At 66.3% G+C, this 230,686-nt stretch carries 191 protein-coding genes, 3 tRNA genes, 1 other RNA gene, 2 pseudogenes and 2 riboswitches (2 of these 199 only partly in view); of the genes and pseudogenes, 128 read left to right on the forward strand and 69 right to left on the reverse strand.

Annotated elements, in window-relative coordinates:
- The 3 genes from AC3A4T_RS14875 to AC3A4T_RS14885 all read left to right on the forward strand — a co-directional run.
- Positions 1-173: the final stretch of an efflux RND transporter periplasmic adaptor subunit gene (locus AC3A4T_RS14875; protein ID WP_487676083.1), read on the forward strand. Its footprint begins 979 nt before the window's first position; 173 of the gene's 1,152 nt are visible here — the last part of the coding sequence; its start codon lies off the left edge, out of view; the stop codon is at positions 171-173.
- Between the two features lie 70 nt (positions 174-243).
- A complete protein-coding gene (locus tag AC3A4T_RS14880; RefSeq protein WP_487676272.1) occupies positions 244-3,741 on the forward strand; it encodes an efflux RND transporter permease subunit in 3,498 nt (1,165 codons plus the stop codon).
- Between the two features lies 1 nt (position 3,742).
- The gene (locus AC3A4T_RS14885; protein ID WP_487676084.1) at positions 3,743-6,835 is read left to right on the forward strand and encodes an efflux RND transporter permease subunit; all 3,093 of its coding nucleotides are present in this window, start codon (positions 3,743-3,745) and stop codon (positions 6,833-6,835) included.
- 10 nt (positions 6,836-6,845) lie between these two features.
- On the opposite strand, the gene AC3A4T_RS14890 is transcribed toward AC3A4T_RS14885, so the two are convergent.
- The 7 genes from AC3A4T_RS14890 to AC3A4T_RS14920 form a co-directional block, all read right to left on the reverse strand.
- Complete coding sequence (locus AC3A4T_RS14890) at positions 6,846-7,493, reverse strand: DsbA family protein (RefSeq protein WP_487676085.1); 648 nt, start codon at positions 7,491-7,493, stop codon at positions 6,846-6,848.
- A 136-nt stretch (positions 7,494-7,629) separates the two neighbouring features.
- Positions 7,630-7,758, reverse strand: coding sequence for a hypothetical protein (locus AC3A4T_RS14895; protein WP_487676086.1), 129 nt, complete (start codon positions 7,756-7,758; stop codon positions 7,630-7,632).
- A gap of 113 nt (positions 7,759-7,871) precedes the next feature.
- Positions 7,872-8,000, reverse strand: a complete 129-nt coding sequence (locus AC3A4T_RS14900; protein ID WP_255357262.1) for a hypothetical protein — start codon at positions 7,998-8,000, stop codon at positions 7,872-7,874.
- A 40-nt stretch (positions 8,001-8,040) separates the two neighbouring features.
- Entirely contained in the window at positions 8,041-9,267 is a 1,227-nt protein-coding gene (locus AC3A4T_RS14905) for a zinc metalloprotease (RefSeq protein ID WP_487676087.1), read from the reverse strand.
- A gap of 223 nt (positions 9,268-9,490) precedes the next feature.
- On the reverse strand, positions 9,491-10,696 hold the full coding sequence (locus AC3A4T_RS14910; protein ID WP_487676088.1) for a TraB/GumN family protein: 1,206 nt from the start codon (positions 10,694-10,696) through the stop codon (positions 9,491-9,493).
- Between the two features lie 376 nt (positions 10,697-11,072).
- Positions 11,073-11,999 (reverse strand): alpha/beta hydrolase, encoded by a 927-nt coding sequence (locus AC3A4T_RS14915; protein WP_487676089.1) that lies wholly within the window; start codon positions 11,997-11,999, stop codon positions 11,073-11,075.
- Positions 12,000-12,018: 19 nt separating this feature from the next.
- Positions 12,019-12,633, reverse strand: a complete 615-nt coding sequence (locus AC3A4T_RS14920; protein WP_487676090.1) for a TetR/AcrR family transcriptional regulator — start codon at positions 12,631-12,633, stop codon at positions 12,019-12,021.
- 192 nt (positions 12,634-12,825) lie between these two features.
- Between AC3A4T_RS14920 and AC3A4T_RS14925 the strand changes: the two genes are divergently transcribed.
- Both AC3A4T_RS14925 and AC3A4T_RS14930 read left to right on the forward strand, forming a co-directional pair.
- Entirely contained in the window at positions 12,826-13,428 is a 603-nt protein-coding gene (locus AC3A4T_RS14925; RefSeq protein ID WP_487676091.1) for a TetR/AcrR family transcriptional regulator, read from the forward strand.
- A gap of 162 nt (positions 13,429-13,590) precedes the next feature.
- Positions 13,591-14,625, forward strand: a complete 1,035-nt coding sequence (locus tag AC3A4T_RS14930; protein WP_487676092.1) for an NADP-dependent oxidoreductase — start codon at positions 13,591-13,593, stop codon at positions 14,623-14,625.
- 175 nt (positions 14,626-14,800) lie between these two features.
- Here AC3A4T_RS14930 and AC3A4T_RS14935 read toward each other — a convergent pair whose 3' ends face one another.
- From AC3A4T_RS14935 to ykgO, 5 genes are all read right to left on the reverse strand, one after another.
- Entirely contained in the window at positions 14,801-15,364 is a 564-nt protein-coding gene (locus AC3A4T_RS14935) for an N-acetyltransferase family protein (protein WP_487676093.1), read from the reverse strand.
- Positions 15,361-16,248, reverse strand: a complete 888-nt coding sequence (locus tag AC3A4T_RS14940; protein WP_487676094.1) for a carbon-nitrogen hydrolase — start codon at positions 16,246-16,248, stop codon at positions 15,361-15,363. The genes AC3A4T_RS14935 and AC3A4T_RS14940 overlap by 4 nt, the downstream gene beginning before the upstream one ends.
- Positions 16,249-16,513: 265 nt before the next feature.
- On the reverse strand, positions 16,514-17,548 hold the full coding sequence (locus tag AC3A4T_RS14945; protein WP_487676095.1) for an agmatine deiminase family protein: 1,035 nt from the start codon (positions 17,546-17,548) through the stop codon (positions 16,514-16,516).
- A 4-nt stretch (positions 17,549-17,552) separates the two neighbouring features.
- A complete protein-coding gene (locus tag AC3A4T_RS14950; RefSeq protein WP_487676096.1) occupies positions 17,553-17,882 on the reverse strand; it encodes a hypothetical protein in 330 nt (109 codons plus the stop codon).
- Between the two features lie 179 nt (positions 17,883-18,061).
- Positions 18,062-18,187, reverse strand: coding sequence for a type B 50S ribosomal protein L36 (gene ykgO / locus AC3A4T_RS14955; protein ID WP_010342887.1), 126 nt, complete (start codon positions 18,185-18,187; stop codon positions 18,062-18,064).
- A gap of 307 nt (positions 18,188-18,494) precedes the next feature.
- On the opposite strand from ykgO, the gene cmk reads away from it, so the two are divergent.
- The 8 genes from cmk to galU all read left to right on the forward strand — a co-directional run bounded on the left by cmk (position 18,495) and on the right by galU (position 27,281).
- On the forward strand, positions 18,495-19,187 hold the full coding sequence (gene cmk, locus AC3A4T_RS14960) for a (d)CMP kinase (RefSeq protein ID WP_487676273.1): 693 nt from the start codon (positions 18,495-18,497) through the stop codon (positions 19,185-19,187).
- 223 nt (positions 19,188-19,410) lie between these two features.
- Positions 19,411-21,099 carry a 30S ribosomal protein S1 gene (gene rpsA, locus AC3A4T_RS14965; protein WP_036103144.1) on the forward strand — a complete coding sequence of 563 codons (1,689 nt, stop codon included), beginning with the start codon at positions 19,411-19,413 and terminating at the stop codon, positions 21,097-21,099.
- 208 nt (positions 21,100-21,307) lie between these two features.
- Entirely contained in the window at positions 21,308-21,610 is a 303-nt protein-coding gene (locus tag AC3A4T_RS14970) for an integration host factor subunit beta (RefSeq protein WP_057947915.1), read from the forward strand.
- Between the two features lie 366 nt (positions 21,611-21,976).
- Positions 21,977-22,249 (forward strand): lipopolysaccharide assembly protein LapA domain-containing protein, encoded by a 273-nt coding sequence (locus AC3A4T_RS14975; RefSeq protein ID WP_056107884.1) that lies wholly within the window; start codon positions 21,977-21,979, stop codon positions 22,247-22,249.
- 2 nt (positions 22,250-22,251) lie between these two features.
- Positions 22,252-23,427 carry a lipopolysaccharide assembly protein LapB gene (lapB, locus tag AC3A4T_RS14980; RefSeq protein WP_036103137.1) on the forward strand — a complete coding sequence of 392 codons (1,176 nt, stop codon included), beginning with the start codon at positions 22,252-22,254 and terminating at the stop codon, positions 23,425-23,427.
- Positions 23,428-23,430: 3 nt separating this feature from the next.
- Positions 23,431-24,432 (forward strand): MraY family glycosyltransferase, encoded by a 1,002-nt coding sequence (locus tag AC3A4T_RS14985; protein ID WP_487676097.1) that lies wholly within the window; start codon positions 23,431-23,433, stop codon positions 24,430-24,432.
- Positions 24,433-24,471: 39 nt separating this feature from the next.
- A complete protein-coding gene (locus AC3A4T_RS14990) occupies positions 24,472-26,382 on the forward strand; it encodes a polysaccharide biosynthesis protein (RefSeq protein WP_056107875.1) in 1,911 nt (636 codons plus the stop codon).
- A complete protein-coding gene (gene galU / locus AC3A4T_RS14995) occupies positions 26,382-27,281 on the forward strand; it encodes a UTP--glucose-1-phosphate uridylyltransferase GalU (protein ID WP_487676098.1) in 900 nt (299 codons plus the stop codon). The genes AC3A4T_RS14990 and galU overlap by 1 nt, the downstream gene beginning before the upstream one ends.
- 28 nt (positions 27,282-27,309) lie before the next feature.
- Here the strand turns inward: galU and AC3A4T_RS15000 are convergent, their stop codons facing one another.
- Positions 27,310-27,750, reverse strand: coding sequence for a hypothetical protein (locus AC3A4T_RS15000; RefSeq protein ID WP_487676099.1), 441 nt, complete (start codon positions 27,748-27,750; stop codon positions 27,310-27,312).
- A 114-nt stretch (positions 27,751-27,864) separates the two neighbouring features.
- Here AC3A4T_RS15000 and AC3A4T_RS15005 point away from each other — a divergent pair, with 114 nt between their 5' ends.
- The 3 genes from AC3A4T_RS15005 (at position 27,865) to AC3A4T_RS15015 (ending at position 29,944) form a co-directional block, all read left to right on the forward strand.
- Positions 27,865-29,160: an NAD(P)/FAD-dependent oxidoreductase gene (locus tag AC3A4T_RS15005; protein WP_487676100.1), complete on the forward strand. Its 1,296-nt coding sequence runs from the start codon at positions 27,865-27,867 to the stop codon at positions 29,158-29,160.
- Positions 29,157-29,528 carry a tRNA-binding protein gene (locus tag AC3A4T_RS15010; protein WP_487676101.1) on the forward strand — a complete coding sequence of 124 codons (372 nt, stop codon included), beginning with the start codon at positions 29,157-29,159 and terminating at the stop codon, positions 29,526-29,528. The genes AC3A4T_RS15005 and AC3A4T_RS15010 overlap by 4 nt, the downstream gene beginning before the upstream one ends.
- A 143-nt stretch (positions 29,529-29,671) precedes the next feature.
- Complete coding sequence (locus tag AC3A4T_RS15015; protein WP_487676102.1) at positions 29,672-29,944, forward strand: hypothetical protein; 273 nt, start codon at positions 29,672-29,674, stop codon at positions 29,942-29,944.
- 169 nt (positions 29,945-30,113) lie between these two features.
- Here AC3A4T_RS15015 and AC3A4T_RS15020 read toward each other — a convergent pair whose 3' ends face one another.
- The 4 genes from AC3A4T_RS15020 to AC3A4T_RS15035 all read right to left on the reverse strand — a co-directional run bounded on the left by AC3A4T_RS15020 (position 30,114) and on the right by AC3A4T_RS15035 (position 35,463).
- Positions 30,114-30,848, reverse strand: coding sequence for a methyltransferase family protein (locus tag AC3A4T_RS15020; protein ID WP_487676103.1), 735 nt, complete (start codon positions 30,846-30,848; stop codon positions 30,114-30,116).
- 156 nt (positions 30,849-31,004) lie between these two features.
- A complete protein-coding gene (locus AC3A4T_RS15025; RefSeq protein WP_487676104.1) occupies positions 31,005-32,207 on the reverse strand; it encodes an acetyl-CoA C-acyltransferase in 1,203 nt (400 codons plus the stop codon).
- A 99-nt stretch (positions 32,208-32,306) separates the two neighbouring features.
- Entirely contained in the window at positions 32,307-34,682 is a 2,376-nt protein-coding gene (locus tag AC3A4T_RS15030) for a 3-hydroxyacyl-CoA dehydrogenase/enoyl-CoA hydratase family protein (protein WP_487676105.1), read from the reverse strand.
- Between the two features lie 160 nt (positions 34,683-34,842).
- A complete protein-coding gene (locus AC3A4T_RS15035; protein WP_056107846.1) occupies positions 34,843-35,463 on the reverse strand; it encodes a TetR/AcrR family transcriptional regulator in 621 nt (206 codons plus the stop codon).
- Positions 35,464-35,804: 341 nt separating this feature from the next.
- Between AC3A4T_RS15035 and ndk the strand changes: the two genes are divergently transcribed.
- The 10 genes from ndk to moeB all read left to right on the forward strand — a co-directional run bounded on the left by ndk (position 35,805) and on the right by moeB (position 46,812).
- The gene (gene ndk / locus AC3A4T_RS15040) at positions 35,805-36,230 is read left to right on the forward strand and encodes a nucleoside-diphosphate kinase (RefSeq protein ID WP_046656439.1); all 426 of its coding nucleotides are present in this window, start codon (positions 35,805-35,807) and stop codon (positions 36,228-36,230) included.
- Between the two features lie 204 nt (positions 36,231-36,434).
- The gene (rlmN, locus tag AC3A4T_RS15045) at positions 36,435-37,604 is read left to right on the forward strand and encodes a dual-specificity RNA methyltransferase RlmN (RefSeq protein WP_487676274.1); all 1,170 of its coding nucleotides are present in this window, start codon (positions 36,435-36,437) and stop codon (positions 37,602-37,604) included.
- A 4-nt stretch (positions 37,605-37,608) separates the two neighbouring features.
- Positions 37,609-38,466, forward strand: coding sequence for a type IV pilus biogenesis/stability protein PilW (gene pilW / locus AC3A4T_RS15050; RefSeq protein ID WP_487676106.1), 858 nt, complete (start codon positions 37,609-37,611; stop codon positions 38,464-38,466).
- Positions 38,463-39,287, forward strand: coding sequence for a RodZ domain-containing protein (locus AC3A4T_RS15055; RefSeq protein WP_487676107.1), 825 nt, complete (start codon positions 38,463-38,465; stop codon positions 39,285-39,287). The genes pilW and AC3A4T_RS15055 overlap by 4 nt, the downstream gene beginning before the upstream one ends.
- 135 nt (positions 39,288-39,422) lie before the next feature.
- Positions 39,423-40,052, forward strand: a complete 630-nt coding sequence (locus AC3A4T_RS15060) for a YfgM family protein (RefSeq protein ID WP_215498519.1) — start codon at positions 39,423-39,425, stop codon at positions 40,050-40,052.
- 2 nt (positions 40,053-40,054) lie between these two features.
- The gene (gene bamB / locus AC3A4T_RS15065; protein ID WP_487676108.1) at positions 40,055-41,290 is read left to right on the forward strand and encodes an outer membrane protein assembly factor BamB; all 1,236 of its coding nucleotides are present in this window, start codon (positions 40,055-40,057) and stop codon (positions 41,288-41,290) included.
- Positions 41,291-41,710: 420 nt separating this feature from the next.
- A complete protein-coding gene (gene der / locus AC3A4T_RS15070) occupies positions 41,711-43,111 on the forward strand; it encodes a ribosome biogenesis GTPase Der (protein ID WP_487676109.1) in 1,401 nt (466 codons plus the stop codon).
- A gap of 412 nt (positions 43,112-43,523) precedes the next feature.
- A complete protein-coding gene (gene mobA, locus AC3A4T_RS15075; RefSeq protein WP_487676110.1) occupies positions 43,524-44,150 on the forward strand; it encodes a molybdenum cofactor guanylyltransferase in 627 nt (208 codons plus the stop codon).
- A gap of 64 nt (positions 44,151-44,214) precedes the next feature.
- Positions 44,215-45,435 (forward strand): molybdopterin molybdotransferase MoeA, encoded by a 1,221-nt coding sequence (locus tag AC3A4T_RS15080; protein WP_487676111.1) that lies wholly within the window; start codon positions 44,215-44,217, stop codon positions 45,433-45,435.
- A 240-nt stretch (positions 45,436-45,675) separates the two neighbouring features.
- Positions 45,676-46,812 (forward strand): molybdopterin-synthase adenylyltransferase MoeB, encoded by a 1,137-nt coding sequence (gene moeB, locus AC3A4T_RS15085; RefSeq protein WP_487676112.1) that lies wholly within the window; start codon positions 45,676-45,678, stop codon positions 46,810-46,812.
- Between the two features lie 96 nt (positions 46,813-46,908).
- Here moeB and AC3A4T_RS15090 read toward each other — a convergent pair whose 3' ends face one another.
- On the reverse strand, positions 46,909-47,277 hold the full coding sequence (locus AC3A4T_RS15090; protein WP_056107809.1) for a RidA family protein: 369 nt from the start codon (positions 47,275-47,277) through the stop codon (positions 46,909-46,911).
- Positions 47,278-47,298: 21 nt separating this feature from the next.
- Complete coding sequence (locus AC3A4T_RS15095) at positions 47,299-48,096, reverse strand: alpha/beta hydrolase (RefSeq protein WP_228464452.1); 798 nt, start codon at positions 48,094-48,096, stop codon at positions 47,299-47,301.
- Positions 48,097-48,333: 237 nt separating this feature from the next.
- Here AC3A4T_RS15095 and AC3A4T_RS15100 point away from each other — a divergent pair, with 237 nt between their 5' ends.
- Complete coding sequence (locus AC3A4T_RS15100; RefSeq protein WP_487676113.1) at positions 48,334-49,377, forward strand: DUF2272 domain-containing protein; 1,044 nt, start codon at positions 48,334-48,336, stop codon at positions 49,375-49,377.
- A gap of 138 nt (positions 49,378-49,515) precedes the next feature.
- Here the strand turns inward: AC3A4T_RS15100 and AC3A4T_RS15105 are convergent, their stop codons facing one another.
- A complete protein-coding gene (locus AC3A4T_RS15105) occupies positions 49,516-49,851 on the reverse strand; it encodes a DUF1244 domain-containing protein (RefSeq protein WP_487676114.1) in 336 nt (111 codons plus the stop codon).
- 157 nt (positions 49,852-50,008) lie between these two features.
- Here AC3A4T_RS15105 and folD point away from each other — a divergent pair, with 157 nt between their 5' ends.
- The 5 genes from folD (at position 50,009) to AC3A4T_RS15130 (ending at position 56,565) form a co-directional block, all read left to right on the forward strand.
- Entirely contained in the window at positions 50,009-50,887 is an 879-nt protein-coding gene (gene folD, locus AC3A4T_RS15110) for a bifunctional methylenetetrahydrofolate dehydrogenase/methenyltetrahydrofolate cyclohydrolase FolD (protein ID WP_487676115.1), read from the forward strand.
- A gap of 380 nt (positions 50,888-51,267) precedes the next feature.
- Positions 51,268-52,725, forward strand: a complete 1,458-nt coding sequence (guaB, locus tag AC3A4T_RS15115; RefSeq protein ID WP_036103682.1) for an IMP dehydrogenase — start codon at positions 51,268-51,270, stop codon at positions 52,723-52,725.
- A 114-nt stretch (positions 52,726-52,839) separates the two neighbouring features.
- Positions 52,840-54,408, forward strand: a complete 1,569-nt coding sequence (gene guaA, locus AC3A4T_RS15120) for a glutamine-hydrolyzing GMP synthase (RefSeq protein ID WP_487676116.1) — start codon at positions 52,840-52,842, stop codon at positions 54,406-54,408.
- A 26-nt stretch (positions 54,409-54,434) separates the two neighbouring features.
- Complete coding sequence (locus AC3A4T_RS15125) at positions 54,435-55,148, forward strand: hypothetical protein (RefSeq protein ID WP_487676117.1); 714 nt, start codon at positions 54,435-54,437, stop codon at positions 55,146-55,148.
- 1,189 nt (positions 55,149-56,337) lie between these two features.
- The gene (locus AC3A4T_RS15130) at positions 56,338-56,565 is read left to right on the forward strand and encodes a hypothetical protein (RefSeq protein ID WP_487676118.1); all 228 of its coding nucleotides are present in this window, start codon (positions 56,338-56,340) and stop codon (positions 56,563-56,565) included.
- 21 nt (positions 56,566-56,586) lie between these two features.
- On the opposite strand, the gene AC3A4T_RS15135 is transcribed toward AC3A4T_RS15130, so the two are convergent.
- Positions 56,587-57,207 (reverse strand): TetR/AcrR family transcriptional regulator, encoded by a 621-nt coding sequence (locus tag AC3A4T_RS15135; protein WP_487676119.1) that lies wholly within the window; start codon positions 57,205-57,207, stop codon positions 56,587-56,589.
- 193 nt (positions 57,208-57,400) lie between these two features.
- Here AC3A4T_RS15135 and AC3A4T_RS15140 point away from each other — a divergent pair, with 193 nt between their 5' ends.
- The 3 genes from AC3A4T_RS15140 (at position 57,401) to tadA (ending at position 59,092) form a co-directional block, all read left to right on the forward strand.
- Positions 57,401-57,919 carry a DUF1993 domain-containing protein gene (locus AC3A4T_RS15140; protein WP_487676120.1) on the forward strand — a complete coding sequence of 173 codons (519 nt, stop codon included), beginning with the start codon at positions 57,401-57,403 and terminating at the stop codon, positions 57,917-57,919.
- Between the two features lie 181 nt (positions 57,920-58,100).
- Entirely contained in the window at positions 58,101-58,601 is a 501-nt protein-coding gene (locus AC3A4T_RS15145) for a hypothetical protein (protein ID WP_487676121.1), read from the forward strand.
- Positions 58,602-58,612: 11 nt separating this feature from the next.
- Positions 58,613-59,092: a tRNA adenosine(34) deaminase TadA gene (gene tadA / locus AC3A4T_RS15150; RefSeq protein ID WP_487676122.1), complete on the forward strand. Its 480-nt coding sequence runs from the start codon at positions 58,613-58,615 to the stop codon at positions 59,090-59,092.
- A gap of 202 nt (positions 59,093-59,294) precedes the next feature.
- On the opposite strand, the gene AC3A4T_RS15155 is transcribed toward tadA, so the two are convergent.
- The 4 genes from AC3A4T_RS15155 to AC3A4T_RS15170 form a co-directional block, all read right to left on the reverse strand.
- The gene (locus tag AC3A4T_RS15155; protein ID WP_487676123.1) at positions 59,295-59,885 is read right to left on the reverse strand and encodes a DUF8082 domain-containing protein; all 591 of its coding nucleotides are present in this window, start codon (positions 59,883-59,885) and stop codon (positions 59,295-59,297) included.
- Between the two features lie 75 nt (positions 59,886-59,960).
- A complete protein-coding gene (locus AC3A4T_RS15160) occupies positions 59,961-61,094 on the reverse strand; it encodes a Cache 3/Cache 2 fusion domain-containing protein (protein ID WP_487676124.1) in 1,134 nt (377 codons plus the stop codon).
- A 759-nt stretch (positions 61,095-61,853) separates the two neighbouring features.
- Complete coding sequence (locus AC3A4T_RS15165) at positions 61,854-62,336, reverse strand: DUF2721 domain-containing protein (protein ID WP_487676125.1); 483 nt, start codon at positions 62,334-62,336, stop codon at positions 61,854-61,856.
- Positions 62,337-62,433: 97 nt separating this feature from the next.
- Positions 62,434-62,925, reverse strand: coding sequence for a DUF2721 domain-containing protein (locus AC3A4T_RS15170; protein WP_487676126.1), 492 nt, complete (start codon positions 62,923-62,925; stop codon positions 62,434-62,436).
- Between the two features lie 64 nt (positions 62,926-62,989).
- On the opposite strand from AC3A4T_RS15170, the gene orn reads away from it, so the two are divergent.
- Positions 62,990-63,556, forward strand: a complete 567-nt coding sequence (gene orn, locus AC3A4T_RS15175; protein ID WP_487676127.1) for an oligoribonuclease — start codon at positions 62,990-62,992, stop codon at positions 63,554-63,556.
- Positions 63,557-63,817: 261 nt separating this feature from the next.
- Here orn and AC3A4T_RS15180 read toward each other — a convergent pair whose 3' ends face one another.
- Together AC3A4T_RS15180 and ppsA are read right to left on the reverse strand one after the other, a co-directional pair.
- The gene (locus AC3A4T_RS15180; protein ID WP_487676128.1) at positions 63,818-64,771 is read right to left on the reverse strand and encodes a mechanosensitive ion channel family protein; all 954 of its coding nucleotides are present in this window, start codon (positions 64,769-64,771) and stop codon (positions 63,818-63,820) included.
- Positions 64,772-64,778: 7 nt separating this feature from the next.
- Complete coding sequence (gene ppsA, locus AC3A4T_RS15185; RefSeq protein ID WP_487676129.1) at positions 64,779-67,160, reverse strand: phosphoenolpyruvate synthase; 2,382 nt, start codon at positions 67,158-67,160, stop codon at positions 64,779-64,781.
- A gap of 134 nt (positions 67,161-67,294) precedes the next feature.
- Between ppsA and ppsR the strand changes: the two genes are divergently transcribed.
- The 5 genes from ppsR (at position 67,295) to AC3A4T_RS15210 (ending at position 70,746) form a co-directional block, all read left to right on the forward strand.
- Complete coding sequence (gene ppsR / locus AC3A4T_RS15190; protein WP_036103082.1) at positions 67,295-68,116, forward strand: posphoenolpyruvate synthetase regulatory kinase/phosphorylase PpsR; 822 nt, start codon at positions 67,295-67,297, stop codon at positions 68,114-68,116.
- A 446-nt stretch (positions 68,117-68,562) separates the two neighbouring features.
- A complete protein-coding gene (locus AC3A4T_RS15195; protein WP_046656460.1) occupies positions 68,563-69,114 on the forward strand; it encodes a DUF1249 domain-containing protein in 552 nt (183 codons plus the stop codon).
- A 45-nt stretch (positions 69,115-69,159) separates the two neighbouring features.
- Positions 69,160-69,235 (forward strand) — tRNA-Ala (locus AC3A4T_RS15200).
- Positions 69,236-69,291: 56 nt separating this feature from the next.
- A tRNA-Glu gene (locus AC3A4T_RS15205) sits at positions 69,292-69,367 on the forward strand.
- A 542-nt stretch (positions 69,368-69,909) separates the two neighbouring features.
- A complete protein-coding gene (locus AC3A4T_RS15210; protein ID WP_487676130.1) occupies positions 69,910-70,746 on the forward strand; it encodes an alpha/beta hydrolase in 837 nt (278 codons plus the stop codon).
- Between the two features lie 131 nt (positions 70,747-70,877).
- On the opposite strand, the gene AC3A4T_RS15215 is transcribed toward AC3A4T_RS15210, so the two are convergent.
- From AC3A4T_RS15215 to AC3A4T_RS15245, 7 genes are all read right to left on the reverse strand, one after another.
- On the reverse strand, positions 70,878-71,594 hold the full coding sequence (locus AC3A4T_RS15215; protein WP_487676131.1) for a hypothetical protein: 717 nt from the start codon (positions 71,592-71,594) through the stop codon (positions 70,878-70,880).
- Between the two features lie 268 nt (positions 71,595-71,862).
- Positions 71,863-72,765, reverse strand: a complete 903-nt coding sequence (locus AC3A4T_RS15220; RefSeq protein ID WP_487676132.1) for an STM4011 family radical SAM protein — start codon at positions 72,763-72,765, stop codon at positions 71,863-71,865.
- 2 nt (positions 72,766-72,767) lie between these two features.
- On the reverse strand, positions 72,768-74,123 hold the full coding sequence (locus AC3A4T_RS15225) for an STM4012 family radical SAM protein (RefSeq protein WP_487676133.1): 1,356 nt from the start codon (positions 74,121-74,123) through the stop codon (positions 72,768-72,770).
- Positions 74,124-74,185: 62 nt separating this feature from the next.
- Positions 74,186-75,007: an STM4013/SEN3800 family hydrolase gene (locus tag AC3A4T_RS15230; protein ID WP_487676134.1), complete on the reverse strand. Its 822-nt coding sequence runs from the start codon at positions 75,005-75,007 to the stop codon at positions 74,186-74,188.
- Entirely contained in the window at positions 75,000-76,115 is a 1,116-nt protein-coding gene (locus AC3A4T_RS15235) for an STM4014 family protein (RefSeq protein ID WP_487676275.1), read from the reverse strand. The genes AC3A4T_RS15230 and AC3A4T_RS15235 overlap by 8 nt, the downstream gene beginning before the upstream one ends.
- Positions 76,116-76,139: 24 nt before the next feature.
- A complete protein-coding gene (locus AC3A4T_RS15240; RefSeq protein ID WP_487676135.1) occupies positions 76,140-77,057 on the reverse strand; it encodes an STM4015 family protein in 918 nt (305 codons plus the stop codon).
- Positions 77,058-77,304: 247 nt separating this feature from the next.
- Positions 77,305-78,702, reverse strand: a complete 1,398-nt coding sequence (locus tag AC3A4T_RS15245) for a GntP family permease (RefSeq protein ID WP_487676136.1) — start codon at positions 78,700-78,702, stop codon at positions 77,305-77,307.
- Positions 78,703-79,050: 348 nt separating this feature from the next.
- On the opposite strand from AC3A4T_RS15245, the gene AC3A4T_RS15250 reads away from it, so the two are divergent.
- Both AC3A4T_RS15250 and AC3A4T_RS15255 read left to right on the forward strand, forming a co-directional pair.
- Complete coding sequence (locus tag AC3A4T_RS15250) at positions 79,051-81,294, forward strand: TonB-dependent receptor (protein ID WP_487676137.1); 2,244 nt, start codon at positions 79,051-79,053, stop codon at positions 81,292-81,294.
- Between the two features lie 567 nt (positions 81,295-81,861).
- Entirely contained in the window at positions 81,862-85,218 is a 3,357-nt protein-coding gene (locus AC3A4T_RS15255) for a hybrid sensor histidine kinase/response regulator (protein ID WP_487676138.1), read from the forward strand.
- A 337-nt stretch (positions 85,219-85,555) separates the two neighbouring features.
- On the opposite strand, the gene AC3A4T_RS15260 is transcribed toward AC3A4T_RS15255, so the two are convergent.
- A complete protein-coding gene (locus AC3A4T_RS15260; RefSeq protein WP_056115063.1) occupies positions 85,556-86,221 on the reverse strand; it encodes a response regulator transcription factor in 666 nt (221 codons plus the stop codon).
- Between the two features lie 121 nt (positions 86,222-86,342).
- Here AC3A4T_RS15260 and AC3A4T_RS15265 point away from each other — a divergent pair, with 121 nt between their 5' ends.
- The 9 genes from AC3A4T_RS15265 (at position 86,343) to AC3A4T_RS15305 (ending at position 95,916) form a co-directional block, all read left to right on the forward strand.
- Positions 86,343-88,307 carry a 3-hydroxybutyrate oligomer hydrolase family protein gene (locus AC3A4T_RS15265; protein ID WP_487676139.1) on the forward strand — a complete coding sequence of 655 codons (1,965 nt, stop codon included), beginning with the start codon at positions 86,343-86,345 and terminating at the stop codon, positions 88,305-88,307.
- A 323-nt stretch (positions 88,308-88,630) separates the two neighbouring features.
- The gene (pssA, locus tag AC3A4T_RS15270; protein ID WP_046656469.1) at positions 88,631-89,245 is read left to right on the forward strand and encodes a CDP-diacylglycerol--serine O-phosphatidyltransferase; all 615 of its coding nucleotides are present in this window, start codon (positions 88,631-88,633) and stop codon (positions 89,243-89,245) included.
- Between the two features lie 430 nt (positions 89,246-89,675).
- Positions 89,676-90,905, forward strand: coding sequence for a class III poly(R)-hydroxyalkanoic acid synthase subunit PhaE (gene phaE / locus AC3A4T_RS15275; protein ID WP_487676140.1), 1,230 nt, complete (start codon positions 89,676-89,678; stop codon positions 90,903-90,905).
- A gap of 1 nt (position 90,906) precedes the next feature.
- Positions 90,907-91,977, forward strand: coding sequence for a class III poly(R)-hydroxyalkanoic acid synthase subunit PhaC (locus tag AC3A4T_RS15280; RefSeq protein WP_487676141.1), 1,071 nt, complete (start codon positions 90,907-90,909; stop codon positions 91,975-91,977).
- Positions 91,978-92,279: 302 nt separating this feature from the next.
- Positions 92,280-93,017, forward strand: coding sequence for an SGNH/GDSL hydrolase family protein (locus AC3A4T_RS15285; protein WP_487676142.1), 738 nt, complete (start codon positions 92,280-92,282; stop codon positions 93,015-93,017).
- Between the two features lie 132 nt (positions 93,018-93,149).
- Positions 93,150-93,566 carry a YfeK family protein gene (locus AC3A4T_RS15290; protein ID WP_487676143.1) on the forward strand — a complete coding sequence of 139 codons (417 nt, stop codon included), beginning with the start codon at positions 93,150-93,152 and terminating at the stop codon, positions 93,564-93,566.
- A 49-nt stretch (positions 93,567-93,615) separates the two neighbouring features.
- On the forward strand, positions 93,616-93,819 hold the full coding sequence (locus AC3A4T_RS15295) for a PspC domain-containing protein (protein WP_036103060.1): 204 nt from the start codon (positions 93,616-93,618) through the stop codon (positions 93,817-93,819).
- Positions 93,820-93,858: 39 nt separating this feature from the next.
- Positions 93,859-94,263, forward strand: a complete 405-nt coding sequence (locus AC3A4T_RS15300) for a hypothetical protein (protein ID WP_487676276.1) — start codon at positions 93,859-93,861, stop codon at positions 94,261-94,263.
- 813 nt (positions 94,264-95,076) lie between these two features.
- The gene (locus AC3A4T_RS15305; protein WP_487676144.1) at positions 95,077-95,916 is read left to right on the forward strand and encodes a hypothetical protein; all 840 of its coding nucleotides are present in this window, start codon (positions 95,077-95,079) and stop codon (positions 95,914-95,916) included.
- A gap of 134 nt (positions 95,917-96,050) precedes the next feature.
- Here the strand turns inward: AC3A4T_RS15305 and AC3A4T_RS15310 are convergent, their stop codons facing one another.
- Positions 96,051-96,869 (reverse strand): NRDE family protein, encoded by an 819-nt coding sequence (locus AC3A4T_RS15310; protein WP_487676145.1) that lies wholly within the window; start codon positions 96,867-96,869, stop codon positions 96,051-96,053.
- 208 nt (positions 96,870-97,077) lie between these two features.
- On the opposite strand from AC3A4T_RS15310, the gene AC3A4T_RS15315 reads away from it, so the two are divergent.
- The 3 genes from AC3A4T_RS15315 (at position 97,078) to AC3A4T_RS15325 (ending at position 97,783) form a co-directional block, all read left to right on the forward strand.
- The gene (locus tag AC3A4T_RS15315) at positions 97,078-97,437 is read left to right on the forward strand and encodes a hypothetical protein (RefSeq protein ID WP_487676146.1); all 360 of its coding nucleotides are present in this window, start codon (positions 97,078-97,080) and stop codon (positions 97,435-97,437) included.
- Between the two features lie 29 nt (positions 97,438-97,466).
- A complete protein-coding gene (locus tag AC3A4T_RS15320) occupies positions 97,467-97,643 on the forward strand; it encodes a hypothetical protein (RefSeq protein ID WP_487676147.1) in 177 nt (58 codons plus the stop codon).
- Positions 97,644-97,696: 53 nt separating this feature from the next.
- Positions 97,697-97,783 (forward strand) — tRNA-Leu (locus AC3A4T_RS15325).
- 148 nt (positions 97,784-97,931) lie between these two features.
- Here AC3A4T_RS15325 and AC3A4T_RS15330 read toward each other — a convergent pair.
- Both AC3A4T_RS15330 and AC3A4T_RS15335 read right to left on the reverse strand, forming a co-directional pair.
- On the reverse strand, positions 97,932-98,390 hold the full coding sequence (locus tag AC3A4T_RS15330; protein WP_487676148.1) for a hypothetical protein: 459 nt from the start codon (positions 98,388-98,390) through the stop codon (positions 97,932-97,934).
- A gap of 115 nt (positions 98,391-98,505) precedes the next feature.
- A complete protein-coding gene (locus AC3A4T_RS15335) occupies positions 98,506-99,294 on the reverse strand; it encodes a class I SAM-dependent methyltransferase (RefSeq protein WP_487676149.1) in 789 nt (262 codons plus the stop codon).
- Positions 99,295-99,347: 53 nt separating this feature from the next.
- Between AC3A4T_RS15335 and AC3A4T_RS15340 the strand changes: the two genes are divergently transcribed.
- The gene (locus AC3A4T_RS15340) at positions 99,348-99,617 is read left to right on the forward strand and encodes a hypothetical protein (RefSeq protein WP_036103055.1); all 270 of its coding nucleotides are present in this window, start codon (positions 99,348-99,350) and stop codon (positions 99,615-99,617) included.
- A 7-nt stretch (positions 99,618-99,624) separates the two neighbouring features.
- Positions 99,625-99,999 (forward strand): hypothetical protein, encoded by a 375-nt coding sequence (locus AC3A4T_RS15345; RefSeq protein ID WP_036103053.1) that lies wholly within the window; start codon positions 99,625-99,627, stop codon positions 99,997-99,999.
- Positions 100,000-100,246: 247 nt separating this feature from the next.
- Here the strand turns inward: AC3A4T_RS15345 and AC3A4T_RS15350 are convergent, their stop codons facing one another.
- From AC3A4T_RS15350 to AC3A4T_RS15410, 13 genes are all read right to left on the reverse strand, one after another.
- The gene (locus AC3A4T_RS15350; protein ID WP_487676150.1) at positions 100,247-100,699 is read right to left on the reverse strand and encodes a DUF2214 family protein; all 453 of its coding nucleotides are present in this window, start codon (positions 100,697-100,699) and stop codon (positions 100,247-100,249) included.
- A 556-nt stretch (positions 100,700-101,255) separates the two neighbouring features.
- Positions 101,256-101,852, reverse strand: a complete 597-nt coding sequence (locus AC3A4T_RS15355; protein ID WP_057921488.1) for a cysteine dioxygenase family protein — start codon at positions 101,850-101,852, stop codon at positions 101,256-101,258.
- A gap of 77 nt (positions 101,853-101,929) precedes the next feature.
- Positions 101,930-103,075: a homoserine O-acetyltransferase MetX gene (metX, locus tag AC3A4T_RS15360; protein ID WP_487676151.1), complete on the reverse strand. Its 1,146-nt coding sequence runs from the start codon at positions 103,073-103,075 to the stop codon at positions 101,930-101,932.
- Between the two features lie 188 nt (positions 103,076-103,263).
- The gene (locus tag AC3A4T_RS15365) at positions 103,264-104,283 is read right to left on the reverse strand and encodes a tetratricopeptide repeat protein (protein WP_487676277.1); all 1,020 of its coding nucleotides are present in this window, start codon (positions 104,281-104,283) and stop codon (positions 103,264-103,266) included.
- A 26-nt stretch (positions 104,284-104,309) separates the two neighbouring features.
- Positions 104,310-104,753 carry a cytochrome c-type biogenesis protein gene (locus AC3A4T_RS15370; protein ID WP_487676278.1) on the reverse strand — a complete coding sequence of 148 codons (444 nt, stop codon included), beginning with the start codon at positions 104,751-104,753 and terminating at the stop codon, positions 104,310-104,312.
- 203 nt (positions 104,754-104,956) lie between these two features.
- On the reverse strand, positions 104,957-105,502 hold the full coding sequence (locus AC3A4T_RS15375; protein WP_487676152.1) for a DsbE family thiol:disulfide interchange protein: 546 nt from the start codon (positions 105,500-105,502) through the stop codon (positions 104,957-104,959).
- Positions 105,499-107,553 carry a heme lyase CcmF/NrfE family subunit gene (locus AC3A4T_RS15380; protein WP_487676153.1) on the reverse strand — a complete coding sequence of 685 codons (2,055 nt, stop codon included), beginning with the start codon at positions 107,551-107,553 and terminating at the stop codon, positions 105,499-105,501. The genes AC3A4T_RS15375 and AC3A4T_RS15380 overlap by 4 nt, the downstream gene beginning before the upstream one ends.
- A gap of 249 nt (positions 107,554-107,802) precedes the next feature.
- Positions 107,803-108,270, reverse strand: coding sequence for a cytochrome c maturation protein CcmE (gene ccmE, locus AC3A4T_RS15385; RefSeq protein WP_046656477.1), 468 nt, complete (start codon positions 108,268-108,270; stop codon positions 107,803-107,805).
- Entirely contained in the window at positions 108,267-108,431 is a 165-nt protein-coding gene (ccmD, locus tag AC3A4T_RS15390) for a heme exporter protein CcmD (RefSeq protein WP_487676154.1), read from the reverse strand. The genes ccmE and ccmD overlap by 4 nt, the downstream gene beginning before the upstream one ends.
- Positions 108,431-109,195 carry a heme ABC transporter permease CcmC gene (ccmC, locus tag AC3A4T_RS15395; protein WP_487676155.1) on the reverse strand — a complete coding sequence of 255 codons (765 nt, stop codon included), beginning with the start codon at positions 109,193-109,195 and terminating at the stop codon, positions 108,431-108,433. The genes ccmD and ccmC overlap by 1 nt, the downstream gene beginning before the upstream one ends.
- A 153-nt stretch (positions 109,196-109,348) precedes the next feature.
- On the reverse strand, positions 109,349-110,026 hold the full coding sequence (gene ccmB / locus AC3A4T_RS15400; RefSeq protein ID WP_487676279.1) for a heme exporter protein CcmB: 678 nt from the start codon (positions 110,024-110,026) through the stop codon (positions 109,349-109,351).
- A gap of 35 nt (positions 110,027-110,061) precedes the next feature.
- Complete coding sequence (gene ccmA / locus AC3A4T_RS15405; protein WP_487676156.1) at positions 110,062-110,724, reverse strand: heme ABC exporter ATP-binding protein CcmA; 663 nt, start codon at positions 110,722-110,724, stop codon at positions 110,062-110,064.
- A gap of 121 nt (positions 110,725-110,845) precedes the next feature.
- Positions 110,846-111,319 (reverse strand): DUF3293 domain-containing protein, encoded by a 474-nt coding sequence (locus AC3A4T_RS15410; protein ID WP_487676157.1) that lies wholly within the window; start codon positions 111,317-111,319, stop codon positions 110,846-110,848.
- Between the two features lie 198 nt (positions 111,320-111,517).
- Between AC3A4T_RS15410 and AC3A4T_RS15415 the strand changes: the two genes are divergently transcribed.
- From AC3A4T_RS15415 to AC3A4T_RS15490, 16 genes and pseudogenes are all read left to right on the forward strand, one after another.
- Positions 111,518-112,666 carry a pyridoxal phosphate-dependent aminotransferase gene (locus AC3A4T_RS15415; protein WP_487676158.1) on the forward strand — a complete coding sequence of 383 codons (1,149 nt, stop codon included), beginning with the start codon at positions 111,518-111,520 and terminating at the stop codon, positions 112,664-112,666.
- A 384-nt stretch (positions 112,667-113,050) separates the two neighbouring features.
- Positions 113,051-113,443: pseudogene (locus tag AC3A4T_RS15420) on the forward strand (hypothetical protein); the annotation flags it as partial.
- A gap of 281 nt (positions 113,444-113,724) precedes the next feature.
- Complete coding sequence (locus tag AC3A4T_RS15425) at positions 113,725-114,774, forward strand: VirB8 family type IV secretion system protein (RefSeq protein ID WP_487676159.1); 1,050 nt, start codon at positions 113,725-113,727, stop codon at positions 114,772-114,774.
- Positions 114,771-115,538, forward strand: a complete 768-nt coding sequence (locus AC3A4T_RS15430) for a TrbG/VirB9 family P-type conjugative transfer protein (RefSeq protein ID WP_046656480.1) — start codon at positions 114,771-114,773, stop codon at positions 115,536-115,538. The genes AC3A4T_RS15425 and AC3A4T_RS15430 overlap by 4 nt, the downstream gene beginning before the upstream one ends.
- Complete coding sequence (locus tag AC3A4T_RS15435; RefSeq protein ID WP_487676160.1) at positions 115,535-116,779, forward strand: TrbI/VirB10 family protein; 1,245 nt, start codon at positions 115,535-115,537, stop codon at positions 116,777-116,779. Before AC3A4T_RS15430 ends, AC3A4T_RS15435 begins: the two co-directional genes overlap by 4 nt.
- 27 nt (positions 116,780-116,806) lie before the next feature.
- A complete protein-coding gene (virB11, locus tag AC3A4T_RS15440; RefSeq protein ID WP_487676161.1) occupies positions 116,807-117,844 on the forward strand; it encodes a P-type DNA transfer ATPase VirB11 in 1,038 nt (345 codons plus the stop codon).
- Between the two features lie 166 nt (positions 117,845-118,010).
- Complete coding sequence (locus AC3A4T_RS15445) at positions 118,011-118,895, forward strand: lytic transglycosylase domain-containing protein (RefSeq protein WP_487676162.1); 885 nt, start codon at positions 118,011-118,013, stop codon at positions 118,893-118,895.
- A gap of 310 nt (positions 118,896-119,205) precedes the next feature.
- The gene (locus AC3A4T_RS15450; protein WP_487676163.1) at positions 119,206-119,592 is read left to right on the forward strand and encodes a TrbC/VirB2 family protein; all 387 of its coding nucleotides are present in this window, start codon (positions 119,206-119,208) and stop codon (positions 119,590-119,592) included.
- Positions 119,585-119,896 carry a VirB3 family type IV secretion system protein gene (locus AC3A4T_RS15455; protein ID WP_487676164.1) on the forward strand — a complete coding sequence of 104 codons (312 nt, stop codon included), beginning with the start codon at positions 119,585-119,587 and terminating at the stop codon, positions 119,894-119,896. Before AC3A4T_RS15450 ends, AC3A4T_RS15455 begins: the two co-directional genes overlap by 8 nt.
- A gap of 154 nt (positions 119,897-120,050) precedes the next feature.
- Positions 120,051-122,510 (forward strand): VirB4 family type IV secretion/conjugal transfer ATPase, encoded by a 2,460-nt coding sequence (locus AC3A4T_RS15460; protein ID WP_487676165.1) that lies wholly within the window; start codon positions 120,051-120,053, stop codon positions 122,508-122,510.
- A 290-nt stretch (positions 122,511-122,800) separates the two neighbouring features.
- Positions 122,801-123,571 (forward strand): hypothetical protein, encoded by a 771-nt coding sequence (locus AC3A4T_RS15465; RefSeq protein WP_487676166.1) that lies wholly within the window; start codon positions 122,801-122,803, stop codon positions 123,569-123,571.
- Positions 123,572-123,688: 117 nt separating this feature from the next.
- The gene (locus AC3A4T_RS15470) at positions 123,689-124,435 is read left to right on the forward strand and encodes a hypothetical protein (RefSeq protein WP_487676167.1); all 747 of its coding nucleotides are present in this window, start codon (positions 123,689-123,691) and stop codon (positions 124,433-124,435) included.
- A gap of 110 nt (positions 124,436-124,545) precedes the next feature.
- Positions 124,546-125,727 carry a TrbL/VirB6 family protein gene (locus AC3A4T_RS15475; protein WP_487676168.1) on the forward strand — a complete coding sequence of 394 codons (1,182 nt, stop codon included), beginning with the start codon at positions 124,546-124,548 and terminating at the stop codon, positions 125,725-125,727.
- A gap of 165 nt (positions 125,728-125,892) precedes the next feature.
- Entirely contained in the window at positions 125,893-126,279 is a 387-nt protein-coding gene (locus AC3A4T_RS15480; protein WP_487676280.1) for a DUF4189 domain-containing protein, read from the forward strand.
- Positions 126,280-126,395: 116 nt separating this feature from the next.
- Complete coding sequence (locus AC3A4T_RS15485; RefSeq protein ID WP_487676169.1) at positions 126,396-126,902, forward strand: DUF4189 domain-containing protein; 507 nt, start codon at positions 126,396-126,398, stop codon at positions 126,900-126,902.
- Positions 126,902-127,408 carry a DUF4189 domain-containing protein gene (locus AC3A4T_RS15490; RefSeq protein WP_487676170.1) on the forward strand — a complete coding sequence of 169 codons (507 nt, stop codon included), beginning with the start codon at positions 126,902-126,904 and terminating at the stop codon, positions 127,406-127,408. The genes AC3A4T_RS15485 and AC3A4T_RS15490 overlap by 1 nt, the downstream gene beginning before the upstream one ends.
- Before the next feature lie 129 nt (positions 127,409-127,537).
- Here AC3A4T_RS15490 and AC3A4T_RS15495 read toward each other — a convergent pair whose 3' ends face one another.
- From AC3A4T_RS15495 to lexA, 4 genes and pseudogenes are all read right to left on the reverse strand, one after another.
- Complete coding sequence (locus AC3A4T_RS15495) at positions 127,538-130,690, reverse strand: error-prone DNA polymerase (protein WP_487676171.1); 3,153 nt, start codon at positions 130,688-130,690, stop codon at positions 127,538-127,540.
- Positions 130,687-132,135: a Y-family DNA polymerase gene (locus tag AC3A4T_RS15500; RefSeq protein WP_487676172.1), complete on the reverse strand. Its 1,449-nt coding sequence runs from the start codon at positions 132,133-132,135 to the stop codon at positions 130,687-130,689. Before AC3A4T_RS15500 ends, AC3A4T_RS15495 begins: the two co-directional genes overlap by 4 nt.
- A 268-nt stretch (positions 132,136-132,403) precedes the next feature.
- Positions 132,404-133,018 (reverse strand): annotated as a pseudogene (imuA, locus tag AC3A4T_RS15505) (translesion DNA synthesis-associated protein ImuA); the annotation flags it as partial.
- Between the two features lie 4 nt (positions 133,019-133,022).
- On the reverse strand, positions 133,023-133,646 hold the full coding sequence (gene lexA / locus AC3A4T_RS15510; RefSeq protein WP_487676173.1) for a transcriptional repressor LexA: 624 nt from the start codon (positions 133,644-133,646) through the stop codon (positions 133,023-133,025).
- A 344-nt stretch (positions 133,647-133,990) separates the two neighbouring features.
- Between lexA and AC3A4T_RS15515 the strand changes: the two genes are divergently transcribed.
- From AC3A4T_RS15515 to AC3A4T_RS15530, 4 genes are all read left to right on the forward strand, one after another.
- A complete protein-coding gene (locus AC3A4T_RS15515) occupies positions 133,991-134,662 on the forward strand; it encodes a GbsR/MarR family transcriptional regulator (RefSeq protein WP_487676174.1) in 672 nt (223 codons plus the stop codon).
- A 65-nt stretch (positions 134,663-134,727) separates the two neighbouring features.
- Positions 134,728-135,174, forward strand: a complete 447-nt coding sequence (locus tag AC3A4T_RS15520) for a thiol-disulfide oxidoreductase DCC family protein (protein ID WP_487676175.1) — start codon at positions 134,728-134,730, stop codon at positions 135,172-135,174.
- Positions 135,175-135,186: 12 nt separating this feature from the next.
- Positions 135,187-136,692, forward strand: coding sequence for a TIGR01777 family oxidoreductase (locus AC3A4T_RS15525; protein ID WP_487676176.1), 1,506 nt, complete (start codon positions 135,187-135,189; stop codon positions 136,690-136,692).
- Between the two features lie 79 nt (positions 136,693-136,771).
- Entirely contained in the window at positions 136,772-137,383 is a 612-nt protein-coding gene (locus AC3A4T_RS15530; protein ID WP_487676177.1) for a DUF4166 domain-containing protein, read from the forward strand.
- 537 nt (positions 137,384-137,920) lie between these two features.
- Here the strand turns inward: AC3A4T_RS15530 and AC3A4T_RS15535 are convergent.
- Together AC3A4T_RS15535 and AC3A4T_RS15540 are read right to left on the reverse strand one after the other, a co-directional pair.
- Complete coding sequence (locus AC3A4T_RS15535) at positions 137,921-138,397, reverse strand: RES family NAD+ phosphorylase (protein WP_487676178.1); 477 nt, start codon at positions 138,395-138,397, stop codon at positions 137,921-137,923.
- A 34-nt stretch (positions 138,398-138,431) separates the two neighbouring features.
- Positions 138,432-139,067 (reverse strand): antitoxin Xre/MbcA/ParS toxin-binding domain-containing protein, encoded by a 636-nt coding sequence (locus tag AC3A4T_RS15540; RefSeq protein ID WP_487676179.1) that lies wholly within the window; start codon positions 139,065-139,067, stop codon positions 138,432-138,434.
- A 233-nt stretch (positions 139,068-139,300) separates the two neighbouring features.
- On the opposite strand from AC3A4T_RS15540, the gene AC3A4T_RS15545 reads away from it, so the two are divergent.
- From AC3A4T_RS15545 to AC3A4T_RS15585, 9 genes are all read left to right on the forward strand, one after another.
- On the forward strand, positions 139,301-139,765 hold the full coding sequence (locus AC3A4T_RS15545; RefSeq protein ID WP_487676180.1) for a hypothetical protein: 465 nt from the start codon (positions 139,301-139,303) through the stop codon (positions 139,763-139,765).
- 296 nt (positions 139,766-140,061) lie between these two features.
- Positions 140,062-140,229, forward strand: a complete 168-nt coding sequence (locus AC3A4T_RS15550) for a hypothetical protein (RefSeq protein WP_487676181.1) — start codon at positions 140,062-140,064, stop codon at positions 140,227-140,229.
- Positions 140,230-140,348: 119 nt separating this feature from the next.
- On the forward strand, positions 140,349-141,467 hold the full coding sequence (locus AC3A4T_RS15555) for a hypothetical protein (protein WP_487676182.1): 1,119 nt from the start codon (positions 140,349-140,351) through the stop codon (positions 141,465-141,467).
- 291 nt (positions 141,468-141,758) lie between these two features.
- A riboswitch (cobalamin riboswitch) is annotated at positions 141,759-141,978 on the forward strand.
- Between the two features lie 149 nt (positions 141,979-142,127).
- Positions 142,128-143,642 (forward strand): CoA-acylating methylmalonate-semialdehyde dehydrogenase, encoded by a 1,515-nt coding sequence (locus AC3A4T_RS15560; protein WP_487676281.1) that lies wholly within the window; start codon positions 142,128-142,130, stop codon positions 143,640-143,642.
- A gap of 11 nt (positions 143,643-143,653) precedes the next feature.
- Positions 143,654-144,832, forward strand: a complete 1,179-nt coding sequence (locus AC3A4T_RS15565) for an acyl-CoA dehydrogenase family protein (RefSeq protein ID WP_487676282.1) — start codon at positions 143,654-143,656, stop codon at positions 144,830-144,832.
- Positions 144,829-145,623 (forward strand): enoyl-CoA hydratase, encoded by a 795-nt coding sequence (locus tag AC3A4T_RS15570; RefSeq protein WP_487676183.1) that lies wholly within the window; start codon positions 144,829-144,831, stop codon positions 145,621-145,623. Before AC3A4T_RS15565 ends, AC3A4T_RS15570 begins: the two co-directional genes overlap by 4 nt.
- Positions 145,620-146,795, forward strand: a complete 1,176-nt coding sequence (locus AC3A4T_RS15575; protein WP_487676184.1) for an enoyl-CoA hydratase/isomerase family protein — start codon at positions 145,620-145,622, stop codon at positions 146,793-146,795. The genes AC3A4T_RS15570 and AC3A4T_RS15575 overlap by 4 nt, the downstream gene beginning before the upstream one ends.
- Positions 146,792-147,682: a 3-hydroxyisobutyrate dehydrogenase gene (mmsB, locus tag AC3A4T_RS15580; protein WP_487676185.1), complete on the forward strand. Its 891-nt coding sequence runs from the start codon at positions 146,792-146,794 to the stop codon at positions 147,680-147,682. The genes AC3A4T_RS15575 and mmsB overlap by 4 nt, the downstream gene beginning before the upstream one ends.
- The gene (locus tag AC3A4T_RS15585; protein ID WP_487676186.1) at positions 147,679-148,350 is read left to right on the forward strand and encodes an epoxyqueuosine reductase QueH; all 672 of its coding nucleotides are present in this window, start codon (positions 147,679-147,681) and stop codon (positions 148,348-148,350) included. The genes mmsB and AC3A4T_RS15585 overlap by 4 nt, the downstream gene beginning before the upstream one ends.
- A 17-nt stretch (positions 148,351-148,367) precedes the next feature.
- On the opposite strand, the gene AC3A4T_RS15590 is transcribed toward AC3A4T_RS15585, so the two are convergent.
- From AC3A4T_RS15590 to AC3A4T_RS15600, 3 genes are all read right to left on the reverse strand, one after another.
- Entirely contained in the window at positions 148,368-149,618 is a 1,251-nt protein-coding gene (locus AC3A4T_RS15590; protein ID WP_487676187.1) for a cytochrome-c peroxidase, read from the reverse strand.
- Between the two features lie 31 nt (positions 149,619-149,649).
- Positions 149,650-152,181: a TonB-dependent receptor plug domain-containing protein gene (locus AC3A4T_RS15595; protein WP_487676188.1), complete on the reverse strand. Its 2,532-nt coding sequence runs from the start codon at positions 152,179-152,181 to the stop codon at positions 149,650-149,652.
- Positions 152,182-152,542: 361 nt separating this feature from the next.
- On the reverse strand, positions 152,543-155,014 hold the full coding sequence (locus tag AC3A4T_RS15600; protein ID WP_487676189.1) for a hypothetical protein: 2,472 nt from the start codon (positions 155,012-155,014) through the stop codon (positions 152,543-152,545).
- Positions 155,015-155,056: 42 nt separating this feature from the next.
- Positions 155,057-155,140, reverse strand: a riboswitch (cyclic di-GMP riboswitch).
- Between the two features lie 343 nt (positions 155,141-155,483).
- Between AC3A4T_RS15600 and AC3A4T_RS15605 the strand changes: the two genes are divergently transcribed.
- Positions 155,484-156,848, forward strand: coding sequence for a S8 family peptidase (locus tag AC3A4T_RS15605; RefSeq protein WP_487676190.1), 1,365 nt, complete (start codon positions 155,484-155,486; stop codon positions 156,846-156,848).
- 41 nt (positions 156,849-156,889) lie between these two features.
- The gene (locus tag AC3A4T_RS15610) at positions 156,890-157,987 is read left to right on the forward strand and encodes a M35 family metalloendopeptidase (RefSeq protein WP_487676191.1); all 1,098 of its coding nucleotides are present in this window, start codon (positions 156,890-156,892) and stop codon (positions 157,985-157,987) included.
- A 330-nt stretch (positions 157,988-158,317) separates the two neighbouring features.
- Here the strand turns inward: AC3A4T_RS15610 and ssrA are convergent.
- Positions 158,318-158,671, reverse strand: a transfer-messenger RNA (tmRNA) gene (gene ssrA / locus AC3A4T_RS15615).
- Between the two features lie 245 nt (positions 158,672-158,916).
- Positions 158,917-159,288, reverse strand: coding sequence for a helix-turn-helix domain-containing protein (locus tag AC3A4T_RS15620; protein WP_031373591.1), 372 nt, complete (start codon positions 159,286-159,288; stop codon positions 158,917-158,919).
- Between the two features lie 187 nt (positions 159,289-159,475).
- Here AC3A4T_RS15620 and AC3A4T_RS15625 point away from each other — a divergent pair, with 187 nt between their 5' ends.
- The 3 genes from AC3A4T_RS15625 to AC3A4T_RS15635 all read left to right on the forward strand — a co-directional run bounded on the left by AC3A4T_RS15625 (position 159,476) and on the right by AC3A4T_RS15635 (position 162,559).
- Positions 159,476-159,889: a hypothetical protein gene (locus AC3A4T_RS15625; protein WP_487676192.1), complete on the forward strand. Its 414-nt coding sequence runs from the start codon at positions 159,476-159,478 to the stop codon at positions 159,887-159,889.
- On the forward strand, positions 159,889-160,266 hold the full coding sequence (locus AC3A4T_RS15630) for a hypothetical protein (protein WP_487676193.1): 378 nt from the start codon (positions 159,889-159,891) through the stop codon (positions 160,264-160,266). Before AC3A4T_RS15625 ends, AC3A4T_RS15630 begins: the two co-directional genes overlap by 1 nt.
- A 61-nt stretch (positions 160,267-160,327) precedes the next feature.
- Complete coding sequence (locus AC3A4T_RS15635) at positions 160,328-162,559, forward strand: CHASE domain-containing protein (RefSeq protein ID WP_487676194.1); 2,232 nt, start codon at positions 160,328-160,330, stop codon at positions 162,557-162,559.
- A gap of 577 nt (positions 162,560-163,136) precedes the next feature.
- Here the strand turns inward: AC3A4T_RS15635 and smpB are convergent.
- Positions 163,137-163,649, reverse strand: coding sequence for an SsrA-binding protein SmpB (smpB, locus tag AC3A4T_RS15640; protein WP_036102986.1), 513 nt, complete (start codon positions 163,647-163,649; stop codon positions 163,137-163,139).
- 181 nt (positions 163,650-163,830) lie between these two features.
- Between smpB and AC3A4T_RS15645 the strand changes: the two genes are divergently transcribed.
- Positions 163,831-164,307 carry a type II toxin-antitoxin system RatA family toxin gene (locus tag AC3A4T_RS15645; RefSeq protein WP_487676195.1) on the forward strand — a complete coding sequence of 159 codons (477 nt, stop codon included), beginning with the start codon at positions 163,831-163,833 and terminating at the stop codon, positions 164,305-164,307.
- Positions 164,304-164,570, forward strand: a complete 267-nt coding sequence (locus tag AC3A4T_RS15650; RefSeq protein ID WP_487676196.1) for an RnfH family protein — start codon at positions 164,304-164,306, stop codon at positions 164,568-164,570. The genes AC3A4T_RS15645 and AC3A4T_RS15650 overlap by 4 nt, the downstream gene beginning before the upstream one ends.
- Before the next feature lie 133 nt (positions 164,571-164,703).
- Here the strand turns inward: AC3A4T_RS15650 and AC3A4T_RS15655 are convergent, their stop codons facing one another.
- Positions 164,704-165,105 (reverse strand): outer membrane protein assembly factor BamE, encoded by a 402-nt coding sequence (locus AC3A4T_RS15655; protein ID WP_046656499.1) that lies wholly within the window; start codon positions 165,103-165,105, stop codon positions 164,704-164,706.
- Between the two features lie 220 nt (positions 165,106-165,325).
- Here AC3A4T_RS15655 and fur point away from each other — a divergent pair, with 220 nt between their 5' ends.
- Positions 165,326-165,727 (forward strand): ferric iron uptake transcriptional regulator, encoded by a 402-nt coding sequence (gene fur, locus AC3A4T_RS15660; protein ID WP_056114872.1) that lies wholly within the window; start codon positions 165,326-165,328, stop codon positions 165,725-165,727.
- Between the two features lie 1,011 nt (positions 165,728-166,738).
- On the opposite strand, the gene recN is transcribed toward fur, so the two are convergent.
- Positions 166,739-168,421, reverse strand: a complete 1,683-nt coding sequence (gene recN, locus AC3A4T_RS15665; RefSeq protein WP_487676197.1) for a DNA repair protein RecN — start codon at positions 168,419-168,421, stop codon at positions 166,739-166,741.
- 503 nt (positions 168,422-168,924) lie between these two features.
- Between recN and hrcA the strand changes: the two genes are divergently transcribed.
- The 30 genes from hrcA (at position 168,925) to AC3A4T_RS15815 (ending at position 220,281) form a co-directional block, all read left to right on the forward strand.
- Positions 168,925-169,974 (forward strand): heat-inducible transcriptional repressor HrcA, encoded by a 1,050-nt coding sequence (gene hrcA / locus AC3A4T_RS15670; protein ID WP_487676198.1) that lies wholly within the window; start codon positions 168,925-168,927, stop codon positions 169,972-169,974.
- A gap of 369 nt (positions 169,975-170,343) precedes the next feature.
- Positions 170,344-170,856 (forward strand): nucleotide exchange factor GrpE, encoded by a 513-nt coding sequence (gene grpE / locus AC3A4T_RS15675; RefSeq protein WP_487676199.1) that lies wholly within the window; start codon positions 170,344-170,346, stop codon positions 170,854-170,856.
- 186 nt (positions 170,857-171,042) lie between these two features.
- On the forward strand, positions 171,043-172,962 hold the full coding sequence (gene dnaK / locus AC3A4T_RS15680) for a molecular chaperone DnaK (RefSeq protein ID WP_487676200.1): 1,920 nt from the start codon (positions 171,043-171,045) through the stop codon (positions 172,960-172,962).
- Positions 172,963-173,133: 171 nt separating this feature from the next.
- Positions 173,134-174,264, forward strand: coding sequence for a molecular chaperone DnaJ (dnaJ, locus tag AC3A4T_RS15685; RefSeq protein WP_487676201.1), 1,131 nt, complete (start codon positions 173,134-173,136; stop codon positions 174,262-174,264).
- A gap of 326 nt (positions 174,265-174,590) precedes the next feature.
- Positions 174,591-176,537, forward strand: coding sequence for a DUF3857 domain-containing transglutaminase family protein (locus tag AC3A4T_RS15690; RefSeq protein WP_487676202.1), 1,947 nt, complete (start codon positions 174,591-174,593; stop codon positions 176,535-176,537).
- Positions 176,538-176,540: 3 nt separating this feature from the next.
- Positions 176,541-177,143 (forward strand): hypothetical protein, encoded by a 603-nt coding sequence (locus tag AC3A4T_RS15695; protein WP_487676203.1) that lies wholly within the window; start codon positions 176,541-176,543, stop codon positions 177,141-177,143.
- 10 nt (positions 177,144-177,153) lie between these two features.
- Positions 177,154-177,648, forward strand: a complete 495-nt coding sequence (locus tag AC3A4T_RS15700; protein WP_487676204.1) for a YqhG/Tai3 family protein — start codon at positions 177,154-177,156, stop codon at positions 177,646-177,648.
- A 123-nt stretch (positions 177,649-177,771) separates the two neighbouring features.
- Positions 177,772-178,497 (forward strand): 4-hydroxy-tetrahydrodipicolinate reductase, encoded by a 726-nt coding sequence (dapB, locus tag AC3A4T_RS15705; protein WP_487676205.1) that lies wholly within the window; start codon positions 177,772-177,774, stop codon positions 178,495-178,497.
- A 491-nt stretch (positions 178,498-178,988) separates the two neighbouring features.
- Positions 178,989-180,119, forward strand: a complete 1,131-nt coding sequence (gene carA, locus AC3A4T_RS15710) for a glutamine-hydrolyzing carbamoyl-phosphate synthase small subunit (protein WP_056115227.1) — start codon at positions 178,989-178,991, stop codon at positions 180,117-180,119.
- Positions 180,119-180,565 carry a DUF6973 domain-containing protein gene (locus AC3A4T_RS15715; protein WP_487676206.1) on the forward strand — a complete coding sequence of 149 codons (447 nt, stop codon included), beginning with the start codon at positions 180,119-180,121 and terminating at the stop codon, positions 180,563-180,565. Before carA ends, AC3A4T_RS15715 begins: the two co-directional genes overlap by 1 nt.
- A 76-nt stretch (positions 180,566-180,641) precedes the next feature.
- Entirely contained in the window at positions 180,642-181,256 is a 615-nt protein-coding gene (locus tag AC3A4T_RS15720; RefSeq protein ID WP_487676207.1) for a hypothetical protein, read from the forward strand.
- A 90-nt stretch (positions 181,257-181,346) separates the two neighbouring features.
- Positions 181,347-184,595 (forward strand): carbamoyl-phosphate synthase large subunit, encoded by a 3,249-nt coding sequence (carB, locus tag AC3A4T_RS15725; RefSeq protein ID WP_487676208.1) that lies wholly within the window; start codon positions 181,347-181,349, stop codon positions 184,593-184,595.
- 583 nt (positions 184,596-185,178) lie between these two features.
- Positions 185,179-185,658: a transcription elongation factor GreA gene (greA, locus tag AC3A4T_RS15730; protein WP_046656509.1), complete on the forward strand. Its 480-nt coding sequence runs from the start codon at positions 185,179-185,181 to the stop codon at positions 185,656-185,658.
- Positions 185,659-185,689: 31 nt separating this feature from the next.
- Positions 185,690-186,631, forward strand: coding sequence for a phosphoglycerate mutase (locus AC3A4T_RS15735; RefSeq protein WP_487676209.1), 942 nt, complete (start codon positions 185,690-185,692; stop codon positions 186,629-186,631).
- 78 nt (positions 186,632-186,709) lie between these two features.
- Positions 186,710-188,428 (forward strand): single-stranded-DNA-specific exonuclease RecJ, encoded by a 1,719-nt coding sequence (recJ, locus tag AC3A4T_RS15740; protein WP_487676210.1) that lies wholly within the window; start codon positions 186,710-186,712, stop codon positions 188,426-188,428.
- Between the two features lie 216 nt (positions 188,429-188,644).
- On the forward strand, positions 188,645-190,159 hold the full coding sequence (locus AC3A4T_RS15745) for a Tle-like phospholipase domain-containing protein (RefSeq protein ID WP_487676211.1): 1,515 nt from the start codon (positions 188,645-188,647) through the stop codon (positions 190,157-190,159).
- Positions 190,160-190,316: 157 nt separating this feature from the next.
- On the forward strand, positions 190,317-191,354 hold the full coding sequence (locus AC3A4T_RS15750) for a glycosylasparaginase (protein ID WP_487676212.1): 1,038 nt from the start codon (positions 190,317-190,319) through the stop codon (positions 191,352-191,354).
- A gap of 8 nt (positions 191,355-191,362) precedes the next feature.
- Positions 191,363-192,091 carry a copper homeostasis protein CutC gene (locus tag AC3A4T_RS15755; protein WP_487676213.1) on the forward strand — a complete coding sequence of 243 codons (729 nt, stop codon included), beginning with the start codon at positions 191,363-191,365 and terminating at the stop codon, positions 192,089-192,091.
- Between the two features lie 32 nt (positions 192,092-192,123).
- On the forward strand, positions 192,124-192,444 hold the full coding sequence (locus AC3A4T_RS15760; RefSeq protein WP_487676214.1) for a hypothetical protein: 321 nt from the start codon (positions 192,124-192,126) through the stop codon (positions 192,442-192,444).
- 572 nt (positions 192,445-193,016) lie between these two features.
- Positions 193,017-194,819, forward strand: a complete 1,803-nt coding sequence (locus AC3A4T_RS15765; protein WP_487676215.1) for a cholesterol oxidase substrate-binding domain-containing protein — start codon at positions 193,017-193,019, stop codon at positions 194,817-194,819.
- A gap of 557 nt (positions 194,820-195,376) precedes the next feature.
- Entirely contained in the window at positions 195,377-198,322 is a 2,946-nt protein-coding gene (locus AC3A4T_RS15770; protein WP_487676216.1) for a TonB-dependent receptor plug domain-containing protein, read from the forward strand.
- Between the two features lie 70 nt (positions 198,323-198,392).
- Positions 198,393-200,879 (forward strand): GH92 family glycosyl hydrolase, encoded by a 2,487-nt coding sequence (locus AC3A4T_RS15775; protein WP_487676217.1) that lies wholly within the window; start codon positions 198,393-198,395, stop codon positions 200,877-200,879.
- A gap of 304 nt (positions 200,880-201,183) precedes the next feature.
- Complete coding sequence (locus AC3A4T_RS15780) at positions 201,184-203,595, forward strand: family 20 glycosylhydrolase (RefSeq protein WP_487676218.1); 2,412 nt, start codon at positions 201,184-201,186, stop codon at positions 203,593-203,595.
- A gap of 131 nt (positions 203,596-203,726) precedes the next feature.
- Complete coding sequence (locus tag AC3A4T_RS15785; RefSeq protein WP_487676219.1) at positions 203,727-206,594, forward strand: TonB-dependent receptor plug domain-containing protein; 2,868 nt, start codon at positions 203,727-203,729, stop codon at positions 206,592-206,594.
- A 640-nt stretch (positions 206,595-207,234) separates the two neighbouring features.
- A complete protein-coding gene (locus AC3A4T_RS15790; RefSeq protein ID WP_487676283.1) occupies positions 207,235-209,841 on the forward strand; it encodes a beta-mannosidase in 2,607 nt (868 codons plus the stop codon).
- A gap of 481 nt (positions 209,842-210,322) precedes the next feature.
- Positions 210,323-213,262 carry a DUF2135 domain-containing protein gene (locus AC3A4T_RS15795; RefSeq protein ID WP_487676220.1) on the forward strand — a complete coding sequence of 980 codons (2,940 nt, stop codon included), beginning with the start codon at positions 210,323-210,325 and terminating at the stop codon, positions 213,260-213,262.
- A 224-nt stretch (positions 213,263-213,486) separates the two neighbouring features.
- A protein-coding gene (gene prfB, locus AC3A4T_RS15800; RefSeq protein WP_487676221.1) for a peptide chain release factor 2 occupies positions 213,487-214,615 on the forward strand; the annotation gives its coding sequence in 2 pieces (ribosomal slippage) (positions 213,487-213,561 and positions 213,563-214,615; 1,128 coding nt in all).
- 640 nt (positions 214,616-215,255) lie between these two features.
- The gene (gene lysS / locus AC3A4T_RS15805) at positions 215,256-216,764 is read left to right on the forward strand and encodes a lysine--tRNA ligase (protein ID WP_487676222.1); all 1,509 of its coding nucleotides are present in this window, start codon (positions 215,256-215,258) and stop codon (positions 216,762-216,764) included.
- A gap of 283 nt (positions 216,765-217,047) precedes the next feature.
- Positions 217,048-218,112 (forward strand): cyclic di-GMP phosphodiesterase response regulator RpfG, encoded by a 1,065-nt coding sequence (gene rpfG, locus AC3A4T_RS15810; RefSeq protein ID WP_487676284.1) that lies wholly within the window; start codon positions 217,048-217,050, stop codon positions 218,110-218,112.
- Between the two features lie 3 nt (positions 218,113-218,115).
- Complete coding sequence (locus AC3A4T_RS15815) at positions 218,116-220,281, forward strand: ATP-binding protein (RefSeq protein ID WP_487676223.1); 2,166 nt, start codon at positions 218,116-218,118, stop codon at positions 220,279-220,281.
- A 48-nt stretch (positions 220,282-220,329) separates the two neighbouring features.
- Here AC3A4T_RS15815 and AC3A4T_RS15820 read toward each other — a convergent pair whose 3' ends face one another.
- Positions 220,330-221,238, reverse strand: coding sequence for a crotonase/enoyl-CoA hydratase family protein (locus tag AC3A4T_RS15820; protein ID WP_487676224.1), 909 nt, complete (start codon positions 221,236-221,238; stop codon positions 220,330-220,332).
- 277 nt (positions 221,239-221,515) lie between these two features.
- A complete protein-coding gene (locus AC3A4T_RS15825) occupies positions 221,516-223,189 on the reverse strand; it encodes a long-chain fatty acid--CoA ligase (protein WP_487676225.1) in 1,674 nt (557 codons plus the stop codon).
- Between the two features lie 303 nt (positions 223,190-223,492).
- Between AC3A4T_RS15825 and AC3A4T_RS15830 the strand changes: the two genes are divergently transcribed.
- A complete protein-coding gene (locus AC3A4T_RS15830) occupies positions 223,493-223,960 on the forward strand; it encodes a nuclear transport factor 2 family protein (RefSeq protein ID WP_487676226.1) in 468 nt (155 codons plus the stop codon).
- A gap of 498 nt (positions 223,961-224,458) precedes the next feature.
- Here AC3A4T_RS15830 and acnA read toward each other — a convergent pair whose 3' ends face one another.
- Together acnA and AC3A4T_RS15840 are read right to left on the reverse strand one after the other, a co-directional pair.
- Positions 224,459-227,224 carry an aconitate hydratase AcnA gene (acnA, locus tag AC3A4T_RS15835; protein ID WP_487676227.1) on the reverse strand — a complete coding sequence of 922 codons (2,766 nt, stop codon included), beginning with the start codon at positions 227,222-227,224 and terminating at the stop codon, positions 224,459-224,461.
- A gap of 184 nt (positions 227,225-227,408) precedes the next feature.
- Complete coding sequence (locus AC3A4T_RS15840) at positions 227,409-228,314, reverse strand: LysR family transcriptional regulator (RefSeq protein ID WP_487676228.1); 906 nt, start codon at positions 228,312-228,314, stop codon at positions 227,409-227,411.
- Positions 228,315-228,421: 107 nt separating this feature from the next.
- Here AC3A4T_RS15840 and AC3A4T_RS15845 point away from each other — a divergent pair, with 107 nt between their 5' ends.
- From AC3A4T_RS15845 to AC3A4T_RS15855, 3 genes are all read left to right on the forward strand, one after another.
- On the forward strand, positions 228,422-229,513 hold the full coding sequence (locus tag AC3A4T_RS15845; protein ID WP_487676229.1) for a 4-oxalomesaconate tautomerase: 1,092 nt from the start codon (positions 228,422-228,424) through the stop codon (positions 229,511-229,513).
- Positions 229,514-229,593: 80 nt separating this feature from the next.
- Positions 229,594-230,637 carry an ABC transporter substrate-binding protein gene (locus tag AC3A4T_RS15850; RefSeq protein ID WP_487676230.1) on the forward strand — a complete coding sequence of 348 codons (1,044 nt, stop codon included), beginning with the start codon at positions 229,594-229,596 and terminating at the stop codon, positions 230,635-230,637.
- A gap of 18 nt (positions 230,638-230,655) precedes the next feature.
- A protein-coding gene (locus AC3A4T_RS15855; protein ID WP_487676231.1) for an ABC transporter ATP-binding protein crosses the window boundary here: on the forward strand, positions 230,656-230,686 show its beginning. It continues 806 nt past the right edge of the window; the window shows 31 of its 837 coding nt (coding positions 1-31); the start codon lies at positions 230,656-230,658; the stop codon falls past the right edge of the window.

Consider the following 230,686-nt stretch of genomic DNA (forward strand, 5'->3'; position numbering starts at 1 on the left):
GTTACCTCGACGGCGCCTGGGCCGAGGTGCGCGACGGCATCAAGCTCGGCGATCAGGTCGTGGTGGCCGGCAAGACCGCGCTGCGCGAAGGCACCGAAGTGTTGCCGATCAACGCCGCCAAGCCCAAGGAAGTGGTCGCCGCCGCGAGCGCGACCGCTCCGCTGAAGCAGTAAACCGGCGATCACGCCCCCGACGCGGCCGCAGACGGCCGCGTCCTTCGCACTACCTATTTGAACGTGGGGACTGACTGTGGCTCAGCTTCCGGACACGACGTCCTTTAACCTGGTGGAGTTTTCCACCCGTCGCCGCGTGACCGTGGCGATGGTGACGATCACCTTCCTGTTGTTCGGCGTGATCGCGCTCAACAGCCTGAAGGTCAATCTGCTGCCCGATCTGAGTTATCCGACCCTGACCGTGCGTACCGAGTACGCCGGCGCGGCGCCGACCGAGATCGAGACCTTGATCTCCGAACCGCTGGAAGAAGCGGTCGGCGTGGTCAAGGGCCTGCGCAAGCTCAAGTCGGTGTCGCGCACCGGCCAGAGCGACGTGGTGCTCGAGTTCGCCTGGGGCACCGACATGGACCAGGCCAGCCTGGAGGTGCGCGACAAGATGGAGATCGTGCAGCTGCCGCTGGAAGCCAAGAAGCCGGTGCTGCTGCGCTTCAATCCCTCGACCGAGCCGATCCTGCGGATCGCGCTGTCGACCAAGGGCGGCGACAAGGCCAGCGACACCGAGGCGATCCGTCAGCTGACCGCGTTGCGCCGCTACGCCGACGACGATCTGAAGAAGAAGCTCGAACCGGTCGACGGCGTGGCCGCGGTCAAGGTCGGCGGTGGTCTGGAGGACGAAATCCAGGTCGACATCGATCAGCAGAAACTCGCCCAGCTCAATCTGCCGATCGACACCGTGATCCAGCGGCTCAAGGCCGAGAACATCAACGTCTCCGGCGGCCGCCTGGAAGAGGGCGCGCAGCGTTATCTGGTGCGCACGGTCAACGAATTCGCCAGCGTGCCGGAAATCCGCGAGATGCTGGTCACCACGCAGAAGGTCGGCGGCAACGCCGCGGCCGACGCGGCGGCGGAAATGGCGCGGGTGGCCGCGGCCTCGGGTTCGGCCGATGCGATGGCGGCGGCGGCTTCGGTGCAGAGCGCGAACTCGGGCGATCAAGCGACCGCGGCCGGCGGCAAGCCGGTGCGGTTGAAGGACATCGCCGAGATCCGCCAGGGTTACAAGGAACGCGAAGCGGTCATCCGCCTGGCCGGCGTGGAAGCGGTGGAACTGGCCATCTACAAGGAAGGCGACGCCAACACCGTGTCCACCGCCGATGCGATCCAGGCGCGGCTGGCGCAGATCAAGGCGCAGATTCCGCCGGACGTGGAATTGACCACGATCGACGACCAATCGCAGTTCATTCGCCACGCCATCGCCGACGTCAAGAAAGACGCGGTGATCGGCGCGTTCCTCGCGGTCCTGATCATCTTCCTGTTCCTGCGCGACGGCTGGAGCACGTTCGTGATCGGCCTGTCGCTGCCGGTGTCGATCATTGCCACGTTCTTCTTCATGGACCGTCTGGGCCTGAGCTTGAACGTGATGTCGCTGGGCGGCCTGGCGCTGGCCACCGGCCTGGTGGTGGACGATTCGATCGTGGTGCTGGAATCGATCGCCAAGGCGCGCGAGCGCGGCCTGGGCATTCTCGAGGCGGCCGTGGTCGGCACCCGCGAGGTCAGCATGGCGGTGGTCGCCTCGACCCTGACCACCATCGCGGTGTTCCTGCCGCTGGTGTTCGTCGAGGGCATCGCCGGTCAGCTGTTCCGCGATCAGGCGCTGACGGTGGCGTTGGCGATCGGCATTTCGCTGATCGTGTCGATGACTTTGATTCCGATGCTGAGCGCGCTGCGCGGCCGGCCGGCGCTGGGCTTCCAGGAGGAAGCGCCGCATCCGCGCTGGCAGCCGCGCAATCGTCTGCTGAAGATCGTGGCGTGGCCGCTGTATGCGATCGCCGCGGCGGTGCGCTGGACGTTCTTCGGCATCGCCTGGGCGGTGGTGCGCGCGTGGCGCGGCCTCGGCGCGGTGGTCGGCCCGGTCATGGGCAAGGCCAGCGATCTGGCGATGGCGCCGTACGAGCGCGCCGAACGCGGCTATCTGAAGCTGCTGCCGGCGGCGATGGGCCATCGCGTGCTGGTGCTCGGCCTGGCCGGCGCGGCGTTCGTGGCGACCTTGGCGGCGGTGCCGCTGCTGGGCGCCGACCTGATCCCGCAATTGGCGCAGGACCGTTTCGACATGACGGTCAAGCTGCCGCCGGGCACGCCGCTGCGCGAAACCGACAAGCTGGTGCGCGAGATCCAGCAAAAGCACGCCAAGGACCCGGGCATCCACGCCTGGTTCGGGGTCAGCGGCAGCGGTACGCGGCTGGACGCCAATCCGACCGAGAGCGGCGAGAACATCGGCAAGATCACCGTGGTGATGGCCGACGGCGGCAGCAAGGAAGTGGAAGAGGCCGAAACCGAAAAACTGCGCGAGACCATGCAGGCGCATCCCGGCGCCCAGGTCGACTTCGCCCGTCCGCAGCTTTTCAGTTTCTCCACGCCGCTGGAAATCGAACTGCGCGGGCAGGACCTGGAAACCATCCAGCGCGCCGGCCAGAAGATGGCGGCGATGCTGCGCGCCAATCCGCATTTCGCCGACGTCAAATCCACCGTGGAGCAGGGCTTCCCCGAGATCCAGATCCGCTTCGACCAGGACCGCGCCGGCGCGCTCGGCCTGGCCACCCGCGACATCGCCGATATCGTGGTCAAGAAGGTGCGCGGCGACGTCGCCACCCGCTACAGCTTCCGCGATCGCAAGATCGACGTGCTGGTGCGCGCGCGCGAATCCGATCGCGCCTCGATCGAGAACATCCGCCGTTTGATCGTCAATCCCAACAGCAGCCGTCCGGTCACCCTGGAGTCGGTGGCCGACGTGGTCGCCACCAGCGGCCCCAGCGAAATCCACCGCGCCGATCAGGTGCGCGTGGCGATCGTGTCGTCCAACCTGCGCGACATCGATCTGGCCGGCGCGGTCGCCGAGGTCGAAAAGATGGTGCGCGAGGAGCCGTTGAGCCCGGAGGTGCGCATGCACATCGGCGGTCAGGGCGAGGAACTGCAGCAGTCGATCAACTCGCTGCTGTTCGCGTTCGGTCTGGCGATCTTCCTGGTGTACCTGGTGATGGCCTCGCAGTTCGAATCCCTGCTGCATCCGTTCGTGATTCTGTTCACCATCCCGCTGGCCCTGGTCGGCGCGGTGCTGGCGCTGTTGCTGACCCGTTCGCCGGTGTCGGTGGTGGTGTTCATCGGCTTGATTCTGCTGGTCGGCCTGGTGGTCAAGAACGCGATCATCCTGATCGACAAGGTCAACCAGTTGCGCGAGCAGGGCACGCCCAAGCGCGAGGCCCTGATCGAAGGCGCGCGTTCGCGCCTGCGCCCGATCATCATGACCACGCTGTGCACCTTGTTCGGCTTCCTGCCGTTGGCGATCGCGACCGGCGAGGGCGCCGAAGTGCGCTCGCCGATGGCGATCACGGTGATCGGCGGCCTGCTGGTGTCGACGCTGCTGACCTTGGTGGTGATCCCGGTGGTCTACGATCTGCTCGACCGTCGCGGCGATGAGTACTACCGCAACCGCGTGCGCAAGGCCGAACGCGAGGCGCGCGTGGCCGCCGACAAGATCGGCCACGACAACGATCCGCTGGCGGAGACGCACTGACATGAGCAGCGTTGCCGAGATCAGCATCAAGCGGCCGATCACGACCATCATGTTGTTCGTGTCGATGTTCGTGATCGGCCTGATCGCGGCGGTGCGGCTGCCGTTGGAGTCGTTGCCGGACATCACCGCGCCGTTCCTGCTGGTGCAGTTGCCCTACGACGGCTCCACGCCGGAAGAGGTCGAACGCACCATCCTGCGCCCGGCCGAAGAGGCGTTGGCGACGATGACCGGGATCAAGAGCATGCGCGGCAGCGCCAGCTCGGACTCGGCCACCATCCAGATGGAGTTCAAGGACTGGGACCGCGACATCGCCATCGCGGCCTCGGAGGCGCGCGAGCGCATCGACGCGATCGTCGACGATCTGCCCGAGGGCTTCCAGCGCTACTTCGTGTTCAAGTGGTCCAGCGGCGATCAGGCGATCCTGCAGGTGCGCCTGGCCGGCGACATGGACCTCAGCCGCGAGTACGACCTGATCGACCGCGAGTTCAAGCGCCGTCTCGAACGCATCCCGGGCGTGGCCAAGGTCGAGATCGGCGGCGCGGCGCCCAGCGAGGTCGAGATCGCGATCCTGCCCGACCGCATGGTCGCGCACGGCGTGGATCTCAACACCCTGACCAAGAGCCTGCAGGCGCTGAATTTCTCGATTTCCGCCGGCGAAATCGAAGACGGCGGCCGCCGTCTGCGGGTCCAGCCGATCGGCCAGGTGGCCGATCTGGAGCAGTTCCGCAATCTGGTCATCAACACCAACGGCCTGAAGCTCGGCGCGATCGCGGACGTGCGCCTCAAGCCCGCGCGCCTGGAAACCGGCCGGCGCCTGGACGGCCGTCCGGCGATCGGCCTGGACATCTACAAGGAGCGCAGCGCCAATCTGGTGGAGGTGGCGAAGCTGGCGCTGGCCGAGGTCGAGGCGATCCGCGCCCAACCGGCGCTGAGCAACATCGAAATCAAGGTGGTGCAGAACCAGGGCGAGGACGTGACCAGTTCCTTGCTGGAACTGGCCGAGGCCGGCGCGATCGGCCTGCTGCTGTCGGTGGCGGTGCTGTTCTTCTTCCTGCGCCATTGGCCGTCGACCTTGATGGTGACCCTGGCCATTCCGATCTGTTTCGTGATGACCCTCGGGCTGATGCATTTCGTCGGCGTCACCCTCAACGTGCTGTCGCTGATGGGCCTGCTGCTCGCGGTCGGCATGCTGGTCGACAACGCGGTGGTGGTGGTCGAGAGCATCTATCAGGAACGCGAGAAGATGCCCGAGCAGCCGCAACTGGCCTCGATCCTGGGCACCCGCCACGTCGCCATCGCCTTGTCGGCGGGCACGCTGTGCCACTGCATCGTGTTTCTGCCGAACCTGATCGGCGAGACCAACGACATCAGCATCTTCATGTCGCAGATCGCGATCACCATCTCGGTGTCGCTGCTGGCCTCGTGGCTGGTCGCGGTCAGCCTGATCCCGATGATCTCCGCGCGCCTGAAAACGCCGCCGGCGGTCAACACCACCACCGGCCTGATCCCGCGGCTGCAGCGCGTGTATGCGCGCTTCCTGCGCTGGACCCTGGAGCATCGGGGGCTGAGCGTGCTCGGCATCGTCCTGGTGGTGGCGCTCAGCCTGGTGCCGATGACCCAGACCAAGTTCGACATGTTCGGCAACGAGGGCGGCAAGGAAGCGTTCATCCAGTACCACTGGAAGGGCAGCTACACCCGCGAGCAGATGTCGTTGGAGATCCTCAAGACCGAGCGTTTCCTGGAGGAACACCGCAAGCAGTACCACATCAAGCAGATCTATTCGTTCTTCAGCGAGCAGGGCAGCGAGGCCGGCACCCGCGTGCAGTTCCACGAGAACGAGGTCAAGAACACCAAGCCGGTGGTCGACGCGATCGCCAAGGCGATGCCGAGATCGGCCAAGGCCGAGATCAGCATGGGCCAGGACGAGGGCAGCGCCCAGGGCGGCGGCAACAATGTCCAGGTGCAACTGGTCGGCGACTCCACCGAAACCCTGAGCGAACTGGCCGACGACATCGTGCCGATGCTCGCGCGCCGCCCCGAACTGCGCGATGTGCGCGTGGACGTGGGCGACCGCAATACCGAGCTCAACGTGAAGGTGGATCGCGAGCGCGCGGCGTCGTTCGGTTTCAGCGTCGAGGAAGTCTCGCGCTTCGTCGGCCTGTCGCTGCGCGGCGCCCAATTGCGCGATTTCCAGCGCGGCGATACCGAGGTGCCGGTGTGGGCGCGTTTCGCCGGCGCGGAGAGCTACGGCATCGAGAATCTGGCCGAGTTCACCGTGCGTTCCAGCGACGGCCGCAGCGTGCCGTTGCTGGCCATGGTCGACGTCAACGTGCGCCCGACCGCCAGCCAGATCAACCGCAACAACCGCCAGACCACGCTGACCGTGCTGGCCAGCCTCAACGGCAAGGCGACCACGCCCGATGCGCGCAAGGCGATGGAGGAAACGCTCAAGAAGGTGTCGTTCCCGGCCGGTTACAGCTACAGCTTCGACGGCAGTTCGTTCGAACGCGACGACGATGCCGGCAAGCAGATGATGATCAACCTGGTGCTGGCGCTGGTGATGATCTACGTGGTGATGGCGGCGGTGTTCGAATCGCTGCTGTTCCCGGCGGCGATCATGAGCTGCGTGGTGTTCTCGATCTTCGGCGTGTTCTGGCTGTTCTGGCTGACCGGCAGCTCGTTCACGGTGATGGCCTTCATCGGCATCCTGGTGCTGATGGGCGTGGTGGTGAACAACGGCATCGTCATGGTCGAGCACATCAACAATCTGCGCAGACGCGGCATGTCGCGCAACGAGGCGTTGGTGGAGGGCAGCCGCGAGCGTCTGCGCCCGATCATGATGACCATGGGCACCGCGATCCTGGCGATGGTGCCGATTTCGCTGAGCGACACGGTGGTGCTGGGCGGCCTGGCGTACTCGCCGATGGCGCGCGCGGTGGCCGGCGGCCTGGCGTTCTCGACCGTGGTCAGCCTGCTGTTCCTGCCCACGATCTACGGCATCCTCGACGATATGCGCGCCAGCACCGCGGCCTTGGTGCGGCGCGCGCGCGGTGCGCGCGCGGACGGCGGCGGAATGGCCGAAGCGGCGGGTTGAGCGTCGCGGGTCAGCGGCTCGGCAACAGGCCGTTGACCACGCGCGCGATCTGCGCGGCGTCGGCATCGACCAGCAACTGGTCTTCGACCAGGACGCTGGGCGTGTATGCGGCGAAGGCGCGAGTGCGCGCGTCGATCGACGCCTGTTCGCGCTTGAGTTCGGCGCTGTCGAGTTGCGCCAACTGCGCAGGCGGCAGGCCGATCTGCCGGGCAATGTCGGCGAGCACGGCGTCTTGTTCGATGTCCTGCTTCAGGTCGAAGCGGGCGCGATACAGCGCGTCGCGCGCGGCGGGCCCCAGGCCCGCGCGCTTGGCGAGCAGGAACAGGCGCTCGGGCCGGCCCGAGCCCGCGCGCGGCGTCATCGCGGTCTGCTCGATGCTCAAACGCTCGCCATACTTCGCCGCGAGCGTATCCAGGCTGGGTTGGAAACGCTTGCAGGCGGGGCAGTGGAAACTGATGGCGACCTCGATCCGCACCCGCTGCAACGAATGCGGTCGCAGTCGCGACACCACCGCGTAGTCGCCATCGATCTGAGCGACACTGGCCGGAGGTTGTGGCCCGCAGGCGACCAGCGCGGCGAGCGCCAGGCCGATACCCGTCAGCCGCGCCTGTCGAATTGGATGAAGCGGACCGCGGCGGAGTGTGTTTGCTGCGTTCAAGATTCGGTCCCGTGCGTTGCGTCGCATGCGCGGCGGGACGCGACCGCGTCCGCCGATCCGCGTTGTCGCGTCGGAAGCGGGATCGGCGCTTGGCCGGTCCCGCTCCGTCGTCTTATCCGGCGCGTTTACCGGTGAATTACTGGGTGCAGTTGCCGCCGAAGTATTCGTAGATCGGGAAGTACTCGCACACCCAGGCCGGCGCGAACTCCAGGCGTTCGTCGAGTTCTTCCAACTTCAGTTCGTTGCTGTCGATCGGTGCGTCCATCTTCGTTCTCCGCTGTTGGCCGCGGCCATCATGGCCGCGACGGTTGAGCATCGGCTGTCCGTGGGCGGCGTTCGGGGTTCATGCAACGCCGGCACGGACCGCGTCGGCGATCGTTACTGGGTGCAGTCCAGGCCCCAGAAATCGGTGAACCACTCGGCGTTCTCGCACAACCACGCCGGGGCGAATTCCAGGCGTTCGTCCAGCGCTTCCAGTTTCAGATCGGTATCCAGGTTTTCGTTCATGCTCGGACAGTCCATTTCGAGGCCGCGCTACGGGTAGTGCTCAACCAGGCCGGCGGCGTGACCTGGCGTTGTTTGCGAGCCGGCGCGACAACGCCAGCAGTTGGTAGAGGAGGAAGCAAAGCAGCACCAGCGACAGCCAGCGCGAAGGTTGCCGCAGGGTGTCGGACACGATGCCGGTGCTGTAGGAATCGGCGATGGCATGCAGCAGGCCGGAGGCGTGGCGGAAGGAAACGACCAGGATCGCGACCACGACGGCGGCATTGCAAAGTTGATACGCCAGCCGCAAGCGCGCCTTGCGGCCGGCGGCGTCGGGCTGCCCGCATTCGCGCAACAGCTTGGCGTCGAACTTGCCCAGGCGCGGCTCGCGCAGCAGATCGCTCAGCACCCAATAGCCGTCGGTGCGCGCGAACGGCATGAACTGGGTGAGCGCCAGGATCACCGACAGCGCACCGGCCATCTGCAATGCCGGATACCCGGCGACCGCGCCGAGCAGCATCAGCGCCGTGGCATAGACCGCCTGGAAATACACGCCGCCTAGGTTGACCACCACCCGCGCGCGCACGCTCAGGCGCCAGGCGCGCGAGACGTCGGCGTAGAACACCGGAATCGCGCCGAGATACAGGCCCGCGCCGATCGCGCCGGCGGGTTGGCCGTGCCGCACCAGGGCGCCGGCATGGCCGAACTCGTGGATCGCCGCGCCGAGCAGGATCAGCACGAACGCGGCGATGGACTGATCCAGGCTCAGCCAGGTCGCGGCCAGACGTTCGCCGAACACCGCAATCGCCAACACCGGCGCGGCCAAGGCGGCGAGCACGCCGAGCGCGGCCCACGGCAGCACGAAGGCGTGCCGGGCGATGTTCGCGAACGGGGCGACGCGATCGGGCGACAGCACCGTGCGGCGGAAAAACAATCGAGGCGGAGCGGCCGGCGACGGCGTCGGCGCGAGCGCGGCGACGCAGCGCGAGGCCTGCGCCAGGAACGCCGCTTCGGCCAGGCGACCGCCCTGCGCGGCATAGCGAGCGTAGGCGTGCGCGCCGTCCGGCGCGTCGCAAAGCGCGCGGATGATCAGTGCGATTTCCTTGCCGGCCACCAAGTGCTTGCCGGCGGCGTTGCCGATCAGGAACTCATCGTTGGGCCAGCCCTGGATCTGAATGCCTTGCAGTGGCAATCGCGCATCCAGCACGGCGGTTGCCGACTGGTCGTCGCGTTCGGCGCAAGGCGTCGGTGCGGCCGGCGCGTTGTCGGTGACGGTGCTTGCCTCATCCATGGCGTGGTGCGCGTAGCCTGCCGCGGATGGATCCATCCGGTGCCGAACTATCGGGCGGCGCCAACGCCAAGTCAACGGCGAAAACTGACAGGTCGTCGTCGCGCGTGATCGTTGTCGCCGTAGCCGCGCGCGATGGTTCAGCTAAATGGGCGCATCCGCGGCGGCGCATCGTCGCGAGCGGGGAGGGCATCGATGGACGATGCGTCGCCGCGATCGTCGCGCCTCAGCCGACCAGTTTGCTGGCGATCCGGAATCCGGCGATCCACACGCCGATGCCGGTGCCGATGTTGGTCAGCATGAAGTTCAACACCACACGCGCCACCCGGTTGCGGTACCAGCCCTTGAGCGTCTGCGCATCGTCGCGCAAAGCCATGAAGTCGCCGTAAGCGGGCTTGCGCTGATGCACTTCGACCAGCGCGCTGAGCGCGCCGGTCGGCACGCCGGGACGGAACGGCTTGAGCGGCGCGACCACCGCCGCGGTGATGACGCTGAAGGGATGGCCGCCGGCCAGCAGACAGCCCAGCGCGGCCAGGCCGCCGGTGTACAGCACCCACTGCAGCAGCAGGTCTGCGCCCATCGCCACGCCGCCTTTCCAGAAGCCCCAGGCGATGCCGGCCAGGATCAGGCTGGTGATCACGATCATCACCCACGGCACCTTGCTCTTGGTCGCGACCTGTTCGAGTTCGGTGCGCTGCTCGACCGGATCCTGGGTGTCTTCGCGCAGGTGCTTGGCCAAGCCTTGCAGATGACCGGCGCCGACCACCGCCAGCACTTCGCGCGCGTCGCCGTGGGTCTCGCGCAGGCGCGCGGCCATGTAGCGGTCGCGCTCGGCGATCACGGTTTCGTACAACTGCGGGCTTTCGGCGGCGAACTCGCCGAAGCTCGATTCGAGCATGTCGCCCTGCTTGAGCTTCTCGATCTCTTCCTCGCCGACCTCGTCGGCGGCGAACAGGCCGCTGATCAGGCCGACGCCGAGCTTGGCCCGGCCCCAGAAACCCAGCTTGCTCGACGCGCGCTTGAAGGTCAGGCCGACGTCGCGGTCGATCAGATGCACCGGCAGTTCGCGCTGGCGCGCTTCGAGCACCGCGCGCTTGAGTTCGGCGCCCGGTTCGATGCCGAGCTGTTCGGCCAGCCGGCGCTGGTACGCGGCCAGGGCCAGGTTGGCGGCGAACAGCGCGGTCTTGCCTGAGCGGATCACCTGGATCAGATCGAGCTTGGCCAGCGCGTCGGGGTCGGTCAGCGACTGCAGGCGCTGCGCATCGAGTTCGACCGCGACCGCGTCATAGCGGCCGCTGCCGACCGCATCGCGGACCGCGTCGACGCTGGCCTGCGACACGTGCGCGGTGCCCAGCAGGGTGTAGCGGACGCCGTCGCGTTCGACGATGGCGTGCGGTTGGCCTTGCAGGCCGTCGTTCAGCGGTTCATTCATTCGGATGGGGGCTTCTGGCTCGCGCGGCGAGGTGCTGTGCCGGAGCACAGAAAGGCCCGCAGCATAGAGGTCGGGCAGGGGTGCCGGCAAACCCGCGACGGCGGTCCGGGAATGCGCAATCGGTGTGGCGCGCGGCCGGTGGTCCGGGCGGCGTAGCGGCAAATGCAGCGCCGCGTCGGCGGTATCCGGCGCGCGAGCGTCAGGCCGACGCCGCCACCGGGCGGTTACGACGCCCGCCCGCACCCGCGATCGGCATAAACCGCAAAGCGAACGGCCTGGCCGAAGCCGGAGGGGTGAAGCCCCGGCCTGACCGATCGCATGTCGCACTGGTTCTACTCGTTACTCACTGCTCTCCACTCGTTCTTGATCGCCCGCCTCAAGCAAACCCATAAGGCAGGTTCTCGCTCGACACCACCTTGTCCCCGACCTGTTCGCCATGCAGAAAACGCAGCGCCGCGACGATCACCCCGCCGTCGTCGGCGATGCGGTTATGGCCCAGGCCCTGGGTGCTGAGCAGGCGCGAATCGGGCCAGTAGCGCGCATAGCGTTCGCCCTCGGCCCAAGGCACTTCGCGATCGTCCAGGTCGTGAACAATCAGCGCCGGACGGGCGATGGTCGGGGCGTTGCGATGCGCCTGTTGCGAATCGAAGCTGATGCCGATGCGGGTTTCGAAATACGCGAACATGCGCCGGCACAGATCGTCGCCGACCCACAGGAACCGCGCGAAGCGTTTGACCGCGGCGACCGGATCGGCGGCCGGCGCGATCAGCACCGCGCGCTCGGCGCGCAGGCCGCGCGCCATCGCCAGCAGCGCCGCGGCGCCGCCGAGCGAATGGCCGATCACCGCCGCGGCCGGGCCGTAGTGCTCGCCGACCTGGTGCAGATGGCGGGTGAAGTCGGGCAGGGTGGCCAAGCGCCCGCCGCTGCGGCCGTGACCGGGCTGGTCGAACGCGACCACCGCATAGCCTTCGGCCAACAACTGCGGCAGCCACTTGGCGACGCGGGTGCCATGGCTTGACCAACCGTGCGCGAACAGCACATACGGCTGGCGCTGCGGATCGCCCCAGACATACGTGGCGATGGCATGGCCGTCGATGTCGAGCGTGTCTTCGCGCGCGTCGAAGGTCGGCGCGGCCAGCGCGCGCCGGCGCGAGGAGGCGAACGGGGTACAGAACAGGTCGGCGGCGCGGCGCATGGTCGCCTCGGGCGCGAACCAGCCGCCGAAAACGAAGCTCAGGCGCAGGCCGTATAACTTGATTGCGTTACGAACGGTCGTGCTAATTTTGGCGATAAGCGGGTACATGACGGACCTCGTCGGGCGCTCAGGCGGTGGGGGCGGGCGCGTAGGAGCGGATCAGGCGCTCGAAGGCGCGCCGGCCGCGTTCGGTGGCGGCGTCGAAACCGAACAGGCCGGCGTCGTGATGGACGATCAGCGCCAGCCCATAGATTTCGAACGCGAGTTGCTCGGTATCGGTGTCGGCGCCGAGTTCGCCGGTGTCGATGGACAATTGAACGGCCTGGCCCAGGACCTGGCGCCAGCGCTTTTGTTGCTCGACCACCCAGTCGCGCAGGGGGCCGGGGCGGTCGTCGTACTCGCTGACCGCGCCAAGCAGCACGCAGCCACCATCGGTGTGCCGGGACCAGTCGTACCAGGCATTCACGATGGCGCGCAAACGCACCAACCCGCGTGGTTGCTGCAAGGCCGGCAGCAGCACGTAACCGGCAAAACGCTGTCCGGCCATGTCGAGCACGGCGAGCTGCAGATCCTCGCGCGAGCCGAAGTGGGCGAACACGCCGCTCTTGGACATGCCGACCGCGGCCGCGAGCGGGCCGATCGACAGCCCTTCCAAACCGGCCGAGCAGGCGATGCCATAGGCCTGCTCGAGGATCGCGTCGCGGGTGGCGGCGCCTTTGTTGGTGGCGGTCAGGGTCGACATGGGTTTTAAAATAGCACGTCCGTTCGTTTTATTGTCGCCGTTCGTCGGCCGCGAGTGTGCGGATTGAGTAAAGCCAAGCGCAGGCTTGGTGTCGAGAGTGCGCTTTTTGCGTGCCTAAGCCATCGGTCTTTAGGCACGGATGCGACCAATCATCGCTAGACGACCGGTCTAATGCTCGCTAGTGTGGCTTCCATGAACGCCACCTCCACCGTTATCGATGTGCGCCAGCACATCCTCGATGTCGCCCACCCCTTGCTGTTGCGCAAGGGCTTCACCGCGGTCGGCCTGGCCGAGATCCTGAGCGCGGCGCAGGTGCCGAAGGGCTCGTTCTATCACTACTTCGGCTCCAAGGAAGCGTTCGGCGAGGCGGTGCTCGAAGCCTATTTCGCCGATTACCTGGGGCGGATGGACGAACTGCTGGCGCAACCGGGCACGGCGGCGCAGCGAGTGAGCGCCTACTTCCACGACTGGCTGGATTCGCAGACCGGCGACGACGCGCAGAGCCGCTGCCTGGTGGTCAAGCTCGGCGCCGAGGTCTGCGATCTGTCCGAAAGCATGCGCGCGGCGCTGGCGCGGGGCACCCGCGGGATCGTCGAGCGGCTGGCGCGCTGCATCGAAGCCGGTCGCGCCGACGGTTCGTTGACGGCCCCTCGCGATGCCGCCCTGGCGGGCGCCGAGCTTTACCAGAACTGGCTCGGCGCCAGCCTGCTGGCCAAGATCACCCGCGACCGCGCGCCGTTGGACACCGCCATGGCCAGCACCCGGCAGTTGCTGGGGCTGGGCGCGACCGCCTGAGGCGGGAGGGTGCGGGCCTTCCCGCCTTTTCTTTGTCTGTTTTATAGACGACCGGTCTATTTAAGGCCGTGCAACCCCCTAAGTCGATTCTGCCTCATGCCCCACGTTCTGGACGACCCACGCCAATTCACCCGATCTCCCTCTCCAACCGGACCTCATCCCATGCCGCAAAGCGACAACGTCAATCGCCGCTTCCTTCTCGCCGCCCGTCCGCAGGGCGTGCCGACCGCACAGGACTTCCGCCTCGATCACGCCGCCGTACCGGCGCCGGCCGAAGGTCAGGTGCTGCTGCGCACCGCGTACCTGTCGCTCGATCCCTACATGCGCACCTTGATGGAAGAAGGCGGCACCTCGTATGCGCCGGGGGTGACCCTGGGCGCGCCGATGATCGGCGGCACGGTCAGCCGCGTGGTCGCGTCCAGACATCCGGGCTTCCAGGTCGGCGATCTGGTGCTCGCCAGCGCCGGCTGGCAGGACTACGCGCTGTCCGACGGCACGGATCTGACCGCGCTCGGCGAGATGGCGCAGCCTTCGCGCGCGCTGGGCGGCCTCGGCATGCCGGCGTTCACCGCCTATGTCGGCCTGCTCGATATCGGCCAGCCCCGCCCGGGCGAGACCGTGGTGGTGGCCGCTGCGACCGGCGCGGTCGGTTCGGTGGTCGGGCAGATCGCCAAGCTCAAGGGCGCGCGCGTGGTCGGCATCGCCGGCGGCGCCGACAAATGCCGGTATGCGGTCGAGACGCTGGGTTTCGATGTCTGCCTTGATCGCCACGATCCGAACTGGGCCGGGCAACTCGCCGCGGCCTGCGCCGACGGCATCGATGTGTATTTCGAGAACGTCGGCGGCGAGGTGTTCGACGCGGTGTTGCCCTTGCTCAACCAGGGTGCGCGCGTGCCGGTGTGCGGGCATATCGCCGACTACAACCGCCAGAACCTGCCGGCCGGGCCCAACCGTCTGCCGCTGCTGATGGCGACGGTGCTGCAACAGCGCATCCGCATGCAGGGCTTCATCATCCTCGATCACTACGCCGACCGCTTCGAGGCCTTCCGCCGCGACATGGGCGAGTGGATCGACGCCGACCGCGTGATCGTGCGCGAGGACGTGATCGACGGTCTGGAGAACGCGCCGGAGGCGTTTATCGGGCTGCTCGAAGGGCGCAACTTCGGCAAGTTGGTGGTGCGTGTGTCGGAGGTTTGATCCGATAGCGGTGAACTGCTTCGGCCGCGAGGATGCGGCCGGAGGTTTTCAGAGAAAGTCTTCAGGCCCGGCGCAATTCGGACCGTCGCGATAAAACATCGATGCGATCGCAGCGAAACGCGTCGGGGCTGAAGCTCTCAGACTTCAAGCCGCGCTCCCGCTTTGAGCGACGGGCCTACTTCAACCCGGGCACGTTCTCATCGGGCTCGCCGACATTGCCGTCGCCGAGCGGCAACACCATCTGCACCGTGTCCAGCCAGCGCCCGTGCTTGCGGCCCAGGCCGTGAAATACGCCGGCGAGCTTGAAACCCAGGCGCTCGTGCAGCGCCACCGAGGCGGCGTTGCTGCCGTCGCCGATCACCGCGACCATCTGCCGGAACCCCAGCGCGGTGCAGTCGTCGATCAGCCGCAGCATTAGCGCGCGGCCGATGCCGCGGCCGTGGAAGGCCGGTTCGATGTAGACCGAGTTCTCCACCGTCCAGCGATAGCCGATGCGGGTGCGGTAACTGGTCGCGTAGGCGTAACCGGCGAAGGCGCCGTCGCATTCGGCGACCAGATAGGGATAGCCCGCGTCGACGATCGCGCGCCAGCGCCGATGCATTTCGGCCAGGTCGGGTACGTCGTATTCGTAGGTCGCCAGGTGCTCGCGCACCTCGACCGCGTACAGCGCGTGGATCGCGGCCAGGTCGCTTTCGACCGCCGGGCGCAGTTGCAACGACGCGGGTGCGGCGGGGCTCAATCGCGGTACCGCTTGAGCAGGTCGGCGTAGGCGTCGATGCGGCGATCGCGCAGGAACGGCCAGATTCGCCGCACATGCTCGCTTCGGCCCAGATCGACATTGGCCATCACGATCTCGGGCTCGGCGGTCTTGGCCTGCGCCAGGTACTCGCCCTGCGGCCCCAGCACGTGGCTCGACCCCCAGAATTGAATGCCCGAGGCGCCGATCGGCGAGGGCTCATGGCCCACGCGATTGACGCTAAGCACCGGCAAGCCGTTGGCGACCGCATGGCCGCGGTGGCTGAGGATCCAGGCCATGCGCTGGCGGTCTTTTTCGTCCTGCTGATCGTCCGGGTCCCAGCCGATCGCGGTCGGATACAGCAGCAGATCGGCGCCGGCCAGCGCCATCAGCCGCGCGCCTTCCGGATACCACTGGTCCCAACACACCAGCACGCCGAGGCGGCCGACCGAGGTGTCGATCGGCTCGAAGCCGATATCGCCCGGGGTGAAGTAGAACTTCTCGTAGAAGCCCGGATCGTCCGGGATATGCATCTTGCGGTACTTGCCGGCGATGGATCCGTCGGTTTCATAGACCACCGCGGTGTTGTGATACAGCCCGGCCGCGCGGCGCTCGAACAGCGAGCTGACCAACACCACGCCGTGCTGCTTGGCCAGCGCGCCCAGGCGCTGCGTGCTCGGGCCCGGGATCGGCTCGGCCAGATCGAATTCGGCTACCGATTCGTGCTGGCAGAAATACGGCCCGTTGTGCAGTTCCTGCAGCAGCACCAGCTTGGCGCCTTGCTTCGCGGCTTCGGCGACGCGGCTTTCGATGTTGGCCAGATTGGCCTCGCGCGAGCCGTGGTCGCGGTCCTGGATCAGGGCGACGGGGAGGGTGGTGGGCTTCATCGGGGCGGCAGGTCCGGCGTGGGGGCGTGGCTATTGTAGGAAGTCGCGACGGCGGTGCGTGAGCGCACGCGGACGCCGCATGCAGGCAAAGCCCGCGAACCGGCGCGCTGCTGCCGGTCGAGTTGACGTGACGAGGGTTTTCGTGGGCGGGGTTTTCAGCCCCGACACTCGAAGAAAGCTCGCTCATGGTCCAGTGTGGCGATCGGCACGAGTCGGGGCTGCAAGCCCCTTCCCGTGCGAAGTTCGAAACTAAGACCCGATGGCCTCAGGCCACCACGCCGCGCGGCAACTGCATGGTCACGCAATGCAGGCTGCCGTTCTGCCAGATCAGCGGACGGCACGGCACCGGGACGATTTCGCGATCCGGGAAGGCCTGCGCCAACACCGCCTGGGCTTCGCCGTCGCGGGCGTCGCCGTAGGCCGGCATCAGCACGGCGCCGTTGACGATGAGGAAGTTGGCGTAACTGGCCGCCAGCCTTCGGTTTTCGTCGATGATCGGCTGCGCCCACGGCAGCGCGAATAAACGATACGGCTGGCCGTCGCGGGTGCGCAGGGCGGCCAGTTCGGCGGCCATGGCCTGCAGTTCGTCGTAATGCGAATCGGCCGGATCGTCGCAGCCCTGGTAGACGATGGCGTCGACCGCGGCGAAGCGGGCCAGGGTGTCGATGTGGGCGTCGGTGTCGTCGCCCTCCAGATAGCCGTGGTCCAGCCACAGCACCCGGTCCTGATGCAGCCAGGCCGACAGCTTGGCGGTGATCTCTTCGCGGCTGGCGTCGGGGTGGCGCTCGTGCAGGCACTGCCAGGTGCTGAGCAGGGTGCCGGCGCCGTCGGTCTCGATGCCGCCGCCTTCCAAAGCGAAATCAATGCTTTGGCGCTCGCTGTTCGCGAAGATTCCCTGATCGCTGAGCCGTTCCACCAGCAGATCGTCCTGGCTGGCGTCGAACTTGCCGCCCCAGCCGGTGAAGCGGAAATCGAGCAAATGGAAGCCGTCGCCGGCTTTCAGGGTGATCGGACCGGAGTCGCGCAGCCATGTGTCGTCGTAGGGCGCGTCGATGAAACGCACCGCCCCCATGTCGATCCGCGCCGAGGACAGGCGCGCGCGGGCATACGCCTGCACGTCGTCGTCGGCCACGCAGATCAGCACGGGCTGGAAGCGGGTAATGGCCGCGACCAGGGCGATATAGGTTTCCTCGACCTCGCCCAGGCGATCGGCCCAGTCGGTGTCGGCGTTCGGCCACGCGATCAGGACCGCGGATTGGGGTTCCCACTCCGCGGGGAAGCGCAATGCGTTGTTAGTCATAACCTCAAAGGATAGGCGGTTTCGGCCCGACTTCGTTCGCGTCCGCCTTGTTCGCCACCACGTCGATCACCCGGTTCTTCTCGAAATACACGGTGAAGGCCGGATAGACCCAGCGGTTGATCTGCGGCCACTGCCGCTTCTGGCCGCCGCGCGCCTCCAGGCGCTGGGTCGGCTCGCCGTAGCGGGCCTTGACCTGGTCCATGCCTTGGCCGCGCACCGGCAGCAGGGCCTTGCCCTCTTGCTGCACGCGCTCGATCAACAGGGTCTCGGCCGAGGCGGCGCCGGACAGGGCGAGCAGGGCAAGCAGGGGTGCAACGGCAATGCGCAGTTTCATGGCAAATCCACCTCGTCAAAGGACGCGGGATTCTAGGCACAAGGTGACGCTTAACGGCAGCGTGCGGCCGTCACGTTTTTGCGAAGCTGGGGGCGAAAGGGGTGGGAGAACGAAGAAAGCCGCCTTGCGGCGGCTTTCGACTTGAACCTCAAGCGGCGGATGGACCCGCCGGCGAGTTCTTAGCGCTGACGCGCCTTGAAACGCGGGTTCGACTTGCAAATCACGAAGACCTTGCCGCGGCGGCGGACGACTTTGCAGTCGCGGTGACGGGCCTTCGCCGACTTCAGGGAGGACAGGACCTTCATGACAGACCTCGGCAAAAATAGGTGAAAGAAACGGGGTGGAAAAGTTAGCCCGCGATTGTACCGGATAAATCTTCGTCCGATCAAGCGCTTGCAGGGAAAAAATTCGCTCGGCGTGGGCGGGGCGGTGCGATACGGCTTAATTCAGGGCCCAATTGCGCTGTCGGCGGCGGTTCGGCCCCGGGGCCGGACGCGTACCAATGCATGGCGTCGGTGCCGAGGATGCGTGGACCGATCCGGCGGTCAGACCGCGGTCGCGCCCGGGGCGGGGCGGACCGAAACCGCTTCCAGCCGCCGCATAATAGGCGCCATGAATAATGCATCCTCCGACAGCACCACCATCCCCGTCCTGACCATCGACGGGCCCTCGGGCTCGGGCAAGGGCACAATCAGCCGCCTGGTCGCCCAGCGCCTGGGCTGGCATTACCTGGACTCCGGCGCCCTGTATCGCGCGGTCGGCGTCGCCGCCGGCTGGGCCGATCTGGACCTGGCCGACCCGGCCGCCCTGGTCCGCTGCGCCTTCGACACCCGCATCGGCTTCCGCGACGACCCGTCCGGCGAGTTGCGGGTGCTGGTCAACGAACAGGACGCCACCGACGAACTGCGCACCGAGACCGCCGGCGCGGCCGCTTCGGCGATCGCCGCGATTCCGGAGGTCCGGGCCGCGCTCAAGGACCGCCAACGCGCATTCAGGCAGGCGCCCGGGCTGGTCGCCGACGGACGGGACATGGGCACGGTGATCTTCCCGGACGCGCCGTTCAAGGTCTTCCTGACCGCCAGCGCCGACGAACGGGCGGAAAGGCGCTATAAGCAGTTGAAAGACAAAGGGGTTTGCGTTACCTTGGACGGTCTGCTGCGGGAGATTCTGGCCCGCGACGCCCGCGATGCCCAGCGCGCGGTGGCTCCCTTGCGACCGGCTGAAGACGCCGTCCGCATCGATACCACCGGTCTGGGAATCGACACGGTAGTCGAACAGGTGCTGGCTTTGTTGCCTGCGCGCTGAACGGCCATCGACAACGGCGCGAGCTCATCGTCCGCGGCGGAAACGCGAAAAAATCTCAGCAACAAAAACCCCGTCGCAATCCTGCGCCGGATCAACCAACAACACATGGTGCGGCTCCATCGCGCCACATAACGGGTGGGTCGACCACGTTCTGCTTGCGTTGCCACGACGGCAACGATGTCAAACGGTGCGGCCCGTGTGTTCAACCGAGATATTCAATCCAATGACCGAATCATTTGCCGAACTGTTCGAAGCCAGCCAGCAATACCTGGCCAAGCTGAAGCCGGGCGCGATCGTCACCGGTACCGTTGTGGAAGTCCGCAGCGACGTGGTGGTGATCAACGCGGGCCTGAAGTCCGAAGGCATCGTGCCGATCGAACAGTTCCGTAACGACGCCGGCGAGATCGACGTTGCCGTGGGCGACGAAGTCAAGGTCGCACTCGACTCGATCGAGAACGGCTTTGGCGAAACCGTGTTGTCGCGCGAGAAGGCCAAGCGCGCGATGGTGTGGGACGAGCTCGAAGAGGCGCTCGAAAAGAACGAGACCATCACCGGCCGCATCAGCGGCAAGGTCAAGGGTGGTTTCACCGTCGACATCAAGGATGTCCGCGGCTTCCTGCCCGGTTCGCTGGTGGACGTGCGCCCGGTGCGCGACTCCGCTTACCTGGAAGGCAAGGAACTCGAGTTCAAGCTGATCAAGCTGGACCGCAAGCGCAATAACATCGTCGTCTCCCGCCGCGCGGTGGTCGAGAGCGAGTACAGCGTCGAGCGCGAACAGCTGATGGAGAAGCTGCAGGAAGGCGCGATCCTCAAGGGCGTGGTCAAGAACCTCACCGATTACGGCGCGTTCGTGGACCTGGGCGGTATCGACGGCCTGCTGCACATCACCGACATGGCGTGGAAGCGCGTGCGTCACCCGTCGGAAGTCGTGGAAGTCGGTCAGGAACTCGACGTGCGCGTGCTCAAGTACGATCGCGAGCGCAACCGCGTCAGCCTCGGCCTCAAGCAGCTGGGCGAGGATCCGTGGGACAACATCGCCCGTCGCTACCCGGCCAACACCCGCGTGTTCGGCAAGGTCAGCAACGTCACCGATTACGGCGCGTTCGTCGAGATCGAGCCGGGCGTCGAAGGCTTGGTCCACGTGTCCGAAATGGATTGGACCAACAAGAACGTTAACCCGTCCAAGATCGTGCAGGTCGGCGATGAAGTTCAGGTCATGGTGCTCGACGTCGATGAAGAGCGTCGTCGTATCTCGCTGGGCATGAAGCAGGTCACCTCGAACCCGTGGGAGACCTTCGCGGCCATCCACAAGAAGGGCGACAAGGTCGAAGGCCAGATCAAGTCGATCACCGACTTCGGCATCTTCATCGGCCTGGACGGCGGTATCGACGGCCTGGTGCACCTGTCGGACATCAGCTGGAACACCACCGGCGAAGACATCGTGCGCAACTTCAAGAAGGGCGACACGCTGGAAGCCGTGGTCCTGGCCGTGGATCCGGAGCGCGAGCGCATCTCGCTCGGCGTGAAGCAGCTCGAGCAGGACCCGATGGGTCAGTACGTCGCCTCCAACGCCAAGGGCTCGATCGTCAAGGGCGTGGTCAAGGAAGTCGACGCCAAGGGCGCCACGATCGAACTGGCCGATGGTATCGAGGGCTACGTCGCCGCGCGCGACATCGCCAAGGAACGCGTCGAAGACGCCTCCACGTACCTCAAGGTCGGCCAGGAAGTCGAAGCCAAGATCATCGGCACCGACCGCAAGGGCCGCAGCATGCAGCTGTCGATCAAGGCGAAGGACGAAGCCGAGCAGCAGGAAGCGCTGTCGGACTACAACCACCGCGCCTCGGAAGCCTCCAGCGGCACCACCAGCCTCGGCGCGTTGCTGCGCGAGCGTCTGGGCGGCAAGTCCGAGTAATCGCGGGCTTTACGTTCTATCGCAATACGGCCGGGATTCGTCCCGGCCGGCGGTATCCGCGTCGCGGTCCGGCCCAGCGCCGGCCGCGATGCGACACCGGGACGGTCCGGCCATGCCGGCCGTCTTCGGTCCGTGGCAGGGGATCGCGGCGTTCCGCGATGTCGCGGGCACTCTTCAACGACCTTCATAAGGCCAGGCAACACTCCGCATGACCAAGTCCGAGCTCATCGAGATCCTTTCGCAGCGTCAGGCCCATCTCAAGGGCGACGATGTGGATCTGGCGGTGAAGGCATTACTGGAAATGATGGGCGGCGCCTTGTCGGCCGGCGAGCGGATCGAGATCCGCGGCTTCGGCAGTTTTTCGCTGCATTACCGTCCGCCGCGCCTGGGCCGCAACCCCAAGACCGGCGAATCGGTCGCGCTGCCCGGCAAGCATGTCCCGCATTTCAAGCCCGGCAAGGAATTGCGCGAGCGCGTCAGCGGCGTTACGCCGTTGGACGAGGAAGGCTGAAAGCTTCAAGGCAGGAATGAGTGGCGGCTGCGCCGCCTTGAGGAGTGAGGAACGAGTGGCGCCTTCGCCGCTGGACCACTCCCGATTCCTTTTTTATGTATGTACCCGCCGCGCTGGCCGAGGGGCAGGGCAATCACGCTCTGACTCACTCCTCACTCCTCACTCCTCACTTCTCTGAACTCGTTTTCCCCGGCGCACACACGCGTCCGCGCCTCCATCCAGGCCGCACTGGCGGAGGGACAGGGCAACCACGCTCTGACTCACTTCTCACTCCTCTGAACTCGTTCCCCCCCCCGGCACGCACACGCGTCCGTTAAGCTAGGACCGACACGCACGAGACCGTGCACGACCGTTGGAACCCTCCCCATGCGCGTGATCCGCCTTCTCATCGCCCTGGTCTGCCTCGCGGCAGGGGCGATTCTCGGCGCCCTCAATCGCCAGATCGTCAGCATCGACCTGGGCGTGGGCTTCATCCCGGCGACCTCGCTCGGCATCGCCCTGATCGTGGCGCTGCTGATCGGCGCGTTGATCGGCGGCCTGGCGATCAGCGCCAGCGTGGTCCTGCCGCTGCGCCGCCGGCTCGCCCGCGCGCAGCGCACCGTTGTGGCGCCGCCCACCATCGCCGGCCCCGAGGTCTGAGCATGGAATTCATCAGCCAGTGGTTCTGGTTCTTCCTGTTGCTGCCGATCGCCGCGGTCAGCGGCTGGGTGGTCGGCCGGCGCGGCGGCGAGCGCCATAGCGACAATCAGGTCAGCCGCCTGTCGACCACCTATTTCCGCGGCCTCAACTACCTGCTCAACGAACAGCCCGACAAGGCGATCGAGATCTTCCTGCATATCGCCGAACTCGATAAGGACACCTTCGAGACCCAGGTCGCGCTCGGCCATCTGTTCCGCCGCCGCGGCGAGGTCGACCGGGCGATCCGGCTGCACCAGGCGCTGGTGCAGCGGCCGGGCCTGAGCGATCAGCAGAAGGTGCAGGCGCTGCTGGCGCTGGGCGAGGACTACATGCGCTCGGGCCTGCTCGACCGCGCCGAGACCGTGTTCAGCGATCTGGTCGCGCTGGACCTGGCGCCGCTGGCGCTGCGCCATCTGATCGGCATCTACCAATCCGAGCGCGACTGGGACAAAGCGATCGAGAACGCCCGGCGCTATGAAGCGGCGACCGGCGAGCCGATGGGCAAGCTGATCGCTCAGTTCGAGTGCGAACTGGCCGACCGCCACCGCGCCGCCGGCGACAGCGAGGCCGCGCGCGCCGCGATCAAGCGCGCCTACGAGGCCGACGCCAATTCGGTGCGCGCCGGCATGCTCGAAGGTCGGGTCGAGGTCGAGGCCGGCAACGATCCCGCCGCGATCCGCGCGTTCGAGCGGGTCGCCCGCGCCGATCCGGATTACCTGCCCGAAGTGCTGCCGTCCCTGCTCAGCTGCTACGAGCGCGACGGCGACGCCACCGGCGCGCGCGCGTTCCTGGCCGAAATGTGCGAGCACTACCGCGGCATCGCCCCGGTGCTGGCGCTGACCCGGATGGTCGAGGCCGAGGATGGCGTGCCGGCCGCGCGCGCCTACCTGGCGCGGCAGCTCAAGGATCGTCCGTCGGTGCGCGGCGAAGCGGCGCTGATCGACCTGACCATCGCCGAGAACGCCGATCCGCTGGCGACCCTGCACGATCTCAAGCACATCACCGATCAGTTGCTGGTGCGCAATCCGAGCTACCGCTGCAAGAGCTGCGGCTTCGGCGCGCGCAGCCACCACTGGCAATGCCCGAGCTGCAAGGAGTGGGGCACGATCAAGCCGCTGTTGAACTACGCGGTGGTCTGAACCATGTGGCAGTGGATCGCGATCTATGCGGCGCTGGGCGCGGCAGGGACTTGGCTTGCGCGCGTGTACGCATTGCGCAGCAATATGATCGACCAGCCCGGCGAACGCCGCAGCCACAGCGAGGCGACCCCGCGCGGCGGCGGCATCGCCATCGTCGCGGCGGTGTTGATCGCCGCGGTCGCGTTGGGCATTCGTTTCCCCTCGCACGCGCCGGTGGTATGGGCGTTCGCGCTGGGCCTGTTGATGGTCGCGGCGATCGGCTGGGTCGACGACCATAGGCCGCTGTCGCCGTGGCTGCGGCTGGGCGTGCATGCGCTGGCCGCGGCGGTGTTCGGCTTCGCGATCTGGTCGGTGCTCGGCGACGTGTGGCTGGCGCTGGCCGCGTTCGTGCTGGCGCTCGGCCTGACCAACGTGTGGAACTTCATGGACGGGATCAACGGCCTGGCCGCTTCGCAGGCGGCGCTGGTCGGGTTCGCCCTGGTCGGCCTGGGCGGCACGGTCTGGAACTGGCTGGCGCTGGCCCTGATGGCGGCCTGCCTGGGCTTTCTGCCATTCAATTTCCCGCGCGCGCGGATCTTCATGGGCGACGTCGGCAGCGGCGCGATCGGCTACGCCGTGGCCGCCTTGACCGTGGTGTCGGCGGGGATGCTGGGGCTGCGTTCACAGGGCGGACTGGCGACTGGTCTGGTGATGGTCATGATCCCGCTGGCCGCATTCATGATCGATTCCTCGCTGACCCTGCTGCGGCGGGTGAGGCGCGGTGAGCGGTGGTGGACCCCGCACACCCAGCATGCTTATCAGGTCTGGGCGAGGCACATCGGCCACACGCGCGTGACCCTTGCCTATGCGGTTTTCACGCTGCTGGCCTTACTCTCCATGCGGCTTGTGACCGAAGTCCGAATCGGTTTCATGCTGTGTATGGGGGCCGGATGGTATATATCCGGCGCTTTTTTTTGGTGGCTGATCCAGAAGACCGGGACCCGACCCGACGGTCGCAGCCGCTGACGCATACCCAATCAGTACCAGTAATCAGGCGAGGCAAGAATGAGCTCATGGCGTGATCGTCTCAAAAGCGGGCTGCCCCGATTGGCGGTGGTCGCGCACGATCTCGCGATGGTCTGGCTGGTCTGGCAAGCGCTGCACAAGCTGCGTTTCGGCATCACCGCCACGCCGCCGCCGCTGCCGCTGTGGTCGACCGAAATCGCCCTGGTGCTGCTCGCGCAGGGTCTGGTGTTCTGGCAGGTCGGCCTGTATCGCGGCCTGTGGCGCTTCGCCGGCGTTCCCGACCTTTGGAATATTTTCAAAGCCTGCATGCTCGGCTTGTTCGCGATCGTGCTCGGCTTGTTCCTGTACAACCGCGTCGAACAGGTCCCGCGCACCGTGCTGGTGCTGTATCCGCTGGTGCTGATGGGCATGCTCGGCGCGCCGCGTCTGTTGTATCGCGCCTGGAAAGACAGCCGGATCGACAGCGCCAATGCGGTGTCGGTGCGCATCCTGATCCTCGGCGCCGGCCGCGCCGGCGAGGCGCTGGTCCGCGATCTGCGCCGCTTCGGCACCTATCACCCGGTCGGTTTCCTCGACGACGCCGCGCGCCTGCGCGGCAGCAAGGTGCAGGGCGTGCCGGTGCTGGGCAAGGTCGACGACGTCGCAGAGATCGCGCGCGAGACCGCGGCCAAGCTGCTGGTGATCGCGATGCCGTCGGCCGACGCCAACGCGATGCAGCGCATCGTCATGGCCTGCGAACGCACCGGTGTGCCGTTCCGGATGGTGCCGCGCCTGCAGGACGTGCTCGAAGGCCGTTCGCTGCCGGGCGAGTTGAAGGAAGTCGCGATCGAGGATCTGCTCGGTCGCAAGCCGGTGTTGCCGGACTGGAAGGCGATTCGCGGCTGGTTGGGCGCGCGCTCGGTGCTGGTCACCGGTGCCGGCGGTTCGATCGGTTCGGAGCTGTGCCGTCAGTGCGCGCGTCACGGCGCCGGCCGCATCGCCCTGATCGAAATCGACGAACTCGCCCTGGTCACCACCGAGACCGCGCTGCGCCGCGATTTCCCCGACGTCGAATTCATTCCGATCCTCGGCGACTGCGGCGACAAGGCGGTGATCGAATACGCGCTCAAGCTGGCCGAGCCCGACGCCGCCTTCCACGCCGCCGCCTACAAGCAGGTGCCGCTGCTGGAAGCGCAACTGCGCGAAGCGGTGCGCAACAACGTGCTGGCGACCGAAACCGTCGCGCGCGCCTGCCGCGCCGCGGGCGTGGGCACCTTCGTGCTGATTTCCACCGACAAGGCGGTCGACCCGGTCAACGTGCTCGGCGCGACCAAGCGTCTGGCCGAGATGACCTGCACCTCGCTGGCCGACCAGCGCAAGACCCGCTTCGTCACCGTGCGCTTCGGCAACGTGCTCGACTCGGCCGGCAGCGTGGTGCCGCTGTTCCGCGAACAGATCCGCAGCGGCGGCCCGGTCACGGTCACCGACCCGGAAGTCACCCGTTTCTTCATGACCATTCCCGAAGCCTGCCAGTTGATCCTGCAGGCCTCGGCGATCGGCACGCATGAGGCGATCTACACCCTCGACATGGGCGAGCCGGTGCCGATCCGCCTGCTCGCCGAGCAGATGATCCGTCTGGCCGGCAAGCAGCCGGGCCGCGACGTGGCGATCGTCTACACCGGCCTGCGCCCGGGCGAGAAGCTGCACGAGACCTTGTTCCATGCCGACGAGCGCTATCGCCCGACCGTGCACCCCAAGATCCTGCAGGCCGAGCCGCGCGATGTGTCGACCAGCGCGCTGGAGCATTCGCTGCAACAACTGCGCGAAGCCTCGATCCGCTACGACCGCGACGCGCTCGCGGTGCTGCTGCGCATCGCGGTGCCGGAGTTCCACCCGGTGGGTGAACACCCTGATTACAAAGAGTCGGCTACGGTGGTGGCATTCCCCGCCCGTAACGCCAGGAAGATTTGATGCCTCCACGTATTCGCAAGGCCGTGTTCCCCGTCGCCGGCCTCGGCACCCGGTTTCTTCCCGCGACCAAGACCGTGCCCAAGGAAATGCTGCCGATCATCGATCGGCCGTTGATCCAGTATGCGGTCGATGAAGCCATCGAAGCCGGTTGCGACACGCTGGTGTTCATCACCAACCGCTACAAGCACGCGGTGGCCGATTACTTCGACAAGGCCTACGAGCTGGAACAAAAGCTCGAGCGCTCGGGCAAGCTGGAACAGCTCGAACTGATTCGCAACGTGCTGCCGCCCGGCGTGCGCGCGGTGTTCGTCACTCAAGCCGAAGCACTCGGCCTGGGCCATGCGGTGTTGTGCGCCAAGGACGTGATCGGCAACGAACCGTTCGCGGTGCTACTGCCCGACGACGTGATCTGGAACCGCGGCCCCGGCGCGCTGAAGCAGATGGCCGACGCGGCCGAAGCCACCGGCGCCAGCGTGATCGCGGTGCAGGACGTTCCCCGTTCGCAGACCGCCAGCTACGGCATCGTCGCGACCGACGGTTTCGCTGCGCGCCAAGGCCGCATCCGCGCGATCGTCGAGAAGCCGGCGCCCGAGGTCGCGCCGAGCAACCTCGCCGTGGTCGGCCGTTACGTGCTCAACCCGGGCATTTTCGAACTGCTGGAAAAGACCACGCCGGGCGCCGGCGGCGAGATCCAGCTGACCGATGCGATCGCAACCTTGCTCGATCGCGAAACCGTCAACGCGTATCGGTTCCAGGGCACCCGCTTCGACTGCGGCACCCACCTGGGCCTGATCGAGGCGACCATCCGCTATGCGCTGGACCACGAAAAGCTCAGCGACGCCGCGCGTCAGTTGATGCAGAACGCATTGAACGAACTGGGCGTGGAAGACCTGGCCTGAGCCACGTCCACCGGTCCGGCTGAGCGAGTCAGCTCAACCACAGCCACACCGCCAGCGCCGCCGCGACCAACAGTCCGGCGGCGTTTTGCGCTAAACGGCCCAGCCGTTCGCTGCGCCGCGACCAATCCAGGGCGGCGCGATCGCGCAGCACGTTCACGTCGCGATAGGTCTTCCAGTCGCGCGGCGGAAACCGCCCTTGCGCGCGCGCGGCCGCGCCCATGCGGCGCAGGCCGCGGCCCCATCCCAGCAACGGCAGCACCGGCGCCAGCAGCATGACCACGATCGCCTGCGCCAACCAGCGCCGCGCGCGGTCGGGCGGGCTGGCGAGGACGTGATCGCGTACCGTCGTCAGCCACTCGTGCCAATGCCACAGTCCGATCGCGCAGACCAGCACGGTCGCGGCGAGCAGCCACAGGCTGCGTCTGCGGTAGGCTAGGTCGGCGCGGTGGATTTCGCGGCTAGGCTGCATGGGTTCGCTGCATTCGTTCAAGGCACCCGTTCAAGGCATCGAGCTGACGGCGGCGCGGCGGGTCCGCGCATTGCGCGCGTTCGGCCGCCCACATCAAACCGCTGCGCTTCGCCCATGTCCATACCCGCCGAAAACTACTATCGCGCCAGCCTCGATCATCGCCCCGAATGGCCGGTGCTGGAGGGCCGGGCGCAGACCCGCGTGTGCGTGATCGGCGGCGGTTTCGCCGGCCTCAATACCGCGCTGGGTCTGGCCGAGCGCGGCTTGACCGACGTGCTGCTGCTCGACGCGCAGCAGATCGGCTTCGGCGCGTCCGGGCGTAACGGCGGTTTCGTGTTCGGCGGTTTCTCGCGCGGCGAGGACGCGTTGCTGCGCGAACTGGGGCCGCAACGCGCGCGCGCCTTGTACGCGGGCACCACCGACGCGGTCGAGCTGATCCGCGGCCGCATCCATCGTCATGGCATCGAATGCGATGCGGTCGAGGCGGGGATCGTGTGGGCGAACTGGTTCCGCGATCCGCGGGTGCTGCGCTCGCGACAACAATTGCTAGCCGAGCACTTCGGGGTGAACTGGCAATGGTGGTCGCGCGAACGCGTGCGCGAACGATTGCGCAGCGAGCGCTATCACGAGGCCTTGTTCGAACCGCAGGCCTTGCACTTTCATCCCCTGAAGTACGCGCACGGCCTGGCGGCGCTGGCCGCGCGCCTGGGCGTGCGCGTGCACGAGCGTAGCCCGGCGCTCGCGTTGGAACGCGATGGCGCCGGCTGGCGGGTACGCACCGAGCATGCCGAGATTCATGCCGAGCAGGTGGTGCTGGCCTGCGGCGGCTATCTGGCGGGGCTGCGGCGCCGGGTCGATGCGGCGGTGATGCCGATCGCGACCTATGTGATGGTGACCGAGCCGCTCGGCGCGCGCCTGCACGAGGCGATGCATACCAACGCGGCGGTCTACGACACCCGTTTCGCCTTCGATTACTATCGGCCGCTGCCCGATACGCGCCTGCTGTGGGGCGGCCGCATCTCGGTGCGCGATCGCTCGCCGCAAGACGTGAAGCGCCTGCTGTATCGCGATCTGCTCAAGGTGTTTCCGCAACTGAGCGGGGCGCGCATCGATTACGCGTGGTCGGGCTTGATGAGTTATGCGCGCCATCAGATGCCGCAGATCGGCCAGGTAGAGCCGGGCCTGTGGCTGGCGCAGGCGTTCGGCGGACACGGCGTCGCGCCGACCACCTTCGCCGGCGAACTGCTCGCCGCGGCGATCGCCGACGGCGATCAGCGCTGGCGCGAGCTGTCGGATTACGGGCTGGTCTCGGCGATGAAACCCGCCGGCCTGCTGGCGGCGCAGCTGAGCTACAGCTGGGCGCAATGGAAGGACGCGTGGAAAGACATGAGCGAAGGAATCAGACGATGAGCCAGGCAACATCCCAACCGACGGCAGCCGAATCCACCGCGACGATCGCGTGGAGCGATTTCGAAAAAGTCGTACTCTGCGCCGGCACCGTGATCCAGGTCGAGGAATTTCCGCAGGCGCGCAAGCCGGCGTGGAAACTGTGGGTCGACTTCGGCCCGCACGGCATCCGCAAGACCAGCGCGCAGATCCGGCATCTGTACGCCGCTGAAGATCTGGTCGGACGTCAGATCGTCGGGGTGATCAATTTTCCGCCCAAGCAGATCGGGCCGTTCGTATCGGAATTTCTGTTGACCGGTTTTCCGACCGATGAGGGCGTGGTCATCACCACGATCGAGCGTCCGGTGGCTAACGGCACCCGGATGGCTTGATTCGCGGCCGCCGGCGTTGAATCAAGGCGGGCAGGGCGGATGGATTAAGTAAATTTAATCCCGGCAACACACAGCGACGGTGTCCGGATTGCTAGCATCGCGCTGCGATCGACCTTGCGGTCGCGTTCTCGGGAGACTTCGCCATGCGCCGTACGCTCGCCGTTTCGCTCGCCACCGTCCTGCTGTCCCTGAGTCTGAGCGCGATCGCCGCGCCGCAGCCCGCGCCCGCCACCCAGCCGACGCCGACGACCAAGCCGACTCCGGCGCCGTCCACGAAACCCGCAGCCGCGACCGCAGCCAAGACCGCCACCGAGCGTTGCCGCGACGACAAGGGCAAGTTCATCGCCTGCGCGAAGAAGGCTGAGACCAAGCGGTGTCGCGATGCCAAGGGCAAGTTCACTGCCTGTCCGAAGTAAGCCTTCAGCGCCGGGTCCGTGCGATTGCGCGCGGGCCCGGTCGTTCGATAGCCGCGCTTTCACGACAGCGACGATGCGCGGCGCGGCCACGCCTGATCGTCGTGCGAACGCATCCACGCTAACCCCGCGCAAGCGATGCTCGCTGCTTGTCTCGCCGATGCGACCCGGCTCAGAACAGCCCCGGTATCAGCCACCAACTGCGCCGCTTGTACGCCGCCCACTGCGGATAGCGCGACATGCTCGCCTCTTTCATTGCCATGTTCACCGCGAACAGGCCCAGCCAGACCCAGGCCAGCACCACGACCGGCAGCCAATGCCAGACCATCAGCGCGAAGCTGCCGTAGATCATGATCTCGCCCAGATAGTTCGGATGGCGCACATAGCGGAACATGCCGTCGCTGATCAGGCCGCTACGCACGCGCAAGCTGAAGTATTTCTGCGCATCGGCGGCGATCATGATCGTACAGCCGAGAATGCACAGGCTGATGCACAGACAAAACCAGACCGCGTCCGGCAACGGATACTCCGGTTGCGACGCGCCTGAAATCAGCAGCCAGCCGAACACCCAGTACCAGGCCAGCACGCTCGCGAACGCGTTGATCCCGCCGCCGATCGTCACCTTGACCTGCCAACTCGGATCGGGAAACGCCAGGTCCTTGATGATCCAGACCAGGCCGTAGCTGCCGTGCATCGCCAGATAGATCCACGCGGCCGTCGAAGTGTTGTGGTAGTAGCCGATCAACGCGCCGAGAAACACGAAGGTGCCGGCCTTCTGGAAATTGACCACCCAGGCGAGTTTCCACGGCCGCGGGCCGCCGAGAAAATCCTGCGACAGATAGGTGGTGAGACGACGCATCGCGACCGCCCATCCCGGAGCGGCGTAAGGCAGGGCTGAGTCGCTCATGAGTGGCTCCGGACAGGCGCGGGTCGATGCGCGCCATCCCATCATGCCGGCCGCGCGCGGCACAGGGCGAATTCGGCCAGATGCGAAGGAAAAATCGGACACACAAAAAACCCCGGGTTGCCCGGGGTTTCTTGCTGACGCTGACGAACGTTCGGCTTACAGTGACTCGAACACGCCCGCCGCGCCCATGCCGGTGCCGATGCACATCGTTACCAGGCCGTACTTCTGCTTGCGACGCTGCAGGCCATGCACGATCGTCGCGGTGCGGATCGCGCCGGTTGCACCGAGCGGGTGGCCGAGCGCGATCGCGCCGCCGAGCGGGTTGACCTTGGACGGGTCGAGTTCGCTGTCGCGGATCACCGCCAGCGCCTGCGCGGCGAAGGCTTCGTTGAGTTCGATCCAGTCGATCTGGTCCTTGGTCAGGCCGGCCTGCTTGAGCGCCTTCGGAATCGCCGCGATCGGGCCGATGCCCATCACTTCCGGACGCACGCCGGCGACCGAGAAGCTGACGAAACGCGCGAGCGGAGTCAGCCCGTAGTCCTTCACCGCCTGGCCCGAAGCCAGCAACACCGCCGCGGCGCCGTCGCTCATCTGCGAGCTGGTGCCGGCGGTGACGCTGCCGCCGAACTGGCCGTTGCGGAACACCGGCTTGAGCTTGGCCAGCGCTTCCAGCGACGCGTCCGGACGCGGGCCTTCGTCGAGTTCGACCAGGGTCTTGCGCAGCTTGATCAGGTTGCCGGACAGATCGGGCTGATGCGAAATCACTTCATACGGGCTGATCTCGCTTTTGAACTCGCCGGCCTGCTGCGCGGCGATCGCCTTCTGGTGCGAGGCCAGCGCGAACGCGTCCTGATCCTCGCGCGAGATATTCCATTCCTCGGCCACCTTCTCGGCGGTGATGCCCATGCCGTAGGCGATGGCGACGTGGTCGTCGTTGAACACCGACGGCGACAGCGCGACCTTGTTGCCCATCATCGGCACCATCGACATCGACTCGGTGCCGCCGGCCAGCATCAGGTCGGAATTGCCCAGGCGAATCTCGTTGGCCGCCAGCGCCACGGCCTGCAGGCCGGAGGAGCAGAAACGGTTGATGGTCTGGGCAGCGATGGTGTTGGGCAGGCCGGCCAGCAGCACGCCGATGCGCGCCACGTTCATGCCTTGCTCGCCCTCGGGCATGGCGCAGCCGATGATCGCGTCGTCGATGCGGTTGACGTCGATGCCCGGCGCCTGCGCGATGACCGACTTGAGCACATGCGCGAGCATGTCGTCGGGACGGGTATTGCGGAACACGCCGCGCGGGGCCTTGCCGACCGGGGTGCGGGTGGCGGCGACGATGTAGGCGTCTTGAACTTGCTTCATGTGCTTTCTCCGAAAGCGGGATTCGGGATTAGGGATTCGGGATTAGGGGAGAGGATTCGGAATTCGCTTTTGCGAATCCCGAATCTCGAATCACCAATCTCAGTTCCTCAGCGGCTTGCCGGTCTTGAGCATGTGCGCGATGCGCTCCTGGGTCTTGGGCATCTGCGCCAGCGCCACGAAGTGTTCGCGCTCGAGCTTGAGCAGCCATTCCTCGTCGACCAGTGCGTTGCGGTCGACTTCGCCGCCGCAGATCACGGTGGCGATGCGGGTCGCGATTTCGTAGTCGTGCGGCGAGATGAAGCGGCCTTCGAGCATGTTGACCAGCATCATCTTGAAGGTCGCGATGCCGACGTCGCCGGCGACCTGGATGCGACGCGCCGGCAGCGGCGGGCGGTAGCCGCTTTCGGCCAACGCGCGCGCCTGGGCCTTGGCCACGTGCAGCAGTTCGAAGGCGTTGAACACGACGCGGTCGCCGTCGCGGGCGAGCTTGAGTTCGCGCGCTTCGAACGCCGAGGTCGAGACCTTGCCCATCGCCACGCTTTCGAACGCGGTCTTGAGTTCGGCGAACACGTCGCCGCCCGGACCGGCCGCTTCGGACGCGCGCACCGCGAATTCCTTCAGACCGCCGCCGGCCGGCAGCAGACCGACGCCGGCCTCGACCAGGCCGATGTAGCTTTCCAGCGCGAACACCGTGCGCGCCGAATGCATCTGGAATTCGCAACCGCCGCCCAGCGCGAGACCGCGCACCGCCGCGACCACCGGCACCAGCGAGTACTTGATGCGCTGACTGGTGGCCTGGAAGTTGGCGACCATCGCCTCGAAACCCTTCAGGTCGCCGGCCTGCAGCAGGCCCAGCGCGCCGGACAGATCCGCGCCGGCCGAGAAGGGTTCCTTCGGCTGCCAGATCACCACGCCCTTGAACTTCTTCTCGGCGATGCCGATCGCTTCCTGGATGCCGTTGAGCACATGGTCGTTGACCGTGTGCATCTTGGTCTTGAAGCTGATCACCGCGATGTCGTCGCCGTCGTCGGCCCACAGGCGGATGCCGTCGTTCTCGAACACGGTCTGGCCCTGCGAGAACTTCTCGCCGATCAGCGCATCGGGGAAGCGCTGGCGCGCGTACACCGGGTTGGACGAACGCGGCACCTGGGCGTTGCGGCCCGGGCTGTAGCTGCCGTCCTTGTTATGTACGCCGTCGCGGCCGTCGAACACCCAGTTCGGCAACGGCGCATTGGCCATGGCCTTGCCGGCGACGATGTCCTCGGCGATCCAGTCGGCGACCTGCTTCCAGCCCGCGGCCTGCCAGGTTTCGAACGGGCCGAGCGACCAGCCGTAGCCCCAGCGCATGGCGAAATCGACATCGCGCGCGGTGTCGGCGATCGACTCCAGATGGAAGGCGCTGTAGTGGAAGCTGTCGCGGAACACCGCCCACAGGAACTGCGCTTGCGGGTTGGTGCTGGCGCGCAGCGCGGCGAATTTCTTGGCCGGATCCTTTTCTTTCAGCAGCGCGGCGATGTCGGCATCGAGTTCGCCGGCCGAGACGCGGTAATCCTGCGCCTTCAGATCCAGCACCAGGATGTCCTTGCCCTTCTTGGTGTAGAAACCCGCGCCGGCCTTCTGGCCCAGCGCGCCTTTCTCGACCAGCGCGGTCAGCCACTTGGGCGACTTGAAGTACTGGTGCCACGGATCGTCGGGCAGGGTGTCGCCCATGGTCTTGATGACGTGGGCCATCGTGTCCAGGCCGACCACGTCGGCGGTGCGATAGGTCGCCGACTTCGGACGGCCGATCGCCGGGCCGGTCAGCGCGTCGACGGTGTCGAAGCCCAGGCCGAACTGTTCGGTGTGGTGCATCGCCGCCAGCATCGAGAACACGCCGACGCGGTTGCCGATGAAGTTCGGGGTGTCCTTGGCGATCACCACGCCCTTGCCCAGGGTGGTGGTCAGGAAGGTCTCGAGGCCTTCCAGCACGGCCGCGTCGGTGCTCTTGGCCGGGATCAGTTCGGCCAGGTGCATGTAGCGCGGCGGATTGAAGAAATGCACGCCGAGGAAGCGGTGGCGCAGTTTTTCCGGCAGCACTTCGGCGAGCTTGTTGATGCCCAGGCCGGAGGTGTTGGAGGCCAGTACGGCGTGGTCGGGCACGTGGTCGGCGATCTTCTTGTACAGGTCCTGCTTCCAGTCCATGCGTTCGGCGATCGCTTCGATCACCAGGTCGCAGTCGCGCAGCAGTTCCAGGCCGGTGTCGTAGTTGGCGGCGGTCAGGCGCTCGGCCAGGGCCTTGCTGGCCAGCGGCGCCGGGCTGAGCTTGGCCAGGTTGGCGATGGCCTTGTCGACGATGCCGTTGGGCGCGCCTTCCTTGGCGGCCAGGTCGAACAGGACCGTGTCGACGCCGGCATTGGTGAGGTGCGCGGCGATCTGGGCGCCCATGACGCCGGCCCCGAGGACCGCGGCGCGACGGACTAGCAATTGGTTGGACATCGTCTACAACTCCTTGAAGGAATTCGAGAATCTTGGGACGTGGCGAGGGGAGGGACGTGCTCGGCGAGAACGTGCTGCTCGCGAGCGGGCGGGTTTACCGGGCCGGGGCACTGGGCACTCCGGCGGCGTCGGTCCCCGCCGGGACCGGCGCCTGCGTCGCTCAGCTCTTGAAGCCGGCGGCGGCGAAACGGATCAGTTCGCGGGCGGCGCGTTCACGATGCGCCGCCTCGGTGACACCGGCGGGACGCTTGATCAGGCCGAAGTCGGCCATGGCGTAGGTCAGCGAGCCGGCCAGGAAATCCAGGCGCCAGTACAGCTCTTCCTTGCTCAGGCCCGGCACCGCCACGGCGATGGCCTTGGCGAACTCGCGCAGCACGTGGCCGTAATGGTCGGACAGGAACTTACGCAGGCTGTCGTTCTTTTCGGCGTAGGCGCGGGCGATCACCCGCACGAAGGCGCCGCCGCCGTTGCGGTCCTGGGCCAGGGCCAGGGCGGGCTGGACGAACGCGGCCAGGATCGGCTCGAGCTCGCCCGGATGCGCGTCCACCGCGGCCTTGAGTGCGCTCATGCGCTGCTCGGTCATCTCGTCCATGCGCCGGCGGAACACCTCGTTGACCAGGTTTTCCTTGCTGCCGAAGTGATAGTTGACCGCGGCGATATTGACGTCGGCGCGGCTGGTGACCTGGCGCAGCGAGGTGCCGGTGAAGCCGAACTGGGCGAACAGCTCTTCGGCGGCGCCGAGGATGCGGTCCTTGGTCGAGAAATGAGCGGTGGTGGTCATGCGGTCGGTCGGACTCCGGGAGCAGGGGATGGCCTTGGTACCGGCCTGGGCGCCAGTCTTGAAGCGGCGGCATGAATCAAACGCTTGTTTGATGCTAGTCCGCGGGGTGCGGGCGCGTCAATCGTGACCGCCGAGATTCGGGATTCGCGATTCGGGATTCGCCAAAGCAGGCCGGCCCGCGGCTTGCGTTTGCCGCTGGCGAATCCCGAATCCCCACTCCCGAATCACCGCCTTTACATGTAGAATTACGGGAGCCATATCGGCTAAACCCGCGTCCTGTCGCGGGTTTTCTGTTATTCTCAGGGCCGACCGTAAGCGGCCCGCCTACCCGGAGACTTTCCATGGCGCTGGAGCGCACCCTGTCCATCATCAAGCCCGACGCCGTCGCCAAGAACGTCATCGGCGAGATCTATTCCCGTTTCGAAAAGGCCGGCCTGAAGGTCGTCGCTTCCAAGATGAAGCAGCTGTCGAAGCAGGAAGCCGAAGGTTTCTACGCGGTCCATCGCGAGCGTCCGTTCTTCGCCGCCCTGGTCGAGTTCATGATCAGCGGCCCGGTGATGATCCAGGCGCTGCAGGGCGAGAACGCCGTGCTCAAGCACCGCGACCTGATGGGCGCCACCAATCCGAAGGACGCCGCGCCGGGCACCATCCGCGCCGACTTCGCCGACAGCATCGACGCCAACGCCGTGCACGGTTCGGACAGCCTGGAGAACGCCGCGATCGAAATCGCGTACTTCTTCCCGGCCACCGACGTGTACGCGCGCTAAGCCGCACGCCCATCGAGCAATGCAGTGAACGATATCCGCGACAACCCCAACGACCTTCCGCTGCTCGGCGACACGCCCTCGACGGAAGCCGTTGCGCGCGCGCCGATCGCGATCACGCAAGTCGACGGTTCCAACGTCGACCGCTCGAACAGTGAAAGCACCAACGTTGAAAGCGCGAAGGCGCCGGCTTCGGCCGGCGTCTTCGTGCCCGACAACGGCAAGACCAATCTGTTCGATCTCGACCGCACCCAGCTCGAGGATTTCTTCGAGCAGACCCTGGGCGAGAAGCGCTACCGCGCGCACCAGGTGATGAAGTGGATCCATCACCGCTACGTCACCGATTTCCACGACATGACCGACCTGGGCAAGGTGTTGCGCGCCAAGCTCGAAGAGCACGCGCAAGTGCGCGCGCCGATGGTCATTTTCGACAAGCCTTCCACCGACGGCACCCACAAGTGGCTGCTCGGCATGGACGCCAAGAACGCCATCGAGGCGGTGTTCATTCCCGACAAGGGTCGCGGCACGCTGTGCGTGTCCTCGCAGGTCGGTTGCGCCTTGAACTGCCAGTTCTGTTCGACCGCGACCCAGGGCTTCAACCGCAACCTGTCGACCGCCGAGATCATCGGCCAGGTCTGGGTCGCGGCGCGTCACCTCGGCAATGTCCCGCACCAGCAGCGCAAGCTCACCAACGTGGTGATGATGGGCATGGGCGAGCCGCTGATGAATTTCGACAACGTCGTGCGCGCCATGAGCATCATGCGCGACGACCTGGGCTACGGCCTGGCCAACAAGCGCGTGACCCTGTCGACCGCAGGCATGGTGCCGATGATCGACAAGCTCGGCGAAGTCAGCGACGTGTCGCTGGCGGTGTCGCTGCACGCGGCCAACGACGAGCTGCGCAGCGAGCTGGTGCCGCTCAACAAGAAATACCCGATCGAACAGCTGATGGAAGCCTGCGTGCGCTACGCGTTGCGCAAGCGCGGCACCTCGGTGACGTTCGAATACACCTTGATGAAGGGCGTCAACGACCAGCCGACCCACGCGCGGCAACTGGTGCGGCTGATGCGCCAGTTCGACAACGCGGTGCAGATGAAGGACGCGGCCAAGGTCAACCTGATCCCGTTCAACCCGTTCCCGGGCACCCGCTTCGAGCGCCCCGACGAAGTCGCGATCCGCGCGTTCCAGAAGCTGCTCAACGATGCCGGCATGATCGCGCCGGTGCGCCGCACGCGCGGCGACGACATCGATGCGGCCTGCGGCCAGCTCAAGGGCCAGGTCATGGACCGCACCCGGCGCCAGGCCGAATTCCGCAAGCAACTGCAGGCCCAGGGCCTGAGCCAATCCGACGGGAGCGTCGGCGATGCCGCGGCTTGATTCCGTGCGGTCCGTTTCGACCCGCCGCAACGCTCCGGCCCGCGCACGCGTACTGCGCCTGCTGGCCCTGCTGACCCTGATCGTGTTCGCCACCGTCGCCTGCAACCGGCTCAGCTTCATTCGGCCGAAGATGGACCGCAAAGGCTTCAAGCAGACCGCGGTGGAGTACGACGTCGGCGATCGGCGCAAGGCGCCCGACGGCGCGGCCGCCGCGCAGGGCCGGGTCCAGTCGGCGCAGCGTTACCTGGAAGCCGGCGACCGCGACAAGGCCCGCTCCGAACTCAAGCAGGCGCTGCAGATCGATTCCAAATCGGCCGAGGCCTACAGCCTGATGGCGGTCATGGCCGAGATGGACGGCAAGACCGCCGAGGCCGGCGGCTACTACCGCAAGGCCGCCGAGTACGCGCCCGATCGCGGCGCCGCGCTCAACAACTACGGCGTGTGGCTGTGCGACAACAACCGCGCGGCCGAGGCGATGAGCTATTTCGACCGCACCCTGGCCGATCCGCGCTACGGCAGTCCGGCGGTGGCGCTGGCCAACAGCGGCGCCTGCGCCGACAAGCTCGGCCAGAACGATCGCGCCGACCGCGACCTGCGCCTGGCGCTGTCGCTCGATCCCAAATCCACGCTCGCGCTGAGCGCGATGGCCAATCGTCAGTTGCGCCTGGGCAATGCGTTCGAAGCGCGGGCGTTTTCTGAACGGCGACTGGCCATTGAGCCTATTTCAGCTGAAGCGCTGATGACTGCGTCACAAATCGAACAAAAACTCGGCGACACGGCTGCCGCCGCGAGATACGTTCAGCGAATGAGGGCGGAGTTCCCTGACACGCAGGGCTCCGGAATAGGGGATGGCGGTAAGTGATGATGCAGTCGAACGAATTCGCGCCTGAAGGCAGCGGAAGCTGCGGCGCGCGTCTCAAGCAGGCCCGCGAAGCCGCGGGGCTGTCCGTGGAAGACGTGGCCGCGCGGCTGAAAATGCCGGCGCGCGTCGTGCATTCCCTGGAAAACGACGACATCGCCAGCATGGGCGCGCCGGTGTTCGTGCGCGGGCAGTTGCGCAGCTATGCGCGGCTGGTCGGCATCGACCTGGAAAGCCAGCTCAGCGGCACGTCGGTCGCTTCGACCGCGCCGTCCGAACTCGTCAGCCACACCCACACCCCGCGCTATCGCCGCGTGTTCGAACAGACCACGCGCCGCGCCGTCTACATCGTCATGACCGCGGCCATCGCGGTGCCGATCTGGATCGCGACCCGTCATCCGGCCAGCAATTCCACCGTGCAGTCGCTGGACATGGCGGCGGTCGCGCCGGGCGCGGCCAGCACCGCGTTGCCGGCCGCGCAGCCGTCGTCGGCCACGCCGCCGCAGCGCACCCCGATCACCGCCTCGATCATGCCGTCCCCGGCCGCGGCCGTGCCAGCTAAGACCCTGGTGCTGAAGTTCAGCGGCGACAGCTGGGTGCAGATCGTCGGCGTCGACGGCAGCAAACTCGAAGAAGGCATCCTCGGCTCCGGCCAGGAGCGCAGCTACGGCCCGGGCGAAGTCGCCAGCGTGCGTCTGGGCAACACCGCCGCGGTCGAAGTCAGCGCCGCCGGCCAACCGCTCGATCTGGCGCCGTTCAGCCGCGCGAACGTCGCGCGCTTTACGCTATCCTCTGACGGTTCCCTCGCGCCAGTCTCCGACTGATCCGCGCCGCGGGTCCGCGAACACCTTCATCGGCCCGACGCTGCATCGAGTGCGGCATCGGGCCGGTCCATTACGGCCCATCCTCGCGCGTTGCGCGGCGCTGGGGCGTTCAAGTCAGCTTAGCGACGGCGCATCATGGCGATAGACGACCTGCTCGACGAACACGAACAAAGCGAACGCGTGCTGGCGTGGTTGCGCGCCAACGGCGCCGGCCTGATCGGCGGCATCGCCCTCGGCCTGGCCGCGATCGGCGGCTGGAAATGGTGGGGCAACCACCAGCTCGAAGAACACGGCAAGGCCGCGGCGCAGTTCCAGGCCGCCGCCGATGCGGTCGAAGCCAAGGACAAGACCGCCGCGGCCAAGGTCAAGGCGCTGCCGGCCGGGACCTACCAGACCCTGGCCCAGCTCGACCTGGCCAAGTCGCAGGTCGACAGCGACCAGCGCGACGCCGCGATCGCCACCTTGCGCAGCATCAAGACCGAAGACGCCGCGATCGCCGAGATCGTCAACCAGCGTCTGGCGCGTCTGCTGATCGACGCCAAGCAGCCGGCCGAAGCGGTCAAGCTGCTCGACAAATCGACCTCGCCGATGGCGATCGAGGTGCGCGGCGACGCGCAGTTCGCGCTCGGCAAGAGCGAGCTGGCCCGCAACGACTACAGCGCCGCGCTCGGCAAGCTCGACGAGGCTTCGCAGCGTCGCCGTCTGCTCGAACTCAAGCTCATTGAAGCCGGCGGCACGCCGGCCAAGCCCGAGGCCAAATCTTGAAGATGAAGCAAGCTCAGAAGACCGGTCGCAACCTGCGTCCGGCCGTTCGCGTCGCCGCGGTGGTGCTGTGCGCGTTCGCGCTGGCCGGCTGCTCCACGGTCAAGGGTTGGTTCGGCGGCAAGAAGAAGGACGACGGCAAGCCCAACGAGCCGGCCGAACTCAGCGATTTCACCGCCAGCGTCAAGGTCGACAAGATCTGGTCGGCCAACGCCGGCAAGGGCGAGGACCGCATCGGCGTGCGCCAGGGCCCGGTCGTGGCCGATGGCCGCGTCTACGCCGCGGCGATCAAGGGCGGCGTGCACGCCTACGATCTGCAGACCGGCAAGCAGGTCTGGGAATACATCCCCAAGCGCAAGGACAAGGACAAGAAGGACAAGGACATCAGCCTGTCCGGCGGCCCCGGCGCGGGCGATGGCCTGGTCGTGATCGGCGGCCTGGACGGCGAAGTGATCGCGCTCGATGCCGCCACCGGCGCCGAAAAGTGGACCGCCAAAGTCACCAACGAAGTCATCGCCGCGCCGGCGATCGGCCTGGGCATGGTGTTCGTGCGTTCCAACGACGGCCGGGTGACCGCGTTCGACGCCGCCAGCGGCGAGCGTCGCTGGTTCTGGACCCATGAAGTGCCGATGCTGTCGTTGCGCGGCAACGGTTCGCCGACGCTCGGCCCGGGCTTCGTGTTCGTCGGCAACGACGACGGCACGATCAGCGCGCTGGCCGCCAGCGACGGCCGTCCGACCTGGGACCAGCCGGTCGCGCAGCCCGAAGGCCGCAGCGAACTCGACCGCATGGCCGACGTCGACGGCACCCCGGTGCTGGACGGCACCGTGCTGTACGCGAGCAGCTTCAAGAAGCAGACCGTCGCCATCGACGCCCCGAGCGGCCGTCCGATCTGGGTCAGCGAACACGGCGGCGCGGGCCGCGTCGGCGTGGCCAGCGATCGCCTGATCGTCAGCGACCCGGCCGGCACCGTCTACGGTCTGGACCGTTCGAGCGGCAGCGCGCTGTGGTCGCAGCCCTCGCTGGCGCGCCGCAACCTGACCGGCGCGGCCGTGCAGGGCGACTACGCGGTGGTCGGCGATTTCGACGGCTACATCCACTGGATGAAGCTCGACACCGGCGAGTTCGCCGCGCGCGAGCGTGTTGGCGGCAAGTCGCTGCGGGCCGCTCCGGTGGTCGCCGACGGCGTGCTGATCGTGCAGAACGTCAAGGGCGAGCTGACGGCGTTCAAGCTGCAGTGAAGCCGGGATTCGAGATTTGGGATTCGGGATTGGCAAGAGCCCAGGGCTAGTCGCCTGCGATATCGGCTAGTGGACCCGCCTGAGGAATCACGCGGCCCGGATCGGCTGAGCCGACCCGGGCCGTTCGATATTGAGGGCTTCATTGCCCGCTGTGGGCCGTAAAGCCGTGGGTTTTAGTTTCACCGATTGTCCTGGCGGCGGCGAACAAGAGCTTGTACAAGCCACGCAGCCGCTAACCCCGAGTTTTAAGCCGCGAACCCCCGTGCCTGGGCTGTTTTACCGACGCCTTGCCGGCCGCTCTGGCACTATGTACGCCACATCGATTCAACAACCCTGGTCGCAGCCAGTGGGCGCAACGCCCCTCCACGCTGCGCGGTTGCGAATCCCGAATCTCCAATCCCGAATCCTGGCTCCTCAAACATGCTCCCCCTAGTCGCCCTCGTTGGCCGCCCCAACGTAGGAAAATCCACACTGTTCAACGCCCTCACGCGTACCCGCGACGCGCTCGTCCATGACGAACCCGGCGTCACCCGCGATCGCCACTACGGCGTGTGCCGGCCCGAGGGCCAGCGCCCGTTCGCGATCGTGGACACCGGCGGCATGGCCGGCGTGGACGAAGGCCTGGCCGGCGCGACCGCGCGCCAGGCCCGTTCCGCCGCCGAGGAGGCCGATTTGGTCCTGTTCGTGGTCGACGGCCGCGAAGGCGCGTCCGCGCTGGACGACGAAATCCTCGCCTGGCTGCGCAAGACCGCGCGGCCGACCCTGCTGGTGGTCAACAAGACCGACGGCCTCGACGCGCGTCAGGCGATCAACGATTTCGCCCGTTACGGCATCCGCGACGCGATCGCGGTGTCGTCGGCGCATCGTCAGGGCATCGACGAACTGCTGGCCGAGGTCTATAGCCGTCTGCCCGAAGAGGGCACGACCACCGAGCTCGACAACGATCCCAAGCGCATGCGCGTGGCCTTCATCGGCCGCCCGAACGTGGGCAAGTCGACCCTGGTCAATCGCCTGCTCGGCGAGGAACGCATGATCGCCTCCGAAGTGCCGGGCACCACCCGCGATTCGGTCGCGATCGACATGGAACGCGACGGCCGCCTGTACCGCCTGGTCGACACCGCCGGCGTGCGACGCAAGGCGCGGGTCGAGGAAGCGGTCGAGAAGTTCTCGATCATCAAGACCCTGCAGGCGATCGAAAACTGCCAGGTCGCGGTGGTCATGCTCGACGCCGGCGAAGGCGTGACCGATCAGGACGCCAGCGTGCTCGGTTACGCGCTCGACTCCGGCCGGGCCCTGGTGGTGGCGGTCAACAAATGGGACGGGCAGACCGAATACCAGCGCCAGCAGACCGAGAACCTGCTCAAGCGCAAGCTAGCCTTCGTCGAGTGGGCCGAACCGGTGCGGATCAGCGCCAAGCACGGCTCCGGCCTGCGCGAGTTGTTCTCCGCGATCCATCGCGCGCACGCCTCGGCGACCACCGAGATCGGCACCAGCGAAGTCACCAAGGCGATGGAAGTCGCCTACGAAACCAACCCGCCACCGGTGGTGCGCGGGCACGTGGCCAAGCTGCGCTTCGCCCATCCGGCCGGCTTGAACCCACCGACCTTCGTCGTCCACGGCACCCGCCTGCGCACGCTCAGCGACAGCTATAAGCGCTATCTGGAAAACTTCTTCCGTAAGCGCTTCAAGCTGGTCGGCACGCCGGTGCGCTTCATCTTCAAGGACAGCAGCAACCCGTACGAAGGCAAGAAGAACGTGCTGACCGAACGGCAGGTGGCGAAGAAGAAGCGTCTGATCCGGCATGTGAAGCGCGGCAAGTAAGGCCGGCGGCTCCGGCGGGTGCGTTGCCGCTCGACGCTGCGTCGCGTCTCGTGTCGGGGCTGAAGCCCCTCCCACAAAAAACCTCGCGGCTTGCGAGGTTTTTTGTTTTTGGGTCCGATTCGCGAATCGCTGTTCCCGGTTCCCGATTGCCGCGATTTTCCGTCCTGTCGACAATCAGCTTCGTCAGCCGCTCGCGCCGCAGCCGACCAATCAAGACACTGCGAGGCCACGAGGTCTTTTGTGGGAGGGGCTTCAGCCCCGACACGAAACCTCGCCGACGACAGGGGCATGAAGTCAGATCGATCTTCAGGCGCCGCGAATCAGCGCACTCCATGCGACAACCGCCACCGTGCCGGCCTGAGCCAGCAGGCACAATACGATCCAACCCCATAAACCCCCGACCGCATCCCGCATGAGCATCGCCGCCTCCGAGCTGACCCTGGGCCTGTTGGCCGGCGGCCGCGCGTCGCGGCTCGGCGGCCTCGACAAGGCCTGGTTGCAGCGCGACGGCGTCGCCCAGGTGCTGCGCCTGTCGCGCCTGTACGCGCCACAGGTCGCGCGGGTGCTGGTCAGCGCCAATCGCGATCTGCCGCGCTATGCCGCCGCCGGATTGAACGCGTTCGCCGACGCGACGCCCGACCTGGGCCCGCTCGGCGGCCTCGACGCGCTGGCCTCGGGCTGTACTACGCCGTGGCTGTTCACCGTGCCGGTGGATGCGGTGACTCTCGACGAGCATCTGTTGCCGGCGCTGATCGCCGCGCAGAGCGGGCAGGGCGCCTACGCGATCGACGACGACGGCGTGCAGCCGCTGTTCGCGCTGTGGCCGCTGGCGTCGTTGCGGCATGCATTGAGCGAGGCCTTGCTGCAACGGCGCCTGGCCGTGCGCGCGTTGCAGGCGCAGTTGGGCATGGTCGGCTTGCGCCTGGATGGCCTACGCTTCGGCAATCTCAATACGCCCGACGATCTGGCTGCGGCCGGGTTTCAGGTCGACGGTCAAGCCGATCCGGAGCGCTCCGATCCGCCGCCGAATCGGCACTGAGCCGGTACTGCTCGCGGCGAGCGCATTTCCGTCAATCCACATGTTTTCGATGAGTCCCCAGCCCATGAGCGATTTCCCCACCGGCCTGCTGTTCGACGACGCCATGGCGATCGTCGCCGAGGTCGCCGCCGCGCATCGGCTCGCCACCGAGTCCTTGTCGCTGCCGCGCTGCCACGGCCGGGTGCTGGCGCGCGATATCGACGCGCCGCTGTCGCTGCCGCCGTTCGACAACAGCGCGATGGACGGGTTCGCCCTGCGTCACGCCGATCTCGACGGCGACGACACCGCGCTGGCCCTGGTCGGCGAACAATTCGCCGGTCTCGCCGCGGGCTTGAACCTGGGCGCCGGGCAATGCGTGCGCATCACCACCGGCGCGCCGTTGCCGGCCGGCGCCGACACCGTGGCGATCAAGGAAAACGTGCGCATCGACGGCGATCGCGTATGGGTGCCGGCGACCGCGCTCGGCCAGAACGTGCGCTATGCCGGCGAAGACGTGCGCGAAGGCGAGCGCGTGCTGCGCGCCGGGCAGGTGCTCACGCCCGCGCGGGTGTCGTTGGCGGCGTCGCTGGGCCTGGCCTCGCTGGAAGTGCGGCGCAAACCCACGGTCGCGGTGTTCACCAGCGGCGATGAACTGGTCGAACCGGGCATGCCGCTGGCGCGGGGGCAGATCTACGACAGCAATCGCGATCTGCTGATGGGGTTGCTGCGCGCCGACGGTCTGGAGCCGACCGCGTGGCCGCGCCTGCCCGACGATCCCAAGCAGGTCGAAATCGCGCTGCGCGATGCGGCCTGCGCGTTCGATCTGGTGTTCACCTGCGGCGCGGTGTCGGCCGGTGAGAAGGATCACATCCCCGCGGTGCTCGGCGAATTCGGCGCGATCCATTTTTGGAAAGTGAAGATGCGCCCGGGCATGCCGCTGTTGTTCGGCAGCATGGACCAGGCGCGCATGCTGGGTTTGCCGGGCAATCCGGTGTCGGTGATGGCGACCTATCTCAGCTTCGGCCGCGCCCTGATCGACGGGCTGCAAGGCCGCGCCGAAGCGCGCCCGGTGTGGCGCGCGCGGCTGGTCGGATCGATCGAGAAAACCCATCCGCGGCGCGAATTCATCCGCGCGCGCCTGCTCAGCGACGCCGACGGGGTGTTGCGGGTCGATCCCAATCCGGCCACCGGCTCGCACCGCCTGCGCGCGGCGGCCGATTCCGATGCGCTGATGGTGGTGCCGGAAGGGCCGCAGCGGTTGGAAGAGGGGACGGTGATGGAGGTTTTGCCTTATTCATTGGGGTGAGTGGGTTGGCGCTTGCCCTCACCCCAACCCTCTCTGCTCTGCACTTCCTACGGTCGCCGCAAGCGGGAGAGGGAGGCCTGCCTGCGTCGGCGTTTGCGGCTTCTCTCCAGACGTTTGCCTACGCGGGCGTTCGAAGCCCCTCTCCCGCTTGCGGGAGAGGGTTGGGGTGAGGGCCCACGACGCAACACAGCATCGCGCCCCGCGCCCGCCAGCATCGCCGCAACCGGCGATAATCCGCCCATGAGCATCGAACAACTGTCCCCCGCGCAAGCGCGCGCACGCCAGCAAGCCGGCGCGATCCTGATCGACGTGCGCGAGCCGCACGAACGCGCCGCCGGCCAGGCCGAGCACGCGCTGGGCATCGTCAAGGACGCGCTGGAAGCCGACCCGCAAGCGCATCTGCCGGACCGCGACGCAGCCATCGTGCTGATCTGCCAATCCGGCGCGCGTTCGCTGCGCGCCGCGCAGGCCTTGCTCGATGCTGGTTACGCCCGGGTCGCCTCGGTCGAAGGCGGCACCGCGCGCTGGATCACCGAAGGCCTGCCGCTCGCGGTGCTGGAGCAGTCCGACGAACAACGCGACTTCTACGACCGCTATTCGCGCCACCTGCGCCTGCCCGAAGTCGGTGAAGCCGGCCAGCGCAAGCTGCAGGCCGCGCGTGTGGCGATGGTCGGCGCGGGCGGGCTGGGTTCGCCAGCCGCGTTCTACCTGGCCGCGGCCGGGGTCGGCACCCTGGTGCTGGCCGACGACGACGTGGTCGATCGCAGCAATCTGCAACGGCAGATCCTGCACACCGAAGACCGGATCGGCGTGGCTAAGGTCGAATCGGCGCGGATCGCATTGAACGCGCTCAACCCGCGGGTGCGGGTGGAGACGTTCGCCGAGCGGATCAGTTCCGACAACGTCGAGCGCCTGATCGCCGACGCCGACGTGGTGTTCGACGGCGCTGACAATTTTCCGGTGCGTTATCTGCTCAACGACGCCTGCGTGAAACTGGCCAAGCCGCTGGTGTACGGCGCGATCCACCGTTTCGAAGGCCAGGTCAGCGTGTTCGATGCTGGCCGTCATCGCGGCCAGTGCCCGTGCTACCGCTGCCTGTTTCCGGAACCGCCGCCGCCGGAAGCCGCGCCCAACTGCGCCGAGGCCGGCGTACTCGGCGTGTTGCCCGGCGTGGTCGGCCTGATCCAGGCGACCGAAGTGGTCAAGCTGATCCTCGGCCTGGGCGAATCGCTGGCCGGTCGCTTGCTGCATTTCGACGCATTGGCGATGCGCTTCCGCGAAACCCGGCTGCGGCCCGATCCCGATTGCCCGGTGTGCGCGGCCGATCGCGCGTTCCCCGGTTACATCGACTACCAGGCGTTCTGCGCTTCGAGCTAGGAGTGAGTGGAGAGGAGTGAGGAGTGAGTAAGAGCTGGGTCACGGCGAACGTCGCTCTTACTCACTCCTCACTCCTCTGAACTCATTCCTGGCTCCTCAGTCCGCCGCGATCGCCTCGATCTCCACCATCCAGCCTTCCTCGTACAACTCGGCGATCACCACCGTCAGCGCCGGCGAATGCTCGCCCAGCACTTCATGGCGGATTTCGTAATTGCGCTTGCGCATGCGCCGGTCGGTCAGAAACGTGGTGACCTTGACCAGATTGCTGAAATCCATCCCGGCCGCTTCGAGCTGGCGCTCGACGTTGGCCCAGGCGCGGCGGCATTGGCCGTCGAAATCCTTGGGCAGGATGCAGGCATCGCATTGCGGCAACTGGCCGCTGATGAACAACAGGCGCTTGAAACCGGTGATCTGGTGCGCCTGCGAGTAAGACACTTCGGTGGGATGGATCACTTGGCGTTCCATGTCGCACCTCGGGTTGATGGATCAGTGGATGAAATCCCTCAAAGCCTGACCGTACTGCGGGTACTGGCCGATGTTGTGATGATCGGCGCCGTTCAACTGGATCACGTCCAATCCCTGTGGACGCGTTTGCAACGAGTGGATCAGACGCTGGGTGTTGGCCGGCGGGATCACGTCGTCGGCGCTCGCGCGCACGACCAGGATCGGGCCGAAATAACCGCGCAGATGCGCGACCGAATCGTAGCGGTCGCGGACCAGCCAGCGCGTCGGCAGCCAGTTGTAATGCGCCTGCGCGGTTTCGCTGAGGCTGTCGAACGGGGTCACCAACGCCAGGCGCTCGACCGGGCGCTGGCCGGCGACATAACTGGCCACGCCGCTGCCGAGGCTGCGGCCGATCACCGCGATGGGTTGCTTGGGATGCTCGCGCGCGACCTGGTCGAACATCGCCAGTGCGTCGGCGAACAGCTTGGCTTCCTCGGGCTGGCCCTCGCTGGCGCCGAAGCCGCGGTAGGACACCAGGTAGATGGTGCGATCGGGGAACCACTGCGCCAGCGACTCGCGCATGTTCTCGATGCGTTCGGCGTTACCGCCGAAATAGATCAGGGCCTTTTCGCGGCCCGCGTTGAGCCGCCAGCCGCGCAGCACCACGTCGCCGCGATCGACCGCGTAATCGGTCATGTCCGAGCCAAGACGGGTGTTCTGCGGGAAATACATCAGCTCGCGCTGCTTGAAGTACAGCCAGCCGCAGATGCTGAGATAACCGGCCGCGGCGACGCCGGCGAGCACGGTGACGGATTGGAGCAGACGGGGGTTGCGAGCCATCGATGCGAAAGCCTTCCTTGCGGGGCGGGGGAGCGCCGACTGCGGTCGCACAAACCGTGTGCCGCAGTGCGTTGTTGCGACGATAACCCGCGGCGGTGCCGTCTCGCCAGCGCTGGCGCGATCACACCGTTTGCACGGAAGATGGCTAGGCTGGAAACAGGCGGGCTCATCGGGGTCGTGCCGAGAAACCCTGCGGCCGCCCAGCATCGCGGCCGCATCGCCACCCGGAGATCGCCGATGTACCGCTGCGCTTTGTTGGTTTTGCTGAGTCTGTCGGCAACGTTGTGGCCACTGCGGCCCGCGCTCGCCGCCGACGCCTGTCCCACATTGCGCGACCAGGGCGCGGCCGCGGACGCGGCCACCCGCATCGCGGTGGCGGCCTGCACCGAGAACCTGCTGTGGTTCCGCCCCTTCATCGACACCCAGGGCCGGCTCGCCAGCGCGGTGGTCAGCGAAGCGGAGACCTCGCGCCTGCAGGACGGCGCCACCGAAACCTGGCGCCGCACCGCCAGTTATTGGCGCGACACCGGCCTGCTTCAGCGCATGAGCGGTTTCGCCGGCGCCGAGCAATGCTTCGACCCTTACGGCAGCGGTTATTCGGCGGTGGCCTGCCGCGCTTTCCTGATCGACAACCCGTGGTCGGCGGCGTTCATTTCCTACGTGATCATGAAAGCGTCAGTGCCCGGGTTCCGGCCGTCGGCGAGTCATTACGACTACGTGCGCGACGCGTATCGCAGCGCCGATCAAAGCCCGTTCCAGTTCCTCGATCCGGCCAGCGCGACCGCTTCGCCCGGCGATCTGCTGTGCGCGGTGCGTTCGAGCAATCGGGTCTACGGCTTCCAGGGCCTGAGCGCCGCGCTCGACGCCAACAGCGGCTCGCTCAACATGCATTGCGACGTGGTCGTCGCGGTCAATCCCGGCAACGACGGCAAGGCCTATCTGATCGGCGGCAACGTCCAGCAGGGCGCGACCATGCGACTGATGGCGGTCAACCGCAACGGCCAGTTCTGGCCGCTGCCGCTGCGCAGCGAAACCCAGGTCGAGTGTTCGCCCGACACCGCCTCGGCCTGCGACATGAACAAGCTCGACTGGGCGGTGCTGCTCAAGCTCAAGTCCGAATCCGCCTTGGCCCAGCTCGCGCCGCCGACGCCGCTGTTCGCCCCGCAGGCCGCGCCGGCGTCGCTGCAGCCGTCGGGCTGTTGCGTGCAGTGCGTGGTGGGATCGGGCGTGCCGCGTTGTCCGAATCCGAATACGCCGGGGGTTCGGCCGGAGCAGAACTGAGTCGCGCTTCTTCGATCGCCCCTGTAGGAGCGGCGCGAGCCGCGACCGCGACATCGCAACCACGGCGTCGGTTTCGTCGTAGCCGCGATGTCGCGGTCGCGGCTTACGCCGCTCCTACAGGGAGATACCCACTACCGCTCAGCCGTGCTGTTTCTGCGCCGCCTCGAACGCGGCCAACTGCTCCGGCGTCGCCTCGCGCTGGAACTGCGCCTTCCACTGCGCGAACGGCATGCCGTAGATCGCTTCGCGCGCTTCGTCCTTGCTCATGTCGATGCCGCGCGCCTGCGCCGCGTCGCGGTACCAGTCGCCCAGGCAATTGCGGCAGAAGCCGGCCAGGATCATCAGGTCGATGTTCTGCACGTCGCTGCGCTCGTGCATGAGGTGGGCGAGCAGGCGGCGGAACGCGGCGGCCTGGATCGCGATGGTGTCGTGGTCTTGCGGCGTGGGATCGACGGGCGGGGCGGGATGGTTCATGGCGGTGTCTCGTTCGGACTTGGAAGGGCGGAATGGCGGTGCGGTGGCCGCGAACGACGCCGGCCGGCGCCGATTCGGCGGCGCGGTGGCGAAATTCGCGCGAAAGAATGGGGGATAATGCGCGGCCCCGACTCTAGCGCAGCGCCGACGACCCCGCATGACGCCTTCTTCGCACCCGGCCCGCATCCTCGACGGCAAGCGCATCGCCGAGGACCTGCTCGACAACCTCAAGGCCCAGGTCGACGCGCGCGTCGCCGCCGGCCTGTCGCGGCCCGGTCTGGCGGTGGTGCTGGTCGGCAACGATCCGGCCTCCAGCGTGTACGTGCGCAACAAGCGCCGCGCCGCGCAGAAGGTCGGCATCCGCGCGATCGACTACGACCTGCCGGCCGACACCGGCGACGAGCAACTGCTGGCGCTGATCGACCGCCTCAATGCCGATCCCGAGGTCCACGGCATCCTGGTGCAGCTGCCGCTGCCCGACCGCCGCGACGCCACCGCGCTGATCCACCGCATCGACCCGAAGAAGGACGTCGACGGCTTCCATCCCGAGAACGTCGGCCATCTGGTGCTGCGCCAGTTCGGCCTGCGTCCGTGCACGCCGCGCGGCATCACCACCTTGCTGGGCTACACCGACCGGCCGGTGCGCGGGCAGAGCGCGACCGTGGTCGGGGTCAGCAACCACGTCGGCCGGCCGATGGCGCTGGAGCTGCTGATCGCCGGCTGCACCGTCACCAGCTGCCACAAGTTCACCCCGCCTGAGGTCCTGGAGGCCTCGGTGCGCGGCGCCGACATTCTGGTAGTCGCCGCCGGCCGCCCGAGCCTGATCCCGGGCGAATGGGTCAAGCCCGGCGCGGTGGTGATCGACGTGGGCATCAACCGCCTGGACGACGGCCGCCTGGTCGGCGACATCGGCTTCGACGCCGCCGCTCAGCGCGCCAGCTGGATCACCCCGGTCCCGGGTGGGGTGGGGCCGATGACGGTGGCGACGTTGATGCAGAACACGCTGGAGGCGGCGGAGGCGGGGGATCGGGGTTGAGGAAGCATTGATCCGGCCGCTTTCGCTTTTTTGCTCGTCATTCCCGCGAACGCGGGAATCCAGTGACTTTAGCCGGTACTTTCCCAGTCGGCGTTCGATCGGGCCTCAAGCGTTCTCGCTTGAAAGACACTGGATTCCCGCGTTCGCGGGAATGACGGACTGGAAGAATGGCGCTGAAGTCTCTGGATTCCTGCCTTCGCGGGAATGACGAGCAAAAAAGTGCGCGGATGAGGCCCCGGCCGCTGGCGGCCCGCTCAGCCAAAGCCCGGCTAAACCCCCCGCCAAACCCCGCCAGCAGAACGCCCCTTTCCGCCCTTAACCCCAGCGCCGGCCCCCCGGTTCGGGTTAGAATGGCGCGCTTCATCCTCCCGGGCCCGCCCATGCTGCGCATCCAGGCTGAAGCGCTTACTTACGACGATGTGTCTCTCGTCCCCGCGCATTCGATCGTCCTGCCTAAGGACGTAAACCTCTCCACCCGCCTGACCCGCGACCTGTCGATCCGTCTGCCGATCCTGTCGGCCGCGATGGACACCGTCAGCGAGGCCCGCCTTGCGATCGCACTGGCACAGCTGGGTGGCATCAGCATCATCCACAAGAACATGAGCCTGGAAGCCCAGGCCGCGCAGGTCGCCAAGGTCAAGAAGTTCGAGGCCGGGGTGATCCGCGAACCGTTCACCGTGGGGCCGGAAACCACCATCGGCGAAGTGCTCAAGCTGACCCGCGCGCGCAACATCTCCGGCGTGCCGGTGGTCGACGGCGGCCAGCTGGTCGGCATCGTCACCAGCCGCGACATGCGCTTTGAGACCAAGCTCGACGATCCGGTCCGCCACATCATGACCAAGCGCGATCGCCTGATCACCGTGCACGAAGGCGCCAGCGACGACGAAGTGCTGCAGCTGCTGCACAAGCACCGCATCGAAAAGATCCTGGTGGTCAACGACGGCTTCGAGCTGCGCGGCCTGATCACGGTCAAGGACATCCAGAAGAAGACCGACAACCCCAACGCCGCCAAGGACAGCGCCGAGCGCTTGCTGGTGGGCGCGGCGGTCGGCGTCGGCGGCGATACCGAAGCGCGCGTGGAAGCCCTCGCCGCGGCGGGCGTCGACGTGGTCGTGGTCGATACCGCGCACGGCCATTCGCAGGGCGTGCTCGATCGCGTGCAATGGGTCAAGAAGCGCTTCCCGCAGTTGCAGGTGATCGGCGGCAACATCGTCACCGGCGAAGCGGCGTTGGCGTTGATGGATCACGGCGCGGACGCGGTCAAGGTCGGCGTCGGTCCGGGTTCGATCTGCACCACCCGCGTCGTCGCCGGTGTCGGCGTGCCGCAGGTGACTGCGGTGGCGATGGTCGCCGAAGCCTTGAAGGATCGCATTCCGCTGATCGCCGACGGCGGCATCCGCTATTCGGGCGACATCGGCAAGGCGCTGGTCGCGGGCGCATCGACGGTGATGGTCGGCGGCCTGTTCGCCGGCACCGAGGAAGCGCCGGGTGAAATCGAACTGTTCCAGGGCCGCAGCTACAAGAGCTACCGCGGCATGGGCAGCCTGGGCGCGATGGAGCAGGGCTCGAAAGACCGCTATTTCCAGGACGCCTCCGACGCCGACAAGCTCGTGCCCGAGGGCATCGAAGGCCGCGTGCCGTATCGCGGTTCGCTAGGCGGCGTGGTCCACCAACTCGCCGGCGGTCTGCGCGCGACGATGGGCTACGTGGGCTGCGCGACCATCGAGGAGATGCGCAAGAAGCCGAGCTTCGTGCGCATCACCAACGCCGGCGCGCGAGAGAGCCATGTCCACGATGTGCAGATCACCAAGGAACCGCCGAATTATCGGGCGGGCTGAAATCCAGGAATGAGTGAAGAGGAGTGAGGAACGAGTGTCCCGCTCCTCTTCGACCATTCCGACCGCGCTTTTGCTTTCTCTATTTCCTCACTCCTCTCACTCGTTACTGGTTCCATGACCGATATCCATAGCGACAAGATCCTGATCCTCGACTTCGGCGCGCAATACACGCAGCTGATCGCGCGACGCATCCGCGAACTGGGCGTGTACTGCGAGATATGGGCCTGGGACCACGATCCGGCCGAAATCGCCGCGTACGGCGCCAAGGGCATCATCCTGTCGGGCGGCCCCGAGTCGACCACCGAGCACGGTTCGCCGCGCGCGCCGCAGCAGGTGTTCGACGCCGGCCTGCCGATCCTGGGCATCTGCTACGGCATGCAGACCATGGCCAAGCAGCTCGGAGGCGAAACCGAAGCGGCCGATCAACGCGAGTTCGGTCACGCCGAAGTGTCGCTGGTCGCGCACGACCGCTTGTTCGATGGCTTGAAAGATCATCCCGGTTCGCCGCCGCGCCTGGACGTGTGGATGAGCCACGGCGATCACGTGTCGAAGGCGCCGGACGGTTTCGTCGTCACCGCCAAGACCGACCGCATCCCGGTCGCCGCGTTCGCCGACGACGCGCGCCGCTGGTACGGCGTGCAGTTCCATCCCGAAGTCACCCACACCAAGCAGGGCCAGACCCTGCTGCGCCGCTTCGTGGTCGACATCTGCGGTTGCCAGACCTTGTGGACCGCCGCGCACATCATCGACGACCAGATCGCGCGCGTGCGCGAGCAGGTCGGCAGCGACGAGGTCATCCTCGGCCTGTCCGGCGGCGTGGATTCGTCCGTGGTCGCAGCGCTGCTGCACAAGGCGATCGGCGATCAGCTGACCTGCGTATTCGTCGACACCGGCCTGTTGCGCTTCAACGAAGGCGACCAGGTGATGGCGATGTTCGCCGAGCACATGGGCGTCAAGGTCGTGCGCGTCAACGCCGCCGACCGTTACTTCGAAAAACTCGCCGGCGTCAGCGACCCGGAAGCCAAGCGCAAGATCATCGGCAACCTGTTCGTCGAGATCTTCGACGAAGAATCGCAGAAGCTCGCCAACGCCAAGTGGTTGGCGCAGGGCACGATCTACCCGGACGTGATCGAGTCCGCCGGCAGCAAGACCGGCAAGGCCCACGTCATCAAGAGCCACCACAACGTCGGCGGCCTGCCCGAGCACATGAAGCTCGGCCTGGTCGAACCGCTGCGCGAATTGTTCAAGGACGAAGTGCGGCGCCTGGGCGTCGAACTCGGCCTGCCGCGCGAAATGGTCTACCGCCACCCGTTCCCGGGCCCGGGCCTGGGCGTGCGCATCCTCGGCGAAGTGAAGCGCGAATACGCCGACCTGCTCGCGCAGGCCGATCACATCTACATCGACGAACTGCGCAAGGCCGGTCTGTACGACAAGACCAGCCAAGCCTTCGCAGTGTTCCTGCCGGTCAAATCGGTCGGCGTGGTCGGCGACGCGCGCGCCTACGAATGGGTAATCGCGCTGCGCGCGGTCGAGACCATCGACTTCATGACCGCGCACTGGGCGCATTTGCCGTACGACTTCCTCGGCACGGTGTCGAACCGCATCATCAACGAACTGCGCGGCGTGTCGCGGGTGGTTTACGACATCAGCGGCAAGCCGCCGGCTACGATCGAGTGGGAGTGATTTCGGCGCTCTGAGAGGTGCGGCGCATGGCCCGGTCGGGCAAGCGCGAGAGGATGGCGATCGAGCAGGTCGCCGAATACTTCGGTGCCACCCAGGAGCAGGGCGACGCGACGTCGCCCGTTGTCTATCTGCGGCTTGACGCAAAACGCATCGCCGTCCATGCCGCGGCGATCGAGCCCGCAGTCGCGGGACATGGCGACGATGCCGTGCCCCGGCTGCGCTTCGACAAGGTCGCGTTGCGTTTGATCTCGCGTTTGCAGGCCGCGCTTTCGCCGCGAGTCGCCGATGGGCAGATGGTGATGTTTGCCGTCACCGCGCCGATTCGTTTGCCGTCGAAGACCGCCGCCGAGCTGGAATCCAAGATCGACGAAGGTCTGCGACGCGGAGCCGCGCAGGTCGAAATCAGCGACACGATCTGCGGCAATCAGATCCAGGTCCGGTTCGCGAAGGGCGGCGCGAGGTCGGCCTCGAAAGCGATCGGTTTCGTGCACAACCCCGACACCGACCCGCGTGTGCTTTTCGATCTGAGCGCGGCCTTGCTCAAGCACGTCAGCGCGGCGGTCGATAAGCGCTCGCCCGAATCCTTCGTCGGCGAGCGCTGGCTCGTGATCGCCGATGAACGGGACCCCGCGTGGATCGCGACGTACCGTCACGTCTATTCGCAGCTCGGCGTTTGCAGCCAATTCAGCAAGATGCTCGTGGTGTTTGCCGGCGGGCAGGTCGAAACGCTGAACGCTTGAACACACCGCGTTTGCGCCGCCGCGGCGACGCATGCGCCGGGCTGTGACAACTGACGCGGTTCGGGCGCGCCGAGCCGGCTAGGGTTCGACTCAGTCGTCGCGCCCGTCTCGGGCGCCGCCGTCAAGGACGCAAGTATGTCCGCCACGGAATGGATCGGCAGGTTGCACGGCAGCGATTCGCGTCCACGCGATGCGTTTGTCGATGGATGGCGTGTCCGCGCCCGCGCCGCGATCGGCGATAGCCCCGATAACACCGATAGCCTCGCTTCGGCGTGCACGGCGCCCGCTGCGTTTTCCATTGCGTTCGGTGGTGCTCGCGCGCGAATGCCGGCATGCGTGCCGCATCGCCGGCGCGTGCGCGGCGCAGCCGAACCCGTTCGCGCGAACCCGCCTGTTCGACGAGCGTCCGGCGCACCCGCATTGGCCGCGGAAGGAGCCGCGGTAACCCACGCGCGACGGCGTTCGCCGTCGGCGTCCCGGGCGACTGGAGCAAGGACTGCCTCGGCCGCCTCGCCACGTTGGAGAGAACGATGATCAGGAAGTCTCGTGCCAAGTTGGTGCTTGCGTGCTTCGCGTTCGGACTGGGGCTCAGCGTCAGCCTCAGCGCGGTCGCGCGTCCGTGCTGCAGCAGTTGCGATCCGGACGATCCGGATTCGCGTTGCTGGATAATCTGCTCGCCCGGCTGCTGATGCGGTAACGCGGAAAGGGGCGGGCGACCGCCTCTTTCCGTGCGCACGTCGTTTGATCAGCGATTCGGTATCGAGGCCCGCATGCGAATCGAACGCGACTCGGCCGCGGAGTCGCGATACTCGTGCTCTTACCACCACTCGTCGCCTGCGTTGATGAGTGCGTGCGCGATGACATCGTCGCGCGCCGCGTGACCACCGCATCGCCGACCTCTCAACCTCTCCCGCGGCGAACGCGCGATCGCGCGCGCCGACGGCACGGCGTCAGGCCCCACTTCAGACCCTGGGTCATTAGGACCGCCCCTGTCCGCAAGGCGGCGTAATCTGCGCTCGAACCGGCCCACGGCCGCGCTCCCGTCCCGACGTTCGACGCCGACCATCCCCCCATCGCGATCCGCATGTCGATTCGCGCCCGCCCGGTTCGTCGTTCCAGACAAGGGCGGCCGATTCCGTGTGCCGTGCGCGGAACCTGCGCCGTCCGACTTGCCCAGGAGAGAACGCTGATGTCGAAAACTCTGCCGATCGCCGCCGCCCTGTTGGCCCTGCCGCACCTGCTGGCGGTCGCGGCGTCGCGCAACGACGCGGCGGTGGATGCCGACGGCGCCTGCTCGGCGCGGGCGCAGCGCAGCGTGGTTCCGTTCGAGCGCTGCCGCTGCATCGATCCCGTCGGCCGCGACGGTGCGCGCGGTGCCGGTGCCGGCCTGGCGATGCGCTACTACTCGCAGCGTTGAGCGCCTGAGCCCCGCGCCGGCTCAGCCCGCGGGCCAGGCCCGCAGCGCGGTGCGCAGCACGTCCCTTAACTCGGCCGCGTTCGCGCCGTCGCGGGCCTGGATCGACAGCCCCTGGACCACGGTAGCCAGGAATTTGGCCAATCGCTCGGCATCGCAATCGGCGGCCACGTCGCCTTCGCGCTGGCCGCGTTCGATGCGGGCGTGGAATCCGTTTTCGATCGAGCGGCGATGCGCGGCGATTTCCTCGCGCAAGGGCGCGGACGCGCCGACACTGCCGACCTCGGCCGCGACCAACATGCAGCCGCTGCGCTGCCCGCAGCCGGCGAAGCCGTCGCCGATGGCGTCGAACAAGCGCTCGAACGCCTCGCGCGCGCTCAATCCTGGCGCTTGCAGACTGGCGGCGTGGCGTGCGCGGAACTGCTGCAGATAGCGCTGCAGCGCTTCGCGGAACAACTGCTGCTTGCTGCCGAAGGCCGCGTACAGGCTGGGTGGAGCGATGCCCATGGCCGCGGTCAGATCGCTCAGCGATGTCGCTTCGAAGCCCTGGCGCCAGAACAACTGCATCGCGGTTTCCAGGGCCTGCTCGCGATCGAACGCGCGCGGCCGTCCGCGCAGCCGGCGCGGGGGCGTTCCGGCGGCCACATCGTCAGCTTCGAGTGGTGCCGAATCTGCAACATCGATTTCCATAGCGATCGATACTAAATTCATTGACCGGCCCGGGACAAGCGCTCAGACTCGGCCGCGGCCCTCGCCGCCGGCTGAGTTTGTCCAGCCGCCGCGGCCCGCACGGCCCTCGCCATCGTCTGTTTCCCCGCCACGCAAACAGGACCTCCCCATGAGCTTCTCGCTCTACGACATCTCGGTGCCGGCCTTCACCCGCGGCCTCGACACGCTGTCCCACCTGCTCGACAAAGGCGCCGCCTACGCCGACGAGCAGGGCATCGACCACGCGCAACTGATCGGCGGGCGCCTGGCGCCCGACATGTACAGCTTGATCGGCCAGGTGCAGTCGGCCAGCGACGCGGCCAAGTTCGGCGCCGCGCGCCTGGCCGGCATCGCCCCGCCGAGTTTCGCCGACGAGGAAACCACCCTCGACGAGTTGCGCGCGCGCATCGCCAAGACTCAGGAGTTCCTGCGCAGCGTCACCCCCGAGAGCATGGACGGCCAGGAAGAACGCGAGATCGTGATCCGCCCGGGCGGCCGCGAACTCAAGTTCGTCGCCCGCGACTACATCCGCGGCTTCGTCCTGCCGAACTTCTATTTCCACCTGAGCACGGCCTACGGGATCCTGCGCCACCAGGGCGTGCCGCTCGGCAAGCTCGACTACCTGCGCGCCAGCGCATCGCCGGCCTGAGCGTTGCCGATCGGGGCCGGCGACGGCTCCAATCAGTACGTCCCAAGCGACATCGCGGCCGCCAGCCGGCCGGAATCGCGACCCGGGTTCGGGTTCGCGGCGTCTTGTGATTTAGCATGTCGCCCTTGGCGCGCCGGAACGGGTCCGGCGCCGTCCGGGCGATCCGCACAGAGGACGTGACGTGAAAAGACTGCTGATGCTGGTGCCGCTGCTGCTGGCCGGTCTGGCGTTCTGGTACTTCGAACTGGCGCGCCGCATCGACGAGGCCGCCGTGCGCGACTACTACAACCAACAGATGCAGGCCTACTACCGCTTCGACGGCGACTGGTTCTGCACCAGCATGACCGACGACTACGAAGTCGTCGAAATCACCTACACCGGCAAGCAGCGCAAGGACGAGCGCTTGAACAAGGCCGAGTCGTGCAAGCGCACGCGCGCGACGGTCGCCGAACTGGCTGAAATCCGCGACGCCAAGATCGGCCTGCCGCTGCCATCGTGGACGATCGAGGTGAAGAACATCGAAGTCGCCGACGACCGCCACAGCGCGACCGTGCAGGCCGAAGGCCGGATGACCGTCGGCGCGCGCGATCTGGGCGTGACCAAATGGACCGAGCGGCTGATCCGTCGCAACGGCCGGGTGTTCAGCGAGCGCTCCGACTCGACCGCCTGGGTCGAAGAATGAGCGAGGACCCGGTGAACGAACAGGCATCGATCGACGAGCGCTGGATGCGTCACGCGCTGGCGCTGGCCGACCGCGCCGAGCGCGAGGACGACGAGATCCCGGTCGGCGCGGTGCTGGTCTCGGCCGACGGCGCGGTGCTCGGCGAAGGCTGGAACCGCAACATCCGCAGCCACGATCCCAGCGCGCATGCCGAGATCGTCGCCTTGCGCGAAGCCGGCAGCCGGATCGGCAATCACCGCCTGATCGGCACGACCTTGTACGTGACCCTGGAGCCGTGCGCGATGTGCGCGATGGCGATCGTGCATGCGCGGGTCGCGCGGGTGGTCTTTGGCGCGAGTGATCCCAAGACCGGCGCGGCCGGCAGCGTGTTCGATCTGCTGACCGATCCGCGCCATAACCATCGCGTCGCGGTGCAGGGCGGGGTGCTGGGCGAGGAGGCGGGCACGCGGCTGACTACGTATTTCCGGCGCAAGCGCGGCAAGCCGGTCTGATCGAACTGCCGTGGTTGGCGATAAAACGCTGGTGATGGCGCCATGGCAACGGTCGCGGCGGCCGATGGTTCGCCGCAGCGGAGCGGAAAGCATCGGGGCTGAAGTCCGTTGCGAAGCGCCTGCTCGATGCCGATGGCCGATGCCGTTTTAAGGCATCAGGCAGGCTTCCCGGGTTTGCCGCGTCTTCGCTGCGACCCGTGGCTCAACGCAGCGTGTCGAGCGCCTTGTGCGCCTCTTCGACGAATCGGCGCGACTCCTGCGGCGAGTTCAAGTACGTCGCCAAGTGCGCCACGACCTGCCTGGGGTCGTGGCGGGTCTCGAAGGCTTCCTGGCAGAGCATGCCGGCGATCGGTCCCAGATAGTTCACAGCCACCTGTTCGATCGTTTCGCGTACTCGCTTGTCCACCCGCGCCGCCGCCGGCGGCGGCTCAGGCGCGCGGGCGCTCGCCGCGGCGATCGCCGCGGTGGTTTCCGAGCGCCCGGCCAGCTCCTGTTCGAATCCGCCGAGCAGCCACTTCATCGACGCGGGATTCAAGGCCATCTTGTTGCCGTAGGACGGAATGTCGTTGGGCTGGAAACGCAGCTTCGCGGTCGACACCATCGACAAGCCTTGCACGGCCTCGTCGTTGCGCAGCATGCGGAACGTCACTTCCTTCACTTGGCCGTTGTGCAGTCGGATGATGCCCGAGTGCAGTTCCTCGGTGACGAGGAACACGAAGCCGGAGGCCTCTATCTGCACCAGCGCATTGAGTTCGCGCAGCACTTCGATCAGCGGTCGGAACTCATGGCTCATGATGTCGGATACCTGGCATCGTACGATTGGTCGGGATTCGTCGCTTCAGCCTCGCTCGCTTCGGCGTTGCTCGACTCAGCGTTGCTTGGCGAGTTTTTCCATCGCCACGCGCACGCTGTAGGACAAGCGAGAAATCGCGCGCGCAAGCTTGCCGATTTCGTCCTTCAGGTCGGCCTCGCTGATGGTGTGGTTCCACTTGCCGACGCTGAGTTCCTCGGCGACCACGGTCAGGCGCTGGATCGGACGCAATACCCGGTTCTGGATCAGGGTCCATTGCAGGCCCAGCAGCAGCGAACACACCAGCAGGCCGATGCCGCCGATCCACAACGACTGGCGCAGGATCACATGCTCCACGTCGCTCTTGGGATAAGCCGACACCAGGGTGAAGCCCCAATCGGGCACTTCCTGCCGGGTCACCACCCAGTCCGCGGGATTCTGGCTGGCGATGCGTTCGATCTCCGCCGCGTCGGTGGTGGCGCCGGTCTTGGAATGGAAACGCAACTTGCCCTTGCCGTCGAACACCGCCATGAAGCCCGACTCCAGCACCTGGCTGGCGTCGATCACCGCGTTCAACGCCTTCAGGTCGGTCTTGTAGCCGACGTACCACACGCCGATCGCGCGCTGGGTGTCGTTGCCGGCGAAGATCGGCTCGTAGCCGGTGACGTACGGCGTGCCGAGGATATCGACCACGCCGTAGAAGGCTTCGCCCTTGCGAATGAACGGAATGACCTGGCCGGTGGGATCGAGCTGGGTGCCGACGGCGCGGCTGCCGTCGTCCTTGCGCACATTGGTGGCCACGCGCACGAAGTTGTCGCCGTCGCGGGCGAACAGCGTGGCGGTGCCTTCGGCCAAGGCGGTGACACCGTCGACCAGGGCGAAGTTATTGGCCTGCGAGACGCCGCCGAGCACCAGGTCGTTGCTGTTGCGGCCACCGACGACGACGCGCCCGCCGACGCTCGGCGGGCCGAGGCGGCGGCCTTCGCTGCGCAGCAGGCGCATGGCGTCGCGGGTGCGGTCGAGCATCACCGAGCGGGTGACCGCGAACAGGCTTTGCAGCGCGTAGGTGCGGCGTTCGATCGATTGCGCGGCATCTTCGCGGACATGGCTTGCTTGAGTCATGGCCAGCGCGATGGTCAACGCGACGACAAACACCAGCACCAGCGCGAGCACAGGCAGCAGCAGGCGCACCCGCAACGAGTGAAGATTCATTGAGTTTTTCCCCTGTACCGCATTGATGAATGTGTGCGATTCGAAACGAGATGAAGCGGGTGATGCGCACGGCGCTCAAGGCGTCATGAACGCGGCCACGTTCGAAAGACGGCGACAAGATAGCGGCATCGTTTTTCGTTTCACAATCAGATGTTTGTTCAGTTCGATCGGATCGTGGACGCGGCGAAAATTTTTGCCGGCATATGTTTTATGCAATTAGAGTGGTTATAAATGCGCGCTATTTACACGTCTTTCGTGAGTAAAAGCGGCGACTGATCGCGCCAAACGCGAGCCTCGTGTCGCTCACAGATGCAGTTTTCGCGAGCGTGCGCATCGCCGATGGCCGAGCCGGCTTATGCAGGGATTGCCGTCCGGCAACGCGCCGCCTGATGGCGCTCAACAACCATGCGCCGGCCATGGACGCAGGCGGAGCGGTGCTCGCCTCTTCAACGGCCGGGGAGAGTTGGTGCTTGGCTGCCGTCTGAATGATTCCATCTGCACGGAGCCGCGGGTGCAAAAGAGTGGCCTTTGCCTTACGTCGTGGCCTCGCCGTTCGCGGTCTGAAGTTGGACTGCGCACAGTGCGGGGAGGCGGTAGCAGGATAGGTCCGTTTAGATGCGCGTTAATGCACCGATTTTGCGCAAGGAAATCTGCATCGGCGGCGATGCAGGCGAATTGAAATTTGTGATGGAGTTCTAATTTTTTTCGGGCGATGTAGGTCAACTGCGCAGGCCGCGTCGGCGGCCCGGGTCGCGCTGGTCAATCGCGCTTGCTGGTGCGTTGATCGCGATCGAACTCGCGCTTCACTTCGGCGTCGAGCATGCTCACGCTCATGCGCGCCTCGCGGCCCAGGTTGATCGAGGCCGCCAGCACCAGCAGCACGCCGCACATCGCCAGGGCGGTGGGCACGCCGGTGATCCGGTAGTCGGTGAACTGGTCGATGCCGATCGACAGGCTGGTGGCGACGAACGCGGTCATCGCGCCGTACAGCAGCTGCAGGCAGGTGAGGATCAACCGCACCCGGCGTCGGTGCAGGATGATCCGCGCCTCCAGGTAGTCGCGCGCGTGTTCGTCGATCGTGTCCTCCAGCGTCGCCAGTTGCTGGCGCATGCGATCGACCACGCGCGCGAGCCGGTTGTTGGACGAGACCAGCAACGAGGCGGTCGCGGTCAGGAAGAAGGCCGGCGTGATCATCGCCGAGACCACGGTGTAGTGGGTGCTCAGTTGCAGGGGATCGGCCATGACGGGGTCCATGTTGCGGGCGTTCGACGCATTCGGGTCGGCATGATGATGCAACGGCGCCGTGCGCGAACGCAGGTGTGTGGCGCGGATCGCCGGATCAGGGCAGCGGCGGCCGGTTGGCCCAGCGCTTCATCGCGCTGGCGTGGCCGTGATCCATTTCCTCGTTGACCGCCTCGACCGCGAGCGAGGATTCGCGCGCGAGCAGCAGGCTGGCGGCGAACATCGACAACACGCCGAACGCGGCGAGCACGGTGGGCACCACGCCGAGACGGTAGCCGAGCACCGCGTCGCCGGCGACGGTCAGGCTGGTGCCGACGAAAAAGCTGATCGCGGTGTACAGCAGCTGGCTGCCGCGCAGGATGATCCGGCTGCGCTTCTTCTGGCGCAGGATGTGGCGCTCGATCAGGTCGCGTTCCTCGGCGTCGTCGCTGTCGGCCAGTTCCTTGAGCAGCACCCGGGCGCGGTCGATCACCCGCGCCAGCCGGTTATTGGCCGACAGCAGCAGCGAAGCGGTCGCGGTCAGGAAGAACGCGGGGGCCAGCATCGCGGTCAGGATCGCGTAGTGGGCGAGGGTGGTGTTCTGGCTCATCGCGGTGGGGTCGTCGGCGGGGGCGTGGGCTATGATGCCGCGACCTGGGCACGACGGCGAGGCTATGACCGAGAAAAATGGACCCGAGCACCGGCTGATCTGGATCGATCTGGAGATGACCGGGCTGGACACCGACCGCGATTCCATCCTGGAAATCGCCACCGTCGTCACCGACGCGCAGCTCAACGTGCTGGCCGAAGGGCCGGAGCTGGCGATCGCCCATCCGCTCGAACGCCTGCAGGCGATGGACGAATGGAACCGCAACCAGCACGGTAAGTCCGGGCTGTGGAAGCGGGTGCTCGAAGCCGGCGTGCCGATGCTCGAGGCCGAGACCCGCACCGTCGACTTCCTGGCTCAGTGGGTGTCGCCGAACACCTCGCCGATCTGCGGCAATTCGATCTGTCAGGACCGCCGCTTCCTGCATCGCTGCATGCCGCGCCTGGAGCGCTACTTCCACTACCGCAACCTCGACGTCAGCACGATCAAGGAACTCGCGCGGCGCTGGGCGCCGGAGGTGCTGGCCGGACTCAGCAAGGACAGCAAACACACCGCGCTGAGCGATGTGATGGATTCGATCGCCGAGCTCAGGCATTACCGCGCGGCGATGGGCAAGCTCGGCGGCTTGGGCTGAGCGGATGGGCTTGCGAGCCATCGGTTCGCGCATCCGCGAGCGCCATGGCGCCATGCGCCACGGCCGGGCGCGGAGGCTTCAAGTCACGGTTCGATTGGCTTGAGTCGGCATCAATAGCGAAAGTCGCTGGATTCCCGCGTTCGCGGGAATGACGATCCGACAGGGCGCGGCTTCGACAAATAACGCCTTCAACACCCGCCCGTCATTCCCGCGAACGCGGGAATCCAGCGACTTTCGTACAAATCGCCAGGCGCTTGCCGCTTACGCCTTAGGCTTCGCCACCGGCTTAGGCACGTCGCCATCGTCGGCGATCGACTTGGTCAGCAACTCCGCGATCGGCCGTCCATCGGCATCGTGGTGATACACGTGCAGATCGCGCTGCGGATACGGGATGTTGAGGCCCTTGCCGATCAGCTCGTTGCGGATGCCTTCGGTGAGGTCGCTCTTGGTCCGTATCAGGTTCGCGGTCTTGACCCAGGCGCGCAGTTCCAGGTTGACGCTGCTTTCGGCCAGCGCGGTGACCAGCACTTCCGGCGCCGGATCGGGCAACACGTTCGCGTGCGCCGTGGCCAGGGCCAGCAGGGTTTCCTTGGCGGTCTTGAGATCGTCGTCGTAGCCCACGCCGACGGTAAGGTCGATGCGGCGCTTCGGGTTGGCGGTGAAATTGATGATGACCGCGGTGGTGATCAGGCTGTTGGGCAGCACGATCACCCGGTTGTCGATGGTGCGCAGGCGGGTCTGGAACACACGGATCTGCTCGACCGTGCCCTCCACGTTCGCGGCCTGCACGTAGTCGCCGGCGCGGAACGGACGCAGCACGATCAGCATCACGCCCGAAGCGATGTTGGACAGCGAGTCCTTCAGCGCCAGGCCGATCGCCAGGCCCGCGGCGCCGAGCACCGCGAGCACCGAGGTCATCGGCACGCCGACCTGCTGCAGCGCGGCGACCGCGACGATCACCACCATCGCCGCATAAGCGATGTTGCGCAGGAAGCCGCGCAGGGTGACTTCCAGGTTGGCGCGGGTCATGACCCGCTCCAACGCCCGCGACAGCCACTTGGCCACCCACAGGCCGATCAGCAGGATCGCCAGCGCGCCGAGCAGGGTCAGGCCCTTGGTCTGCGCCCAGGCGGTCAGCTTGTCGATGTCGAAGCCGGCCTCAAGTCCCAGCAGGGACTTGGGCACGACGGTCTGCGCGACGTCCTGCTTCGCCATGCCGCGCTCAGGCCTGCTTAGCCTTGGCCTTCGCCAGGCGCAGCCAGGTGTCGACCACCGTGTCGGGGTTCAGCGACACCGACTCGATGCCCTGATCCATCAGCCATTCGGCCAGATCGGGGTGATCGCTCGGGCCCTGGCCGCAGATGCCGACGTACTTGCCCTTGGCGCGCGCGGCCGAGATCGCCATCGCCAGCAGCTTCTTCACCGCCGGATCGCGTTCGTCGAACAGGTGGGCGACGATCGCCGAGTCGCGGTCCAGGCCCAGGCTGAGCTGGGTCAGGTCGTTGGAGCCGATCGAGAAGCCGTCGAAGATGTCGAGGAATTCGTCGGCCAGCAAGGCATTCGACGGCACTTCGCACATCATGATGATCTTCAGGCCGTTCTCGCCTTGCTTGAGACCGTTCTTCTCCAGCACCTCGACCACGCGGCGGCCTTCGTCGAGCGTGCGCACGAACGGGATCATGACCCAGCAATTGGTCAGGCCCATCTGCTCGCGCACCTTCAGCACCGCCTGGCATTCCAGCGCGAACGCGTCGGTGAAGCTCGGATCGACGTAACGGCTGGCGCCGCGGAAGCCGATCATCGGGTTCTCTTCATGCGGCTCGTAGCGCGAGCCGCCGATCAGGTTGGCGTATTCGTTGGACTTGAAGTCCGACAGACGCACGATCACCGGATGCGGCGCGAACGCGGCGGTGATGGTGGCGATGCCCTCGGCCAGGCGATCGACGTAGAACTGCACCGGGTCGACGTCGTAACCAGCGATCTTCTCGTCGATCTTCTTCTTGGTCGCCGCGTCCTGCGAGGCGTATTCCAGCAATGCCTTGGGATGGATGCCGATGTGGCTGGCGATGATCATTTCCAGGCGCGCCAGGCCCACGCCGGCGTGTGGCAGCATCGCGAAGTCGAACGCGCGCTCGGGGTTGGCGACGTTCATCATCACCTTGAGCGGTGCCGGCGGCATTTTTTCCAGGTCGGCGACGTGGCGCTCGAATGGCAATTCACCGTTGTAGATGAAACCGGTATCGCCTTCGGCGCAGCTGACGGTGATGACTTCGCCGTCCTTGATCGTGTCCAGCGCATTGCCGGTGCCGACGACCGCCGGCACGCCGAGTTCGCGCGCGATGATCGCCGCGTGGCAGGTGCGGCCGCCGCGATTGGTGACGATCGCGGCCGAGCGCTTCATCACCGGCTCCCAATCGGGATCGGTCATGTCGGCGACCAGCACGTCGCCGGGCTGGACCCGGCTCATGTCGTCGAGGCTGCGCACGATGCGCGCCACGCCCGAACCGATGCGCTGCCCGATCGCACGGCCTTCGCAGATCACGTCGCCGCGCTTTTCCAGCTGATAACGCTCGATCTGGGTCGCCTTGCCGCGCGACTTCACCGTTTCCGGGCGCGCCTGCACGATGAACAGCTTGCCGCTGACGCCGTCCTTCGCCCACTCGACGTCCATCGGGCGGCCGTAATGCTTTTCGATCACCAAGGCCTGCTTCGCAAGCTCGTGCACGTCGGCATCGTTGATCGAGAACTTGGAACGCAGCTCCGCCGGCGTGTCTTCGGTGCGCACGCGTTCGCCGGGCGTATCCGAATACACCATGCGCAACTGCTTGGCGCCGACGCTGCGGCGCAGGATCGCCGGCTTGCCCTGGGCCAGGGTGGGCTTGTAGACGTAGAACTCGTCCGGATTGACCGCGCCTTGCACGACCATTTCGCCCAGGCCGTAGCTGGAGGTGATGAACACCACGTCGCGGAAGCCCGATTCGGTGTCCAGGGTAAACAGCACGCCGGACGAGCCGACGTTGGAACGCACCATCAGCTGCACGCCGGCCGACAAGAACACGTCTTCGTGCTTGAAGCCGTGATGCACGCGGTAGGCGATGGCGCGGTCGTTATAGAGGCTGGCGAAGACTTCCTTGACCTTGCGCACCACGTCGTCTTCGCCGGTGACGTTCAGGAAGGTTTCCTGCTGACCGGCAAACGACGCATCGGGCAAGTCTTCGGCGGTGGCCGAGGAGCGCACCGCGACGGCCACGTCGCCGCCGCCGTTTTCGGCGCACAACTGGCGGTAGGCGGTGCGGATGTCCTGGTCCAGGTCGGGCTGCAGCGGGGCCTCGATCACCCAGCCGCGGATCTCGCCGCCGGCCTGGGTCAGCGCCGGGACGTCTTCCACGTCCAGCGTGGCCAGCTTGTCGAAGATGCGCTGGTGCAGGTTGTTATGGGCGATGAAGGCCTTGAAGGCCTCGGACGTGGTGGCGTAGCCGCCCGGGACCGAGACGCCGAGGTTGGCGAGGTTGCCGATCATCTCGCCGAGCGAGGAATTCTTGCCGCCTACGCGGGCCAGATCGTTGAGGCGCAGCGCGTGCAGCCAGAGGATGTTCTCGTTCAAGGCACACTATCTCCGAGGGGGGCGAGGACGCGTCCGACGCGGCCAAGCGGATATGATCGCCCGGGTGTCGGGTGCATACAAGCTTGATCCGGCGGGGTTTTTCGTATTGGTGCAGCTTTCTGACGAGGTTATCGATGGCAGGGACCCGACCGGTTTTCTACGTTTCCGACGGCACCGGCATCACCGCCGAGACGATCGGCCACAGCTTGCTCACCCAGTTCACCGAAACCCGTTTCGTGACCGATCGCATCTCGTTCGTCGACAGCGTCGAGCGGGCGCAGGAGGTCGCGGCCAAGATCCGCGAGGCCGCCGTGTCCTACGGTGTGCGCCCGGTGGTGATCAACTCGTGCATGGACGGCGACGTCGGCGCGGCCCTGGCCGAGAGTGGGGCACTGATGCTGGACGTATTCGCGCCGTTCATCGAGCCGCTGGAGCGCGAATTCCAGGAGTTGCGCCAGCGCCGGATCGGCCAGGCCCACGGCATCGCCGACTTCGACACGTATCACCGCCGTATCAATGCGATGAACTTCGCCCTGACCCACGACGACGGCCAGAGCGTGGACTACAACGAGGCCGACCTGATCCTGGTCGCCGTGTCGCGCGCCGGCAAGACCCCGACCTGCGTCTATCTGGCCCTGCATTACGGGGTGCGCGCGGCCAACTACCCGCTGACCGAGGAAGACCTGGAGCACGACCGCCTGCCGCCGCGGCTGCGCCCGTATCGCAACAAGCTGTTCGGCCTGACCATCGACCCGGTCCGGCTGCAGCAGATCCGCCAGGAACGCCGTCCCAACTCGCGTTATGCCCAGTTCGAGACCTGCAAGCGCGAGGTCGCCGCGGCCGAAATGATGTTCCGCGCCGAACGCATTTCGACCCTGAGCACCACCCACACCTCGATCGAGGAGATCGCCAGCAAGGTGCTGACGACGCTGGGGATTCATCGCGAGATGTTTTGATTTCGGGATTCGGGATTCGGGATTCGGGATTCGGGATTCGGGAGTCGGGAGTCGGGATTCGGGAGTCGGGAGTCGGGAGTCGGGAGTCGGGAGTCGGGAGTCGGGAGTCGGGAGTCGGGAGTCGGGAGTCGGGAGTCGCCGAGGCTTCGGCAACGAAAAAACCCGCTTTTCAGCGGGTTTTTTTCATGTTCGCCGCGCGGGCCGCGTTTGCCACTGTAGGAGCGGCGTAAGCCGCGACCGCGAATCCACGCCCACGACGCAGGCACCGATTCACGCCGGCACGTTCATAAACGGTGGAGATCGCCGCGCGTCATGCTGAATGGCGGCTGGCGCGAGAGCGCTTGAGGCGGCTGCGAAGAACATCGCGAAAGAGCCTATAAATTAGGCCTTTTTCGCGATTTCGTCAATCCTGCCGCGATCCCCCGCAGGCGTGTAGGATCGCCTGCATGACCCATACCGCATCGCGTTTCGCACGTCTGCCCAAGCTCAGCCGTTTCGGCTGGCTGATGGGCTTGTACGCGGAGAATCACGGACGTTTTTCGCGCCTGTTCGCGCCGGCCCAACTTTCGCCCGGCACCTACCTGTCCGACATCGGCGACGGCCTGGACCTGCGCCTGGACGTGATCGAGCAACATCGCTACACCACCGAACTGCGCCTGACCTACGCCGTGCTCGATCCGCTCACCGGCGAGCCCGATCCCTCGGCGTACCTGCGCCTGTACCACGACACCGAGCAGGTCGAAGCCACCCATTGCTATGTCGGCCGCCGCTGGCAGGACGTGATCGGCCTGTACCCGCCGCCGGCCGAAGTGATCGGCCACCGCATGCGCATGAATACTTTTTTAGGAAAGTGGCTCGAGTATCTAGCCGAACGTGGTCATGGCATGGCAACATTGCGCCCGGTCGAACAAGGCCCCTCGCAACCGGACCCGGAAGGGTCGAATCCTTCGGGAAGCGGTGACGGGGGAGCGGGAAAAAATCTAGCGATGAATGCTTGACGACATCGCTGAACGCCCGCTAAGATGTTCGTCTTTCCAGCACGTGGGGCCATAGCTCAGCTGGGAGAGCGCTACAATGGCATTGTAGAGGTCGCCGGTTCGATCCCGGCTGGCTCCACCACTCTTCGGAATTGAAAGGGTTTTCGAAAGAGTTAGCTGCAAGAACAAATCGGTTTTGTCCCCATCGTCTAGAGGCCTAGGACATTACCCTTTCACGGTAGCGACCGGGGTTCGAATCCCCGTGGGGACGCCAAACAGAATCAGGGCTCGGGAAACCGGGCCCTGATTTTTTTGCGTTTTCGATTTATGCGTCGGACTTGCGCGCCTGCAAGCGCGCCGCGCTTTTACGAGACGATTTGCATGCATGTCGTCCGCTGGAGCGCGATGCTTCGCTCATCGCGCGATAGCGATCCGATCCGGTCCATCGGTTGCATCAGTGCAGCTACGACAAGAATCGAATCGATGCGATGCGATGCGTTCGCGACGACGCGCCGTACAGCGCTTGATCCATTTCGCCCGATTAGGCAAACGCGTATTCGCCGCGTCGCTCATCGCGCGATAGCGATCCGATGCAGCGGCGGCATCAGCGCAGTTGCGACAAGAATCGAACCGAACCGATGCGTTCGCAACGGGGCACCGCACAGTGCTTGATCCATTTCGCCCGACTAGGCAAACGCGCGTATTCGCCGCGTGGTCGCCCGCGATCGTTGCGACGCAGCGTGTTCGGATCGAACCCGCTTGTTAGCATCGTTTTCGCTGATACCGCCACCGCACGCGTGCAAGGATCGAGACACGATGAAATCAATAGAATGGATGTGTCGCGCCGCGTGCGTGGTTGTGGCGACGTGGCTAGTTGCAGGCACCGCATACGCCGCCGAGCCCGAGCCGCACAAGCTCTACGAAACCTACACCATCGAATCCAAGATGCTCGGCGAAACCCGCCGGATCAACGTCTATGCGCCGCCGGGCTTCGATGCCAAGGCCAGGCGCAAGTACGCGGTGCTGTACATGCTCGACGGTGGGGTGAAGGAGGATTTCCCGCACCTGAGCAACACGGTCGATCAGGCGATCGATGCCGGACAGATCGAGCCGGTGTTGGTGGTCGGGATCGAGAACACCCGGCGCGGGCGCGACATGACCGGGCCGACCCAGGTCGCCCAGGACCGCAAGATGGTGCCGGAGGCGGGCGGTTCGGCGCGGTTTCGCAGGTTTATCCGCGACGAGCTGATCCCGCAGTTCGAACGCAGGTATCGCGTCAACGGCCGGCGCGCCGTGCTCGCCGAATCGTTGGCGGGGTTGTTCGTGGTCGAGACCTTTCTGCTCGAACCCGATCTGTTCGACACCTACGTGGCGATCAGCCCCAGCCTGTGGTGGAACGATCGCGCGCTGCTGCATACAGCCACGGCGCGGCTGGACGCGATGCCCGGCAAGCGCAAGTCGGCATTGCTGCTGTATTCGGCCAACGAAGACAATATCGCGCCGGAAACCCAACAACTGGCGGATATGTTGAAGGCGCATGCGCCCAAGGGCTTACGCTGGGACTATCGGCCCCGGCCGGATCTGCGTCACGCCACCATCTATCGCAGCGTCGAGGCCGAAGCGGTGCGCTGGGCGCTGCCGCTGCGCAAGTGAGCGGCACGCGCGGCGCCGCGCCGTCGGCGTTGAACAGCGACTGAAACCATCGGTTCGATAAGGCGAGCGCTGGCCGCTCGCCCTGCAGGCGTCGAAGCGCGCGGGCACATGGGCCGGGCGCGCTCGCGCGATTACTCGCCGGACTTCTGCGTCAGCATGCCGTTGTTGACCACGTCGATCACGCTGCTGAAGTTGCCGGTGTACCAGGGCTTGCCCTTGCCTTCGCCGTACAGGTCCATCGTGCCTTGCACCGTGCGGGTGCCGGCCTTGTCGAAGGACTGCTGGAACTTGTCGAGCTGAGCGAGGAATACCTCGGTGGTCAGCGCATCCGGCGGGCCTTTGTCGGCCAGCAGCTCCTGCAATCCGGCGCCGGGCACGGGCACCACGCATTCGTAGCTGACCTCGGCGATGCGCTGGCCTTCGGCCGCGTCGTTGGCGCGTTCGCTGCTAGACAGGCTGCGGCACTTGGCGGAGGCGGTGGCCTGGTTCTGGCGCTTCATCGCCGCGATCAGGCCGGCCTTGGCCTGCTTGGAATCGACCTTGGGCAGCGCCTGCATCAGGCCGGTGGCGATCTCCTCGAGCTGCTTGTCCAGGTTGGCCGGCGCGTCGGTCACCGCCTGCACATCGAGCGCGTCCTCGCCGTTGTAGGCGGGCTTGAGGTATTCGTTGAGGGTCTTGGTGGCGGCGACGTCCTGGTTCAGCGCGACGCGGATGTAGAGCTCGACCACCTGTTCGGGTGTCAACGCGGTCGCGGCGGTCGCGGCGAAGGCCGGCGCGGCGCTCAGGCCGATCGCGGCCGAGCACAGCGCGGCGGCCAGGGCGGTGGGGCGGGTCCAGTGTCGAAGCATGGTGCGTTCCTTGGCAGATAGAGAGTGTGGGGCTCGCAGCGTGACGGGCGGTGGCGGCCGTGATCGCGGTGCCGTCACCTTTGGATGACGGACGAAGGCGACGATTGCCGTACCGAGGCGACGTGCTCGCGGTGGCGTTCGCGCGCGATGGTTCGCAGCGACGCGGGCCTCGCGGGTACTCGCGTCAGCCCGTGCAGCCGAGCCCTCATCGTACAGATTGGCCGATGATCGGGCGATGCGGCGACAGGCGAATTCGCCGGTCGGTGGCCTAGAGCGCGTTCGCAATCCGGGTGGAAACCGCGCCGTAGATAGCGCCCGCGCCGAGCATCGCCGGAATCCGTTCGAGCACGCCGCCCGCGTAGTCGCGCTGAAACGGCAGGTCGCTGCGATGCGCGTAGCCGATGTAGCAATCGCAGCGAGCGTTCGGGCAGGCACGCGCGCGCAAGTGCGCGGCGAAGCTGTCGTCGTAGAGATTGCCCAGCGGCTCGACGACGAAATGGCAGCGGCGCACGTCGCCGTCGCCGTTCACCGAGATCACGCTTTCGCCGGTCAGGCAGGGCGCGCCCAGGCTCGGCGCGGGCTCGAGGTTGTAGCGGAAATGCGGGTCGATCGTCTGCAGCCGTTCGATCTGCGCGGCGTCGTAGTAATCCGCCGGGCGCTCGTCGTAGGCGTTGAGCCACAGCGGCGTGGCGGCGGGCAAGTGCGCGCGCAGGGCTTCGATCTCGTCCAGATGTTCGTGCATCGCGACCATGCCCACGCTGTGACGCACGCCGCGCCGGTCGAGTTCGCGGCAGCGCGCCACGAACGCGTCGCGGCTGACTTGGCTGGGGTGATAGGTGCACCACAGCGCGAGCTTGTCGCGGTCGACCTCGTCGAGCCAGCGCATGCCCACGCACAGATTGGTCTGGATCGCGACCCGGCGCAGATGCGGCAGATGGCTCAGGCGCGCGATCGCATCGCGGTAGTGCCGGCGCACCAGGCCTTCGCCCCAGGGCGTGAACAGAATCGATAGCGGCGTGGTCTGCGCGGCGACCCAATCGACGAAACGCGCCAGGTCGGCCGCATCGCGGCGCAAGGCCGCGCGGCTGTCGTAGGTTTTCGCGAACGGGCAGTAGCCGCAGTCGTAATTGCAACTGCTCAGCCGGCCGCGATAGAGCACGGACAGATGCATGCTCAGCCCAGCCGATAGTCGCGCATGCGTTCGGCGATCGCGTCCGAGGTCAGCCACGGGCCGAGGGTGTCGGCGCGGGCGAGGCCGGCGTCGTTGAGCGCCAGCAGCGCGCCGTCGTCGTCGGCGAGGCCGAGTTCGATCAGGTCGCGCAGCTGCGGCAGGTCGTCGAAGCAGTCGGCGCCGAAACGTTCGCGATAGCCGGCGTGCTCCAGCCCGGGCCGGATCAGCAGCGACTGGATCACGTAGCGGCGGCGTTGCTCGTCGGCGTCGAGTTCGATGCCGTAATCGGCGCAGGCGAACGAGGCTTCGTCGCGGGCGAGGTAGTGATCGAGGATCTCGGCGACGCTGCGCCGGGCCACGCCGTATTCGCTGGAGTAGTGCAAGCGGCCGGTGTAGGAGCGCGCGCCGCAGCCGATGCCGACCATGCCGTCGCTCTGGCAGCAGTACACCGGCGCGGCGAGGTCGGGCGCGTGCGGCGCGCGGAACATGCGCATCGACACCTGGGTGTAGCCGGCCTGCAGCAGGCGATCGCGTCCGGCCTGGTACAGCGCCAGACGTTCGTCGAGCGGTTCGGGTTGCAACACAAAACCCGTCTTCCCACCGTTCTTGGCCTCGATCCGGCCCAGCCCGGTCAGCGGCCGCACGTAGAGCGGATACAGATACAACTCTTCGGGTGTGTGACTGAGCGCGCTGTCGATCGAGGCCAGGAAACTGGCGACGGTCTGCCCGGCGATGCCGTAGATCAGGTCGAGATTGAGCGTCGGGAAACCGGCCTCGCGGATCGCCCCGATCGCGCGTTCGACCACCTCGCGTTGCTGCGGCCGCACCAGTGCGCGCACTTCGGCTTCGCTGAAACTCTGGATGCCCATGCTGACCCGGTCGATGCCGGCTTCGCGGCATACGCGCAGTTTTTCGGCATCGACGGTTTCCGGCGACACCTCGATCCCGGCCGGGGTGGCGCGCAGGTCGATAGTGGCGTGGCGGTCGACCATCGCGAACACTTGGCGCAATTGCTCGGCGTCCAGATAGGTCGGGGTGCCGCCGCCGAGGGCGAAACGCACGAAGCGGTGGTCGCCCAATGCGGCGGCGGTCGCGCGCAGTTGATGTTCCATCTGCTGCAGATAGCGTTCGACCTTGGCCGGGTCGGGCCGCGCCAGCGCGAACAGATTGCAGAAGCCGCAGCGGTAGGAGCAGAACGGCACGTGCAGGTACAGGAACAAGGCATCGCGGCGTTCGCCGGCCCACAGCTGCGACAGCGGCTGCGGCGGTTCGATCGGCCGGTATGCGGTCTTGTGCGGGTAGGAATACGAATACGCTTGATACGGCGGCAGGCGCAGCAGCTCGGCCAGTCGCGGCATCGGATCGCTCGTGTGACTGGCTATGGCGCTCGCGGAGACAGCAGTGTTCATCGGGGCGGCGCTCACGGTGAAATCAGGAAGTGCGCGTAAGGCACGGTCATCACCACATCATGCGCCAGGCGGTGGCCGTGGTAGCCGTCCTCGCCGTAGGCGGTGCCGTGGTCGGAGCAGACGATCGCGAAGGCGCGGCCGCGTTCGCGCAAGGCGGCGAACAGCGGCGCGAGCGCGGTATCGACATAACGCAATGCGGCGCAGTGGCTTTCAAAGCTGTCGTGTTCGGCGCCGGCCAGATAATACCGATTGGGCTGGTGCAGGGCCGAGACGTTGATGAACGTGAAAGTGCGCCGCTCGCACAGTTCGGCGCTGCGCAGTCGTTCGCAGGCGAGTGCGACCTGGCGCTCGGTCGAATCCGCCGCGGTGACGCCGAATTCGGGCTGCCAATGGCTTTCGTCGAACATATCCGGAAACTGAGAGCCCAGCGGGTTGCGTTTGTTGAAGAAGCCGACCCCACCGATGCAGATCGTGTGGTAACCCGCATCGCGCAGGCCCGACACAATGTCGGAGCGATCGCGGAACACATAGGTGCCCGGCGCGGTGGTTTCGCTGCCTTCGAAGTCGAGCGCGAACAGGCGCGGATGCGGCCCCGGGCTTGCCGGCGTGGGCAGGAAACCGGCGAAGAACGCGGCGTGTGCGGCATAGGTGAAGCTGCCCGGCGTATGCCGGCGTTCCCAGCCGGTGGCCGGAAGATAGGCGCTCAGCACCGGCAATTCGCCGCGTTCGAAGCAGCGCTGGGCGGCGTCGAAACGCAAGGTGTCGAGGGTGATCAGCAGCAGGTCGTGATCGCCGACGATGCCGCGCATGTCTGGATGCTCGTGCTCAGACATGGGCGAACTCTCGCGCGGGTTGCGGACTGGGCCGCGTCTGCAGCCGGGCTTGATCCTGGTAAGGCGTGCGGCCCTGCCAGCGCAGGTTCAACAGCAGATCGCCGAAGGCGTTGGCTTCCAGCATCCAACTGCGGCCCTCGCGCACGATCAGGTCGAAGCCGATCATGCGGCTGCGCGCGAATGCCTGCGCGGCGTGTTCGGTCGCGGTTTCCAGGGTCTGCATCGCGTCGTGGTCGAGCCACTGCTCGGGTGCGAAGCGGCGGTTGCCCAGGTGCAGGTTGGTCAACGGGCTGCGGCTGGCGCGTGCGATGCGCTGGCGCGGTTGGCCGTCTAGCGCGATCACGCGCAGGTCGTAATGGCCGCCGGCCCCATCGGGCGCGCGCGGTTTGGCGATCCAGCGTTCGAGGTAGGCACCTTGCGCGGCTACCGCGTCGATCAGTGCGGCGATCAGCCTGCTATCGGTGCAGCGGCGCGGGCGCAGCGAGTTGAACACGCGCAAACGACCGGCCTGCTCGACCGGTTCGGCCGAGCCGTACAGTGCTTCGCGGCCTTGCCGATTGCGCCGGTACGCCAGCACACCCGCGCCCGAGGAACCGTAGCGCGCCTTGATGAAAACCTGGCTGCATCCGTGTTCGCGCAGGCGTTCGCGCAAGTCGTCGTAGCCCTCGATCGCGCCAAGCAGCGGGGGGATCGTGATGGCATGGGCCTGAAAGCGCTGCTGGCAGGCGAGTTTGTCGCTCATGCCGGCAATGTCGTCGGGAGGATTGAGATAGTGCGCATCGGCCGGCAGGCATTCGAGCAGTTCCGAAAAACCGGCGTACCAATAGTGCTGATGGGCCAGCTCACCGTGTTCGAGCGCATGCGGCTTCGCACCGGGTTCGCCGAGCCGCCGCCAGCCGCGCTCGATCAGCGCGGCGTGCAGAGCCGGGGCTTCGCCCGGCGATTCGATCTTGACCAGCGCACGCGACTGGCGCGCGATCGCCTCCAGCGCGCGCGCCGGTTCGTCGAGCAAGGTCGCGTAGTCGACGACCTGCGCGTCGGCCAGGCCGCGCGCGCGCAACGCCTGTTGCAGGCCGTCGATCCGGCGGCTGCCGCGCGGACCGATCAGCAGCCAGGGCGTGGCGGGCATGAACTACTCGGAAACCGCCACGTAACGGTCGCCGTCGTCGCCGTCGGGCTCTTCCGGGTCGTCGAGCACCACCGCGCAGGGCAGGGCCAGCAGTTTCTGCTGCCATTCCGGCGAGATGTAGTGATGGCTCAGGTCGATGCGTTCGATCGTGCCGAGGTTCGGGCTTTCGGCCAGCGCCTGCGCGCCGAGGTCGCCGATGGTGCCGAGCGACAGGTCGAGCGTGCGCAATCCGCCCAGCCACGGCTGTTGCGCCAGCCACACCGCCAGTTCGTCGCTGATTTCGGAGTCGCGCAGGCCCAGGTAACGCAGGCGCTCGGGACCGATCTGCGCGAGCAGGCGCTGGTAAGTCTCCAGGCCGCCGTCGAAACCGTAGTTGTCGCTGCCCAGCCACAGTTCCAGATGATTCAGCGCCGGCAGGGTCGAGGCCGCGATGGCCTCGACGATCGTCTTGGGCAGACCGCCGCATTCGATCGCCAGTTCTTCCAGCGCGTTGTGCTGGAACGCTTGCAGCTCCAAGTCGGTAGAGCCGCGGATGCGCAGCGATTGCAGTTGCGGGAACGCGGCCAGCAGCGGGTTGTACGAGGTCTGGATGATCCAGGAGATCTCGCAGTCCTCGTAGGTCATGTCGCCGATAAACAGCGCCTTGAGCGCGGGCAACTTGTCGCGGTACTCGATCAGCGCGTCGAGATAGCCCTGCGGGCTTTGCTCCTGCGCTTCGCTCCACGCGCCGATGATCAGCGCTTCCAGGGTGGACGGATCGACCTGCGCCAGGAAACTGTCGAGCAAGTCGCGCTGGCTTTCGGCGCTTTCGTAATCCTGGGTGAGGCGATACACCACATCGCCGCCGGCGGGCTTGTCGCCCATGCTGAAGTTGACTACGCGTTTGCCGCGGAAGATCTGCGAGTATTCGCCGATGGTCACGTGGGGCTCCTTGCCTGAACTGCCGAAGAGGGCGCCAGCATAACCAAGGTCGGGTGTCGGGCGTAAGCGCGGGTCGATGTGGTCGCGAGATTTTTCTCAGGCAAGCGGAAAGCGCAAAGTTTTTGTGGGAAGGGCTTGAGCCCCGACGCCGTTCTCTCAGACAGCCGCGGGCTAAGCAGCATCTGATTGAACAGCGTCGGGGCTCAAGCCCCTCCAACAATGACCCCGACGGCTACGCGGCAGCGGGTCAGACCAACCCGGTCGCGTAGAACACGCCGATCACCACGAACACCGCCGCGGTCTTGATCAGGGTGATCGCGAATACGTCCTTGTAGGCCTGGCGATGGCTTAACCCAGTTACCGCCAGCAGGGTGATCACCGCGCCGTTGTGCGGCAGGGTGTCCATGCCGCCGGAGGCCATCGCTGCCACGCGGTGCAGCACCTCCATCGGGATGCCGGCGGCGTTGGCGTTGGCGATGAAGGTGTCGGCCATCGCCGCCAGGGCGATGCTCATGCCGCCGGAGGCCGAGCCGGTGATGCCGGCCAGCGCGGTCACCGTGACCGCTTCGTTGACCAGCGGGTTTGGAATCGCGCCGAGCGCGTTGGCGACCACAAGAAACCCCGGCAGCGCCGCGATCACCGCGCCAAAACCATACTCGCTGGCGGTGTTCATCGCCGCCAGCAGCGCGCCGCCGATCGCCGCCTTGCTGCCTTCGGCGAAGCGGCTCATCACCGGTTTCCAGGCGAACACGATCACCGCGGCGATGCCGATCAGCAAGGCGCCCTCGACCGCCCAGATCGCGGCGATCTTGGACACGTCCTGCACCACCGGCGCGGCGTCGCCGATCACCGCCGGATCGAAGCTGTGCTGTTTGCCGTAGCTTTGCGGCAACCACACGCTGAAGCATTTGTTGGCCACGCCGACCAGCACCAGCGGCAGGATCGCCAGCAACGGATGGGCGAGCTTGCCGCCTTCGAACGGCGCGGGTTCGTTGAGCAGATTCTCGCCGTAGCCTTCGCCGGCCTTGAGCGCCGCGCGCCGCCGCCAGTTCAAGTACGCCAAGCCGAGGATCAGGATGAACACGCCACCGATCACGCCCAGCCACGGCGCGGCCCAGGTGTCGGTGCCGAAGAACGAGGTCGGGATGATGTTCTGGATCTGCGGCGTGCCCGGCAGCGCGTCCATGGTGAAGGTGAACGCGCCCAGGGCGATGGTGCCGGGGATCAGGCGCTTGGGGATGTCGCTCTGACGGAACAGCTCGGCGGCGAACGGGTACACCGCGAACACCACCACGAACAGCGACACCCCGCCGTAGGTCAGCAGCGCGCAGACCGCGACGATCGACAGCATCGCGCGTTCGCGGCCGAGCAGGCGGATGGTCGCGGCCACGATCGACTTGGAGAACCCGGACAGCTCGATCAGCTTGCCGAAGATCGCGCCGAGCAAAAACACCGGGAAATACAGCTTGAGGAAGCCGACCATCTTGTCCATGAACAGGCCGGTGAACATCGGCGCGACCAGGGTCGGGTCGGTCAGCAACACCGCGCCGAGCGCGGCCACCGGGGCGAACAGAATCACGCTGTGGCCGCGGTAAGCGACGTACATCAGGAAGCACAGAGCGGCCAGCACGATCAAAAACGCCATCGATTCGATTCCCCAGCGGACACCGTGGGCTGCGGTGCCCAACGCTGCGCGCAGTGTCGGCATGCGCGGCCGGGCGGGGCATTGTCCGAAGGTACAGCTGCCGGTGGCGGCGGCGGGCTCCTAGGCTTTGCCCGGTAACGGGGGAGCTCGCCTCCACCGACGTCGTTGCAGGACCGGCATGGACGCCGCGCACGGATGCGGGCCGCCGATCGCGTGTCAGGCGCGAAGACCGCGGCTTGTATCGCAAGGCGATGCACGCGACAACGACGGCGGTGGTGGCGATGCAACCGCTCGCGCGCAGGCCTTGGGCCGCGCTTGGCGCCATTTGGGTTAGGGGAGAGGACATACGTGAGTACTTGTAAGGTGAAAGCGCGCAAGCAGATTCAACGCCAGGGCTTGTGCCTGGCGATCGCCGCGGCCTTGCTGGCGCCGGCCGCGTGGGCGCAGGACGCCGCGCCGGAGCCGGCGCAGGCCAAGACCCTCGGCGGGGTCACGGTGACCGCGCGCAAACGCGAGGAAACCCTGCAGGAAGTGCCGGTCGCGATCACCGCGTTCACGGCCGAGTCGCTGGACCGGATGAATATCGAGGACATCAGCGACCTCGACGCGCAGGTGCCCAACCTGACGATCTACGCCGCGCGCGGCTCGAGCAGCACCATCACCGCCTACATCCGCGGCGTCGGCCAGTCCGATCCGCTGTGGGGCGTGGATCCGGGCGTGGGCATCTACATGGACGATGTCTACATCGCCCGTCCGCAGGGCGCGCTGCTCGACGTGTTCGACGTGGAGCGCATCGAAGTGCTGCGCGGCCCGCAGGGCACGCTGTACGGCAAGAACACCATCGGCGGCGCGATCAAGTACATCTCGCGCGGCCTGCCGACCTCGCTCGACGGCTTCGCCTCGGTCACGGTCGGCAACTACGGCCAGCTCGACGTCAAGGCCGCGGTCGCCGGTCCCATCGGCGGCAGCACCCAGGGCGGCGACGCGACCTTGCGCGGCCGCATCTCGGTCGCCAGCCTCAACCGCGACGGTTTCGGCGAGAACGTGGTCACCAAGCAGGAGGTCAGCGACAAGGAAGTGCTGGCATTGCGCGGCAACCTCGGCGCCTACGTCAGCGACGCGCTCGACATTCAATTCGCGTTCGACTGGATGGACGACCAGTCCGGCGTACGCGGCGCCAAGATGCTCGCGCCCAACCGCTTCGCCCCGGGCACCGCGCCGCTGGATTCGCGCTACGACATCCGCAGCGGCATGCCCAACGTCAACGACACCACGATCAAGGGCGCCTCGGCGACGGTCAACTGGCGCGCCAGCGAGGACTGGAGCTTCAAGTACGTGCTGGCCAAGCGCGAGTCCGACACCGAGACCAACATCGACTTCGACACCCTGCAGAACAAGATCGCCGACGTGAAGGCGTTCTACAGCGATCAGCAGGTCAGCCACGAGCTGCAGGCGAACTATGATGGCGGCGGCCGCGCCCGCGGCGTGATGGGCATCTACGCCTTCGATGGCGAAGCGGGCGGCCAGGTGCTCAACAACTTCTTCAACCTCAGCTTCGGCGACACCCAGGGCACGGTCTATACCGAATCCATCGCCGCCTACGCCGACTGGACCTTCGATCTGACCGACACGCTCAAGCTCGACGTCGGCGCGCGTTACACCGACGAGGACAAGCGCGCCAAGGTGCTCAACCGCGGCTATCGCGATGCCAGCTTCACCATTCCCAACGGCGCGGTCGCGGCCAACTTCGACCGCAAGATCAACTTCAAGAACACTTCGCCGAAGATCTCGCTGGATTACCAGATCGCGCCCGACATCCTGCTGTACGGCCTGGCCACGCGCGGCTTCAAGTCCGGCGGTTACAACATCCGTGCCCAGGCCACGGCGGTGCCGCGTTCGGCCGAGCCGTTCGACGACGAGGTCGTCGACAGCTACGAGGTCGGCAGCAAGATGGCGTTCTTCGATCAGCGCCTGTTCCTGAACCTGTCGTACTTCCACAACAAGTACAAGGACATCCAGCTTTCGGTGTTCACCTCCTACGACAGCAACGGCGATGGCACCAACGACGCGTTCTTCGGCGATTTCACCAACGCCGGTTCCGGCACCGTGCAGGGCCTGGAAGTCGAGTACCAGTGGCTGCCGAACGAGAATTGGCTGATCTCGGGCAACTTCGCCTGGCTCGACGCCGAGTACGACGAGTTCCTGTATGCCGGCGTCAATATCGCCAACGAGCAGGAATTCACCAACGCGCCCGAGTTCTCCGGCGCCTTGAACGTGGAGTACCGCACCGAGCTGTCCGACGGCAGCAACCTGTCGGCGCGGGTGGGTTATAGCTACCAGAGCGATGTGGTCGCCACCACCGAGATCGTCCGCACCGGCGCTTTGCCGATCACCCAGGACGGCTACGGGCTGGTCAATGCCGGCGTGACCTGGAAGAGCAAGGGGCCGTGGAGCCTGTCCTTGCAGGGCAGCAATCTGGCCGACAAGGAGTATCGGACCACGGGTTACAGCCTGAATTCGGCGCTGGGCGTTTACACCGGGTTTTATGGGGCGCCGCGGCAGTATTCGTTGTCCGTGAAGTACGACTTCTGATTGGGGGCCGCGGCCGCGCTGTTGCGGTCGTGGGGTAACGACCATTGGGTTGGGCGAACCTCCGCTTGGAAGAGCGGGGGTTTTGCTTTTTTGGCGGTCGTGGTTTGTGGGGCGGCAGGAAAAGCAGAGACAGAAGCAAAAGAAAAAAGCAAAAAGCAAAAAGCAAAAAGCGAATCCCCCCTGGCCCCCCTTTTGCAAAGGGGGGAACCCGGTAGGTGGGCTCGGTCCTGGGGGGAGGTTTTGCCGCAACTGCAATGACGAGAGCAATAACAACGGCAATAGCAGCGGCACCAGCAACAGCACCAGCACCAGCGAGGGCAACAAGGGCAACGGTGAGGTCAGCGGCGAGTGCAAAGGTAAGTGCGACGTCAATAGCAACGGGAACTGCAATACCGACGAAGACTGCAATGCCGAGCACTCTAGTCCAGCCCATGCTTTTCCCCCCTTTGGAAAAGGGGGGCAGGGGGGATTCGCTTTCCGCTCAAGCCACTACGAAACCTCCACCACCCATCAGCACCCAAACCAACCACCGCGCTATCCTCCGCCGATGCGCCCCCGCACCCCGCCATGCTGAGCCTCACCACCGTCGCCCTGGCCAGCCTCGCCTGGCTGGCGCTGATGTTCGGCACGGCGCTGTTCGCCGAACGCCGGCCGGCGGTGCTGGCGCGGCATTGGCGGCATATCTATGCGCTGTCGCTCGCGGTGCATTGCACCTCATGGACCTTCTACGGCACCGTCACCCAGGCCGCGCGCTACGGTTGGCCGCTGCCGCCGACGTTTCTCGGTTCGATCCTGTTCTACGCGCTGGCGCTGAGTTTCATGGTCAAGCTGGTCAAGCTGGCGCGCGAGACCAATGCGACCTCGCTCGCCGACCTGATCGCCACGCGCCTGGGCAAGGACGCGTGGCTGGCGGCGACCGTCACCCTGGTCGCCGCGCTCGGCCTGATTCCCTACATCGCGCTGCAGTTGAAAGCGGTGGCGATGAGCTTCGCGATGCTCACCACCCAGGCCACCGACGGCGTCGCCTCGCCGGCGTGGCGCGACAGCGCGTTGTACGTGGCGCTGGCGATGGCCTTGTTCGCGATGCTGTTCGGCACCCGCCGCGCCAGCGCGGCCGAGCACAATCGTGGCCTGGTGTTAGCGATGGCGTTCGAATCGGTGTTCAAGCTCGCCGCGATGCTCGCGCTCGGCGCCTTCGTCTGGTTCGGTCTCGACGATCTGCCCAAGGCCGCGATCCAGGCCGCGCCGACGCCGCCGGCCGGCGGTTTCGCGCCGCTGGTGCTGCTCGGCGGGCTGGCGATGTTCATCCTGCCGCATCAGTTCCATGTCGCCGTGGTCGAGTGTCGCGACGAGGACGACGTGCGCACCGCGCGCTGGCAGTTCCCGCTGTATCTGCTGTTGATCGCGTTGCCTGTTTTGCCGCTGGCCAAGGTCGGGCAGTCGCTGCTCGGCGCGCAGGTGCCTTCGGATCTGTACGTGCTCGCGTTGCCGCTGTCGCAAGGGCACGAGGGTCTGGCCCTGTTCGCGTTCCTCGGCGGGCTCAGCGCGGCCACCGGCATGGTCGTGGTCAGCACCCTGACCTTGAGCCTGATGATCGGCAACCATTGGTTCGCGCCGAATCTGCTGCGCGGTTCGTGGGCGCGCAACCGCGACCTGCGCGGGCGCGTGCTGGCGCTGCGACGCGGCGGCATCGTCGCGATCATGTTGCTCGCGTGGGGCTATAGCCGCCTGATCGCCGGCAGCGAGGCGCTGGCCGATGTCGGCGCGGTGTCGTTCTCGGCCTTGGCGACCTTGGCGCCGGCGCTGGCGTTCGCGGTGTGGCGGCCGCAGACGCCGCCGCGCGCGGCGATCGTCGGCATCGCCGCGGGTTTCGCCGCCTGGGCCTGGGTGTTGCTGCTGCCGATGCTGTACGAAGCGCGCGGGTTGTCGCCGGCGTGGCTGTTCGAGGGACCGCTGGGGTGGTCGTGGCTCGCGCCGGAAAGTCTGTTCGGCCTGACCGGCTGGAGCCGGCTCGGCCGCGCGGTCGGCGCCAGCCTGTTTCTCGGCGCGCTGGCGACCGTACTCGCGGCGATGTGGCGGCGCGAATTGCCGCGCAGCGCGCGGCGCGGATTGGATGCGCAGACCCTGCGCGACGCCGGCCTGCGCTTTCTGCCGCGCGAACGCGTCGCCCAGTTGCTGCACGACGCGCCGGCCGGGCATCCGGTCGCGGCGGCGATCGAGGCCGAACTCGAACGCGAACTCGCCGCGGTGCTGGGTTCGTCCTCGGCGCGGGTGCTGCTGGACGCGGCGCGGCGCGAGGCCGGTCGCGACCTCGACACGGTCGCGGCGATCGTCGGCGAGGCCTCGGCCGATCTGCGTTTCAACCAGCGCGTGCTGGAAGCGGCGCTGCAGAACATGAGCCAGGGCATCAGCGTGGTCGACGCGCAATTGCGTCTGGTCGCCTGGAATCGGCGTTACGCCGAACTGTTCGGTTATCCGCCCGAATTGTTGCAAGTGGGTCGACCGATCGCCGATCTCGCGCGCTGGGCGATGCAGCGTCTGCCGCCGGTCGACGATCTCGAACGTGCCTTGCAGCGGCGTCTGGCGTTCATGCGCGCCGGCACCCCGCATTTGTCCGAGCGCGTGTTCGCCGACGGCAGCATCATCGAAATCCGCGGCAACCCGATGCCTGGCGGCGGTTTCGTCGCGACCTTCACCGATGTCACCGCGTTCCGCCGCGCCGAAGCCGGCTTGATCCAGGCCAACGAAACCCTGGAACAGCGCGTGGTCGAACGCACCGCCGATCTGCAGGTGGCGACTCGCGAGGCCGAGCGCGCCAACGAGGCCAAGAGCCGCTTTCTCGCCGCGGTCGGCCACGACCTGATGCAGCCGCTGCACGCCGCGCAATTGTTCACCGATGCGCTCGCCCAGCAACTCGATCAACCGACCCAGCGCGAAACCGCGACTCAGATCGCCGGTGCGCTGGAATCCACCGGCGATCTGCTCAACGGCCTGCTGGATATGTCGCGGCTGCAGGCCGGTGGACTGGTACCGCAGCCGCGCGAGTTTCCGTTGGCCGAAGTGCTGGAGCCGCTGGCCTCGGAATTTGGCGCGATCGCCGCCGCGCGCGGCCTGCGCTTTCGCTATGTCGCCTCGCGTGCGTGGACCTGCAGCGACCCGCAACTGCTGCGCCGGGTATTGCAGAACTTCCTCGCCAACGCGGTGCGTTACACCGCCAGCGGCCGGGTGCTGCTGGGCGTGCGCCGGCGCGAGGGAGGTCTGTCGATCGAAGTGCACGACAGCGGCCCGGGCATCGAGCCGGCGATGCAGCGGGTGATGTTCGAAGAATTCCGCCGCGGCGAAAACGCGCCGGGGCAGGGCCTCGGGCTGGGGCTATCGATCGCCGACCGCATCGCGGAGCTACTGCATGCGCCGCTGAGCCTGCACAGCCGTCTCGGCCACGGCACCGCGTTCGCGGTGCGATTGCCGCATACGCCGACGCCGATGCCGATGCATGCGGCCTCGGCTGCGCATGGCGCCGCGCCGGGCGCGCTCGCGTTCGGTCTGCGCGGCATGCGGGTGCTCGCGGTCGACAACGATCCGCAGGCGCTGTCGGCCTTGTCGGACGTGCTGCGGCGTTGGGGCTGCGAGGTGGTCACCGCGGCCGACGGCGAAGGCGCGCGCCGGGCGATGCGCGAATACGCCGCGGGTCTGTGGCTGTTCGATTTCCATCTCGACGACGACGACACCGGGCTGGCCTTGGCGCAGCGTCTGGGCGCGGAATTCGGCGCGCGCCCGACCTTGCTGCTGAGCGCCGACGGCGGCGCCGGCGTGCGCCAGGCGGTGCACGCGGCGGGCTTGTCGCTGTTGACCAAACCGGTCAAGCCGCTGGCGTTGAAATCGGTGCTGGACCGGTTGCTGGCGGCCGGCGCGATGGAGCGCTGACGGCGAGGTTGCCCGCGTTGTCGGCGCGAGCAGTCCGGCCCGCGCCGACGCGTGTCCGGTCCTGCTGGGAACCAGCGTTCATGCACGCGAACCGGTGCCCGGGCGGCATCGCCTGACCGTTCATCGTGTTGTGGAAATCAAGCGATTGGCGTGGTGATTTTTTCGCCAACCCTCTTGCAATGCTTGTGCAGCAACGCATTGCGGGCTCGCATCGGGTTCTGTCCGCAGGTTTGTCCACAGGCTGTGTGGACAACCTCGGCCTGGAAGCCCGTGTCGGGGCACGTCACGGTACTTGACGGATGCCGCGCTCATTGGCAGGCAAGGGCGCCGGCCGCGCTCAGTCCTCGATCCGCCGCGCCGGGTCCGACAGTTCCAGTTCGCGCAGCACCACCCCGGCCTGAGTGCGGTTGCGCACCCCGAGCCGATCGAAGATCGCCGACAGATGCGCCTTGACCGTGCGTTCCTGCACGTCCAGGCGATCGGCGATCTGTTTGTTGAGCAGGCCTTGCGCGACCAGGCTCAGCACCCGGAACTGCTGCGGCGACAGGCTGGCCAGGCGCGAGGCCAGGTCGGCGTCGCCGCGGTCGCTCTGGGTGCGCGCGACCGCCGCGCGCAACGCCGCCGGCAGCCATTGCTCGCAGGCCAGCACCGCGCGGATCGCGTCGCGCAGTTCGTCCAGGCCCGAGCTCTTGGGCAGATAACCGGCCGCGCCGTGATCGAGCGCGCGCCGCACCACCCGCGGATCGTCGTTGGCCGACACCACCGCCACCGCGGTGCCCGGGTACTGGGCGCGGATCGCGGCGAGTCCGGCCAGGCCGTGATTGCCGGGCATGTGCAGATCCAGCAGGACCAGATCGATGCCGGGTTCGGCTTCCAGCGCGGCCAGCGCGTCGTCGAGCGTGCCGGCCTCGCGGATCACGGTGTCGGGAACGGCATCGGCCGCGGCCTGACGCAGCGCGGCGCGGAACAGCGGATGGTCGTCGGCGATCAACAGGGTCGGCATCGCGGCTAGCCTAACAGGCGGCGTCGCGAATCCGCCGACCGTTCGACCTTGCCGTGGGCCGGCGCGCGGGCTGTACCAAAGTACGATGAAGGCGGCAGCGTGGAGTTGCTAGGCTGGGTCGATGAGCGCCTCTATCCTACGTACCGCCGCGGCCAGCGCCGCCCTGATGGTATTGACTTGCGCGATCGCGCCGGTCGAACCGGCGATCGCCGCGGGCAAATCGCGCGCCGCCGCTGCGAAAACCGCCAAGGACACCGCCCCGATGTTCAGCAGTCAACGCCAGACCGAACACCGCGGCGAACACGACGACTTGTTGACCGCCGGCCTCGGCCTCGACGGCCTGCGCGCGATGGTGCCGCCGGCGTTCGCCGATGCGGCGCATCCCACGCCGGCTGAGTTGCGCCGGCGCGCGCTGTGGGCGAACTGGCGCGGCATCGCTGATCTTGCGCCCGGCGGCGGTTACGGTGAGTTGTACGGCAGCACCGCGGCGGTTCCCGGCCGCGAGTACAGCGCGTTCGCGACCGTGGCCGGCGCCACGCAGCCGCATCGCGTGCTGGTGCAGGTGCCGGATGGATTCGATACGAAGAAACGTTGCGTGGTGGTCAGCGCATCGTCGGGATCGCGTGGCATCTACGGTTCGATCGCGGTCGCCGGCGCCTGGGGCCTGCCCAAAGGCTGCGCGGTGGCTTACACCGACAAGGGCGCGGGCACCGATTACTTCGATCTCGACGCCGACCAGGGCGTGCGCGCCGACGGCACGGTCGGGCCGGCCTCGGAAGGCGGGCTCGCGTTCACGCCCAAGGCGAGCCAGCGCGAAGGCGGCGCGGGCATCGCGTTCAAGCATGCGCATTCGCAGGACAACCCCGAGGCCGACTGGGGCCGGCATGTGCGCCAGGCCGCGCAGTTCGCATTGGCCTCGTTGAACAAGGCGTTTCCGGAGCAAGCGCCATTCACCGACGCGAACACTCGGGTCATCGCGGTCGGCATCTCCAACGGCGGCGGCGCGGTGTTGCGCGCGGCCGAATTGAACGACACGCCGTGGCTGGACGCGGTGGTCGCCGGCGAGCCGAACATCTACGTCGCCGGCGCGCGGCCGTTGTACGACTACACCACCGAAGCGGCCTTGCTGATGCCGTGCGCGTTGCTGCACAAACCGCTGGCGGCCGCGCCGGTGTCGCCGATCACCGGCGACAGCGCCGAATCGTTCTGCACCTATGTCGCCGGCCTCGGCCTGCTCGGCGATGCGGCCAAGCAGGCGAGCACCGAAGTCCGCGCGCAAGCCGCCTACGAACGCATGCGCGCCAACGGATGGAGCGACGATGCGCTGCGCGCCGGCGTGCTGTCGGTGAATTTCGACCTGTGGCGCGCGGTCGCGGCGACGTATGCCTCCGCTTACGGTCGTTACGCGCCGGCCGGACAGGCGCGAACCAAAGATCCGGATCAACCGTGGGTGCGGTATGCCTACGCCGCCGCGACCCCGGCCAGCGCCACCGCGCCGGCCGCCGCACGCGCCGCGAGCGAGAGCGAACGCGCGGCGTGGTGGGCCGACGCCAGCGGTATTCCGCCGGGCGCGGGCGTGCAGTTGTTCGGCCCGGCCGGCGGCGAGCGTCTCGCGCCGTTGGCGGCGCTGCGCGAGTTGTGGAGCGGCGAGATCATCGGTGGCGAAGCGGCCTATCCCGAATACGGCGCAGCGCTCAAGCGCGCGCACGAACGCGTGCGCGCCGGCATCGAACAGACCCGCGCCGCCGCGCCGCGCAAGGATCTGCCGATCGTGGTCGTGCACGGGCTCGACGACGGCCTAATCCCGCCGGCGTTCAGCAGCGCGCCGTATGTCGCGATGGCGCGCAAGGCCGGCGCGCAGGTGCGCTATTGGCAGGTTCGCAACGTCCAGCATTTCGACGCCTTCCTCGGCTTGCCGGCGATGGGCGCGCGCTATCTGCCGCTGTTGCCGTACGTGTATGCCGCGCTCGATCGCGTCGATGCGCATCTGGACCAGGGCACGCCGTTGCCCGCGGACGCGGTGGTGGCGAACTCGCCGCGCGCGGGCAAGGCATTGACGGTCGAAAACTTGGCGATGCCCAAGTAATCGGATCGCGTCGGGTTCGCTCGATCGCCGGCTTGATGGTCGCGTTCGAATTCGCGGCGCCGACGATCGGCAACTCCAACGCGCTGAACGTGACGACCGCGCCGACGGCTGGCGCGGCCAAACCCGCATTTCGACGAACGGCCTCTCGATCGACGCCGCCGCGACACGTCGGGCAAATCGCCGAAACCCCGGCGCAGCCTGGATTTGCCCGGCGCGCACCGCCCGAGTGCGACTTCGGCCTCTTGCGGCCTGCACACCGGCTTTGGCAGGCTGGGCGCACATCCTGAACGGCGAACGCGCCGTTCGCCCCGGAGCCGAGCCGCATGCCGCGCCATTTTTCGATGCTTCGCGAATTCCACCTCGCGGATTGGTTCACCCTCGCCAATGCCTTCTGCGGCACCGGCGCGATTTTCGCCGCGATGCGTTTCCTGCAGGAAGGCGGGGTGCGCGATCTGATGATCGGCATGGCGCTGATCCCGCTGGCCTTCATCTTCGATGCGCTCGACGGCCGGGTCGCGCGCTGGCGCAAATCGTCGTCGACCCTGGGACGCGAACTCGATTCGCTGGCCGACGTGATCTCGTTCGGCGTCGCGCCCGCGGCGCTAGCCTATGCCTGCGGCCTGCAGGGCGGCTGGGACTGGGTGATCCTGAGCTACTTCGTCGGTTGCGGTGTCAGCCGTCTGGCGCGTTACAACGTCACCGCCGAGGCGATGTCGGGCGAGGAAGGCAAGGTCAAGTATTTCGAAGGCACGCCGATTCCGACCAGCCTGCTGCTGGTGATCGTGCTCGCGGTCGCGGCCTGGCAGGGCGCGATCGGCGCGGATCTGTGGTTCGGTGGCTACCGGCTCGGCCCGTGGCTGTTCCATCCACTGGTGCTGATGTTCGCGTTGTCGGGGTCGTTGATGATCAGCAAGACGTTGCATATTCCCAAGCCCTGAGCGTCGCTGGGCTTTCGTCGCGTCGTTCGCTTTTGTCGCGACACGATTTCACCGCACCGCTGTGAATGCGACGGATGCATTCCGCCCTTTGCAAAAGGAGGGCTAGGGGGGATTCGCTTTTAGCCCCAAGCAAAGGCAAAAGCTCAAATCCCCCGCGTCTGCTGCGCAGACGCCGCCCCCTTTTCTAAAGTGGGCAAAAGCGGTGCTGCTTGGGTTTGAAGATTCGTCGCATCGCGATGATGCCGCGTCGAATGCGTTCCTGCTTTGCAATTGGCGCCGCGGAATTTGCCTTCGGCCTAAAGCAGAGGTAGGGCCGCCCGCACATCACACATTTTCCGCAAGCCCCACCCGTATTCACCAACCGCCCATGCGCATCCACGCGCGCGGCAACGCGCCATTGCTATGATCGGCGCAAACCACGGAGGCGGTGATGGCGAATTTCGGTTTCGGTTCGAACAATCCCGGCGATTTCTTCGGCGCGGGCGCCGACATGAATCAGCCCGGTTTCGAAAAACTCGCGCGACAGTACTGGGGCGCATGGGGCGAGATGATGCGCGGCGCAGCGCCGCAATCGGCGCAACAGCCGTCGATGCCCGGCTGGAACGAGGCGGTGAGCTGGTGGTCGCAATTGGCCAAGGGCGGGCAGCCGCAGGTCGACGACACCCTGGACCGTTTCAACAGCCAGGCGCGCGGCTGGTTCGGCGAAATCCAGAAACTGGCCTCGCAGTTCGCCGGCAGCGACGCCTCGGCCGGCGATATCGCCGGCGCCTGGAAGCAGGCGCTGGGCGGGCAGGGCGCCAATCCCTTCGCCGATGTGTTGAGCGCGATGCGCGGACCGGGCCAGCAGGATTTCGGCCGCTGGGCCGAGCAGATGGGGCCGTTCCTGGAACGCCTGCAGAGCCAGGGCCAGTCCTTGCTCGGTCTGCCCGCGTTCGGGTTCTCGCGCGAGCACCAGGAACGCGTGCAGCAGTTGTTGCAGGCGCAGACCGATTACCAGAAACAAAGCCAGGCCTATAACGCGCTGATGGCCGAAGCCGGCCAGGATGCGTTCTCACGCTTCGAAGACAAACTGGCCGAACGCAGCGAACCCGGCCGCCAGATCGGCAGCGCGCGCGCCTTGTTCGATCTGTGGATCGACGCGGCCGAAGAAGCCTATGCCGACATCGCGCTGTCGCCGCGGTTCCGCGACGCCTATGCCGCGCTGGTCAATTCGCAGATGCGTCTGCGCGCCGGCGTGCAGAAGGAGATCGAACAGGCCAGCGGCAGCTTCGGCATGCCGACCCGCACCGAGATCGATGCCGCGCATCGCAAGATCGTCCAGCTCGAACGCGAATTGCGCCGCTTGCGCGATGAGGTGCAGCAGTCGCGCGAGCCGGCTCAGACGCAAGCGCCGCGCGAAGCGCGCCCGGTCGCGGCCAAGCCCGCGGCGACACCCGCGGCCAAGCCGGCGGCGAAGAAGGCCGCAGCCAAGACATCGCGGCCGGCTCCGGCCGCGGCCGCCAAGCCGGTGTTGAAGCAACCAAAATCCGCATCCGCCAAGGCGGCGCAGAAAACCGCGATCGCGCGTCCGCAGCCGCCGGCCACGCCGCGCGCCGCGAGCGCGGCGAAGCCGGCCAAGACCGCGCAAACCGCCAAGGCCGCCAAGAAGGGAGCGCGCTGAGATGACCGCACCGATCAATTTCAGCGCCGAATCGCTGGCCCAGGAAGCGATGACCGCGCAGAACAAGCTGCGCGCCGGCCTCGACACCTTGCGCGACGTCGGCGATATCCAGTACGGCGCGACCGAACGCGAGGAGGTGTGGCGCGACGGCAAGGTCGTGCTGTACCGCTTCCGCGGCGACAAGGCGCCGACCGCGAAAGTGCCGCTGCTGATCGCCTACGCGCTGGTCAACCGTCCCTACATGGTCGATCTGCAGGCGGACAAGTCGATCGTGCGCGGCCTGCTCGAGCGCGGCGAGGACGTATACATCCTCGATTGGGGTTATCCGGACCGTTCCGATCGTTATCTGGAACTGGAGGATTACATCCAGCGTTTTCTCGGCGGCGCGGTCGATCACCTGCGCCGCGAATACCGGCTGGATGCGATCAACCTGCTCGGCATCTGCCAGGGCGGCGCGTTCTCGCTGTGCTATTCGGCCTTGAACCCGACCAAGGTGCGCAACCTGATCACCATGGTCACGCCGGTGGATTTCCACACCGGCGACAATATGCTGTCGAACTGGACGCGCGGGCTCGACATCGACCAATTCGTCGACACCCTGGGCAACGTCCCGGCGGATGTCATGAACTGGTGCTACCTGACCTTGAAGCCGTGGCGGCTGTTCGTGCAGAAGTACGTCGGTCTGATCGACATTCTCGACGACAAGCGCGCGCTGGAGGATTTCCTGCGCATGGAGAAGTGGATCTTCGATTCGCCGGACCAGGCGGGCGAGGCGTTCCGCCAGTTCATCAAGCAGTTCTACCAGGGCAACGGTTTCGTCAACGGCGGCATCGATATCGGCGGTCGCGCGGTCGACCTGGGCTATGTCGACATGCCGGTGCTGAACATCTACGCCGAGCAGGACCATCTGGTGCCGCCAGCGGCGTCGAAGGCGCTCGCGGACTTGGTCGGCACCGCCGATTACAGCGAACTGTCGTTCAAGGGCGGCCACATCGGCATCTACGTGTCCGGCCGCGCCCAGCGCGAAGTGCCGAGCGCGATTCACGACTGGCTGGCGCAGCGGTCGCGTTGAGTTCTGCACTCCCTTCTCCCGCTGGCGGCGACCGAAGCAAGTGCAGAGCTGAGAAGGTAGTCCGAAGGACCGGATGAGGGCAGTGCGAAGCGGGAAGTGTTTGATCGGCGATCGCAGTCACCCTGCACCACGGACCCTCACCCCAACCCCTCTCAGCTCTGCACTTGCTTCGGTCGCCGCATGCGGGAGAGGGGCTTGTATTCGCTGCGGCGATTGCACGTCAGCGATCGCGATTCGATCCATGTCGATTCATTTACATCGCCCGGGTTAGTCTTGACCCCGCCCGATTCCGGAACCCCCGCATGCATCGAATCCTGAGCTTGTTGCTGATCGCCGCGCTGACCGCCTGCGCGGCCACGCCGAGTCGGCAGGCTACCGCCGAAGCCATCAACGCAGCCGCGGCCACGCCGGGCGCGACAGCACCCGAAGGCGCCGCGCCACGCGACTCGCGCGAATGGGAGCCGACCGTGCAGGCCTGGGAGGCCGAGGACGCGCGCGTTCGCCGCATGCCCGGCGCGGTGGTGTTCGTCGGCAGTTCCTCGATCCGCTACTGGACCACGCTGGCCGAGGATTTCCCCGGCGTGGCGTCGATCAACCGCGGCTACGGCAGCTCGCGCGCGTACGACTCGGTGTACTTCGCCGATCGCATCGTCAACGCCTACCAGCCGCGCGCGGTGGTGTTCTACGCGGGCGAGAACGACCTCAACGAAGGCCGCAGCCCGCAGCAGGTGCGCGACGATTTCGCCGCGTTCGTGCAACGCGTGCAGGCCGGTACGCCGAAGGCGCGGATCGGTTTCGTGTCGATCAAGCCCAGTCCCTCGCGCAGGGCGATGTTGCCGCAGGTCGCCCAGGCCAATGCGCTGATCCGCGACTACATCAAGACCGTGCAGGGCGTGGACTATCTCGATGTGTTCACGCCGATGCTCGATGCGAGCGGCGAGCCACGCGAAGAATTGTTCCTCGCCGACCGCTTGCATATGAATCGCACCGGCTACGCGATCTGGATCAAGGTGGTCGGCCCCTGGCTGGTCAAGCCCTGACGCCGCGCCGCGCATCGCGCTTCGACATTTCGCGGACACGGCCGTTGCCATGCTTCGCGCCACCGACCTACCGATCGTTGCCGTGCGCCTCATGAATCGGGGTACACGCAATGGACCAGCGAGAACCGCTTCATGAATGTCCGCGCCGCCGCTGCTCGTCCCCGCAGTCTCGCCGTGTTCGCCGCGGCCTTGCTCGGCGCCGCGTCCATCGCCGCCCAGGCCGCGCCGTCGGCCCAGGCCGAGCGCGAAACCGAGCAACTGATCCAGGCGCTGGGCAGTTCGGGCTGCCAGTTCGAACGCAACGGCCGTTGGCACGACTCGGCCGAGGCGCAGGCGCATCTGCGCAAGAAACTGGCCTATCTGCGCAAGCGCGATCTGGCCGATACCTCCGAGCTGTTCATCGAGCGCGCCGGCAGCGAAAGCAGCCTCAGCGGCAAGCCGTACCGGGTGCGCTGCGGCAACGCCGCGCCGGTCGCCTCAGCGGCCTGGCTGAAAGCCAAACTGGTTCAGCTGCGCGCCGCCAGACCGGCGACGACGCCATCACCCTGACGCGCTAGACTGGCCGCGAACCTGCAGTGAGCTTCGGAGACGGCGAGGAATGAACAGCGCCACGCCCCGGTTCTGCCGCTCCCGGCACGACCGCATGATCGCCGGCGTGGCCGGCGGCCTCGCCCTGCGCCTGCGCTGGAATCCGGTGATCGTGCGCGGCGCCTTCGTGGTGCTGGCCCTGGCTACCTTCGTGCTGCCGGTCGCGCTGCTGTATCTGATCCTGTGGCTGTTCATGCCCGAAGAGGGCTGCTGACTGGGCGCGTCGCTGCGAATCGCCGGGGCCGTGCTCGGCATGCTCTGGACCTCGCCGGTGACGGTGCTGGGCTTGATAGCCGGTGTGTTCGCCATGCCGTTCGGCGCGCGGCCGCGTCTGCGCCGCGACGACCTGGCGCTGGTGTTCCAGCATTGGCCGTGGGGGCCGGGTGGCGCGATCACCCTGGGCAATGTGGTGCTGCATACCGGCGACGATCTGGATTCGCCCTGTTACACCTACGCCCACGACGCCGGCCATCGCACCGAGCCGCCGATCAAGCTCGCTGATCACGAACGCGCCCATGTTTATCAGTACATGGTGCTGGGGCCGCTGTTCCTGCCGCTGTATCTGCTGTGCGGCGGAATCAGCGTGCGCAACCGCTTCGAGCGCGCCGCCGATCGCTATGCGCAGACCGGTCGCGGCTGGTGGCCGTGGTCGAAGTGAACAGGCTCGAGTGAGCCGGGTCGAGTGAGCTGGCTCGCATCGCGCGGATTCATCTTGGTCGACGGCCGCTACACGAAATCTTGATCGGCCGATAACGACGCCGGCGGTATCCTGCGCGCGTCGGAGAAAAACCAACGGACGCCAGTCCGATGCAATCGCTCCGGCACGGAAGGCCCGGCCACCCGAGAAACATCTCGAGGACTGGGCCTTCTCATTTGCAGCGGATTTTTCAGTCGGCGGTCGCGCCCCTCGCATGAGCATGTGAATCGTCCATGTCACGCGTACTGGCTTCTATTCCCGGGATTGCGAGCCGCTCGCGCATACCGCGCGCTTCGCTCATCGCATCGTCCACGACACAGCCTCCGCCTGCGCGAACAGATCGCCGACGCGTCGATATCTGTCGACCGATAAGGCCTGCCTCCTGTTTCCCCGCCTGTGTTCGTCGCATCGCCATCGTCATCAAGGCGGCCTCGCGGCATGCCGCCGTAACCAAGTCGGAAATGCAAAGCGGGTCACGAATCGGTCGATCCAGTCAACCGGCGTGATCCGATTCGTCGCGTTACCGCGAGTCCTGGTACGGCGTTGGACGCGCGATGCCGGTTCGTTAATCCCCGACGAATCGGACATCGCGCGTCGCGCCGGTTGCGCCACCGCGTTCGTGCTGGCCGAGTTCATCGTTTGCGTTCACGCGTCGCGGCCGCAAGCGCGGCTGCACGCGGGTCGTCATCGCCATCGGCCGGACCGCCCGCAGGGGCATCGCGTGTCGCGAATGGTTCGCGCCGCGTAAAGGCATTGCGTTTCCTGGAGTTCCCAATGACCAAGTCAAGCCTCGTTTGCATCCTCGCCCTCAGCCTGGGCGCCGCGGTTCCCGCATCGGCGGACACCGCCTTGTCGCGGCACAGCCCGCGGCCGGAAGAGCGGGTGGCTCTTACCGAGACCGCGAACGCGCCGGCGGCCACGCTGGCGACCGGTTTTGTCTGCGCGGGCAATCCCATTCCCGCCGGCAGCGTGATCACCTCGATCGATTTCAGCCGCTGCGGCGGCATCGCCACCTATTTTTACGACTCGCCGTTCAACGGCATTCACGCCTGCAGCAATACGCCGATTCCGGCCAGCTACGCCTTCGACACCGTTACCACCGGCAGCCAGTGCAACGGCCTGACCCTGTACCGCTTGGTGCTTCCGGTCGACAACACCTATGTCTGCTCGGGCTCGCCGATTCCGTCGCCGTTCGTGGTGACCTCGATCGATGCCAATACCAGCGTCTGCCGCGGCATGACCCGTCATTCGGTGCGTCGCGCGTCGCCCGGCATCAACGTGTGCAATATCTCGCCGCTGCCGTCCAACTACGTGGTGACCGCGATCAGCAGCACATCGAGCTGCGGCAGCGGCGGGCGTTTCTACACGATCCAGCCGGTCGCCAGCAATCTCAACGTCTGCGCTAGTTCGCCGATTCCCGATGGCTACGTGGTCGATTTCGGCAGCCCCGGCGGTCCTTGCAACGGAACCAATACCTATCACCTGACCACACCGGTGGCGGGCATGGCGGTGTGTCCGTTCTCGCCGATACCGACCGGCTGGCGGGTCAGCGGAGGCACGCCGAGCACCCGTTGCCTGGGCTTTTCGCCGGCCAATGTGATCCAGCGGCAGTAAGCGCGCGTTCGCCCCGGCGACAGGCCGCGGCGAATGCGCGCGCACCATCGATCGGCGCGACCACGCGTCGATCGATAGATGTCAGGACTCGACGCTAAGCAGGGTTCGCCCCGCATCGACCGAGCGCGCGCGGATCAGCCGATCTGCGCGCGCAGCGGCAAGGTCGTCGTGGTTTCCCCGGCCGGCGCGCCGCCGGGGCCGTAGCGGCGTTCGACGAATGCGATCTCGTCATCGCCGATCAGCACGATGCTGCTGCAGCGCGTGCCGTAGCGTTCGCCGAGCACGAACGGCGGCGACAGCATGCGTTCGAGGTCCAGGCCCACGCCGGTATCGGGCAGTGCGTCGTCGGGCGCCACCGTAGTGTCGGCCATCGCAGCGAGCAACATCGCCAGACCCGCATCGTTGGTTTGCGGCGGCAGGGGCGCGCTCGCTTGCTGCGAGGCCGGCGATTCCAGCCACGCCGACAAGGCGCGCGTGGCCAGCCCGCTCTTGGGCCAGGGCGCGTCGAAATCGCCGTTGGACATGGCATGCACGCCTCGCGTCACCGCGTCCATGCGGAACCGCGGATGGTTGCTGCCGAACATCAACGCATCGCCGTCCCACAGCAGCAGATTGAAGCGGCCGAATTGCGCTGCGTCGGCGCTCAGGCTTTGCAGATAATCCGCCGCGCTCATCGTGCCGCGCACGAATTCGCGCACCAGCGCGCCGCGGGATCGCGGCGCGGTTTCGGGATTGAGCCCGGCGCGCACGTTGGTGACCGCGGCTAGGCGACCTCGGCTGGACACCTGCAACCAACTGCCGCCTTGCAGCAGGTCGCGGCCGCCGAATACCCGCGGGTCGTCGGGATCGGCGCCGGCCGCGGCGGTGGGGCGCGCGTGGGCTTCGTCGCGATTGGCGATCAAGGCCAGGCGATAGCGTGGATGGTGTTGCCAGGCGAGGGCGATCAGGCACATGCCGGCATTCTAGTCGCGCGCGGTCGTGTCCATGTGCAGCCGGCAGGCGGTCCACACCCGCCGCCCGCGCGCAACCGGCAGGCGTCGCAAACCCGCCGCGACGAATGGCAGGTGCGGGGCTGGCGGGCTGGCCATATTCTGGCCACCGTCTCATCAGATGAGATCGCTCCACGTTCTGCTAGCCGGCGCAGAAGGGGAGACGTGTTCGATGAATCGTGGTGCCAGGATGTTGCTGCAGTTGTTCGCGCCGGCCTTGATCGTGGCCGTGAGCGGCCCGATCGCCGGCACGGTGTTGTTGCAGATGGGCGATACGCCCGCCGCCGCCGGGTTCGCGCCGATCGCGCACGGGCTGCGGCTGGGCGGCGCGGGCGCCGGCCTGGCCATGGCGACGTATTCGCTGTGGCGCCTGTGGCGCTGGGAACGCGGCTTGGAGCCGCAATGCCCGTGTGGCGGCCTGCTGTCGCGGCCGTCGACCGGCCGTCGTGGCCGCTGCGAGCGGACCCGCCATTGCCTGGGTTGCCGGCGACCGCAACCGGCCCCGGATTCGGACCCGCAACCGGACCATTGAACGGCTCGCTGATTAAGGACCCCGATCCCATGCTCGCCACCGCCGCCGCCATTCGCTGCATCGTCGCCGCTCCGCCGGCCGCGGCACGGGCCGCGCCGGTGCCGCGCGGCGCCTGGGAAGACGCCGCGCCCGAGCACGCCGAGACAGGCTTCCGGGCCGGTTCGTCCGCGGGCGGCGAGGCGGACGGGGCGGGCGAGCCGCATTGATGTTCGCGGCATGCAGACTCCGGCCGTTTCGATAGGTATACTGCGCACCCGCTGCCGGAGTGGCGGAATCGGTAGACGCAGCGGACTCAAAATCCGCCGCCCTTAAAAGCGTGTGGGTTCGAGTCCCACCTCCGGCACCACGTAATTCCGAGAAGAACCAACCGCCCGGCCAACGATCCAACGGCCGGCAGCTTCCCGGAAAGAAGAAAGGCTCAGCCTCGCGGCTGGGCCTTTTTGTTTTCCGTCGTTTGTTCGGATGCCGCGAGGGCCGGCGCATCCCGCCGCGCCTCAATCCAGACGCGGCGAATACGCGAAGCGCTTGCGCCGCTGCTCCCTGGTCCAGCCTCGCAGCCGCTTGAATGCGAACAACGCGACCTGCCGGTCGGCCGAGCCGCACAGCCGAAGCAATGCATCGAATGCCCCCTGATTGCCGGTGTCCGCCAGCGCCCAAGTGAAGCGTCTGCGGATCGCGATGCCGCCGTCGTAGTGATACGGATAACTTCGTAACGAGGCGCGGTAAAGCGCATCGACCAGTTCCGGCGCGCGCAGCCATTGCATGCATTCACCGAGTTCTTCATGGCTTTCGTGCCAATCGGCGTCGAGCAGGGCAATACCGAGCTCCAGCACGCGAGGCTCGTCGCCGTTCTCGCTGAGCAGATGCAGCACGCAAGCGTCGTCGACGATGTCCGGCGCGTGACGCTTGAGCGCGTCGTTGGCGATCCACAATCGTGGATCCAGGTCGAGCATTCGGGTTTTCGATCGCGAGGTTATCGGGCGGCGATATTTTTGATGAAATCGCAGCGCCAACATTATCGCCCCGGCGATCGGACGCCAAGCGGACGCGTGATAAACCGCTACGCGTTCATCGTTGAAACCGCATCATCCGCCCGCTCGACACGGGACGGTCTGCGATGCTGAAACGCCGCTCGCTCGCGGTGAATCCATCGGCCCGCATCGCGGTATTCATCGCGCCGCAATTGCCGCGGCCTGGATCGGCGATCAGCACTTCGGCGTGCGCGTGCGCATATTGCCTGACCACGTTCGCGAGCAAGGCAATATGGTCGCGTTCGTACAATACGTCGCTGCCGATGATCAGGTCGAAACCGCCGAGCGAGCGGTCGCGTCGCGCATCCCATTCCAGATGTTTGTACGGCACGCCGCTCAAACCGTTCAAGACGGAATTCTGCGCGAGAAAATCCTCGGCGAGCGGATGCCGGTCGCTGGCGATGACATCGGCCTGACGCTTGTGCGCGATCAGGCTCGACAGCGCGAGCCCGCAACCGATTTCGAGAATGCGCTTGCCGGCGATATCGCGAATCGCGATTTCGTTCGCTAGCTGCAAACCGGTCGGCCACAGTTGCCCGAACAGGCTCCACATCGACGCAGAGATGCCCAATTTTTCGGCGGCTTGGTCGGGATCGTGAAACTGCTGCAGATCCTTCAGCGCGCGAATGCGATACTCATGCTCACCGACCCGCAAGTCGATGACGCGGGTTTGATATCGCAAGAAACCTCTGGATGACGTGGAACGAACGTCGTTGAGGCAAGCGGCGCTTGAGCGCCTGTAAATAGCGAATCGCCGGGATCGCTTCCCGACCATACGCCGATTATCTGGCAATAGCGAGGAATATCGCTGATTTTCATTCTTCACCCCCGCGCCGGGAGGTGGGGCGCATACTCGCGGGTCTACGTGTCGGAGCAACGATGGACAATCATGTCGAGTGGTTCCAGTTCACCTTGTCCAATGGACAAACCATCGGACCTGCTCCGTTGCGTCTGATCTGGATGGAGGCATCGGGTACCACCAATGTCACGGTATTGCGCAGTCAACGCCTGTTGCTGGGCAAGCGCACCGCCGTGTATTCGCTGCGCGCCTCGCCCAGGCTCGCCAATATCCGTGTGATCGAAGCGCGCTTGCGCAGCCTGTTGGAGAACGCGCGCCTGCACAGCGTTCTCACCGCGGTTTCCCATTGAGGCCCTTATGAATACGTTCGACATCGCGGTGGGCAAGTGCGAAGCGATCGACAAGAGCACGGTGACCATCCGGCTCGATAGCGCGATCGTCAGCCGTCTGGTTCCCGGCCATCCGTGGCGCACCTCCGGCACCAGCGTGCTGCGCCTGGACATTCGTCTGTGCAGCGAAAGCCGGCCGCCGGAAATCGGCCGTGAGTTGTTTCTGCAGCGCGAAGCCTTGTTGCGCAATCCGCGCGCCAGCCTGGACCTGCTCGGCGACGGTCAGTTCGCGCCGATCCGCTTGCGCGCGATCGGCGACAACACCGATCCGGAAGTCATGCAACCCGCGGCGAAAGCCGGGCGCGGTGATCGTTCGCGCGTGCGCTGGGGCAAGGAAGGCTGAGGCCGTCGCGGTTTCGCTCGCGCGTTCGTGCGCGAGCCGAGACGGGGCACGGCATGCGGCGCCGCGAGTCGGAGCGCATGCGCTTGCGTGCGTGGCGCGATTGGTAGTCGCGCCAGCCGGAATCCGTTTGTCCAAGGCGGATTGATTGAATCCGTTTGATCACAGCCACTCGATCACGCACGGCTCGATCGCTGCTGGCTTGATCGCAACGGCCCGGTCGGTGTTTACGCGATCAGACGTGGCTCGATCAAAATCCGCCGTACCGCGCCATCGCCGCGGCGCAGATCAGGATCACCGCGATCAGGATCAATTCGAAACGGATCAGCACGCGCAGGATCCGCACCTGCGGCGCCGACGGCAGGAACGCCGGGTCGTGCTTGAGCGCCTTGCGCCAACGCAGGAAGCGCACGGTCGGCAGAATCGACAACAGCGCGATCGCCACGAACGCGCCGAACTTGGCATGAAACCAGGGATTGTGCTGATAGAAGTCGACGCCCTTGACGCCGTAGAACAGGCGCGCGATGCCGGCCGCCAACAGCAGCATCGCGCTCATGCCGTAGCCGGCATCGAGTCCGGCCAGGCGCTTGAGCGCGGCGGCATCGATCGGTCCGCGCAACAGCACCGATTCGGCGACCAGCATCGAAATCATGGCGAACACCAGCAGATGGTGGAACGCGGCGAGCAGCAGGTCGGTCAGCATGGTCGGGGCTCCGTGCGATGGCTGGGAGAGGTTCTCGCGCGCGGCGCGCAAAGCCGCGGCGTCCGGGCGACTCGCAACGCTCAACCCACGGCGTTGCCGCCAGCGAAGATCGCGCCGGCGCGGGGTGGTTGCCAGTGGCGTTTGTAATGTCCTGCGGTGGCCGCTTGGGCGTGCGGACAACCGGACGCTGGTCGAATTTGGCGGCGAAGGCGGGTTACAACGCTTCGCTGTCGTAAGCCCTGCGATCCGACTGTAGGAGCGGCGTAAGCCGCGACTGCGACATCGCGCATGCGACGCATCTGTGTGGCGCGGTCGCGGCTTACGCCGCTCCTACAGGGAGATGCATCACATTTGGGTGGTCGTGGTAGAGGTTGTACGCGGATGGGGCAGATTGCTGTCGTAGGCCACGCGATCCGACTGTAGGAGCGGCGTAAGCCGCGACCGCGACATCGCGCTTACGACGCATCTGTGTGGCGCGGTCGCGGCTCACGCCGCTCCTACAGGGAGCATCCGTAATGCTGCGAAGCGGCGGCGGCCGCAGCGCGTCAGCCGCCGATCAGGCGGCTTCGTCGGTCTTCAGGGTCTTGTCGACGCGCTGGAACCACTCGCCGTCGCGCGGCTCGAACATCGAGCAGCATTCCATCGGCGCCTTGTAGATGTGCAGCGACACCGCGACCGCGTCGTTGCTGGCGTTGCGGATGGTGTGGTACTCGTGCGGCGGAATCAGGCTGCCGGCGCTGCCGGGGCCGGCGTGCATGCCGCCGGCGGCGCGGAAGCGGAAGTTCTCGCCTTCGCGTTCGAGCAATTCGAACTGGGTGATTTCCAGTTCGCCGTCCCAGACGCCTTCCACGCACCACAGGCCGCTGTGATCGTGCATCGGCGTGCCTTGGCCGGGACCCCAGGTCATCGCGACCACGCTGTAGCCCAGTTCGGGGCTGCGGTAGAGCTCGCGGCGCGCGTAGTGGTCCTGGATCGGGTCGAACACGCAGTCGGGCAGGTTGACGTCGCGGTCGCGGATCATCTTGCACAGGGTGTTGCGCAAGGCCGCGGTGACGGCGTGTTCGTCGCCGGCGTTGACCGCCGCGTCGATCGCGGCGACCAGCTTGTCGTGGCCGGGGAAGTCGAGGTCGGGCAGGGCGTCGGTGGCGTTCATGGCATGGATTCTACGCCCCTGCCTGCGCCTTGGCAGCTTCGGGCGGCCCGGGACCGGTGCCGATCCGGTTGGTTCGCTCAGCCGGTTCGCAGTTCGTCCAGGAATCCGGCCACGGCCGGGCCGAAGCGGGCGATGTCGACCAGGAACGCGTCGTGGCCCTGCGGCGACTCCAGCGGCACGAAGCGGGCGTCGGCGCCGCCGGCGCGCAGGCCGTCGGCGATTTCCTGCTGCTGCTGCAGCGGAAACAGGATGTCGGTGTGGACGCCGATGGCCAGCGCCTTTTCCACCCGGATCGCGGCCAGGCCGCGGCGGACCTGTTCCTCGTTGTCCAGACAGTCGCCGTCGCCGCAGTAATCGCCCAGGTCGAACCAGTCCATCGAGCGGCTCAGGTACAGATAGCAATTTGGGTCGAAGCGGCGCACGAACCGGCGGGCGTGGCCTTCCAGATAGCTTTCGACCTCGAATTCCAGGCCGAAGGGCTCCTCGTCGGCGCGGTCGGAGTCCAGCCGCACCCGGCCGAAGCGCCCGTCCCACTCCAGAGCCGAGCGATAGGTGATCACGCCGAGCTTGCGCGCCATGCGCATGCCCGATTCGGGGTAGTGGGTTTCGTCGTAGCCGCCCTGGTTCCACTGCGGGTCCAGGCGGATCGCTTCGCGTTGCAGCGAACGGATCGCGATCGAGAACGGCAGCGCGCGCGCCGCGCCGGAGATGTTGATGTGGTTGCGCGCCAGCCCAGGGTGACGGATCAGCAGCGCGAGCGCGGTCATGCCGCCCATCGAATTGCCGATCACGCAGGCCAGACGCTCGATGCCGAGCGCGCGCACCACGTGCGCGGCGGCGTCGGCGCCGTCTTCGATCGACAGCTCGGGAAATTCCAGTCGGTACAGCTCGCCGGTGTCGGCGTTGATCGAGGCCGGGCCGGTCGAGCCTTTGCAACTGCCCAGCGAATTCACGCAGATCACGAACCAGTGGTCGCTGTCGATCGGCTTGCCGGGGCCGAGCATGGCCTCCCACCAGCCCGGCTCGGGGTTGCCGGCGTTGGCCGCGGCGTGCGCGTCGGGCGACAGGCCGGTGACGATCAGGATCGCGTTGTCGCGCTTGTCGTTGAGTTCGCCCCAGGTTTCGTAGGCGATGCGCGCGCCGTGCAGGGCGCCGCCGCGTTTCATCGGGAACGGCGAGGGCAGGTCGATGTGGCGGGTGCCGGGCGGGATGAATTCGGTCATGCCTTGCTCGTGTGGCCGGTGCTTGCGCTGAAAAGATTCGAAGTCGACGGCCGCGCGAGGGAGGCGGTCGCGATGCAGAGCCTAAACCATCGCCCTGACCGGCGGCCGCGACCGGAACTGCAATTGCGTTATCGGCACATGCCGGTAGCGGGCGATCCGGGCGATCGAGCGTGAGAGCGATCGCGGGTTCAGTCGACCGCGCGATCGATGACGACGACCGTCGCGCCCTTGGCATCCACGCGCACCGTCACTGGCTGCGAGGTCAGGTCGCCGGACTGCGGGATGGCGTTGCCGGAGGCCGACACACGCGCGAGCACCTGCACCTGTTCGAGCTGCGACAGCTTCATGGTCGGCATCGGGCTGTCGCCGTCGTCGAGAGTGACTTCGAGCGGGAACTTCGCGGCCGGGTGCTTTTCCACCGCGACCGGCATCGGCGGGCCGCCGAGTTGGCGCGCGATCACGAACACGCTGGCGTTGGCGGGCAGCTTCGCCGCCAACTGCGGCGACAGTTCGACCCGGATCTTGAGTCCGGGGCCGCTGGTCGCGGCGCTGTTCGCGGCGGCGGGCGCGGGCGCCTGCATCGGTTCCATGCCGGCTTCCTGGCGCGCGCCGTTGATCTGGTCGAGCAGGCTCGCGGCGGTGGCCGGATCGACCACGGTCAGCAGCGGTTCCCAGGTCTTGGCCGCTTCGGCCGGTTGCTCGGCCTGGCGCTGGGCGATGCCGAGGAACCAGCGCGCGCGCTGGTGCATGGGCTGCTGTTCCAGCGCGTGCTTGAGCATCGCCACCGCTTCGTTGTCGAAGCGGCGCTCGCGGGTGGCGAGGGCGCGGGCTTCGGCGGCTTCGGCGAGCAGGTCGGGATTGTCCGGCGCGAGCTTGACCGCGCGCGCATACGCATCGCGCGCCTTCATGCCCAGGCCCTGTGCGGTGTAGGCGCTGGCGAGCAGGCGCCAGCCTTCGATCTGGTTCGGATCGCGCTGGAGTTCGGCTTCCAGCTGGGTCACCGCTTCGTCCAGCGTCTGCGGCGCCTTGCGTTGCTCGGGTTGCAATCCGGCCGGCGTGCCGATCGCGAAATACAGCGCGACCGTGGCCGCTGCCAGCGCCACGCCCAGGCCGGCGCCCAGCGCCGGTCGCGTCCGCCACAGCGGATGCAAGGCGTAGCCCAATACGAACACGACCAGCGCCGCGCCGCATGCCACGAACACGCCCATCGGGGCCGATCCCATCGTCACCGCCATCACCACTCTTGTTCCTCGTCAATGCGCGTGTCGGCCGGTCCCGCCTTCGCCGAACGCGTCGTGGCCGAGCGTGCATGCACGATACGCGCAACCGCCAAGCCGCCGGCCAGCAACAGCAGCGCCGGGCCGAACCACAGCAGCCAGGTCTTGGATTCGACCTGCGGTCGGTAGAGCACGAATTCGCCGTAGCGCGCGACCAGGAACTCCTTGATCTCGCCGTCGCTCTTGCCCTGACGCATCAGCGCGAGCACTTCGCGGCGCAGGTCGTGGGCGATCTGGGCGTTGGAATCGGCCAGAGACTGGTTCTGGCACATCACGCAGCGCAGTTCGGCGACCAGGGCGTGGAAGCGGCGTTCTTCGCTGGTGTTGGTGAAGTTGAGCGGGGCGGGGTCGTTGGCGGGTTGGGCTTGGGCGGGTTGGGCCAGGGTGAGGGCCAGCGACAGGCTTAGTAGTGCGGTGGCGGCGAGCGTGCGCAGTGGCTGGGCGGCAAAAGCGAATCCCCCCCGGCCCCCCTTTTGCAAAGGGGGGAGTCCATCCGGTTGCAACGAAGAGAGCGTGTCCGATCGCGGCGATAACACCTGCAAGCCCGTGCCGTTCCCCCCTTTGGAAAAGGGGGGGAGGGGGGATTCGCTTTTATCCGCCAGCTTCATCGCGCCTTCTCGATTTCTTCGAGCTTCGGCAGCAATTCATTGGCGATAACTTGGTTGGTCAACGGCCCGACGAACTTCCAGCGCACGATCCCGCGACCATCCACTAGGAATGTTTCCGGCGCGCCATAAATGCCCCAGTCGATCGCCGACTTGCCGTCGTAGTCGGCAACCACCACCACATAAGGATTGCCGTACTGCTCCAGCCAACGCAGCGCATCGGCGTGTTCGTCCTTCCAGTTGAACCCGATCACGCGCAAGCGCTTGGTTTCGGCGAAACGCGTCAGCACCGGATGTTCGTCGCGGCAAGCCGGGCACCAACTGCCCCAGACGTTGAGCAGGTACGGCGCGCCGCGCAATTCCTGCGAGGTCAGCAGCCGGCCGGCTTCGTGCAGCACCGGCAGCGAGAACTCGGGCGCGGGCTTGCCGATCAGCGGCGACGGCAGTTTTTCGCGATCGGGATTGCGGCTGAGCCACACGCCTGCGGCGAGCAGTACCGCGAGCGCGGCAAACACAGCCAGCGGCAGCCAGCGACTCTTGTTCATGGGTCGTCTCCATCGGGCGTGCGGTCAAAGACGGCATCGTCGTTGCCGCGGTATCGCTTTTCGGTCGCGAACGCTTCCGGCCCATCGGCCAGCGCGAACTCGAACGGATCGGGCTCGGCGCTCTTGGGTGCGGGCGCGAGCTTCGGCCGGAAGCGCCGATCGGTCGCCGCCACAAAGCCGCCCAGCATCATCAGCAACGCGCCCAGCCAGATCCAGCGCACGAACGGTTTGATATGCACCCGCACCGCCCAGGCGCCGCCGCCGAGCGGTTCGCCGAGCGCGACGTACAGATCGCGGGTAATGCCCGGCGCGAGCGCGGCTTCGGTCAGGACCTGGCCGCCGCTGGCGTAGGCGCGTTTTTCCGGATGCATCACGGTCAGCAGTTCGCCGCCGTCGAACACGGTCACGGTGCCGTAGTCGGCTTCGTAATTCGGTCCGACGCTGTGCTTGACGCTGTCGAAGCGGAACGAATAGCGGCCCAGCTCCAGGCTCTTGCCCGGCGCGAGCGCGACTTCGCGTTGCACGCTCAGGCCTTCGACCAGCAAGGCGCCGATCAGGAACACCGCCACGCCCAGGTGAGCCAGGGTCATGCCGAGCATTTCAGCGGTGAAGGCATTGCCCTTGCCGCGCACGCGCGTCCACACGAAGCGCAATGTGCCTGCCGCGACCCAGACCGCGCCGCCGACACCCGCGGCGACCTTGAGCGGACTCTGCGGCGCCAGGAAATACGCGGCGACGGCGGCGCCGAGCGCGAGCCCGGCCCACGGAATCAGCATCGCCAGCGGGCGCGAGGCTTGTTCGCGCTGCCAGCGGAACAGCGGGCCGAACGGCAGCAGCAACACCAGCGGTGTCATCAGCAGCACGAACATCAACGCGAAGTAGGGTGGGCCGACCGAGATCTTGCCCAGGTCCAGCGCATCGGCGAGCAAGGGATACAAGGTGCCCAGCAAAACCATCGCGCACGCGGTCGCCAGCAACAAGTTGTTGCCCAGCAGCAGGGTCTCGCGCGACATCAGTTCGAATGGCTTGCCGGCGTTTTCCTCGCCCGACGGCGCGCGCAGCGCGTACAGCAGCAGCGAACCGCCGATCACGATGCCGAGGAAGATCAGCACGAACAAGCCGCGCGAAGGATCGGCGGCGAAGGCATGCACGCTGGTCAACACGCCGGAGCGGACCAGGAAGGTGCCGAGCAGCGACAGCGAGAACGCGGCGATCGCGAGCAGCAAGGTCCAGCCGCGGAAGCTGCCGCGTTTTTCCGTGACCGCCTGCGAATGAATCAGCGCCGCGCCGGCCAGCCATGGCATGAAGCTGGCGTTCTCGACCGGGTCCCAGAACCACCAGCCGCCCCAGCCCAGTTCGTAATACGCCCACCACGAACCCAGGGCGATGCCGAGGGTCAGGAATGCCCAGGCGACATTGGTCCACGGCCGGGTCCAGCGCAGCCAGCGGGCGTCGACCTTGCCGTCGAGCAGCGCGGCGATCGCGAACGCGAACGGCACGCTGAAACCGACGTAGCCGATGTACAGCATCGGCGGGTGGATGATCAGGCCTGGGTCCTGCAGCAGCGGATTGAGGTCGCGGCCTTCGGCCACCGCCGGCAGCAATCGTGCGAACGGGTTGCTGGTGAAGATCAGGAACGCCAGGAAGCCGACGCTGATCACGCCCATCACCCCGAGCACGCGCGCGATCACTTGCGACGGCAGCGACTTGGAGAACCACGCCACCGCGCCGGTCCACAGCGCGAGCACCAGCGCCCACATCAGCAGCGAGCCTTCGTGCGCGCCCCACACCGCCGAATAGCGGTACAGCATCGGCAGCAGGGTGTTGCTGTTCTCGGCGACGTAGCGCAGCGAGAAATCCTGGTTGACGAAAGCATGGGTCAGCAGCACGAACGCGAAGCCGACCAGCAGCAACTGCGAATACGCGGCCGGGCGCGCGATCGCCATCCACGGCTCGATGCCGCGGTGCGCGCCGAGCAGCGGCAGCACGGTCTGCAAGACCGAGATCAGCAGGGCGAGGATCAGGGCGATCTGGCCGAGTTCAGGCAGCATGGGCGATCGCCTTGTGATTCATGACGCGGTTTGGATCCTGGGGGGCGACAGCAAAAGCAAAAGCGAATCCCCCTCGGTCCCCCTTTTGCAAAGGGACGGGTCGCCGTGCATTAACATTTTTTCGGTACCGGCGATGGCGCTGATATCCGGTTTTGTCGGCGTAACTCAGGCATTGCCGCGACTGCGCGTCCCGTCCCTTTGTAAAAGGGGGGGAGGGGGGATTCGCTTTCGCTCCACGCGCGAAATACCTCAACGCGCAGGCTCCACGCCACCCGGCGCCGCGACATCATGCTTCTTATGCGCCTGCCCCATCTTGTCGGCGACTTCCTTCGGCATATACGTCTCGTCGTGCTTGGCCAGAATCTCCTCGGCGACGAAGGTACCGCCCTGCATGCGACCAGTCGCGACCACCGCCTGCTTCTCGCGGAACAGGTCGGGCAGGATGCCGGTATAGACCACCGGCATCAGCGCATCGCCGTCGGTGACGCTGAAATGCGCGTCCATCGAACCCGACGCGCGCTTGAACGAACCTTCCGCGACCATCCCGCCGAGGCGGAAGCGCGCGCGTTCGCTGGCATCGCCACGCAGGATCTCGCTGGGCGTATACAGATAGGCGACATTGCGCTGCAAGGCGGTGGCGACCAGCGCGGTGGCGACACCGGCGGCGGCGACCAGGCCCAGCACCCACAACAGGCGACGGCGACGGGTGGGATTCATCGGCTCAACTCACTGGGGATGCTGCGTGCCGCGTCGCGCGCCGCGCGCCTGCGCGCCTGGCGCAATTCGCGGCGGACCTGCCACTGGCTGGCGAAGAAATCCCAGCCCAGCACGATGAAGAACACTGCGTAGGCAGCGATGAGGTAATTGCGGTATTCCATCAGCGCTGCTCCCGCGGATTCGCCACGCCGGCCAGTTGCGCGACCCAGGCCTTGCCCTGTTCGCGGCGCAGGTTGTCGGCGCGCGCGCGCACCAGCAGCGCGCCGATAAACCACAGCTTGGTGCCGACGATCATCCAGATCAGCGGCGCCATCATGCTCGGGTCCATGCTCGACTTGCCGAACAGGCTGATGGTCTGCCCCTGGTGCAGCGAGTTCCACCACACCACCGAATAGCGGATCACCGGCAGCAGGGCGACGCCGACGATCGCCAGCAGGCCAGCCGCGCGCGCGGCGGCGCGGCGGTCGTCGATCGCCTGGTACAGGCCGATCACGCCCAGGTACAGGAACAGCAGGATCAGCTCGGTGGTCAGGCGCGGGTCCCAGTCCCACCACGTGCCCCACATCGGCTTGCCCCAGATCGAGCCGGTGGCCAGGGTGATGACGGTGAAGCCGGCGCCGATCGGCGCGCAGGCCATGGCCAGGATTTCGCACAGCTTGATCCGCCAGATCAGCGCGATCGCGGCGTACAGCGCCATCAGCGCATACACCGCCAGGCTCATCCACGCGCTGGGCACATGGATATACAGAATGCGGAAGCTGTCTTTTTGCTGGTAATCGGCCGGCACCTGGAACAGCGCGCCGTACAGGCCCCAGGCCATCACCAGCAGGCCCAGGCCATAGGCCCACGGCGCCCAACGCGCGGCGAAGCGGTCGAAGCTGGGCGGCGAGCCGAGTTGGTGGAACCAGCGGACGAGTGGATTCATTCAGTGGTTCGTTCGAAGGTCTCGAGGTCTGGGTCGCCGGGCGGCCTGGACGGTTGAGCGCGACAGCCGGGCTGTCGCGCGCGGGTTCGGTCTGCTACTGGGTCCTGCTTACGCGTCCTGCCTGGTGCTTCGCAACGCGAGCCGCCGGCGCCGTCAGCTCAGCGCGATGCGGATCGCGGCGGCGGCGGCCAGCGGCGCCAGCAGCAGCGCCACCACCAGCCCGGCGGCCAGCAACAGCAACGCGCCTACCGGGTCCAGGCCCTGGGCCGAACGGGCCACGCTGCCCGCGCCGAAGACCAGCACCGGAACGTATAACGGCAGTGCCAGCAAGGCCACAAGGATACCAGAGCGCCGCATCCCGACCGTCAGCGCGGCGACCACCGCGCCGAGCAGACTCAGCAAAGGCGTGCCCAGCGCGAGCGAGGCCAGCAGCACCGGCAATTGCTCGCGCGGCAGGTACAGCAGTTCGGCCAGGAACGGGGTGGCGATCAGCAGGGGCAGGGAGGTGGTGGCCCAGTGGGTGAAGGTGCGCACCGCGACCAGCCAGCCCAGCGGCACTGGCGCCAGCATCCATTGTTCCAGCGAGCCGTCCTCGGCGTCGCCGCGGAACAAGGTGTCGAGCGCGAGCAGCCCGGCCAGCAGCGCCGACAGCCACAGCACCGCGGCGGCGACCTTCGACAGCGCCTGCTTCTCGCCGCCCAGGGCGAGCGCGAACAGCACCACCACCAGCAGCGCGAACAGCGCCGGTTGCAGCGCGTCGCCGCGGCGCCGCCACAGCAGACGCAGATCGCGCGCGAGCAAGGCGCGCGCCGAACCGATCAAGCCGGGCATCGCCGCGCCGGCGCCAGGATTGCGTTGGCGCACGCTCATGCGCTGGCCTCCGTCGCCGCCGCGCGCCGCAGCACCAGCATGCGCGTGCGCACCGGCGGCGCGGCGTAGGCGCCGTGGGTGGTCACCAGCGCGGCACCGCCTTCGCGCAGATGCGCCTGGACCATGCGGTTGACCAGTTCGATCCCTTCCAGGTCGAGATTCGCGTACGGCTCGTCGAGCAGCCACAGCGGCGCCGGCGACATCCACAACCGCGCCAGCGACAGCCGCTTCTTCTGTCCGGCCGACAACTGGCGCGCCAGCGCGTCGTCGTAACCGCCCAGGCCGACCATGGCCAGGGCGTTCTCGGGCAACTGGCTGCGCCGGCGCCCCTGCAGGCCGCACAGGAAATTCAGATTCTCCAACGCGCTCAGGTCGGCCTTCAGGCCCGGCAGGTGACCGAGGTAGGCAATCGCGCGCGCGCGGCGCGAGGCGTCCGACGGTTGTCCGTCGATGTCGATCCGGCCGTCGTCGGCGCGCAGCAGGCCGGCCAGCACGCGCAACAACGTGGTCTTGCCGGCGCCGTTGTCGCCTTGCACGAGCAAGGCTTCGCCGGCGTCGACGGCGAAGTCGAGCGGGCCGAACACGGGTTCGTCGTTGCGCGCGAAGCGCAGGCCGCGGGCTTCGAGCAGGGGTGGAGCGGTGCGTTCTAGTGGGGTCATCGGTCGCAAGCGGGCGGCGGGTCGGGCCGCGAAGCGGGCAGTCTATGCGACTGCGCGGCTCGCTCCGCATTCTGGCCGCGTATCGCGTCCTTGCCGCCCGGCTTGGTCAGGCACGATCCGGTCAGGCACCGATCCAATCGGTGTGCGCGGCCGGTCCGGCATGGCTGGGACGATCGATCAGCATGCGCAGCCGCACCGGCTCGCCGCGTCGCCAGGCCAGCACGCCGGCCTGGCCGAACTCGCGCGCGAGCGCGTTGACCACTGCATCGTCGAGATCGGCCAGCAACCAGCCGGGTTCGCGCCACTGTCCGGCAACGTCCTCGGCCCAGGCGGCATGGCGCTGCACGCCGAGTGCATCCAGCCGCGCGACCAGGCGTTCGTCGGCGGCGCGGTTGGCGCTGTCGGAGTGCGGCGCGGATGCGGGGTTCCAGGCGGTCATGAACACGTAGCCGGCGGCGGGCCAGTACGCCTCCAGATCGGCGGCCGGCCGGCCCACGCGCAAGGGCAGGGCGTCGCCGTCCAGCGCCACCGCGTAATCGGCGGCGGCGTAGGCGATCGCCAGTTCGGCGGCATCGAGCACCTGCAGTTCGCGCATGCGCGCAGTGTCGCGGCGCCACGCGGGCAGTGCAAATCCGGCCGACGGGCGGAGCGTCGATCGCATGCGCTGTCTTGCGATCGTCATATGGACATATAGATATGTCGCCGCGTCATTGTCGTCGGCCGTCACGGTCTAACGACCTGCAACACGGATTTCGTACACTCCTCGGTCCGATCGCGATCACGTACCCGGCCCATGACCCTGACCACCAAGCTGCCGAAAGTCGGCACCACCATCTTCACCGTGATGTCGCAGCTCGCCGCCGAACACCAGGCGGTCAACCTCGGTCAGGGCTTTCCGGATTTCGATGTGCCCGCGCGTCTGGTCGATGCGCTCGGCCGGGCCATGCGCGAAGGCAAGAATCAGTACGCGCCGATGACCGGCATCCCGGCGCTGCGCCAGGCCATCGCCGCCAAGACCGAGCGTTGCTACGGCTATCGGCCCGACGCCGATGCCGAGATCACCGTGGTCTCCGGCGCCAGCGAAGCGATCTTCGACGCGGTCCAGGCGGTGGTGCGTCCGGGCGAGGAAGTGATCGTGCTCGACCCGTGCTACGACAGTTACGAACCGGCGATCGATCTGGCCGGTGGCCGCGCGGTGCATGTGCCGTTGGACCCGCGGACCTTCGCCGTCGACTGGGACCGGGTGCGCGCGGCGGTCACCCCGAACACCCGCCTGCTGATGATCAACTCGCCGCACAACCCGTCCGGCGCGATGTTCGACGCCGACGACATCGCCCGCCTGGGCGAGCTGCTCGCCGACACCGGCATCTGGCTGCTGTCGGACGAAGTCTACGAACACATCGTGTTCGACGGCCGCCGCCACGAATCGGTGCTGCGCTATCCGCACCTGCGCGAGCGCGCCTTCGTGGTGTCGAGCTTCGGCAAGACCTACCACTGCACCGGCTGGAAAATTGGTTACTGCATCGCACCGCCGGCCTTGTCGGCCGAACTGCGCAAAGTCCATCAGTACAATAGCTTTTGCAGTTTCGCCCCGGCCCAATGGGCGTTCGCCGAGATGATCGAGGCCGAACCGGAGCATTACGAGGGGCTGGGGGCCTTCTACGAGGCCAAGCGCGATCGCTTCCGTGATCAATTATTGACCACCGCGCTCAAGCCGTTGCCGGTGCCGGGCGGCTATTTCCAACTGGTCGATTATTCCGAAGTCAGCGATCTCGACGATGCCGCGTTCTGCCGCTGGCTCACCGTGGACAAGGGCGTCGCCGCGATTCCGCTGTCGCCGTTCTACGAGTCGGCGCCGGCTGGACAGCGTTTGGCGCGACTGTGTTTCGCCAAGAACGAAGCGACCTTGGACGCGGCGATCGAGCGTTTGTTACGGCTGTAACCCGCAACTCGATTTTGCACTTTTTTTGCACAACTACTTGCCGAATGCTTTGACTTCGGTCTAATCTTCGTCTACGAGTGTCGTCAGACGCTCGTTCAACGGTATAACCGTGGCTGTAGGGGGAGTTCATGGACAGAACGATCAGCGCGTGCCGCACGTCCGGCATGGCAAGAAAGTCGCGACCCGGCGCTAAAAGGGATGGCGTGTTGCGCGTCTCTTTTGCAAAGGTGTCCGGCGTCTCATTTCGACCGATGTCTGTCCGGTCACCTCATTTCCAACAATGACCGCGACGAGGTCCGTCGCAGCGTGCTGGCCGGGCCAGTCGCAGCCGACGACCGCTTCGGGTCCTATCGTGCGTCAGTACATTACTTAGCCGGGGAACGCGTGAGACAACTAACTGCAACCAGCCCTCGTTTGTGGATCGCGATCCTGCTGGCCGTCGCGCTGGCCGGGTGCGCCACAAGGCCCGCGCCGGATTTCGGCGGCCGCTGGAAGCCGGTCAACCGGTATTCCGAAGCGCCCAACGAAATTCCGCTTCATCAGTCCTACGTCTTCTATCCCTCGCCGATGGACGGCACCTTGAAGGCGATGCTGACGCGCTGGACCCAGGATTCGAACATGAAGCTGGATTACCAGCACTATTCGGATTTCACCCTGCATCAGGCGGTGTCGCAGATCCACACCACCAGCCTGCCGGACGCGATTTCGCAGCTCAATTCGGCCTATGCCGGACACGGCGTGGTGATCGCGCGCGAAGGCGAGCAGATCGTGGTGCGCTCGGCCGTTTCGGCGGCGCCGGCGGCCGGCAACGACACGTCCGCGGTCGACGCCGCATCCAAGTCCGCGCACGCGCCCAAGAGCGAACCGTCGCAGCCGCATTCGCCGTCCGCCAGCCTGGCCGATCCGGCCGCGCTGCCGTCCGCGACCCTGGCGCAAGCCAACGGTCCGTCGCGTTGATCCTCGAACGGCGCAAGCCGGCCCGCACAGGCGACGAGTTCCGGCATGCGCAGGCATGCCGCGTCGCCAGCAACGATTCCATCGTCATGGATGCAGCATAGATGTTCGGAAAAAAGCCCGTAACTCCGGCGGTCGAGAACGCCGTCGCCAAGGCGGTGAACTACGAGGTCACCGTCGCCGACATCGCCAAGCGCAGCGAGAAGCGCGCGTGGCTCGTCGCATTCGGCTCATTGATCATGTCGCTGATCCTGGCCGGCGGTTATTTCTACTTCCTGCCGCTCAAGGAGAAGGTGCCGTACCTGGTCATGGCCGACGCCTACACCGGTACCGCGACGGTCGCGCGCCTGCGCGACGACTTCGCCAACCCCAGCGTCACCACCAGCGAGGCGCTCAACAAGAGCAACATCTCGCACTTCATCATGGCGCGTGAGTCCTACGACTACTCGCAGATCGGTGAGCGCGACTGGGCGACGGTGTTCGCGATGGGCAACGCCCAGGTCGCCACCGCCTACCAGCAGTTGTTCGGCTCGACCAACCCGGCCAATCCGATCACCATCTACGGCAAGACCAAGACGATCCGGGTCAAGCTGTTGAGCATCCAGCTCGCCGCCGATGCGATGAATACCGGTCCCGGTCCGAAGGTGGCGACGGTGCGCTTCCAGCGCAGCCTGTACAACAAGGAAAACGGCGACAACACGCCGCTGGACAGCAAGATCGCCACGATCGAGTTCACCTACAAGTCGAACCTGAAGATGGACGAGATCAATCGCGTCCTCAATCCGCTCGGCTTCCAGGTCAGCGGTTATCGCGTCGACAACGACTACGCCGCCGCGCCGGCCTTGCCGCCCAACGCGACGCCCACGCAGACGCCCGCCGCGGCCTATCCGCAGCAGCAGCCCGGCGCGGTCTCGCCCGACGCCGCCAATCCGGCCGCCTACCCGCCGGGTACCGCGCCGCCGCCAGGCGCTTATCCGCCTGGCACGGTTCCGCCCGGCACGGCGCCGCCGGCCGGCGCGCCGCCCGCGGCGTATCCGCCGGGCACCGCGCCGCCGCAGGCCGCGCCGCTTCCCACCAACCCCGCCCAGCAGCCGCAACAGCCGGCTGCGGCACCTGCACCGACTGGCAATGCGAATGGAGTCAGCAACCGATGAACTGCCTGCGTAAACATCGCCTGGCCGCCCTGTTGTTCCTGGCGGTTTCCGGCCTCGCACTACCTGCCTCGGCCCAGGTGATCCAAGAGTACGAATACGAAGCCAACCGCATCTATCCGGTGCGCACGGGCCTCGGCATCACCACTCAGATCGAACTGAGCCCGAGCGAGAACATCCTCGACTACAGCACCGGTTTCAGCTCCGGCTGGGACATGAGCCGTCGCGACAACGTCTTCTACATCAAGCCGAAGAACGTCGACGTCGACACCAACATGATGATCCGCACGAGCACGCACTCCTACATCCTGGAGTTGAAGGTCGTGGCGACCGACTGGCGCGTGCTCGAGCAGGCCAAGCAGGCCGGCGTGCAGTACAAGATCAAGTTCGTGTATCCCAACGGCACCGAGTTCTCCGGCGCGAAGGAAACCAAGGCCGAACCGGTTCCCGAGTTGAACACCACCCTCGACAAGGGCCGCGTCTACAACTTCGATTACCAGTTCTCGAGCCGCAAGAAGCAGTCGTGGCTGGTGCCGACCAACGTCTACGACGACGGTCAGTTCACCTACATCAAGATCAACGGCGTGAAGGATCTGCCGACCGGCAACTTTCCGGCGGTGTTCGGCCGCGAACGTGAAGGCAGCGAAGACTTCGTGGTCAACACCACGGTGGAAGGCAACACGCTCGTGGTTCATGGCACCTATCCCTACTTGATCATCCGTCACGGCAACAACGTCGTCGGTCTGCGCAGGAAGAAGCAGAAATGAGCCAGAACCTACCTCCCAATCAGCCGGGTAACCCGGACGAGTCCGGCGGCACGCCGGAAAACAACAACAGCAGCTACGGCTACGCCGGCGCGAATCCTTATTACGGCCAGCAGGCCACCGGCCCGGCGCCGGATCTGGATGCCAACGCGCCCACGCTGAAGTCCTCCGACGTGCAGCGGCTCAACCGCAAGGCGTTGCTGTTCCTCGGCGGCATCGTGCTGTTGTTGATCGTGGCCGCGCTGTGGATGTTCAACGCGGCGACGTCCGGCGAAGACAAGAAGCCGAAGGTCGAAGAGGAAGTGGTCAATATTCCCGACCTGCCCAAGACCGTGGCCGATCCGCCGCCGTTGCCGGTCGATCCGCTGGCCGGCATGCCGCCGTTGCCGGTGGTCGATCAGGCCCCGCCGCCGATGCCGATGCCGCCGCCGGAGCAGATGGAGCCGGTCAAGCGCGGTCCGAGCCTGCTCGAACGCCGCATCTCGGGCGAGGGCGGTGGTGGCGACGGTAGCGGCAGTGGTAGCGGTGGCGGCAATCTGCCGCCCGGCGTGATGTCGCCCGAAGCCTATGCCCAGGCCATGATGGCCGCCAACGGCCAGGGCCCGGCGCGTCCGCAGCAGGATAAGGAAAAGGCCACCAGCGCGCAGCCGATCTACAACCCCGACACCCTGCTGGTGCGTGGCACGTACATCCGCTGCGTCATGGAAACCCGCATCATCACCGACCTGCCGGGCTTCACCTCGTGCGTGGTCACCGAGCCGACCTATTCGATCAACGGCCGCCGTCTGCTGCTGCCGAAGGGGTCGAAGGTTTCGGGCCGTTACCAGAGCGACAACATCAACGGCCCGCGCGTATCGGTGATCTGGGATCGCATCACCACTCCAAACGGTATCGACGTCAACATGGCCAGCCCGGGCATCGACAACCTCGGCGGCGCCGGTCATCCGGGCGACTACAACGCGCACTGGGGCAGCCGCATCGCCTCGGCGCTGCTGATCAGCCTGATCAGCGACGCGTTCAAGTACGCCGCGGCCAAGAACGGTCCGGAGACGAGCACGGTGACCAACAGCGGCAATCTGGTCCAGAGCCCGTACGAGAGCAACACCGCCGAGGCGATGGAGCGCTTGGCCAACCAGGCGTTGGACAAGAGCATCAACCGTCCGCCGACCGTGACCATCAACCAGGGCACCGTCGTGAACATCTATGTCGCCAAGGATGTCGACTTCTCGTCGGTCCTCAGGTGATGTCGATTGCAGCAGCGGTAGCTTGAGATGGACGCCGATAACTCACCGATCGCGCAAGTTTCCAACGCCTTCCTGGAGTACCAGTACCAGGTGTTGGGCATCCTGGAGTACATGAGTTCTCCGGATGTCACGGAAATCTGCATCAACCGGCCGGGCGAGCTCTACCTGGAGACTCGCTCCGGCTGGAACCGCCTGGAAGTGCCGAGCCTGACCTTCGAACGGGCCCGGCAGTTCTGTACCGCGGTCGTCAACGAGAGCAACACCGGGCAGCGCATCACCGATGCCGACCCGGTGGTCTCGCTGACCTTTCCGACCGGACAGCGCGCGCAGTTCGTGATTCCGCCTGCCTGCGATCCGGGCAAGGTCTCGATCACGATCCGCCTGCCGTCCAAGCACAGCAAGACCTTGCAGCAGTACCAGGAAGACGGGTTCTTCGACGAGATCCTGGAGCAGACCCACGTCCTGAGCGAACACGACCGCGAGCTGCTGGAGCTGCGCGCGCAGCGCAATTACGCCGAATTCTTCAAGAAGGCGGTGCAGTACAAGAAGAACGTGGTCGTGTCCGGCGCCACCGGCAGCGGCAAGACCACCTTCATGAAGTCGCTGGTCAACCACATTCCGGAAGAAGAGCGGCTGGTGACGATCGAGGACGCGCGCGAGTTGTTCATCACGCAGCCCAATGTCGTGCACTTGCTCTATTCGAAAGGCGGACAAAGTACCAGCAACATCACGGCCAAGAGCTGCATGGAAGCCTGTCTTCGCATGAAGCCCGACCGGATCATCCTGGCCGAGTTGCGCGGCGACGAATCGTTCTACTTCATTCGTAACTGCGCCTCGGGCCATCCGGGATCGATCACCAGTTGCCACGCCGGCAGTACCGCGCAGACGTGGGATCAGCTGGCGTTGATGGTGAAGGCATCGAACGAGGGGTCGGGGCTGGAGTTCGGGGTCATCAAGCGCTTGTTGATGATGACCATCGATATCCTGGTGCATATCAAGGCGCATGCGGGAAGGCGCTATATCACCGGCATCGATTTCAATCCCGAGCGCTCGCACAGTGAATGAGTTCAGGTGCCCGAAACGCTAAGAACTGTGATGTAAGTGTGCACGGCCATTGACATTGCTTGCTGCTAGATGAATCATTGCTGCGTCGATCCAACTGTTTGCAACCCCATCTTTCTGCGGATGTTCACAGGGATCGGCGCAACGGTTGGCACGGGGGGATCACGGAATGTTGCCCGGAATAGAGTTGATGAACTGCCCGGGCTTGGCAGTTCCAAATGAAGTCATGCACCACGTCGTGCGCGTGGAGTCCTCGTTCAATCCGTTTGCGATTGGCGTCGTGGGCGGCCGCCTGGTGCGCCAGCCGCAGAATCTCGCCGAAGCCGTCTCCACCGTGCGCATGCTTGAGCGCCGCGGCTACAACTTTTCACTGGGCGTCGCCCAGGTCAATCGTTACAACCTGGGCAAGTACGGCCTGGACAGTTACGAAAAGGCATTCGAAGTCTGTCCGAATCTGCAGGCGGGCTCGAAAATCCTGGCCGAATGCTATGGCCGCTCCAGTGGCGATTGGGGTAAATCCTTCAGCTGTTACTACTCTGGGAACTTCGTCACGGGTTTCCGGCATGGTTATGTGCAAAAGATTTATGCGTCGATCAACAGGGGAGCGACGCCATATTCCGATGCTCAGGCCATCGCGGTAATCGGCAAGTCATCTCGCAAGGATACAAAGGCGCCTTCGGCGCTGGCGTCGGTCAACCCGGCCAACCCGGTTGGACCGGCCACCTATGCGCCAGGCCGACAGTCGGGCCCGCAGCGCCTGGCGTCGGTCAGCGCCTCCCAGCCGATGGCCGCGACGATGCCCCAGATGGCGTTACCCGCTACAACGATGCCGGTTGCGCAACCGCTCGCGGCCGCGCCGACAATGCCCGCTCCGATGCCGACGGGAGTCGCGGCGATGGGTGGCGCGGGAATGGCGTCTCAGGCTCAGAGTTCGCAGCCGGTTAGAGTCATGCCGATGAATGCTTCGGCGGCGCTCCCGCAGCAGCCCGCGCCCGTCGCTCCGGCGGCGGCAGTGGCAGCGCAGGGGCAGGGCGATCAGGCCTTCGTTTTCTGAGCGCCGGTCCGCCGAGCCGTCTTGTTCGACCCGACTTTGCTCGAATTTGATCCGACCTTGATCCACCTGGTTTCGATTTGCCCGATTTGCTTCAAGTGATTTTGCTGTACCGATCTGATCGGCCCGGTCCAGATCAATTCACTCGATCAGGCCGTTTTGATGAATCCGTTTTTGCTAGATCCGTTTTGATAAATCCGTTTTGATCCACCCGTTTTCGATCGACCAGTTTCCCCTCCACCGACGAACCATCCGAAACACACCGCTGCACCTCGACCATTTTGTCCACTAGCGAATAGAAAGGACCTCTTCAATGAACAACAATATCCAGATCAAGAACTTCCTCTCGGCCTTCGCGATGGCGGCTCTGTTCGTCGGCGCGCTGGCGGCGCCGGAACTGGCCTTCGCCCAGACCGTCGACGGCGCCAAGAGCACCGTCAAGGGCTTCTTCGACAACCTCAACAGCCTGCTCAACATCGCCTCGATCGCGATCGTGACCATCGCGGTGATCTTCGCCGGCTACCAGATCGCGTTCGCGCACAAGCGCATCTCCGACGTGATGCCGGTCCTGCTCGGCGGCTTCCTGATCGGCGCCGCCGCTCAGCTGGCCAAGATGGTCATCCCGAACGACGTCGGCGCCGGCGGCGGCGGTGGCGGCATGGCGGTCCTGGTGAGCACCTTCCAGAACCTGTATGCATAAGAACGCGATGTTCCGCGGCTGCACACGGCCTCCCATGTTCCTGGGAGTGCCGTACGTGCCCTTCACGTTCGCGGCCGGGGCATGTTTGCTTTCGACGTTCTACTTCGATATGTGGTTCATCCTGACACTGCCGGTAGTGATTTTCGTCATGCGGCAGATGACCCGTCGCGACGAGATGATCTTCCGCCTGCTGGGGCTGCGCATGCAGTTCCGCATGCGGATGAGGAACATCGTTCACCACGGCACCATGTGGGTGTTCTCGCCGAACCACTATCGCAATCCTGGCGACAAGAAGTCTCGATGATGTACGCAGGCGCCATCGCGGTGAACCGTATGGCGCCTGCGGTTCTTGGCCGTCCGCGGCGTCCCTGACCGGGCCGTCGTCGGATGCTTGATCGCGTCGCGGGGCCCAGGCCCGGCGACGTCCTTCCAAAACCACGGGATACGCAGTACCCATCATGCTCACACCCGATACTCCGATCAGCGAATTCATCCCGCTGTCCACGCATGTCTCCCCCACCGTGATCAAGACCACGGGCGGCGATTACATGATGGTCTGGCACCTGGGCGGTCTGCCCTTCGTCGGTCGTGAAGAGTGGGAATTGGAGCATCGCCACAACACCTTCAATCGGATGCTGCAGACCCTGCGCGCGCCTGATTTCACCAACGTCGCGTTCTGGGTCCACGACGTGCGCCGCCGGCGCCGGATCCGCACCGACAGCAAGTTCAACGAGCGATTCAACCAGGACCTGTCAGACGGCTATTTCGCCGCGCTGTCCTCGCAGAAGCTCATGCAGAACGAGCTGTACCTGACGATGATGTACCGCCCGATCGTGTCGGGTAAGCGTTTCTCCGAGAAGTCCACCGACATCGGGCGCCTGCAGGAAGAGCAGGACCAGTGCGTGGCCAAGATCCTCGAGCTGGCCGGCAACGTCGAAGCCGTGCTCAAGGATTACGCGCCGTACCGCCTGGGCATGTACGAAGCCAAGAACGGTATCGTCTTCTCCGAGGCGCTGGAATTCTTCGGCTACCTGCTCAACCGCATCGACGAGCCGGTGCCGGTGCTCAGCGCGCCGGTCTACAATTACTTGCCGGTCAGCCGGCTGATGTTCGCCGCCAAGAGCGGCGACTTCGTGGTCAACACGCCGACCAACGCCAATCATTTCGGCGCCATCCTCAATATCAAGGAATACCCGGATTCGACCTATCCGGGCATCCTCAACGGCCTGAAGTACCTCGACTTCGAATACGTGATCACGCATTCGTTCAGTCCGATCGGCCGCCAGGACGCGCTCAAGGTGCTCGACCGCACCAAGGGCATGATGATTTCCTCGGGCGACAAGGCGGTCAGCCAGATCTCCGAGCTCGATTACGCGATGGATCAGCTTGCCTCGGGCAACTTCGTGCTCGGCGAGTATCACTACACCTTCGCGATCTATGCCGACAGCCAGGAAAAGCTCGCCGCGCAGGTCGCGCAGGCGCGCGCCGAACTGTCCAACGCCGGCTTCGTTTCGGCCAAGGAAGACCTGGCCGTCACCGCGTCGTTCTATTCGCAATTCCCGGGCAACTGGAAGTACCGCACCCGCCTGGCCAACGTCAGCTCGCTGAATTTCCTGGGCCTGTCGCCGCTGCACAACTTCGCGACCGGCAAGAAGGAAAACAACCCGTGGGGCGACTGCGTCACCACCCTGCAGACCACCAACGGCCAGCCGTACTACTTCAATTTCCACGCCACCCATCCGGCCGAGAACTCGCTCGGCGAGAAGGCGATCGCCAACACCATGGTGATCGGCAAGTCCGGTACCGGTAAGACCGCGCTGATCAACTTCCTGCTCAGCCAGGTGCAGAAGCTCAAGCCGACGCCGACGATCTTCTTCTTCGACAAGGACCGCGGCGCGGAGATCTTCGTGCGCGCCTGCGGAGGCAACTACCTCGCCCTCGACAACGGCCAGCCGACCGGCTTCAACCCGTTCCAGTGCGAGCGCAACGAAACCAACGTGCAGTTCCTGGCCGACCTGATCAAGGTGCTGGCCGCGAAGGGCACCTATTCGGCGCGCGAGGAGGAGGACATCTTCCGCGCGGTCGAGAACATGCTCGACACGCCGATGCATCTGCGCAGCATGACCAACCTGCAGAAGAGCCTGCCCAACATGGGCGACGACGGCTTGTATGCGCGCCTGCGCAAGTGGACCACCGGCAATTCGCTGGGCTGGGTGTTCGACAACCCGGTCGACACGATCAAGCTCGACAAGGCCAACATCATCGGCTTCGACTACACCGATGTGATCGACAACCCCGAAGTGCGCGTGCCGGTGATCAACTACCTGCTGCACCGCCTGGAAGAGTTGATCGACGGCCGCCCGCTGATCTACGTCATGGACGAATTCTGGAAGATCCTCGACGGCGGCGGCGCACTCAAGGAATTCGCCAAGAACAAGCAGAAGACCATCCGTAAGCAGAACGGCCTGGGCATCTTCGCCACCCAGAGCCCGGAGGACGCGCTGGCCAGCGACATTTCCGCCTCGCTGATCGAGCAGACCGCGACCTTGATCCTGCTGCCGAACCCGAATGCCAGCCGCGAGGACTACATCGAGGGCCTCAAGCTCACCGATGCCGAGTTCCAGGTGGTCAAGAGCCTGGACGAGCGTTCGCGCTGCTTCCTGGTCAAGCAGGGCCATGCGGCCACGGTGTGCCAGCTCAACCTGCGCGGCATGGACGACGCGCTGGCGGTGATCTCGGCCTCGACCGACAACATCGACATCATGCATCAGGTGGTCGAGAAGGCCTCCCACAGGACCGGGATCGCGGTGGACGAACTGACCCCGGACGCCTGGTTGCAGGACTTCTACGACAACCGCAAGGGCTCGGGCAAGGGCAAGCAGGCCTCGTCCGACCCCCGCGAACGCGCCCACGCATAACCCGGAATGTGCCGCCCGTCGCCTGCCCACTGGCCTGGACGATCACATTCCTTGAGTATTTGTTCCACTGGAAAAGAATGTAATTGACGTCGTTTGCGAGGATGCCCGTTTTGGGCCTGGCAGGAACCGGCGGCCGCGGTCGTCCGGTACGGGATCTGCCGGAGTAGCAACGGAAGCACGCGTCGAATACCTGAACAGGGCTTTTGGGCCGTTCGGGTTTCAATGGAAAGTGAACGCATGACGTCCCGTGCCTGCCTGGGCAGCGGACGTATCAAGGAGAGGAAACGCCGATGAGCCTGACCAAGTTCGTTCGAATCAAGCCGATGTTCATGTCGATGGCCCTGGTGCTGGTCGGCTTCGGCAGCATGATGACCCCGCGCCCGGCGCAGGCGTTCGTGTGCTTCTGGTGCGCCACCGAAATCACCCAGTACCTGAATTTCGGCCAGTTGACCGGCCAGTACGCCAAGCAGCTTGAGCAGTTGCGCCAGCAGGTCCAGCAGTACGAGCAGCAGGTCAAGCAGTACCAGCAGATGGGACTGGGCAACCTGAAGTTCCAGGGCAACAAGGGCTTCCGGGTCAATATCGCCGAGCAGTTCCCGGAGCGCGGCATCGACGAAGGTAAAGTCGAGGCGTGCGGTACCGGCGCCAAGAACAACCCGGTCGGCCAGCAGCAATACGGCTACTGCGTCGCCATCGTCCAGACCCAGAACCGTCGCTACAACGCGATGGTGAAGATGCTCAAGGACGTCGAGATGCGCGACAAGCAGCTCGAGCAGGCCTACAACGACCGCGGCACCCTGTCGGGCGACACCGACCAGGGCAAGCTGCAGACCAACACCAACTACATCGAACAGGTGCAGGCGCAGATGCAGAACGATCTGCAGAACGGCCAGTACACGATCGATGCATATACCGCGCTGCTGACCTCGTTGAACGAGAACATGGTGCGCGCAGCCAATACCGCGTTGAAGAACAAGAACAAGCCCTCGATTCTCGATACCGCGATTCAGGGCGCCGCGTTGAAGGTCGCGCTGCAGGGCGCGCGGATTCGCGAGCGGTGAGTTAAGAAGGATCTCAATCGAATCGACAGGCCGCGGATCACCGCGACCTGTCCGTTGGAACAATTGCCACGGATCGCCGCAAACACGATCCTTGGCCTGGTTCAGGAGCTGACCGCAATGAACGTCAATCATTCCTCCAAGATGCTGCCGGTGGTGCTGGCCGTGATCGTCGCCGGCGCCGCCGCGCTGGCGCCGCGCCCCGCGCAAGCGGTGTTCGCCTCCGAGTTCACCCAGATCGCCAACAACATCCAACTCGGCCTGAAGTACGCACAGCAGGTGAAGCAGTACGAAGAGCAGGTCAAGCAGTTGCAGGAACAGGTCAAGGCCTACGAGCAGATGGCGCTGGGCAAGCTTCAGTTCCAGGGTGCTGCCGGCTACCGCGAGGACATCTCCAAGCAGTTCCCCGAGCGCGACATCAACGAAGGCGTCGACAAGGCTTGCGGCAAGGAGAAGAACAATCCGGTCGCGAAAGACCAGCATAAGTACTGCATCGCGATCGTGCAGACCGAGAACCGTCGCTACAATGCGATGGTGAAGATGCTTCAGGACGTCTCCAAGCGCGATAAGGAGCTGGAAGAGGCCTACAAGGATCGCGCCAAGCTGACGGCCGACAAGGATCAGGGCAAGCTGCAGACCAACACCAACTACATCGCGGCGTTGCAGACGCAGATGGCCAACGACGTGCAGAACGGCAAGTACATGCTCGACGCGTACACCGCCATGCTGCGCAGCTTGAACGAGAACATGGTTCGCAGCGCCAACATGGCGTTGAAGAACAAGAACAGCCCTTCGATCATCGACACGGCCATCCAGGGCGGCGCCCTGAAGCTGGCGTTGCAGGGCGCGCGCTCGCGCGAACGGTGATGCGGTCGATGTGAGTCGGTCGCCTGACGGGGTCGGGCGATCGGTTGGGGGCGGGGATCGGAAATCGTGGGGTCGGCAATGCAAGACCGGCCCAAGCATACGGATGGCTTATGGATATCAGTGCACTGGGGACGGCGGGATCGTTGTTGGACTTGCTGCATTTCAAAGCAGCGGGCCTGCCGAACATGGTCTTCTTCTCGGAGATCAACGACTTCCTCGACGATGAAATCGCCGAGTTCGCGGGCAACCTGCTCAAGAGGGTGGCGTCGTTCATCGGTTTCATTTCCGCCACCGTCGTGACGTTGTGGATCATCTACCACGGCTTCCGGATCGTGACCGGTCAGTCGCGCGAACCGATGATGGGCCTGGTGGTCAACTCGCTGCGCGCGGTGTTGATCGTGGGCATCGCGGCGGGCATGGCGGCGAGCGTGGGCTCCAGCTACCGCGCCTTGACCGACGGCACCAACCGCGTCGTGCGCGAGTTGATGACCGGCAAGGACGACGAAGGCAGTTACGCCGATATCGACAAGGCCTTGGCGATCATGCAGGTCGCGGTCGAGGTGATCGACTCGGTCGACACCGGCGACGATCTGATCACCAACCAGGACAAGGAGCGCGCGCTGCAGTTCACCGGCGTCGGCCTGGGCCTGCCGGCGATCATGGCGGCTACCGCGTTGCTGATTAACAAGATCGCCATGGCCCTGATCCTGGGGTTGGGACCATTCTTCATATTGTGTCTGCTGTTCGATCAGACCAAGCAGCTATTCACTAAATGGCTCTTCTATGGCCTAGCGACCATGGCCTCGATGGCGTTTTTATCGGTCATGGTCACACTTGCGATGGACATGATCATCGCCGTTGGGCTGGCGTTCTGGACAGCCGGCTGGCTGACAGGCGGTAGTCAGGAAAGCCTCACTAGCATGGCCATGCAACAAGGTGGTCTGGGTCTGGTGTTGAGCGCGCTGATCGTGACCGCGCCGCCGATGGCGGGCATGTTCTTCAACGGCATCATGGGTCAGTTCAGTCCGTTCAGTGCGTTTGGTAGTGGCGGTGGTCAAGCTGGCGCGCCTCCGACTCACGGTGGTGGCGCGGTGAATCGTTGGATGGGTGGTGACGGCCCTGCGAGAAATGAAAACCGATCAACCGGTGCCGAGGCTCCACAGAATCAACATCAGCAGCAAGTGACCATTCCTAGAGGCGATACAACTGTAGACACTAGGCTGACCGGTCAACGCGGTGCAGCCGCGCAACAGCCGACCAACCCTCGCGGCGACGTCAATACCTCACGTTAAGGTCGACGAGGTGGGCGTCGCAGTAAGTAAGGAGATACTGCAGTGATGCCTAGAATAATTTCGTTGCTTGTCCTCCTGGGCCTGAGCCAGCTTGCTTATGCCGAGCAAGGCTGTCCTGATGGGCTCTATCCGGGCGGCGCTGCTCCAGGGCAGATCTGCATTCCGATGCCTGGTTATGGAGTCGGGGGGGACGCATCCGTTGCCGCTACCCCCCAACCAGGTTGGGAGTTGACATGGGGTGCCGTCGCCTTGTCGTCGACGGGTGAAATTGGTGCAATTACTGGGCAACCGTCGAAAGGCATGGCTAAGCGCGAAGCGCTGGCTCGTTGCGCTGGCTATGGCGGCAAAGATTGCAAGTTGAACCTTGCCTATAAGAACCAGTGCGTCGTCGTCGTATGGCCATCCGTGGCTGGGGCATCTGCCTTCTCACAGTCTGCAGCTTCAATTGAAGAGGCGTCTGATGTGGCACTGCCAGCCTGCGCTGCTAAGAGCGGCGCGCAGTGCAAAATCGCTTACTCCGCTTGTACAGAGCCGGTGCTTGTTAGTAATTGACGCCACCTGTAACGAGATACGGATAATAAGTTTCTGCAAAAAACGCGGCCCAAAGCCGCGTTTTTTTGCGTATACAGAGCCGGGTTATATTTTCCTCATGGCAGATGGCCACAGTCGTGAAATCAAGAATCATCTTCGCTGTCCTGTTTCTTTTCTCAACTATCGTGCAAGCCGAGCAAGGCTGTCCGGATGGTCTGTATCCGGGAGGCGCGGCGCCTGGGCAGATATGCATTCCGATGCCCGGTTACGGCATCAATGGGAGCAGCGGTAGTACGCCGCAAGCGGTGGAGTCTCGTTGGATGACCCGCTGGGGCGCGCTCGCCTTGGATGTCACCAGCGCCGGCGGCAGTAAGCTTGGCAGGGTAGAAGGCTTAGGCAGTAAGCGGAAAGCCGAGGCGGCTGCGATCGCTGATTGCCGAGCACGAGGCGGGAAGAACTGTGTGATTGCCCATGCCTACTATGACCAATGCGTAGCGGTCGCATGGGGAGATGCCAGACCGGCGATCGTGAGTGCCGTGAACAGTCAGGTGGCGTCTCGGATGGCCATGGAGAAGTGCAATGGATCGGATGCGAATTGCGATATGTATTACACGGGTTGCAGCTATCCGGAGCGTGCTCAGTGATGGCTAGAATAATTTCCCTCCTTGTCCTCCTGGGATTGAGTCAGCTTGCTCAAGCCGAGCAAGGCTGCCCGGATGGCCTGTATCCGGGAGGCGCGGCGCCCGGACAGATTTGTATTCCGATGCCCGGCTATGGGATCAATGGAAACAGCGGTGGTGAGGCGCAGGGCGCTGAACCACGCTGGGCAACCCGCTGGGGCGCGGTCGCCGTCGGTGAAGACAGTAAGGGCAGCGGAATACTGGGCAAGGCGGAATCTTTACCCAGCAAACGCAAGGCCGAAAAAGCGGCTCTCGCTGATTGCGAAGCTAAGGATGGCCACGATTGCGAGATCACGCACGCGTATTACGACCAATGTGTCGCGGTAGCCTGGGGCGATACGGTGGTGTCGACCGCGAGCGCGGAGAATTCTGAAAGGGCTTCGCAACTGGCCGTTGAGAAATGCGGAAAATCAAGCACGAACTGTGGGATTTATTACACAGGCTGCAGCTATCCAGAACGCGTTCAATAAGCGACTCAATTGCTTGCAGATAAAAGCCGCGGCCTGGTGCCGCGGTTTTGCTTTGTGCGAAAGCGGATGCATCAGTCCGTAGCCATCGGCGGGCGAGGCTGGAGCCGCGAACCGAAGCGCGACTTCGCTTCAATGAAAATCCCGCGACTGCGTGCTCAGACTGCCCAGCAGCGCGGTCAGGTCTTCCATGCGCGAGGCGATGATGTGCTGGACGCCGTCGACGCGTTCCAGGCGGCCGTCGATCGCCATCAGCCGCGATTCGACCAGGACCCGGCGCTGGCGTTGAGCGAGGTCGCGCCAGACCACGGCGTTGACCATCCCGTCTTCGTCTTCCAGGCTCAGGAAGGTGACGCCGCTGGAGGTTTCGGGTTGCTGGCGCACGGTCACCAGGCCGGCGAAACGTACCTGACTGCCGTGCGCGGTCTTGTGCAATTGCGAGGACCGTCGGCAATGGCGAGCGTGCAGGGCGCTGCGCAACAGCGAAAGCGGATGCCGCCCGAGCGTGGTGCCGAGCAGGGCGTAGTCGGCCTGCACGTCTTCGCCAGCGGTCGGTAACGGCAACGCCACTTTCACTTCATCGCGGGCGACACCGGCGAACAGCGGCAGTTGGGTGTCGACGCCGGCCACCGCCCAACGCGCGCGATGGCGATGGCCGGCGAGCGCGCGCAGGGCGCCCGCGTCGGCGAGCAGGGCGCGCACGCGCGGGTCGATCGCCGCGCGCAGGCACAGGTCCTCGACGTCGCGCCACGGCGCGCGCGCGCGTGCGTCGCTGATGCGGTCGGCCGAGGCTTCGTCGAAGCCGCCGATCAGGCGCAGGCCCATGCGGATCGCGTGCGGATGCTTGTTGCCGCTGCCGCCCGGAATGCTTTCCAAGGTGCAGTCCCAATCGCTGTAGCGCACGTCGACCGGCAGCACGGTGACGCCGTTGCGGCGCGCGTCCTGCAGGATCTGGCCATGAGTGTAGAAGCCCATCGGCATCGAGTTGATGATGCCGCAGGTGAACGCGGCCGGATGGTAGTGCTTGAGCCAGCAGCTGACGTAGGCGATCAAAGCGAAGCTGGCCGCGTGCGATTCGGGGAAGCCGTAGCTGCCGAAGCCCTTGATCTGTTCGAAGATGCGGTGGGCGAAGTCTTCGGTGTACTCGCGTTTCAGCATGCCCTCGCGCAGTCGTTCGCGATGCGGTTCCAGGCCGCCGTGGCGCTTCCACGCGGCCATGGAGCGGCGCAGCTGATCGGCTTCGCCGGGCGAGTAACCGGCGGCGACGATCGCGATCTGCATGACCTGCTCCTGGAACAGCGGAATGCCCAGGGTGCGTTGGAGCACTTTCTCCAGGGCCGGCGAGGGGTATTCGACCAAGTTCTTGTCTTTGCGTCGCAGCAGATAAGGATTGACCATGTCGCCCTGGATCGGCCCGGGCCGCACGATCGCGATCTCGATCACCAAGTCGTAGAAATTCCGCGGCCTCAAGCGCGGCAGCATCGACATCTGCGCGCGCGATTCGATCTGGAACACGCCGACGGTGTCGGCCTTGCAGATCATGTCGTAGACATCCGGATCGTCGCCGAGATCCATGATCGTCGCCATGTCCAGGCCGCGGATGCCCTGGGTTTCCAGCGAGGCCAGGGTCTTGCGCACCGCGGTCAGCATGCCAAGGGCGAGGCAATCGACCTTGAGCAGTCCTATCGCGTCGAGATCGTCCTTGTCCCACTGCACGATGGTGCGATCGTCCATCGCCGCGTTCTCGACCGGCACGAGGGTGTGCAGCGGCCGCTCGGAGATCACGAAGCCGCCCGGATGCTGCGACAGATGCCGCGGAAACGCGTTCCCGACCAGGATCGCGGTCAGTCCGAGCACGTTGCACAGCAGCGGCGATTCCGGGTCGAGGCCGCGTTCGCGCAATTGCTCGGGCAACGGCACGCCTTGGCTCCAGCGGTCGAGGGTGCGCGCGAGTTCGCTGATCTGGTCCTGCGGCATCCCTAAGGCCGCGGCGACGTTGCGGATCGCGCTGCGGCCACGGTAGCTGATCGCCACCGCGGTCAGCGCCGCGCGTTCGCGGCCGTAGCGGTTGAATACGTACTGCAGCACTTCTTCGCGGCGTTCGTGTTCGAAATCCACGTCGATGTCGGGCGGTTCGTTGCGCTCGACCGACATGAAGCGCTCGAACAGCATGCCCATGCGGATCGGGTCGATCTCGGTGATGCCCAGCGCGTAACACACGACCGAGTTCGCCGCCGAGCCGCGGCCCTGGCACAGGATCTTCTGAGATCGCGCGTATTCGACGATGTCGTATACGGTCAGGAAGTACGACTCGTAGTCCAACTTTCCGATGATCGTCAGCTCGTGCTGAATCTGTTGAAGTGCGTTGACGGGAACGCCATTCGGCCAGCGTTTGGCGGCGCCGTTCGCGACCAGCTTGGGCAGCCAGCTTTTCGCGGTTTCGCCGGCCGGCACCAGTTCGTTCGGGTAGCGGTAATCGATGCCGCGCTTGAGATCGAAACCGATGCAGCGCTCGGCGATGCGCACGGTCTGCGCGAGCATCGCGTCGGGATAGATCGCCTTGAGCGCCTTGCGGATGCGCAGATGCCGTTCGCCGTTGGGAAACAGGCGATCGCCGGCTTCGGCGACGGTGGTGTGGTGGCGGATCGCGGCCAATACGTCCTGCAGCGGGCGGCGCGCGCGCTCGTGCATATGCACGTCGCCGGCGGCGACGGTGGGCAGGTCGTGACGCGCGGCCAGTTGCGTGAGCGCGGCCAGGCGCGCGTCGTCATCGTGGCCGCGATGCAATTCGACCGCGACCCAGGCGCGATCGGCGAAATGAGTTCGCAACCATTGCGCATGCCGGTCGTCGTCGCTGCCGCCGTCGGGCACCCACAGCGCCAGCAGGTTCGCGCAATGTTCCTGCACGTCCTCGATCAGGCAGCGGTATTCGCCTTTCTTCGCGCGTCGGCGGGCGGTGGTGATCAGGCGGCACAGGTCGGTGTAGGCGGGCGAACCGGTGACCAACAGCACCAGCTTCGGCCCGTTTTCGATACGGAACTCGCTGCCGACGATCAACGCCAGCCCGGTGCGTTGTGACGCTTGCCACGCGCGCACGATCCCGGCCAGCGTGCATTCGTCGGTGATCGCCAGTGCGCGATAGCCCAAGGCCTGGGCGCGATCGAACAGTTCGTCGGCGAGCGAGGCGCCGCGCTGGAAACTGAAAGCCGACAGGCAATGCAGCTCGGCGTACTCGGGCAGGTATTCGGGCAGGGGGGATGAGGCCGTCGGCCGCGCCGCGTTCATGCGAACCAGCCGTGCAAGGTCAGTGCGCCGTCGCCGCCGGCATCGCGGTACGCCCAGGCGCGTTGGCCTTTGGCTGTCTCGACCAGGTAGTAATCGCGGCGCACGTCGTCCTGGTCCCACCAGCCCGATTCGATCCGTTCGGGGCCGGCGAGAATGCGCGCGAGCGGTTCGCGCAGCGGTTCGGGCTCGATCAGCAGCCAGCCCGGGCGGGTCGTGCCGGCGGGTGGCGCAACGGTTTTGTTCGAACGCGCCGGCGCATCGCCCGACACGTTGCGCCAGGCGCGTTCGGGACGGTGATCGGGATGCACGACCAGGCCCTGCACGCCATCGTCGCCGAGCCGCGCGCGCAGGCGCTCGCGCAATTGCGCCCAGGGCAGCGCCTGCTGCGGGCGCGGATCGAACAGGTCGCGGCTGGCCGGCACGAACGGCGGCAGTTGTTCGGCGAGCAGGCGCAGGCCGACCACCGGCGCGGGAATCCGCGCGTGTTGCAGCCGCCCGCGCGCGAGTTCGAACAGCATCGCCGCGTCGCGCTCGGGCGCGAGCAGGCCGACCGCGACCTCGCTGTGCGGCAACTGCGGACGATGCGGATGGCGTTCGTGTTCGAGGATCAGGGTGAAACGTTCGACCCCGCCGTCGCGGCCGGACAGATACGCGGCCAGATCGGCGGTAAGCCGACGCAGCGGGAACAGCAGCGCCTGGCTGGATTCGACTTCGTGGCCGAGTTCGATACGTGCATCGAAGGCGTCGGGCGGCTGGAAATAGGTCAGCAGCGGCGTCGCCGCGCCGTGCAGTGCGTCCAGATGGGTCAGCACATGCTGACCGAACCGTCGCGCCAGCGGCGCGCGCGGCAAGGCCTGCACCGCACCGAGCCGGCGCAGGCCCATGCGTTGCAGCGCCTGCACCGTGTCGGCATCGAAGCCGCAGCGTTCCAGCGGCATTTTCGCCAGCGCCGGAATCAGCCTGTCGTCGTCGAAACACAAACCGTCGCGGATATTGGTCAGCGCGCGCGCAGCCTGCGGATTGGGCGCGGCGGCCATGCGGTGGCGGAAGCCGAGTTCGCGCAGTTCCGCGGCCAGGCGCTGGCGCAGTTCCGGCCAGGCGCCGAACAGGCTGCGGCTGCGGCCGATCTCGAACACCAGCGCATGCGCGAATTCGGTGCTGACCTGCGAGCTGTAACCGTAGGCCCAGGCGGCGAGCAGGCCGCGCGCGTGCTCGACCGCGGCGGGGTCGTGTTCGACGGTCTGGAAACCGTCGACGATCGCCTGCGCCGCGATCAACGGCATGTTCGGCTTGAGCCCCAACGCGCGCGCGGCCTCGTTGACCGCGTACAGACGGCGGCGCGCATGCGGCCCGTCGACCAGCACCAGCGCGCGCTCGGGATGCGGGTGATTGCGAAGGACCACGTCCATCGCCAATTGCGGCAGCAGCAGGCAGGCCCAGCGCATGAGGTCGGGCTTAGCGCGGTTGCAGCACGGTCAGCGCGGGCGCGGGGCGCGCTGGCTGGGGCGGGTCGCGCGGCGCAAGCGGCGTTTGATCGACGGGCTCTCGATTGGCTGCGTTGTGCTCGACTCGCAGCGCCGTGACCGGCGCGGCGGCGACGCGCTGGCGATCGTTGCGAAGCGGCGTGACCGCTGCGATGCCGCCGCGTTCGACCGGCGCGGCCTCGATGCGTATCGCTTCGCTTCGCACCGGCGTGGCTTGCGCATGGCTCGCATGCGCGAACGCGATCGGCTTGCTCGGCGCATTGCCGCCGCGGCACTTGAGCACGCGCAGTTGTCGTGGCGAGCTGTCGATGGCGATGCGCAACGCCGCCGGCGAGGGATTGCGCGCGGCGGCCATGTCGCGCAGGGCGAAGCCGAGGCATTGGCCGGTTTCGGCGGCGACCTGCAGACGGCGCAGCACGCGATCGTCGGCGCGTTGCGGCCAGCACAGCACCGCGGCGCAGGCACCCGAGCGCAGGCATTGCTCGGCCGCCCACAACGCATCGCGATGGCGCGCGCGGATGATCTGCAGCCGCGGCAGGGCGACACCGGCGTCGCGCCACGCGGCCGGGTAGGGCAGGTAGGGCGGATCGACCAGCACGATCATGCCGCCGTCTTGCGCTTGCGACAGACGCGCCAGGGTCGGCCACAGCAGTTCGAGTTCGCCGACGCCGGCATGGGGCAGCAGCAGTTCGGTCAACGCGGCCTCGGGCCAGCCGCCGATCGGCAATGCGGCATCGAGCGCGGTGTGTCCGGTCGGTTGCGCCGACGGCGCGAGGTTCGGCGATTGCCCGCGCCAGACCCGGCGCGAACTGATCAGGCTGTCGAGGGCGATGAGCTTGCCCATGCGATCAGCCCCGGCGCACCAGGCCGCAGTAGATGCCTTCGATCGCGAAGTCGGCGTCGGCCGCGATCAGGATCGGCGCGTAGTCGGGATTGCGCGGCAGCAGGGCGACGCCGTCGGCGTCGATGCGCAGGCGCTTGATGGTGATCTCATCGGCGATGCGCGCGACCACGGTCTGGCCGTTGCGCGCGTCGCGGGTGCGATGCACGGCGACCAGATCGCCGTCGAAGATGCCGTCCTCGCGCATCGAATCGCCCTTGACCCGCAGCAGGTAATCCGGCCGCGGCGAGAACAGCAGGCGATCGATCAGCACATGGGTTTCGGCTTCGACATCGGCGCCGATCGGCGGGCCGGCGGCGACCCGGCCGAGGATCGGCAGCTCAAGGCGTGCGTCGTCGCGTCCGGCGGCGCGGGTTGGCTTGACGTCGATCAGGCGGATGCCGCGCGCGCGGCCCGGCAGCAGTTCGATCAGGCCCTGCGCCTGCAAGGCTTGCAGGTGGTAGCCGGCCGAGCGGTTCTGGCGGAAACCGAAGTGGGCGGCGATCTCCTGCTGCGACGGCGGCATGCCGTCGGCGGCGATGCGTTCGCGCAGGTAGGCGAGGAGGGCGCGGCGGAGGTCGGTCAGGCTCATGTACTAATATTAGTAATAAAAAGATGTGCCGGTAAGACTTGCCGGATGCAGCCGACGGATGGTGGGGCGAGGGGGCGGGTGTGAGTTCGGTGGAGATTGCGTGGACGGGGTCTCGCGGGGTGAGATCGGATTACGGCGCTGGGGCGCGGCGCCTTTGGCTCAATAAATCTTTATGGATCATGGGGATAAATCTGATCCTTCGCCGGCGCGGGTGAGCGTGGTGGCGCGGTCGCGGCTTACGCCGCTCCTACAGGGGCCGTCATTTCCGACGAACGGGGCTGCGACGTATTGACTCGTTCCGGTTGCTTCTTTAATTTCTGTCTAAACAGAAATAAGAGAAGTCCATGTCGCTCAGTCCGCTCCAAGAACGTTTCATCCTGCACTGGGGCGAGATGGGCAGCCGTTGGGGCGTCAATCGCACCGTGGCCCAGATCCATGCGCTGCTGTTCCTCAGCGAGCGGGCGATCACCGCCGACGAGATCTGCGAGACCCTCAACCTGGCGCGTTCCAACGTCAGCACCAGCCTCAAGGAGCTGCAGAGCTGGAACCTGGCCCGGGTCACCCACGTGCTCGGCGACCGCCGCGATCACTTCGAGACCTACAAGGACGTGTGGGACATCTTCCGCGCGGTGGTGCAGGAGCGTCGCCGTCGCGAGATCGAGCCGACCCTGAGCATGCTGCGCACCGCCGTGCTCGACGGCGCCAACGCCGAAGTGGCGCCGGACCAGAACGATCCGCGCGACCAGCGCACCCTGGTGCGCATGCGCGAGGTGCTGGAGTTCATGGAGACCGGCACCAGCTGGATCGACGAAATGAACCGGCTCGATCCCAAGACCCTGATCAAGCTGCTGAAGATGGGCGCGCGCATCCAGCAGTACGTGCGCGGCCCGGTCAAACCGTTGCCGGCGCCGCAGGCCGCGAGCGGTCATGGCGTGCTGTTCGAGGACGATCTCGAAGCCGCGCCCGACGCACACGACGCCACCCAGACCGATACGTCCGGCGATCGCCCGTCCTAGGGGCGCGCCGGCGTTTTTTTGCCCATTAATTTCTGTAATTACCGAAATAACAGTAGAGGCCGATCATGAAGAACACCCTGATCCCCGAACCGAGCATCGCCCCCGTCGTCGCCCTGTACGACCGCGACTGCCCCTTGTGCCGCACCGAGATGCACCGGCTCAAGGCGCGCGATCGCCATGGCCGCCTGCAATTGGTCGACATCGCCGCGCCGGACTTCGATGCGGCGCAGTGGGGCTTCCCGCTGGAGGCGATGCGCAACGCCCTGCATGTGCGCACCGCCGAAGGCGAATGGCGCATCGGCGTGCCCGGCATCGCCGAGGCCTACCGCGCGGTCGGCCTGGGCTGGCTGACCTGGCCGCTGCGCGTGCCCGGCGCCGGACGCATGGCCGCGCGCGCCTACCGCTGGATCGCGCCGAACCGCCACCGCGTGTCGCGCTGGCTCGGTTTCCGCGAAGCCGGCCACGAGCCCGGCCCGCGCTGCGACGACGGCCACTGCCCGACCCACTATTGAGCGAGGCGCGTCATGGAACGCTTGTTCATCGCCTTATTGCTGTTGCAGATCGTGTTGGGCGCGATCGACACCATCGCCCATCACGAGTTGATGGAAAAACTCGCCAATCGCCGCAGCGCCGCGCTGGAATTGAAACTGCATTCGGCGCGCGGCTTCGTCTACGGGTTCTTGTTTCTGGTGTTCGCCTGGGTGCAGCCGCAGGGACTGTGGCTGGCGGCGGTGTGGGCGCTGGTGCTGGTCGAGGTCGGCATCACCTTGTGGGACTTCGTGGTCGAAGACGCCACCCGCCTGCTGCCCAGCACCGAGCGCGTGCTGCACACCATCCTCGCGGTCAACGGCGGCGCGATGTTCGCGGTGTATGCGCTGGCGACGATGGACGACTGGAGCGCGCCGAGCGCGTTGCTGGCGCATTCCTACGGTTGGCAATCGTGGGCGCTGACCGCGGCCGCGTTCGGCATCGGCCTGTCGGCGCTGCGCGATGGCCTGGCCGCGCGCGCCAATGCCGCCGAACCCGCGCCGCGCGCGCTGCTGGCCGAGCACCCGCAGACCGGTTTCCTGATCAGCGGCGGCACCGGTTTCATCGGCAGCGCGCTGGTCGAGGGGCTGTTGGCCGGCGGGCATCGGGTGACGATTCTGAGCCGCGATCCGCGCCGCGCCGCGTTGCAGTTCGGCGGACGCGCGCGCTGCATCGCCGACACCGCGCAGTTGCGCGACGACGAAGCGATCGACGTGGTGGTCAATCTGGCCGGCGCGCCGGTAGTCGGCCCGCGCTGGTCGCCGGCGCGCAAGCGCGCGCTGTACGCCAGCCGCATCGACACCACTCATGCACTGCGCGCCTGGTGCGAGCGTTCTCGCAACAAACCGGCGCTGTGGCTGCAGGCCAGCGCGATCGGGCTGTACGGCGCGCATGCGCGTAGCGCTCCGGAACTGCGCGATCCGCCGCCAGTGCGCGGCGATTTCCCCAGCGAACTGTGCAGCGCCTGGGAGCGCGCCGCGGCGCCGGTGTCGGAGCAGGGCGTGCGCTTGGTGACGATGCGCATGGGCCTGGTCCTGCACCGCAGCGGCGGGGTGTTGCCGATGCTGTCGCTGGCCGCGTCGCTCGGCGCCGGCGCGACCTTGGGCACGGGCAAGCAATGGTTCGCCTGGATCCATCTGGACGATGTGCTGGGGTTCGTCGAACAGGCGGTCGAACACGTCGGCCTGCGCGGGCCTTACAACCTGGTCGCGCCGACCGGCTGCACTCAGGGCGAATTCACCCGCGAGCTCGCACGCAGTCAGCATCGCCCCGCGTGGTTGCGCATGCCGGCCTGGCCGATGCGCCTGGCCCTGGGCGAGATGGCGACGATGCTGCTCGACGGACCGTTGGTCGAGCCGCGGCGACTGCTCGATCAACGCTATCGCTTCGTGCATGCCGATCTCGCCAGCGCGTTGCGCGCCGGTCGTACCCCCACTTTGCGTTCTTCTTATTCGGGTGACGGACACCCAAGGGACCAACATGGAACTGTTGCATCCAATTGATCTGCCGGCCGATCGCGCCGACGGCGCCGCTGTCGACAACATTGCCGGTTCTCGCGACAAAACGCGTTGTGATCCCGCCGTGCACGACCTGTCCGCGCTGCTGCGCGCCGCGCTCGGCGAACGCTGGGACCTGCTGCATCCGCATATCCAGGCGCGTTTCGCGCTTGGAGCCGGCGAAGCCCAGGCCGAGTACGTCGGCAACATGCATCAGGTGCGCTGCACCTGGCTCGGCGGCGTATTCGCGCGCTTGATCCGCTATGCGCGGGTGCTGCCGCATCACAACGCCGACAACGTGCCGTTTCGCTTCGACGTGCAGCCTTTGCGTCGCGGTCTGGGCTGGATCAAGACCCGTACCTATCACTTCGTCGACGAGGTTTTCAGTTTCCGTTCGCGCATGACCCTGGGCGAGGGCGGCGAATTGCTCGAACACTTCGGCGGCGGCCTGGGCATGCGGGTGCGGCTGGAAGTGCTGCCGAACCGGCTGGTGTTCGTCGACAACGGCTATTTCCTGCACTGGCGCGGCCTGCGCCTGCCGTTGCCGAAGCTGTGCTGGCCGGGCCGCTTCGTGCTGGTGCATCGCGATCTGGATGCGGAGCATTTCGAAGTCAGCATCGATGTCGTGCATCCGTGGCTGGGGCCGCTGTTTCACCAGGATGGGAATTTCCAGCGGATGCAGGGGGAGCGGGATTGATTCGAATGAGGACGGTGTTGTGTGGTGTGTGATTGGTTATGGAGCGGTTATTGGTGCAAGGAGGCGATAGGGCGTTGTTGATGCAGGGATGCGAGAGGAATGCTCGGTACACGGATGCGAAAGGAGTGGCAAGCGTGGGAGTGCGTCAGGATGACGATAGGGCCATGGACGGCCGGGTAGGGACGGGCATGGGAAAGGGTCATGCCTTGCGTAATTTCGAGGTCGACATTTATACGAAGGCGGGTCTGCTTTGCTTTGACTAAGGCAAACATCCAGAGACTTCAGCGCATCTCACCAGAACGTCATTCCCGCGAAGGCGGGAATCCAGTGACTTCAGGCGTTCCCGCACGAAAGGCCCTGGATTCCCGCCTTCGCGGGAATGACGGTAGGAGAGGGCGGTGCGATTTGGACGCGGCATTGCTTCGAATGACTTTAGGGCCAGGTGATTTGTAGTAATAGATGACTTGCGGAGTAGCACAGCGCGTCAGCCTCTCCCCGGCCCCCGGCCCCCGGCTCCCGGCTCCCAACCTCAACCCCTCAACCCGCCCGAAACACCACGTTGTACTGAAACTTCCTCCCCGTCGTCGCCCGCAGCTTCTTCGCATCGCGATGCTCGGGATTGATCAGCGCGTTGTATTCCTCCGGCACGATCACCGACGGCACCAGCGCGATCGCCGAGGCCAGGCTGGTCAGCCATTGCGAACCGATGCGGACGCTGGCCATGCCCGCCGGCACCGCGTCCCAGCCGCCGGGCAGGTCCTGCGGGGTGAACTGGATGCGCGCCTTCCACACCGCGGCCGGCACTTCGATCGACACCACGTGCCGGTTCAACGGCAGCCCGTGCGCATCGACATAAGCCGCCGTTTCCAACGCCGCCAAGGCCAACGAAGTGGCGGTGTAGAGCACGCGCTGGCCGTCGTCGTTCCAGCGTCCCGGGTACTTGGCCGCGCCCGCGCCGCTCAGGTCGTCGGCGCGGTAGGCGCGGGTTTCGCCGGCGATTCGCCAAAGTTTCATGGTTGCGGCCTCGTCCTTGTGGCAATAGCGCCGGTCATTGATAGGCGCCGCTTTGCAGCGAGCCCAGCAGGCGCGCGACCACGCTGTAGCCGGTCGGCGTGTCGAGCAGGTCGGCCGGACGTTGTCCGCCCAGCGCCGCCTGCGGCTGCTCGATCCAGCGGCCCAGCCACTTGGCCGAGTCGAAATCCTGGGTGGCGGCGTCGGTGCTTTCCTTGACGATGTCCTTGACGATCGCGAGCAGACACAACACCCCGAGCGCGGCCTGGCCGCTGGCGCCGGCGATCCGCGCCTGCTGCGCGGCCTTGCTTTCGGCGGTGGCCTTGGCGACGCCGAGGATGTTGAACATGCGCACCGCCGGAACATCCATGCTGGTGGCCATGTGCTTGACCACCTGCGCCGGCACGCCTTCGCGCTCGGCCGCGACCCGCTGCAACGGCGTCGCGGTGCGCAGGTAGGCGATGTACCCGTTCAACGTGGCCGGGGCTTCGTATAACTCGAGCGCAGCGGGATTCTTCACCGACGGACCACGCCCGCGCTTGGACGATGGCGCATGCACGCGGGCCTCGCGCACGTCCAGCCGGCTTTCGCGCACAGCGGTCTTGCCGGGGCCGGAGGGCTTGGCGGCGGCGCGACCGGCGGCCTTGGCCGGCGTCTTGGCGGCTTTGCTCATGGCGAGGTCCTGTCTTGATCTGGACGGATCATAGCGCAGAAATGTACGGGCCGGTCGCGGCCCCTGCGATGATGTCCGGCCACAATGGATCCGTGGGCCTTCGCGATCCGTACCTAGATGATCTGGCACCCGTCGCCGACACGCTAATCACCATTTTTGGTTGTTATGCTGCGCCACCGCACCACGCCCGCGTTCAACAGCGGCACCGAATACGCCTAATGCAAGGAGCCATCATGAGTCGCAAATCGCAGATGTTCGGATCGAGCTTGAGCCTGTCGAAGCTGGGTCTGTCGAGTCTGGGCCTGATGCTCGCCGTCGCCCCGGCGGCGCATGCCCAGAAGGACCGTAAGGTGTACGACGCTGCGATGGCGCGCTCGGCCGAAGCCTGCCCCGACCATTCCACCGAGCGCAGCCGCCCGGGCATCACCTCGGTGCCGGCCGCGTCGTTGAGGGCGCTGGAAGAGCGCAAATTCGTCCTGTGCCCCGACCGCCGCCTGGATATCACCACCCCGGTGGTCTGGTACGGCCGCGAAGGCGTGTTCGCCTGGAATCCCTCGGCCGGCGGCGTGGGCAAATTGTTGGCGGGCAAGGTCACCGCGCAGGTGCGCAGCGGCGACTTCCCGGCGCAGACCGTGGTGTGGAAGTCCAACGGCAAACTGGCCGAAGGCGCGCTGGTGCCGGCGTTCCGTCGCAAGTAAGGCGATCGCCGAGGCGTCTCGCTAATCGGGTGGCGGCGCGGGCGGGGCGAGGTCGGATCGATCCGCGATCCGACGAGCAGGGTGTACACGCCCATGGCCGCCGTAAATGCTTTAGCGATGCCGCCGAGCCGGCATTGCGCGGGCTTCCCGAGCAGGTCCGCACGAAAGACCCGCTGGCATCGTTACGGTCTGACCCGGTGTCGGCACCGCGTGCCGCTCACGATCGAGCCTGATACTGATCGCTCCCTCACCGACGCACATTCGTCCGCTGTCGACGAATAGTGAATGAATGCCCCATGGCACGCGCCAGTGCGGCGTTTGCCAACGGAATTTTTATTCTCTGCCGGGCACCTTGCTCTGTATCGTCACGTTCGCCGAGCGATGAAAGCGGCGCGGACGATCGCGGCGCGTCCGGTTACGCGGCATCGAAGTTGCAAACCGTCGTGGTCGCGCCGATCGCTTGAATGATCGGATGCGATCGATGATGCCGTGCGCGCGCAGCCATCGTCATGTCCGTATCGGTCGCAAGTCCCGTCGTGTGCGTGTGCGGAGCGTCAACCGATAGAAAACCTGCTGGTCCGCGTTGCGTTTCGCATCGCGGCGGGCACGGTGTACCCGCATTCGCAATGACGCATCCATGCATCCATCAAATGCATCCATCAAATCCGCCGACGGCGAAGGACGAATGAAGAAGGCAGCGCTTCCGCAGGACTTCTTCGTCCATGTCGCCGCCGCGTCGATCGCCATCGCGTTTTGCCTGCTCAGCGGCTGGCTGCTGTTCCGGATGCCCGAACTGCCGTCGACCGCGCCGGCGCTGGACGTGATCTATATCGAACGCGCCGTCGTCGATGCGCAGCCGTCGCCGTCGCAACCGATGTCGATCGTGCCGCCGACGCAACCAACGCGAAGCGTTCCCCTTGACGCGGCAACCTCTCCGAGTTCCGCTCCTCCTCGCAACGAGCGGCTACCCGACGTGCCGATCCGACCGGCGACGAATCCAACCACACCGCCGACCACCAGCCGGCTGTACGCAGCCGACGGACAGATCATGTTGCCCGCGGGCGTCGCCGTGGATCCGATGCGCAAGCCCGACGGCGACCCGCCGGGTGGCGCGAACGATCGTGGTGTGAAACAGATGCAGGCGCTCTTGGAACGTCGCAATCCGATCGCACCCGAGGAAGGCAGCAGTTTCGGCGGCGAGTGGGAAAGCGACGGCACCCTCGGCGAGGTGGCGACCAAGAGACTCAAGACAGGCCTGAAGCGGGTGATCGCCAAACTGCCGCATCGCAAACAGGTGCAGGAAGTGCGCGCGCGACCACCGCCGCCGGTCCGTTTCAATCCCGCCTTGCACGAGCGACCCTCCGACCTGGGCAGCGAAGCCACTGGCGATGCCTACAAGGCCGCGCCGATCGCGTTCGAGAAAGCGCCCGGCCTGCAGGGCGAAGCCAGCCGGCGCGTGCGCAAGTGGGTCGGCGAACTGGAAGCGAGTGCCGCGGGCTGCAACCGACAGCGATTGAAGGCGTTGGTGGCGCCGGTGCTGATTCACTTGGCCGACCTGCAACGCGCCGAATATGCCGCGGCGCGCGGCGGCGATCCGATCCAGATCGAACAGCTGTTGCCGCGCACGGCGGATATGGCCTACGACCAGGCGCGTCGGGCGGTGTGGTATGCGGATAAGCAACTTTCGGATTGTGCGAAGTAGTGCGCGTTTTCTCGAAGTCACATCCACAGAACTCATTGACGCTCTTTCAAGAACGTCATTCCCGCGAAGGCGGGAATCCAGCGACTTTCGTGCGAGGACGTTTTAAGTCTCTGGATGTTCGGTTTCGCCGAAGTAAAGCGGAGCCCGCGTTCGCGGGAATGACGTTCTGGAAGATAACGTTGAAGTCGCGTTGGTTCGTCCTTGCGACATGACCCGATTGAGCGAACAGCGCGCCAGACCACCCAACCTCCACATACGCCCCCGCAGCTTGTCCGCGCCGTACCCCGGCACTACACTGCGCACGCCACAGGTGTCCTGCCGCCAAGCCATACCGGCGCGCAGGGTGAAACGGGAAGCCGGTGCGGACGGGATCGTCCAAGGCCGGCGCTGCCCCCGCAACGGTATGCGAGAAAACCCGACGTTTCACCACTGCGTTCGCGCGGGAAGGTGTCGGGGTGATGCAATGGCATCGCTCGCAAGCCCGGAGACCGGCCCGTGGCGGACATCGCATGCGATGTCCTCCTCGGATGTTGCGGCGGGCAACCGGACGAGCTGATGCAGTCGGCCTGCGTTCGCCGTTGCCTCGCCTTGTCTCGTCTTGCGTCTGCGCGACATCCGCTTATCCGCGGGTGTGCGTTACGGAGAACGAGCATGAACGAAATGCATCGCGTTGCGACCGAGGTCGCGACGGTCAAGCTTCTGATCGACGGCGAATTCGTCGAATCCACCACCACTCAATGGCGCGACGTCGTCAACCCGGCCACTCAGGTCGTGCTGGCGCGCGTGCCGATGGCCACGCGCGAGGAAGTCGACGCCGCGGTCGCCTCGGCCGCGCAAGCGTTCAAGAGCTGGCGCAAGACCGCGATCGGCACGCGCGCGCGCATCTTCCTCAAATACCAGCAGTTGATCCGCGAGCACATGAGCGAACTCGCCGCGATCCTGACCGCCGAACAAGGCAAGACCTTGCCCGACGCCGAAGGCGATGTGTTCCGCGGCCTGGAAGTGGTCGAACACGCCGCCGCGATCGGCAACCTGCAACTGGGCGAACTGGCCAACAACGTCGCCGGCGGCGTCGACACTTACACCTTGTTGCAACCGCTAGGCGTCTGCGCCGGCATCACGCCGTTCAATTTCCCGGCGATGATTCCGCTGTGGATGTTCCCGATGGCGATCGCCACCGGCAACACCTTCGTGCTCAAGCCGTCCGAGCAGGACCCGCTGGTGACCATGCGCCTGGTCGAACTGGCGCTGCAGGCCGGCATTCCGAAGGGCGTGCTCAACGTCGTCCACGGCGGCGAAGACGTGGTCAACGCGATCTGCGATGACGCGGATATCCGCGCGGTATCGTTCGTCGGTTCGACCAAGGTCGGCACCCATGTCTATCAGCGTTCCTCGCTGGCCGGCAAGCGCGTGCAGTGCATGATGGGCGCGAAGAATCACGCCGTCGTTCTGCCCGACGCGAACAAGGAACAGACCCTCAACGCCATGGCCGGCGCCGCGTTCGGCGCGGCCGGGCAGCGCTGCATGGCCGCATCGACCGCGGTGTTGGTGGGCGAGGCGAAGCACTGGGTCGCCGACCTGGTCGCCAAGGCCAAAACGCTCAAGGTCAATGCCGGCACCGAGCCGGGCACCGATGTCGGTCCGGTGATTTCCTGCGCCGCGCGCGAACGCGTCGAAGCCTTGATCGCGTCGGGCGTGGAGCAGGGCGCGAGGTTGGAACTCGACGGACGCAAGCCGTCGGTGCCGGGTTACGAACAAGGCAATTTCATCGGCCCGACCGTGTTTTCCGGGGTCAAGCCGGGCATGCGCATCTACGACGAGGAAATCTTCGGCCCGGTGCTGGTGATCCTCGAAGCCGACACGCTCGACGACGCGATCGCGCTGGTCAACGCCAATCCCAACGGCAACGGCACCGCGATCTTTACTCAGTCAGGCGCGGCGGCGCGCAAGTTCCAGGAAGAGATCGACATCGGCCAGGTCGGCATCAACCTGCCGATTCCGGTGCCGGTGCCGCTGTTCTCGTTCACCGGTTCGCGCGCGTCCAAGCTCGGCGACCTGGGGCCGTACGGCAAGCAGGCGGTGATGTTCTACACCCAGACCAAGACCGTCACCGCGCGCTGGTTCGACGACGAGACCCAGGGCCACGGCGTCAACACCACGATCAGTCTCAAGTGATGGCCGCGGTCATGCACTGGCAGGCCACCGCGGCCGCGCCGACCGGACTGAGCGAAGAACAGGCTGCCTATCGCGACGCGGCGCGCGATTTCGCGCTCGCGCAACTCGCGCCGCACGCCGCGCATTGGGATGCGCAGTGCGTGTTTCCGCGCGAAGCGATCGCGCTGGCCGGCGAACTGGGTTTCTGCGGGTTGTACGTGGATGAAGCCGCCGGCGGCTCGGGCCTGACCCGACTGGACGCGGCGATCGTGTTCGAAGAACTCGCCGCGGTCGATCCGTCGACCGCGGCGTTCATCAGCATCCACAACATGGCGACGTGGATGTTGACCGCGCACGCCAACGACGCGGTGCGCGGCGAATGGGGCGCATCGCTGGCCAGCGGCCAGCGTCTGGCGTCGTATTGCCTGACCGAACCGGGCGCCGGATCGGACGCGGCGTCGTTGAAGACGCGCGCGGTCCGCGATGGCGATCATTACGTGCTCAACGGCGCGAAGGCGTTTATTTCCGGCGCCGGCGCGACCGACGTGCTGGTGGTGATGGCGCGCACCGGCGGCGAGGGCGCGCGCGGCATCAGCGCTTTCGCGGTCGCCGCTGACAGCGTCGGTATCACTTACGGGCGCAAGGAAGAGAAGATGGGCTGGAACAGCCAGCCCACCCGCGGCATCACGTTCGTCGACGTGCGGGTGCCGGCGCGTAATCTGCTCGGTCGCGAAGGCGACGGTTTCAAGATCGCGATGAAAGGCCTGGACGGCGGGCGTTTGAACATCGCCAGTTGTTCGCTCGGCGCGGCTCAGGGCGCGCTCGACGCGGCGCGGCGCTACATGGGCGAGCGTCGCCAGTTCGGCAAGAAACTCTCCGAGTTCCAGGCCTTGCAGTTCAAGCTCGCCGACATGGCCACGCAACTGATCGCCTCGCGGCAGATGGTGCATACCGCCGCGCGCAAGGTCGACGCGGGCAGCCACGACGCCACCGTGTGGTGCGCGATGGCCAAGCGCTTCGCCACCGATGCCGGGTTCGCGATCTGCAACGAAGCGCTGCAGATCCACGGCGGTTACGGCTACATCCGCGAATACCCGATCGAACGTCTGCTGCGCGACTGCCGGGTGCATCAGATCCTGGAAGGCACCAACGAAATCATGCGCGTGATCATCGCGCGCCATCTGCTGAACACCGACGAGGAATTGCGATGAGTCTTGCCGAGAAGTCCTACACCGGGTTGAAGCTGGAGATCGACGGCCACACCGCCGTGGTCACCCTGAGCAACCCGCCGGCCAACACCTGGACCCGCGACAGCCTCGCGGCCTTGCGCGACCTGGTCCGCGACCTCGATGCGCAGCGCGACGTGTACGCGCTGGTAATCACCGGCGAAGGCGAGAAGTTCTTTTCCGCCGGCGCCGATCTCAAGCAGTTCGCCAGCGGCGACAAGGCGCTGGCGCGCGACGCGGCGCGGCGTTTCGGCGAAGCCTTCGAAACCCTCAGCGCGTTTCGTGGCGTGTCGATCGCGGCGATCAACGGCTATGCGATGGGCGGCGGCCTGGAATGCGCGTTGGCCTGCGATCTGCGCATCGTCGAGGAACAGGCGCAGCTGGCCTTGCCGGAAGCGACCGTCGGCCTGCTGCCGTGCGCGGGCGGCACCCAGAATTTGGCGCGCCTGGTCGGCGAAGGCTGGGCCAAGCGGATGATGCTGCTCGGTGAGCGCGTCGACGCCGCGACCGCGTTGCGCATCGGTCTGGTCGAGGAAGTCGTCGGTAAGGACGAATCGAAAGCACGCGCATTGGCCTGGGCCAAGGCGGCCGAGAAGCAGAGCCCGACCAGCGTGGCCGCGTGCAAGGCGCTGGTGCAGGCCACGCGTTCACAATCGCATGCGACCGCGCTGGTCAGCGAACGCGAAGCTTTCGTCGACCTGTTCGACAGCGCCGATCAGGTCGAAGGCGTGGCCGCGTTCCTGGAAAAGCGCGCGCCGCAATGGAAGAACGCATGAACGCTTCGATTCTCGAAACCCCGGCGTTTGCGCCGGTACTGTTCGAACAACGCGACGCAGCCGGCGGCAAGCAGATCGGCATCGCGACGCTCAACGCGCCGGCCACGCTCAACGGGCTTTCGCTGGAAATGGCGCAGTTGCTCGATGCGCAGCTGGCGGCGTGGGCGCGCGACGACGCGATCGCATTGGTCGTGCTGCAGGGCGCGGGCGAGAAAGCCTTCTGCGCCGGCGGCGATCTGCACGGCCTGTACCGCGGTATGCGCGAGTATCAGGCCACGGGTAGCGGCGATATCCGAGACAACACCCAGGCCACGGCGTTCTTCGCCACCGAATACCGCCTCGACTACCGCATCCACAGCTATCCCAAGCCGGTGTTGTGCTGGGGCCACGGCATCGTCATGGGCGGCGGCATCGGCCTGATGGCCGGCGCCAGCCATCGCGTCGTCAGCGAACGTTCGCGATTGGCGTTTCCGGAGATCACCGTCGGCCTGTATCCGGATGTCGGCGGCAGTTGGTTGCTGCGGCGCGCGCCCGCGCGCAGCGGTCTGTTCCTCGCCCTGACCGGCGCGCCGTTGAATGCGGGCGATGCTATTTTCGCGGGATTGGCCGATCGCTATGTGCCGCAAGAGCGATACGACACCGTGTTCGCGGCCTTGGCAGCGACACAATGGAGCGGCGATGGGGCGCAGGATCGCGAACTGTTGACTGCGCTGCTGCGGATGCAGGCTCAGCCCGGTCCAGATGGGCCGCTGCAACAGCACGCGGAGTCGATCGCGCGGATGTGCGACGCCGAAGATCTGGACACGATCGTCGCGCGCATCGACGCAATCGACAGCGACGACGCTTGGTTGCAGACCGCGCGCAAGACCTTGGCCGCGGGCGCGCCGGGCTCGGCGCGACTGGGTTACGAACTGCAACGGCGCGCGGCGACATTGTCGTTGGCCGACACGTTCCGGCTCGAATACCTGGTGTCGCTGCACTGCGCCGCGCACGGCGATTTCGCCGAAGGCATCCGCGCCTTGCTGATCGACAAGGACCGCAATCCGAAGTGGAACCCGGCCACGTTGGCCGACGCCTCGTCGGCCTGGGCCGCGCCGTTCTTCGTCGCGCCGTGGCCGCACGACGCGCATCCGCTGACCGATCTCGAACGCAGTGTGGAGAATCCGGCATGACCACCATCGCTTTCATCGGTCTTGGCAACATGGGCGGCCCGATGGCCGCGAACCTGCTCAAGGCCGGTCACGCATTGCAGGTGTTCGACCTGAGCGTCGCCGCGGTCGGCAGTGCGGTGGCCGCGGGCGCGCATGCGGCCGCCAGCGCAGCGGCCGCCGTGGCCGGCGCGCAGATCGTGATCTCGATGCTGCCGGCGAGCCGGCATGTCGAAGGCTTGTACCTCGGCGACGCCGGCATTCTCGCCGCGATCGAACCGGGCGCGTTGGTCATCGATTGCAGCACCATCGCGCCGGCCACCGCGCAGAAAGTTGCGGCCGCCGCGGCGCAGCGGGGCGTGGCGATGATCGACGCGCCGGTGTCCGGCGGCACCGCGGGTGCGGCGGCCGGCAGCTTGACCTTCATCGTCGGCGGCGACGCCGATGCGCTGGAACGCGCGCGCCCGATTCTGCAGGCGATGGGCAAGAACATCTTCCACGTCGGCGCGAACGGCGCCGGCCAGGTCGCCAAGCTGTGCAACAACATGGCGCTCGGCGTGATCATGGCGGTGACCGGCGAAGCACTCGCGCTGGGCGTCGCGCACGGCCTCGACCCGAAAGTGTTGTCGCAGATGATGGCGGTCAGCACCAGCCGCAGTTGGGCGACCGAAGTGTGTAACCCGTGGCCAGGAGTCCTCGAAAATGCTCCGGCATCGCGCGGCTACAGCGGCGGTTTCGGCAACGACCTGATGCTTAAGGACCTCGGCCTGGCGGCCGAAGCCGCGATGGGCGTCGGCGCTTCGATTCCGCTGGGCGAACTGGCGCGCAATCTATACGCGATGAACAGTCGCGCCGGCCACGGCGGCCTGGATTTCTCCAGCGTGGTCAAGCTGGTGGCGCCGGCCGCATGAGCGGCCAGCGCGAGCGCCTGAGCCTGCCGGGCGAGGGCGGCAAGCTGCTGCTGCATTCGTGCTGCGCGCCGTGTTCGGGCGAGTTGATGGAGGCCTTCGTCGAATCGCAGATCGACTACACGGTGTTCTTCTACAACCCGAACATCCAGCCGGTGAAGGAATACGAACTGCGCAAAGAGGAAAACATCCGTTTCGCGCAGAAACACGGCGTGCCCTTCGTCGATGCCGATTACGACACCGACAATTGGTTCGCCCGCGCCAAGGGCATGGAGAACGAGCCCGAGCGCGGCATTCGCTGCACCATGTGCTTCGACATGCGCTTCGAACGCAGCGCGCTGTACGCGCACGAGCATGGCTTTGCGGTGATGACCACCTCGCTGGGCATTTCGCGATGGAAGAACATGCAGCAGATCAACGACTCCGGCCGCCGCGCGGTCGCGCCGTACCCGCAGCTGAGCTACTGGGACTACAACTGGCGCAAGCAAGGCGGCAGCCAGCGCATGATCGAGATCAGCAAGCGCGAGCAGTTCTATCAGCAGGAATACTGCGGCTGCGTGTATTCGCTGCGCGACACCAACCGCCATCGCAAGGCGCAGGGTCGCGAGCGGATCAAGCTCGGGGTGATGTTCTACGGCGAAGACGGCGGCGGCGGGTCCGAAGCCACGTAAGGGCTTCGCCGCACGCGTTATAGCGTTTCCAGATAGGCCACGATCGCATCGAGCTCGGCGCGATGCAGGTCCAGCGGCTTGAGCAGTGGATCAGGTTGCGGAAACTGCGGGTCGCCGATCTGCGCCGTGGTCGGCTTCGGCCTCGGCATGCCGGCGTTGTACAGATTCATGACCCCGCGCAGATTGGCGAAACGGCCGTTGTGCATCCACGGCCCGGTCTTGGCCACGTTGCGCAGCGACGGCGTCTTGAACTTGCCGGCATCGGCGGCCAGGCCGGTGACTTCGTAACGGCCCAGGTCCTGCAGTTTTCGGCCGTAGAAATGCAGGCCGAGGTTGTGGAACGACTGATCGCTCAGGCTCGCGCCGCTGTGGCAGTTCATGCAGCCGGCGCGGGTGCGGAACAGGTGCAAGCCCCACAGTTGGCGATCGTCGAGCAGATCGCGGCGGCCCTCCAGGAACCGGTCGAAGCGGTTGGCGCGCGGCAGCAGACTGCGTTGAAACACGGCCAGCGCCTTGCTCACTTGGTCCATGTCGATGCGCGATGAGCCGAATGCGGCCGCGAACGCCTTCGGGTAGTCGCCGTCGCGGCGCAGACGCTTCAACACCAGCGACGGCTTGGCCGCCATTTCGCGCGGATCGGCGATCGGATGCAGCGCCTGCGCTTCCAGGGTCTGCGCGCGGCCGTCCCAGAACAGCGGCTGCGACAGCCCGCTCGTCGCCAGCGAGATCGCATTGCGCCGCCCGCTCTGGCGATCGTGGCCGAACGGCACGCTGCGACCGTCGCCCCAGCCCTGTTCGCGATCGTGGCAGCTCGCGCAGGCGATCTGGCCGGAACCCGACAAGCGCGGGTCTTCGAACAGCCGGCGCCCGAGCGCGAGTTTTTCCACGCTCGGAGGATTGTCGGCCGGGTAGGGCGCGGCTTTCGGCAACGGCGCGAATTCAGACCACAGCGCGCCGGGTTCGAGCTGCGGCCGCGGCCATTGTTCGATCGGCAGGCGGTAGACGCGACGCAGGCATTCGCGATCGATCTGCACGCTGCTGACCGCGATGCGTTCGCGGCATTGCGCCAGGCTGGGCGAGTCGGCACCACGCATCGTGTCGTCGCCGACGTCTTGCGCCGAACTCGCACTCACCCATGCCATCGCGCTTACCGCGCCCGCGCCAAGCAGCCACGGCGCGGCCGTGGCGACGAAGCGCAACCGCAGCCTCGCAGTCGATACGCGCAACGTGCCCGCGCAACGCAATACCGAGCGCATCAACACGCGCATGACCGATCCCCGTCGTTCATCGCAAGCATGCTCAGAACCGATACCCCAGTTCCAGCCAATACGAACGGCCGGGTTCGTAATACGTCGCGGTCGCGCTGGTGCTGCTGATCAGGTTGGCGCGGTTGGTCAGGTTCTGCACCTCGACGCGCGCATAGGTTTGCTGGCGATGCGGCAGGTCCAGGCTCCATTCGACGCTGCTGTCCCAGGTCCAGCTTTTCGGATACGCGATCTCCTCGATCACCGCGATCGATTCGCCGTTGTAGACCTCACGACCCAACTCGCGCAGCCCGCGGTACCCGCCGCGATAACGCAGGAAATTGCTCCACAACAGGCCGGCTTCGGGCAACCGGGTCTGCGTGGCCAGACGCGCGGTCCACGGCCGGTTGAAGGCGCGCGCCGGGATGTCCCAGCGGCGCATGATCTTGCCGTCGTAGCGCACGTTGTCGTCGAAGGCGTCGCTGTAGGCGCTCTCGTAGTCGTTGTAGTTGCGGCGCACGTCGGTGTAATCGAACGCCAGTTGCGCATTGGTGAGGCTGCCGGCCCAGCGCAGCGGCGTCGACGGGCCGACGCTGAGCGTATAGGTCTGGCTGCGGCTTTGGCCGCGATTGGTGTAGCGGCTGATCCGGGTCGCGTACTGGCCGCTGGTGTCCAGGCTCGGAATCGATTCGCGCAGCACTTCGTCGCGGTTCTCGCGGCGCACGTACTTCAGGTTGAGATCCAGCCCGGCCCAGCGCTGGTTGATGCCCGCCGACACCTCGTCGCTGTAAGGAATGCGCAACTGGTCGAAGCGGTAATTGGTCGGGTATTGACGCACGTCGGTCCAGATCAGATTGCCGGTGCGGCGTTGTTCCAGTTGCAGGCCCTCGCGGCCTTCGCGCAGTTTGTAGCTGAAGAAACTGCGGCCGTAATAGCGATTGAGGCCGGCGGTGAACAAGGTGTCGCGGTCGCCGAACGCATCCCAGGACATCGCCAGTCGCGGTGCGACCGTGGTCTTGCCCATCAAGCTGTCGCCGTCGACGCGCACGCCCGGACGCAGGCTCCAGCGGCCAAGGCGTACGTCGTCCTGGGCGAACACGCTCCATTCGCGGTTGCTCGCGCCGAAGTAGCCTTCGCGATAGATCGCGCGGCGACTGAAGTACTGGCCGCGTCCCTTAACCACGCCGTTGCCGGTCGCCAGCACCGGCGACAGCGAGCAGCCGTTGCTGTCGACCACGCCGAGGCGATCGGTGCAGGTGTTGGTCGCAAGCGGGTCGAGCCAGCTGTAGTGATCGTTGAGGCGGTGGTACTCGGCCTTGCGATCGCGGTATTCCAGACCGTATTGCAGGCGATGTTCGCTGCGGCCCCAGCGCAGCGTGTCGCGTTCCAGGCTCAGCTTGTAGCCGATGCTGCGATCGCTCTGGTCGATATTGCCCCAACTGCCTTCGCCGCTGAGCGTGGTCACGCCCCAGTCCATCTCGCTGGAGCGCGCCCAGGATTTCCAGTAATCGACCTCGCTGCGGCGCGAGCTGTCGAGCTGGCTGTAGCTGAGCGAATTGCGCCAGGTCCAGGCGCCGCGCTGCCAGTTGATGCGGAAGCTGGTGACCGGGCCGCCTTGTTTTAGGTCGTAGAAGCCGTTCTTGGCGTTGATGATGAAATAACGCTCGTCGGTCGGCGCGTAAGTCACGCTGGCGCCGAGTTCCAATCCTTCGCCGTTGCTCCAGTCCGCGCGCAGGCTGGCGCTGGTGTTTTCGCGCACCTGCTCCTTCTCGTTGTCGTCGCTCGCGCTGCTGCGCCCGGAGGTGTAACCGCGCAGCGGAATCACCGAGCGCGTGCGCACGATGTTGCCGATCAGGCCCAGGCCGTTCTTGCTACGACCCTCGAGCGTCGCGCGCAGTTCGTACTTGTCGTAGTTCGGCTGCTGCGCTTCGGTCGCCGACTGTTCGAAATCGCCGAGCGCCGGTTCGGCGATATGCGCCTCGTTCCAGGCCGAACGCGCCATGCGCAGCGCCACGCTGCCGGAAAACGCATCGCGCGCCTTGCGGCTTTCGGCCTCGACCACGCCGCCGTTGAAGCCGCCGTAGGCCGCCGGCACGTTGCTGTCGTAGACGGTGAGCGTGCCGATCAGGCTGGTGTCGAGCGCGATGCCCTGGGTATGGCTGGGCACGTCCTGGATACTCGCCGGCGAGGGCGGGCCGACCGGATCGAGGTCGTTGTTGAAACTGGCGCCGTCGAGCAGGAACGAGTTCTGGTAGTACAAACCGCCGTTGATGCTGATGTCGGCCGGGCGGATCTCGCCCATGTTGCGCGAAGTGCGCGAGGTCTCGTCGAACTGCACGTTCGGATTGATCCGCAGCAGGCTGCCGATGTCGCCGTTGCCGCGGATCTGTTCGTCGATGTACGCGCGGTCCAGCACCAGGCCTTCCTGATACGGGAACAGGCGTTGCCCGATCACCTTGACCGGATCGTAGGTGTAGACGGAAGGAGAGGGCGCGGAGGCGGGTGTTTGTGTGGCGGCCGGCGCCTCGTTCGCGCACAGCGGGCCAGCCGACAGCGCCAGGCCGATGGCCAGGGTCAGACGATTCATAAGTTCTCACGAAGGATGATTCGGCTTTCGGTCGAAGGCCGATTCGCTGGCGTGAGAACTCTGACGGACCCCTGATGCTCGCTGTGATTATCGTCTCAATTGGAGCTGAACGAGTCAACCGGGCGAGGCGTGGCGAGATATGGCGAGCGCCGACTGCGATCGAGTGCGCGTGACGCATCCATCGCATCAGTCGCATTGCCGCGCGGAAACGGGAAGACACGCATCCGGGCGCGGGATTGCGATCGACGATCGCGGCTCCGGCCGACACGAGTGAGAGCTTCACTCGAACAGAGCGTGTCGCCGCGTCCAACCAGACCCCGGACATGCCGGGGTCTGGGCAGGACTTACCGCGTTTTCGCTTTCATTGCGTTGCCTTGGCCAGGGTGGACGGCGAAACCGAGCAATGACCCGGACCGGTGCTGCCTTCGTTGTACGCAGCGAGGATGCCGGCCAGATTGATCGCGGTATCGCGCGCAGGTCCCTTCGGCGCCGCGCTGCTGCGTCCGGTGAACCACGCGGTCGCCTGCGCGATCGCGCTGCTGACCTGCGACGGAGCACTCGCGCCCGCTTCCATATTCAACCGCGCCGCCATGTATTGGTGCGCCAGGATGAAGTAAGCGTTGCCGCCCTTCGGCGGAGTCCAGAACACCGCGTGCCACGTCTGGCCGGAACTGAAGAACAGCGTGTCTTCGCCGATCTTCGCCCAGGTCGCGTCGTAAGGCGCGGGGCCGTACTTGGAGTGCGTCTTCCAGTAGCCCTGGGTGTAGGTGCAGCCCGCGCTCGCGCACAGTTGCGGCACGCGCACGCTCAGCACCGCCTCGTCGCTCTTGTCGGCGCCGTTGTCGGTCGCCAGGGTGAGCAGGTTGGGCACCATGAACTGGCAGGTATTGCCCGCGCCGGTCTGGCTCGGAGGCAGCCACGAAGCGAGCACGTCGACACTGCGGACGATGCCTGGATCGGGGTCGACGTCGCCGGTCACGAACTGGGCGAAGCTGCCGCACAACAGCGGCTGCACCGTCCAGCCGAAGCCGGTGCCGAAGTTGAGCCCGGCGGTGCCGTTGAACAGATCGGTCAGCAGCACGCAGCGGTCGGTCTCCACGTTCGGCTCGCCGTAGGACAACGCGGCCTGATTGGAGGTGTAGGCCTGCAGTCCGCAATCGCTGGCGTTGCCGTTGGCGTCGTAGCACTGCTTCACGCGCTGGATGATCGCTTCGTTGTAGCCGTCCAGCTTGCCGCTCAACGCGGCCTGGTAGCTGCAATGCAGCGAGGTGGCGCCTTGCGCGTCGCAGGCCGGGGCGACCGATTGGGTCGTTCCGCCGGCGAAGTGCAGGGTGTCGCTGGGCGCGGACGGACTGAACAGCGGAGTCACGTCGGCCGGCCATCCGATCTGGATGTCGCCGGACACGGCGAAGCCGCTCTCCGATTCGATCGCGCGGGTCGCGGCGAGCCGGTACACGGTCTCGTAACTGCCGCCGGTGTTCAGGGTGACATCGACGTCGTCGCACAGGTAATTGCCCGCGTAATCGCCGCTGGCGATCGGATCGGGCAGGCAGCCCTGCATGGCGGTGACCTTGGCGTCAGCCGGCGAGACCACGATGTGCTTGTCCGGCGTCCAGCCGTAGTCGCGCTCGTAGCGGGTCTGCGCGGTCTTGGATATCGAGACCGTGCGGCACGCCACGTTGACGTTGGCCGAATCGCTGGCGCTGGCGTGGCTGTTCGCGCCGGTGCTCCAGGTGCCGGTGGCGGTGTTGCCGTGCGAGCCCTGATCGGCGCCGCACACGAACGGCTGCGCGCGCGGATAGGTCCACACGTACGGACCGTCGCCGAGTGTGAAGCTGTGGTCGATGGCGTTGGCCAGCATGGAGTCGTCGATGGCGAAGCTGTCGCCGTAGCTCTGCGCCGGATTGGCCGGGATCGAGAAGCCCGCCGAGGCCGCGAAGGTGTAGCTTTGCGCGCCGCCTTGCAGTTGCGCGGTGATGCCCGCGGCGTTGACGCCGCCGCTCGCGCTCGCCAGGAACGGATAGCTCAGGCTGCTCAGATCGAACGCGTAACTGCAGTTGAGGATGATCTTCTGCGCGTTAGGCGCCGGCTTGGCGCAATCCAGGGTATCGGTGTCGCCGCCCTGCGAGGTCCACTGCGCGATGAACTGATTCGGCGCGTTGCCGAACTGCAGGGTGTCGACCACCGCGGTGGCTTTCCAACCGAAATCGAACGGGTCCTTGACCGTGATCGTGCCGGCGATGCGATACAGCCCGCGGGTGAGCGGGGTGGCGGTCACGGTGTATTCGACCTGGTGGCTGTCGCCGTCGAACATGGTGATCTGTTCGGGCACTACGCGTTTGTCGATGCTCCAGTCGCTGTAGCGCTGCCAGCTCGCGTCGGCGGTCTTCTCGCCGGTGGGCTTGGGCACGAAGCAGAAGGCGACATGGCTGACGCCGGCGGGTTCGCCGCTGCCGTTGTCGGGCGAATACAGGTTGATGTCGCTGGACGACCCTGGAACGTAATGGAACACGTTGTAGGCATTGCCGCCTTTGACCACGATGTAGTCCATCGGCATGGTCGCGCTGAAGCCGATGTACTGGTTCTGCGAGGACGGCGTGTAGTTGAAGGTGATGCTCTGGCCGGCGACGCCCAGGTTGTAACTCTGGCCGTTGACCGGCGCGCCGCCGGTGCTATAGCCCAGGCCGCCCCAGGTGGCGACGCCGGGCAGGTCGTCGCAACTGGTGAAGTTGCCTGGATAGGTGGTCGGTTGTACCGAGGCCGCCCCGGCCGCGGAGCAGGCGAGCAGCAGCGCCGCTGCCAGCAGCGGTCGCCAACGTCGTTGAGTGGACATGTCAGAACTCCATGAGCGGGGCGTGGTCGCCCGTTCGATGCGCTCGGTAGCTCGGCCGTGCCGGCGTGGAGCCGGTACCCGGAGGCTTTGCGACGCCGGCTCTCGCCGGGTGTGCCTTTTTCGAGTCCTGGTGATTCAGCGTAGGTGCTTTTTTCCCCAATACGCGTGGTCGGCGGAGCCGTCATGGTCCATGCGGTGGTGAACACGGCATCCGACGGGGCGAATATACGCTCGGCCCGTGGGTTGTCGATGTTTCAAGAACGAAACAGTCGCGGACCCGGTAAACAGCCGGGTCGGGTGTTCGTGACCGGCGCGCTGAATCGTGAAATGTGAACCCGTTCACGCGGCTGACCCGCTATTAATGCAATTCAGCAAATGCCGCGATGCAGCATGTTTGTGACGGATTTGGCAAATAGAGTCATGCGGCGACCAGACCCGGTCGCCAGCCAATACCTCAAGGTACCAGCCAATGAAGTCATCGTTCCGTATCGCTTTGCTGTGTGGCGCGGTCGTGTCCGCGCTCGGTGTTTCGTCCACCGCTTTCGCCGGCGGCCGCCCCGATCTGGCGCTGGCCGGGCTCAAGGCCGGTCGCGCCCACCAGGCCGGCGAATTGCTGGTCAAGTACCGCGACGGCACCAGCGCCGTGCAGCAATCCTCGGCGCGCCAGGCCTTCGGCCTGCAGAAAATCGAAACCCTGCGCGGCGGCAATGGCAAGCGCGGCGAACTGGCGCTGATGCGGGTGCCGGCCGGCCGCGATCTGGCGGCGACGGTGTACGAACTCAGCAAGGATCCGAGCGTCGAATACGCCGAGCCGAACTGGCAGTACCAGCATCAGGCCGCGTCCAACGACACCTACTACACCAACGGTTCGCTGTGGGGCATGTACGGCTCGGGCTCGACCCCGGCCAATCAGTACGGCTCGCAGGCCGCGGTCGCCTGGGCCGGCGGCCACACCGACTGCAGCAACGTCGTGGTCGGGATCATCGACGAAGGCTACATGTACTCGCATCCGGATCTGGCCGCGAACGCGTGGACCAATCCCTACGATCCGGTCGACGGCGTCGACAACGACGGCAACGGCTACATCGACGACGTGCACGGCTGGGATTTCGAAGGCAACGACAATCAGGTCTTCGATGGGGCGGGCGACGATCACGGCACCCACGTCGCGGGCACCATCGCCGGCGCCGGCGGCAACGGCCAGGGCGTGGCCGGCGTGTGCTGGAGCGGGGTCAAGCTGATCAGCGGCAAGTTCCTCGGACGGCGCGGCGGCAGCACCGCCGACGCGGTCAAGGCGATCGACTACTTCAACGATCTCAAGTCGCGTCACGGCCTGAACATCGTCGCAACCAACAACTCCTGGGGCGGCGGTCCGTTCTCGCAGGCGTTGCAGGACGCGATCGGCCGCGCCAACACCGCCGGCATCCTGTTCGTGGTCGCCGCCGGCAACGCGGGCGTGAACTGCGAGACCTCGGACTGCTATCCGGCCGAGTATCCGAACCCGAACGTGCTTTCGGTCACCGCGCTGCGGTCCGACGGTTCGCAGATCTACAGCTACGGCTCGACCACCATCGACATCGGCGCGCCGGGCTACGGAATCTGGTCGACGGTGCCGGTGTCCTCGAAAGGTCAGGTCGTGCCGAGCTATGCCAGTTACAACGGCACCTCGATGGCGACGCCGCACGTCACCGGCGCGGTCGCGCTGTACGCGTCCTCGCATCCGGGCGCGACCGCGGCCGACATCAAGAGCGCGATTATGAGTTCGGCGATCGCGACCCCTTCGTTGAGCGGCAAGACCGTCAGCGGCGGCCGCCTCAACGCCGCCGGCTTCTGAGCGCAGGCAACGGACTGTTATCGAATTTCGAGGTGAACACGATGAAGAAACTCGTTTTGATGCCGACGATCGCGGGCGGCGTGCTGCTGGCCGGCGCGATCGCCTCGGTCACCGCGGCGCCGCCGGCCGACCGGGTCAGCCCGCTGCGCGTGGGCCTGATGGCCGTGGCCGATCCGGCCGGCGGTTTCCAGGGCCAGGTCGAAGTCACGGTGACCAACACCAGCCGCCACACCGCGCGCGTGCCCAAGTGGCAGCTGCCGTCGAATCTGGTCGAATCCAAGCTGTTCCAGATCAGCCGCGACGGCGCGACGGTGGCCTATCAAGGCCCGATGATCAAACGCGGCCTGCCGCAGGCCGAGGATTTCGTGATCCTGCGCGCCGGCGAAACCCTGCGCAGCGTCGTCGACTTGTCGAAGGCCTACGATTTCAGCCGCGGCGGCCAGTACGTCATCGCGATGGATTCGGCGCTGCAGTTCGCGTCCTTGTCCGACGGCAGCGCGTTGAACCAGAAGAACGGTTTGCCGCAGGTCGCCAAGAGCGCGCCGTTGAGCCTGTGGGTGGCGGGCAAGGGCGCCAACGTCGGCGTCCAGGGCAAGCCCGGCGGTGGCGGCGGTTCGGTCGTGGGCGGCGTGTCGTACAAGAGTTGCAGCGCGACCCAGATCGACAGCATCGGCAGCGCAGTCAACGCCGCGCGCGGCTACGCCGAAAACGCCAAGGGCTATCTCAACGCCGGCACGGTCGGCCCGCGTTACACGACCTGGTTCGGTTCCTACACCTCCTCGCGCTACGCCACCGCCAGCCAGCACTTCGTCGCCATCGACGCGGCGCTGGACCAGAGCAACGGCGAGATCACGGTCAACTGCGGTTGCAACCAGAAGTACTACGCCTACGTCTATCCGAACCAGCCGTACGAGATCTACGTCTGCAAGGCATTCTGGACCGCGCCGCTGACCGGCACCGACTCCAAGGCCGGCACCTTGATCCACGAGACCAGCCACTTCACCGCGGTGGCCGGCACCGACGATCACGTCTATGGCCAGTCCGGCGCCAAGAGCCTGGCCATCAGCGACCCGGCCAGCGCTTTGAACAACGCCGACAGTCACGAGTATTTCGCCGAGAACACGCCTTCGCAGAACTGAGCGAGTTGGTGGGAAGGCCCCGGGTGACCGGGGCCTTTTCGCATCGGCCTGCGCGCGGGCCAAGCGCAGGTACGGCGAGCGTCGCTGAGCCAAGCCTTCGGCGCCAAGCTCGCCCATCCGCGTTGGATAGGGCGCGGCGGCGGTTCCTGTCGATGCGCTACGACAATCTATGGGCGAGTAGGGCGCGCGGCATGGCGGTGATTGTTTTGGCGGATGAGTTATCGCCATTGTTGCTGCCAGCAGAAATCGGGTTGCAAGATCCTTCGGCGCCGCTGCGGACACAAAAAAGGCCGAAGTCCTGATTGGGAACTTCAGCCTGATCTGTTGAGATGGTGGAGGTGGGGGGAATCGAACCCCCGTCCGAAGGCACTCCATCCCCGGTACTACATGCTTAGCGCTCCGTTAGATCTCGTTCCCGAACAGCACGGTGCGCGAAGCGCATCCAGGAACCAGCCTGTTAGAGGTTAACCGGGCGCTGACAGGCAGCCGCTCCCGACGATTCCGTGATAATGACTCTACGCTGCGAGCACGGACACAAGCAGTTTCGAGGCTTACGCCTTAAGCGGCGAGAGCGTAGTTGTCGTCGTTGGCAACTAGAGTTTTGCAGCTGGATTAACGAGGAAAGCTACCCCCTCGGCATGCACCAGGCGATTTCGCGACCCCCGTCGAAGCCAGTGCACCCCCGGGGACAGCTGTTTCGCTGACAGGTTCAGTATAGGGCCTGGCGGCGCGTTCTCAAGCGCTGCGTGTGTTCGCCGCGGTGACCGATTCAGTCGGGACGATGCCGCGAGTGGCGCGCAAGGGCGTTCGCCGAGTGCGTCTGCCCGCGTGTCGCGCTTGCATCCGATGGCATGAGCGCGCGCGCGGCGCGTACTCGCCCGAAGCGTCGCCGGCTCCGCCGGCACGACGCGCGTGCAAACCCGAAAACCTCAGTTGCCGTCGAGCAGTTCGATCAGCGCGCGACGCTTCTTGCGCGACAGCTTGCGCATCAGGCCCATCAGCCGCAGTTCGTCGGGATCGCTGTATTTGGCCGCGTTTTCGCGCACCGACAGCGATTTGCCTTCGATCGTGCCGCGGCCGGTGGCCAGCCATTCGAAGCTCACGTGCTGCTGCACCGCGATCTGCAGCATGCGTTCGAGTTCCGGCAGCGCCAGGCCGACCAGCCATTTGCGAGCGGTCTCGCGGCTGACGTCGTAGTAGGCGGATAGGGCACCGGTGCGGGCTCGGCCTTTGGCGAATCCGGAGAAGTCGAGCGCCTGGTGCAGCCGATTGGCGAATTCTTGATGGGGAGCGTTGGTCATAGGTCTCGCCGGAGCATCCTGCAGGGCTGAAACGTGGGCGGCCGCTCGTCCCCGACCGTCTGCCGGGGCGAGGATAGCGCAACTCATTGTTGCGTACCCCCTTGCAAAAAGATCACTCTTTTTGCTGGTTGAAAAGAGCAATTTCGAATGGTATTTTTTTCGGGCATGGATGCCCGATGGAGAGGTTATGGATCGACCCAATCGATTGATAGGCAATACCCGGCCGGATGGTCGGACGAATCTGGGACCGGGTTCGCGTCCTGCAACATCGGCCGCAATCCGCGCCGCCGCCGAGACGGATTCGCCGAATGGCGGTGGTGGATCGGATCGATCCGGCCGCTCCGGGGCCTCGCCGCCGGGCGCCGGATCGAACCCCGATCCGCTGCTGCCGCGCCGGCCCAATCCGATCGAACGCTACATCGCCTGTTTCCCGACCGCGCGCGCGGCGGCCGAGGCGGCGGGCATCTCGACCGCGATGCTGCGGCGCATGCGCAGCCGCGGTTATGTGTCCACGCGCCAGCGCGCGTTGCTGATGGCCCAGGCTTGCCGCTTCAAGGTCAAGGCGGCCGAGTTGCTGGCATTGACCCGCGGTGGCTGGTGATGGCCGGGCTGGGCGCGGCGCTGGCGAACCTGTGGCCGGACCCCGACTCGCCGTGGCCGTATTTGCTGCTGGCCGCTTCGATGCTGGCGCTGGCGGTGCTGATGGCATGGGTCTTGTACTGCCTGCGGCCGCGCCCGAGCCGCGAAGCGATGGCGCGGCGCGCCGATCGCAACGGCATGGCCTTGCTGGCGCTGGCCGACGAGATGGACTGCTATCTGTACGAGCTGGCCCGACGCGGTTATCCGGTCCGGCAGCAACAGCATTGGCCGCGGCTGTGCCGGCGCCTGGCGATGGATCATCTGGAGTGCATCAACCGGCTGATGCTGGATGAGCTCGCGCGCGAGTCCGCGCCGCGCGATCCGCCCGCGTCGCCGTAGCCACGGCAATGAAGCGGCACTGTCGACGTGACTGGCACGACGCGCCTTGTATGCTGCGCCCATGACGACGAACGATCCGGGCGCACGCGCCGCGCCGCCGCACGACCCGGCAGCCTATTCCGACTTATCCGGGCTGACCCCGCGTCGCGGCTATCTGCTCGCCTTCATCGTGTTCATCGTCGCCCTGGTGCTGGTGCTGACCGCGTGGCGGATCGCGCGCGATCGCGAGCAGCGTTCGGCCCAGGCCGAGTTCGTCGCCCAGACCGTGCAGGTCACCGAGCTGATCCAGCAGCGCCTGGTCAACTACGAACTGGTCGCGCGCGGCGGCGTGTCGCTGTTCGCCTCGGTGCAGCGGCCGACCGCGGCGCAGTGGAAAGCCTATGTCGAGGGCATGAACCTGCAGCGCCGGTTTCCGGCGACCCTCGGCCTGGGTTTCACCGGCTACGTGCCGCAGCGCCTGCTGGTGCAGTTGCAGAACGAATGGCGCGATGCCGGCTACGGCCTGCTGACGGTGCGGCCGTCTGGTCAGCGCGAGATCTACGGGCCGATCCTGTACCTCGAGCCCAAGTCGTCGGCCAATGTCGAGGCGGTCGGCTACGACATGTTCTTCGATGCCACCCGGCACGCGGCGATGGAGGCGGCGCTGGAATCGGGCCAGGCGCGCTTGTCGGGCAAGATCGAGTTGCTGCAGGACAAGCACGAGGGCGTGAGCAGCACCGGCATGATCCTGGTGCTGCCGGTCTACCTCGGCGGTGGCCGTCCGCTCAGTCCGAGCCTGCGTCGCGCCGAGATGCAGGGCTGGGTGTACGTGCCGTTCCGGATGGAGAAGTTCGTCGAGACCTCGCTTGGCAAGGCGCAGCGCGACATGCGCTTTCGCATCTACGACGAAAGCGCCGGGCGCGACACCCTGCTGTTCCGCACGCCCGGTCCGCAACCCATCGAGCCGGCCGCGTTCGTGCACAAGGCGACGTTCGACGTGTACGGGCGCACCTGGCGGATCGAGTACGAATCGCCGCCGATCGAGGAGGCCGCGCCGCGCATGCAGGGCCTGCGCAATCTGTTCGCGCTGGGCATTTTCACCTCCTTGCTGTTGTACGGCATCGCCCTGGTGCTGGCGCATACCGAATCGCGCGCGCGCCAGATCGCCTCGCGCATGACCGAGGATTTCCGCCGCAGCGAAACCCGTTTCCGCAGCGCCATGCAGTATTCGGCGATCGGCAAGGCGCTGCTCGACAGCGAGGGCCGCATCGTCGACGCCAATCCGGCGTTGGCGGCGATCGTCGGCGTGGCCTTGCCGAGCCTGCTCGATCAGCGTTTCGACACCTTGTTGGAGGACGAGGACGGCGAGGCGCCGGCGCACGGTCGCGCCAGCAGCGACGAAGACGGCGTGCTGCGCGCGACCCGCCGATTGCGTCGCCAGCACGGCGTCGCGCGGCAGGTCCAGCTGACTTATTCGCCGGTGCCGGGCAAGGTCGGCCAGGACATCACCGGCCTGGTCCAGGTCGAGGACGTGACCGAGCGGCTGCGCGCGGAAGCGCGCGTGCATGCGCTCAACCGCACCCTGGAGGCGCGCGTCGCGTTGCGCACGCGCGAACTCAGCCAGGCCAATCAGGAACTGGAGGCGTTCGCCTACAGCGTCTCCCACGATCTGCGCGCGCCGCTGCGCGCGATCGACGGTTTCAGCCGAATTCTCGGCGAGAAGTACGCCGATCGTCTCGACGAATCGGGCAGTGGCTATCTGGCGCGGGTGCGCAAGGCCGCCGCGCGCATGGGCGACTTGATCGACGCGTTGTTGAAGATGTCGCGGGTGACCCGCAGCGAGCTCAAGCACGAGAGCGTCGACCTGAGCCGCGTCGCCAACGAGTTGATCGAGGAGTTGCGCATGGGCGATGCGCAACGCGAGGTCGAGGCGCGGATCGAACCGGGCCTGCAGGTGATCGGCGATGCGCCGTTGTTGAGGAATCTATTGGGCAACCTGCTCGGCAACGCGTGGAAGTTCACCCGCGATCGCAGCCCGGGGCTGATCGAGTTCGGCACCACCGAAGCGCCCGGCGGCGGCCGCGAATTCTTCGTGCGCGACAACGGCACCGGCTTTCCTCAGGCGTATGTCGACAAGTTGTTCCGGCCATTCCAGCGACTGCACAGCGTCGAGGATTACGCCGGGCACGGCATCGGCCTGGCCTCGGTCAAGCGCATCGTCGAACGCCATGGCGGGACGATCCGCGCCGAGGGTCGCGAAGGCGAGGGGGCGACGTTCTATTTCACGCTGCCGCGTGAGGGTGGGCATGCTTGAGGGGGCATGCGTGAGAGGCATTTATGAGTCGGGCAGCGCGAGGTCAGTGGGGTAGGGCGAGTTGAGGCGAGGTGTGACCGGCTTGCTCGTCATCCCCGCGAAGGCGGGGATCCAGAGACTTCAGCGTCACCCTTCCAGATCGTCATCCCCGCGAACGCGGGAATCCAGCGACTTCAGCGCCATCCTTCCAGAACGTCATTCCCGCGAAGGCGGGGATCCAGAGACTTCAGCGCCATCCTTCCAAAACGTCATTCCCGCGAAGGCGGGGATCCAGCGACTTCAGCGCCATCCTTCCAGAACGTCATTCCCGCGAACGCGGGAATCCAGCGACTTCAGGCGTTCTCGCACGAAAGGCACTGGATGTTCGGCTACGCCGAAGTAAAGCGGAGCCCGCGTTCGCGGGAATGACGGTAGGGGAGATGCGTTGTGGCCGGTAGCGGTGTTGCTTCGGATGGCCTGATCTAGCCTTCCCGATTCCCGATTCCCGATTCCCGATTCCCGATTCCCGAATCCCGATTCCCGAATCCCGATTCCCGAATCCCGAATCCCGAATCCCGAATCCCGAATCCCGAACCAATCAAGCGTTGCGATTATGCCGCCGCATCACCTGCTGCTTCTGCCGCGCCCAATCGCGATCCTTGCTGGCTTCGCGCTTGTCGTGGTCCTGCTTGCCCTTCGCCAGCGCGATCTCGACCTTGACCTTGTTGCCTTTCCAGTACAGCGCGGTCGGCACCAGGGTGTAGCCGTCGCGCTGCACGCGGCCGATCAGGTTGTCGATCTCGCGTTTGTGCAGCAGCAGCTTGCGGCTGCGGCGTTCCTCGGCGACGACGTGGGTCGAGGCCGAGATCAGCGGGGTCATCTGCGAGCCGATCAGGAAGATTTCGCCACGCAGCACGACCGCGTAGCTTTCGGTGATGTTCGCGCGTCCGGCGCGGATGGACTTGAGCTCCCAGCCCTGCAGGGCCAGGCCGGCCTCGAAGCGTTCTTCGAGGTGGTACTCGTGGCGGGCGCGCTTGTGCAGCGCGATGGTGCCGCCGGCGGCGCCCTTTCCTTTATCCTTGCCGGCCTTGTTGTTCGTATTTTTAGCCATGAGTGATTGTCCACGATCCGAAGGCGGTTTGAGTAGCCACCCGGGACTATTGCTCGAATGCGATGCCCGATCCGAAGCTGAAACGCGAAAAACCCCAGGCTCGGACCTGCCGGAACTCCCGCGCGACACGCCGCGACCCTTGGCTTGAATTCCCCACCGCGGCCCCAATTGCGATAGCCACATGCCTACGATCCGCCGTTCCGCCCTGGTCGAACACTCCGCCGCGCGCATGTTCGCGCTGGTCAACGATGTCGCCGCGTATCCGCGCCGCTTCGACTGGTGCGAGCAGGCGCAGGTGCTGGAGGCCGACGAGGCCCACATGGTCGCGCGTCTGGACCTGGGCCTGGGCGCGCTGCGGACCTGGTTCACCACCCACAACACTTTGTCGCCGCCGCACCATATCGAGCTGAAACTGGTCGACGGGCCGTTCCGCAAGCTCGGCGGGCGCTGGGAATTCCATGCGCTCGACGAGTCGGCCTGCAAGGTCACCCTGACCCTGGAATTCGAACCGGCGATCAAGCTGCTCGGGCCGGCGATGGCGGTGGGGTTCCAGAGCCTGGCCGACCGCATGGTCGACGACTTCGTCCGCGTCGCCGATCGCGGCGCGGAACCGGCGGTGCCGACCGCGACCCCGGCCGACGGCACGGCGTCGGCGTGAAAGTCGAGGTCGTCCGCGCCTGGCCGCAACGGTTCGAAGCGCTGACGCTGGAACTGGCCGAGGGCGCGGTGCTGGGCGACGCGATCGCCGCGGCGGGCTGGCAGGACGACGCGCAGATCAGCGGTTACGCGGTGTTCGGTGTCAAAGCCGTCGCCGACACGCCGTTGCGCGACGGCGACCGGGTCGAGTTGCTGCGGCCGTTGCAGGTCGATCCCAAGGACGCACGCAGGCGTCGCGCGGCCGATCGGCCGCTGAAGAAATAGGCAGGGCTGCGAACAACCATGGCGACGCGGCCGAACGGACACGCCGTTCGCCGTGCGTGCGTGCGTTCGGACGCGATCGCTGAATCGATGAGTGAACCGGATCAGGGCGCGGCAGGCCGCCGCGCCGCCAGGATCAGCGCCGGCGGCGCTTGTCCTTTTCCTTGTCGCGGGCCAGATTACGGCCGAACTGCTTGACCGAGGCCTTGGCGATCTGTTCGTCCTGCTCGGGGAAGTAGTCGCCTTCCCACTTGGTCAGGGCGTCGTTTTCGAACCACAGGGTCAGGTTCTTGCGCTGGGTGGTGCCGAGGCGGTCGACGCGCTGGGTCGAGGTGTAGTCCCAGCGGTTTTGATGGAACGGGTCTTCGATCGACGGCGTGCCGATCAGCACCTGCACCTGCTGCTTGCTCATGCCGGTCTGGAGCTGGTCGACGGCGGTCTTCTCGAGCAGATTGCCCTGGTAGATCGGCTGCTTGTAGATGATGCCGCAGCCGGCGGTGAGCAGGGAGATCGAGAGAACGAGCAGGAGCTTACGCATCGTATGAGGGTCTGCGGCAGTCGAAGGCAACGGGGCCGATGATACACTGAAGCCAGACCCCACCAAGGGCGGATCGCCGCGTCGGCCACCCCCGCGCGTTCATCCGCCATTCCGGCCCGCCCGCTCCGTCCGCCCAGTGCGCAGCCCTCGCGGCGACGGCCAGCCGGTCAACACCTCCGGTCCGGCCCGCGCCGGGCCGCACAGATCAAGGGAAGTACCCATGGAATCGCAGGACCTGCGCAACGTCGGACTCAAGGTCACCCATCCGCGCATGCGGATTCTGGAACTGCTCGAGCAGGCCAAGCCGCGGCACATGACCGCCGAGGACATCTACCGGATGCTGCTGGAAAAAGGCGAGGACATCGGCCTGGCCACGGTGTACCGCGTGCTGACCCAGTTCGAGTCGGCCGGCCTGGTGCTCAAGCACAACTTCGAGGCCGGCCAGTCGGTGTACGAGCTCGATCGCGGCCATCACCACGATCACATGGTCGATATCGAAAGCGGCAAGATCATCGAGTTCGAAAGCGCGGAAATCGAGGAATTGCAGAGCAAGATCGCGGCCAAGCATGGTTACGAGATCGAGGAGCATTCGTTGGTGCTGTATGTGCGCAAGAAGCGGTGAGAGCCGGGATTTTTTGATTCGGGATTCGGGATTCGGGATTGGTAAAACCGGGAATTCGCGAGTTGGGTTTCGGGCTGGGTGCACGCCGGGGGTCGAGATTCGGGATTGGTCAGAAGCCGGAGCGGATCGCGGGTGCTGGTGGTTTGCTGTTGCCGTGATTTAAATCGGAATGCACGAAGGCCCGCCAATGGCGGGCCTTTGCTTTTGTGGGGCGCGTGGGGTGGGGCGCTGCGATTGCGCGGGGCATGAGACGCGAATCGGAATCTGATTCGCCGTCGTTGATTCGACTTCAGTGCGATCCAGCCGGCCTGTCATCCCCGTGAAGGCGGGGATCCAGAGGCTTCAGCGGCATCCCGCCAGAACGTCATTCCCGCGAAGGCGGGAATCCAGGGGCTTCAGCGTCATCCCACCAGGACGTCATTCCCGCGAAGGCGGGAATCCAGAGGCTTCAGCGTCATCCCACCAGAACGTCATTCCCGCGGAAGCGGGAATCCAGGGACTTCAGCATCATCCAACCAGAACGTCATTCCCGCGAAGGCGGGAATCCAGAGGCTTCAGCGTCATCCCACCAGAACGTCATTCCCGCGAAAGCGGGAATCCAGTGACTTCAGGCGTTCTCGCACGAAAGGCACTGGATGTTCGGCTGCGCCGAAGTAAAGCAGAGCCCGCCTTCGCGGGAATGACGGTAGGAAGGAGCGAGGCGGTTGGGGTGTGGCGTTGCTTCGGGTGTCTTGCGGAGCAAGTGCCCGTGGATGTGGATGCTTAGGCGACTGAGGCGCTAGAGCCGCTGGAGTTGCGTAGCAGAAGAGGAACAGCAGAAGAGGAAGAGCGGCGGCAAGAGCAGCAGCGGAGGAGCAGTAGCAAAGGAAGAGCCGCAGGGGAAGAGAACTATCAGACGAAGATCAGCAAGGCCAGGCCGCTACGCTCTAACCGATTCCCGATTCCCGATTCCCGATTCCCGATTCCCGGGCCGTTCCCCAATCCCGAATCCCGAATCCCCAATCCCGGCTCTCAACCAACATCCGCCAGCAACCGCTTGGCCGCCGCGCGCACTTCCTTGGTCAATTCAACGCCACCCAGCATGCGCGCCAGTTCCTCTTCGCGCTGCTTGGCCGCGAGCACCTGCACGGCGCTCTGGGTGACGCCTTCGCTGGCGGCCTTGCTGACCCGGTAGTGGGCGTGGCCCTGGGCCGCGACCTGGGCCAGGTGGGTCACGCACAGCACTTGGCGGCTGGCGCCGAGGGCGCGCAGTTTCTGGCCGACGATCTCGGCCACCGCGCCGCCGATGCCCGAATCGACTTCGTCGAACACCATGGTCGGTACCGCGTCCATGCCGAACGCGGCCACTTCGATCGCCAGCGAGATGCGCGACAACTCGCCGCCCGAGGCGACCTTGCGCAGCGCGCGCGCGGGCTGGCCGGGGTTGGCCGCGACCAGAAACTCGATGCGTTCGCCGCCGTTGGGATCGGGCCGGTCTTCTTCGAGCGATTCGATCGCGACGTCGAAACGGCCGCCGCCCATGCCCAGTTCGCCGATCAGTTCGGTGGTCTTGGACGACAGCGACTTGGCCGCGTCGCGGCGGGCCTTGCCGAGCACGTCGGCGGCCTTGCGCCAGCCTTTGCGCGCGGCCTCGATTTCCAGGTCGAGCGATTCCAGCCGCACGCCCGCGCCGCGCAGCATCTCCAGTTCGGCGGCGATGCCGTCGCGGGTCGCGGCGAGTTGTTCGGGGGCGATGCGGTGCTTGCGCGCCAGTTCGTGCAGGCGGCCGATCCGGCTTTCGATCTGTTCGAACGCGGACGGGTCCAGGTCGAGGTCGTCGCGGACCCGGTCGAGCAGGGTCATGGCTTCGTCGATCTGGATCGCGGCGTTGTCGAGCATGGCGTCGACTTCGCCCAGGCGTGGTTCGTGTTCGGTCACGCGCTGCAGTTCGCCGCGCACTTGCTGCAGGGTGCGGGTCAGCGAGGGGCCTTCGTCGCCGCCGATGCGCGCGAACGCGGCTTCGCAGGCGGCGATCAGGCCGGCGGCGTGGGCGTGACGACGATGGTCGGCGGTGAGCTTGAGCAGCGCCTCTGGGTCGAGCGCTTCGCGTTCGAGTTCGCGGTGCTGGTGTTCGAGCCAGCCGATCCGGTCGGAGACGTCGCCTTGCGCCATCAGCGTGTCGCGCTCGCGCAGCAGCGCGCTCCAGGCGCGCGCGGCGGTCTCGACCGCGCCGCGCGCGGCATCGGTGCGGCCGTAGGCATCGAGCAGGGTCAGCTGGCTGGCCTTGGCCATCAGCGCCTGGTGCTCGTGCTGGCCGTGGATTTCGACGAGGCGCCCGGCCAGTTCGCCGAGCTGGCTCAGGGTGACGGGCCGACCGTTGACCCACGCGCGCGACCCGCCATCGGCGCGGATCACCCGGCGGATCTGGCAGACCGGCGCATCGCCGTCGCCGGTTTCGTCGAGTTCGTTATCGCGCAGCCAGTCGGCGGCTTGCGGGGCGTCGTCGAGGGTGAAGTCGGCGACCAGTTCGGCGCGGTCGGCGCCGTGACGGACCACGCCGCTGTCGGCGCGCAGGCCCGACAACAGACCCAGGGCGTCGACCAGCAGCGACTTGCCGGCGCCGGTTTCGCCGGAGATCACGGTGAGGCCGGGTCCGAAACTGAGTTCGGCGGCGCTGACGACGGCGAATTGCTTGAGCGAGAGGTGGGCGAGCATGCGGCGGCGATTGTGCCTTGAGCGAGCGGGGCTGGGAATGGGAGCGGCGGCGGGGGCGAGCGTAGGGGCGGGGTGGATCATGGGGTGAGATTGAGGCGGAGGGTGGGCTGGCTTGGGTTTGCTGGTCGGTCCTAGTTGTTTTGCCAGTCGAGGCCTCGTTGGTTTTTGCTGGACGGGCCGGGTTGCTTTTGCTCGTCATTCCCGCGAAGGCGGGCCCCGCTTCATTTCGGCGAAGCCGAACATCCAGGGTTTCACCGAAGCATGACTCTGAAGTCTCTGGATTCCCGCCTTCGCGGGAATGACGAGCACGAAGAGACGTGGCGCCCGACAGATTGGCAACCAATCGCGTCATCCTTCTTACGACCCACGACCCACGACCCACGACCCACGACCCACGATTCCCAATCCCCAATCCCCAATCCCCAATCCCGAATCCCGAATCCCGAATCCCGGCCCCCAACCAACCCTTGCACCTTCCCCCACCGGCGCTTATATCCACACCCATGAACCGCCGCTCCGATCCCAGCCTCGACCCGCGCGCGCGCCAATTGCTGCGCACGCTGATCGGCCGCTACATCCATAGCGGCGAGCCGGTCGGGTCGCAGACCCTGGCCAAGCACGCCGGGCTGGACGTCAGCGCGGCGACCATCCGCAACATCCTCGGCGACCTGGAAGACGCCGGCCTGCTCAGCGCGCCGCATGCCTCGGCCGGACGCATCCCGACCTCGCAGGGCTACCGTCTGTTCGTCGACTCGCTGCTGCAGGTGCGGCCGCTGCCGGAAGGCGATCTCGCGCGCCTGCGCAGCGAGCTGCCGTCGGGCACCGGCACCCAGGCCCTGCTCGGCAGCGCTTCCGAATTGCTGTCGGCGATGACCCATTTCGTCGGCGTGGTCAGCGTGCCCAAGCGCGAGCAGTTCGCGTTCCGGCGCATCGATTTCGTGCCGCTGGACGCGCAGCGGGTGCTGGCGATCCTGGTGTTCGCCGATCAGGACGTGCAGAACCGCATCATCCAGACCCGCCGGCCGTACGAAGCCGGCGAGTTGGAGCGGGTCGGCAACTACCTCAACGCGCATTTCGCCGGCCGGCCGGTCTCGGAGATCCGCGATGTGCTGCTGCTGGAACTGCGCAATGCCCAGTCCGAGATGCAGACGCTGCTGGCGCAGTCGGTTGAGCTGGCCGAGCAAGTGCTGATCCCGGACAACGACGACATGGTCCTGGCCGGGCAGACCCGGCTGATGGGCGTGCAGGAACTGGCCGACCTGGACCGGCTGCGCGAGCTGTTCGAAGCCTTCGCGCGCAAGCGCGAGATCCTGCAATTGCTCGAACGCACCGTGCGCGCGCCCGGCGTGCGCATCTTCATCGGCGAGGAAACCGGGCTGGCGCCGCTGGAAGGCGTGTCGCTGGTGACCGCGCCGTACACCTCCGGCGGCCGCGTACTCGGCGTGCTCGGGGTGATCGGGCCGACCCGGATGGCCTACGACCGGGTGATCCCGGTGGTGCAGGCGGCGGCCGATGCGCTGGGCAATGCGTTCGGGGCGCCCGAAGCCGAGTAAGAACCATCGCCGCGTTTGCAGGTCGGCCCGCTGTAGGAGCGGCGCAAGCCGCGACCGCGAATCCCGTCTTCCCGCGCAGGTCCCGCCTTCCCGCGCAGGATGGGTTAGGCCGGGTAACCGTTACGGCAAGCCGGGCTGGCGCCGGGGTTTGTCGTGGCGCGGTCGCGGCTTGCGCCGCTCCTACAGGAGCGGCCCATGATCGAAGCAGCAGCCGGCATCGCCTTCGGCGCCGCCGCGATTGTCCCGAAACCATCCCCGCTCGCCGCAACTGAGCGCCGATCCCGCACGATCGCCGCAGATCCCGGCACTTGAATGGTCCGGCCGCGGCCCCATAGCTGGCCTGTCGCGGAAAAACCGCCAGGACCCAGCATGAGCCAAAACGACCCCAATCCCGAACTGAACCTCGACGACCAAGCCGCCGCGGCGAACGCCGAGCCGACCGACGTCGAGAGCCTGCGCGCCGAGTTGACCCGGTTGCGCGAAGACTCGCTGCGCGAACGCGCCGAACTCGACAACCAGCGCAAGCGCGTCGCCCGCGATATCGACATGGCCCGCAAGTTCGCCAACGAGCGCCTGCTCGGCGACCTGCTGCCGGTGATCGACAGCCTGGAAGCCGGGCTGGGCGTGGCCGGCGGCGAGCCCAACGCGCTGCGCGAAGGCATGGAACTGACCCTGCGCCAGCTGCTCAAGGTCGCCGGCGACAACGGCCTGGTCGCGGTCGATCCGGTCGGCCAGCCGTTCAACCCCGAGCACCATCAGGCGATGAGCCTGGTGCCCGCGCCGGGTGTCGCGCCGAACCACGTGGTCCAGGTCTACCAGAAGGGCTGGCTGCTCAACGAGCGCCTGCTGCGTCCGGCCCTGGTCGTGGTCAGCCAGGACTGAGCGCAACCCACCGAATCGCACGCGGCTGGGCTCGCATCGGCCCGGTCCGCGAAGTTCACCCGAAGTTAAAGGGCAGGGCACGGGCGCTTGAACTGCCCGGCACCGAGCCCCAGATATCGCACATCGGCGGCCTGCAGCAATCGCGCCGCCCCCAACATTGAAGCATTGAGAGAGGGAGCAACATCCATGGGCAAGATCATCGGCATCGACCTGGGCACCACCAATTCCTGCGTTTCGATCATGGAAGGCGGCAAGGCCAAGGTCATCGAAAACTCCGAAGGCGACCGCACCACTCCGTCGATCGTCGCGTTCACCAAGGACGGCGAAGTCCTGGTCGGCGCGTCGGCCAAGCGCCAGGCGGTCACCAACCCGAAGAACACCTTCTACGCGGTCAAGCGCCTGATCGGCCGCAAGATGACCGACGCCGAAGTGCAGAAGGACCTCGGCCTGGTGCCGTACGCGATCGTCCCGCACGACAACGGCGACGCCTGGGTCGCGACCCAGGACGGCAAGAAGATGGCGCCGCAGCAGATCTCGGCCGAAGTGCTGGGCAAGATGAAGAAGACCGCCGAAGCCTACCTGGGCGAGCCGGTCACCGAAGCGGTCATCACCGTGCCGGCCTATTTCAACGACAGCCAACGTCAGGCGACCAAGGACGCGGGCAAGATCGCCGGCCTCGAGGTCAAGCGCATCATCAACGAACCCACCGCGGCCGCGCTGGCCTACGGCATGGACAAGAAGGGCGGCGACCGCAAGGTCGCGGTCTACGACCTCGGCGGCGGCACCTTCGACGTGTCGATCATCGAGATCGCCTCGGTCGACGGCGAAATGCAGGTCGAAGTGCTGTCGACCAACGGCGACACGTTCCTGGGCGGCGAAGACTTCGACAAGCGCGTCATCGACTACTTGGTCGAAGAGTTCCAGAAGGATCAGGGCATCGACCTGCGCAAGGATCCGCTGGCGCTGCAGCGCCTGAAGGACGCGGCCGAGCGCGCCAAGATCGAGCTGTCGTCCTCGCAGCAGACCGAAGTCAATCTGCCGTACGTCACCGCCGACGCGTCGGGCCCGAAGCACCTCAACATCAAGCTGACCCGCGCCAAGCTGGAGTCGCTGGTCGAGGATCTGGTCAAGAAGACGATCGAGCCGTGCCGCATCGCGCTCAACGACGCGGGCCTTCGCGCCAGCGACGTGGCCGAGGTGATCCTGGTCGGCGGTCAGACCCGCATGCCCAAGGTCAGCCAGGCCGTGGCCGAGTTCTTCGGCAAGGAACCGCGCAAGGACGTCAACCCGGATGAAGCCGTCGCTGTCGGCGCGGCGATTCAGGGCGGCGTGCTGGCCGGCGACGTCAAGGACGTGCTGCTGCTCGACGTGACCCCGCTGAGCCTGGGCATCGAAACCCTCGGCGGCGTGTTCACCAAGATCATCGAGAAGAACACCACCGTTCCGACCAAGGCTTCGCAGACCTTCTCGACCGCCGAGGACAACCAGTCCGCGGTGACCGTGCATGTGCTGCAGGGTGAGCGCGATCAGGCCCGCTTCAACAAGTCGCTGGCCCGCTTCGACCTGTCCGGCATCGAGCCGTCGCCGCGTGGCATGCCGCAGGTCGAGGTCTCGTTCGACATCGACGCCAACGGCATCATCCACGTCAGCGCCAAGGACAAGAAGACCAACAAGGAACAGAAGGTCGAGATCAAGGGCGGCTCGGGCCTGTCCGAGGAAGAGATCGCCAAGATGGTCGCCGACGCGGAAGCCAACCGCGAAGAAGACCAGAAGTTCCAGGAACTGGTGCAGGCGCGCAACCACGCCGACGGCCTGATCCACATGACCCGCAGCACGATCAAGGAACACGGCGAGAAGTTGCCGGGCGACCAGATCGGCCGCGCCGAAGCGGCGATCTCGGAGCTGGAAACGGCGATGAAGGGCGACGACAAGGGCCAGATCGAAGCCAAGTCGAAGGCGCTGGAAGAAGCCGCGCAGTCGCTGTTCGCGGCGGCCAACGCCGGTCAGCCGGGCGAAGGCGCCCCGGCCGGCGACGGCGGCGCCTCGGCCAAGGCCGACGACGTGGTCGATGCGGAGTTCACTGAAGTGAAGGACGACAAGAAGTAAGCCGGGAATCGGGAATGGGGAATCGGGAATGGGCGCGCGACGTGTGCGTGCGGCCCGTGGACACCGATTCCCTGTTCTTGCATCCGTCGCGGGCGGCAGGCGTTCTCACGCGCCGCCCGCTTTTGATTTAACGATTCCCGACTCTCGATTCCCGATTCCCGAACCCAGCCCATGAGCAAACGCGACTACTACGAAGTGCTGGGCGTTGCGCGCAACGCCAGCGACGACGACCTCAAGAAGGCCTATCGCCGCTGTGCGATGAAACACCACCCGGACCGCAATCCGGGCGACGCGGCGGCCGAGGCCGCGTTCAAGGAGTGCAAGGAGGCCTACGAAATCCTGGCCGACACCAACAAGCGCCGCGCCTACGATCAGCACGGCCATGCCGCGTTCGAACACGGCAACGGCGGCGGCGCCGGCGGTCCGGGCTTCTCGGACATGGGCGATATCTTCGGCGACATCTTCGGCAATATCTTCGGAGGTGGCGGCGGCGGTGCGCGCGGTCCGCGTCGCGGCGCCGACATCGGCTACGTGATGGAGCTGTCGCTGGAGGAAGCGGTCGGCGGCGTCGAAAAGCAGATCGAAATCCCGACCCTCGACGCCTGCGACACCTGCAACGGCAGCGGTTCGGCCGACGGCAAGGTCGAGACCTGCGGCACCTGCAAAGGCCACGGCCAGGTGCGCATCCAGCGCGGCATCTTCTCGATGCAGCAAAGCTGCCCGCACTGCAACGGCAGCGGCAAGACCATCGCCAATCCCTGCGCCGACTGCCACGGCCAGGGGCGGGTCGAACGCACCAAGACTTTGCAGGTCAAGATTCCGGCCGGTGTCGACAACGGCGACCGTATCCGCCTGACCGGCGAAGGCGAGGCCGGCCCGACCGGTTCGCCGCCGGGCGATCTGTACGTGGAAGTGCGCGTGCGCGAGCACGAGATCTTCCAGCGTGACGGCGACGACCTGCATTGCGACGTGCCGATCCGCATCTCGCAGGCCGCGCTCGGCGACACCATCCGGGTGCCGACCCTCGGCGGCGAAGTCGAGTTGCGTATTCCCTTCGAAACCCAGAGCGGCAAGCTGTTCCGCCTGCGCGACAAGGGCGTCAAGTCGGTGCGCAGCCGCAAGACCGGCGACCTGTACTGCCGCGTCGTGGTCGAGACGCCGGTCAATCTCACAACGGAACAACGCGAGCTTCTGGAGAAATTCGAAGCGACGTTCGTGGGTGAGGGGGCGCGAAAGCACTCGCCACGGTCCTCCACCTTTCTGGACGGGGTCAAGGGATTCTGGGATCGGATGACGTCCTGATACCAGCGGCGTGCATCGCACGCATCGCGTCGCGCCAAGCGCGCGACGCGTGTCCGGACAAGGGGGCTTCGGCCCCCTTTTTCGTGGGCGGCGCATCCGTTTTTTCGCGTCCGACGACACCGGGCGCCGACCTCCGGGTTCGCCGCCGCGCACCGGCGATCGGCGCGCCTCGACGCGCCTGTTCGCGGGCGCCGTGATCGCCAACTCCGGCACGCCTGGGATGTGGTAGAACGTTTCCGCGCCGACGCTCGGCGCGACGGCGCCGGTCCGCGATCGCGCGACCGTCCATCACCAAGGACTGTCCAACAGGAACAGGGGAAGAAAGGATGCGCATCGCGATGCAGCGGCTGTCGGCCGCGGTTTGTCTTGTACTTGTCGGCGGCGCGGCGTTCGCGCAGACCGCGCCGGCCGATCGCGCCGGCACCGCGCCGGCGGCCAGCGCCACGCCCGTCGTCAAACCCGCCGCCGCGGCGGCTTCGGACGACCCGATCCGCAGGGAGCGTTCCTACCTCAGTTACACCGTGCAGGCCGACGGCAGCTACGTCGAGCAGCACGAAACCGCGCTCAAGGTGCTCGACGAGCGCGCGATCGAATACGCCAAGCACGAATCGATCGGCTACAGCGCCAGCATCCAGACCCTCGACGTGGTCGAGGCCTACACCCGCAAGGCCGACGGCCGCCGCATCGACGTGCCCAAGTCGAACTTCCAGGTCGAGACCAACGACGGCCGCGAAGGCGGCGGCCCGGCGTTCTCGGACGTCGCCACCACCCGCCTGGTGTTCCCCGATGTCGCGGTCGGCGACACCGTGGTGCTGAACTACCGGCTGGTCGGCAAGAAGGCGATGTTCGACGGGCATTTTTCCGACATCACCAGTTTCACCGACGGCGCCTACATGGGCGATATGCGGATCAAGATCGATCTGCCGGCCGGGCTGTGGACCCAGCAGCAGACCTTCGGCAAGCTCAAGCAGGTACGCGACGAAACCGTCGGCGGCCGCCATATCGTCGAGTGGACCTACCAGAACCTGAGCCCGGTCAAGCGCAAATCCGACTCGGCCACGATCTTCGATATCGAACGCTACAACGGCTACGCCCTGTCGACCTTCCGCAGCTACGGCGACATCGCCAAGGCCTACGGCGAGCGCGCGCTGCCCAAGGCGGTGCCGACCGCGCGGGTGCGCAAGCTCGCCGACGAAATCGCCGCCGGCAAGACCGATCAGCGCGCGGTCGCGCAGGCGCTGTACGAATGGGTGTCGACCAACATCAACTACGCCGGCAACTGCATCGGCCTGGGCGCGGTGGTGCCGCGCGATCAGGAGTTCGTACTCGACAACCGCATCGGCGACTGCAAGGACCACGCGACCTTGCTGCAGGCGCTGTTCGCGGCCAAGGGCATCGAGGCGACCCAGGCGCTGATCAACGCCGGCAACGTCTACACCCTGCCCAAGGTGCCGGTGGCGTCGAGCGTCAACCACGTGCTCAATTACCTGCCGGGTCTGGACCTGTACGTCGATGCGACCGCCAAGGGCATTCCGTTCGGCGAACTACCGGCGCAGATCGCCGGCAAGCCGTTGCTGCGCATCGACCGGCCCGAGTTGCAGGCGTCCACGCCGGGCTTCGTCAAACTGCACAACCGCCAGCGCATGGACACCCGCCTGACCGTGCTTGAGGACGGGTCGATGAAGGGCACGGTCGAGGTCGAACTCAGCGGCATGCCGGCGATCTCGATGCGCGCGAGCCTGCGCGAGCTCAGCGCCGACGACGCCAAGGACATGGTCAAGAACGTGTTCAAGCGCGGCGGCCTGGAGGCCGAAGGCAGCTTCACCCAGGACGATCCTAAGCCGCTGCGCGGCGAACATCGTTATCGCACGCAGTTTGAGGTCAAGCAGGCCTTGCCGGTGCCGGGTGCGTTCGCGCTGGGTCCGAGTTTCTTCAGCCCGATGCCGGTCAGTGCATTGGTCGGCAGCGCCACCGCCGAGATCGACAAGGACGAAGGCGACGGCACCTGCGGCGGCGGACGTTCGGAAGAGACCTACCGGATCGAATTCCCGGCGACGATGAAAGTGATCGCGGTGCCGCCGAACCTGAGCCTGGAATCCGGCGGTTCGCGCTACACCGCGACCTACACGCTCAAGGGCAACGTGCTCGAAGCCAGCCGGGTGATCGAAGATGTGACCCTGGGGCCGGTGTGCACCGCCGACTACAACCGCGCCTATCAGGCCTTCGCGAAGAAAGTGTTGCCCAATCTCAAGGCGCAGTTGGTGTATCAGTAAGCCATGACGCGCAGCTACGAGTCTTTGCGGCCGTTACTGGAGCCTTGGGGCGAACTGCGCTCGCAGGCTGTGTCGCAATGGCAGGGCGACATCGCCCTGCCGTCGACGCTGGAAGCGTTCTACCGCGAACTCGGCCCGTGGGGCGAAACCCTTCACGCGTCGGTCGGACCGATCGGGCTGAGCCTCGACGCTGGCGGCAATCCGGTCGACATTCCGCCGCTGCACACGCTGTGGTCGCGGCAGGCCGGTTACCGCTGGCATGGTCTGAGCGGCGAACGCTTGCCCGGGTGGAAGGACGAATGGCTGACCGTGGCGATGGAGGGCGGAAATCCCTTCATTCTCGATATGAGCAGCGGCGCGGTGCTGTTCGACCTCGCCGGCGGCCCGTGGTCGCCGCGACCGATCGCCGACGATCTGGCCACCGCGTTCGGCGCGATCGCGACGGTGGCCAATGCCTACACCGCGCTCGGCGAGGCCGCATTGGACGAAGACGACGACCTGCGCCCGCAGGCGAGGGCGCAGGTGCGCGATGCGCTCGCCGATTTCCTCGATGGCGACGGACGGCGCGCCGACGCCTTGCTCGCGGCCTGGCGCTGGTACGAATAAGGAGGTTTCGATGCGTTTTGCAATGCCGTTGATGGCGCTCGTCGCCGCCGGCCTGCTGGTCGGTGCCGGCGATGCGCGCGCCGCCTGCCTGGGCGATACGCCGGTTGCGACGGCCGGCGCGTTCTACCGGGATCACTACACCTTCTGGAACGACCCGCTGCCGAGTCTGGAGCGGACCGTCTCGGCGCGATTGCTGCGCTTGTTGAAGCAGGATCGCGCCTGCGGCGGCGACGGCGGCGAGGTCTGCGCGATCGGCGCCGATCCCTGGCTCGACGCGCAGGACGGCGAGGCGCGCGATCCCCGGTTTGTCGCCGAAGGCAAGAACGTGGTGCAGGTACGTTATCGGTTCGTGCTCGACGACGCACAGCCGTCGCGGAAGCAGGTCGCGCGCCTGCGGCTCGCGCGCGAAGGCGGCTGCTGGCGGGTCGACGACCTGATCGGTCCGAACGGCGGCTCGCTGCGCGACGCGCTTGCGCGTTTCCACGACACTCCCGGCGCCGGCTGAGCGCGGCCGCGGCGAGCTTGTCGGCATCGTGCGTGCGCGAATCGCGCGCCACGCGCGCACGGATATGTGAACCGGTCGAAGTCCGCGCTTGTCGCCGCCGGATTGCGCCGCTAGCCTGATCGCATGAGCGAAATCACCCGACTGTTGATACACGGCGCCTCCGGCCGCATGGGCCAGGCCTTGCTGCGGCTCGCCGCCGAACGCCAGGACCTGCGCGTGGTCGCCGCGTACTCGCGTTCGCAACCCGCGCAGCGGGTGATCGACGGCGTGCCGCACTTCGCCGTGTCCGAATTGAACGGCGCGCCCGAGTTCGACGTGGCGATCGATTTCAGCTTGCCCGACGGCTTCGACCCGGTGCTCGCGCTGTGCGCGCAACGCGGCAAGGCCCTGGTCTCGGGCACCACCGGCCTGAGTTCGGCGCAGAACACCGCGATCAACGACGCCGCCGCGCGCATCGCGGTGGTGTGGGCGGCCAATTACAGCCTCGGCGTGGCGGTCTTGACCGAACTGGTGCGCCGCGCCGCGGCCGCCTTGCCGGGCTGGGACTGTGATGTGATCGAGGCCCACCACACCCGCAAGCTCGACGCGCCGTCGGGCACCGCGCTGCACCTGGGCGCGGCCGCCGCGATCGGCCGCGGCGAGGAGCCGCATTACGCCAGCCTGCGCGCCGGCGACATCGTCGGCGAACACACCGTGCAGTTCGCCGCGGCCGGCGAGCGGCTGGAATTGATCCACCGCGCCAGCAACCGCGACATCTTCGCGCGCGGAGCGCTCGAGGCGGCGCTGCGCGTCGCCCACCAGGCGCCGGGGCGGTACGGGCTGGCGGAGCTGATGTTTCCGAATCTCTGAACGGGGCTGCGGCCGGTCGCGCGGCGGCAAGCGGCAGAGCAAATCCCCCTCAGTCGCCCTTTTTCAAAGGGGGAAGAACGGCGGGGCGGTCGCTGTTCATGGCTTGGTCGCCAGTCGAAACGACGCTGTAGCCGCATATTCCGACAACGGGAAGCGTGGCCGAAGCGACATTCCGGCCGGTTTACCGAATCCCCAAGACGCCTCTTCCCTTTGAAAAAGGGCGCAGGGAGGGATTTGCTCCTAAGCCAGCCCGACCTGAACACGCCACCAAACCACCGCCCAAACCTGAAGCGCCGCCTCGTGCAAACACCCGAATTGCCGCCTGCGGCCACATTGAGGCTGGCGCCCGAGGCCCATCGCCGCTAGAATTCCGGCTCGCCTGAATCCCGCACGCCGGACCGGTCCCGCACCGCGTCCGTGTTTTGCTGCAAGTCGGTTTTGCCGATGTCGCGCACGGGATCAGATCCTTTGGCAGCCAAGGCGATCCCCCCGTGACCCAACCCGCAATCCTCGCACTCGAAGACGGCACCGTGTTCGAGGGCGTTTCCGTAGGCGCGCCCGGCCTCAGCGTCGGCGAAGTCGTATTCAACACCGCGATCACCGGCTACCAGGAAATCCTCACCGATCCCTCGTACGCCCGTCAGCTGGTCACGCTGACTTATCCGCACGTCGGCAACACCGGCATCACCGCGCAGGACGACGAAGCCCGCCAAGTCTGGGCCTCGGGCCTGATCGTGCGCGACGTGCCGCGCCGCCCCAGCAACTGGCGCAGCACGATCGCGTTGCCGCAGTGGCTGGCCGATCGCGGCGTGGTTGCGATCTCCGACATCGACACGCGCAAGCTGACCCGTCTGCTGCGCGACACCGGCGCGCAGAACGGCGCGCTGATGGCAGGGGAAATCGACGTTGCCAAGGCGATCGAAGCCGCGCGCAAGTTCCCGGGCCTCAAGGGCATGGATCTGGCCAAGGAAGTCTGTACGCGCGAACGCTACGAGTGGACCGAAGGTCAGCTGGATCTGGATCGCAACGCGTTCGTGACGGCCGAATCGCGCTTCCATGTCGTCGCCTACGACTTCGGCGTCAAGCTCAACATCCTGCGCATGCTCGCCGAGCGCGGCTGCCGGGTGACCGTGGTGCCGGCGCAGACCCCGGCCGCCGAGGTGCTGGCGCTCAATCCCGACGGCGTGTTCCTGTCCAACGGTCCCGGCGATCCGGAGCCCTGCGATTACGCGATCGCGGCGATCAAGGAATTCATCGCCCGCAAGATCCCGACCTTCGGCATCTGCCTCGGCCATCAGCTGCTGGGCCTGGCCTCTGGCGCGAAGACCCTGAAGATGAAGTTCGGCCATCACGGCGCGAACCATCCGGTCCAGGATCTGGATTCCGGCCGGGTGATGATCACCTCGCAGAACCATGGCTTCGCGGTCGATGAGGCCAGCCTGCCGGGCAACGTGCGCGTGACCCACCGCTCGCTGTTCGACGGCAGCAACCAGGGCATCGCCCTGACCGACGCGCCGGCCTTCAGTTTTCAGGGCCACCCGGAAGCGAGCCCGGGCCCGCACGATGTATCGCCGTTGTTCGATCGGTTCGTGGTGTCGATGGAACAGGCCAAGGCCGCCTGATGAGCGCGGCGCCGGCCACGCCGATGCGTCGACGCCGCTGGCGTTCGCGTGCATTGGCGTTGCTGGTGGTGCTCGGCGCGTATCCCGCGTTCGTGATGATCGCGGTCTACACGCAATGGTTCGCCGCCGATCTTCCTGGCGGACGCAACGGCCCGGCCGATGCGTACCGCCACAGTCTGGCCAGCGCGATCGTCGCTTACACCTTGTCGCCGCGTTGCGTCGACTGGGTGACCGCGGTGATGGAGCGCGACGGGCAGGGCAATGCGAGCCGGGCGATGGACGCCCACAACAATCGAATCGGTGCGCGCGTGGGCGCCGCCGCTGAAAACTGGACCGCGATGCAGCGCGAGGTTCGCGCGGCGGTCGACCACGGCGCGATCGATGCGCGATCGCCCGAGCAAATCACCTGGCGCGCGCCTTCATCCTGGCAGGACCGGTTGTACTGACATGACATCCCTACGATTGCCGCAACGTCGGATCGGAACCCTGCGCTGGGCCGGTCTGCTGATCGGCGCGCTGGCGATGAGCCAGGCCGCGGCCGAGCAACCGTCGGAGCTGCCCGGCGATCCGCGTATCGATCGCCTGACCGATGAGATCGTCAAGATGATTCCGCTGGGGCCGGAGCTGGATGCCCTGGCCGCGGCCGATCCGCGTTGGCCCTTGCAGTCGGTCGCGCCCGAGGAGGTCAAGCCGGAATGGTTGAGTTGTGCGCGCGAGTCGCTTTCGACGCGCGGCTATCGCGAGTACAGGCGCGCCGAAACGGCCGAGTACGCGAACGAATATCCGGATCGGGTCGACGCCGATCTGGCGGTATTGTCGGCCGGCGCCGCCGATGTGTTTTCGGAACTCGCCCGCCGGGGCATCGAAGCAGGCAAGAAAAGCCAGGATGTGCCCGATCCCAAGGCGCTGGTGCTGGAAGTGCTGAATAAATCGGACCCGCGACGACGCGATGCATTCGTCGCGTTCGCTTCGGGCGAACAGCACACCTTGCTGCGCCGTTTTGTCGGCGTCGAATCCACCCGCGGCAAGGCCCAGTCGGGGCAGGCGTTCGGCGATGGACTCGTGGAAAGGCTCATGGAGGCCATGATGAAACGCTGCCAGATACCGGACTCATTACGCCGATCCGCCCGGGAATGACCGGTCTGGCGCGCGCATGAACGATGCCGCGACGAACCGCTTCCCAGGGCGCTCGCTCTGAACAACATTCATTTTTACGAGTAACTACCGATGCCCAAGCGTACCGACATCAAAACCGTCCTGATCATCGGCGCGGGTCCGATCGTGATCGGCCAGGCCTGCGAGTTCGACTACTCCGGCGCGCAAGCCTGCAAGGCGTTGCGCGACGAGGGCTACCGCGTGGTCCTGGTCAACTCGAATCCGGCCACGATCATGACCGACCCGAACATGGCCGACGCGGTCTACATCGAGCCGATCAACTGGCAGACGGTCGAGAAGATCATCGCCAAGGAAAAGCCCGACGCGCTGCTGCCGACCATGGGCGGCCAGACCGCGCTGAACTGCGCGCTGGACCTGGCCGACAACGGCGTGCTGGAGAAGTACAACGTCGAGCTGATCGGCGCCAAGCGCGAAGCGATCCGCATGGCCGAAGACCGCGAGCTGTTCCGCGTGGCGATGAAGGAGATCGGCCTGGAATGCCCGAAGGCCGAAGTCGCGCGCACCCTGGAAGAAGCGATCGACATCCAGACCCGCGTCGGCTATCCCACCATCATCCGTCCCAGCTTCACCCTGGGCGGCAGCGGCGGCGGCATCGCCTACAACCGCGAAGAGCTGATCGACATCGTCACCCGCGGCCTTGAACTGTCGCCGACCACCGAAGTGCTGGTCGAGGAGTCGGTTCTGGGCTGGAAGGAATTCGAGATGGAAGTGGTCCGCGACACCGCGGACAACTGCATCATCGTGTGTTCGATCGAAAACTTCGACGCGATGGGCGTGCACACCGGCGACTCGATCACCGTCGCGCCGGCGCAGACGCTCACCGACAAGGAATACCAGCGCCTGCGCGACGCCTCGATCGCGGTGCTGCGCAAGATCGGCGTCGACACCGGCGGCTCTAACGTCCAGTTCGGCATCAACGCGCAAAACGGCCGCGTGGTGGTGATCGAAATGAACCCGCGCGTGTCGCGCTCCTCGGCGCTGGCGTCGAAGGCGACCGGATTCCCGATCGCCAAGATCGCGGCCAAGCTCGCGGTCGGCTACACCCTCGATGAACTGCGCAACGAGATCACCGGCGGCGTGACCCCCGCCTCGTTCGAGCCGAGCATCGACTACGTCGTCACCAAGATCCCGCGCTTCGCGTTCGAGAAGTTCCCGCAGGCCGACGCGCGCCTGACCACGCAGATGAAGTCGGTCGGCGAAGTCATGGCGATGGGCCGCACCTTCCAGGAATCGCTGCAGAAGGCGCTGCGTGGCCTGGAAACCGGCAAGGTCGGCCTCGACCCGACCGGTCTGGACCTGAGCAGCGAAATCGATATGACCAAGCTGCGCCGCGAGCTCAAGGAGCCGGGTCCGGAGCGCATGTTCCATATCGGCGATGCGTTCCGCGCCGGCATGAGCGTGGAAGACGTGCATGCGCTGTCGTTCGTCGATCCGTGGTTCCTGGACCAGATCGAGGAATTGATCGCGACCGAAGGCGAAGTGGCCGACGCCGGCCTGAGCGCGCTCGACAAGCCGCGCATGCGCGCGCTCAAGCGCATGGGCTTCTCCGATGCGCGCATCGCACAGCTCACCGGCACCGACGAGACCGCCGTGCGCACGCTGCGCCGCGCGTTCGGCGTGCGCCCGGTGTACAAGCGCGTGGACTCCTGCGCCGCCGAGTTCGCCACCACCACCGCCTACATGTACTCGACCTACGAGGACGAGTGCGAAGCCAATCCGACCAATCGCGACAAGATCATCGTGCTCGGCGGCGGTCCCAACCGCATCGGCCAGGGCATCGAGTTCGACTACTGCTGCGTGCATGCCGCGCTCGCCCTGCGCGAGGACGGCTATGAAACCATCATGGTCAACTGCAATCCGGAAACCGTGTCGACCGATTACGACACTTCCGACCGCCTGTACTTCGAACCGCTGACGCTCGAGGACGTGCTGGAAATCGCCGACCTCGAAAAGCCCAAGGGCGTGATCGTGCAGTACGGCGGCCAGACCCCGCTCAAGCTCGCGCGCGCGCTGGAAGCCAACGGTGTGCCGATCATCGGCACCTCGCCCGACAGTATCGATCTGGCCGAAGACCGCGAGCGTTTCCAGAAGCTGGTGCAGGACCTGGGCCTGGCCCAGCCGATCAATCGCACCGCGCGCAATCCCGACGAAGCGCTGATGCTGGCCAACCAGATCGGTTACCCGATGGTGGTGCGTCCGAGCTATGTGCTCGGCGGCCGGGCGATGGAAATCGTCTATTCCGACGCCGACCTGACCCGTTACATCCGCGACGCGGTCAAGGTGTCGAACGATTCGCCGGTGCTGCTCGACCGCTTCCTCGACAACGCGGTCGAGGTCGATGTCGACATCATCGCCGACCGCGAAGGCCGGGTGCTGATCGGCGGAGTGATGGAGCACATCGAAGAGGCCGGCGTGCATTCGGGCGACTCCTCGTGCTCGCTGCCGCCGTATTCGCTCAGCGCCGGCACCCAGGAAAAACTGCGCGAGCAGGTCGTGGCGCTGGCCAAGGCGCTCAAGGTGGTCGGGCTGATGAACACCCAGTTCGCGATCCAGACCGACGCGCAAGGCAACGACACGATCTTCCTGATCGAAGTGAACCCGCGCGCCTCGCGCACGGTGCCGTTCGTGTCCAAGGCCACCGGCATGGCGCTGGCGAAGATCGCCGCGCGCTGCATGGTCGGCCAGACGTTGGCCTCGCAAGGTGCGCTGGAAGAAATCGTGCCGGACTACTACTCGGTCAAGGAAGCGATCTTCCCGTTCGCCAAGTTCCAGGGTGTCGACCCGATCCTCGGACCGGAGATGCGTTCCACCGGCGAAGTGATGGGCGTGGGCAAGAACTTCGGCGCGGCGATGGCGCGCGCGCAGGAAGCCGGCGGCATCAAGGCGCCGCCGGTGGGCAAGGTGTTCATCTCGGTCCGCGACCCGGACAAGCTGCGCGTGCTGCCGGTGGCGCAGGAATTGCTGCGCCGCGGCTACAGCCTGGTCGCGACCAGCGGCACCCAGGCGTTCTTCGCCGAACACGGCGTGATCTGCGAATCGGTCAACAAGGTCACCGAAGGCCGTCCGCACATCGTCGACCTGATCAAGAACGGCGAGATCGTCTACATCATCAACACCACCGAAGGCCGCCAGGCGATCTCGGATTCGTTCTCGATCCGTCGCGAAGCGCTGCAGCAGCGGGTGACGTACTCGACCACGGTGTCGGGCGCGCGCGCGCTGGTGGGTTCGCTGGACTATCGCGGCAAGGGCCCGGTGTGGTCGTTGCAGGAGTTGCATGCGCAGATTGGCGCGGCGTCGTAAGCGACGGGTGTCAGCGATGCAGGCGTTGCCTGCGTCGTGAAGCGAGACGAGGGCGGTGCGGTTGCGCCGCCCGTCAGTCCAGTCGCGGCTGAATTCGACAACCGCATAGAACCGACTGGCCGCGTTCTCCCAAATCGTCATTCCCGCGAAGGCGGGAATCCAGAGACTTCAAACGTTCTCGCACGAAAGGCACTGGATTCCCGCGTTCGCGGGAATGACGGTCTGGAAAGGACGCGCTGAAGTCTCTGGATTCCCGCCTTCGCGGGAATGACGATTTGAAAGAGGGCGCTAAAGCCTCTAACTGCCATGTAAAAGCAATGGCACTCCTGGCGAGACGACGCTGAAGCCTCTCGACCCCCGGCTTCGCGGGGATGACGGTCTTGAAGGATTCGTCGAGTTTCATGGCGACATTTCAGCGGCAATGTCTTGACATCCGCCCCAACGCCGACCCCGAACCCAAGCCGACGACCCATCCCCGACCCCCGGGATGCCTTCCGTCCAGGTTCCCGGCACAATGGGGCCAACCCAGCATTCAACATGCCGGCGTCCGGCCGAAAAGGACGCGTTACCGAGGAAGCAAGGAATGAGACCACCCATCACGGCCCAGGGCGCGCAGCGTTTGCGCGCGGAGCTGGAAGAACTCAAGTCGGTCAAGCGGCCGGCGGTGATCAACGCGATCGCCGAAGCGCGCGCCCACGGCGATCTCAAGGAGAACGCCGAGTACCACGCCGCGCGCGAGCAGCAGGGCTTTATCGAAGGCCGGATCAAGCAGCTCGAAGCCGAGTTGTCGCACGCCCAGGTCATCGACATCAGCACGCTCAACGCCGGCTCCAAGGTCGTGTTCGGCGCCACCGTCGAGCTGATCGACGTGGACACCGAGGAAGAGCGCAAGTACCAGATCGTCGGCGACCTGGAGGCCGACATCAAACTCGGCCTGATCGCGATCTCCTCGCCGGTCGCGCGCGCGCTGATCGGCAAGAACGAGGGCGACAGCGTCGTCATCGACGCGCCGGGCGGCACCCACGAGTACGAAATCGTCGGCGTCAGCTACAACGCCGGATGATCAGCCGGCGTCCGCGCATGAGCCGCCAGCCATGAACAGCGTCACTGTGCTGTTGCCCGAGCGCGCGCGCTTCGGCGGTCAGCGTCTGGGCGAAACCTTCGGGCTGCGGCTCGGCCGCGCCGACCGCAGCGTCGAAGCGGCCGATCAGGCCGCGCGTGTGTTCGACATCCTGCCGCGCGGCTGGCCGATCGCGGCGGTATCGCGGCAACGCGATGTCGGCGACGCCGCCTACGGCGCGTGGCTGCGCGCCGATCCGGCCTATGTGCGGCCCGACATCAACGGCGCGCGCCTGCTCGCTTACGGTCAGGCGCTGTCGTTGAGCGAGCGCGACAGCGCGGCGTTGTTGCCGGCGCTGCGGCCCTTGTTCGGCGACGCCGGTTTTCCGATCGACGCGCCGCATCCGAGCCGCTGGTACCTCGCGTTGCCGCGCGAGAGTCGCCTGCCGAAATTCGCCTCGCCCGAACAGGCGCTGGGCGAAGACATGTTCCAGCATCTGCCGGGCGTGGAGAACGAAGGCAGCGAAGGCCGCCGCTGGCGTTCGCTGCTCAGCGAGGCGCAGATCGTCCTGCACAACCATCCGCACAACGCCCAGCGCATCGCCGCCGGGCTGGCACCGATCAATTCGCTGTGGTTCTGGGGCGGCGGCGTGCTGCCCGATCACGTGCGTACGACGTACCAGCAGGTCTACAGCGACGACGAAGGCCTGACCGCGTTCGGCGCCCAGGCCGGCATCGCCGCGACGGCGCTGCCGCCGCAGTGGCCGGCGGGTGAGGGCGAGCGACTGTTCGACCTGCGCGCCGCGCGTGACTTGACCGTGGTGCAGCGCGATTGGCTTGAGCCGATCGCGCACGCGCTCGACGCGGGAACGCTGCAGCGCGCGGTGCTCGCGTTTGCCGACGGCGAACGTTTCGAACTGGCGCGTTCGCAGCGCTGGCGTTTCTGGCGCAAATCGCTGCGCTCGCTGCAAGCTTGAGCAAGCCATGACGTTGTTGCACATCTCGTTATCGGCTTCCCGCAGGCCGAGTGCTCGCTTGTACGCGGGTCGACGCCGATGAAACCGGTCGCGCGCCTGCGCCGCCGCGAAGTCGCCGATGCCGGCCTGTGGCCGGAGTCGGTCCCGCCGCTGTTGCGCCGGGTCTACGCCGCGCGCGGCGCGAACTGCGTCGAACAGGCGCAGCCGCGGCTGGCGCAGTTGCTGCCGCCCGACGGCATGCTCGGGCTCGACGACGCGACCGCTTTGCTAGCCGAGGCGATCGCCGCCGATCGCCACATCCTGGTGGTCGGCGATTTCGACTGCGACGGCGCCACCGCCTGCGCGGTCGGCGTGCGCGGTTTGCGCCTGCTCGGCGCCAAACGCGTTTCGCATGCGGTACCTAACCGGATCGTGCACGGGTATGGGTTGTCGCCGGCGTTGGTGGAGGAGTTGGCGACACTCCAACCTGATCTGTTGGTCACCGTCGATCACGGCATCGCCTGTCACGCCGGCATCGCCGCGGCGCGTGCGCGCGGTTGGAAAGTGCTGGTCACCGATCATCATCTGCCCGGCGAACACTTACCTCCGGCCGATGCGATCGTCGATCCGAATCAGCCCGGTGATGCGTTCCCGAGCAAGATGCTCGCCGGCGTCGGAGTCATGTTCTACGTGCTGCTGGCCTTGCGCCGGCGGCTGCGCGAGGCCGGCGCGTTCGGCGCGGACAGTGTGCCGGACCTGAGCGTCCTGCTCGATCTGGTCGCGGTCGGCACCGTCGCCGATCTGGTGCCGCTGGACGCGAACAACCGCGCGCTGGTCGCCGCGGGCCTGCGCCGTCTGCGCGCGGGGCAGGGCGGCGCCGGCTTGCGTGCGCTGATCGAAGTTTCGCAGCGCGATTACCGGCGATTGACCGCGGCCGATATCGGCTACGCGGTCGCGCCGCGTCTCAACGCCGCCGGACGATTGGAAGACATGGCGCTCGGCATCGAATGCCTGCTGACCGAAAACCCAGCGCAGGCACGCGATATCGCCTCGACGCTCAATGAGATCAACGCCGAACGCCGCGCGGTGCAGCAGCAGATGACCGACGAAGCGCAGGCCGCGTTCGCGCGGGTATCGATCGACACGCAGGCCGCGCCGATGGCGCTGTGTCTGTTCGACGACGACTGGCATCCCGGCGTGGTCGGCCTGGTCGCGTCGAAGATGAAGGAACGCCTGCACCGGCCGGTGATCGCGTTCGCGCCGGCCGAACCCGGCAGCCAGCAACTGCGCGGCTCGGCGCGTTCGATTCCCGGCTTCCATATTCGCGATGCGCTGGCCGACGTCGCAGCGCGTCATCCCGATCTGATCGAACGCTTCGGCGGCCACGCGATGGCCGCTGGCCTGTCGCTGCGCGCGGATGCGTTCGATGCCTTCCGCGATGCGTTCGAACACTGCGCGCGGCTGGCGCTGACCCCGGAACTGCTGCAGGCCGATGTGCTCAGCGACGGCGAACTGCACGCGGCCGAGTTCGATCGCGCGCATGCCGAATCGCTGCGCGACGGCGGCCCGTGGGGTCAGGGCTTCGCCGAACCGCAGTTTGACGGCGAGTTCGAAGTGCTGTCCTGGCGCGTGGTCGGCGAACGCCATCTCAAGCTGGAACTGGGCCGCAACGGCCTGCGCCTCAACGCGATCGAGTTCGGCGGCTGGGACGGCAGCACGCCGCCGCCGTGGGTGCGCATCGCCTATCGTCTGGAGCCCGACGATTATCGCGGCGGCACGGCGGTGCAACTGGTGGTCGTGCATCGCGAGGCGTTGTAGGCAAAAGTAATTCCGATGAGGCGTTTCGACATGCCCTCATCGATGCTCGCGCGTGGTACCCGCGCGCGATTGAATTCACGGATTTGCGAACTGGGTCGGTTTTAACCGCCGCCATGATTGGCGGCGTGGCCGAGGTCGCGCGCTTTATGCGTTGGTTTGGGCGATTTCGTCGTGCCGCGCAGCGTGGCACGCCCTCAACCCAAGGAGAGCGGGACGATGTCCGATCCGAATCCCAAAGTACCCAAGCCCTCGATCTTCAACAGCCTCGGCGGCGCCTTCAATCGATGGACGGCGCGCTTCGATGCCAGCGCGCGCGATCCCGATTCGATGCTCAATTCGTTCGCCCGCCACCACCACGACGACGGCAATCAGTTCGAACCCGCGCACGGTGTCGAACGCAATAACGCAGCACCGCTGGCGATGCCGTCGGCTGTTGCGCCTATTGTCCCGCCGATCGTGCCGCCTATTGGCCCGACCTTCGCGCCGCGCGCGTATCCGCGGGTGGGTAATCCGTTCGACGATTCGTACACCGCGCCGGAATCGGCCGCGCCGACGACGAGCACATCGACCACTCGCGCGACCGAGTCGGACCCTGCAGTGGCCGCGCCGAGCGCATCGCCGGGATTTTCCATGCGCGGCTTGCACGCGGTGTTTCCGCGCCACGACATTCCGCCGCTTTCGCCCGCCTTGCCGCCGCGCGCGGCGAGCCTGGACCCCACCGTCGCCGCCGCGATCATGCGCGACGGCTACGCCGACCGCAGCGAAGCCGATCTGAGCGGCTGGAAGCGCGTCGGCGACGCCGACCTGCAGGCGCGCGGCCTGAATCCGAAGGATTTCCACGATACCGCCAGCGGCCTGCGCGCCGATCTGTACCGCAAGGACGATCAGTTCGTGCTGAATTTCCGCGGCACCGACAAGGCCAGCGACTGGCTCACCAACTTCGGCCAGGGCGGCGGCTTCGGCAGCGCGCAGTACGACGGCGCGGTGCAGTTGACTCAGCAGGTGCAGAAGGCGCTGCCCGAGGGTCTGCACGCGGTGGTCGGTCATTCCAAGGGCGGCGGTCAGGCCTATCTGGCCGCGCAGGTGTGCGATGTCGAATGCGTCGTCGCCAATCCGGCCTGGCCGAATCGCGCCACCTTGCTCAAGCACGGCGTCGCCGCCGACAAACTCGAGCAAGGTCCGGCGACCACCGAGCTGTTGGTCAAGGGCGAGCCGCTGCACGGCTTGCAGTCGCTGGGCATCGCGTCGCTGGTGCGGCCGCACGGCGCCAAGATCGAACTGGACGGGCCGTCGTTCGCGCCCGGACCGCATCCGGTGCTGAGCCGGCACGTGCGCGGACTGGAGCAGGATTTCGATCAGGCCGAGTTGATCCTCAAGGGCATGGATTTCGGCGGCCACCAACTGGTCCAGCACGGCATGAAGTCGGTCGCGGAGGCGACGATGGATCGTCGTGCCGGCGAGTTGGCGCAACTGGCGCGGTCGAACGGCTTCGAGCGGGTCGATCACATCGTCAACGGCAAAACCCCGGGCGACGGCGGCTTCCTGGTGGAGGGCAAGTTGAACGATCCGGCGGCGCGCTGGGCGCAGTTCGACGGTCCGGTGCCGACCAGCGGCGCCGCGACTGAGACGATGATGAGCCGGGTCAATCGCGAGATCGCGCCGTCGCCGACGCAGGGCGCGCAGGAAGCGGAGCAGGCGGTGGTCAGGGTCGGCCGAGCGCCGGGGTTGTAGCGCATTCGCTCGGTCGCGGCGGTGCGTACCGGTTCGCGCGCGCGTGCTTCATCGCGCGCGCCGGATCGGTTTCGCGCCGCGCGCGCTTGCGCAGGCCGCACGCCGCGGCTAGCGTGTGGCCGGTCCGCGCCGCGCGCGCCAAGCACCGAAGACCGCCATGACCTCACGCCGCCGTTTCCTGCAAAGCTCTGTGTTGGCGGCGTCCGCCGCGGTCCTGCCGTCGTTGGCCGCGTCCGGATCGAGCAACGGCGCGGATCCCGCGCCGCGCGCGATCAAAGGCGCGCGCGTGGTCTCGACCTGGGACTTCGGCGTCGGCGCCAATCAGGCCGCCTGGCCGGTGCTTGCCGCTGGCGGTTCCGCGCTCGACGCGGTCGAGGCCGGCGCGCGCTGGGCCGAGGCCGATCTGTGCAACAGCACGGTCGGGCGCTGCGGCAATCCCGATCGCGACGGCGTGCTGACTCTGGATGCGAGCATCATGGACGGCGACGGCCGCTGCGGCGCGGTCGCCGCGCTGGAGGACATCGCCCATCCGATCAGCGTTGCGCGCCGGGTCATGGAACGCACTCCGCATGTGTTGCTGGTCGGCGCGGGCGCGCAGCAGTTCGCGATCGAGCAGGGCTTTCCCAAGCAGCCGCTGTTGACCGACAAGGCGCGCGCGGCCTGGAACGAATGGCGCAAGACCTCCAAGTATCAGCCGCAGATCAACGCCGAGCGTCTCGATAACGCCAGGCTCGGCGATAAATCCAATCACGACACCCTGGGCATGCTCGCCATCGACGCCAGCGGCAAACTGGCCGGCGCCTGCACCACCAGCGGCATGGCCTGGAAACTGCACGGCCGGGTCGGCGACAGTCCGATCATCGGCGCCGGCCTGTACGTCGACAACGAAGTCGGCGCCGCCACCGCGTCGGGCGTGGGCGAAGAGATGCTGCGCAATGCCGCGAGCTTCCTGGTGGTCGAACTGATGCGTCAGGGCCGCAGCCCTGATGAAGCCTGCCGCGAGGCGATCGACCGCGTCGTGCGCAAGCGCCCGCAGGCGAGCAAGACCTTGCAGGTGTGTTTCCTCGCGATCAACAAGCACGGCGAAGTCGGCGCGCATGCGCTGCATCGCGGCTTCGTCTACGCGGTATGCGATGCCGGCAAGCGCGATGCGCTGCTCGACTCGCGCTCGGTCTATACGACGCAGCAGACGTGAGCGCGGCGATGAGCGCGCGAACCCTGGAAATATCGGCCAATTCGCTCGGTTCCGCGCTGGCCGCGCAGACCGGTGGCGCCGATCGGGTGGAACTGTGCGAAAACCTCGGCGAGGGCGGCACCACGCCGTCCTACGGCAGCATCGCGGTCGCGCGCGATCGTCTGCGCATCGCCCTGTACGTGCTGATCCGGCCGCGCGCCGGCGATTTTCTGTTTGATGAATCCGAATGCGCGGTGATGCGCGCCGACATCGAAAACTGCGTACGCCTGGGCTGCGACGGAGTGGTGATCGGCGCGCTGAATGCGCGCGGCGACGTCGATGCCGCGCTGTGCCGCGAGCTGATCGCGGCGGCCGGGCCGCTCGGCGTGACCTTTCACCGCGCCTTCGACGCGGCGCGCGATCAGTCGGCTGCGCTGGAGGCCGTGATCGGCCTGGGCTGCGAACGCATCCTGACCTCGGGCGGCGCGAACGATGCCTGGACCGGCGCCGACCGCATCGCCGCGCTGGGCGAACAGGCCGGTGGCCGCATCGCCTTGATGGCCGGCGCCGGTGTGACCGCGCATAACATCGTCGCGCTTGCTCAGCGCGCGAACGTGCATGAACTGCATGCATCGGCGAAAGCGCCTCGACACTCGGCGATGACGTATCGCAACGAGGCCCTGGCCGGCTTGTCGCCGGACTGGGTGCAAAGCGACGCGGAGCGGGTGGCCGAATTGGTGGCGGCCTTGCGCGGTTGATCGCAGCTGGGTTGCGCAAGGCGAGAGGCACCATGGGCTACGAATACGACGCGATCCCGAACGACGTCGACGACTATCGGCGGCGTCGCGACACGCTGCCGCTCCAGCTCGAATCGTTGGCGACATTCAGTCGCAGCGTCGGTGCCCACGAAGTCTGGCTCAGCGGTCCGGAACGGCCCGAGCGCGGCTGGGAGGAAGTGCAGCTGGTGTTCGGCCAGGACCGTGTGCGTCTGGCCTGCATGACCCCGTTGAGCGCCTCGGTTCGCAGCGATTTGCGCCTCGTATTGGCATTGGTCGGCGGTTCGGGCGGTGCGCGTTATGTCGACGACGACGGCGAGCCGGCTGGGTTCTGATTCTGCGCGGTATGACGATGCATGGTATCCGCGCGATGCAGGTCGCGCGGCGGTACTCGAGACGGTGGCATTCGTCTTCGCTCGGACCGTTTCGTTTTGCCATGCGCGCAATCGTCGATCTCATCACAAGGCCATCCCTTGATGCCAAGCCGATCGATGCCGTGAGCCTCGTCGCTCTCGCGCGGCGTGACGAGCGTCTTGGAGGTCTCGTGCGAGCGCGGATGGATTGGCCAGATCCGATCGCGTCGCGCGCGAGGAGCATGAAACAACGCAATGCCACGTAATTTAGCCGCGTTCGTGGCTTATCGGTGCTGCGGTTGAAAGCCTAGGAATTTCCCGCCGATGGATGATCGGACGTGGATCACGCCGACAATCGGCATGCGCTAGCGCAACCGGACAATCGATGTTGCAGTGAGTGCGCGCCGCTGCTAATCGTGCAATCGCGGCGCTCGAATACAGGCACGTAGCTCGCGTGCGACTGCGCCGCTCACACCCGCAACGACGCGAAGCCCGCGCGGCCATCGCGTCGGTTCCCTTGCCCGTCTCCACACCGCCCTAGCGGAGCGATTCCCATGCCTATCGATCCACGTCCCGAGCCGACGCTCGACGATCACGCCCACGTCCACGCTGGCGATGATGCAACCGATCCGCGCCGCCGGCGCTTTATCGCGCAAGCCCTCGCGGTCGGCGCGGCCGGCGTCAGCGCCGGCTGGTGGCCTGCATTTCAGGTCGAAGCGGGCAGCGCGGCCGCCGCCTGTGCCGCGCCGCCGGCGTTTCCTTCGCACATACCGTTGTTTCAGCAGGCGTACCGCAACTGGTCCGGCGAAATCCAGATCGACAACGTGTGGACCTGCTCGCCACGCAGCGCCGAGGAGGTGGTCACGGTTGTCAATTGGGCGCGGCAGCACGGTTATCGCGTGCGTCCGCGCGGCATGAACCACAACTGGTCGCCGTTGAATCTGTCGCCGGATCAGACCTGCGACGATCGCATCGTGCTGATCGATACGGTCACTCATCTGACTCGGGTGGAGATCGATCGCACTGAGCAGCCGGCGCGGGTCAAGGCGCAGGCCGGCGTGCTGATGCAGGATTTGCTCGCGCGCATGGAAGAGGTCGGCTTGGGGTGGGCGCATACGCCCGCGCCGGGCGATCTCACCCTGGGCGGCGTGCTCGCCATCGATGCGCACGGCACGGCGATTCCCGCGCTCGGCGAAACCCGGACGATCGGACACAGCTACGGGTCGCTGAGCAATCTGGTGCTATCGCTGACCGCGGTGGTATGGAACCCGGCGCAGGGCGCTTATGTGCTGCGCACGTTCCGTCGCGACGAGGCCGACTGCGCCGCGTTTGTGGCCCATCTCGGCCGCGCGCTGATTGTCGAGGCGACCTTGCAGGCTGGGCCGAACCAGCGCCTGCGTTGCCAGAGCAACGTCAATATTCCCGCAAGCGAATTGTTCGCCGCGCCGGGATCGCCGGGCCGCACCTTGGCGAGTTTCCTGGACAAGTCCGGACGCGTGGAGACCATCCATTTTCCGTTCACGCGCAATCCCTGGCTGAAAGTGTGGACGCTCACGCCGAGCTTGCCGCCGATGGTTCGCGAAGCCACCGCGCCGTTCAATTATCCGTTCTCCGACAGCATCCCGCCGGAACTCGCCGACTACATCCGCGATATCAACCTGGGCGATGTCAGCCGCACGCCGGCGCTGGGCGCGTTGCAGTACACCCTGGTCAGCGCCGGCCTGTTGTTCACCGCGAGCTTCGATCTTTGGGGCTGGTCGCGCAACGTGATGCTGTACGTGAAGCCGAGCACGCTGCGGGTGACGGCGAATGGGTATGCGGTGATCACCTCGCGCGCCAACGTGCAGCGGGTGGTGCACGAGTTCGTGAGCTTCTACCAGGCGCGCGCCGACGCCTACCGCGCGCAGGGAAAGTTTCCGGTCAACGGTCCGGTGGAGATACGCGTCACCGGCCTGGACCGCGCCGATGAAGTCGCGATGCCCAACGCGGTGGAACCGCTGTTGTCGGCGGCGCGGCCGGTGCGCGACCGGCCCGACTGGGACTGCGCGGTGTGGCTGGACCTGCTGACCTTGCCGGGCACGCCGGAGGCCGAGCCGTTCTATCGCGAAGTCGAGCAGTGGGTGTTCGCGCAGTTCTCCGGCGGCCATGCCCTGGCGCGGGTGGAGTGGAGCAAGGGTTGGGGATACGACGCCAGCGGCGCCTGGAGCGATGCCACGGTGATCGGGCAGACGATCCCGCAATCGCTGCGGCATGGGCAGGCGCCGGGCTCGGGCTGGGATGCGGCGCTGGCGATTCTCAATCGCCACGATCCGGCGCGGGTGTTCGCTTCGCCATTGCTGGATCGGTTGATGCCGTGAGGGGTGTCGCCGCGAAGGTATCGGCGTTCGCGCCGGTGCCTTCGCCCGATCGATGCGAGCGGTCGGGGCGGTGGGCGGGGAAGGGCGTCCTCGTCCGTGAACGCCATTCGTTTCGATTGCCATGCGATCCAGACATACCGTCCGCGCACCAAGAACCCGGCAGTCATCGCCAGCGCCATGCTGCGCCGCACGCACGGACCGGCGATGCATCACGAATCGGCACGCGGCGTCCCCGATCGCGGACGCCGTGCGTGCTGGGCCGATCCCGGCCCGGCCCCGACGCCAGATTCGGCAAAACAATCACTTAGCGATTGTTCTCGCGCCGCGGGCGCTGTCGGTCCGGTTCGGCCGGCCGTATAGCACAGGTCCATTGCTGCGCCGCGTCATGCATCGGCCACCCCTCTGTGGTTAATTTAGATCGATCCAATTTGGGGATTGGATGTGCCAGGGCTGCTCATGATAGCGGCCTGGGCGTCACTACTTAGATCGAGTTAAACGCTATTCGGGGCCAGGGACAGGTCGCTCGCAGTCCATTTCTAAAAGGGGAGCACCGCAACATGAGCCATTCCACTGTGCGACGCAGCGCGCTGACCTGCGCCTTGCTGTCGGTCCTGTTCGCGCCGCATGCGCGCGCCGCCGATGCGCAGCCCGATCCGTCCGCCGATCGATCCCTCGCTGAGCAATCCCAGGCTGAGCAGACCCAAGCCGGGCAGGCGCCCTCGTCCGATCAGGCCAGCAACGCGCGCAAGCCGACCGAGATCGACAAGGTCACCGTCACCGGTTCGCGCATCAAGCGCGCCGAGATCGAAGGCCCGGCGCCGGTGTTCACCATCACCGCCGCGCAGATCGAGAAGGAAGGCTTCAACACCGTCTACGACGCGCTGACCACCTTGACCGAGGCGATGGGCACGGTCGAATCCGACATCGCCTGGGGCCAGCACACGGTCAACGCCAGCCCGCTCAATCTGCGCAACATGGGCCCGGGCCGCAGCCTGCTGCTGATCAACGGCCGGCGCGTGGTCGATTATCCGCTGCCGTATCAGGGCAAGAGCAATTTCGCCAATTTCAACAATATTCCGACCGCGATCGTCGAGCGCATCGAAGTGCTGGCCAGCGGCGCGTCGGCGATCTACGGCTCCGACGCGGTCGCCGGCGTGATCAACGTGATCCTCAAGAAGGAATTCCAGGGCGATCAGGTCAAGATCCGCGGCGGCACCTCGACCCGCGGCGGCCGCGACGCGATGGACCTGTCCTGGGCCGGCGGCCGCAGCGGCGACAACTGGTCGGTGACTTATGCGCTGCAGTATTTCAAGCGCGAGGCGCTGCCGGCGGGCGAACGTCCGTTCATGGATTCGGATTTCGACGCGCCGCCGCGCTCGCTCAATCCGCAGGACCGCACCACCGGCATCCTGCCGTCGACCGGCATCCGCATGCTCAACACCGATACCGGCATGCGGCTCGCGCCGCCGCCGGGCGCCTGCGATCAGTTCGGCGGCGAGTTTTTCCTGCAGAACCGCCGCACCTACAACCGCAACAGCAACACCATCAACAACACCGGCTGGCAGTGCGGGCAGAGCGCGGTGTTCCAGCACTGGACCCTGCGCAACGGCAGCGAGGACCGTTCCGGCTATCTGTACGCCAATTACGATTTCGAAAACGGCATGCAGGGCTGGGCGACCTTGGGCGTGTGGAGCTCGCGCGGCACCAACATGACCTTCATGCCGGCCTGGAGCTCGAGCGGCAGTTATTTCGACCGCGGCGTCGGCGCGAATCTGGACCTGGTGCGTTACTTCACGCCGCAGGAAATCGGCGGCGCCGAAAACGGCTACACCCGTTCCGATGAATTGTCCTGGGACGCGTCGGCCGGCCTGCGCGGCAAGTTCGGCGATCGCTTCGACTGGGATTTCAGCATCGGCCGCGCCGAATACCGCGTCGACGAAAAATTCCCGGCGGTGCTGACGGCCGAAGCGGACCGTTTCTTCCTCGGCGCCAACCGCGATCGCGTCGACCAGGGCCGCTTGTGGAATCCGATCTCGCCGCAGGATTACGCTTCGATCACCACCCGCGGCAAGAACCGCGCCGAATCCTGGCTGACCTCGGCCAACTTCATCGTCAGTGGCGATCTGTTCGAGGGCTGGGCCGGTCCGATCGGTTTCGCCGGTCAGCTCGAAGCGGCCAAGCAGGGCTATCGCCTCGCCCCGGATGCGAACACGCTCGGCGACAATCGTCTGTACGAGCAGACCGCCAACATCGATCTGGGCTCGGGCTCGCGCAATCACTACGCCGCCGGCATCGAGTTCAAGATCCCGTTGTTGAAGTCGTTGACCGCTTCGGTGGCCGGGCGCTACGACAAGTACGACGCGGTTTCGGGCGATGCGGCGAGCACCTACAACGCCGGCCTGGAATGGCGGCCTTTCAGCAATCTGCTGGTGCGCGGCACCTACGCGACCAGCTTCCGCGCGCCGGACATGCATTTCGTCTACGCCACGCCGAGCACCTCGGTGTCGGATCAGACCGATTACCTCAACTGCCTGCGCGCGGGTCAGCAGGGCAATTGCACCTGGGATTCGGGCTTCAAGGTCGAGGACGCGGAGATCTCGCGCCAGGGCACGCCTGACCTGAAGTACGAAACCGGTCATTCGTGGACCGCCGGTTTCGTCTGGGACATCGCCGACGGCCTGTCGGTGTCGACCGACTATTGGCGGATCGAGCTGGAAGACGAGATCGACGACATCGGCGCCGACGACGTGCTGCTCGACGAAGCCTACTGCCTCACCGGCAAGACGCCGACCGGCGAACGCCGGATCAGCCCGCCCAGCGCCGATCGCTGCAAGCTGCAGCTCAGCCGCGTGACCCGCGGCGCCGATCCCGACGGCGCCGGCCCCTTGCTCGGCCCGGTCACCGAAATCCGCACCGGCCCGATCAATCGCGCCGCGCGCAACGTCGAGGGCATCGACGCTTCGCTCAAATACCGTTTCAGCACCGCGCGCTGGGGCGATTTCAGCGTCGGCCTGAACTACACCAACCTGCTCAAGCTGGAAACCCAGAGCGACGGCAGCGCCGAGATGGAAGACAAGCGCACCGACGAACCGCGCAGCAAGTTCCGCGGCAGCGTCAACTGGCAGCGCGACAAGTGGAACGCCACCGTCTATGCCGACCGCGTCGGCAGCGTGCCGAGCGTGCGTTTCGGCGGTTGCCGCGAATTCGCCGACGGCTACGTGCCCAGCTCGGACGATTGCGTGGACAACGACGCCGCCAGCCCGACCTTCGGCCAGAAGACCGAGAAGTACTACGGCCGGGTCGGCCCGGCGATCACCTGGAACCTGAGCGCGGGCTACCAGATCACCGACAAGGCCAAGGTCAACGTCTACGTCAGCAACGTGTTCGACGAAGTCAACGAAGACAAGGACCCGTACAAGAAGGACTTCGCCTTCATCGCCGACCGCATTTTCAGCCCGGTCGGCCGCGAAGTAGCGATCGAGTACGTGCTCGACTTCAACTGATCGATCCGCCCGCTGCGATGGTCGCCATCGCAGCGGGCTCTCTCTCACCATTGGCAGGGCAAAGGCAACGATGACTCGCAATCCGGCACGGCGCAGGCATGACTTGGTTTCGGCGAAGGGCGCGCGTACGCGGCCGCTGGGTGCGACGTTGACGTGCGCGCTCATCGTGGCCCTGGCCGCGGCGAGCGCGCAGGCCGCCACGCCCGCGCGCGATCCGGTGCGCGAGGTCAACACCTTCATCGGCAGCAAGGACGACGGCAACACCTTTCCCGGCGCGTCGGCGCCGTTCGGCCTGATCCAGGTCAGCCCGATCGGCGATCACTACAGCGGTTGGCGTTACGACGATCCGAAGATCCGCGGCTTCGGCCATTCCTTCCTGTCCGGCGCGGGCTGCTGGGAGCAGGGCGGCCAGTTGTCGGTGTTGCCGACCACCGGCGAGATCGGGCCGGGCAAGCGTTTCGATACGAAAGAATTCAAGTCGTTCGATCAGAAAAACTACGCATCGAGTTACAGCCACGACGGCGAAGTCGGCGAAGCGGGTTATTACAAAGTGCGGCTGACCGGCGAAGCCGGCGGCGACATCGACGCCGAAGCGACCGCGCTGACCCGCGCGGCGGCCGAGCGTTATACGTTCCCGGCCGGGGCGAAGCAGGGCACGATCCTGGTCAATACCGGCCAGGCCAACGAGCGGCACATGGTGATCGGCAGCACGGTCCAGGTGATCGGCGATCGCGCGGTCGAGGGCAGCATCACCACCAAGAGTTTCTGCGGCGGCCAGCAGTACACCACCTGGTATCGCATGGAATTCGACCGGCCGTTCGCCAGCCACGGCACCTGGGACGAAACCGGCGGGCATCCCGGCGGCAACAACAGCATGCAGGGCGACACGCGGCCGCACGGCGCGTGGTTCACCTTCGATACCAAGAACGGCCGTGCGGTCACGGCGATCAGCGCGATCTCGCACGTCGACGCCGAAGGCGCGCGCCGCAATCTGCGCGACGAGGCGATGAAGAACGGCAAGGCGCTGAGCTTCGATGCGATGCGCAAGCAGGCGCAGGACGTGTGGCGCAAGGAACTCGACTCGGTGCGGGTCAGCGGAGGCAGTGGCGACGATCGCACCGTGTTCTACACCGCGCTGTATCACTCGCTGCTGCAGCCGTTGACCGGCAGCGACAGCGACGGCCGCTATCGCGGCTACGACACGCAGATTCACAAGGCCGAGGGCTGGACTTACTACGAGTATTTCTCGTTGTGGGACACCTATCGCTCGCAGAACCAGTTGCTGGCGATGCTGCGCCCCGAACGCGCGCGCGACATCGCCAACTCGGTGCTCAAGATTCACGAGCAGAACGGCTGGCTGCCGCGTTGGGGCTATGCCAATTTCGACAGCAATGTCATGACCGGCGACCCGGTCACGCCGTTCCTGGTCGATCTGTGGCGTTTCGGCGCGCTCGAAGGCCGCGAGCAACCGGCCTACGCCGCGCTGCGCGAGAACGCGTATGGCACGCCGCCGGCCTTGGTCCGCAGCCAGGGTCGCGCCGGCAATCCGGGTTACCTCAAGAACGGTTTCGTCCAGTACGACCGCGCGTTCCCGGCCAAGAGCATGGACGTCGATCCGCATCACGGCGGTTCGTCGACGCTTGAATATGCGCTGGCCGATTGTTCGCTGTCGCAGATGGCGCAGGCGCTGGGCCATAAGGACGATGCGGCGACTCTGCGCGAACGCGGCAGCAACTGGCGCAAGGTCTGGGACAACGACGCGGTCGACGCCGAGCTGGGTTTCAAGGGCTTTCCGCGTCCGCGCCTGGACAATGGCGGGTTCTATTCGGAAACCGATGGCCGCTACAGCCCGCGTTCGCACCACGGTTTTCACGAAGGCACCGCCTGGCAGTACCAGTGGCTGACCCAGCAGGACGTGCCCGGCGTGGTCGCGGCGATGGGCGGCGCGGAACAGACCGGCAAGCGCCTGGATGCGTTCTTCGCCTACGACCAGTTGCTCGCCGATCCGCTCAACGCCGCGCGCAAGCAGTGGGTGGTCGGGCCGTACAGCTATTACAACCAGTACCGCTACAACCCCAACAACGAACCCGACTTGCACAGCCCGTGGATGTACACGCTGATCGGCCAGCCGTGGAAGACCGCGACCGTGCTGCGTTCGGCGCAGGCCTTGTTCACCAACGCGCCCAACGGCGTCACCGGCAACGACGATCTGGGCACGATGTCGGCCTGGTATCTGTTCAGTGCGATCGGTCTGTATCCGGCGGTGCCGGGCAGCGGTGAGTTGCTGCTGCATACGCCGCGGTTCGAGAAGGTCGAGCTGGATCTGGGGCGGGGCAAGACCTTGACCATCGAAGCGCCGGGCGCGGATGGGCGCGCACTGCAGTATGTGCAGGGCGTGAGTTTCGACGGCAAGGCGCAGGACAAGGTTTGGCTGGATTGGTCGGCGCTGCGCGACGGCGGGCGTTTGCGTTTCGATTTGGACAAGCAGCCTGCGGTAGGCGGGTGGGGTACGCAGGCGGCGAGTCTGCCGGTGTCGGCGTGTGCGTCGGCGCCTTGAGGCGATGACTATGACCACGACCACGACCACGACCACGACCACGACTGCGACTGCGACTGCGACTGCGACCAAGATTGCGACTGCGGTTGCGGCTGCGGTTGTGAGTGTCAGCGCGACCATCTTGCCGATAGCGTCGAATCTCCCAGGTCGTCATTCCCGCGAACGCGGGAATCCAGCGACTTTCGGGCAGGTCGCGTCAAAGTCACTGGATTCCCGCGTTCGCGGGAATGACGGTAGGAAAGGGCGTGGTTTTCCAGTCTCGAACGCTTCGGGCAACGCTTGCGGCAAACGCTTCGGATAATCGATGAAAATCTCTTTGGCGAAACTGAGACTGTCGAAGCTGCGACTGGCCGTAACCGGCCTGGTCGGCGCAGCGATCGGTTTCGCGCCGATGGTCCACGCCGACGATGGTGCTGCCAGCACCGGCATTGAGACCAACCAGCAGACACGCACCCCCGAACTGGTCCCGCGTCCCTCCCAGTTCCACCACGGCGACGGCGAATTCACCCTCGACACCAACACTACGCTCTACGCCAACAACGCCGAAGCGCGCGCGGTCGCCGCGTTGTTCCGCGACGAACTCGCCCGCGTCCAAGGCCTGGAACTGAGCCTGCGCAGCGGCGCGCCTCGCGCACGCAAGCATCAGGCCGATCCCAGTGGCTACGTGCAGTTCGTCGCCGAGCCGCTCGCGGCCGGTGCCGATGCGAGGGCGAACGAACGCTACACGCTCGACGTCACCGCCAACGGCATTCGCCTCGCCGGATCGCCGGCGGGCCTGTTCTACGGCTACCAGACCTTGCGCCAACTGTTGCCCGCGACGTCCGGCGAACGCGCGCTGCGGATGCAGGCGTTGAGCATCGAAGACCAGCCGCGCTTCGTCTATCGCGGCATGCACCTGGATGTCGGCCGTCATCTGTACCCGGTCGACTTCATCAAGCGTTATCTCGACCTGATGGCGCGCTACAAGCTCAACACCTTCCATTGGCATCTCACCGAAGACCAGGGCTGGCGCATCGAGATCAAGCGCTATCCCAAGCTCACCAGCTTCGGCTCAAAGCGCAAGGAAACCGTGCTCGGGCGCAACATCGATCCTTATGTCGGCGACGGCAAGCCCTACGGCGGCTTCTACACCCAGGACGAAGTGCGCGAGGTGGTCGCGTATGCGCGCGCTCGCCACATCACGGTGATTCCTGAAATCGAGATGCCGGGGCATTCGCTCGCGGCCTTGTCCGCGTATCCGGAACTCGCCTGCACGCCGGGGCCGTTCGAAGTCGGTACCAATTGGGGCGTGTACGACGATATCTATTGCCCGAAGGAAGAAACCTTCAAATTCCTGGAGAACGTGCTCGACGAAGTGGTCGCGCTGTTCCCCGCGCCGTATCTGCATATCGGCGGCGACGAGGCGCCGAAGACGCGCTGGAAGAGCAGCGAGGTCGCGCAGGCGGTGATGCGCCGCGAAGGGCTGAAGGACGAGCACGAGCTGCAGAGCTACTTCATACAGCGCATGGAGAAGTTCCTGCATTCGCGCGGCAAACGCATCATCGGTTGGGACGAAATCCTCGAAGGCGGCCTCGCGGCCGACGCAACGGTGATGTCCTGGCGCGGCGAAGCCGGCGGGATCGCGGCCGCGCGGCAGGGCCACGACGTGATCATGACCCCGACCCAGTGCTGCTATTTCGATTACGGCCAGGGTCCGGCCGAACACGAACAGTGGAACCTCGGCGGCGAGCTGAGCCTCGATAAGGTCTACGCCTACGACCCGGTGCCCAAGGTGCTCGACGCGGCGCAGGCGCGGCATGTGCTCGGCGTGCAGGGCAATGTCTGGAGCGAATACCTCAAGACCCCGGCAATGGTCGAGTACATGGTGGTCCCGCGCATGCTCGCGCTGGCCGAGGTCGCGTGGACGCCGCAGGCCGATCGCGACTACGCCGATTTCCAGCGCCGCCTGCGCGGGCAGTTGCCGCATCTGGATCGCGAACAGGTCGGTTATCGGATTTCCAAGCCGCTCGGTCTGGACGATGTCGTGCAAGTGCAGGAAAACGGCGAGCCTGCGCATTACACCCATCGCTACTCTCTGATCGCCTCCGCGCCCGGCGCGAGCATCCACTACACCGTTGACGGCAGCGAGCCCGACGAGCGCTCGCCGGTCTACCAAGGCCCGATCGAACTCGACGTGCCGCTCGACGGCAGCCGCAGCCTGCGCACGATCACCGTGCTCGAAAACGGCCGCCGAAGTGGGGTGCACAGCGCCAGCGTGCGTTATCGCAGCTATCGGCCGGCGACGGCGAAACCGAAACGCGCGAGCATGGGGCTGAGTTATCGCCTGTACGAGGGTCTGTATTCGAGCCTGGACGAATTCGAACAGGCGGCGACGCCGCAGCAACGCGGCGCGGCCACCGACTTCGCGGTCGAGCGCTTCGGCCGCAGCCGTCGCTTCGGCCTGCAGTACGAGGGCTATGTCGAAGTGCCGGCCGACGGCCTGTATCGCTTCGCGATCCAGGGCGACGACCGTTCGGCGTTGTACCTCGACGGCGAAGCGTTGATCCGCAACGACACGTACGACCAGACCATGCAAGCCTCGGTGCCGCTGCGGCGCGGTTGGCATCGTCTGCGAGTGGCCTGGTATCAGCGCGAGGGCGGACTGAGCCTGCGCGTGCAATCGGCGGCGCCAGGACAGGCGCTGCGGGAACTCGATCTGCGCGGGGCGGTGCATTGAACGCGGTCGCGCGAGCGGAAATCGAAGCGGTGGGCGGTATTTTTTTTACGTTGTAGTTTAGATCGATCCAAATTAATAACCACAAAAGCAACCTTGGCCGAGGGTTCGGCCGCGATCGGGAGGGGTCACAGGTGAACCAACAACACACGCATTCCAGCCACCGGCAACGGGTCCGGCGCGACGCATTGACCGCGGCGATGCTCGCCGCCTTGTATCTGCCGCTGATCGCGCAAGCGCAGGACGCGGCGCCTGCCGCGGGCGGCGAGGTCAAGTCGATCGACAAGATCACCGTCACCGGTTCGCGCATCAAGCGCGCCGAGATCGAAGGCCCCGCACCGGTCACGGTGATCACCACCGAGCAGATCAAGCGCGAAGGCTTCGCCAACGTGTACGAGGCGCTGAGTTCGCTGACCGAAGTCACAGGCTCGGTCCAGGCCGACGTCAACAAAGGCCCCACGCCCAACGCCAGCCCGCTCAACCTGCGCAACCTCGGCCCCGGCCGCACCTTGCTGCTGATCGACGGCCGCCGCGTCGCCGACTATCCCTTGCCGTACGAGGGCCGCGGCAACTTCGCCAACTTCAACAACATTCCGATGTCGGCGGTGGAGCGAATCGAAGTGCTCGCCAGCGGCGGCTCGGCGATCTACGGCTCCGACGCGATGGCCGGCGTCATCAACATCATCATGAAGAAGAACTTCAACGGCGACGAAGTCCGGATCAAGGGCGGCACCACCACTCGCGGCGGCGGCGATTCCTACGACCTGTCGTGGACCGGCGGGCGCACCGGCGAGAAGTGGAGCGCTACGTATGGCGTGCAGTTGAGCGGCCGCGAAACCATCTTCGCTGGCCAGCGAGGCTTCCTCGCGTCCGATCTGGAGCCGGCCGCGACGGTCAAGCCGCTGGTCAACGATCCCTGGCCGTGGGTGTGGGGCGTGGAGCTGATCGACACCGCCGCCAAGCGCCGGGTCACGCCGCCGGCCGGCGCCTGCGATCGCTTCCAGGATCTGCCGCTGCACAACTTCCTCGGCAACGACGGCAACGCGCCCGAGTTCCCCGGTTACAGCTGCTCGCAGTCGCGCGGCAATTCGCTGTGGAGCCTGCGCAACGGCTCGGACAACCGCTCCGGCTTCGGCAACTTCAGCTACGACTTCGACAACGGCATGCAGGCCTGGGTCAGCGCGTCGCTGTGGGACAGCGACGGCGAGTCGCGCCAGGACGAAGCGCTGCGCTTCGAACTCAACCGCGGCGGCGCGTTCTACGACCAGAACACCGGCCGCAGCTACCAGGCGCGCCGCGCCTTCACCGTGCCCGAAGCCGGCAGCCGCGACCCGTTCCTGTTCAACACCAGCGAGCGTTCCTGGGACCTCGCCGCCGGTCTGCGCGGCCGCTTCGGCGAGCGCTTCAACTGGGACGCCACGGTCGGACGCACCGAGTACAAGGTCGACTTCAGCTTCCCGGGCATGCTGCAGGGCGCGGTCGACAGCTACTTCCTAGGGCCGCAACTGGGCACCAACAACGGCCTGCCGGTGTACGCGCTGGATCAAGGCAAGTTCTGGTCGCCGATGTCGCCGGACACCTTCCGCCAGCTCACCACGCGCGGCAAGAGCAGCGCCGAATCGTGGATGAATCAGGCCCAGTTCGCGGTCACCGGCGATCTGTTCGAACTGCCGGCCGGCGCGGTCGGTTTCGCCGGCGTGATCGAAGCCGGTTCGCAGGGCTATCGCCTCAATCCCGATCCGCTGACCTATGGCCCGAACAAGCTTTACGACCAGCCCGGCGGCACCAACCAGGGCGGCGGCGAACGCAAGCGCTACGCTGTCGGCGTCGAGGTCAAGGTGCCGGTGTTCAAGACCCTGGACCTGACCACCGCCGGCCGCTTCGACCGCTACGACGACGACGCGCGCGAGGAAAGCAACTTCACCTGGAACGCCGGCATCGAGTGGCGTCCGATCGAAAGCCTGCTGATCCGCGGCGCGTACAACACCACCTTCCGCGCGCCGGACATGCATTACCTGTTCGCCACCAGCGGCACCGGCACCCAGGAAGACACCGACGTGAGCACCTGCGTCAATCGCGGGCTCGGACCGGATTGCGGATCGCAGGCGCTGTACTACCGCCACAACATCGCTCGCACCGGCAACCTCAAGCTCGACAGCGAAACCGGCAAGTCGTGGAGCGCGGGCTTGGTGTGGGATGCGAGCGACAACCTGTCGTTCAGCGCCGACTACTGGCGCATGACCATCGACAATCAGGTCCGCGACTTCGACATCGCCGACATCCTCGATCTGGAAAGCCAGTGCCGCAACGGCCGCACCCGCCGCGCCAGCGACCGCATGCAGGTCACCCCGGGTTCGTCGACCTGCGCCGATATCATCGGTCGCGTCACCCGCAGCGCGCCGGGCACCAATTCGTTCGGCGTGGCCGATCCGAATTATCCGCTCGGGCAGGTGGTGTCGGTGTTCAGTGGCCCGATCAACATCGCCTATCGCGAAGTGGCCGGTGTCGATCTGACCGCGCGCTACAAGATCCCGGCGACCCGCTTCGGCGATTTCAGCTTCCAGTTCAACTACACCAACCAGCTCAAGAACAACGAGCAGCGCGACCCGGGTTCGCCGATGCAGGAGAACCGCGACAAGGAAGTGCGCACCTTCGCCCGCGCCAGCGCCAACTGGAGCCGCGGTCCGTGGAACGCGACCTTGTTCGCCAACCGCATCGGCCACGTCAACGGCGACAGCTACAACGAGTGCGCGCCGATCCTGCCGGGCCAGACCGACACCACCTGCCACAGGGTCGGCAAGCTCAAGGCGCCGGTGTATTTCAATCTGAGCGCGGGGTATCAGCTGACCGAGCAGGCGCGGGTCAACCTGTATATCGACAACCTGTTCGATGAGGCCGACTACAAGGACCCGTACAAGAAGTTCTTCGCCTATGCCAACGAGCGGGTGTTCTCGCGCGTGGGGCGTGAAATCTCGGCGGAGTTCGTCTACAAATTTGATTGAGCAATGGTTCGATTGGGTCCGACGGTTCGATCGAGTCCGTGGTTCGATCGATCCCTGTGATTTGATCGAACGGCTGTGGTCGATCGGATGGGATCGATCACAGCCACTTCTTCGTATCGAGCGAGCGGGCCGCCCGGGCCCGTTCGATCGGCGGCAAGCCCCGGGTCGCCTTCGTCGCATGCGCTCCCTCCACGCGCATGCAGCGGTCGCGGCGCGGACCTCCCGGGCAAGGCGGTGTTACCCCCGCGAGCGCGTTGCAATGCGCGCGGGGTTTTCCGGATGTCGGAGAGGGAGCGCGGGGATCGCGCTCCCGCTTTTTCGGCTGGTCCGGGCTCCATGGGTCGAGGCTAGCCGTTGTTGCATGGCTTACCTGTAGGAGCGGCGTGAGCCGCGACCGCGAAATTGCAGTTACGGCGCAAGTTGCATCCGCTTAGTGCCGTTGTGTTTCTAGTTTTATGGTTTTTCGTCGTTGTCGCGATGGCGCGGTCGCGGCTCACGCCGCTCCTACAGGTAGGCCATGTGGGAACTGATCTAACGCGTCACCCGCATCATTCCAACCAAACAAGGTATGCGCATGCCCATCGCCCGATCCTCATCCGATTCCGTCTTGCGCGTGCGCAGCCTGGCCGCGATCGCGCTGATGCTGATCGCCGCGCTCGCGGCTTACGGCGCGCAAGCCGCGCCGCTGCATTCGCAGCCCTTGCATCAAAACTGGCAATTTCGGCTGGTGCCGGGCGATCCGCAGGCGGCGGCACACCAGCCGGCGACCGAGTGGCATCCGGCCCAGGTGCCCGGCCACGTTCACACCGATCTGCTGGCGGCGAAGCTGATCGAGGATCCTTACGTCGGTGCGCGCGAAGCGCAGCTGCAATGGATCGGCCTGTCGCAGTGGGAATACCGCGGCCGCTTCGACGTGGATCGCGAGACCCTGGCGCGCAAGCACGTCGAGCTGGTGTTCGACGGCCTGGACACCTTCGCCAGCGTGCAGCTCAACGGCGTGGACCTGCTCAAGGCCGACAACAGCTTCCGCACCTGGCGCGTGCCGGTCGACGGCAAGCTGCGCGAGCGCGGCAACGAATTGCGAGTCGTGTTCGATTCGCCGATCCGCCGGCTGCTGCCGCAGGTGCAGGCGATGCCGAACAAGATAGCCGGCAACTATCCTTCGCCCTACGGCGACGAACCGCGCGATGCGATGACCGCGAATTTCGTGCGCAAGCCCGGTTATCACTACGGTTGGGACTGGGGCCCGCGCTATGTCACCGCGGGCATCTGGCGCGGGGTGCGGCTGGAGAGTTGGGATCGCCTGCGCGTGGCCGATCTGCATGTGCAGCCCAAGACGATCAGCCAGCAACGCGCCGATGCGGCGATCGAGCTGGAGATCCAGAGCGCCAGCGCCGGAGCGGCGACGGTCGAGATCGAATACGCCGGTCCCGATGGCCGCCCCGAAACGCTGAGTCATCCGACCCAGCTCAAGCTTGGTCGCAATCTCGTGTCGATCCCGTTGAGCATCGAACGCCCGCGTTTGTGGTATCCGGTCGGCTACGGCGAGCAGGCGCTGTACTCGTTCAAGGCCACGGTACGCGACGGCGATGGCGTGCAGGCCGTCGCCCAGCGCCGCACCGGCCTGCGCAGCATCGAACTGCGCCGCGACAAGGACGCGAACGGGCAGGGCTTCGCCTTCGTGGTCAACGGCATCGAGGTATTCGCCAAGGGCGCCAACGCGATTCCGTTCGACGCGTTCCCGGCGCGGGTCACCCGCGAGCGGCTGCGCCGCGACCTGCAATCGGCGCGCGACGCCAATATGAACATGATCCGCAACTGGGGCGGCGGTTATTACGAATCCGACGATTTCTTCGAACTGACCGACGAGCTGGGCCTGATGGTCTGGCAGGACTTCATGTTCGGCGGCGGCATGCCGCCCGGGTACGACCCCGCGTTCCGCGCCAACGTGGTCGAAGAGGCGCGCGATAACGTGCGCCGCCTGCGCAACCATCCCAGCATCGTGCTGTGGTGCGGCAACAACGAAGAAGAAACCGCGTGGAAGGATTGGGGGCACAGCAAGAAACTGATCGAGGCCGATCCCAAGTTCGCGCAGACGGTGTGGGACGGCTATGTCGCGTTGTTCGGCAAGGACCTGCGCGCGGTCGTGGCCGAGCAGGGCGCGGGCGTGCCGTACTGGTCGAGTTCGCCGAGCAACGATCTGGCCGACAAGGCCAACGATTCCAACAACGGCGACAAGCATTACTGGGACGTGTGGGGCGGCCCGGCGCTGCCGGCGACCGCGTATCTCGACGAAACCCCGCGTTTCATGTCCGAGTACGGCCTGCAGGGGTGGCCGTCGCTGCGCACCATCGCCGCGTTCGCCAAGCCCGCGGAGCAGGGCATCGATGCCCCGGTGATCCGCGCGCATCAGAAATTCCTCGCCGGCGACGGCAACAACCGGCTGCTCAAGTACATCCGCGGCGAATACGGCGAGCCGCGTGACTTCGCCGATTTCGTCTACCTCAGCCAGCAAGTGCAGGCCGAGGGCATTGAACTGGCGGCGTTGCATCATCGCGCTTCGCGGCCACGCACCATGGGCTCGCTGTATTGGCAATTGAACGATGTCTGGCCGGGCGCGTCGTGGTCCAGCCTGGATTACTTCGGTCGCTGGAAGCCGCTGCATTTCCACACCAAGCGTTTCTTCGCGCCAGTGACGATCGCGCCGTTGCGCCGGCCGGGCCGCGACGGCGGCCGCACCGAGCTGAGCTTGTTGAACGACAAGACCACGGGCGTGCAGGGCGAATGGCGCCTGCGGGTGATCGATTTCGACGGCCGCGTGCATCGCGACGAACGCAAGCCGGCGAGTCTGGCAGCGCTGGCCTCGACCCGCATCGGCGAGTGGAGCGATGCGCAACTGCTCGGCGGTGCCGATCCGCGCCGCACCGCGGCGGTGTTCGACCTGATCGTCGACGGCCATTCGGTGGCTCGGCGCGCGGTGTATTTCGGCGAGGCGCGGACCCTGGCGTGGCAGGACCCGAAGCTGCGCACCGAGCTGCGTCGCGACGGCGACGGTTATCGCCTGAGCGTGCATGTCGATGCGCTGGCGCGCGCGGTGTGGGTCGATTTCGGCGATCAGGATGTGAGTCTGGCCGACAACGCGCTGACCTTGCTGCCGGGGGAGACGGTGGAGATCGCGGTGCAATCCAAGGCGGACCTGGCTAGTCTGCGGAGTGGGTTGAATGTGCGGTCGTTGTATCGGCCTTGAGGCGGACGCTTGGTATTTCTTGAGACGCAGCCCGGTAGTTGCGTCTTGGCTCGATCGATGGCGGTGTGATCGATCCGCTTGAAGATGATGCGGTGTCGCGGGCGACAGCAAATCCCCCGCGCTGGATGTTCTGCTTCGACCTCGATGTTGCGCCGGGGCGCCGGCCCCTTTTTTTTTAAAGGGGGCGAGTTGACGCGCTTGTTCGAAAGGAACGAGTCGACTTGCTTCGTTGCAGTGGTAGGGAGCCCGCGTCCCCACCGTTCCAACTCCATCACAGGGAAGTCCCCGCCTTTGAAAAAAGCGGGGCAGGGGAGATTTGCTCTTGTTCCCCACCCGCGACCAAATCCCACGCTTGCAAGCCCCAGGCCGCTCCACCACTCTGCTCACTGCGGCATCCGCCCCCGCAAGGAAGCCCGCTCAACCCTTTTCGCGCCACGGCGCGTTGAGAGTCTCAGCCCGCACTCAAAGGAAGAGGTTCCCGGTGAAATCACCGTTCTCGCTCGCCGCATTCGCCGGTGTGCTGCTCAGTCTGCCGCTCGGTCTGGTCGCGCTCGCGCAGGCCCAGGTCCATGGCCCGATCACCGCGCCGCGCATGCCGCCGCTGTTGATCGTGCGCGATGCCGCAAAACCGATCGAACTCGAATCGGCCCGGGTCGAGGGTGAGGTCGCCGGCGGTCTGGCCCGCACCTCGATCGAACTGGTGTTCCGCAACCCCAACGCGCGCGTGCTTGAAGGCGAGCTGCAATTCCCGCTGCGCGACGGCCAGCAGGTCGCCGGGTTCGCGCTCGATATCGACGGCGCGCTGCGCCCGGCGGTGCCGGTGCCCAAGGCCAAGGGCCGGCAGGTGTTCGAGGCCATCGAACGTCGCGGCGTCGATCCGGCGCTGCTGGAACAGACCGCGGGCAATCAGTTCAAGCTGCGGATCTATCCGATCCCCGCCCAGGGCACGCGCCGGGTGCGGCTGGAACTGAGCGAATCGCTGAGCCGTCACGACGGCGAATGGAAGTACGAATTGCCGCTGGCGTTCGCGGCGCAGGCGCGGCAGTTCGATCTGGCGATCCGCGCCGCGCAGAAACCCAAGCTCGAGGGCCTGGCCAGCGGTGTGCAGATCGATTCGCGCGGCGGCCGCTACACGGTCCGCTTGAACAAGCCGCCGGTCGGCAACGCTCTGAGCCTGAGCATCCCGGCCTCGGCCACGGCGCGCGCCTACACCCAGGATGTCGCCGGCGAGCGCTATTTCCTCGCGGAGATCCCGGTCGAAGGCGCCCGTCAGGCGCGTGCGTTGCCGAAGTCGATCGGGCTGTTGTGGGACAGCTCGGCGTCGGGCCGCAAGCGCGACAACGCGAGCGAGCTGGCCTTGCTCGATCGTTACTTCCGCGCCGCCGGAACGGTGCAGGTCAGCCTGATCCGGCTGCGCGATCGCGCCGAGCCGGCGCGCAGTTTCGCGGTCAGCGGCGGCGATTGGTCGGCGTTGCGTCGTGAACTGGAGAACACGGTGTATGACGGTGCGACCGATCCGGGTGGCTGGGAGCCGCGGGCCGGTATCGAAGAGTACCTCGTGGTCAGCGACGGCCTGTTCAATTACGGCAAGCGGAGTTTTCCGCAATTGCTGCCGCGGCAGCGTCTGTATGCGCTGAACTCGGCCGGCGCGAACGCCGACGGCGCGCGACTGAGCGCGTTGGCGCAAGCCAATGGCGGGCGATTGATAAGCTGGCAACGCGCCGGCGAACTCGATCGCGCCGCCGATGCCTTGCTCAACGAGGGCCCGCAATTGCTCGGCGTGAGCGCGCTGGGCGCGAGCGAGGTGGTCGCCGATTCGCCGTTCGCCGATGGCGGACTGCTGCGGATCGCCGGCCGTTTGAACGACGCGAAGGCGCAGCTGACTCTGCGTCTGCGCGACGGCCGCGGCGAGCGCGAGCAGACCGTGGCGGTCGATGCCGCCAGCGACGCGAGCGGCTTTCCGGCCGGGCTGTGGGCGCGTTACACGATCGCCGCGCTGCAGGCTGATCCCGACCTCAACCGCGCCGCGATCGCGCGCCTGGGCCAGCGCTTCGGCATCGTCACCGCCGAGACTTCGCTGATCGTGCTCGACGATATCGCCGACTACGTGCGCTACGACATCGCCCCGCCGGACCGGCTCGACGAATTCAATCGACTCAAGACCCGGCAGGCGGCCGAACTCGATGGCGCGCGCAAGGCCAACCTGGACCGGGTGGCCGACCTGTACAAGCAGCGTCTGGATTGGTGGCAGCGCGACTGGCCCAAGAACGCGCCGCCCAAGCCGGCCGAGGATCTGAAGCTGAGTCTCGCCCGGCAATCGCGCGAGGAAGGTTCGCAGCGCGCGTACGCGATGGCGGCGCCACCGCCGCCGCCCGCGCCGATGGTCGAGGTCGAGGCCGCGCCGATCGCGGCCGATGCCACGACGCTGGATAGTATCGAGATCGCCGGTGGCATGGTCGCCGATGCCGCCGCCACCGAAGCGAAGGTCGTTGCCGGTTCGAACGCCACGCCTCGCGCCAGCATCAACCTGAAACCGTGGCAGCCCGATTCGCCGTACGCGCGCCGCCTGCGCCAGGCCAGCGCCGACCGGGTCTATGCCATCTACCTGGACGAACGCGATTCCAATGCCGGCAGCACCGCGTTCTATCTCGACGTCGCCGATGTGCTCAGCGAAAAGGGCGAGCGCGATCTGGCCTTGCGGGTGCTGTCGAACCTGGCCGAGATGGATCTGGAGAACCGCCACATCCTGCGCGTGCTCGGCTATCGGCTGATGCAGGCCGGCCAGCCCGCGCTGGCGGTGCCGGTGCTGCAGCAGGTGCTGCGCCTGGCCGAGGAAGAGCCGCAGAGTTTCCGCGATCTGGGCCTGGCTTATGCCGCGAACGGGCAGTACCAGCAGGCGGTCGACAGCCTGTACGAAGTGGCGTTGCGCGACTGGGACCAGCGCTTCCCGGGCATCGAGGAAATCGCGCTGGCCGAGCTCAACGCCATCGCCGCCGCGCACCCGGCGCAGGTCGACACGCGCCGCATCGATCCGCGCCTGAGCCGCAATCTGCCGCTCGACCTGCGCGTGGTGCTGAGCTGGGACAGCGACAACTCCGACATGGACCTGTGGGTGACCGACCCGAACGGCGAGAAGTGCTTCTACAGCCACAAGCTGACCTACCAGGGCGGGCGCATCACCAACGATTTCACCGGCGGCTACGGTCCCGAGGAGTTCTCGCTGCGCAAGGCCAAGCCCGGCAAGTACAAGGTCGAGGCCAATTTCTACGGCGACCGTCAGCAGCTGGTGACCGGCGCGACCACGCTGAGCCTGTGGCTGAGCACCGGCTTCGGCGGCCAGCGCCAGAACGACCAGCGGGTGACCCTGCGGCTCAAGGACCAGAAGGAACTGGTGCTGGTCGGCGAGTTCGAGGTCAAGTAACGATCGCCCCTGTAGGAGCGGCGTGAGCTGCGACCGCGAATTCGACAAGCCCACGCAGGCTGGCTGCGGTGGCCGACCGTTACGGCAAGCCCAGGCCAGCGCCGGGGTTTGCCATGGCGCGGTCGCGGCTCACGCCGCTCCTACAGGTAGGCCTTGGGGCAGGGCGGCCAACCACCGCCGCGGCTGCTAGAATCACCGGTTCTTCCGCATAGCAAGCACCGGACATGATCGAACTCAATCCCGTCCGCCAGCGCATCGCCGACCTCAAGGGCCGGCTGGATTCGCTCAGGGGGTATCTTTGACTACGACGCCAAGGTCGAACGTCTCGAAGAAGTAAACCGCGAGCTGGAAAGCCCGGACGTGTGGAACGACTCCGAGCGCGCCCAGGGCCTGGGCCGCGAGCGCGCCGCGCTGGAAAAGGTCGTCAACGGCATCCGCAGCCTCACCGAGGGCCTGATGGGCGGCCTGGAGCTGCTCGAATTGGCCGAGATGGAGGACGACGAGTCCACCGCGCTGGCCGTGGTCGAGGACGTCGAACGCTACGCCAAGGAAGTCGAGAAACTCGAATTCCGCCGGATGTTCTCCGGGCAGATGGACTCGGCTTCGGCCTTCGTCGATATCCAGGCCGGCGCCGGCGGCACCGAGGCCCAGGACTGGGCCGAAATCCTGCTGCGCATGTACCTGCGCTGGGCCGAATCGCGCGGCTGGAAGGCCGAGCTGATGGAGGTCAGCGGTGGTGATGTCGCGGGCATCAAGTCGGCGACGTTCCGGGTCGAGGGCGATTTCGCCTACGGCTGGCTCAAGACCGAGACCGGCGTGCATCGCCTGGTGCGCAAGTCGCCGTTCGACTCCGACAACCGCCGCCACACCAGTTTCACCTCGGTGTTCGTGTCGCCGGAAGTCGACGACAAGATCGTCATCGACATCAACCCGGCCGACTTGAAGACCGACGTCTACCGCTCCTCGGGCGCCGGCGGCCAGCACGTCAACAAGACCGAATCGGCGGTGCGTATCACCCACGTGCCCAGCGGCATCGTGGTGGCCTGCCAGACCGAGCGCAGCCAGCACGCCAACCGCGACCGCGCGATGAAGATGCTCGCGGCGAAGTTGTACGAACTGGAAATCCAGAAGCGCAACGCCGAGCGCGACGCGGTCGAGGCGACCAAGTCCGACATCGGCTGGGGCAGCCAGATCCGCAACTACGTGCTCGACCAGAGCCGGATCAAGGATCTGCGCACCGGCATCGAACGCAGCGATACCCAGAAGGTGCTCGACGGCGACCTGGACGAATTCGTCGAAGCCAGCCTGAAATCGGGCCTGCAAGTGGGATCGAAACGCAACGACGCGGTGTAAGCCGCGTCGTTTCGGGCGATGGGATGGACGCGGCGTGTTCGGCGCCGTGTCCGCTCTCGGCGCGATTCCCTACGGTTCTCGTTGGGCTCGCGGCAGACTGGGCTCGCGGCGGATCGAGTTCGCGGCATTATCGGGTCCGCAGCGAGAACCGGTTTGGGCATGCAGCGGTTAGCCGCATTGCTCGCGGCACGAACCGGTTCGGACCACCCGGGCTCGGGCACTGGTTCGCGCACGCATCGGTTCGCCGCGTCCTCTCTGGTCGTCATCCCCGCCTTCGCGGGGATGACGGGTAGGCAGGGGCGCGATGGCCTGACAGTGTCCTGATAGCGCCGCCCGCGGGAAAGCGCGCCGCAAGCGCGAGCGCATCGGCCTGCACCTCGGCCAGCACGATCCATCGCGACCGCATCGGGCTGAACCCGCCTGGATCGTAAGTCCGGCGAACAGTCCACGCCACCCGAGCCGAACCGAACCGAACCGACCAGCTTCGACCCGACCCATCAGCGCCATCGCCCGACCGATCAACCACCGCATCCGTCCCAGTTTCCGCACCACCGTCGCCCAGCCGCGCAAGCGCGCAACCTGCGACTTCAGTAATCTTCCTTCCTCACGCTTTCTCAAGCCCCGGCCAGACCCCAAGACCATGACCGACGACAACCTTCCGCCCATCGACGAGAACCATCTGATCGCGGAGCGTCGCGCCAAACTCAAGGCCTTGCGCGGGGAGGGCATCGCCTTCCCGAACGACTTCCGCCGCGGCGACTACACCGGCGACCTGCAGGCGCAGTACGCCGACGCCGAGCACTGGAACCAGGAATCGCTGGATACCGAGGCGCGCCGGGTCGCGGTCGCCGGCCGCATCCTGCTCAAGCGAGTGATGGGCAAGGCCAGCTTCGTGCAGATCCAGGACGAATCCGGGCGCATCCAGCTGTTCCTGCAGTCCAACGCGCTGGGCGAGGTGTACGACAAGTTCAAGGGCTGGGACGTGGGCGACATCGTCGCCGCCGAAGGCACGGTCACCCGCACCAAGACCGGCGAGCTGTCGGTCAAGGCCGATTCGCTACGCCTGCTGACCAAGTCGCTGCGCCCGCTGCCGGACAAGCACCACGGCCTGACCGATGTCGAGCAGCGCTACCGCCAGCGCTATGTCGACCTGATCGTCTCGCCCGACGCGCGCGACGTGTTCGTCAAGCGCTCCAAGATCATCCGCGCGATGCGCGCGTGGCTCGACACCCGGCGCTTCCTGGAAGTGGAAACGCCGATGATGCATTACATCCCCGGCGGCGCCGCGGCCAAGCCCTTCGTCACCCACCACAACGCGCTCGACCTGGAGCTGTACCTGCGCGTCGCGCCGGAGCTGTACCTCAAGCGCCTGGTGGTCGGCGGCCTGGAGCGCGTCTACGAGATCAACCGCAACTTCCGCAACGAGGGCGTGTCGACCCGGCACAACCCCGAATTCACCATGCTCGAGCTGTACGAGGCCTACGCCACTTACACCGAGATCATGGACCTGACCGAGTCGGTGATCCGCCACGCCGCGCAGGAAGTGCTCGGCAAGACCCAGGTAGAGTGGGACGGCCACGCGATCGACCTGGGGCCGGGCTTCCGCCGCTGGTCGATGACCGACGCGGTGCTCGAGCACAACCCGGAGATCAAGCGTGAGGATCTGCGCAACCTGGACGCCATGCGCGCCCACGGCGCGCGCCTGAAGGTCGCGGTCAAGCCGTCCTACGGCTGGGGCAAGCTGCTGCTGGAAATCTTCGAAAAGACCGTCGAACACACCCTGATCCAGCCGACCTTCATCACCGACCATCCGGTCGAGGTGAGCCCGCTGGCGCGCGCCAACGACGCCGATCCGGAGTTGACCGACCGCTTCGAACTGTTCGTCGGCGGCAAGGAGCTGGCCAACGGTTTCTCCGAGCTCAACGACCCCGAAGACCAGGCCGCGCGCTTCCTGGCCCAGGTCGAACAGAAGGACGGCGGCGACGACGAGGCGATGCATTTCGACGCCGATTACATCCGGGCGCTCGAGGTCGGTCTGCCGCCCACCGGTGGCCTGGGCATCGGCATCGACCGGCTGGTGATGATGCTGACCGGCTCGTCGTCGATCCGCGACGTGCTGCTGTTCCCGTACATGCGTCCGGAAGCCTGAGATCGCACGCCTGAGCCACGCAGCGCGGCGCTTTCGTCTGGGCCGCGCGAACGCCAGAGCGGCGCGCATCAACGCGGGTTAAGCTGTACACCGGCCAGCTCGCGCTGGCCGTTTTCGTTATACGTTTACGTGTAAACCGTGACGAGCTGCGCGCAATTGCACGCCTCGCTCATACGCATCCCGACTCAGGCATGACCGGTCGGGACTTTCGGCGGCTGTCACAGGCATTGCGGCGGAGTATGCTCGCAGGCCGGTCGCCACAGGGGGTGGCCTCACTACGGGTATCGGTGTGAACGTCGTTATCGTCGATGACCAGACATCCGCGCGGACGATGCTGCGCCACATCATCGAGGACATCGCGTCCGAGCTGTCGGTGCACGATTTCGGCGAGCCCGAAGCCGCGCTGGCCTGGTGCGAAAGCCATCAGCCCGACCTGCTGCTGCTCGATTACCGCATGCCCGGCATCGATGGGCTCGAGTTCGCGCGGCGTTTCCGCCGCCTGCCGATGCACCGCGACATTCCGATCATCCTGGTCACCGTGGTCGGCGACGAACCGGTCCGCCAGGCCGCGCTGGAAGCCGGGGTGATCGATTTCCTGGTCAAGCCGGTGCGCCCGCGCGAACTGCGCGCGCGTTGCCGCAACCTGCTGCAACTGCGCCAGCAGTCCGAAAACGTCAAGCAACGCGCGTTGTCGCTGGAGCAGCGGCTACTGTCGAGCATGCACGAGGTCGAGGAGCGCGAACGCGAAACCCTCTCAAGGCTGGCCCGCGCGATCGAGTTCCGCGACGCCGGCACCAGCGCCTACCTGGAGCGCATGGCCCATATCGCCGGGCTGATCGCCGAGCAGCTGGGCATGTTCGAGGACGAGATCCGGGTCATCGAGATGGCCGCGCCGCTGCACGACATCGGCAAGATCGCCATCCCCGACGCGGTGCTGATGAAGCCCGGTCCGCTGACCGAGGAGGAGACGGCGATCATGCGCCGCCACCCCAAGATCGGCTACGAACTGCTCAGCGGCAGCCAGAACCGTTTCATTCAGGCCGGCGCCCTGATCGCCCTGCGCCACCACGAGCGCTACGACGGCAGCGGCTACCCGGACGGGCTGGTCGGCGAGGAAATTCCGCTGGAAGCCCGGATCGTGGCGGTCGCGGATGTGTTCGACGCTCTCATTTCGCCGCGTCCGTACAAGAAAGCCTGGGACGTGGACGCCGCCTTGGGGTATATGTACGCCCAACGCGGGCGCTTGTTCGACCCGCGATGCGTGGACGCGCTGATTCGCAGCCGCGCCCGACTCGACGAAATCTGCCAACGCTATTCGACGAGTTCTACCCGCCCCGGCTTGGAGTAGCCGATGGATGCCATCTTGCGCTTGTTCAAGGAGCGCCTTTCGAATCGCCCGGACAGCGAGCACGGGCAGGCATTGGTCCGGCTCATCATCGCCTGCCTGATCGTCGCCTATCTGTTCGGCCTGCAGGCCTTCGACCGCGACAGCCGCTCGACCCAGACCATGCTGTGGGTGATGTCGGCCGAATCGCTGGTCGGCCTGGGCCTGCTGGCGGCGATCCTGCGCCGGCCCGGGGTCTCGCACCTGCGGCGCTGGATCGGCATGCTCGCCGACTATTCGACCCTGGCGATGCTGATGTCGCTGGACGCGCCGTCGCTGGCGCCGCTGTACGTGATCATCCTGTGGGTCACGATCGGCAACGGCCTGCGCTTCGGCACCCGCTACCTGTTCACCGCCGCGACCCTGGCCGGGGTCTCGTTCATGGCGGTGGTGCTGGGCAACGAATACTGGCGCGAGCAGCCGTATCTGTCGGTGGGGTTGTGGCTGGGTCTGGTGGCGATCCCGGCGTATCTGTCCTCGCTGATGCGCAACCTGCACAAGGCCACCGCCGACGCGCGCCGCGCCAACGAAGCCAAGAGCCGGTTCCTGGCCAATATGAGCCACGAGCTGCGCACCCCGCTCAACGGCATCATCGGCATGGCCGAGCTGATGCACGGCACCCGCCTGGGACCGGAGCAGCGCGAGTACGCCGACGTCATCCACGCCTCGGCGCAGTCGCTGCTGTTGCTGGTCAACGACGTGCTCGACATCTCCGCGATCGAGGCCGGCAAGCTGCAGCGCCGCGACGTCGATTTCAACCTGCAGGACGTGATGAAGCGGCTGCAGACCATGCTGCAACCGCTGGCCGCGGCGAAGGGGCTCACGCTCAAGGTCGACGTCGAGCACGACGTGCCGGTGCGCCTCAACGGAGACGGCGCGCTGCTGACTCAGGTGCTGTTGAACCTGCTGCACAACGCGATCAAATTCACCGAGAAGGGCGGGGTGTCGCTGATCACCCGCCTGGCCGCGGGCGGGCCGACCGCGACCGCCGACGGCGGCCGCGAGGTGCGCCTGCGTTTCTCGGTGCGCGACACCGGCATCGGCGTGCCCAGCGAGGACGTCGACCGGATCTTCCAGGCCTTCGAGCAACTCGATAACGGCCCGACCCGGCGCTTCGGCGGTACCGGCCTGGGCACCACGATCGCCAAGACCCTGACCCTGCTGCTCGGCGGCCAGATCGCGCTGGAGGCCAACCCCGGCGGCGGCAGCCATTTCTGGATCGAACTGCCGCTGCGCTTGGAGCAGGCCACGCCGGACCAGGCCACCGCCGTGGTCCAGGGCGACGGCAAGGTGATCTCGTTCGAAGACCCGTTCGTGCGCCACAAGACCCGGGTGCGCAATCTCAAGGTGCTGATCGCCGACGACCAGTCGGCCAACCGGGTCGTGCTGACCCGCATCCTCGAGCGCGCCGGGCACCGCGTGGTCGCGGTCAACGACGGCGAACAGGCGCTGGATCAGCTCGAACTGGGCCAGTTCGACCTGGCGGTGCTGGACATGCACATGCCCGGGCTCAGCGGCCTGGACGTGATCCGGCAACTGCGCTTCATGCAGGCCGGCAGCGCCCGCGGCACCCCGACCATCGTGCTCAGCGCCGACGCGACCCTGCAGGCGTCGGAAGCGGCCAGCGAGGCCGGGGCGATGGCGTTCCTGACCAAGCCGATCGTGGTCGGGCGGCTGCTGGAAACCATCGCCGAAGTGGTCGACACCCAGCGCATGCCGACGGTGCGCGCGATCAGCGACGTGACTCGGCCGATGACCAATCCGGCGGTGCTCACCGAACTGGCCGAGATGGGCCTGGGCGAGCAGTTCCTGCGCGACTTCGTCGAGCAATGCCTCAAGGACGCCTACGTGTGCCAGTTCGAACTGGGCAACGTCGGGCCGAAGGGCGACTGGGACGAGTTCCGCGAGATCGCCCATGCCTACAAGGGCGTGGCCGAGAACCTCGGCGCGCACTCGATCGCCGAGCGCTGTTCGCAGATCATGCGCGCGAACGACGAGGTGCTGGCGCGCGAGCAAGCCAAGCTGATCGCCGACCTGTCCGCGCAATTGGCGGCGGTCGCCGACATCAGCCGGCAGGAAGTCGCACGCTTGAGCCGCGATCGACGCGGCAAGGACGTCCCCGACGTTTCCTGATTGCATCCTGCCACGCATCCTGCGTGGCAGGCTCCCCCCCGTAAGACATTACGCGAGCGCCAATGCCCGCTCGCTCGATCCGGCCCGACGCTGTTGCGCGCGCACCAGGCGTTCCATGGTCTTGAGCCCGCGATCGTTGAGGCGCATCGCCGCATCGACCCATTGCGTGGTCACCGACAGCAGTTCCTCCAGGCTCACCGGACGGCAGGCCTCGCGCACCGCGTTCATCGCGCGCAGGGCGTTGCTCATGCGCTGGTGGCGCTTGATCAGGTCGGCCGCGGCCTGCAGTCCGTCGCCGCGCGGCACGACTTGATCGATCACGCCCATGCGCAGCAGCTCCTCGACCGGGTACACGCGCGCGTTGAGCATCATGCGTTCGGCCTGGGCCGGGGCGATGCGGCGGGTCAGGAAGGTGTAGGCGCCCATGCCGGGGAACAGGTCGAACAACACTTCCGGGAAGCCCATGCCGGTGCCGGCCTCGGCGATGATCGTGTGGCAGCACAGCGCGGCCTCGAAACCGCCGCCGAGCGCGTCGCCCTGGATCACCGCGACGCTGTGGACGCGGTCCTCGCGCAGGCGGTGCAGGTTGAAGGCGACCTCGATGCACAGCCGTGCGTAGTCGAGCAGGTGCTGGCGATCGCCGTCGCGGATCAGGCGCGAGAACAAGGCCAGGTCGCCGCCGAGGTTGAACACGTCCGAGTCGGAGGCGAGCACGAAGTGGTGGATGCCGGCGCGCGGATCGGTGTCGGCGGCGAGGCTGCGGCGGATGCGTTCCTGCATCCGTTTCATCTGGTGCAGCAGCGGCTCGGAGAAACACGGGTGATAGCCGAAACCGTCGCCGGAGCGCTCGGCGGTTTGGGCGTGCATGTAGCACCAGTCGGCGTTGCCGCTCGGATCGGCCACATGGCGCAGCAATGAGGAAGCGGACTCGATCGGCACGCGAGTAGGAATGGACATGGCGGACTCCTGGGAGGTTAGGGGCGGGCGGTGGACCCACGTCGCGATGCTACACCTCACCTGAAGAACGTTCAGACTACGTTCGGTCTTGAATCGACGCCGTCGCCGGACACGAAAAAGGCCCCTTTCGGGGCCTTTTTCGCTAACGCCGACTCACGCCGCTTACTACGACCGCACATCGGCTGCTATATCGCGCCCGCGGGTTTCGCCTGTTCATCGCGAACCGAGCATGGCTCGCTCGCGATCGCGCAGCGCTAACCTCGCGATCGATTCGCCATCACTTGGGCGCGTCGCGCAACTCGCGGCGCAGGATCTTGCCGACGTTGGTCTTGGGCAGTTCCTTGCGGAACTCCACGTACTTGGGATGCTTGTAGCCGGTCAGGTTGAGACGCGCATGCGCCTTGACGTCCTCGGCGGTCAGCGCCTCGTCCTTCTTCACGATCACCACCTTGACCGCTTCACCGGACTTGTCGTCGGGTACGCCGACCGCGGCGACTTCGAGCACGCCGGGCATCATCGCGATCACGTCCTCGATCTCGTTGGGGTACACGTTGAAGCCCGAGACCAGGATCATGTCCTTCTTGCGGTCGACGATATAGAAGTAGCCCTTCTCGTCCATCCGCGCCATGTCGCCGGTGTGCAGCCAGCCGTCCTTGTCGATGACGTCGTCGGTTTCCTTCGGCCGCTGCCAATAGCCCTTCATCACCTGCGGGCCCTTGATGCACAACTCGCCGACTTCGCCGACGCCGAGGACGTTGAAGTTCTCGTCCTGCACGCAGGCGTCCGTCGAGGAGATCGGCAGGCCGATCGCGCCGTTGTAGGCGGGCAGGTCCATCGGGTTGATGCAGGCCGCGGGCGAGGTCTCGGTCAGGCCGTAGGCCTCGATCAGGGTCACGCCGGTGACTTGCTTCCAGCGATCGGCGACCGAGCGCTGCACGGCCATGCCGCCGCCGAGGGTCAGGTGCAGCTTGGAGAAATCGACCTCGTCGAAACCGGGCGTGTTGAGCAGGCCGTTGAACAGGGTGTTGACGCCGGTGATCGCGGTGAACGGCGTGTTCTTGAGTTCCTTCACGAACGCCGGCATGTCGCGCGGGTTGGTGATCATGTGGTTGAGGCCGCCGAACTTCATGAACACCAGTCCGTTCGCCGTCAACGCGAAGATGTGGTACAGCGGCAGCGCGGTGATGATGATTTCCTGGCCGGGCTTGGCGTTGGCGCCGACCCACGCCGCGGCCTGCTGCATGTTCGCGACCAGGTTACGGTGCGTCAGCATCGCCCCCTTCGCGACACCCGTGGTACCGCCGGTGTATTGCAAAAACGCAATGTCGTCCGGCGAAATCTCCACCTGCGGCAGCTTGTGCATCTGCCCGAGCGTGAGCGTGTCGCGAAACCGCACCGCGCCCGGAATGTCGTACTCGGGCACCATCTTTTTCACGTACTTGAGCACGAAGTTCATGATCGGGCCCTTGAGCCCGCCGATCATGTCGCCCAATCCGGTGGTGATGACCTGCTTGACCGGCGTGTCGGCGACCACGCTCTGCACGGTGTCGCCGAAGTTGTCGAGCACGAAGATCACCGACGCGCCCGAATCCACCAGCTGGTGCTTGAGCTCGCGCGGGGTGTACATCGGATTGGTGTTGACCACGGTCAGCCCGGCGCGCAGCACGCCGAAGGTCGCGATCGGGTACTGCAGGCAGTTGGGCATCATGATCGCGACGCGATCGCCCTTCTTGAGCTTGAGCTCACCGAGCAGGTAAGCGGCGAATTGCGCGCTGAGCCGGTCGATGTCGCCGTAGGTCAGGACCTTGCCGAAATTGGAGAAAGCGGGGCGGTCGCGGTACTTTTCGATCGCGTTTTCCAGCACCGACACCACCGACGGGAATTCCTCCACGTCGATCTGCGCGGGCACGCCTTGCGGATATTGGGCAAGCCACGGACGTTCCAAACTCATCGCGATCCCCTCTTTAAATCGCTTCGCCGATACTGGCCGCCGGCTTGCTGTGTGCGCCGCCGTACGGTGTTCGCTCGATTGGAGCATAGGCTCTACTGGCTGGCAAGGCGGTGTCGCGGGCGCGGCCGGGGATGCTGTCCGCGGCACCGCGAACCTGTCACGATGAGCGCCGATGCGGCGGCCCGAACGGTCGTGCGAAGACAGGACGTCGGCCCGCCGGGGCCGGGACGCAGAGGGTTATCGATGGGGTATGCACAGACAATCGCCCGATTTTCCGCGCTGGCCCGCCCGCGAGGGGCGTGGATGAGCGCGACAGGGCGGTCGGTCGCTCGCCGGCCCGGGCCGCGCGCGCTGTGGCTGCTGGGGTTGCTCGCGCTGCTGCTGAGCGCCTGCGGCGAACAGGCGCCGCCCGAACAGCGCCTGCGGGCGACCGTGCAGCAACTGCACGAGACCATCCAGCAACGCGACCCGAGCGCGCTCGAGGATTTGCTGGCCAAGGATTTCGTCGGCACCAACGGCCTGGACCGGCTCGGTGCGCGGCGCATGGCGATGGCGCTGTTCCTGCGTTATCGCAAGGTCGGGATCAAGCTGGGGCCGTTGAAGGTGCAGATGCAACCCGGCCACGCCACGGTGACGTTCACCGCCGCCTTGACCGGCGGCGCGGCCGCCGCGATTCCCGACGCGGCGCAGATCTACGACGTGCAGACCGGCTGGCGCGAGGAAGACGGGCAATGGCGGCTGACTTCGGCGCGATGGACGCCGGTGTTGTAGCGGACGGTTGCGCAGCGGTTGCCGCCGCTGCGGCACGGGAGTTTGCTGCTTTTGCTTCTCCCGCAAGCGGGAGAAGGTGCCCGCAGGGCGGATGAGGGACGTCGGTATCGCCAGCCTCCTGGGTACGAACGGCGCAAGCCGCGACCGTCATCTTGGAGCTCGCGCCGCAACGGCTTGAATCCATCGCGATCCGATCGAAAACGATCTGCCCGATCCGTCGTTGCGACGATCGCTACCTGTAGGAGCGGCGCAAGCCGCGACCGCGAAACCGCAACAACAACGCATCGCTGTCGGGCGATCGTGACGCCATTATTCGGTCAGCAGCGACGCAAGTGGCTGCATCGCGGTCGCGGCTTGCGCCGCTCCTACAGTGCAATACGTATCGTGCGTGGTGATCCGAGGTCCTGCGGTGCGGATTCGCGGCCCTCACCCCAACCCCTCTCCCGCCAGCGGGAGAGGGGCTTAACCTCGGTGGGCTTGCGCTCGGCACGGAGCCGATCAAGCCGCCTTTTTCGCAGCCAACTGGCGCAGCACGTAATGCAGGATACCGCCGTGGCGGAAGTACTCGACTTCCTTCGGCGTCAACAGCAACACCTTCACTTCGAACTTCTGTTCGCCGCCATCGGCCTTCCTGGCCACCAGGGTCGCGGTCTTGGATTTGCCGTCGTCAAGACCGATCACGTCGATCGTCTCCGAACCGTCCAGGCCATGCGTCTGCGCGTTCTCGCCGTCCTTGAACTGCAAGGGCAGTACGCCCATGCCGACCAGGTTGGAGCGGTGGATGCGCTCAAAGCTTTCGGCGATCACCGCCTTGACGCCCAGCAGATTGGTGCCCTTGGCCGCCCAGTCGCGCGAGGAGCCGGTGCCGTATTCCTTGCCGGCGAACACCACCAGCGGCACGCCGTCGGCCTTGTACTTCATCGCCGCATCAAAGATCGCCAACTTCTCGCCCTGGCCGCCGTTCTTGGAGAAATACAGCGTATTGCCGCCTTCTTCGCCACCGAACATCAGGTTCTTGATGCGAATGTTGGCGAAGGTGCCGCGCACCATCACGTCGTCGTTGCCGCGGCGCGAACCGTAGCTGTTGAAGTCGGCCGGCTGCACGCCGCGTTCCTGCAGGAAGCGGCCCGCCGGCGAATCCTTCTTGATGTTGCCGGCCGGCGAGATGTGGTCGGTGGTGATCGAATCGCCGAACACGCCCATGACCCGCGCGCCGTGCACGTCGTCGATGCTGCCCACGTCCATGGTCATGCCGTCGAAGTAGGGCGGGTTCTTGATGTAGGTCGAGGACGCATCCCACTGGAACGATTCGCCGTCGGGCGAGGCGATCTGGTTCCAGCGGGTGTCGCCCTTGAACACGTCGGCGTAGTTCTGCGCGAACAGTTCCGGGCCGACGGTCGCGGCGATCATGTCGCCGATCTCTTTATTGGTCGGCCAGATGTCGCGCAGGTACACGTCCTTGCCGTCGCTGCTCTTGCCGATCGGCTCCTGGGTCAAGTCGATATTGACCGTGCCGGCGATCGCGTAAGCGACCACCAGCGGCGGCGAAGCCAGATAGTTGGCTTTGACTTCCGGATGCACGCGGCCTTCGAAATTGCGGTTGCCCGACAGCACCGAGGCCACCACCAGTTCGTTCTCGGCGATGCCCTTGGACACTTCGTCCGGCAGCGGGCCGGAGTTGCCGATGCAAGTGGTGCAGCCGTAGCCGACCACATAGAAACCCAGCGTTTCCAGGTCGGCCAGCACGCCGGCCTTGCGCAGGTAATCGGTCACCACCAGCGAGCCCGGGCCGAGCGAAGTCTTGACCCATGGCTTGGACTTGAGCCCCAGCCGCGCCGCGTTGCGCGCGAGCAGGCCGGCGCCGAGCATCACCGCCGGGTTGGAGGTGTTGGTGCACGAGGTGATCGCGGCGATGACCACCGAGCCGTCGCACAGTTCGGCGTCCTGATCCTTGATCCGGATCTTCGACACCGGCTTGGCGGCCAGGTGATCGGCCTGCGGCTGGTCGCCGCCTTCGGCCTTCAATTCCTCTATCGCGCAGCCGACCCTGGACTTGCGGTTGGCGATCAGCGGGCCGAGGTTGTCGGCGAAGTTGGTATGCACGTTTTCGAGCAGCACGCGGTCCTGCGGGCGCTTCGGGCCGGCCATCGACGGGCGCACGTCGCCCAGGTCGAGTTCCAGCGTGGCCGAATAGATCGCGTGCGGCTGGCCGGGTTCGTGCCACAGGCCCTGGGCCTTGGCGTAGGCCTCGACCAGGGCGATCTGTTCTTCCGAGCGGCCCGACAAGCGCAGATAGGTCACCGATTCGCTATCGATCGGGAAGATGCCGCAGGTCGCGCCGTACTCGGGCGCCATGTTGGCGATGGTCGCGCGATCGGCCAGCGGCAGGTGCTGCAGGCCTTCGCCGAAGAACTCGACGAACTTGCCGACCACGCCATGCTTGCGCAGCATCTGGGTCACGGTCAGGACCAGGTCGGTCGCGGTCGCGCCCTCGGGCAACTGGCCAGTCAGTTTGAAGCCGACCACCTGCGGGATCAGCATCGACGAGGGCTGGCCGAGCATCGCCGCTTCGGCCTCGATGCCGCCCACGCCCCAGCCGAGCACGCCGATGCCGTTGATCATGGTGGTGTGGCTGTCGGTGCCGAACACGGTGTCCGGGAACGCCTGCAGCACGCCGTCGACCTCACGGCCCATGACCACGCGCGCCAGGTTCTCCAGATTCACCTGATGGACGATGCCGGTGTTGGGCGGCACCACCTTGAAATTCTCGAACGATTTCTGACCCCAGCGCAGGAAGCTATAGCGCTCCATGTTGCGTTCGAATTCGATCTTGCCGTTGAGGTCCAGCGCCTGCGGGCTGCCGAACACGTCGACCTGGACCGAGTGGTCGATCACCAGTTCCGACGGGATCAGCGGATTGATCTGCGAAGGCTTGCCGCCGAGCTTGCTGACCGCGTCGCGCATCGCCGCCAGATCGACCACGCAGGGCACGCCGGTGAAGTCCTGCAGCACCACGCGCGCGGGCATGAAGGCGATTTCCTGATCGGGTTCCTTGTTGGCGTCCCATTGCGCGACCGCTTCGATGTGCTCCTTGCCGACCGTCATGCCGCCGTCTTCGTGACGCAGCAGGTTTTCCAGCAGGATCTTCATCGAGTAGGGCAGGCGGGCGATGTCGTAGCGCTCGCCCAGGGCCGGCAGGCTGAAGTAGGTGTAGTCGCGGCCGTTGACGGACAGTCGGCGGCGGGTGGAAAACGAGTCGCTCATGCGGTGAACTCCTGTGGAGATGCTGGCTCGCGCCTCGCGCCGGGCGAGGATCTGCTTGCGGTGGAGCGGACGGCGCAATGCGTGGCGGGGTGGTGAGCCCGATTATCCACCACTTGTCGCTGCAACTTTGTGCACGGCGTGTCGACGAACGCGCGCGCGGGCGCTCGGCCTCGCCGCGCCGAGGTCATTTCGTCACGCCCTGCCAGGTGGTTTTGAGCATTTGCAGAAACTGTTCCGCCGCCGCGGACAACACAGCGTTGCGCCGGCGGACGATGCCGATGGTGCGCGAGACCACCGGGTGCTCGAGCGGGCGGGTGACCAGGATGGGGTGCTCCTGCTGCGGCGTCGCCATCCGCGGCAGCACCGATATGCCGACGCCGGCCTCGACCATGCCCAGCGAGGTCGACAGATGGGTCACCTCGTAGAACCAGCTGAGCTTGAGGTTCTCGCGGGCGAGGGCGCCGTCGAGCAGGATGCGGTTGCCGCTGGTCCGGTGCACCGTGATGAGGCGATGGCTGGCCAGGTCGTTCCAGCTCACCTTGCGTTTGCGCGCCAGCGGGTGGTCGCGCCGGCACGCTAGCACGAACGGGTCTTCGACCAGCACGTCGAAGTTCAGTTCCGGGTCGGAGGCGCCCATGAAGTTGATGCCGAACTCGACTTCGCCGCGTTCCACCGCCTGCAGGCCGTCGGTGGCGGGCAGGTCGAGGATGCGGAAACGCACCTTGGGATGCTCCTCGTGGAAGCGCGCGATCACGCTGGGCAGGAAGTAGAACGCCGCGGTCGGCAGGCAGGCGATGGTGACCTGACTGCCGCGTCCGTCGTCGATGCCGCGCGCGGCGAACAGCGAGCCGTCGAACTCTTCGAGCATGCGCCGCACCAACGGCAGCAGGTTCTGCCCGACCGCCGTCAGCGACACGCTGCGGGTGGTGCGCTCCAGCAGCGGCGCGCCGACCGCTTCCTCCAGTTTCTGGATGCGCCGGCTCAGGGCCGGCTGCGAGATGTGCAGCGCTTCGGCGGCGCGATGGAAGCTGCGGGTCTCGCTGACGGTGAGGAAAGCGCGCAGGTCGAGGATTTCGCAATTGATGCTCATAGTGGATCAATCCTTCGAAAAATAGCATTTCTAAGATAAATCACGGCGTGCCAGCATCGCATCACTGGATCGCATTGATCCGATACAGGTATCAATCCGTGGGGCCTATGTCCAGCGACCTGCTAAGCGTGCCTTGCGTCCTGATGCGGGGCGGAACCTCCAAGGGGCCGTTTTTCCTGGCCGACGACCTGCCGGCCGACCCGGCCTTGCGAGATGCTTTCCTGCTCGATGTGATGGGATCCGGCCATCCGCTGCAGATCGACGGCATCGGCGGTGGCAATCCGCTGTCGAGCAAGGTCGCGATCGTCGGTCGCGCGTCGCGCGCCGACGCCGACGTGGACTACCTGTTCGCGCAGGTGCGGGTCGACCAGCGCGTCGTCGACACCACGCCCAACTGCGGCAACATGCTCGCCGCGGTGGCGCCGTTCGCGATCGAGGCCGGATTGGTCCAGGCGCGGCATCCGCAGACGCAGGTGCGCATCCACAACGTCAATACCGGCAAGGTCGTGGTTGCGACCGTGCAGACGCCGAACGGCAGGGTGAAGTACCGGGGCGACACCGTCATCGCCGGGGCGCCGGGCGCGGGAAGCCCGATCTCGCTCGCCTTCCTCGATGCGGCCGGAGCCCGCACCGGCCGCCTGCTGCCCACCGGCCACGCCAGCGAACGCATCGACGGCGTCGACGCGAGTTGCGTCGACTGCGCGATGCCGATGGTGCTGGTGCCGGCCCAGGCGCTGGGCTTGCGCGGCGACGAAGCGCCGGCGCGTCTGGACGCCGATGCGGCGCTGCTGCGGCGCCTGGAGAAGATTCGCATCGAAGCCGGTCACCGCATGGGCATCGCCGACGCCGCCGAGCGGGTCATTCCCAAACCGGTACTGCTGTCGCCGCCGATGCATGGCGGCACGTTGCAAGTGCGTTATTTCATGCCGCAACGGTGCCATGGCGCATTGGCGATCACCGGCGCGGTCGGCATCGCCACGGCCTGCGCCACCGAAGGAACCGTGGCGCAGACGATGTTGCGCGAGCGCGATCTGGCTAAGCCGATCACGCTCGAACATCCCAGCGGCACTTTGGAAGTGCGACTCGAACGCACGGCCGCGGGCGATGCCATCGCCAGCGTGGTGCGCACGGCGCGGCGCTTGTTGGAGGGCCGCGTGTTCACCTCGCTGATACCCGAGTCCGGGGCCGCGAGGATGTAGATATCGACGGCCCGAACCACGACAGTGAGGGGGCCTTCAGATCGGTTTTCATGAGGCACACGACATCCTGGGAGGGATCGATGTTCAACAAGAAATTCATCGCCGCCGCCGCTGCCGTCTTGGTAGCGGCCGCCGCGGCGCTCTCCGGCTGCGGCCAGGGCGACATCGTCGGCGGCGAACGCAGGCCGGTGCGCATCAGCGTGGGGTCCTACAACCTCAACAACCTGCCGTTCTTCATCGCCGACGCCAAGGGTTATTTCGCCGAGGCCGGCGTGCACGTGCGCACCGAAAACTTCGCCCAGGGCGGTTCGAAGGTGTTGCAGGCGCTGGTGGCCGGTTCCACCGACGTGGCGGTGGGGTTTTACGACCACACCATCCAGATGCAGGCCAAGCGCAAGGACGTCTCCGCGTTCGTGCTGTTGTCGCGCAATTCCGGGCTGGTGCTGGCCGGGCGCAAGGACACGCGCTTCGATCCGAAGCAGCCGCAGACCATCCGCGGCCTGAAGATCGGCATCACCGCGCCGGGCTCGTCGTCGGATTTCTTCGTGCGCCATTTCCTCTCGCGCCACGGCATCGACGAAAACGCGGTGTCGATCATCGGCGTCGGTTCCGGCGCGGCCGCGGTGGCGGCGCTGCAGCAGGGCAAGGTCGACCTGCTGGTGAATTACGATCCGGCGGCGACCTTGATCGAGGCGCGCGGCATCGGCCGCATCCTGATCGATGCGCGCAGCGACGAGGGCGCGCGCGAGGTGTACGGTGGCCTTTATCCGACTTCGGTGCTGTACGCGCAGAGCGCGTTCCTGCAAAAACATCCGCAGGTCGCCGAGCGCATCGCGCGCGCCCAGCTCAAGGCGCTGCGTTTCATCGAGGACACGCCGCCCGAGCAGATCGTGGCCGCGCTGCCGGACCGCTACGTTTCCGGCGATCGCGCCGCCTACGCCCAGGCCGTGGCGCGCGCCAAGGCGATCTTCTCGCGCGACGGCCGGTTCGTGCCGGCGGATCTGCAAACGCCGCTGGCGGTCTTGCGCGAATTCGATCGCAGCGTCGCCGCTGCCCAGATCGACCTGGGCAAGACCTACACCAACCGTTTCGTCGACGACGCGCTCGCCGCGTCGTCGCGTTGACCGATGGGAGGGCACGTCATGGCCACCACCGCCACGGTGCGACAACTGC

The sequence above is a fragment of the Lysobacter sp. Soil_N_51 genome, assembly GCF_057655755.1.

Excerpts from the sequence above, each read along its gene's own strand:
- AC3A4T_RS15435 (WP_487676160.1), top strand. The coding sequence starts at position 115,535 with ATGAGCCAGAACCTACCTCCCAATCAGCCGGGTAACCCGGACGAGTCC.
- AC3A4T_RS15690 (WP_487676202.1), top strand. The coding sequence starts at position 174,591 with ATGCGCATCGCGATGCAGCGGCTGTCGGCCGCGGTTTGTCTTGTACTT.
- AC3A4T_RS15035 (WP_056107846.1), bottom strand. The coding sequence starts at position 35,463 with ATGACCACCACCGCTCATTTCTCGACCAAGGACCGCATCCTCGGCGCC.
- AC3A4T_RS15015 (WP_487676102.1), top strand. The coding sequence starts at position 29,672 with ATGCGCCGTACGCTCGCCGTTTCGCTCGCCACCGTCCTGCTGTCCCTG.
- AC3A4T_RS14905 (WP_487676087.1), bottom strand. The coding sequence starts at position 9,267 with ATGGATGAGGCAAGCACCGTCACCGACAACGCGCCGGCCGCACCGACG.
- AC3A4T_RS15260 (WP_056115063.1), bottom strand. The coding sequence starts at position 86,221 with ATGCCGACCCTGTTGATCGCCGACGACCATCCGCTGTTCCGCGCCGCG.
- AC3A4T_RS15625 (WP_487676192.1), top strand. The coding sequence starts at position 159,476 with ATGGATCGACCCAATCGATTGATAGGCAATACCCGGCCGGATGGTCGG.
- AC3A4T_RS15600 (WP_487676189.1), bottom strand. The coding sequence starts at position 155,014 with ATGTCCACTCAACGACGTTGGCGACCGCTGCTGGCAGCGGCGCTGCTG.
- AC3A4T_RS15340 (WP_036103055.1), top strand. The coding sequence starts at position 99,348 with ATGGACAATCATGTCGAGTGGTTCCAGTTCACCTTGTCCAATGGACAA.
- virB11 (WP_487676161.1), top strand. The coding sequence starts at position 116,807 with ATGGACGCCGATAACTCACCGATCGCGCAAGTTTCCAACGCCTTCCTG.
- der (WP_487676109.1), top strand. The coding sequence starts at position 41,711 with ATGCTCCCCCTAGTCGCCCTCGTTGGCCGCCCCAACGTAGGAAAATCC.
- AC3A4T_RS15635 (WP_487676194.1), top strand. The coding sequence starts at position 160,328 with ATGACGACGAACGATCCGGGCGCACGCGCCGCGCCGCCGCACGACCCG.
- AC3A4T_RS15585 (WP_487676186.1), top strand. The coding sequence starts at position 147,679 with ATGAGCGGCCAGCGCGAGCGCCTGAGCCTGCCGGGCGAGGGCGGCAAG.
- AC3A4T_RS14945 (WP_487676095.1), bottom strand. The coding sequence starts at position 17,548 with ATGACTAACAACGCATTGCGCTTCCCCGCGGAGTGGGAACCCCAATCC.
- AC3A4T_RS15455 (WP_487676164.1), top strand. The coding sequence starts at position 119,585 with ATGCATAAGAACGCGATGTTCCGCGGCTGCACACGGCCTCCCATGTTC.
- metX (WP_487676151.1), bottom strand. The coding sequence starts at position 103,075 with ATGACCGAATTCATCCCGCCCGGCACCCGCCACATCGACCTGCCCTCG.
- AC3A4T_RS15815 (WP_487676223.1), top strand. The coding sequence starts at position 218,116 with ATGGATGCCATCTTGCGCTTGTTCAAGGAGCGCCTTTCGAATCGCCCG.
- AC3A4T_RS15005 (WP_487676100.1), top strand. The coding sequence starts at position 27,865 with ATGTCCATACCCGCCGAAAACTACTATCGCGCCAGCCTCGATCATCGC.
- AC3A4T_RS15410 (WP_487676157.1), bottom strand. The coding sequence starts at position 111,319 with ATGCGCGAACTGCAGGTGCTCGATGCCGCCGAACTGGCGATCGCCTAC.
- folD (WP_487676115.1), top strand. The coding sequence starts at position 50,009 with ATGACGCCTTCTTCGCACCCGGCCCGCATCCTCGACGGCAAGCGCATC.
- AC3A4T_RS15415 (WP_487676158.1), top strand. The coding sequence starts at position 111,518 with ATGACCCTGACCACCAAGCTGCCGAAAGTCGGCACCACCATCTTCACC.
- AC3A4T_RS15090 (WP_056107809.1), bottom strand. The coding sequence starts at position 47,277 with ATGGAACGCCAAGTGATCCATCCCACCGAAGTGTCTTACTCGCAGGCG.
- AC3A4T_RS15125 (WP_487676117.1), top strand. The coding sequence starts at position 54,435 with ATGGCCCGGTCGGGCAAGCGCGAGAGGATGGCGATCGAGCAGGTCGCC.
- AC3A4T_RS15365 (WP_487676277.1), bottom strand. The coding sequence starts at position 104,283 with ATGGGCGTGTTCGTGGCATGCGGCGCGGCGCTGGTCGTGTTCGTATTG.
- AC3A4T_RS15375 (WP_487676152.1), bottom strand. The coding sequence starts at position 105,502 with ATGAACAAGAGTCGCTGGCTGCCGCTGGCTGTGTTTGCCGCGCTCGCG.
- AC3A4T_RS15245 (WP_487676136.1), bottom strand. The coding sequence starts at position 78,702 with ATGGCGTTTTTGATCGTGCTGGCCGCTCTGTGCTTCCTGATGTACGTC.
- AC3A4T_RS15230 (WP_487676134.1), bottom strand. The coding sequence starts at position 75,007 with ATGTCTGAGCACGAGCATCCAGACATGCGCGGCATCGTCGGCGATCAC.
- rpsA (WP_036103144.1), top strand. The coding sequence starts at position 19,411 with ATGACCGAATCATTTGCCGAACTGTTCGAAGCCAGCCAGCAATACCTG.
- AC3A4T_RS15215 (WP_487676131.1), bottom strand. The coding sequence starts at position 71,594 with ATGCTTCGACACTGGACCCGCCCCACCGCCCTGGCCGCCGCGCTGTGC.
- ppsR (WP_036103082.1), top strand. The coding sequence starts at position 67,295 with ATGGCAGGGACCCGACCGGTTTTCTACGTTTCCGACGGCACCGGCATC.
- cmk (WP_487676273.1), top strand. The coding sequence starts at position 18,495 with ATGAATAATGCATCCTCCGACAGCACCACCATCCCCGTCCTGACCATC.
- lexA (WP_487676173.1), bottom strand. The coding sequence starts at position 133,646 with ATGAGCCTGACCGACCTCCGCCGCGCCCTCCTCGCCTACCTGCGCGAA.
- ccmA (WP_487676156.1), bottom strand. The coding sequence starts at position 110,724 with ATGACCCCACTAGAACGCACCGCTCCACCCCTGCTCGAAGCCCGCGGC.
- AC3A4T_RS15025 (WP_487676104.1), bottom strand. The coding sequence starts at position 32,207 with ATGAAGCAAGTTCAAGACGCCTACATCGTCGCCGCCACCCGCACCCCG.
- AC3A4T_RS15430 (WP_046656480.1), top strand. The coding sequence starts at position 114,771 with ATGAACTGCCTGCGTAAACATCGCCTGGCCGCCCTGTTGTTCCTGGCG.
- AC3A4T_RS15575 (WP_487676184.1), top strand. The coding sequence starts at position 145,620 with ATGAACGCTTCGATTCTCGAAACCCCGGCGTTTGCGCCGGTACTGTTC.
- AC3A4T_RS15000 (WP_487676099.1), bottom strand. The coding sequence starts at position 27,750 with ATGCAGCCTAGCCGCGAAATCCACCGCGCCGACCTAGCCTACCGCAGA.
- AC3A4T_RS15290 (WP_487676143.1), top strand. The coding sequence starts at position 93,150 with ATGAATGTCCGCGCCGCCGCTGCTCGTCCCCGCAGTCTCGCCGTGTTC.
- dnaK (WP_487676200.1), top strand. The coding sequence starts at position 171,043 with ATGGGCAAGATCATCGGCATCGACCTGGGCACCACCAATTCCTGCGTT.
- AC3A4T_RS15220 (WP_487676132.1), bottom strand. The coding sequence starts at position 72,765 with ATGCATCTGTCCGTGCTCTATCGCGGCCGGCTGAGCAGTTGCAATTAC.
- AC3A4T_RS15755 (WP_487676213.1), top strand. The coding sequence starts at position 191,363 with ATGAGCGCGCGAACCCTGGAAATATCGGCCAATTCGCTCGGTTCCGCG.
- galU (WP_487676098.1), top strand. The coding sequence starts at position 26,382 with ATGCCTCCACGTATTCGCAAGGCCGTGTTCCCCGTCGCCGGCCTCGGC.
- ndk (WP_046656439.1), top strand. The coding sequence starts at position 35,805 with ATGGCGCTGGAGCGCACCCTGTCCATCATCAAGCCCGACGCCGTCGCC.
- hrcA (WP_487676198.1), top strand. The coding sequence starts at position 168,925 with ATGAACCGCCGCTCCGATCCCAGCCTCGACCCGCGCGCGCGCCAATTG.
- AC3A4T_RS15570 (WP_487676183.1), top strand. The coding sequence starts at position 144,829 with ATGAGTCTTGCCGAGAAGTCCTACACCGGGTTGAAGCTGGAGATCGAC.
- AC3A4T_RS15210 (WP_487676130.1), top strand. The coding sequence starts at position 69,910 with ATGAAATCAATAGAATGGATGTGTCGCGCCGCGTGCGTGGTTGTGGCG.
- AC3A4T_RS15460 (WP_487676165.1), top strand. The coding sequence starts at position 120,051 with ATGCTCACACCCGATACTCCGATCAGCGAATTCATCCCGCTGTCCACG.
- AC3A4T_RS14985 (WP_487676097.1), top strand. The coding sequence starts at position 23,431 with ATGTGGCAGTGGATCGCGATCTATGCGGCGCTGGGCGCGGCAGGGACT.
- AC3A4T_RS15525 (WP_487676176.1), top strand. The coding sequence starts at position 135,187 with ATGGAACGCTTGTTCATCGCCTTATTGCTGTTGCAGATCGTGTTGGGC.
- AC3A4T_RS15095 (WP_228464452.1), bottom strand. The coding sequence starts at position 48,096 with ATGGCTCGCAACCCCCGTCTGCTCCAATCCGTCACCGTGCTCGCCGGC.
- AC3A4T_RS15590 (WP_487676187.1), bottom strand. The coding sequence starts at position 149,618 with ATGCGCGTGTTGATGCGCTCGGTATTGCGTTGCGCGGGCACGTTGCGC.
- AC3A4T_RS15470 (WP_487676167.1), top strand. The coding sequence starts at position 123,689 with ATGAACGTCAATCATTCCTCCAAGATGCTGCCGGTGGTGCTGGCCGTG.
- AC3A4T_RS15315 (WP_487676146.1), top strand. The coding sequence starts at position 97,078 with ATGAATCGTGGTGCCAGGATGTTGCTGCAGTTGTTCGCGCCGGCCTTG.
- AC3A4T_RS15195 (WP_046656460.1), top strand. The coding sequence starts at position 68,563 with ATGACCCATACCGCATCGCGTTTCGCACGTCTGCCCAAGCTCAGCCGT.
- AC3A4T_RS15545 (WP_487676180.1), top strand. The coding sequence starts at position 139,301 with ATGAGTCGCAAATCGCAGATGTTCGGATCGAGCTTGAGCCTGTCGAAG.
- AC3A4T_RS15695 (WP_487676203.1), top strand. The coding sequence starts at position 176,541 with ATGACGCGCAGCTACGAGTCTTTGCGGCCGTTACTGGAGCCTTGGGGC.
- fur (WP_056114872.1), top strand. The coding sequence starts at position 165,326 with ATGGAATCGCAGGACCTGCGCAACGTCGGACTCAAGGTCACCCATCCG.
- AC3A4T_RS15130 (WP_487676118.1), top strand. The coding sequence starts at position 56,338 with ATGTCGAAAACTCTGCCGATCGCCGCCGCCCTGTTGGCCCTGCCGCAC.
- AC3A4T_RS15700 (WP_487676204.1), top strand. The coding sequence starts at position 177,154 with ATGCGTTTTGCAATGCCGTTGATGGCGCTCGTCGCCGCCGGCCTGCTG.
- AC3A4T_RS14950 (WP_487676096.1), bottom strand. The coding sequence starts at position 17,882 with ATGAAACTGCGCATTGCCGTTGCACCCCTGCTTGCCCTGCTCGCCCTG.
- recN (WP_487676197.1), bottom strand. The coding sequence starts at position 168,421 with ATGCTCGCCCACCTCTCGCTCAAGCAATTCGCCGTCGTCAGCGCCGCC.
- ccmB (WP_487676279.1), bottom strand. The coding sequence starts at position 110,026 with ATGCCCGGCTTGATCGGTTCGGCGCGCGCCTTGCTCGCGCGCGATCTG.
- AC3A4T_RS14970 (WP_057947915.1), top strand. The coding sequence starts at position 21,308 with ATGACCAAGTCCGAGCTCATCGAGATCCTTTCGCAGCGTCAGGCCCAT.
- AC3A4T_RS15595 (WP_487676188.1), bottom strand. The coding sequence starts at position 152,181 with ATGAATCGTCTGACCCTGGCCATCGGCCTGGCGCTGTCGGCTGGCCCG.
- AC3A4T_RS14975 (WP_056107884.1), top strand. The coding sequence starts at position 21,977 with ATGCGCGTGATCCGCCTTCTCATCGCCCTGGTCTGCCTCGCGGCAGGG.
- guaB (WP_036103682.1), top strand. The coding sequence starts at position 51,268 with ATGCTGCGCATCCAGGCTGAAGCGCTTACTTACGACGATGTGTCTCTC.
- AC3A4T_RS15305 (WP_487676144.1), top strand. The coding sequence starts at position 95,077 with ATGACCAAGTCAAGCCTCGTTTGCATCCTCGCCCTCAGCCTGGGCGCC.
- AC3A4T_RS14930 (WP_487676092.1), top strand. The coding sequence starts at position 13,591 with ATGCCGCAAAGCGACAACGTCAATCGCCGCTTCCTTCTCGCCGCCCGT.
- AC3A4T_RS15180 (WP_487676128.1), bottom strand. The coding sequence starts at position 64,771 with ATGGCGAAGCAGGACGTCGCGCAGACCGTCGTGCCCAAGTCCCTGCTG.
- AC3A4T_RS15735 (WP_487676209.1), top strand. The coding sequence starts at position 185,690 with ATGAACAGCGTCACTGTGCTGTTGCCCGAGCGCGCGCGCTTCGGCGGT.
- AC3A4T_RS15720 (WP_487676207.1), top strand. The coding sequence starts at position 180,642 with ATGAGCCAGGCCGCGGCCGAGCAACCGTCGGAGCTGCCCGGCGATCCG.
- AC3A4T_RS15495 (WP_487676171.1), bottom strand. The coding sequence starts at position 130,690 with ATGAACGCGGCGCGGCCGACGGCCTCATCCCCCCTGCCCGAATACCTG.
- AC3A4T_RS15140 (WP_487676120.1), top strand. The coding sequence starts at position 57,401 with ATGAGCTTCTCGCTCTACGACATCTCGGTGCCGGCCTTCACCCGCGGC.
- dnaJ (WP_487676201.1), top strand. The coding sequence starts at position 173,134 with ATGAGCAAACGCGACTACTACGAAGTGCTGGGCGTTGCGCGCAACGCC.
- AC3A4T_RS15540 (WP_487676179.1), bottom strand. The coding sequence starts at position 139,067 with ATGAGCAAAGCCGCCAAGACGCCGGCCAAGGCCGCCGGTCGCGCCGCC.
- AC3A4T_RS15605 (WP_487676190.1), top strand. The coding sequence starts at position 155,484 with ATGAAGTCATCGTTCCGTATCGCTTTGCTGTGTGGCGCGGTCGTGTCC.
- AC3A4T_RS15320 (WP_487676147.1), top strand. The coding sequence starts at position 97,467 with ATGCTCGCCACCGCCGCCGCCATTCGCTGCATCGTCGCCGCTCCGCCG.
- AC3A4T_RS15645 (WP_487676195.1), top strand. The coding sequence starts at position 163,831 with ATGCCTACGATCCGCCGTTCCGCCCTGGTCGAACACTCCGCCGCGCGC.
- AC3A4T_RS15715 (WP_487676206.1), top strand. The coding sequence starts at position 180,119 with ATGAGCGCGGCGCCGGCCACGCCGATGCGTCGACGCCGCTGGCGTTCG.
- AC3A4T_RS14910 (WP_487676088.1), bottom strand. The coding sequence starts at position 10,696 with ATGAATGAACCGCTGAACGACGGCCTGCAAGGCCAACCGCACGCCATC.
- AC3A4T_RS15295 (WP_036103060.1), top strand. The coding sequence starts at position 93,616 with ATGAACAGCGCCACGCCCCGGTTCTGCCGCTCCCGGCACGACCGCATG.
- pssA (WP_046656469.1), top strand. The coding sequence starts at position 88,631 with ATGCCGCGCCATTTTTCGATGCTTCGCGAATTCCACCTCGCGGATTGG.
- ccmE (WP_046656477.1), bottom strand. The coding sequence starts at position 108,270 with ATGAATCCCACCCGTCGCCGTCGCCTGTTGTGGGTGCTGGGCCTGGTC.
- AC3A4T_RS15830 (WP_487676226.1), top strand. The coding sequence starts at position 223,493 with ATGAGCGCGACAGGGCGGTCGGTCGCTCGCCGGCCCGGGCCGCGCGCG.
- carB (WP_487676208.1), top strand. The coding sequence starts at position 181,347 with ATGCCCAAGCGTACCGACATCAAAACCGTCCTGATCATCGGCGCGGGT.
- AC3A4T_RS15760 (WP_487676214.1), top strand. The coding sequence starts at position 192,124 with ATGGGCTACGAATACGACGCGATCCCGAACGACGTCGACGACTATCGG.
- AC3A4T_RS14925 (WP_487676091.1), top strand. The coding sequence starts at position 12,826 with ATGAACGCCACCTCCACCGTTATCGATGTGCGCCAGCACATCCTCGAT.
- AC3A4T_RS15480 (WP_487676280.1), top strand. The coding sequence starts at position 125,893 with ATGCCTGGTTATGGAGTCGGGGGGGACGCATCCGTTGCCGCTACCCCC.
- AC3A4T_RS15500 (WP_487676172.1), bottom strand. The coding sequence starts at position 132,135 with ATGCGCTGGGCCTGCCTGCTGCTGCCGCAATTGGCGATGGACGTGGTC.
- guaA (WP_487676116.1), top strand. The coding sequence starts at position 52,840 with ATGACCGATATCCATAGCGACAAGATCCTGATCCTCGACTTCGGCGCG.
- AC3A4T_RS15350 (WP_487676150.1), bottom strand. The coding sequence starts at position 100,699 with ATGCTGACCGACCTGCTGCTCGCCGCGTTCCACCATCTGCTGGTGTTC.
- smpB (WP_036102986.1), bottom strand. The coding sequence starts at position 163,649 with ATGGCTAAAAATACGAACAACAAGGCCGGCAAGGATAAAGGAAAGGGC.
- AC3A4T_RS15825 (WP_487676225.1), bottom strand. The coding sequence starts at position 223,189 with ATGAGTTTGGAACGTCCGTGGCTTGCCCAATATCCGCAAGGCGTGCCC.
- ykgO (WP_010342887.1), bottom strand. The coding sequence starts at position 18,187 with ATGAAGGTCCTGTCCTCCCTGAAGTCGGCGAAGGCCCGTCACCGCGAC.
- AC3A4T_RS15655 (WP_046656499.1), bottom strand. The coding sequence starts at position 165,105 with ATGCGTAAGCTCCTGCTCGTTCTCTCGATCTCCCTGCTCACCGCCGGC.
- AC3A4T_RS15300 (WP_487676276.1), top strand. The coding sequence starts at position 93,859 with ATGCTCTGGACCTCGCCGGTGACGGTGCTGGGCTTGATAGCCGGTGTG.
- mobA (WP_487676110.1), top strand. The coding sequence starts at position 43,524 with ATGAGCATCGCCGCCTCCGAGCTGACCCTGGGCCTGTTGGCCGGCGGC.
- lapB (WP_036103137.1), top strand. The coding sequence starts at position 22,252 with ATGGAATTCATCAGCCAGTGGTTCTGGTTCTTCCTGTTGCTGCCGATC.
- AC3A4T_RS15550 (WP_487676181.1), top strand. The coding sequence starts at position 140,062 with ATGGCACGCGCCAGTGCGGCGTTTGCCAACGGAATTTTTATTCTCTGC.
- AC3A4T_RS14940 (WP_487676094.1), bottom strand. The coding sequence starts at position 16,248 with ATGAAGCCCACCACCCTCCCCGTCGCCCTGATCCAGGACCGCGACCAC.
- AC3A4T_RS15330 (WP_487676148.1), bottom strand. The coding sequence starts at position 98,390 with ATGCTCGACCTGGATCCACGATTGTGGATCGCCAACGACGCGCTCAAG.
- AC3A4T_RS15445 (WP_487676162.1), top strand. The coding sequence starts at position 118,011 with ATGTTGCCCGGAATAGAGTTGATGAACTGCCCGGGCTTGGCAGTTCCA.
- ccmC (WP_487676155.1), bottom strand. The coding sequence starts at position 109,195 with ATGAATCCACTCGTCCGCTGGTTCCACCAACTCGGCTCGCCGCCCAGC.
- AC3A4T_RS15520 (WP_487676175.1), top strand. The coding sequence starts at position 134,728 with ATGAAGAACACCCTGATCCCCGAACCGAGCATCGCCCCCGTCGTCGCC.
- AC3A4T_RS15770 (WP_487676216.1), top strand. The coding sequence starts at position 195,377 with ATGAGCCATTCCACTGTGCGACGCAGCGCGCTGACCTGCGCCTTGCTG.
- AC3A4T_RS15355 (WP_057921488.1), bottom strand. The coding sequence starts at position 101,852 with ATGAACGCCACCGACGCCCTGCCCGACCTCGACTTCCCCGGCCACGAC.
- grpE (WP_487676199.1), top strand. The coding sequence starts at position 170,344 with ATGAGCCAAAACGACCCCAATCCCGAACTGAACCTCGACGACCAAGCC.
- AC3A4T_RS15630 (WP_487676193.1), top strand. The coding sequence starts at position 159,889 with ATGGCCGGGCTGGGCGCGGCGCTGGCGAACCTGTGGCCGGACCCCGAC.
- AC3A4T_RS15515 (WP_487676174.1), top strand. The coding sequence starts at position 133,991 with ATGTCGCTCAGTCCGCTCCAAGAACGTTTCATCCTGCACTGGGGCGAG.
- AC3A4T_RS15475 (WP_487676168.1), top strand. The coding sequence starts at position 124,546 with ATGGATATCAGTGCACTGGGGACGGCGGGATCGTTGTTGGACTTGCTG.
- AC3A4T_RS15285 (WP_487676142.1), top strand. The coding sequence starts at position 92,280 with ATGCATCGAATCCTGAGCTTGTTGCTGATCGCCGCGCTGACCGCCTGC.
- mmsB (WP_487676185.1), top strand. The coding sequence starts at position 146,792 with ATGACCACCATCGCTTTCATCGGTCTTGGCAACATGGGCGGCCCGATG.
- AC3A4T_RS15850 (WP_487676230.1), top strand. The coding sequence starts at position 229,594 with ATGTTCAACAAGAAATTCATCGCCGCCGCCGCTGCCGTCTTGGTAGCG.
- bamB (WP_487676108.1), top strand. The coding sequence starts at position 40,055 with ATGAAGCAAGCTCAGAAGACCGGTCGCAACCTGCGTCCGGCCGTTCGC.
- lysS (WP_487676222.1), top strand. The coding sequence starts at position 215,256 with ATGACCGACGACAACCTTCCGCCCATCGACGAGAACCATCTGATCGCG.
- AC3A4T_RS15160 (WP_487676124.1), bottom strand. The coding sequence starts at position 61,094 with ATGAATCTTCACTCGTTGCGGGTGCGCCTGCTGCTGCCTGTGCTCGCG.
- AC3A4T_RS15560 (WP_487676281.1), top strand. The coding sequence starts at position 142,128 with ATGCATCGCGTTGCGACCGAGGTCGCGACGGTCAAGCTTCTGATCGAC.
- AC3A4T_RS14915 (WP_487676089.1), bottom strand. The coding sequence starts at position 11,999 with ATGTACCCGCTTATCGCCAAAATTAGCACGACCGTTCGTAACGCAATC.
- AC3A4T_RS15265 (WP_487676139.1), top strand. The coding sequence starts at position 86,343 with ATGAGCGCCTCTATCCTACGTACCGCCGCGGCCAGCGCCGCCCTGATG.
- AC3A4T_RS14900 (WP_255357262.1), bottom strand. The coding sequence starts at position 8,000 with ATGAACGAAAACCTGGATACCGATCTGAAACTGGAAGCGCTGGACGAA.
- AC3A4T_RS15020 (WP_487676103.1), bottom strand. The coding sequence starts at position 30,848 with ATGAGCGACTCAGCCCTGCCTTACGCCGCTCCGGGATGGGCGGTCGCG.
- AC3A4T_RS15490 (WP_487676170.1), top strand. The coding sequence starts at position 126,902 with ATGGCTAGAATAATTTCCCTCCTTGTCCTCCTGGGATTGAGTCAGCTT.
- AC3A4T_RS15030 (WP_487676105.1), bottom strand. The coding sequence starts at position 34,682 with ATGTCCAACCAATTGCTAGTCCGTCGCGCCGCGGTCCTCGGGGCCGGC.
- AC3A4T_RS15565 (WP_487676282.1), top strand. The coding sequence starts at position 143,654 with ATGCACTGGCAGGCCACCGCGGCCGCGCCGACCGGACTGAGCGAAGAA.
- AC3A4T_RS15425 (WP_487676159.1), top strand. The coding sequence starts at position 113,725 with ATGTTCGGAAAAAAGCCCGTAACTCCGGCGGTCGAGAACGCCGTCGCC.
- AC3A4T_RS15780 (WP_487676218.1), top strand. The coding sequence starts at position 201,184 with ATGAAAATCTCTTTGGCGAAACTGAGACTGTCGAAGCTGCGACTGGCC.
- greA (WP_046656509.1), top strand. The coding sequence starts at position 185,179 with ATGAGACCACCCATCACGGCCCAGGGCGCGCAGCGTTTGCGCGCGGAG.
- AC3A4T_RS15750 (WP_487676212.1), top strand. The coding sequence starts at position 190,317 with ATGACCTCACGCCGCCGTTTCCTGCAAAGCTCTGTGTTGGCGGCGTCC.
- AC3A4T_RS15060 (WP_215498519.1), top strand. The coding sequence starts at position 39,423 with ATGGCGATAGACGACCTGCTCGACGAACACGAACAAAGCGAACGCGTG.
- AC3A4T_RS15170 (WP_487676126.1), bottom strand. The coding sequence starts at position 62,925 with ATGAGCCAGAACACCACCCTCGCCCACTACGCGATCCTGACCGCGATG.
- AC3A4T_RS14990 (WP_056107875.1), top strand. The coding sequence starts at position 24,472 with ATGAGCTCATGGCGTGATCGTCTCAAAAGCGGGCTGCCCCGATTGGCG.
- AC3A4T_RS15010 (WP_487676101.1), top strand. The coding sequence starts at position 29,157 with ATGAGCCAGGCAACATCCCAACCGACGGCAGCCGAATCCACCGCGACG.
- AC3A4T_RS15450 (WP_487676163.1), top strand. The coding sequence starts at position 119,206 with ATGAACAACAATATCCAGATCAAGAACTTCCTCTCGGCCTTCGCGATG.
- AC3A4T_RS15535 (WP_487676178.1), bottom strand. The coding sequence starts at position 138,397 with ATGAAACTTTGGCGAATCGCCGGCGAAACCCGCGCCTACCGCGCCGAC.
- AC3A4T_RS14920 (WP_487676090.1), bottom strand. The coding sequence starts at position 12,633 with ATGTCGACCCTGACCGCCACCAACAAAGGCGCCGCCACCCGCGACGCG.
- AC3A4T_RS15255 (WP_487676138.1), top strand. The coding sequence starts at position 81,862 with ATGCTGAGCCTCACCACCGTCGCCCTGGCCAGCCTCGCCTGGCTGGCG.
- AC3A4T_RS15105 (WP_487676114.1), bottom strand. The coding sequence starts at position 49,851 with ATGAACCATCCCGCCCCGCCCGTCGATCCCACGCCGCAAGACCACGAC.
- AC3A4T_RS15310 (WP_487676145.1), bottom strand. The coding sequence starts at position 96,869 with ATGTGCCTGATCGCCCTCGCCTGGCAACACCATCCACGCTATCGCCTG.
- ccmD (WP_487676154.1), bottom strand. The coding sequence starts at position 108,431 with ATGGAATACCGCAATTACCTCATCGCTGCCTACGCAGTGTTCTTCATC.
- AC3A4T_RS15840 (WP_487676228.1), bottom strand. The coding sequence starts at position 228,314 with ATGAGCATCAATTGCGAAATCCTCGACCTGCGCGCTTTCCTCACCGTC.
- moeB (WP_487676112.1), top strand. The coding sequence starts at position 45,676 with ATGAGCATCGAACAACTGTCCCCCGCGCAAGCGCGCGCACGCCAGCAA.
- AC3A4T_RS14895 (WP_487676086.1), bottom strand. The coding sequence starts at position 7,758 with ATGGACGCACCGATCGACAGCAACGAACTGAAGTTGGAAGAACTCGAC.
- AC3A4T_RS15775 (WP_487676217.1), top strand. The coding sequence starts at position 198,393 with ATGACTCGCAATCCGGCACGGCGCAGGCATGACTTGGTTTCGGCGAAG.
- AC3A4T_RS15465 (WP_487676166.1), top strand. The coding sequence starts at position 122,801 with ATGAGCCTGACCAAGTTCGTTCGAATCAAGCCGATGTTCATGTCGATG.
- AC3A4T_RS15155 (WP_487676123.1), bottom strand. The coding sequence starts at position 59,885 with ATGAGCCATGAGTTCCGACCGCTGATCGAAGTGCTGCGCGAACTCAAT.
- acnA (WP_487676227.1), bottom strand. The coding sequence starts at position 227,224 with ATGAGCGACTCGTTTTCCACCCGCCGCCGACTGTCCGTCAACGGCCGC.
- AC3A4T_RS15225 (WP_487676133.1), bottom strand. The coding sequence starts at position 74,123 with ATGCCGCGACTGGCCGAGCTGCTGCGCCTGCCGCCGTATCAAGCGTAT.
- AC3A4T_RS15080 (WP_487676111.1), top strand. The coding sequence starts at position 44,215 with ATGAGCGATTTCCCCACCGGCCTGCTGTTCGACGACGCCATGGCGATC.
- recJ (WP_487676210.1), top strand. The coding sequence starts at position 186,710 with ATGAAACCGGTCGCGCGCCTGCGCCGCCGCGAAGTCGCCGATGCCGGC.
- orn (WP_487676127.1), top strand. The coding sequence starts at position 62,990 with ATGACCGAGAAAAATGGACCCGAGCACCGGCTGATCTGGATCGATCTG.
- AC3A4T_RS15165 (WP_487676125.1), bottom strand. The coding sequence starts at position 62,336 with ATGGCCGATCCCCTGCAACTGAGCACCCACTACACCGTGGTCTCGGCG.
- AC3A4T_RS15745 (WP_487676211.1), top strand. The coding sequence starts at position 188,645 with ATGTCCGATCCGAATCCCAAAGTACCCAAGCCCTCGATCTTCAACAGC.
- AC3A4T_RS15380 (WP_487676153.1), bottom strand. The coding sequence starts at position 107,553 with ATGCTGCCTGAACTCGGCCAGATCGCCCTGATCCTCGCCCTGCTGATC.
- AC3A4T_RS15345 (WP_036103053.1), top strand. The coding sequence starts at position 99,625 with ATGAATACGTTCGACATCGCGGTGGGCAAGTGCGAAGCGATCGACAAG.
- AC3A4T_RS14885 (WP_487676084.1), top strand. The coding sequence starts at position 3,743 with ATGAGCAGCGTTGCCGAGATCAGCATCAAGCGGCCGATCACGACCATC.
- AC3A4T_RS15790 (WP_487676283.1), top strand. The coding sequence starts at position 207,235 with ATGCTGATCGCCGCGCTCGCGGCTTACGGCGCGCAAGCCGCGCCGCTG.
- AC3A4T_RS15620 (WP_031373591.1), bottom strand. The coding sequence starts at position 159,288 with ATGACCAACGCTCCCCATCAAGAATTCGCCAATCGGCTGCACCAGGCG.
- AC3A4T_RS15765 (WP_487676215.1), top strand. The coding sequence starts at position 193,017 with ATGCCTATCGATCCACGTCCCGAGCCGACGCTCGACGATCACGCCCAC.
- AC3A4T_RS15820 (WP_487676224.1), bottom strand. The coding sequence starts at position 221,238 with ATGTCCATTCCTACTCGCGTGCCGATCGAGTCCGCTTCCTCATTGCTG.
- AC3A4T_RS15845 (WP_487676229.1), top strand. The coding sequence starts at position 228,422 with ATGTCCAGCGACCTGCTAAGCGTGCCTTGCGTCCTGATGCGGGGCGGA.
- AC3A4T_RS15610 (WP_487676191.1), top strand. The coding sequence starts at position 156,890 with ATGAAGAAACTCGTTTTGATGCCGACGATCGCGGGCGGCGTGCTGCTG.
- phaE (WP_487676140.1), top strand. The coding sequence starts at position 89,676 with ATGGCGAATTTCGGTTTCGGTTCGAACAATCCCGGCGATTTCTTCGGC.
- AC3A4T_RS15280 (WP_487676141.1), top strand. The coding sequence starts at position 90,907 with ATGACCGCACCGATCAATTTCAGCGCCGAATCGCTGGCCCAGGAAGCG.
- AC3A4T_RS15100 (WP_487676113.1), top strand. The coding sequence starts at position 48,334 with ATGTACCGCTGCGCTTTGTTGGTTTTGCTGAGTCTGTCGGCAACGTTG.
- dapB (WP_487676205.1), top strand. The coding sequence starts at position 177,772 with ATGAGCGAAATCACCCGACTGTTGATACACGGCGCCTCCGGCCGCATG.